The sequence below is a fragment of the Paludisphaera borealis genome (genome assembly GCF_001956985.1).
Lineage (GTDB): Bacteria > Planctomycetota > Planctomycetia > Isosphaerales > Isosphaeraceae > Paludisphaera > Paludisphaera borealis.
In genome coordinates this window covers 6,449,888-6,680,573 of record NZ_CP019082.1, presented here as the reverse complement: position 1 = coordinate 6,680,573, position 230,686 = coordinate 6,449,888, and the positions used below count along the sequence as shown (strand labels likewise).

The window sequence follows — 230,686 nt, the reverse complement described above, 5'->3', positions numbered from 1 at the left end:
CGGCACGTCCTTGTCCCAGCCGTCGGGAAGCTCGCGATGCTGAATCTTGTAGAGCTGGTCGGCGAGTTCCGGATACTCGGCCTTGTAGGCGTCGAGCCGCTTGAACCAGGCCTCGCGAAGCTCTTTGCCCCGTCGGCCGACGCCCTGGCGGAAGTGCTCGTAGACGCCGTCGGGGACCAGGAACTTGGCGTCCTCGGGCCAGCCGTAGAACTTCTTGGTGAGGCGGATTTCCTCTTCGCCCAGGGGTTCGCCGTGCGCCCCGCTGGTGTCTTGCTTGTTCGGGGCGCCCCAGGCGATGTGGCTGTCGACGATGATGAGCGTCGGCCGGTCCTTGCAGTTCAGGAACGCCTGATAGGCGCGTTCGAGCAGCTCCAGGTCGTTGGCGTCGCCGACCCGCGTGACGTTCCAGCCGTAGGCCATGAACCGTTCGGCGGCGTCGTCGCCGTAGGTCAGCTCGGTGCTGCCTTCGATCGTGATCCGGTTGTCGTCGTAGATCCAGCAGAGGTTCGAGAGCTTGAGGTGCCCGGCGAGCGAAGCGGCTTCGTGCGAGATCCCCTCCATCATGTCGCCGTCGCTGCAAATCGCGTAGACGTTGAAGTCGATCAAGTCCTCGAAGCCGGGCTTGTTGAAATGGGCGGCGAGCCAGCGCTCGGCGATCGCCATGCCGACGCTGTTGGCGACCCCCTGCCCCAGCGGCCCGGTCGTCGTCTCGACGCCCGACGTCAGGTGGTATTCGGGGTGGCCCGGCGTGTGGCTGTGCAACTGCCGGAATTTCTTGATCTCGTCGAGCGAGACCGACGGCTTGCCGAGCGTCTCGTAATTCTCATCGACCGCCTGGACCTCGGTGAGGTGCAACAGCGAGTAGAGCAGCATCGAGGCGTGGCCGGCCGAGAGGACGAAGCGGTCGCGATTGGGCCAGACCGGCTCGGAAGGGTCGAACCGGAGGTGATCCTGCCAGAGGACGTAGGCCACCGGCGCCAGAGCCATCGGAGTTCCCGGATGGCCCGAGTTGGCCTTCTGAACGGCATCCATGGCCAACGTCCGAATCGTGTCGATGCAGGTCGTGTCCATCGGGGTCTTGGCCGCGCTCACATGTTGCTTCAGATTCACGGTGGACGACATACCTCGGAAAACTCCTTCGAGTCGCGCGCCCGGCTCGCTTTGAGGACGCTTGGCTGATCAAATTGAACAAGCATCTTAGCCTAAAACCCGGCGCGACGCATGACAATCTCATTCACGCGGATCGCTGGCGGTGAACTGATGTTCCTCGGCCTGGCGGACCCGCGACCATGCTGGAACGCCGGAGGGTGGTGGAAGGGGATCGATTCATGAACCGCTTTTTACGAACCGGGAAAGCCGCGGCGATCGTGTTCGTCGTGCTGGCGTGCGCGGCGTCCTATGCCCGGGGCGAATCGAAGGTCGATCTCAGCGGCTATCGACCCGACTGCGGCGTCGACGTCGAGCATCACGACGGCCGGCTCAGCTTGCAATGGCCGATCGCGGGGGGCGAGGTTGGCCGAGTGACCCTCGACCTCCGCTCGGGCAGGCCGTTGATCGCGGAGATGGCGATCGCTGGCAAGGACGTTGGGGAACGCGGGCCGATCCTGACGGAAGTCGACCCGGTGGCGTTTCTCGTGGTCGGCGAGCGTCGATTGCCCCCTGGCCAGCCCCCCGGAATGAGCGTGTTCAACGTGTTCTTCGACACGCCGGCCAAGCGGCCGTTCCAGCGGCATGGGTCGAAGTTCGCACTCGGCGACGTCGCCGTGACATCGCAGGGCCGTCGGCTCGCGGTGACGCTCAGCGGGCTCACGATCGGCCCGTTTCGCGGGGCCTGGCGGATCAATCTCTATCCAGGGTCGCGACTCGTCCATGTCGAAGCGGTCGTGAGCACGAGCGAAGACGGTCGGGCGATCCTCTACGACGTCGGGCTCGCGAGCTCGACCCCGCCGGTCGGCAACGCGGCGTGGTTCGACACGGAAGGCGTGGTCCAACGCGAGCCGATCGCCTCGACGCCCGATCGGGCCGTCGCCGTTCGCCACAGGACGATCGTGATCGAGGGCGAGCACGGCTCGGCTGCGTGCTTCCCACCGCCGCACCAGTATTTCTACCCGCGCGACGTCACCGACAATCAGAGCACGGTCTGGTTCGGCGATGGCCACCGTGGGCTCGACCCGCGGTTCGGGTTCGGCGTCCGCCAGACCGAGCAAGGGGGCGGGCCGTGGGTCCCCTGGTTCAACGCGCCGCCGGGGACCGAGCAGAGGCTGGGGACGTTCTATCTGCTGTCCGGCGGCAAGGCCGAGGACGCCCTTGCCGAGACCCTCCGGTACACGCACGGCGATCGATTCTCCGAGCTTCCGGGGTACAAGACGTTCACCAGCCACTGGCACATGGCGATCACCATGGCGGCGATGGCGGAGAAGGCCGGCGACGGGACTCGATCCACGCCGGAATTCGTGAAGATGTTCAAGGATATGGGGGTCGACGCCGTCCACCTCGCCGAGTTCCACGGAGACGGCCATCCGCGCGATCCGGGCGAGCTTCGCTTGAAAGAGCTGGCCGCGATGTTCGACGAGTGCCGACGACTCTCGGACGACGACCTCCTGTTCCTCCCCGGCGAGGAGGCTAACGTCCATCTCGGGGTCGAACGACCCGGCGCCGAGGCGGGTCACTGGCTTTACCTGTTCCCGCGCCCCGTCTTCTGGACGATGAACCGAGACGCCGGCCGGCCGTTCGAAGAGGAAGTCGTCGGATACGGGAAGGTCTACCACGTCGGCGACCGCCGCGAGATGCTTCGGCTGCTCAAGGAAGAAAACGGCCTGGCCTGGACCGCCCATGCCCGGATCAAGTCGTCGAGCTGGGCCCCGGACGGCTATCGGGGCGAAGACTTCTTCCGGTCCGACCGCTGGCTGGGCGCCGCGTGGAAGGCCATGCCGGCCGACCTGTCGCACGACCGCCTCGGCCGGCGCGCGCTCGACCTGCTCGACGATATGGCCAACTGGGGCGATCCCAAGTACGTGCTGGGCGAAGTCGACGTCTTCAAGATCGACCACGCGCACGAGCTGTACGGCCACATGAACGTCAACTATCTGCGGCTTGACCGGATGCCGAAGTACGGCGAAAGCTGGCAGCCGGTGCTCGACGCCTTGCGCGGCGGGCGGTTCTTCGTTACGACGGGAGAGGTGCTGATCCCCGAGTTCACCATCGACGGCCAGCCGGGGGGCGGCCGGCTCACACCCAAGGCCGACGGACCGAGCGCCGTCGAGGCGAAGATCCAGTGGACGTTCCCGCCCGCGTTCGCCGAGCTGGTCTCGGGAGACGGACAGCGCGTCCACCGGCAGCGGATCGATCTGGCCGACGCCGAGGCGTTCGGCGAGCGGACGCTCAAGTTCACGGCCGATCTCAAGGGCCGAACCTGGGCTCGTCTGGAAGTCTGGGACGTCGCCCACGACGGCGGGTTCACGCAGCCGGTCTGGCTCAGCCCCATCGATCTTCGGAAATAAGAACGCCGGTTTTACGAATGTCTTCGCGAGCGAGGTTCGGCCGAGCCCGACGGAGGGCGATGGCGGACCTTCGCCGGTCTCATCGAACGGACTGCTCATGAACGATGCGATTGCGATCCGCGGGGTGACCAAGCGGTTCGGCGGGACGGTCGCGGTCGACGCGCTCGACCTCGCCGTGCCGCGCGGCTCGCTTTACGGCTTCATCGGGCCCAACGGCTCGGGGAAGTCGACGACTTTGCGCATGATTATGCACATTCTCTTGCCCGACAGCGGCGAGATCGAGGTGCTGGGGGTTCGCGACACCCGCGCGGCGCACGACCGGGTGAGCTATCTCCCCGAGGAGCGCGGCCTCTACAAGCGGATGAGCGTGCGACGGCTGCTCCGCTATTTCGGCGCGCTCAAGGGGGCGCGGCAGCCGGATCTGGATCGATCGATCGCCGAGTGGCTCGAACGCATGGGGCTCTCCGACTGGATCGACAAGCGGGTCGACGCCCTCTCGAAGGGCATGGCGCAGAAGGTCCAGTTCATCGCGGCGGTCCTTAACCGCCCGGATCTTTTGATCCTCGACGAGCCGTTCTCGGGGCTCGATCCGGTGAACGCCGAGGTTCTCAAGGACGCCGTTCTCGACCTCAAGAAGGCGGGGGCCACGGTCGTTTTCTCGACGCACGACATGAGCGTCGCCGAGCGGCTTTGCGATCGGATCTTCATGATCTATAAAGGTCGGAAGGTCCTCGACGGCACGCTCGACGAGATCCAGTCGGTCTACGGTTTCGACACGATCCGGGTCGAGTGCGACGCCGGCGTCGGCGCGTTCACGGGCCTGAGCGGCATCGACGAGATCAACGATCAGGGGAACATTCAGGAAGTGCGCTATCAGGGCGATTCGCAAGACCTGCTGCACGCTCTGGTCGATCGCACCCGGATCACTCGGTTCGAAGTCGCGCGGCCGTCGTTGCACGATATCTTCGTCCGCATCGCCGCGCCGGAGCTGTCGCAACAGGAAGTGATGGTGAGCCATGGGTCCTGATCTACGCAAGATCTGGGTGGTTGCGACCACCGAGTTCGGATCTTCGGTTCGCACCAAGTCGTTCCTCATCAGCCTTCTGGCGTTGCCGATCATCATGGGGGCGTCAATCCTGCTCCAGACGATCGTCGCCGACCGAGCGGACGTGAAGACCCGGCGATTCGTCGTCGTCGACGAATCGAAGACCTTGGAGCCTACGATCGCCAAGGCGGTCAAGGACTACAACGCAGGCGTCGAATCGAGCGATGCGAAGCGGACTCGCCCGCGTTTCGAACTGGAACCGACGCCCCCCGCCGAGGGGCCCGGGGGCGACTCGGCTCAGCAGCTCGCATTATCCGAGCGGATTCGCCGCGGCGAACTCGACGCTTACGTCGAGATCACGGCCGAGGGTTCCGAGCCGGCCGCGGTGCGCTACCACTCCGACAACCCGAACGACAGCATCCTCCGCGATTGGCTCGGACAAACCGTGAACACCGAGGTCCGCGCCCGACGCTTCCGGGCGGCGGGCGTCGACGAGGCGCTCGCCATGCGGCTGAGCCGGCCGGTGGAGGTCGAGAACCTTCAGCTCGTCGAGCGGTCGGCGGCGACGGGCGACGAGCCGGGGGCGATCAAGTCGGCGGCGAAGGTCGATCCGGTCCGGACGGCTCTCGTTCCTGCCGCGCTGATGTTCGTCGTGTTCATGATCCTCATGACCAGCGCCCCGCAACTTCTGAACAGCGTGATCGAGGAGAAGATGAACCGCGTGAGCGAGGTCTTGCTGGGCTCGGTCTCGCCTTTCGAGCTGATGATGGGCAAGCTGCTCGGCAACGCGGGGATCGCCATGCTGCTGGCGGTTCTGTACATCGGCGGAGCGTACGGCGTCGCGGCGTACCACGGCTACGCCGACGTGATGACCCCCGGCCTGCTCGTGGCGCTGGGCGGGTTCCTGCTGCTGGCGATCTTGCTTTACGGGTCGCTCTACATGGCCGTGGGATCGGCCTGCAACGATCTCAAGGACGCGCAGTCGCTGATGATGCCGGTGATGCTGATGTCGATGCTGCCGGTCTTCGTCTGGACGGCGGTTCTCAAGAACCCGTCGAGCCCGCTGTCGGTCGGCATGTCGCTGTTTCCGCCCGCGAGCCCGTTCCTGATGCTGATGCGGATGGCCATGAACCCCGCGCCGCCGATCTGGCAGGTCATCCTGGCGGTGGTCCTGACGAGCCTCACGGCACTGTTCTGCGTGTGGGCCGGGGGCAAGATCTTCCGAACGGGCCTCTTGATGCAAGGCAAGACGCCGACGTTCGCCGAGCTGGCGAAGTGGGTTCTGACCAAGTAGCGCGAAACCGCCCGCCGCCGCGGATCGACCGTGTCGATCGCGGCGGTCGGGCGAATCTTCTCGGCTTGCCTTAGCTGTTCTGCGAGCCTTCGAGCAGGCGCGCCAGGCGCAGGAAGTCGGAGCCGGCGTCGATGAACCGGACGACGGTCACAAGGGTCTCGGGGTCGATCAGGTCGCTGAACGGGACGTAGGTGAGGCTGAGTTGACCGGTCGTCGAGATCATGACGCCGTCGTACTGCTGTTCGGCGAGGGCGCGGTAGGCTCCGACGCCGAGCTGGCTGCCGAGCATGACGTCGAACGCGTGCGGCAGGGCGCACCGCGACTCGTAGCCGAGCTGGACGGGGGTCATCCGCCGCTTCTTGCCGGTCCGCTTCTCGTACTCCTTCTCGACGAGCTTGACGATCTGCTGGGAGAGATTCGTCGCCGCCAGCGAGATGTGCCCGTGTTCGTCGAATTTCACGCCTTCGAGGTAACTGCTCGGCAGGAATCCGGCGAGTCCTTCGGCGACGACCACGACGCCGTGCTCCTTGCCCACCTTTTCGCGGGCGAGCATCAGCTTGACGATCGAATCGACGAACTTGTCGACGTTCATGATCTTGCGCGTGGTCGCGACGCCGGTCTTGGGATCGGTCAGCGTCTCTTCGGTGGCCAGATCGCCGGTCATGTCCTCGACGCTCAGCACGAGGCTGGCTTCGCTGGCGATGGCGGCCCCGTAGGCGAGCCAGCCGGCGCTTCGGCCCATGCACTCGGCGATGAAGTAGCCGCGCGTGGCCTCGGCGTCGGCCAGCAGGTTTCGGATCTCCTCGGCGAGCGTTTCGACGGCCGTGAAGTAGCCGAACGTGAAGTCGATGCCGCGGTAGTCGTTGTCGATCGTCTTGGGGACGTGGACGACGGAGATGCGCTTCTCACCGGCCGGCAGGGCGTCCTGGAAAAGCTTGAACTTGTTGGCCGTCTTCAGCGTGTCGTCGCCGCCGATCGAGACCAGGGCGTCGACCCCCAGCGACTTGAGGGCCTCGTGGACGGTCCGCAGGTGGACGGTCCGCTTGGGGTCGGCGATGTGGCTGGGGTGCGAGACGTCCTTGCCGGGGTTCGTGCGCGCGGTGCCGATCATGATGCCGCGGGTGTTGCGCGTCCGCCGCAGTTTCTTGGAGTCGAGGATGACGTAATCGCGGCCCTCCTGCATCGGATGGTCGGGCGCGAACTCGACCAGGTGGGAGTACCCGTTCATGACGCCGACGACTTCCACGTCGTGGTTCACGAACGAGGCGGCGCAGGTGGAGATCACCGCGTTGGCGGCGGGGGCGGGGCCGCCGGCGAACAAGATGGCGACGCGGCGGATCGGGCGGCCGGTCGGCTTGAGGGCGGCGTGCGCGGCAGCGCTCGGCGAGGCGGACATTCGAAGCTCCATCCAGATTGACTGGGGTCTTAATAAAGCATTTCGGCGTGTGAAAGCACAGACGGCGACAGACGGTCGCGGCGGGCGGAGTCGCTCGCAAAAGACCTCGTCGGGGTCGTCGCCGCTCTCTTGGCGCGTTCACCAAGTCAAGTCGTGAGCAAGAGGCGATTCTTAACGAACCAACATTAACGCCGGGCGGCGCTCGCCACAACGTCATTCCGTCGGTCCGCACCTCGCCCCGGCTGGAATTCGTCGGCGACGCCAGGGGCCGCGCCGACCCGCGCGAAGTGCGCCTCTTCGAGCGGCTCCAACGATTCGAGCCAGCGCCCCGCCTGCTTGGCGAGTCGGTCGATCGTCTCTTTTCCCGAGCCTCGGGCGATCGTGGCGATGCGACCCTCGGGGTCGACCAGGAAGTGCCACGGTGGGTCGGCACCGTCGACTCCGAACACGCGCCGGGCCTCATGACCGGCCAGGTAGAGTGGCAGCCGCCCCTCGCCCTGGTATGCGGCCAGGGCCGTTCGGAGCTGTTCGGGAACGCCCTGGTCGACGGCCGCGGCGACGACCGCAAACCGCTTCGACGGCCTGAGCTTCTTCCAGACCGCTTCGAGCTGGGGCAGGACGGCGCGGCCTTCGACCGATTCCGCCGACAAGAAGACCAGCCAGGTTACGCGGCCTTCGACCCCGAGCAGGAGCAGTGGTTCGTCGTCCTGAAGCCGTTCCAGCCGGGTCGGCGGCAGGAGTGAGCCGACCGTTGGTGGTGTGGGCCAAAGCCCCGGACCGAGCCTCAGCCACGCCGTCGCGATCACCAGCGCGAGTGTGATGAGGCCGAGCACCGCGCTCGGCCGATCGTATCGCTTGCCGGGGGCGTCGCCGCTGGGGATCGCCGGGTCGGTCGACATGGGAGAGGTCCCGAAATCAAGGGGGAAAAAGAGGCCGACGAATCGACGAATCCGATCAACGGCCCAGCGCGGGGGGCGACAAGACGATGATCGCGTCGTAAGGCGCCCGGCCATCGACGGGTATTTCCAGCTTCGTCCGGCCGTGTTCGGGGTCCCGCTCCAAAGGAGTCGCTTTGCCCAGCGGAATCGCGTCGTACTCGACCAATTCCTCGGGCAGCATGATCGAGTGAGCGTCGGGCTTGAGGAGGTGGAGGTAGATCGCCGGCGCTTTGCCGTCGCGGCCGGTGCGAAGGGTCGTCACCCCCCACCACTGGGGCGGAATCGGACCTCGGCGCGTGCCATAGACGGCCTCGCCGTTGCTCTCCAGCCATCGGCCCACGGTCAGCAGCCGTTCGGTGAATTCCGGGCCGATCGCGCCGTCGGGCTTTGGACCGACGTTGAGCAGCAGGTTCGCGCCTCGTCCCGCCGCGCCGACGAGCGCCTGAATGATCTGCTCGGGCGACTTGTAGTGATCGTCAGTTGCGTTGTAGCCCCACGACTGGTTCATCGTCAGGCAGGTTTCGAGCGGCAGTGCGGTGGTCACGCCCGCCTTGTTGAACCCGGCCGAATTCTCGCCCGGCAGGTCTTGCTCGAACATCTGGAAGTCCTCGCCGGGAAACGGCGCGACGTGGTGGTTGTTGCCGACCAGGGCGCCAGGCTGAAGCTCGTGGATCAGCTTGTACGTTCCTTCCAGATCCCAGGCCGCCTCGGGGCGATCCCACCAGCCGTCGAACCAGATTCCGCCGATCTCGCCGTAGTTGGTGCAAAGCTCGCGAACCTGACCCTGGTAGTAGGCGACGTACTTCTCCCATTCGCCTTTCTTCTCACGTCCCGCCTGATGACCCGACTTGCCAAGCGGGTAGAAGTCGGGATGATGCCAGTCGAGCAGCGAATAGTAGAAGAAGAGCTTGATGTGTTGTTTGCGGAGGGCTTCGGCCAGGGCTTTCAACGGGTCCTTGCCATAGGGCGAGGCGTCGACGACGTCGTAATCGGTGAGCTTGCTGTCGAACATGCAGAAGCCGTCGTGGTGCTTGCTCGTGATTGTGACGTAGCGGACGCCGGCCGCCTTGGCGAGCCGCGCCCAGTCCTCGGCGTCGAACTTGACCGGATTGAACTGCGGCGGCAGCTTCCGGTACTCGGCGATCGGAATCTTGTCGGTCTCCATCACCCACTCGCCCTTACCCAGCAGCGAGTACACTCCCCAGTGGATGAAGAGTCCGAACTTGGCGTTCTCGAACCATGTCCGGGCGTCGGCCGTCTGGGGCGCGGCGTCGTCTGCGCGGGCCGGGACGAAGCCGGCCAGCAGCAGGCAGAGCCACGCGGCCGGTCGGCCGATTCGCATCCGAAGTTTTCCCCGATGTCGCGTCGTCATGGGTCGTCCTCCGTCCAATCCAGCTAGATCGTGGCGATCGAGCCCGACTCGCGCATCATAACCAACCTCGGGTGGTAAGTCCCGCGCCGAAGGGCGGGTTCGAAACGCGAAAGGCGAGGCCCCTCGCCGCAATGGACGCACTGTTGCTTCTGAGCTTGCATCCCTGTAGACTCCGGCTTAATGCCGTCGGGCCTATTCATCTTGAGCCGTCCATGTGAGCCCGACGGGGACGTAATCTATCGAGCTACTCGACGATGGGCTTCCTTTTCCTCGCGATCGCGTGCCTCGCCACCGTAGGCGGTGGAGGATATCTCGTTCATCAGTCCCGTGAGGACGCCAAGGCTCGAGAGAAGGAGCGGCACAAGCTTAGAGCGTGTTATGCACTTGTTGCCAGGAGCGGAGCGGCTTTGCGGAGCATGAGGAAGCTGAAGGCGATGAAGTTCATGCCGGCGAGGACTTCGGGCAGGCGTTCGTAGTCCTTGGCGAGGCGTCGGAATCGCGTCAGCCATGCGAACGAACGCTCCACCACCCATCGCCTCGGCAACAGGACGAAGCCTCGCTTGGCCTCGGGCAGCTTCACGACTTCCAGGCGAATCCCGTGGTCGGCCGCGGCACTCTCCGCCGCCTCGCCCGTGTAGCCCTGGTCGACGAACGCGACTTCCACCGAATCGCCGGTGGCCGCCTGGACGGCCTCGCACAGCTCGGCGACTTGCGTCCGGTCGTCGTCGTTGGCGGGCGTCACGCCCAGCGCCAGCAAATGCCCGAGCGTGTCCACGGCGATATGAACTTTCGACCCCTTGATCTTCTTGTGACCGTTGTAGCCGGCGCGGTTGCCGCTCTCGGGCGTGGAGCGGAGCGTTCGGCTGTCGAGAACAGCCGCCGAGGGCTGGGCCTTGCGATCCTTGGCGAGACGGATCGTGACCCGCAGATCCGAGACGACGGCCTCGAAGCAGCCGGCGTCGATCCAACGACGAGCCTGCTGGTAGACCGCGTGCCAGGGAGGAAAATCGGCGGGCAGATAACGCCAGGGGGCGCCGCTGCGGGAGAGCCAACGAAGGCCGTCGAACAGATCGCGAAGGTTGTAGACGCGCTGCGCGGCGTCCTCGCGCACCAGGCAGAGATAGGGAAGCACGAACTGCCACTCCGCATCGGTCGCGTCGCTCGGATAGGGCTTGTGGGTGATCATGCCTATCCTACGCCCTGCACTGGACTAAAGTTCATAACACGCTCTAGGTCCGGCTTCCGGCATTTGCTAACACGCGAACTTCGTAAAGCCAAAGCATCGCGGTTCAGCTTCTCGGACCTCGTGGCCGGTTGTGGCATCGAGCGGGCCGAGGCCGACATCGTCGCGGAGGAGTTCTACGGGGGATACTGTCAGAAGGTGTTCAGCGACGGCGTGGTCTCCGAGGATGAACGTCGGACGATGGACCGGTTGACCACCGCCTTAGAGATTCCGTCAGAGGTCGCGTCCTCGGTCGAGGGCAAGGCGCGCAACGCCCAGTATCACCGTGCGGTCTCATCGGCGCTGGGAGACGGCCGCATCTCCCAGGACGAACTCGAAGAACTCGAGAGTCTTCGTCGATCTCTCGGCATAAGTCGTAAGGAGAGCCTCGCGCTGACGGAGGACATGTCTCGAGACGCGTACGTCGCCGAGATGCGGCGTCTGGTCCGCAACGGTCGATTCACACCCGAGCTACGGGACGATCTCGCCAGGCTCAAGCTTGCACTGGCTATATCCGACGCCGACACCCCGCTGTTCCTCGCCGGACATGCAACGGACCTCTATCGCGAATGCATCACGATGGCTATCCAGGATGGCGTGGTCACTCCAGAAGAACACCAGATGCTGAAGTGGCTCCAGGCCGAAACCGGCTTATCCGAGCCGGACGTGGCCCCCTTCTGGAAAGAGATCCGCGACGCCGAGCGGCGTGAGGGCTATCGCAACGGCGACCTCCCTAATGTGCGGACGTCAAAACTCCTGGAAGGCGGGGAGACGTGCCACTGGGACGGCCCGTGTGTGTATCGATACGAGACGCCCAAGAGCGAATTTCGGGTCGACGGCGAGTTGCTCATCACGGGCAAGCGGGTCGTCTTTCTCTCTCCAACCAAATCCGTCTCGTTCCCTCCTTCGAAGATCCTCGACCTCAACCTTTATTCCGATTGCCTCGAAGTCAAAGCAAGTTCCCGGCAGGGGACCGGCCACTACTTCGTAACTGACCCGCGTGAGCTCGACGCCGTACTGACCGGCGTCGTTCGTAAGCACAAATACCTACTCTCTGAAGATTATTCCTCCTCCCGAACTCGACACATCCCTGACGAAGTCAAACGCGAAGTCTGGGATCGTGACGGCGGCCGATGTGTCCGTTGCAGCGCAACCGACTATCTCGAATTCGACCACATCATCCCTCACGCCCGCGGCGGCGCTAACACCGTCGGCAACGTTCAACTTCTCTGCCGAAGGTGCAACAATTTGAAGAGAGATCGGATCTGAGTGAGGCGGTTTAACAGCTTGCGGTCGGCTGACTCCTTCACTCCAAATACCGGCTGATCGGCGAGGATCATCTGGACATCCCTATGAAAGGCGAGATCCGCGGATCACGGATCTCGCCTGGAGTCGGTCGTCCGGCTGTTGGAAGTCTTCAGACCGCGCTGGCGGCGATGTCGTCGGCGAGGCGCTCGACGACTTCGCGGGTCAGGTGACAGGGGGTCCGCCGGCGCTTTCGGTCGGACTCGTCGTAGACGTAGCGTTCCAGCCGGCAGGTTCCTCCGCGGTTGAGCCGGACTTCGTAGAAGCCGTGGGCGTCAGCCCGAGGGGTGGGCGCAGCGCTGCGGATCTGGACCTCACCGCCTCCGGCGTCGATCTCGAGGACCCGGAGCGGCTCCATGAGATAGGTGACCCGCTTCGCCAATTGATCGCCCCAGGCGTTGAGGGCCGAGGACGACCAATCGGCGCGGTTGGTCGCGGCGAATTCGAGCGTGTCGAACGCCACGCCGACTGCGTCGAGGGCGGTGATGTCGAGGGTCATCCGGTTCGGTCCTTCATCGACCGTGATCGTGCAGGGAAGGTTGTAGGCCCGCGTATTTTCATCAAGCGCGGCGGCGATCTTTCGGCTCAGCGTCATGGGAAGCACCCCCCAACGGGCGGATCGAGTGATCGGTTCCGTCAAAAGACAACAGAGTGGGCCGCCCGTCGACGGTCGTCTCGAGATGAACGGGACGTGTCCAGAGGCGGTGAAGATGACGAATCGTGTCCTGGGCGTAGTCCAGGCGGAGATCGACGCCGAAGTGTTCCTGGTTCAGGTACAGCTCGCCGCGATTGCGGTAATTGCCGTCTTTCACCCGGATGATCGGCTGGCCGAAATTGGTCAGGTTGAAGAGGAGCCGTTCCTTGATCTTCTTGAACTCGCGGCTCTCGATCTCGTAGACGTCGTTCTGGTCGTTATGTTTGAAGCTGAACAACTGGTGTCGCTTGCAGAAGTCTTGAGTCAAGAAGGTGTCGATGAACGTCACGTCGTTGTGGATCCGCCGCACCTCGAAGATCTTCTCCCGACCCAGGCCGACCTGCTTGTCCCATCGGCGTTTGACTTCGTAGTTGTCGCACTCGTCCCATTCCGGGCCGAACTGCCCCTTGTTCCATCGTTCCTCAATGTCGCGCAGCAGCTCGATGCCCACCTTGTACGGGTTGAGACGTCCCGGCTGCGTGGCCATCGTCCCCGAGTGATGATCGGCGTAGTCGACCACCTCCGAAGGGTGGAGGATCTTCTGGGTCATGATCGTCGAGTGCCAGAACGAGGCCCACCCTTCGTTCATGATCTTGGTCTGCCCCTGGGGCGCGAAGTAGTACGCCTCCTGGCGGATGATGTCCAGGACGTCGCGCTGCCAGGGCTGGAGCGGGGCATGCTCGATCAGGAACAGGAGCACGTCCCGCTCGGGCTGCTCGGGGAACGACATCGGCTTGGCGTTCTGGCGGTCGCTCTCCTTCTTGCGAAGCTCCGCCTTGAGGATTTCGGGGGGGTTGATGAAGCCGTCCATGTAGCCCTTGCTCTGGAACTTCGACGGCAGCGCGTCGTCTTCATCCTCGGCGGCGAAATCGTACCGATTCACCGCGGCCCGGCGCTTGATGTGGGGCGAGTAGACGTCGATCAGGTTCTCGAGCGACAGGCAGGAATCGATGAAGCTCTCGACCGCGTCCTCGCCGAACCGTTCCATGATGGAGCGGATGCGGCTGCCGTGGTTGGCCGTCTCGTCCATCATCTTGCGGTTCGTCTGGCTGAACCAGATATTGTTCTTGAAGAAGTCGTTGTGGCCGTAGACGTGGGCCATGACGAGCTTCTGGTCGACGAGTTGGTTGCAGCGCAGCAGGTAGGCGTAGCACGGGTCGTTGTTGATGACCATCTCGTAGATCTTCTGGAGCCCGTAGCGGTAGCCCTTGGAGAGCTGCTGGTACTCCATGCCGAACCGCCAGTGCGGGTAGCGAGTCGGGAATCCGCCGAACGCGGCGATCTCCGAGATCTCGTCGTAGTCGAGAACTTCGAAGATCGTCTCGTAGAAGTCGAGCCCGTAAGTCCGCGCATGATCCTCGGTGTCCATCTGGATCGCGCGGAGGTCGGCGGGCAGGTTGTGGGTGTTGACGGTCGACATGAGACGGGTCTCGCTTGCGAGCAACGGAATCAACTAGACGCGACGACGTTCTCAATCACGGTTCGGTTCGATCTTGATCTCAGGCCGGCGGCGCGGGACGACGGCCTCGCGGACCCAGCGGCGGACGGCCTTCGCCCAGGCGGTGTCGTCGTCCTCGGGTCGCTCCGCCGCCCATTCCTGGATCTCGGCCGCCGAGACCGGGACCGCGAGGCTCGATTCGGCCGGGGCGTACTGCCCCGAGGCCTGGAGCGTAAGGATCGTCAGCGCGCGGCCGTCGCAGACCCAGACTTCTGGGACCTGAAGCCTTCGGTAGACTTCGACGGCCGCGTCGGCCTTGTGGGTCCAGACGACCTCGACGGCCAAGTCGGGGGGCGGGTCGATTTCGAGATCGATCTCGGTCTTTCCTCGAACCCTGACCACCGAGGCTAGATAATAGGTTTGGTCCCCCTCAACGCCCCCCTTTTCCGAACCGCGCCGAAACGTCGTGCTTCCCGACGCGATGCAGGGAACGTCCAGCTCCTCGACGATCACCTTGATGAACCAACCGAGGCGTTCCGCGAGGCGTTCATGGGGGTACGAGGGAGACATGAGCAGGAGGCTCCCGTCCAGATAGACCATTCGGGGCACGGGATGTTCGCCCCGAATCTTCAGGATCGACTCGTACCCCGACCAATCGACGTCGTGGAGGACGACGCACGGCTCGATCGTCGAGTCGGTCGCCGGGCGGGTCTCGGCAAGAGTGGTCGGCATCACGTCGGCTCCATCGAAAATCAGTCGGGTCGTGAAGGGAAGGCGCCCCGCCGGTTGTAACCGGGGTCTGCGACCCCGGGACGCGCGCCGTGGGACCGAACCGGCCTCATCGAGTCCGCTCACAAAACCGGTAGGGGGCGTTTAGCGTCCTCGTCCCAGGAACTCCTTGATCGAGTCGTAGATCCCTTCCTTATTACGTATCTCGGAGAGGGCCATGTTCGGAACATCGTCGAACGCTTCTTCGAGTTCGCGGTAGAACTCGCCCGATCCGTAGGGGCTTTCGACCTGTCCGTAGCAGAACAGGTTGCATTTGGGGAGGAGCTGGTCGCGGAGCAGGCTGATGCACTGGCGGTTGTCTTCGCCCCAGTTGTCGCCGTCCGAGAAATGGAGGACGTAGATGTTCCAGTCGATCGGCGAATGGAACTCGTCGATCAGCTTGTTGGCGAGGTTGTAGGCCGAGCTGATCCGCGTGCCGCCGCTCTCGCGGGTGTGGTAGAAGGTGTGCTCGTCGACCTCGCGGGCGACGGCGTCGTGGATGATGTAGCGGGTGGTCACGCCGTCGTACTGGCTCTTGAGCCAGGTGTCGATCCAGAACGCCTCGGTCCGGACGATCTCCTTCTGGTCGTCGGTCATCGAGCCCGACACGTCCATCAGGTAGAGGACCACGGCGTTGAACTGGGGCGAGGTGATCGGGTTCCACGACCGGTAGAGCTTGTCCTCGCGGATCGGGATGACCAGGGGGTCGCGGGGGTCGTACTGGCTGGAGGCGATCTGCCGCTTGAGGGCCTTCTTGTAGGTCCGCTTGAAGTGGCGGAGGCTCTCGGGGCCGGCCTGGCGGATGCCGGTGTATTTGTCTTTTTCCTCGATGATGTTGGCGCGCCCCTTGGGCTCGATCCGGGGCAGCGCGAGCTCCTCGCCGAGGATCTGCGCCAGGTCGTCGAGGGTCAACTCGACTTCGAGGATGTGGTGGCCGGGGGCCTCGCCGGCGCCCTGCCCTGGTTCGCCGTCGCCGGAGCGGCCGATCGGCGTGCCGACGTCGCCCGGCCCCTGCCCCACGCCCCCGCGGTTCTTGTCGCCGTAGCGGAACTCGGGGATCTCGATCTGGGGGAGTGGGATCGACACGAACTCGCCGCCCGACTTGCCGATCAGTTCGCCGTGCGTGATGTACTTGCGCAGGTCGGACTTGATCTTCCCGCGGACGATTTGCTTGAACCGACTGGAATCTCGATCGATTTTTCGGACCACGGCTGATTTGCCCCCGCCGCTCAGTGGGTTGGGTTGACGAGAATGGCCGACGCATCGACCGCGCCCGGACCGACCCGGCTTCGCTCCTCCATCCCTTGGCGAGGCCGGGCGTGCTCGTTGTTGAGCCGGACCGAACCGCTTCCGACCCGGGCGCGGACGTCTCATCCCCGCGACGGGCTCCCCCTCGGCGCAGGCCAGATGGCCCGCATCCCGGAGAGATCCACGATCCGACCGGCATTCAGATGGCAAAGATCAGGTTGTGCGTACGCGGGTGCGGATCAGAAAGAAAAACGTCGCAGACCGGCGTCGGGTGGAGGTGGGGTGACGAGGTTGCTGCTCGCGACGGTCGCGATCCCGGTTTCCGATCCAAAAGAGGTATTCGATCTCAACAGCAAATTGTAGACCGCGACGCCCTTTCGATTCAAGGACAGTATCGCACTTCCGCCGGGGTCGCAGGCGTTGTCGCCTCGCGGCATCATGTCGCCCAGGTTTTCAGCAGCGGGCGCCCGTCGCTCGCGCTTCAAGCCGTTCGGCCGCCGCCGTCCTGATCCGGACGGCGGCGGCCGGTGGGGCTCGCGGCGGCGGTCGTCAATGACCGCCGCGCTTGACGTCGCCTCGGGCGAAGATGCTGGCGACGTAATTGAGCACGTCGGTCGCCGAATCTTCGTCGTAACCGTAGTTGCGGATCAGCCGAGCCTTGACGATGTCGATCTTTTCCTGTGTGTCCTTGTCGACCACGCTCGACACCAGGGTCGTCAATTTGATCGTATCCTTCTGATCCTGGAACAGTTTCAGCTCGAGCGCCTTCTGGAGCCGTTCGTTGGTCCGGTAGTCGAACTTCTTGCCGTCGAGGGCCAAGGCGCCGATGTAGTTCATGATCTCGCGACGGAAGTCGTCCTTGCGGCTCTCGGGGATGTCGATCTTCTCTTCGATCGACCGCATCAGCCGCTCGTCGGGCTCCTCGGTCTGCCCGGTGTACTTGTTCTTGACCTTCTCGCGCTGGGTGTACGCCTTGACGTTGTCGATGTAGTTGCCGCAGAGCCGGGTCAGGGCGTCTTCATCGGCGGCGATCGCCCGCTGGACTTCGTTCTTCACGATGTCCTCGTACTCCTCCTTCACCAGCGACAGCAGGTGGCGGTAGTGTTTGCGGGTCTCGTCGCTGTTGATCAGCGAGTGGTGCTTGAGCCCCGTCTCCAACTCGTTGAGAACCATGAACGGGTTGATCGAGCGCTCGGTGGGATGCGCCACCAATGCGTTGGAGATCTTGTCCTGCACGTACCGCGGGCTGATGCCCAGCATCCCCTCGCGCTCCGACTCCTCGCGCAGCTCCTTGATGTTGTCTTCGGTGAACCCCGGCAGGGTCTTGCCGTTGTAGAGCTTGAGCTTCTGCATGAGCGTCAGGCCGGCATTCTTGGGCTCTTCGAGCCGGGTCAGAACCGCCCACATGGCCGCCACTTCCAGCGTGTGCGGGGCCAGCCGCTTGCCGCGCACCTTCCGCTCGTTGTAGTCCTTCTGGTAGATCTGGATCTCGTCCTGCAAGCGAGTCACGTACGGGACGTCGATCTTTACCGTCCGGTCGCGCAGGGCTTCCATGAACTCGTTCGACTGGAGCCGCTTGTACTCGGGCTCGTTGGTGTGCCCGATGATGACCTCGTCGATGTCGGTCTGCGCGAACTTCTTGGGCTTGATCTTGTGTTCCTGGCTGGCGCCCAGAAGGTCGTACAAGAACGCGACGTCGAGCTTGAGGACCTCGATGAACTCGATCACCCCACGGTTGGCGATGTTGAATTCACCGTCGAAGTTGAACGCCCGGGGGTCGCTCTCGGTGCCGTACTCGGCGATCTTGCGGTAGTTGATGTCGCCGGTCAGCTCGGTCGCGTCCTGGTTCTTCTCGTCCTTCGGCTGGAACGTGCCGATTCCGATCCGGTCCTGCTCGGAGAGGATCAGCCGGCGCACCCGGACGTCCTGGACGACGCGCGACCAGTCGCCGTTGTACCGCTCCATCCGCTCGTTGAACATCTGCCGGCAGAATGGGCAGAGGTCCCCTTCGATCTTCAGGTCGTAGACGCGCGGGATCTCCTCGTCGGTCAGCAACGAGACGATTTCCGCGCGGTGCTCGGGCGGGATCAGGTGCAGCGGCTCCTCGTGCATCGGGCATTCGAGGTATTCTTCCGCGCCGTCGCCGTCATCCTTCCACCCGTAGGTGAACAGCCGGCCTTCCTCGATCTTCGAGTACCGTTCAATCCCCTTCTTGATCAACCGGGCGAGCGTGCTCTTGGAGCTGCCGACCGGGCCGTGCAGCAGCAGCACGCGGCGCTCGGTGCCGTAGCCGTGCGCGGCGCTCTTGAGGATGTTGACCAGGCTGATCAGGGTTCGCTCGAGCCCGAAGATGGCGTCCTCGCCGTTGGCGTCCGGGTCTTCGAAGAACTTGTACTGGAGCAGCTTCTCCTTGTTGACGACGATTTCCTCAGTGCCCTTGGACAAGATCATGTCGTACAGCCGCTGATACGCGGTGCGCGTGACCTTGGGGTCGCGTTTGACGAGGTCCAGGTACTCGGCGAAGCTGCCCGTCCAGTGCTTCTGCTTGTAGTCGTCGAGATTCTGGCGACGAGCGATGAGCGAGATCAGATCCGATCCTGCGGACATGGCTGGAATCCTCCTGAATGCCGATCGTTCGGGTTGTTGGCCGACCGAGAGGAAGCCGACGCTGCGAATCGGTCGATTCCGTCCGCAAGTCGTCCCATCGAACACTCGCGGCACGGAGGGGCGTTAGCCTCGTTCCGGTTGAGGTCTCGGCCGAATTGTCAACGTGTTCGACGCGACGGGAAAGGCCCAGCCGATCCGATCGCCGTGAGCGATCGCCGACCAAGCGAAAAAGTCCGGGAGCCGGACGATAAGGTCTCCGTTGGATGACCATTCGAGTCGACTGGGCGTCCGCCGTCGGCGAGCCCAGGCCGCTGTACGTCATTACAACTGCGGCGTTGTTCTTCTGTCAAGCGAGCCAGGCGCCTCGCGACGCCGCGGTCGCACCGATCGCGGCCCGGTTCGCAACGCTCTCTCTATGTAGTGTACGACCCGGAACGCGGGATTGTGAAAACTCAGCCTCGGATTTTCGCGGACGGCGGTCTTTGTGGTTCCAACTTACCCTCCTCGTTCCATCATCAGCAAACGCCGCGCCTTTCGATGATCGCCTTGCTGTGGAACGCCGTTTTGACGACCTTCACGGTCCGGCGATCGGCTCCGCGTCCGGCTCCTCGGAACCCTCGGGAGCGGGAGCGACGACGTCGAGCGCCGGGAGCGGATCGGAAGCGGCGGCCGCGATCGGCAACGATCGCTCGGCGAGCGTGACGAGGGCTGAGAGCGTCCAGAGGCCGATGGGCATCGTCGCGTAGTGGGCGTAGCTGTCGGCCGCCGCCAGCACCCATCCAGCCGGCGGCAGCAGGAAGACCAGCAAGTACGTCGTACCGGCCGCCGCCGCGCAGCCGAGGCCGGCGACCGCCAGCCCGACCACCAGCCTACCGGTCTCGCGGGCCAGCAGCCGGCGGTATCCGTGGAACGTCTCGGCGAGGGAGCCGCGACTCCAGGCGATGACCCCGACGGCCCCGACGAGCACCAGCGAGGCCCCTTGGAGGTCGACGAGCCCCCAGCCAAGTTGCCAGCGGATGTAGCGGCCGACCGTCGTCGCCAGCACCTTCGAGGGGACGTGCTGAGACGCGAGGAAGACCGCCGTCGCCATGTAGCGCGCCGGCAAGGCCAGCAGGCACCCCAACGCCGCGGCCGGCATCAGTTTCAACGCCTGAGTGGGATCAAGGCGCGTCTCTCCGCGAACGTCGGAACCGGCGTCGCGCAGCTCGACCAGCACCCACGCCAGGAGGAAGCCGTCGCAGAAGAGCATCAAGGCCGGGACGATCAGCGTTTCCAGGACCAGGCAGTTTCCGACCGGAAGCTCGGCGCTGCCGGCGGCCTTGGCGACGATCCGGTAGACTGCATAGAGCCCGGCGCAGGTCCACACGACGGTCGCCCAGCCGTCGATCGTTCTTCGGTCCCGGATCGAGAATCTCGGCGCGGCGGCTTGGGCCGAAGCATTGGTCGCGACCACGAACATCGGTCGCACGCCCGACGCGAATCGGAAGACCAGCCAGATCGCGGCGAGCAGCGCGGGAAGGTTGTCGGCCAGGCCGGCGAGGTCGCGCAACGGCGTCAAGGCGGCCGTCAGCCCTTGCTCAAGGGCCAGCTCGCTCCGGCTCCTGGTCCGGAAGAGGAGCAGCAAGTCGCTTCGGCCCCGGTCCTGGTTCTCGAAGAAGAACGCCAGAGTCAGAGCGCCGGTCCACGACATCACCGTGAAGCCGATGGCCGCGACCACCAGCCGACCCGCCCGCCAGACCCGCGCGGCGGCGGCCTGAGCCAGCCGGACGTGCCCTGGAACGTCGCAAAGCTGCTTGAGAAGCGGGCCCGCCCCTTGCAGCGCCAGCCCGATCAACACGAGAGCCCCGAGCGCCCCCAGGAAGATCCAGAGCCCCTCGAAGCCGGGAACCGGCTGAGGCGACGACAACGTCAGCCCGCCGCACCAGCGACGAAGCGCCAGATAAGCCGTCGCCGCCGGATTCGTCGAAGCCCCCGAACCTCCCGACTGCGCCCACACCAACGGCGTCGTCATCAAGCTCATCAAGCCTCCCGATCCTCGCTCGCTGCCGACGATCCGACGCCGAAACTCGGCGGTTTCCGTCGCTCTCTCGATCAATGCCTCCGACGAGTGTACTCGGCCGTTCCGGACGACGCCAGACGTCGGATGCGGTTGTTTCGACTCGGGGGCTTGCCGTACGAAACGGATCGCCTTCGAATTCCCATTTCGACGACGGACTTGCATGTCGGGGGAAGATTGGGTTAAACCTGAGTCAGCATGTTCGAGAAGTATGAAACTGTCTTAACGCGTTGCTGTCGATCAAGCGTCCGTGCTGGATTTCGTCGCCGTTCCGTCCGTGGATGTCACCCGTCTTGGTAGGGAGGATTCGCCGTGCCGATTCGCGAAACCTCCGACGCCGGTCTGCTCCCCGAGATTCCGGGCTATCAGGTGCTCCGCGCACTGGGCCGAGGGGGGATGGGGAGGGTTTACCTGGCTCGTCAGCACGCCCTCGGCCGGGACGTCTGCGTCAAGGTGCTGGCGATTCCCGACGGCGTGGACGCCGAGTCGTGTCGCGAGCGGTTCCGCCGCGAAGCCGAGCTGCTGGCGATGGTCTCCCATCCGCACATCCTGACGGTTCTCGATTTCGGGACGACGGCGGACTCCGGCGTTCCGTATCTGGTCACGGAATACATTGAAGGAGGGGACCTCCGCAGGCTGATGCGGGGCGGTCCGCCGCTGGCGGTGGCCAAGGTCCGCGCGGTCGTCTCGCAGATCGGCGAGGCCCTGGTCTGCCTCCAGCTCAAGGGTATCTTGCATCGTGATCTGAAGCCCGAAAACATCCTCATGCCGACCGAGTCGCTGGTCAAGGTCGCGGATTTCGGACTCGCGGTCGTCCAGAGCCAGAAGGGCCTGTTGACCGCGACCAATTGCGGGCTCGGCACCGTCGGCTACGCGTCTCCGGAACAACAGAACGCACTCGAAGTCGACGAGCGCTCCGACCAGTACTCGCTCGCGGCCCTGGCCTACGAGCTGCTCACGAGGAAGCGCGTGCTGGGGCTGTTCATCCCCCCCTCGGAGATCAATCCGAAGCTCGCCAGGCAGGTCGATTCGGTCTTGGCCAAGGCGCTGGCGCAGGACCCTGGGAATCGCTATTCCAAGCTCTCGGATTTCTTGCGCGACCTCGACGCGGCTCTGGCGTCGTCGGCCGGCCGCTCCCGGTGGTTGCTTCCACTGGCGATCGGACTGCCGACCGTCGCGGTCGGAGTGGCCCTGGCCTCCTGGAGCTGGCGACACGGCGAAAGTCGAACCGCTCCGGAGCGCAACCGGCCGGCGAGCAAGCCTTGGGTCGGCGCGCCGCGGAGCGACGCGACTTCCGCGCCCGGAGTCGTGGAAAAGCAGACCGCCGCGCCGCCGCCCGCGCCCGAACCGTCGCCGGAATTTCGACGCTTGACCGAGCTTCGGGCGTTCGCGATCTGGAAATCGCAAGGCAGCCCCGAGGGCGAGGCGGGCGAGGCCGTCCGCGAGCCCAACTGGTTCCAGGCGGAGGCCGAGATCACGGCCGAAGTCAACTTGCGGGCGTTTCGCATCTGGGAATCCCAGGGCCGACCCACCGGGGCCGCGGGGGAAGCCGCCAGCGAACCCAACAGGCGACGGGCGGAAACCGAGCTGCTCAAGGAAGCCGAGGGCGCCGTTTCGCCAAAGGTTTCGCCTGAGTAGATCCTCCGTCCGAGCGTAGTCGAGCGGCCCGAGGGCGGTCGGGCCTCGGCCCCCGTCCGCTCGCGATCCCCGCGCCGGCTCAGACCTGTTCCAGTTCGAGCTGCTCGCGAAGCCGTTCGATGGCTCGCAGCCAGGCCTTCCGCGCGGCGACCGTCGAGATCGCCAGCCGCTGGCCGACTTCCTCGAAGGTCAACTCGTCATGGTGCTTCAACAGGAGCACCTGGCGATCACGGGCCGGCAGTCGTTCCGTCGCGGCCCGCAACATCGTCGCCGTCTCCTCACGCTGAATCAGGGCGCTCGGAGTGGAATCGGAAGCGCTCAGGTCGGCCGTCAACGACGAGGCGGCGTCCATCGGCACCTCGCGGAAGGCGGCGCGGCGGGCCGTGCGATAACTCCGTCGCAGATGGGCCGATGTGTTCCGCAGGATCGCCTTCAGCCAGAGCAACAACTCGGCCGAAGTTCGCCCCTCGAACCGGTGGAACAGGCGATGCGCTACAAGGAACGTCTCCTGCACGAGATCCGATGCGCCTTGTTTGGCTCTCAGGTCCATGGGCAGTTCGTGGCTGGCGGCATGTAAGAGGTGCTCCCGGGTCATCTCGAAGAGATCTCCGAGGGCCTCGATCGATCCATTGCGCGCCAGTCCAAGCAGCGATTCAATCGCTTCGTCGTTCGTCCTGTCGGCGATGAGCTGTTGGTTCATTTCCGGACTCCGGCTCATGGGAGACGGCACTTCGGTCATCGACGCACCCGAAATCGGCCAGGATTCGTCCTAAACGGAATTGAACGAAAGCCTTAAGGGTGGGCTTGCGCGCAACACGCAGACGGGTTCGAGACTGGCGGCACGCTTGTCGGTTCCAGAACAGTTCCGAAATCCCAAAAATTATTCTTCGATCGAGGTTTAATTTGCAAGATGAAAGGGAATTAGGGATTATGAGGGTTATCCGGAGGGTGCGCCGGAGTTTGTCGGAAGTGAGGTCGTTCTCGGCCGTGCATCCATGATTTGCGGCTGGAGTCCAAGAGATCAGCCGTATGCAAGCTTACCTCCGTGTGGCGAGAATGGCACCTGAAATCCTGATACGCCAATGATTACGCAGGAATTCTAGTACACCAATACTCACGCAGGTTGGCGACCATGCGGCCTACTGGGGGCGAAGTCTTCGACTCGTTGGAGGATGCGACAAGAGGGACTCGCTCTTAAGTAGACGTCATGGCCGCGATGCGAAATCCATTGAGGCAGCCAAGCAATTGGGGCGTCGTCCCGACGGCAAGTCGCTCCGCTCGATGAGCGAACGACTTCCTGGCTGGTGTTCGCCGGTGTTTCCGCAAGCGGTTGGGTCGTGATCCACCGCGAGTTTTCGACTGAGTTTCGGGTCCGCTTTGATGCGGATACTTGCTCTGATCGGCCGACTTAGAGAGGAACCCATGAAGAAGCACCACTTTGTTCCCGGTCACGTCGCGATCCTTGAAGAACGAGCCTTGCTCAGCGGCGGGTTCAGGTTCCCCGCTGCTTTGGGCGGGAGCAACACGCTCGGCTTCAAGGGCGCGCTTGTCCTGACGAGTCGGACGTACAGCAACGTCCAGAGCCAGATCAACACAGCGATCCTGAATTTCAACAAGAGCGTGCTGAACCTTTACAACCAGCAGAAGGGCTTCACGGACACCTTCGACGCCAAGATCGGAGTCGGTACCTACGGCACGGGGGGCAACGACTGGTCGTACGGCAACGGAACCGCGCTGGCGAAGCTCGACGCCAAGATCGCCTCGCTAGAGTTCAAGCTTCCCTACGGCGGCGGCCTCAGCACCAATAACCCGACCGGCGGCGCCGGTCTCTCCAACCGCACCGCGCTGACGACGCTCAACCCGGCTTCCAGCTCTGAGTCCGTCGGCAACCTGTCGGTCGCGGAACTCCTCGAGAACGCGGTCGCCAACTCGACCACGCAGCAAGAGCTGCAGAGCAATCTCGAGCAAGTTCGCATCCAGACCCTGGCCCGCACCAGCACCACGACGACCGGCATCTTGCCGTCGTACGTCGCCGCGTTCGGACCCGCCGGCAGTCACGCCTTCGGCACCAAAAACACCTGATTCGACCCCGAAGATCGGTCAAACGCCCGGCGACCTCGTCGCCGGGTTTTTCATTTCGAAAAGAGGGTCTGAGAAAATCGAAAGGTGTCGCAGTGCGACGTCTTTGCTATCATGGCAGCCGCCGCCGGGGGCCATTGAAAGCACCCTCGCGCCGGCGGTGCGGAAGTCGCGCGTTCGGGCCGGACGGCGGCGGAGTTGGTCGTCTGGGGATTCGAGAGAACGGGGAGGTCTTGTTCGGAATGTCGACACAGTTTTCGGTGGCTCGACCTGCCGTTTTTTCCGCTCAATGGGACGCCAAGGCAGAGACTCCGTTGCGGGCCGTGGTGGTCGGCGGGTCGGGACAGATCGGGGGATGGCTGTTCCGGTATCTCGCCGAGCGCGGGCACCAGGCGGTCGGCACCTATTCCAGCCAGGCGTTCTCGGACCTGATCGCGCTCGACGCGGCGGACCTTGACGCCGTCACGGCTCTCTTGCGCGCGGAGCGGCCCGACGTGGTCTTCTACCCCGCGGGTTTCACCTGGGTTGACGGCTGCGAGCGCGACAAGGCGCGGGCCTACGCGGCGAACCTCGAACAGCCGCTGCACGTCGCCCGGACCGCGGCCGATCTGGGCGCGCGATTCGTCTACTTCTCGACCGACTACGTCTTCGACGGTGTGAAAGGGCGGTACTCCGAAGACGCGCCCACGAACCCGCTCTCCGTCTACGGGCAAGCTAAGTACGACGCTGAGGTCGCGCTCGCGGAGGTCCTGGGCGACCGGCTGCTCACGGTCCGGACCTGCTGGGTCTACGGCCCCGAGCGACAGGGCAAGAACTTCTCCTACCAGCTCATCCGCGCTCTTGAGCAAGGCAAGCCGATGATTTGCCCGAGCGATCAGGTCTCGAGCCCGAGCTACGGGCCCGACGTGGCGCGCGCGGTGCTGCTGCTGGTCGAGGCGGGCGCCTCGGGCCTGATCCACGTCGTCGGTCCGGAGATCATGGATCGGGTTCGGTTTGCCCGCGCCATCGCTCGCGCCTTCGATCTCGATGAGAGCCTGATCACGGCGACGCCGACGGCCGAACTGGGCCAGGGCGCGCCCCGCCCTCTGAACGCGGGCCTCCTGATCGACCGTCTCGAATCGTGCAAGCCGGGCCTGATGCGTTCGCTCGACGCCGCCCTTGAAGACTTCCGCGCCAAGCTCGGCGCGCCCGAGCTTCGGTCCTGGCTGGCCCCCGCGCTCACGACGAGAAGCTGACTCAAGGAGCGTTCCCGCCTTGGAGAACCACGCGACCGCCGCCGCCGACCCTGGAGCCGCCGACGACGACCTGGGATCGATCCTGGACGCAGCCGCGCCGAAGCCGGGCGAGACCGCCGGCGCGGCTCTGTTGCAACGCGCTCCGAGCCTCAGCGGCGTGCGGATGCTCGCCTTCGTGCTGGTCATTATCGCGACGAGTCTCTATCTGCTCGAACGACTTGAGCCGGTCCTCCGTCCGCTCTTGATCGCCGTCCTGCTCTGCTACCTGTTCCTGCCGCTGTATAATCGCCTGCGCCGGAAGATGTGGCCGGTGCTGTCGTTCCTCTCGATCGCGATCGGCTTCACGCTGGGAATTCTACTCCTGACGCGGATGGTCTACCGCGACGTCGTCGAGATCGACGCCAAACTGCCGATCTACCAGCAGCGCGAGGCCGAGCTGGAGAGCCGGTTCCGCGAGCTGTCCAACTCGTTTACGTCCCGGTTCCAGAGGTCGAACCCCGACGCCAAGGCGGTCGAACCCGAGGACTCGCTCACCAGCGAGCTTTCCCAGCGGCTGGTGCGCGGAGCGGCGTCGGCGTTCGTGTCGATCTCGCTCGAATCGGTCGTGATCGCCTTCTACATGATCTTCCTGCTCCAGTCGGCGTCGCGGCTGCCCCAGCGGATCACCGCCAGCTTCTCGACGGGGCGGGCGCAAGGGATCATGGAAGTCGTCGAGTCGATCAACCACGCGATCTCCGAGTATCTGGCGGTGAAGGTGAAGGCCAGCCTGCTGGTCGCCGTCCCGATCGGCCTGCTGTGCTGGGGGTTCGGGATCACCGGCGCGGCTACCTGGGCCGTGATCACGTTCTTCGGCAACTTCCTGCCGTACATCGGCCCCTTGATCGCCGTGGTTCCGCCGGTCACGCTCGCGTTTCTGGAGTTCGACTCGATGTGGCCGCCGATCGTTTTCACGCTGATCTTGATCACGATTAACGGAGTCACCTCGAACGTGATCGAGCCGGCGATGACCGGCAAGGCGCTCGGCCTTAGTCCGTTGATCGTGCTGATCGGCCTGGCGTTCTGGAGCCTGCTCTGGGGACTGGTCGGCATGGTGCTCGCGGTGCCGCTGACGGTGATCTTCAAGATCATTCTCGAGCACACGCCGGCGACCCGGCCGATCGCCCGTCTGATCTCCGACGAGGAGTGACGAGGGCGTGACGTTCGCCCGCCGAGGCCCGAAGGGATTTTTCCGGGCTTCCTTGACGGTTGACGGGCCCTCGCCTTACAACCCTCCTGCACGGATGACGATTCGATGAATCGAAACGAGAGGGGCGAGAGGACGATGCCAGCGCCAGCAGACAGCAAGCGAGTCGTCATCGTCGGGGCGGGGCCGGGGGGGCTGGCCGCGGCCATGCTGCTCGCGGCGGCCGGTTGCAAGGTGACGGTCTTGGAGCGGCAGCCTTACGTCGGCGGTCGCACGTCGACCTTCGAGGCTGACGGCTTCCGGTTCGACCTCGGGCCGACGTTCTTCCTTTACCCCCGCGTCCTGGAATCGATCTTCGCGGCGGTCGGTCGCGACCTCCACCAGGAAACGACGATGATCCGCCTCGACCCCCAGTACCACCTCGTCTTCGGCGCGGGGGGGGAGATCAAGGCGACTCCCGACGTCGAGCGGATGGAGCGGGAGATCGCAGCCTTCTCGCCACGCGACGCCCTCCAGCTTCGCCGGTTCCTCGACGACAACCGGGTGAAGATGAACGCGTTCCGCACCGTCCTCGAATCGCCCTTCCTGCGATGGCGCGACATGCTCTCGCCCCGGCTCGCGAAGATGTTGCCGATCCTCCGCCCATGGCTCTCGCTCGACGGCGAGCTGAAGCGCTATTTCGACGACCCCCGCGTCCGCCTCGCGATGACGTTCCAATCCAAGTATCTCGGCATGTCGCCGTTCAACTGCCCGAGCCTGTTCTCGATCCTCTCGTTCCTCGAATACGAGTACGGCGTCCACCATCCGGTGGGCGGCTGCGGCGCGGTCTCGCAGGCGATGGCCCGCGTCGCCGAGAGCCTGGGCGCGACGATCTCGCTGGACGACGAGGTCGAGGAAATCCTCTTCGAAGGCCGCAAGGCCGTCGGCGTTCGATCGCGGTCGGGCGTCCACCACGCCGACGCCCTCGTCATCAACGCCGACTTCGCCCGAGCCATGAAGCGGCTGGTGCCGAACCATCTTCGTCCGCGATGGTCCGACCGAAAGATCGCGCGCAAGCGGTTCTCGTGCTCCACCTACATGCTCTATCTCGGTATCGAGGGCCGGTACGACGACCTGGCGCATCACACGATCCACCTGGCCGACGACTACCTTGCCAACCTCGACGACATCGAGACGCGCCACGTCCTGTCGGACGATCCGTCGTTCTACGTTCAGAACGCCTGCGTCACCGACCCGTCGCTCGCGCCCCCGGGCAAGAGCACGCTCTACGTCCTCTTGCCGGTCACGCATCAGCATTCGAACGTCGATTGGGCCCGCGAGGCGCCTCGGTTCCGCAAGCTCGCGCTGCGGCAACTCGCCAAGATCGGCCTCGACGACGTGGCGGAGCGGATCGTCTTCGAGCGCCAGGTGACGCCCGCCGACTGGGACCAGCAGCATGAAATCCACCTGGGCGCCACGTTCAACCTGGCGCACAACCTGTCGCAGATGCTTTACCTGCGCCCTCGCAACCGCTTCGAGGGCCTCGAATCGGTCTACCTCGTCGGCGGCGGGACGCATCCGGGGAGCGGGTTGCCTGTCATCTACGAGTCGGCCCGGATCACCTCGCGGCTGATCGGCGAAGACCTCGGCGTGCCGGTCGTCGTCGACGGCGAGGTGTCGGATCGCCGCGCGACGGCCGCCGCACTGATCGGCGTCGCCTGATCTTTGTAAGGAGCCTGATATGAGCAAGTCGGAACGCATCGGGGTCGTCGGCGGCGGGCTGGGCGGGCTGGCCTCGGCCTGCACGCTGGCCGCGCGCGGGTACGACGTCGTCCTGTTCGAGAAGAACCCCTGGCTCGGCGGCAAGGCGGCCGTCCTGACCGAGGGCGGCTACCGGTTCGACATGGGGCCGACGATCCTGCTGATGCCCTCCGTCCTGGCGAAGATCTTCGCCGAGGCCGGGCGCGACCTCAAGGACGAGCTGGACCTGATCCCGCTCGACCCCCAGTGGCGGTCGTTCTTCGACGACGGCGCGACCCTCGACCTGCACGCCGACGTCGCCGCCATGGCCTCGACCCTCGACGCGTTCGCCCCCGGCGGCGCGGCGTCGGCGGGCTATCGCGGTTTCCTCGACCTCTCGGAGCGGCTCGACGACATCTCGCGACGCTATTACTTCTGGCGGTCGATCGGGTCGGTCCGCGATATGTTCGATCCCTCGGCCACCTTCAACCTCTCGACCCTCGGCGACCTCATTGCCATGCGGCCGTGGAGCACGATGGGCGCGACGATCCGGAGCTATGCGCGCGACCCGCGCGTCGCCCAGATGCTCGACCACTTCACGCAGTACGTCGGCTCGGCGCCGGACCTCTCGCCGACGGTCCTTTGCGGCATCGCGCGGATGCAGACCGGCGAGGGCGTCTGGTATCCGCGTGGCGGAACCCGCGCCGTTGCCGACGCTCTGGTTCGCCTGGCCGGCGACCTGGGCGTCGAGTTCGTCGTCGGCGCGTCGGTCGATTCGATTGCGACCGACGCGGAAGGCCGCGTCGAGGGCGTCGACCTCGACGACGGCCGGCGCATTCCGCTCGGGGCGGTGGTCTCGAACAGCGACTCGGTCCGGACCCATCGCGAACTGCTCGCCGGCCGCCCCGCCGCTTCGCGGTTCGAGCGCCGGCGACGCTACGAGCCGGCCTGCTCGGGCGTCGTGATGTACCTCGGCCTCGACCGCCGCTACGAGCAATTGCTCCACCATAACTTCGTCTTCTCACGCGATCCGCACGAGGAGTTCGACTTCATCTACCGCAAGGGCGAGCCGGCCCCCGACCCGACCTGCTACCTCTGCGCGCCGGCGGCCACCGACCCCGACGTCGCGCCCGAAGGGGGCGAGGCGCTTTACGTCCTGGTTCACACGCCCTATCTGCGGTCGCATCACGACTGGGATGCGCTCTATCCCGCGTACCGCCGGACCATCCTCGACAAACTCGCGAAGACCGCCGGGATGACGGACCTCGAAAGCCGGATCAAGGTCGAACGCCGGCTGACGCCTCAAGACATCCACGACCGTTACCGCGTGCTCGACGGCGCGATCTACGGCCTGGCCAGCCACGGTCGGCTCAACGGGGCGTTCAAACCGGCGAATCGCAGCCCGGACGTCCCGGGGCTTTATCTCGCCGGTGGCGCCGCGCACCCCGGACCCGGAATGCCGATGGTCCTGATGTCGGGCTGGATTGCGGCCGACGCCCTCGATCAAGACGGGGTCGTCGAACGCCGGGGCGGGGCGGTTTCCCTAGACGCCAACTCCTCCGCGCACACGGCCGTCTCATGACGTCGCGATCGCTCGACGCTCTGCCACGCCGATCGGCGCGACTCTTTCGCGGCTTCCGCAAGTACGCTCGACGCTACATCAGCAAGAACTTCCACGCGATGCGGATCGACGCGGGCGGAACCTTGCCGGACCTGCCCGACGGCCCTTTGATCGTCGCGATGAATCACCCCTCGTGGTGGGACCCGTTGACGGCGGTCGTGCTCTCCGGACTGATGCCGGATGCGCGGGCGCACTACGCCCCGATGGACGCGGGCGGGCTGGCGCAATATCGGTTCATGGAGTGGCTGGGGATCTTCGGGATCGAGCTGGGAACCACGCGCGGGAGCCTCGTCTTTCTCCGGAAGTGCAACGCCGTCCTCGCCAGGCCCGAGTCGGTGTTGTGGATCACCGCCCAGGGGCGGTTCGCCGACGTTCGCGACCGACCGACCCGCCTCAAGGTAGGGATTGGCCACCTGCTCCATCGCGCGTCGCGCGTCTCGGTCGTTCCGCTGGCGATTGAGTACCCGTTCTGGAACGATCGGCTCCCCGAGCTGCTCGTGCGGTTCGGTCCGCTCATAGACGTCGGCGATGGGGCGGCGGAATCGTCGGAAGGCTGGACCCGACGCATCGAATCGGCCCTCGAAGCCGTGCAGAATCACCTCGCCGAATCGGCTTGCCGTCGCGATCCCGAGGCCTTCAACGTCTTGATCGGCGGAACGGCGGGCGTCGGCGGCTTCTATGACGTCGGCCGCAGATTCCTGGCGGCGATTCGCGGCAAGCCGTTCATCGCCGACCACCAAGCCCACCAACCGACCGGCGAATCCCAACCATGACGCTCTTTCTCGCCATCTGCCTGGCTCTCGCCCTCTTGCCGGCGCTGATTTTCCTGGTCAATCTCGGCGCGTACCGGCCGCCTCCGCTCGGGGAGCCACCGGGGGCCGCCCTGCCCCTCTCGGTCTTGATCCCTGCGCGCGATGAGGAGCTTCTGATCGGCGATGCGGTCCGCGCCGTGCTGGCGAACCAGGGGATTGAATTCGAAGTGCTGGTCCTCGACGACCATTCGGGAGACGCGACGGCCGAGATCGTCGAAGCCATCGCGAGCCGGGACGACCGGGTTCGCCTGATCGCGGGGGCCGCGCTTCCGCCGGGCTGGTGCGGCAAGCAGTACGCCTGCTGGGCGCTGGCTCACGAGGCGCGTCATCCCGTATTGGTCTTCCTCGACGCCGACGTTCGGCTCGCGCCCGACGCGCTGGGGCGGATGTCGGCGTTTCTGGCGGCGAGCGGGGCCGATCTCGCCAGCGGGATTCCCCACCAGGAGACGTTGGGATTTCTGGAGAAGCTGCTGATTCCGCTGATCCACTTCGTCATGCTAGGCTTCATGCCGATCCCGAGCATGAGACGCACGCGGATGCCGTCGCTGTCGGCCGGCTGCGGCCAGCTTATCGTCGCCCGCCGCGATTCGTACTTCCGCGCCGGGGGACACGCGGCGATCCGCGCGTCGTGGCACGACGGCCTCCAGATGCCTCGACTGTTCCGCGCGGCCGGTCTGAGGAACGATCTCTTCGACGCCACCGACCTGGCCGAATGCCGGCTCTACCAGACCGCCCGCGACGTCTGGAACGGCCTCGCCAAGAACGCCGGCGAAGCCCTCGCGGCACCGCGCCTGATCGTGCCGATGACGACCATCTTGCTGGGCGGTCAGATTCTCCCGTTTCTGCTGATCGTTCCGGCCGTCGCCGGCTGGCCCCGACCATGGAGCGCGGTCGAGTGGAGCCTCCTGGCATGCGCCGTCTGCGCCGCCTGGCTGCCTCGATTCGCCGCCGTCGCTCGCTTCCGCCTACCGCTCGCCGGCGCGATCCTCCACCCCCTTGGCGTCTTCGTCCTCGTGGCCATCCAGTGGTACGCCCTGCTCCGCAACCTCCTCGGCCGCCCGACCGTCTGGAAAGGCCGGCCGCAGCCGATCGTCCATGATCGCGAGACGGTTTGACTCCGACTTCAATCCATCATGACGCTGTGAAGACAACCGGTCTCATGAAAATTGGGCTCGGAGTGGTCCGGGTCCGGATACGAGCCCGAAGCGGCAGCGAGTGAATTTCCGGTCGGCCATTCGAATCGATTCACTCGCTGCCGCTTCGGGCTGCTCTGGAAATTCCGGTCCGTGGTTTGCCGTAGGGACGCGCCTACCGGACCCGGTCGTGACGCCATGCGAAAAGCCCCCCATTTTCATGAGGCCGGGTGTCCCGAAGGCGTCATTGTGGTTCGTATTCGGGATTCGGGCCGATTCGGATGATCCCGCCGCTTTTGTCGATCGCTCGGATTGGAGCGAGGGAGAATTGTGATGAGGTTCACAAGGCTTCGAAGCGATCGGGAGTATGTTCCCAGATGGAGGACTCTCCGAACGGCAGGCGGTCTTTGATAATTCGACGTTGGAACAACCGTGCTGAGCAGCTGGTGGCACCAAGAATCGGCGCGAACGAACCCAACGCTCCAGCAGCCTGGAGCGACTCGCGACGCCAAGAATCGGCGCGAACGAACCCAACGCTCCAGCAGCCGACGATTCGCCGGCTTGGCCCGTCTCCTTCTATCCTATCGCGGCAACGATAGGAACAATCTCGCGAGCGACGACCGAACGAATCGCCATGCCGCCAGTTTGGGGCGCCCGACCTCATGAAAATGGAGTCGAGGATCACGGAACCTCTTGGGGTGCCACGGGTTCCGTACTCGGACCCCGTGTAGGCGAGGCTTGGTCCAGCACGGGGTCCGAGTACGGAACCCGTGGCACCCATGGAGCTTACGGCAGTCGCATTCCTGGGACGTCTGTTTCAGAGCAAGCCGAGTGGCCGCTTTTTCGCGTGATCGAAGCCAATTTGATTCTCAGTTCCAAATTGATTTGTGTAAAAGTGTTACGCTGAAATTCGAGGCGGCGGGTCGAGGTCGAACGAACCCAATCGCACGGGGCGGGCTCGTGGGAGCGCTCAGGCGGCGGGGGCCGTTGAGGAAGAGGCGGGCGAGGCTGTTTTTCGGCGCGAGCGAAGCCAATTCGGCCCGGCTGACGGCTTTATTCGGAGCGATTGAGTCGGCCGGGATCGGAGGGCTGCGGGTCGTTGGAAGTTCCCTTCACGGGATCGGATCGCTCCGTTACGATGCCGCGGCCTGTCCGGATGGAAGGAGATGGGACGCGTGCGCGAGTCGTGCGTCGAAGACCGAATGTACGCTCGGTATGGAGGATCAGGGATGACGATTTACGATGCGGCCATGGCGGTCGTCTTGATCGGCGGGATGATCCGAGGCGCGTGGCGCGGGATTACCTGGCAGCTTGCGAGCATCGGCTCACTCGTCCTGGGCTACCTGTTCGCCTACCCGATCTCGGCGCAGATCGCCCCCCTGCTGCCTGGCCCCGCCGAGACGACCCGGGCGCTCTCGATGGCCGTCGCTTACGCGGTCGTCTCCGGCGGTGTATTCTTCGCTGCATGGATGGTTCGAGGCACTATTCACAAGCTCAAATTCGACGCCTTCGACCGCCATCTCGGCATGATGCTTGGCGGCGTCGAGGGGGCGGGAGTCGGGATCTTGCTGACTCTGCTGATCGTCAGCGTCTCTCCCAACACCCGCGAGCCGATCTTCGCGAGCCCCAGCGGCCGGGTCGTCGGCAGCGTCATGAATACACTCGGGCCGGTCCTGCCCGGCGAGGTGCGGCGTATCCTGCAACCCTTTTGGAACGCGGCCGACGGTTCCAACGGCCAGTCCGTCGCGGACTCGGACGAGCCCGCCCCGGCCCCCGCTCCTGAGAGCCCAGCCTCAGCACCGGTCGTCGCCGCGTCCGTGGTTCAGCCGGTGAAGCCCGCATCGACGCGCGACGCCGCCGTCCGGCCCGTCGCCGGCCGTGGCGACGAGACGCCGGCGCTCGAAGCTCCCGCGCAACCTGCCCAGGCCGGTCCTCGGTCGGTGCTCGACTCCATCGTGGATCAAGGCAAGCAGGCGGTCGAGCAGGTCGTCGTCGAGTCGCTCGACACCGATCCCGATCAGAAGGCCTCCACCATTCGTCAGCTCGTCGACAAGGACAAGAAGCGAATCCAGAACGCCGTCTCCGATGTCGTGGGGGGCGTCAAGCAGAACCTGACCAAGCAGGCTCAGGGGCGAGCCGGACAGGTTCAAGGTCGCGTCAACCAGATCCAGGGGCAGGCCGTCAAGGCCCGGCAGAAGATCGAACAGAGGATCGGCGATACGATCGACAAGACAATCGATCAGCAGCTCGACAGGCTGGGCGGCCTGCAACCCGCCCCGGAGAAAAACCCTCGATGAGCGACACCGAAGAGTTCCGTGTGGAAGTCGGCGACCGACCCATCAACCTGTCCCAGGTGCTGAAGCTGGCGGGATGCGTCCTCAGCGGCGGCGAGGCCAAGAACCTCATCGCCGACGGGGCGATCCGGGTCAACGGCGAGGTCGAGCTGCGCAAGCGTCGGCAGATGGCCAAGGGCGACGTCGTCGTGATCGAGAACGGGCCGAAGATCCTGCTCGTCTGAATTCAACCCGACCGTCCGTTGGCCTGGGCGATCGCCCGGCGGATCGCCTCGGATACACCGACAGGCCGGATCGAGAAATCGTTCAGCGAGCTTCGGTCGCGAACGACCGTGGGGTTCTTGAGCCCCTCGACCAGATGCCTGCCGACTTCGAATCGCGAAGGAGTGACGAGGGCGAGCCAGAGCCCTGAGAACCAGGGCGAGAGGACGGGTACCGGGATCAAGACCCGATGCAGCCCCTTTTGTCGCGCATACTCACGGATCAGGTCGCTGTACTTCACCACGTCGGTCCCGCCGATCTCGTAAGTCCGGCTGCCCGTCTTCGGAAGATCTTTTGCTTTGAGGAGATACGACACGACGTCGGCTACGGCGATCGGCTGGGTCGGGGTAGAGAGCCAGCGTGGGCAGATCATCACCGGCAGTCGCTCGGTCAGGGTCTTGACCATGTCGTACGATAGGCTTCCTTCCCCCAGGATCGCCGACGCCCGAAACTCGATTGTCTCGACACCCGAATCTCGGAGGATCTCGCCGACCTCGTGACGGCTCCGAAGATGCGGGGAGAGGTGCGGATCGGAGTCGTCGCCCAGGCCGCCGAGATAGACGATCCGCGCGACCCCGGCCGCCTTTGCTGCGGCGGCGAAGTTGGTCGCGGCCCTACGGTCTTCGTTCTCAAAATCCTTCGAGCTCGACATCAGATGAACCAGGTAGTAGGCCGTTTCCACTCGCCGCAGGGCTTGATCCAGCGACCCGCGATCCAGGACGTCACCGGCGACCACCTCGGTCTCGGGCCCTACGATGGATCGCAGCTTGTCCGGATCGCGGGCGAGGCATCGAAGCGGCACTCGGGCATGCTCCAGCGCGGGGACGAGCCGTCCGCCTATGTAGCCGCTGGCTCCGGCCACGAAGATGAGGGGTCGCGTTTCGGAGATCATTGGGCACATAGTTGCGGGTCTCCCGGATAGCAAGGCGGGCCTCTCGAACTCCCTTCGATCCACACCGGCGAGCAGCACTCCCTCTTGAAAGCGGTCGCGATGAAAACCTTTCGCAAACCGTCTGCCGAACTGATCAAGAAGTTCCTGAAGCAGCAATCGAAGGGCGAATTCACCTATGCGCCGGTCGGCGCGACAGCCGGCGCGCTCCCATTGGGTTATCGGCTGAATCATACCCGAGTGAGGATCGGCCAGGGCGTAGAAGTGTTCGAGCGAGCGAAGGCCGCGCTGCGGCGCTGGGAACAGTTTCGCATCGGATGGGCTGAGGTGCAGCCCGCCGACGCGCCAATCGTCCCCGGAACGGTGGTCGCAATCGTCGCCCAACGGCTCGGCGTCTGGTGGCTGAACGCCTGCCGGGTGGTCTACGTCGTCGATGAAGCGGATCCCATCGGACGCTTCGGTTTTGCCTATGGGACGCTCCCTGATCATGTGGGGGCGGGCGAAGAGCGCTTCTTGATCGAGTGGGACCGCAACCGCGACGAGGTCTGGTACGACATTCTGGCTTACTCTCGCCCCCACGCGTTGCTCACCCTGGTTGGATACCCTTACATGCGATGGTCCCAACGACTTTTTGGCCGAAGGTCGGCGGCGGCCATGATCCGGGCCGTGAGCGAGCCAGTGGCGACGCCTTCGTCGCCCTGAGCAAGGCAAGTCCAAAATCCGTCCGCTCGTTCCGTATCCGTGTTTACAGACTGTTACGGGAGGACGAGGGCCGATGAGATTAGAATCGACGCCATCAAGACAAGGGGTTGGGTGAAACCGTAGATTCGTCTCATTCCGATGACCATCAGGAGACTCTTCCCATGCTTTCTCACGATCGTCATGCAAGCCGTCGGGCGTTTCTCGGAGCGTGCTCCGCGAGCGCGGCGTTCTTCACCACGCGGGGGTTGTTCGCCGAGGAACTGGCCCGCACGCCGTCGCGGACCGAGGGCCCGTTCTACCCGGACAAGCTGCCGCTCGACACCGACAACGACCTGATCATCATCAAGGACGGCATCACGCCGGCGGTCGGCGAAATCACCCACCTGACCGGCCGCGTCCTCGACGTGACCGGCAGCCCGGTCCGCGATGCGACGATCGAGATCTGGCAGTGCGACGCCAACGCGGTCTACCTCCACACCACCGACAGCGGTCAGAAGGTCGATCAGCAAGACAAGAACTTCCAGGGTTTCGGCCGGTTCACGACCGGATCGACGGGCGAGTACCGATTCCGCACCATCAAACCGGTCCCCTATCCGGGACGTCCCGCGCCTCATATCCACTTCAAGGTCAAGAAGGGGGATCGCACGCTCCTCACCTCCCAGATCAACATCGCCGGCCACCCGGGCAACGAGGTCGACGGCGTGGTGCGAGGCGGGATCGGCGTGTTCGACCGCGAGCTGCTGATGACCGACTTCAAGCCGATCCCGGGCTCGAAGATCGGCGAGCTGGTCGCCGAGTTCACGATCGTCCTGGGCCGCACGCCCGACGAACACGCTCTGCAATCGAGCCGAAAGCCCAACCTCGGATCGTGACGCCTCCACCCTGCCGAAACACCCCTTGAATCCAGGTGAACGATGAAGATGATAATTAGGTGTTTTTTGATGGGTATGGCGGCGTTCGCGGTCTCCGCCGCATCGGCCCAGGGGCCGGGCGCGACCCTCACGAAGGCGGCCGACGCCGAGAACCTCGTCAGGCGGATGATGGCCTTCGATAAGGACGGCGACGGCAAGCTGACCAGGGCCGAGATCGCCGACAAGCGGCTCGAACGCCTCTTCGATCGGGCCGACGCCGACAAGAACGGCCAGGTCACCAAGGACGAACTGACCGCCCTCGCGTCGAAGGAGCACTCGGACGAGCCCGATTTCGGCGGCCCCGGGGGACCTCCGGGAGGCCCCGGCGGTCCTCCTCCCGGCTTCATGATGGGCGGGTTTCCGCGACCCGGCGAGATCTTGCCGCAGATGCTCCGGCGCGACCTGAAGCTGTCTTCCGAGCAGACCCGCGAGCTGGAGAACCTTCAGAAGGAAGTCGACCAGTCGCTTGCCAAGATCCTGACCGACGCCCAGAAGCAGCAGCTCAAAGAGCTGAGTTCGCGAGGCCCTCGCGGGTTCGGCCCTCCGGGAGGCGGTCGGCGGGGACCCGGCGGCCCGGGGCGGCCTCCAGGCGGTCCCCGCTGAGAAGACCGGAAAGGCGTTTCGCGCGGGCCGGGGTCGAGGGGCTACACCCGCCTGGATCGTATCTTGTATCGTAGGGGGCGGGCCGACCGGGGACGCACGTTTCCGGCAGCCGGTCATCCGATCGTGCGCATCAACTCTCCTTGCGCGGGAGCCCTCTCCGATGCCGTCGACCGAACGCGAACGCGGCGCCGAATCACCCTCGTCAACCCTCGCTGTCGAGGAGGGCGTCGCGACGATCCGTCCCATCCGGATCTGGATACATGTGATGGCGTTGGGAGTCGTCGCGGGGGTCGTCGCCTGGCTCGCGGGCGAGGCTTGCCTCAACGTCGTCCAGCCCAGACGTCATGCGATCGTCGATCGGGGGATCACTCTGAACGTCTCCGATCGCCGAGGCGAGGCCAACGCGACCGCCGTCAATGCGGGGCTGGCGTTCATACTTCTTGGTGGGTCGCTGGGGGCGGCCCTGGGAGCGGCGGGGGGGCGGATTCGAGGCTCCAACCGGGGGGCCGGCTCGGCCGCGGCGGTCGGCCTGGGGGCGGGGGCGTTGGGCGCCGCCCTCGTTTCCCTGGCGATCCTTCCGGCGTATGACACTTATAGGCTCAGCCATCCGGACGAGGCTTCGCGCGACCTGATCCTTCCCCTGCTCGTCCATGTCGGGGTCTGGGCGACGGCCGGGGCCGCCGGCGGCCTGGCGCTGGGCGTCGGCCTGGGACTGGGCGATCGACGGGCGATCCTCAATGTCGTGCTGGGGGGGCTCATCGGCGCGGCGGTGGGCGCCACGGTTTTCGAGCTGGTCGGCGCGTTCGCGTTCCCCACGGCCGAGACCGCGCGGTACGTCTCCAGGACCGGGCCGACCCGCCTACTCGCCCGGCTTCTGGTCTGCGTCTGCGCCGCCGGAGGTGTCGCGGCGGCGGCCGTCGACGCGCTCGGGCGCCGGAGCGACGTCGCCGCCTGACTCCACCACCATGTAGCTCGCCCTGGGAGCGACGTTCCGGAGGATATCCACGATACCCGAAGGCCAATATATTGTGATGCGTTTGATGGTTTCCGCCGGTCCAAGCCCGACGAGCAGGCGCGGGTCGTTCGTCGACTGCATGCTGCATCCCCCCTTGCGGAGGCGGGTGACGACCTGGCCGCCGGCCTCGACCTCGACGCGGGCTCCGATCGCGTCGCGGTTGCTCCGGGTTCCGACCAGGGTCAGGCGGACCCACGCACCGTCGCTGGGGGTGTCGTTGCGGAGGATCGCCGGACGGCCGTCCATGTGGTTGACGACGATGTCGACGTCGCCGTCGTCGTCGATATCGCCGAAAGCAGCGCCCCTAGCGACGTGCCGGGCGACGAGGTACGGCCCGACGTCGCGGGTCGACAGCTCGAACCGCCGACCGCCGGCTTTCGAACCCGTCTCGGTCGGGACGTTGCGGAACAAGAGAGGAGGTTCGTCATAGGTCATCATCGGCGCGAGGTCTTTGCGGTTCGGGTCGATGTGGCCGTTGGCGACGAAGGCGTCGGGCCAGCCGTCGTTGTCGAAGTCGGCCAGGGCGCATCCCCAGCCGACCCACGGCTTGCTGGCGGCGGCCAGGCCCGCCACGGCCGACGCCTCGCGGAAGCTCACTGGCGCGCCGCCGAGGTTGCGGTAGAAGGCGATGTGCTCGTTCTGGAAGTTGGAGACGAACAGCTCGGGGAGGCCGTCGCCGTCGCAGTCCTCGGCGTCAACTCCCATGCTCGATTGAGCAAGGCCCGATTCGTTGAAGGCGGCGCCCGATACCTCGGTGGCGTCCTCGAACGTGCCGTCGCCCTGGTTGAGGTAGAGGAAGTTGGGGTTCAGGTCGTTGGCCACGTAGAGGTCGGTCCGGCCGTCGCCGTTGAGGTCGGCGGCCACGACTCCGAAGCCGTGGCCGTCGACCCTGCCCAAACCCGCCTGGTCGGTCACGTCGGTGAACTTCAGCCCGCCGTCGTTGCGGTAGAGGATGTGTTTGACCGTGCGGATCTCCGAGGGGGAGCAGAACAGCGGGACTCGGTCGTTGCCACAGCGGTGGGCGTCTTGCGGATAGACCCAGTCGCCGTAGTTCGCCACGTAGACGTCGAGGTCGCCGTCGCCGTCGTAGTCGATCATCGCCCCGCCCGACGACCAGTTCGGCGCATCGATCCCCGAAGCTCGGCCGACGTCCCGGAACGTGCCGTCGCCGTTGTTGACGAACAGGGCGTTCGACCCATAATTACACAGGAATACGTCGGGGTCGCCGTCGTTGTCGAGGTCGCCGGCGATGATCCCGTGGCAGAAGCCGGAGAAGCCCAGGCCCGACGCCTCAGTGACGTCCTCGAACCGACCACCGCCGAGGTTCCTGTACAGCCGGTTCGAGGACTTCGGCCCGGAACCCAAGGGCAGCGGCTGGCAGGTCGCGAAATAGAGATCCAGCCGACCGTCGCCGTCGTAGTCGAACATTCCCACGCCCGAGCCGAATGCGGTGGGATAGAGCTTGCGGTCGTCGACTCCCGAGACGTGGACGAAATCGACATGCGACGATTCGGTGATGTCCACGAACCGGAACGGGCTCGGTTGGTCGGACAGGTTGGACGAGGTGTCGGCCAGGGCGTAGAACGTCGACTGCCGGCCGATCGAGTAGTCGACGCGGTCGCGAATGTTGGGCGCGAACGGAGCCTGGGGCAGGCGCGTCGACGGCTGCTCGACGGCCGGCGCGTGGTCGCAACCGGCGGCCGGGAGCACGAGGCAGGCGGCCGCCAGAATCCACGTCGTCAAGGCGGTCGGACCGATCGGCCATGCCATGGAATGCGCTCTCGACGCGTCGTGGTGCCGTCCCGTCCGCTTCGCGGCCCGGCGTTTCAGCCCTTGGGGATGTTGGCCGGGCGCTTCTTGAGAAGCTCGCCGTGCTTGCCGATCATCTGTTTGTATTCCGGCTTGAAGCGGAGCCGCTGGTTCGGGCCCGCCTCTCCCAGTTCGGCCGGGGCCGACGACGAGGCCGGCGTCTGCGAGCCGCAGCCGGCCCCGAAGCCGAGGCACACCAGGACGATCAGCGCCGACCGCGCGCGATGACGATAGCTCAAGCTCAAGACCTGCTCCTTATCGATAGAGTCGGGCCGGGAGGTCCGGTCAATAGGCGTCAGCGCTCACGACCTCGCCGCCGTTGCGGCTGCCCAGCGCCCACCATGTCTGGAGGTTGATGCTGTCCTTGATGAACTTGACCGAGCCGTCGGCGAAGCCGATGTTCACTCCGCCCGGGTGGTTGCTGGTCGCCGTGACGGCCGCAGTGGTTCCGCCGTTCGCCCCGTCGGAGCTGAAGTTCCCCTGGGCGCCGAAGAAGCCGCTTTCAGCGCCCACGCAGGAATACTTGTTCGGGGTCATGAAGTGTGTATACGACGTGTTCGCCGTGACGTACCCCTGGCTGAAGAGCCAGGATGAGCCGAAGGCAGCGTCCGACGAAGGGGGCGTGCCGTTCGGAAGGCTCTGACACCCGGACATCAGGCTTTGGGCCAGAGTGAGGCCCAGCAGCCCCTGGTCCTGTGGGGGGGCGACGGAGCTGATCTGGAACAGCGACCGCTTCGCGAACGCCGACCCCGCGGTGGCCGCCGACTTCGTCGGATCGTCCAACCCGGTCCCGTAGCCCAGAAGGTGCTCGGAGAACAAGGCCGTATTGCTGGTGCCGTCGGTGACGGACGCCAGAGTGACCGGCCCCAGCTTCGGACTGCTCACAAAGATGTCGCCGCGCGCGGGCACGATCGTGCCGTTGCACGTCGCGATCATACCCGGTCCGCCGTAATTGCCCGCGTAGTTGGTCTGTCCCCACGTCCCCGTGAACGAGATCTCGTGGGTCAAACTTTCGGACGGGCACAGCAACGTCGCCAGGGCCAGCAACCCCGACGTCGAATTCGCCCGGCCGCCGAACGTGTTCGATGTCACGAAGCCGATCTCGAGCATCGGAAGGTTGAAGTTGATCGAGTTGTAGATCGGCGACTGCTCCAGGTTCGGCAGGATCGATGCGGCCCACGACGGCTCCCAGGCCCACTGGCTCGTATTCTGAACGGTCTGGCATGGATAGACGTTGTTCGACGACACATAGTTATGCGCGGCCAGGCCCAATTGCTTGATGTTGTTGATGCACTGCGCCCGCCTCGCCGCCTCGCGCGCCGCTTGAACCGCGGGCAGTAGAAGCGCGATCAGGACCGCGATGATCGCGATCACCACGAGCAATTCGATCAGTGTGAAGCCGCCACGTCTGCGCGCAGGGAGATTGTGGCACATGAGAGGCTTCCTTTTGCAAGCACGACCGGATGGAAGAATTGAATCAGTCCAGCGTGCTGATGCTAACCATGCTCAACATTCATTTCAAGAGATCACCTACGAAGAAACCTATCGATCGGGCGTTCTGAGAAAGAATTCAGATACGCATCGGGGAATTCCGCTGTGAGAATCGCTTCATATTTCCGGAGCGCGTTGAAGTCCACATCAACGAGAGCCGATCGGACCGGCGTCGAGGATGTGGAAGCCCTCGCGGCCCTCGGTGATCTCGACGGCGCAGTCGATCGGCGTGTTGTGGAAGGCCTGACGCGTCGAGCTGGTCAGCCAGGTCACCTCCAGCATCTTGATCGTTTCGGCGGCGCCGAGGCCGATGGTGCAGGTGAGCGGGTTGCCGCCGAAGCTCGATCCGGCCGTTATGCGGCGGTGGCGCGAGACGATCGCGCCGTCGGCGGACGGCAGGTCGACGCGGATCTTCGCCCCGAGCGCGGCGCGGTTGGTTTTGGTGCCGATCAGCTTGACGGTCAGCCAGTGGCGGCCGTGGCCGGGGTTTTGGAAGAGGACGTTGTGGGCTCGATCGCCGGGCGCGGCGCCGCCCGCCTCGACGAAGAGATCGAGGTCGCCGTCGCGGTCCCAGTCGGCGAAGGCCACGCCGTGGCCCTTCTGGAGGTGCCCCGTCCCTGTCGCCGCGGTGACGTCTTCAAACCGCCGTCCGCCGATGTTGCGAAACATCAGGTTGGGCATGAGATAGGAATACGATGGCCTGCCGGTTCCCAGGTAGACGTCGAGGAAGCCGTCGTTGTCGAGGTCGCCGAAATTCGAGCCCATCGGCAGGACGACGCGGTCGAGGCCGACCTCGGCCGTGACGTCGCGGAATCCCTCGGCCCCGCCGACGTTCCGATACAAGCGCGGGCGTTCGCCGGTCGTCGGCATGCCCAGTTGGTCCTTGATCACTTCGGTAAGGGTCGCGCGGTTGGGATTGACCCAGAGGTCGAGGCGGCCGTCATTGTCGAAGTCCCAGAACCAGCAGGCGAAGCTGTCGATCGGCTCGGCGACCCGCAGAGCCGAGGCCACGTCGAGGAACGTGCCGTCGCCGTTGTTGCGATACAGCCGGTTCGGCTGGCCCAGGTTCGAGACGTAGAGGTCGGGGAAACCGTCGTCGTCGTAGTCGCCCCATGCGACCCCTTTGCCGAACCGGTCGTTGGTCACGCCGGCCGCGACGGCCACGTTCTCGAACCCGCCGTCGCCCTTGTTGTGATAGAGCCGGCCTCGATTCCGAGGGTCGGGTCGGCCAGGGTCGAACTCGCCCGCGACGTACAGGTCGACCAGGCCGTCATTGTCGTAATCGGCCCAGCCGGCCGCCTGCGACGCGATAGGTTCGCCAAGCCCCGCCGCCAGCGTGACGTCTTCGAACACGCCCCGCTTGTTCCGCAGGAGCGACATCCGCCGGGGCGTCTCCCACCCGCCCCGAAGCATCAAGACATCGAGATCGGCGTTGTTGTCGTAATCGGCGTGGCAGGCGTTCAAGGACAGGACCTGATGGGCCAGGCCGGCGGAGTCGGAGACGTCTTCGAACGTGCCGTCCCCCTTGTTGCGAAGCAGCGAAGCCCCGCGCTCGGGGTCGGTCGTGGGCATGAAGACGTCGAGCCGGCCGTCGCCGTCGAAGTCGTCGACGAGACATGCACCGGCCATCGACGATCCCTGTGCGTTGAGGCCCACCCGTGACGCGATGTTGGGCATCCGCGCCAGGCCGTCGGTCGTCTCCACGAACCGTCCCAGGGGCAAGAGCAGGTCGCGGGGGACGGCGTCGGGGTATTCGCCCAGCGTCATGTAGGCGACGTTCAAGAGCCACTGGACTCCGAGGTCGTCGGGGCGCAGCTTCAGGTAACGTGTGAAATGCTCGATCGCCTCGCGCGAGCCTTCGACGCGGCGGTGGATCGCGGCGGCGGCGAGCGGGAAGATGCAGCTCGCCTCGTTGCAGCAGGAGACGCAGTTCTCGACCTCGCCGCGGCGAAGAGCCGCGACCCCGCGGAGCGCGTCGAGGTTCGCTCGTGCCAGGGGCGACGCCTTGGGGTCGTCGGTCTGCGCCCGGGCGAATTGCCGGCCCGCCTCGTCCCATTCGCCCTCGTACATCCAGATCGAGCCGAGCAGCATGCGGACCCTGGCCGCCGACGGATCGCCGGGCTTCAATTCGGCCAGCTTCGCCTCCAGGTACGCGACCCCGCGCCGGCCTCGGCCCATCACCGACTCGCGGACCTGCTGGAGCGATGACGGATCGGCGATCGGGCCGGAGAACCGGATCGCCGACGCGTAGCCACTGTCGTCGAAGGCGACGTCCGAGAACACCGGAGGGGCCGTGTCGACGGCCCTGGCTGCGCGAGCCTGGGGCGGTGCCGATGCTCGGGCCGGGCGAGCGGACATCCAGGCCCAGACGCGCCCGGGCAGCGTCGCCGGCGCCGGGTCGGTGAGGGCGACGGCCGCGCCCAGGCAGGTCGCGACCAGGACGATCCCGGCCAGGAGGAGCCTCAATGCGATTGATCCGAATGCGGCTTTCATCGTGCGGCCTCCGGCGTCACTTGCAGACGGTGGAAGTTGGCAAGGCCCGTCTCGCCCCGTCGCTCGTGATAATCGGCGAGCAGGCGGCTGGCCTCGGAATCGCCCGGCCGCTCATCGAGGATGCGGCCGGCCCACCGGGCGCCCTCGTCCTCGTGCGCATGGTCGAACATCCAGCGCGCGATCGCAAGTTGGCTGTCGCGGTCGTGAGGGTCGGCGACGAGCCGAGACCGCGCCGCGTTGAGGCTTTTGAGATCGTCACGCAAGCGGCCCGCCGCGGCCTGTTCCGCCCGGGCTTCCTCGGTCCTTCCCAGGCGAGCCAGGACGACGCCTCGGCTGTACCGCACGGGGACGTCGTTGGGGTCCAGGGCGGTCGCCCGGTCGAGGAGGGCCAGGGCGCCGGGCCAGTCGCCGCGACGCTGGGCGGCCTCGGCGAGTTCCTTGAGCGGTTCGGCGTTGCCGGGATTGAGTTCCGACGCCCGGGTCAGATGGCGGATCGCGGCCTCCTCGTCGCCCTGGTCCAACAGGCTACGGCCCGCGCCGAAGTGGGCCGAGGCGTCGTTGGGCTCGGCCGCGAGATAGGCGTCGTAAGCGGCGGCGGCTTCGATCGAACGGTGCGCCTGGCGGAGCGCGTCGGCCAGGCCGAGCCGGGCGCGCGCAAGCTTCGGGTCGCGGTCGAGCGCCTCCTGATAGTCGTGCAATACAGCGCCAGGGTCGCCGCCGTCGCGGGCGTGGGCCTCTGCTCGCCAGAGGTACGGCTTGGGATCGTCGGGGAAATCCCGCGCCCATCGATCGAGTACCGCCGTCGCCCGTCCCAGGTCGAAAGCCTCCAGGTAGACTTTCGCCAGCGCCTCGTCGACCTGCCGGTCGGGTCCGCGACCTTCGGCGAACTCCCGGTGCAGTGCGGGGACGGCCTCGGCGCCGCGGCCGGTCTTCGCGGCGATCAGCGCGCGGAGCAACGCCGGTCCCGGACCCGGAACGCCCCGCGCGATCGCCTTCTTGAGCGCTTCTCTCGCCTCGACGACCGCTCCTCGCGCGATCAAGATCCGGCCCTCAGTCACGAGGGCCTCGGGCTCGTCCGGCGCGGCGGCGGCCCATCGCGCGAGCGCGGCCGAAGCGTCCTCGTAACGACCCGCCGCGACCGCCGCCCGAGCCTCGCGCGCGGTCGCAGGCTCCCCTCGCCGCGCATGCCACGACCAACCCGCGACGGCCATGGCCGCCACGATCAGAATCGCCGCCCCGAAGTATGACCGGGTCGCGACCACCGCAGCCTCCCTCGCCTCGCACGCGAATCCCGCTGATTCTCAGGCGGCGTCGAGCACCGAGTCAATGGGCAGGTTTCCAAGGCCCCATTCCGGTGCCCGTCGAGTGAACAGAAATTTTCCTGGTCGGGCTTCAAGAAGAAATCTTGACAATGTCGATAGACATAGAGGATATTCGTTTTCGGCGACCGTCCCCGCGACCCGGTCAAGGCTTGGTTCGCGTGATGAATGCCACGCTTGCCAGCGGATGCAAGGATCTGGAAGACCCCCGAGGCGATCATGGTGAACAAACCTCTGAGCACGAGAAACATCGACCGCGAAGGGTTTCCCATCCCGGCGGGCGATCTCGATCTCGATCAAGTGCGGGCCGCCGTACGGGGCATCCGCTACGGCGAGGTTCGCGTGATCATTCAGGATGGTCAGATCGTTCAGATCGATCGCCTGGAGAAGCAGCGGCTGCGCTGAGAGCGCGTGACGATCCGCTGATGTCTACTCCGCCGACTCGTCCTCGAGAGGCGTGTTGATCTCCCCGCCGCCCGTCGACTGGACCAGCCAGAGACGGCCCGCATTCGATGGAGTATCGCATGCCTGTTTCTTCCCGCCTTGATCGGACGATGTCGGCTTGGCCGTCCTTGCGATCTGTTCGCAAGGGGTTCACGCTCATTGAACTGTTGGTGGTCATCGCGATTATCGCCGTCTTGATCGCCCTGCTGCTCCCGGCCGTGCAGTCGGCCAGGGAGGCCGCCCGGCGGATTCAGTGCACCAACAACCTCAAGCAGATCGGCCTGGGGCTGCTGAACTATGAGAGCTCGAATGGTTCGTTCCCTCCGGGGGCATTGGCTTACTTTCTCAACGGCAATATCTACTCTCCGACGTTTGCGAACAACCAAGGCCCGAGCGTCCACGCCCGGATGCTCAACTACGTCGAACAGGCTTCGCTGTTCAACGCCCTGAACTTCAGCGTGGCGATATTCAACGAGCCGGTCGGCGACATGATGAACTCGACCGTCACGCTCACGAGGCTTCAGACGTTCCTCTGCCCGTCGAGTCCCGCGCCGAGCTGGACCATCCAGGGCGGCGACAGCGTGTTCAACGGGTTGCAAGCCGTGGGGAACAACTACTTCGCCTCGGTCGGATCGAGCCTGGAGTTCGCGGCCCAGCAGGCCCAGGGGCCGCCCAACGGTCCGTTCCCTTACGTCGGCACGAAGGGGCACGTCACCAAGCTCGCCGAGATCTCGGATGGAACGAGCAACACGCTCGCGTTCGGCGAGTGGAAGACCGGCAGCGGAGTGCTCGCCACCTACTCGATCCAGGACGTCGTCTTCAACGGCACCTTTCCCGCGGGGACCAAGCGGAACGACGGGACGCTGAACATGCCCAGCCCGGCCCTCGTCGCGAGCTTCAAGCCCTGGCTGGAGCAGTGCGGTCAGTTGTGGGCGTCGGGCGGCGGACGCAAGCCCAAGTCGCCGACGCTTGGTGAGTCGTGGGCCTTCGGGTTGACGGGCTACACGATGGGCAACGTGCTGCTCCCCCCGAATTCGAAGTACCCCAACTGCAACGCGGCCGCCAGCGGCATCGAGAACCCCGGCGTGTTCGGCCTGAGCAGCTTCCATCCCGGCGGTGCCAACGTCCTGCTGTTCGACGGCTCGGTCCGGTTCCTCAAGGACACCACCAGCGATCCCACGGTCTGGGCGCTCGGCTCCATCAAGCAGGGCGAGATCGTCTCCTCCGACAGCTATTGATTACCAAGTGCGACGGGGAATTCCTCCCCGCGCAAGAATGCTTCAAACCTTACATCCCAAAGACTGTCGGGCTGGGCGGTGTTGGCTCAGCTCAAGCCCGCCGTCCGGTCCGTATCACATGCATCGGCGAATTGCGAGGGCTTATTTTCAATGGTAAACCGTCCGTTCCGAGTTCTGGCCGTAGCGCTGCTGGGCGTAGTCCCGGCGACGGCTGATGAGCAACGCTCCACTTCCGAAGCCGGCAAGGTGGAGTTTTTTGAGAAGAAGATCCGTCCCCTGCTTGTCGACAATTGCTACAACTGCCACTCGGCGAATTCCGGCGGCAAGAGCGGGCTCCGGGTCGACGATCGCAACGGCCTGGTGCAAGGCGGCGACCGGGGGCCGGCCGTTGTGCCGGGCAAGCCGGAAGAGAGCCTACTCATCCAGACTGTGGCGCACGCGGACGACGCGCCCAAGATGCCGCCCAAGAAGACGCTCACCGCCGAGCAGATCGCCGATCTCACGCAGTGGATCAAGGACGGGGCGGCCTGGCCGTCGGCGGCCGTCGGGATCGATCTCACCAAGCACGACGCGAAGTACGACAAGCTTCGCGCCGAGCACTGGGCCTGGCAGCCGCTGCGTGAGGCGACGCCTCCCGCCGTTCGCGACGCCGCCTGGCCGCGCGACGACGTCGACCGCTTCATCCTCGCCAAGCTCGAAGAGAAGGGGCTCAAGCCGGTGGGCGACGCCGACAAGACGGTGTTGATCCGCCGCGCCACGTTCGACCTGACCGGCCTCCCGCCGACGCCCGAAGCGGTTTCGGACTTCGTCGCGGACAGCTCGCCCGAGGCGTTCGCGAAGGTCGTCGACCAACTCATCGCCTCGCCGGCGTTCGGCGAGCGGTGGGCGAGGCACTGGCTGGACGTCGCCCGCTACAGCGAGTCGACGGGCGGCTCACGCAACGTCCCGTATCCCCACTCGTGGCGGTATCGCGACTACGTGATCGACGCCTTCACGCACGACAAGCCGTACGACCAGTTCATCCGCGAGCAAGTGGCCGGCGACTTGCTTCCCGCCTCGTCGCAGGAAGAGAAGGACGAGCACGCGGTCGCCACGGGCTTCCTGGCTGTTGGTCAGAAGGACGTGAACCAGCGGTTCAAGGTCCGGTTCATCATGGACAACGTCGACGAGCAGATCGACGCCGTGAGCCGGTCGTTCCTTGCCGTCACGGCGAGCTGCGCCCGCTGCCACGACCACAAGTTCGACCCGATTCCCACGAGCGACTACTACGCCCTGGCCGGCATCTTCCAGAGCACCGACCTGTGCGCCGGCGTCCGCAACAAGATGGGGGGCGGCGGGCTCGACTACTACGATACGGCGATGCTCGTCCCGCTCGGCAAGGTGGTCAAGGCCGAAGACGATCCGGCGTTCGCCGAGAAGGTCGCGAAGGCGACCAAGGCCTTCGAGGACGCTCGCAAGGAATTCCGGAAGATTCAAGGCACGCCCGAAGGGCTGGCGATCCAGCCGAACGGCCGCCCGAAGCAGTTCCAGTTCCGCCAGAAGATGAACAAAGCGCAGGCGGAACTCGGGGCTCTGACTGACCCTGCGACCAAGGGCAAGGTCGCGCTCGGCGTCCGCGACGCCAAGCAGATCGCCGACACCGAGGTTCGCATCCGGGGCGAGGCCGAGAAGCTCGGACCGGTCGTGCCGCGCGGGTTCCTCAGCGTTCCGGCCGTTCCCGACGCTCCTAAGCTCAACCCGAAGCAGAGCGGTCGGCTCGAACTGGCGCAGTGGATCACCAGCCCGAACAACCCGCTCACGTCTCGCGTGATGGTCAATCGCGTCTGGCAGCACCTGTTCGATCAGGGGCTGGTCAAGACCGTCGACAACTTCGGCGTCAACGGCGACGTGCCGTCGCATCCCGAACTGCTCGACTACCTGGCCAGGGGCTTCGTCGCCGACGGCTGGTCGGTCAAGAAGCTGGTCAGGAAGATCGTCCTCAGCCGGGCCTACAGCCTCTCGTCCGAAGCCGTGCCGGGGAATATGAACGTCGACCCGGCCGATCGCTTCGTCTGGCGGCACGCCCCTCGGCGGCTGGCCGGCGAGGAGATCCGCGACGCGACGCTCGCCGCCGACGGCTCGCTCCGGCGCACACGTCCCGAGGGCTCGGCGGCGAAGGATTTGAAGGTGATGGAACTGCCGAACAATGGCCCGCTCGCCCGGACGCTGGCTGATCAGGCTCTCGCCAGCGCCGACCGCAGCATCTACCTCCCCCTGCTCCGCGGCCTGACGCCGACCTCGCTGGAGGTCTTCGACTTCGCCGAGCAGAGCATGGTGACGGGCAGCCGCGACACGACGACCGTCGCCACCCAGGCCCTCTACTTCCTGAACGATCCGTTCGTGCGGCGCCATTCGCTGACCCTGGCGGACCGGCTCCTCGCACGCACCGAGCTGGACGACGCGGCCCGCCTCGAACTGGCGTATCGCCTGACCCTCGGACGCGGACCGACGCCTGCCGAAGTCGAACGCGGACGCCGCTTCCTCGCCGAGTATGAGACGAGCGAGGCCGACGTGATCGCTTCCAACGGTGAAGCTTCGCACGGGCCGTCCGACACCGTCGTCATCGACGACAACGCCGTCACTGCCGGAGCGACCGGTGGAGCGGGAGCGGGCGACGACGCCAAGGGGGCGAAAGGCCTCGCCGCGGCCAAGCCGCCGATCGACCCGGATCAGGTCATCCCCGTGGACGAGCCGGTCAAGGAAGAGGTGATTCGCGCCTCCACCCCCCGCGCCGCCGCCTGGGCGAGCTTCTGCCAGGCGCTCTTCGGAAGTGCTGAGTTCCGCTATATCAAGTGACGGCCTGACGTCTTTCACCGGTCGTCGATCACGAGTTTTCATGAAAGCATCTCAAGATGAGGATCGATAAAATGCCTGATTTCCCCTCGCTTCCCATCATCGGAGGCCTCTCTCGCCGGCAGGTGCTCAAGAACGCCGGGACCGGGTTCGGCTATCTCGCCCTGGCTGGGCTTCTCGGCGAGAATGCGCCCCGGGCGAACGCCGCAAGTCCGGCGAAGCCCGGGCCGCTGTCGTCCAAGCAGCCGCACTTCCCGGTGAAGGCCAAGCGGATCATCTTCTTGTTCATGAGCGGCGCGATGTCGCAGATGGACACGTTCGACTACAAGCCGACGCTTCAAAAGAGCGACGGCAAGGTCGGGCCCGGCGGCGGCACGCTCACGGCGTCGAAGTTCAAGTTCGCCCAGTACGGCCAGACCGGGACCTGGGTCTCCGAGCTGTATCCGCACGTGGCGCAGCACGTCGACAAGCTCTGCTTCATCAAGGGCCTGCATACCGACACGCCGGCGCACCCCGAAGCGGTGATCCAGCTTCACACCGGCGCGGCGCTCGCGTCGCTGACGCGGCCGTCGCTCGGCGCCTGGCTGATGTACGGCCTGGGGACCGAGAACCAGGACGTCCCCGGCTACGTCACCATCAACCCCCCCGCCAACTTCGGCGGGGCGGTCAACTACGGCAGCGCGTTCCTCCCCGCCCACTTCCAGGGGACGAAGGTCAGCGACGTCGGCTACCTGCCCAACCTCAAGGCGCAGGCTCGCGACACGCTCCAGCGCAAGCAGATCGACCTGGTCCAGGCCATGAACCGCGACCTAGGCGCGACACCCGGCGCGCCCGACCAGCTTGACGGCGTGATCGAGTCGTACGAGATGGCGTTCAAGATGCAGGGGAAGGTTCCCGAGCTGCTCGACATCTCGAAGGAGCCGCAGTCGGTGCTCGACGCCTACGGCGTGAAGCCCGGTCCGGCCGGCAGCTTCGCCCGCCAGTGCCTCATGGCCCGGCGTCTCAGCGAGGCCGGCGTCCGGTTCGTCGAGGTCGCGCAGCCGGGGTGGGACCACCACACCAACTTGCACAACGGTCTCATCAACAACGCCAAGGCGACCGACCAGGCCACCGCCGCCCTCCTGGCCGACCTGTCCCAGCGCGGGCTGCTCGACGAGACGCTGATCCTCTTCGGCAGCGAGTTCGGCCGCCTGCCGACGTCGCAGGGCGTGGACGGTCGCGACCACAACATCACCGGCTATCCGATGTGGCTGGCCGGCGCCGGCGTCAAGCCGGGCTTCTCGTTCGGCTCTTCGGACGAGTTCGGCCTCAACGCCGTCGAAGGCCGGATGCACACCAACGACCTTCACGCCACGATCCTCGCCCTGATGGGCCTGGACCACGAGCGTTTGACCTACCGCTACGCCGGCCGCGACTTCCGCCTCACCGACGTCGCGGGCGTCGTCGCCAAGGAGATCCTCGCCTGAGTCTCGGCTCTCGGCGACGTTCGATCAACTCCGGAGCGAGGGGCCGTCCCCCTCGCTCTTTTCATTTGGGTCACGACGGTTTGACGTCGCCCGCCTTGGAGCATTCAAGGTCGGCGATCGATTTGACGCCCTCGGGAAGCTCGGCTTCCTCGTAGAGCATGTTGGGGATGCCGTCGTTGATGGCGTAGCGCAGGCCGCAACGGGTGCAGACGAGCGTTTCGCCTTCGAGCCGCAGGGGGGCGCGGCCGAGCGGGCAAACCAGGAGAGCCAGCAGTTCTTCTTTGATCATCGTCGAGCATCCTTATTCGAGCCGAATCGTCCGCGCGTATTATGTCGATTCGGGCCCGGCGATAGAAGACGGATCTCCGCGACCCTCAGCCTTCGTCATTGGTTCGCCTTGCGGTCGCGTGTTTGAGCCTCGTTCTGAATCGCCGACCGAGCTTTGTCCAGTCGAGGAGGCCAGACGAACGTCGGCGCCTTGCTCGGGTCGTAGCCGGCCAGATGGCCCGAGAGTCGAGTGGCGGGCTTTGTGTAGACCAGGACGGTGTCGCCGAAGACTTCCCGGCACAGCGCGGCGAGTCCGGGGTCGTATTCCAGCAGCTCGGCCCGCGTGTTGACGTGGTTGTGGTCGTGGTCGTTCTCGCGGTTATCGTCGAACCAGGACTGGACTCCTTCGGCGAAGTACTCGTGCGGATCGACCGACGCGTATTTTCCCTTCCACAAACCCTGCGCCATCGCCTTGGCGTACGTCTCCCTCAGGCGCGTGTCGAAAGTCGGATCGACGTTCACCATGCCGCGCAGGTGGATGTTGTGCGCGAACTCATGGATCAGGATGTTCTCGATCGCGTACGGATCGCCGGCGTAGCCCAGCAAGTTCTCTTCACCGCATGAGCAATAGGGATCTGTTCGACTGCCGCCGAGGCCCCGTGCGCGGGCGTCCCAGAAGCTCTTGCCGTCCAGGCCGCCGGACTGCTTCGTATCGCCGAGGTTCTGGAACTCCGGCAGGTCGGTCGTGAACTCATCGTACGCCATGATGCACAGCCGAGAGCCGCTCCGGATCATCGCGGCGCGGACGTCGGGCCGTTTGTCGAGCATCGCATTCACGAGGAACGCCGCCTCTTTCAAGGCGTAATCGTTCACCCGCGCCGACGCCACGATCGGAAAACCCCGTGCGCTGATGAATTTGGCGTAGAAGGGCGGGACGGCGGCGCTTCCCGGCGGCGGGATCACCTGACCTTCCGCGTTCTCGATCGCCTTGCCTCGCAACGAGGGCTGAAAGCGGAACGCTTGCACCGGCAACGTCGCCGTGACCACCGCTTCCGCGCCGTCGTCGCGTCCGACGATCCTGAAGCGATGCCCGATCGTGGTCTGGATGACCCTCGCTTCTCCCGGTGCCGCCGTCCCGTTCGGCACGCGCTCGGCGTCGGATTTCAGCCAGAAGATCTCGATCGGCTGTGAGCTTCCGTTGATGATCTGAAGCTCGGGCCGCTCGCACGCCTTGATTTGCACGACGCCTCCAAGCATGACGACGAGGAGCCAGTTCAGAGGGACGAAGCACGCGGGCGTTCTCATGTTGGGAATCTCATGGGACAAGCGATCGGAAGTCGGGCGGTCGTTCGGTCCAGGCGAAGTAAGGCGGCCATTGATTCCAGGTAACCGTTCACGGGTCGGCGCTGTTGAATCAGCGCGAGCCGACTGAGGGCGGGGTCAGCGATGGGACGGCGAGGGCCGCGCGATGGGCCTGGAAGGCGGAGGTCAGATAGTCGAGCACGTTGCGGCCTTGTCGTCGGCAGGTGGCGACGACCGTCAGCATCCGCTCGACGAACCGACTCCCCGAAGCGCTGGCGGTCCCGCCGCTGATCCGTCGCCAGATCACGGCGTGACGCACCGCGCGTTCCGAGACGTTGTTGGTCGGCTCGACGCCCGGCCGCCGCGCGAAGTTCCACAGCCCGGCTTCCAGCCGCAACAGCTCCGAGCACGTACCGGCCGCCCGCTCGCTCGCGCACCGCGCGCCGGCCTCCAGCGTCGCGTGGACCAGCCGTTCCAGACCGCCGATCGCTTTTTGATATGTCGCTCCGCCGAGCAGTCCGTCGCGCGCCTTGCGATGGATCCGGAACAGCCGGTTCGACAACCCCAGCAGCCGGCCGCCGAACTTCGCGCCGACCCCGCCGCGGTCGATCATCGCCTGGAAATCGCGGCGGAGATGGCTCCAGCACAGTTGCCGGTCCGCCGCGGCGATCCAGTTGTACGCGCTGAAGCGGTCGCTGCCGACGGTCCGGTCCGGCCTGTCGCCGAGCAGGCTTCGGGCGACCTCGCCGGAGCGGTTCGCGGCGATCGCGAAGACCGTGGCGGTCGGGGTCGTCGCCGCCCACAGCCAGGCCCGACGGCCTTGCTCGCGCCAGCCGGTCTCGTCGACGTTGACCACGGCCGCCTCGTGGACCGCCGCGGCCAGTTCGCGGTGGGGTTCGGCCAGGGCGAGGGCCGACCGCCGCTCCAACTTGGCGATCATGCCGGTGGAGATCGACAGCCCCAGCAAGTCGCCGGCCAACTGGCGGATCTGCCGCTTGCTCAGCCGATAGGCCCCGGCCAGGGTCGCCAGCACCGCCTGGAGCCGCGGGCCGAAACAACTCGCGGAGCCCCCCTCGGGGAGCGTGCCGCAAGTCGACGCGCCGCAGCCGGGGCAGGTCAGACGATGCAACCGATACTGATCCACCCACGGATCGAACCGGGGGATTTCGGCGACCTGATGGACCAACGGCGCCGGATCGACGCCGTCGAGCGGCCCCTTGCACCGCCGGCACGACGTCGGCTTGCAGTCGGTCGACGAGTCGAGCTGCTCCGGCGGAACCAGCGGCCGGACCGCCCTGCGATGCCCGGGCTGTCCGCCCCGCTTGCGTCGCGACGGCGGCGCCGGCGGCTTCCGCTTCACCCCGATCGGGTCCGACGACGGCGGCTTCGACGAGTTGGTCGAGTTCTGGTTCAGCCGCGCCTCGAGATCGGCGATCCGCCGCTCCAGAACGTCGATCCGCCGCTGTGTCGCCAGAAACACGGCGGCGACGGCCGCCTGCGCGTCAGGCGGCACTTTACTCCAAAGCTCCTCGGGGATCGGCGGCGCGTTCGTCATTACGACGGTATAGCGCCCTCAACGGCAAAGTTCAATACCAGGCCGTGACCGCTTACGATTCCAGATTACCGCGCTGGGATTCCGGTCGGGAATCGACCGTCGGGGGGCCTGGCGCGTTCTCCCCTTTCGTCAAACCCTGTGGGCGGTCATAATTCGGGTGGCGGATCGACGAACGTCCTGGACCTGCCCGGCCCTTTTCCTTATTTGAACGAGCGCGATGGCTTACGTCGTACGCTACGGTCGCATGCGGCTTCTCGGCGAGTGCACCGGCTCGCCCGGCGAGGAGTTCGCGCGCGGGCAGCGCGTGGTGATCCGCAGCGATCGCGGGCTGGAACTCGGCGAGGTCCTCTGTCCCGCGACCGACCGCACGACGCAGTTCCTGGAGCGCCAGGCCGCCCAGGAGATCCTCCGGGTGGCCGCCGAAGCCGATTTCGAGCAGGAAAAGGACCTCCCCGCGCTCGAGAAGTCGGCGTTCTCCACCTGCCGCGATCTGATCGCCAAACGACGGATGCAGATGGAGCTGGTGGACGTCGAGATCCTCCACGGCCGCGAGCGGGTGATCTTCTACTACCTGGCGGAGAAGCGGGTCGATTTCCGCGAGCTGGTCAAGGACCTCGCCCGCGTCTTGCGGACCCGGATCGAGATGCGTCAGATCGGCGTCCGCGACGAGGCCAAGCTGCTGGCCGACTACGGCGATTGCGGCAAGCCGGTCTGCTGCAACACGCACCTGACCGCAATGCCGCCAGTCTCTATGAAGATGGCCAAGCTCCAGAAGACGACCCTCGACCCGGCCAAGATTTCGGGCCGTTGCGGCCGGCTCAAGTGCTGCCTTCGCTACGAGTACGACAGCTATCGAGAACTCGAAAAAGAACTGCCGCCGGTAGGCGCCCGGGTCGGCACCGCCAAGGGCCGAGGGCGGATCATGGCCCAGGACATCCTGGCCCAGAAACTCATCGTCGAATACGACGACGGCCGCCGGATCATCATCGGCCGTGACGACGTCCTCGACGTCGAACCTCCCCGAGGCCGTCCGCCTCGCTCGTCGTCGAGTTCGAGAGGCGAGGGGAACGGGCGGAGCGACCCCGAGTCGATCTTCGATGACGGGTCGAGCGACATCGGCGATGATTGAGCCAAGGTGACTGAAATGAGTTTTCGCGACGAGATCGGACGGGTCATCGCCAAGGACCCGCGCTATTCACTCGAAGCCTATGCGTTCGTGCTCGAATCGCTCCACCTGGCGCGGAGCCGCAAGCTCCGCGACGCACGTCGGGCCGAGCGCGCCCGAGGCCCGCGACCGCGCCGGGGGCGTCCGACGGTCAAGGGCAAGTCCGAGCCGTCGGGGCATGTCACCGGCAAGCAGGTCTGCCACGCGGCGCGGCGACTGGCTATCCGCCAGTTCGGTTTGTTGGCGGTCCCCGTGCTCGAACAATGGGGCCTTTGCTCGACGTCCGACATCGGCGAGATCGTCTTCAACCTGATCGCCTCTGGCGACCTCGACAAGACGCCCGACGATCGGCGCTCCGACTTCGACGACGTCTACGACTTCGCGACCGCCCTGGGCCCCAAGCCGGCCGTGGGCGAAAAGAGCCCGTCGGAAACGGAAACGGAAGACGTATGAGGAACAAGGAGGTTCGTGTGAAGGACGAGAATGTGAGTCGGGATCGCAAGAGATTCGCCGCGGCGCTGGGGCTGTTCTTCGTCTGGGTCGCACTCCTGATCGGCCTCGCCGTCAAGTCGGGCTATCGACCGATGGATCGCGCGGGCATGGCCCCCATGGCGGTGGACGAGCCTCAAGCCGCCCCCGAGTGATCCGCCCGCCCCGATCAGGCTTCAAGCGTGACGTCGAACCGCGTGACCGAGGCCGGTGCAAGCGTCGGGCGGATCACGCCGCCGGTCAGCTTTGTCTCGGTCGTTCTGGGGACGAGGGTGAGCGGTTCGGCGAACGTGTTGTGCGCGTTCAGCTGCTCGTGCGACAGGACCGTTTGACGCACCGACGCCGCCTTGCCCCCCTTGAGGTTGACGGCGATCTCGACCGGCTCGGTCGGATGAGTGTGAACGAGGGTCAGCGTCAGCCCGCGGTCGCCCGAGCGCGAGGCCGAGCCCGCGACCCGGAACAGGTGTTGTTCCTTCCCCTCGGCGCGGAAGGTCGCTTCGGGAGTCTGGACGTCGATCCGCACGGCCTTGCCGTTGTGGTGGGCTTTGTACATCTCGAAGACGTAGAAGTTGGGCGTGGCGACGAACTGATCGCCGTCGGCCAGGAACAGCGAGTGGATGTTGTTGATGAGCTGCGCGACGTTCGCCATGTCGACCTTGTCGGCGTGGCGATTGAACGTGTCGAGGGTCAAGGCCGCGACCAGGGCGTCGCGGAGGCAGCCCATCTGCTCGAACAGGTGCCGGGCGTTGATCTCGGTCCCCTTGGGATGCCAGGCCCCCCACTCGTCGATGATCAGCTTGATCTTGTGCTCGGGGTCGAACTGGCCGAGGACGCCCCACTGCTCGCGGATCAGCGTCTCCATCTGGTTCGCCTTGTGGAACATCTCGTACCACTGGTCGTGGTTGAACTCCAGGGCGTGGCCGGTGGTGCCGCAATAATAATGAGGGGCCCAGCCCTGGATCGGAGCCCGGGCACCATCGGCCCATTTGGCGAAAAACCGGCGCGTCCAGTCGAGGTCGTTGCTGTTCGGTCCCGCGGCGATCAGGTAAGGCTTCACGCCGTATTCGGGAACCCACTCGGTGAATCGGCGATACTCGCGGCAGTAATCCTCGGGCGTGAACTTGCCGCCGCATCCCCAGCTCTCGTTGCCCACCCCCCAGTAGCGGACGCCGAAGGGGTCTTTATCACCGTTGGCGACGCGTTCGTCGGCCAGGCTCGTCGCGCCTGCCGGGGCGTTGCAGTATTCGACCCAATGCTGGAACTCTTCCGGCGAGCCCGCCCCGACGTTGGCCGCCAAGTACGGCTCGGTCTTGGTGAGCCGGCAGAAGCGGATGAACTCGTGCGTGCCGAACGTGTTGGGCTCGGTCGCCTCGCTCCAGCGGCCGAAACGTCGGGGACGTTTCGCGACCGGGCCGATGCCGTCGCGCCAGTGGTAGCTGTCGGCGAAGCAGCCGCCCGGCCAGCGGATCACGACGTTGCCGATCCGCTGGATGTGGTCGATCAGCTTCTTGCGGATTCCGCCGATGTTCTCGACCTTCGAATCCGGCCCGACCCAGATGCCGTCGTAGATCACGCCGCCGATGTGCTCGGTGAACTGGCTGTAGATCTCCGGCCGGATCACGCCGATCGGCTCGTCGAGCAGCACGTTGATCGACGGGCCGTCGGCCGCCCTGCCCCGCGCCGAGCGCCCGACGCCGATCAGCCCCGCGCCGGCGGCCGCCGCGCCCGTCGCCCGTTCCAGAAAGGTTCGACGATTCATCTCTGGCCTCGCATCGTCTCGATCGCTGTCGTTGTCCGGTTATCGATGGAACCAGTCTAAGTCCGAAACGGGCGGGAACCAAGAGTCAGGCGTCGGCGGGCGTCGAGAGCGTCTTGGAGCCGTCGACGCCCAGCCAGCAGATGGCGCCGATCAGGTACGCGGCCGAGAAGATGATGAAGGGGAGTGTCAGGCTGCCGATTCCGAACAACCGACCGGCGACGACCGCGCCAACGGCGGCGGTCAGGCTGGAGAACATGTTCATCATTCCCGAGAGCGCTCCGGCATGGCGTTCGCCGATATCGGCGGCCGCCGCCCAGGCCGGCGCCATGGCCAGATCGTTGCCCGCGAACGTCAGGCAGAGGAGCACACCCAGGAGCCGGACGTCGGCGGCCCAGGGGATCGCCAGGAACGCTGATGCGGCGACGGCCATGCCGATCGAACCGATCATCGGCCGTCCCCAGCGCGGGCCGAAACGGCGAATGCAAAGGTCCGAGACGACGCCGCCGATGAGGCACGAGGCGATCCCGAACGCGAACGGCAGCGACGTCAGCGTCGCCGTCGTGTTCGAGTCGATGCCGCGATGCGTCGCCAGGTACGTCGGCAGCAGCGTGAGGAAGAAATTGCCGGTGTATCCCAGGCAGCCGTACATCAGGCAGAGCGACCAGACGCTCGTCGATCTCAAGGCTCGAGACCACGGCAGTGGCTCATGATGCGACGTGCTCCGAGCCAGTCGACCGCTGAGGATGAGCTGGCGCTCCGCCTGGTTCAGGGCGGGCATGTCTTCGGGTCGATTGCGGAACCAGGGCCGGAACGCGGCGCACCAGGCGACGCCGAGGAGGGCGATCAGCACCAGCGGCCATTGCGGGGCGCCCATCACCTTGAACAGCCAGACCATCAACATGGGGGCGATGACGCCGCCGAGCCGGCTCGACATCCAGACCAATCCCTGAACCCGGCCGCGCTCGTCCATCGGAATCCAGTCGGCGATCATCCGCGAGATTGCGGGAAACGTCCCGGCCTGGAAGGCTCCGAACAGGAACCGCAGGGCGAAGAGCGCGCCGAAGCTCCACGCGGTTTTCGGAGGGAGCCAGAAGACAAGGGCCAGCGCCGCGGTGAGCGCCGAGCCCCCCAGGATCACGATCGAGAGGACCGACCGCACGCCGACGCGATCGCCGAGAACGCCCCAGGGGATCTCGAACAGGCCGTAGGCGACCATGAACGCCGCCATCAGCGCGCCGAGCTGTCCGTCGCTGAGGCCGAGCGGTTCGCGGATCTCGGCCGACGCCGTCGCGAAGCCGACGCGGTGGATGTACGTGACGATCGCCAACGAACAGGCCGCCGCGAGCACGAGGAGTCGAACCTTCGTCGGCCGGGCGGCGGCAGTCGCGATCGTCGTCATGCGGGCCCATCTCCTTCTGGATCTCTTCGAGAGGAAGACGACCGGAATCGGAGGAGACGTCCGCGGCGTGACGGTCCGAGCGATTTCGGACCAGAGCCACCTCAGGGACTCGAACCCTGGACTTCAGCTTTACGAAAGCTGCGCTCTACCAACTGAGCTAAGGTGGCTTGCAGCGGGATATCGCTGGCAGGTTTCAAGATTATCTGCGAATCGGCGATCCTGTCAAGGTTGACCAGTCGAGGATGCGGTCATCGGGGGCCGAGTTCCATGGCGCGGCGGTAGACTTCGAGGTAGCGGTCGACGTTGCGGTCCATCGCGAAGTGCTCGCGGGCCACGGGGCCGGTCGCGGCGGCCAGGCTGGCGGCGAGGTCGGGATCGTTCAAAACCCGGAGAATTCCATCGGCCAGCGGCTCGGGCGCAACCTCGGTGAGGATGCCGGCGCCCGATTCGCCGAGCAGCTTCCGGTAGTCACCGAAATCGGTCGCCACGATCGGCCGGCCGGCGGCGAGGTAGACGGCGATCTTGCTCTGCACCGAAAAATTCTCGCGGCAGGCGAGGCGAGGATGAACGAGCACGTCGGCCCGCCGGCTGAGCGCGACGACCTGCTCCGGGGTCTGGCCGGTCAATACGATCAGGCGGTCGCCGTGCACGCCGAGCTGTCGACGATATTCTTCGCCGGCTTCGGCGGGGCCGCCGACGAGCACGCAACGGGCGTCGGGACGGGCGTTGAAGATCTTGGGCAAGGCGTCGACCAGGATCGGCACGCCCTGGTTGGGGTGCACGATGCTGCCGATGTACATGACCACCTTGTGCTCGGGACCGATCCCCGGAATCGCCGCCGGTTCGCCCGGCCGTTCATATTCACCCAGATCGATGCCGGGATAAATGACGCTGACGCGGTCGGCGGGGACCCCCTTCTCGTCGACCACGACTTGCTTGACCGGTTCCCCCAGGGCGATGATCCAGGCGGCGCGGTTGACGGCCCGGCGTTCGAGGGCCTTGTACGAGCGGAACAAGATCCCCCGGCCCAGCCGGTCGCGCTCGACCTCGTCGCCCAGCAGCGAGTGGATCTCGTAGACCATCGGCCATTTGTTCCGGCTGCAAGCGAAGTAGGCTCGGGTCGCGCCGCCGTAAGACTGCGCGTGCACCACGTCGAAGGGGAAATCCTTGGCGATTTTCTCCAGCCCCTGACCCGAGAGCCAGGCGGACATCGGCAGGCTGAACACCGGCGTCCCTTCGAAATCCTCTTGCTTGGTGGAGAAATCGCCCGGCGGCCGGAGTCGGAGATGCGCCACGACCACATCCACCCCGCGCGGTTTCAGTGCGCGGAGGATCTTGATCGGCAGCATCGCCGTGCCGTCGTATTCACCGGGGATCGGAAACGAGGTCACCATCAATACGCGCATCGCGGGAAGCTCCTGGCCCTGGGCTCCATCCAGGGGGTCTCAAGGATAGTGGCTCGGCGCGCGGGCGCGAACCCGGATCTGTCGATTGGAGGGATTGCGGGGCTCAGACGCTGTTGCCGTTGGCCGGGGGATTGACGACCTGGGTGGGCTCGCGGCGGTGCCGCTGGCCCTGACAGAGGACTCCCCCCATGCGACGGTCGAGGGCCTCGATGGCGGCGTCGAGGACGCCGCGCGCGGTGTCGAGGTGGCGGGGCCGCAGGGCGTAGGGATCGCGCGGCAGGCCGGTGCGGGGATAATGCAGGGACTCGGTGCGTAGCGTCCTCCGCAGTGGGGGCGGAATCTGGTGAGGTTCAAGCGGTTCGTAATCGCCATCGCGCCGGGACGACCGGTAGTAGGCCCGCCGGGTCGAGGGATGGCCGGGATAAACCCATGAGGTTTCGAGCATCAGAAGCTCGGTGAACTGCGGCCAGGGGGGCGCTTCGGGGCTGAACGGGCGGGTCGGGGTGCCGGGCTCGGAGATGATCGACGGCAGCAGCCGCCAGGCTTCGGCGAGCGGGAGGGGCCGGCTGGGATCGGCGAGCAAGCCGCGCAGCTCGGGCCGGCCGAGCTCGACGGCCGCTTGCCGGACGAGCGCCTCGGCCGCCGCGATGTACAACATGAGCGCCGCGCGGGCCAGCCGCGACGCTTCGGCCTCGGAGAACGCCAGCCGGCTCTGAGTGTGGAAATGCAACGCGTCTTGATAAAGGCAGTGGAATGGACTGACCACGGTCTCGACGACCCAACCGGGATCGCCGCCGGTTTCGATTGGGTCGGTCTCGCTCAATGCGCCGCCGCGCTGGCGACCAGGCGCGGGCGGACCAGACTCGGCGCGATCTTCCTGCATGGTTGGGTCTCGATGCAGCGGGCGTGGCGGGCGCGGAGGGAGACGGGACGCGGCCTCTTCGGTTCCGCCAGTCTACCACACGCGCCGCCAAAGTTCGTGGTGCATCATGTTTTTCGGATCAGATCACGTGTCGATCACTTCTTCGGCTCGGCTTCCAACTTGGCTGGGGTCGGCGCGGGAGCTTCCGGCTTGATCGGGGGCTCCGTCTTGGCCGCCTCCGCCTTGGCCGGGACCGCGACCCTCGCGAACACCTTGGGAGCCGGAGGAAGCGGGTCGGGGACGTCCGCCATTGGGTCGTTCCAGACGAGGGCGCGGGCTTTCAGCAAGTTGCCGTGATGCTGCATCGTCGGCACAGGAACCGAGTAATGCGCGATCGCTCGGCGGGCGTCTCCCTGGGCTTCGTAGATCCGGGCGAGATTCGTATGCGCCCCCCATCGGAACATGCAGTAGAACGGGACGGTCGAGCCCGGTTCGGGGAGCATTTCGAGCAGTTTGCGGAACATCAACTCGGCCTGATCGAGGTTGTTGCGCTCCAGATGGGCGAGGGCCAGGTAGTAGCTGGCGTAGACGTCGAGACCTTCCTGGACCGGCAACGGGACGAGCTGTTTCTTGTCGTTCACCAGGGTCGTGCTGTCGGAGAACCGGAACGAGACGTACTCGGAGATGGCTTCCGGCAGCTCGCCGCGTAGGTGCTTGATCCGGGCGTACAGCAGCGGCAGTTCGCTGCGGAGGAAGAACAGCGTCTGCACCGTCGACTGGACGAATTTGGGGTCCGTGAACAGCCGGTTCTCAACTTCGGCCGGCAGGGTCCAGAGGTCGACCCTCCCGAGCCGGTCGCCCATGACCTCCATGAAGTGCTTGCGCGCCTCGGCGGCGTCGCGGTAGAGGATCGTCCGATTCTTACCGGCCAGCTCTCCCTGGAGGAGCTTCATCTTGGGCGTGAAGTAGCCCTGGCTGGAATCGAGCAAGACGCCGAGCTTCGTCGGGCTGGCGAGCAGCGAGGCCCGGCTGGTCGCGTAGGGCGATTCGCCGGGCAGGTCCATCTGTTCGAGGATCGACGAGTCGGCCAGCGCCTGTTCGAGCGTGGCGACGCCTTCGCCCCCCGGACCAGGGATCGGCAGGCCCACGCGAGCATCGAACAGATACGCCTGGCCGTCGATCAACGCGGCGCACACCCAGACCACCGGCGGTTTCTCGGTCTTGGGATTTCCGAGCAAATCGAGGCCCTCGCCCGATCCGCTGGCCGACTTGGGAATCAACGGCTCGACGACGTTGCCTTTGGTGTACGTCAGGAGCCCGACGTCGATGCCGAGCTGGCGACAGAGCACCATGAACGTCCAGGCGCGCTCGGCCCAGAATCCATCCGACTCGGTCCCCATCCCCCGCAAGAGAAGGTCGTAGGGCCGGGCGTAGACTTGGGGAGCCTGCTGCGAACCCAGGCTCCCGGCGGGCACGAGCTGCACCTGCTCGACAATCCACTCGAAGACGCGGCGGACCCGCGACAGATCGTCGCCCGTCGCGCCGATCCGGTTGGCGATGTTGTGGTACATCATGCAGTCTTCGAGGTGGCGGGCGTCGCGCCGCTCCGACCAGTTCGGAAGCTGCAACTCCTGGATCATGTCCGGCGGCAGGATCTCAGTCAGAAAAGCCAGCACCTCGGGGTCGAGCTGGTATTGCGATCCCGGCGTCCCCTCGAAGTATTGATTCAGCTTTTGCGTGGCCAGCCGGAAGTTGTCGCCGCCCGGCTTGAGCGCGGCACCCTGGATCAGCTTGATCGAGCTTTCGAGGATCGCCGCGCGCTCAACCTCGTCGCGCTTCCCGACGACCGCCGAGCCCCCCTTGCCCTTCGACGTGGGGATCACGCCGGGGCGGAATATCCCCTTCGTCGCGACGGTGCGGCCGGGAGGTGTGTAGTTGCAACCAGAAAACGCGACCACGAGCAGGCCGGCCAGGGCGGCGCCTGCGCAACGAATGCACCCCATCAAAGTCGAACGCTCCTGGTGAGTATCATGGGTCGCGTCAAGAAGATTCGTCGAATCGGGCGAGACGGCTGGGAGAATCGGGCGGGCCGACGAACTTGGAGAACGACGACCGGCGCACGTCCTATTGTGCGGCGAATCGCTCGTCTCCGCGAGCCCTTTCCGGGAATCCCTTGTCGGCCAATACGACCGATCCGGGCGTCGGGTTCGGACTTTCTCGTGCCCGATGTCCAGGAACGAGCGCGATGCGGCCGCCTCGCGCAGGAAGGCGCGTGCTCGGTCCTACGCGGAAATCGCTTCGCGAATTCGCAGGCAGACCCGCAGCAGCGAGGGTAAGTCCTCAATTTGCAATGAGTTCGGGCCGTCGGAACAGGCGCGGTCGGGGTCCGGGTGAACTTCCAGGAAGAGGGCGTCGCAGCCGGCTGCGACCGCCGCCTTGGCCAGCGTGGGAATCATTTCGCGCTGGCCCGCTGTGGTCTTGCCCCCTTCGCCGGCGCTGGGGAGCTGGACCGAGTGCGTGGCGTCGAACACCACCGGAGCCCCGGAGGCCTGCATCTGGGGGATCGCCCGGAAGTCGTTGACGAGCCGCCCGTAGCCGAAGGTCGTCCCGCGCTCGGTCAGGACGGTTCCCGACGCGCCGAACGACTGGAGCTTGGCGACGACGTTCGCCATGTCCCAGGGGGCCATGAACTGGCCCTTCTTGACGTTCACGGGCCGTCGAGTCGCGGCCACGGCTTCCAGCAGGTCGGTCTGGCGGGAGAGGAAGGAGGGGACCTGGAGCAAGTCGACCACCTGGGCGATCGGCGCGGCCTGATGCGTTTCGTGGACGTCGGTGGTGACGGGCAGGCCGGTCTCGGCTTTCACCCGCCGGAAGACGTTCATGCCTTCCTCAAGTCCGGGGCCCCGAAAACTCGACCCCGATGTCCGGTTCGCCTTGTCGAACGACGCCTTGTAGATCAGCGGGACGTTCAACTCGCCGCAGATCGCGACCAGGCGGACGGCGATCCGCATCGTCATGTCGTTCGGCTCCATCACGCAGGGGCCGGCGATCAGGACTAAGGGCTTGCCGCGACCGATTTGCACGGGACCGACCGAAACCGGATTGGGGACGACTTCCATCGCGCTGGACTCCTTGACCGCACCCGGTTTTTTGCTCCGAGGCGACGGGAATCTTAGCGGAAGCCCCTCTCGCTGGCGAGCGCAACTCCGTTGACGCCCGAAGCCGGTGTCTCGGCGACCAGAACCTGCACGGCGCCGGGGACGGCCTCGATCGTCCAGTGGTCTCGGGTCGTGGCCGCCGTTAAGCCGCTCGTCGAGTGGGAGGGGACGGCGCTGTTCGCGACCGCGACCGGCAGTAGGTAGCCCGCCGGATCGCCGTCGAGCTGGACGGGGACGGTACCGCTCGCCGTGAGGTTGACCCGGCGGACGCGACGGTGATATACGCCCGGGTGATCGAGATGGGTGCCGATGACGACCTTCCATAGATAGTAAAGCGCCTGGAGCGGGCCGGGGTCGCGGAAGACGACGAGGTCGAGGAAGCCGTCGTCCTGGCTGGCGTCGGGGGCGAAAGGGAGCCCGAGAGCGTAGCGCGGTAGGTTGAAGACGAAGACCGTCGTTCCGACGAGCGTCTCTTCGGCCCCCGGGTCCTCGATCCGGGCGGTGATCTCGGGAAACCGATACGAGAGACTCGACCGCAGGATCGGCTCGACGTAGGCCGCGCGGTGGGTCGTCCGGATCGCGCCGGTGCGTGAGGTCCGCATATCATGATGGCGGGTGACGACGTCGCCATCGAACCCGAAGCCGGTCATCAGGATGAACCGGCGGCCGTTGGCGCGGCCGAGATCGACCGGGACCGCCTTGCCCGTCGCGATGGTGTGCGCCAGCCATCTCGGGTTTCCCCGCAGCTCGAAATGCTGGGCGGCGAGGTTCTCGGTGCCGGCGCGGAGGACGGTGAGGGGGACGGAAAGCTTCTCATTGACGAGCGCCGAGACGGTGCCGTCGCCGCCGACGACCACGAGGCAGCGGCAAGAAGGGTCGCCGTCCGCCCTGGCGACCATCGCCTTGCGTTCCGCGGGCGTCCAGGCGATCTTGGCGCCGAGCTGGTAGTCGCCCAGCGCGTCGGCCAATCGCTCAACCAACCGCGGGCCCGAGCCCTTGCCGGAGCTTCGATTGACGACCACGCCGACCCAGCCGGCCTTCGTGACGGCTGCCGAAGCGTCGCGCGGGGCCGGCGGTCCTTCTTCCTGGTTCGCGCCGACGGAATGCGTCATGAGATGCTCGGCTCCTGACCGAGCCCGTTGCCCAGGTAGAGGATTCAAGATGCGTCCGCCGCGTCCTCGGCGATCAGCGGCGGGAGCTGGCGACCATGTCGACGTTCGAATCGAACGTCTTCTTGAACTCCGTGCGAAGCGACTGGAGTCGGGCCGTCAGCTCGGTGTTCTTGGCCATGAGGCTCTCGACCTCGGCGCGGGTGTCAGCCAAGGCCTTGATTTCTTCCTCTTTCTCGGTCGACCGCTGTTGGCGCGACTGCTCGGCCTCTTTGATCGTGGCTTGCGCGGTCTCAAGCTGGTACTGAAGCGCGTTGACGACGTCTTTGAGCGATGAGGAAGCGCGCTCGGCGTCATTCTGACGGCTCAGGAGTACGGCGATCTGCTGATCGCCGGCTTCCTGGCGCACGGTCGTCTGATCCTTAAGGTGGATCATGTCGGTTTTGGCCTGCGCGAGGGCTTCTTGCGCCTTGGCGAGGTCGTCGGCGGCCTTAGCCAGCGCCGCGTTGCCGTTCCGGCTCAACTGGTCGACCCCGGCCGCCAGAGCGATCCAGGCGAACGACGCCAAGAGAATCAATACGACGAGCACCTTGCCCGCGGTGGACATCGGAAGTCTCCTGCCAGGAGGCCATGGGTAGAAGCGCTGACGGTCGCGGCGACGCTGTCGGTTGCGTAATCGTCGCAATCGTGATCGACGGCACCGCCGCACTCATCCAGCCGCTCCGGGCGCATCGAGCGAACGGAGTCGTCATTTCCCAATAATATACATCTCGTTCCGGCTTGCCGCCAATCCGCCGAACGGTTTCCTCGAAACTGGGCCGAACATTCCGAAAAAAACCAAGGGCTTGGCCCGCGCGGCGGATTACTTTCGGCGTCGGCTCCGGCCGCCCGAGCCGGCGGGCCGTCGTCGTCAGCCGCCGTCGTTAGCCACGGAGGCGGGGGCCGGAGCGGGGGCGGGGATGGTCTTGGGGGCGAAGCCGAGAATGACGCGGCATGGTGCGTTTTCGAGGACGAAACGCGTGTTCGACGCGAACGCCGTCGTGTCGCCCCGGCGGTAGACGCCGCGAAGGCTCATGAAGATCGCGTCGAACTTGCCCTCGACCGCCTCGCGGACGATTTCCTGGCCGGGCTCGCCGCGGGCGACCTTGTAGGCGATCCGCCGGCCGAGCTCACTGGCGCGCTGGGCCCCACGTTCGACGGTCTGGAATGCCTCCTCCTCGGTCACCGCCCCTTCTTCATTGGAGCCCGCCTCCTCGGAGACGTTCAGCAGCGTGACCTCGATCGCCGGATCGAGGAAGCTCATGACCGTGTCCAGGAAGTCGGCGCTCAGCGGGCTGCCGTCATAGGCCAGGAGCAGCCGCTCGACGCCGTGCCAGCCTCGCCGCAAGTCGGCGATCAACTGGGCCGACTCGCCGCTCCCGGCCGCGCCCGCCCTGGGGATCTGGCTGCCGCCGGCGATGTCCAGGCGGACGTCGCGCGACGGCCCGAGGACGCGGATCGACAGCGGTTCGGGCTTGGCACCGCAGACGTTCAGCCAGTACAGGGCGATCTGGTCGAGCTGGTCTTCCGGGTTGTACTTGTTGGACATGCCCATGATCAATTCCTGCGCGCCGATCGTCTTGGCGGTCTGGGCCAGGGCGTAGAACGGCTCGTTGGTGGGGATGATCAGGGGCTTGACCGGTTTGCCGGCGCTTTCGGCCAGGGTGACGACGGCCGTCAAGAGCTGGCGGTCGTAGTCGGTGATCGTCGGTTCATAGTCGCCGCTTCCCTTGGGCACCACGGAGGCCGTCATCACCACGACCTCGGTCGTCTCGGGATCGGTCTCGTCGAGGCACTTCTTGAGCATCCCCAGGTTGTGCGGCGACCGGATCGCCACCAGCTTGCGATACGGCTTGGTCAGCCGCAGCGCGGGGGCTGACACCTGATCGGCCTCCTGCTGATTGAACTGCTCCAGGTGCTCGTGAAGCCCCGCGCCCCGGCGGTGGCGGCGGAGCCGTTCAGTGATCCAGAAGACTGCGTAGAAGGCCGCGGTGAACAAGATCCCGGAGACCGTCGCGACTTCCTTGGTCAGCAGGTTCGCAACGGCCGAGGCGGCGAGGACTAGGAAGATCAACGCCAGGCCCACCGGGACGTCGTAGCGCCCGACCCGGAAGTTCATGGGGACTTCGTACTCGCGGGCGCCCGGACGCTTGAACCGGAGGATGAGCATCGACATCGACATGAACACGAAGCTCCAGACGACGCCGAAGGCGTACGCCTCGCCGAGCGTGAGCACGTTGCCTTGGCTCAAGACGATGGTGACGATCTGGAGCACGACCACCAGGTTGATCAGCCGCGAACTGGTGCCGTACTTCGGGTGCGGTTTGAGGAACCAGTCGGGCAGCACGCCGTCTTCGGAGACGCGATTGAGCACGCCGTTGGACCCCACGATCGCCGTATTCACCGCGCCCGAGAGGATCAACGAGCCGACGATCACGACCAGCGCGTTGAGCCCCAGCCGCGCCCACTGCGGCCCTACCACGTTCATCGCCAGGCCGCCGATCAGGTTGCCGCTGTACTGCGACATCCGAACCCCGTCGGGGATGATCATCACCGCCAGGAAACTGATCAGCGACGTGAGCAATAAACTGTAGAGGAAGACGACGAATGCCGCGCGTTTGAAATTCGTGAGCTTGGGACTCTCGACCTCGCGATAGACCTGCGCCAGGGTCTCTTCGCCGCTCATGGCCAACATCGAGTGGCCGAAGGCGACCACCAGCCCGAAGGCTCCCAGCAAGCTCCACCAATTGCCGGTCATCTCACCCGGATGCAGCGATTCGCCGATCGACGTGTGGCCCAGGTATCCCAGGGGATCGACCTGCTTGCCGAACGGGTCGAGAATCGGCTTGCCCTCGACGTCGATCTTGCGCGACAGGTCCGGCATGATCGGCGGGAGCGTGCGCGTCTCCGGTTTGACCGCCAACGTCACGAAGCACCAACCGATCAGGATTACGGCCATGACGGTCGTCGCACCCATGATCCGCAACGCCTGGTCGCTCGATTCGTGGATGCCCTTGGTGTTCACCCGCCAGAAATAGAGCGTGATGACAATGGCGATCAACGACGACACGAGGTTCTGGTACTGGATGAGGACGCTCGCCGGTCCCAGGTCCAACAGGTCGTTGATCAGACCGATGGCGTATTGGCCGGCGGTCACGCCGTTGATCGGACCGGTCAGGATATAATCAAAAAGGAGGGCCGAGACCGCCAGACGGGCCATGCCTCCCCCTAGCGCCTCCTTGACGATCTTGTACACGCCGCCGCGGACGAACATCGCGCAGCTCTCGATGTAGACGCTGCGCACGGCGTAGCTGAACACCATCACCCCCAGGATGAACCAGGGGGCGGACCTGCCGATCTGCGACTCGACGATGCCGCCGATGTAGAAGGCCGTTCCGGCGAGATCGCAGAGGACGATCGCGGCCGTCCGCCAGAACGAGATGAACGTGAACATGACGCTGGTGACGACCAACACCTGGCTTGTCGTGGGGCCTCGGCGCTGGGTCGGCTTGCTGGCGTTCTCTCCGGCGGACATGGCGGGCCGTTCTCGGGAAGTGCAATCCACGGGCGGCTCAGGATGCGTTCACCCTGGGCCGTCGTGAGAATTCGGGTCTGCGACTCGATGCGTCTCGGGCGTCCGAGGCACGAAGCTAATGATTACATGGTCTGCGCCGAAGGCCGTCAAGTGGCCGGCGGTCGAGATTGATCGGCCGACGTCTTCGCCGTCACAGGCCGGGGTCGGAAGGGGCGTCGGATTTGGCGGCCGGGGGACGCGTCTTGGTCGCCACCCGCTGGACGACCTCGTTCGCCACGGCTTCGGTGAACGACTCGGTCGATTCCGCGCCGCCCAAATCGGGGGTGCGCACTCCCTCGCGAAGCAGGTCGAGGGTCGCGTTTTTCACGGCCTGGCCCAGGCTGATTTCGCCGATCTGGTAGAGCAGCATGGCAAAGGCCAGAAAAATCGCGGTGGGGTTCGCCAGGTTCTTGCCGGCGATGTCCGGCGCGGTGCCGTGAGCGGCGTCGAACAGCGCGACGCGAACCACGGCGCCGGCGTCGAATCCCAGATTGGCGCTCGCGCCGATGCCCAGCGACCCCGCCAGGCCGCAGGCCATGTCCGAGAGGAAGTCGCCGTACTCGTTGAGCACCAGGACGATCTGGAACTTCTGCGGACTCATGATCACCTTGCCGAGCAGGGCGTCGAACAGCTCGATCGTGTGCGGCACCTCGGGGAACTGGTCGGCCACCTCGTTGGCGACCTTCTCGAACAGGCCGTCGGTGGCCTTTTGGATCGTGTATTTCGACGCGGTCGTGACGATCTTGTTCGTCTTGCGGGCGAGGTTGAACGCGTAGCGGGCCGCCTCGCGGACCGGCCGGCGCTCGACGATTCGCAGGCTCACCGCGCCGTCGTCGCCGATCATCCGACCGGGGTCGTCGTACGTCCCTCCGGTCGCGATCCGGACGATGTCCAGGTCGAGTTCGCGGCGGAAGTTGGTGGGGACCCCGGGGATCGTGTAGACCGGCCGGTGGATCACCGAGAGGTCGAGCTTGCGCCGGAGGACCGCGTTGGGACTCTCCTCGGTCGTGGCCGTCGGGTGCTTGAGGGCCACCTTGGTTGTATTGATCAGCTCCACGGCCTCGTCGTAGAGGATCTTGCCGCGCGCCCGGCGATTCTCGACCCGTAGATCGACCGGAATGAACTCTACGCGGACGGGCAGCGCCTCGGCCAGGCGATGGATCGCCTGCGACAGCTCGCCGCCGATGCCGTCGCCAAGCAGTTCCGTGACGCGATATGTCGGGCGGTTCATCGACTTCCTCTCTCGAAGCGACGTTTCTGGCCGGTTCTCAGCTCGGATCTTGAGCCTTGCAACCGCCGTCCGCGACTGTGCGGCCGATGTTCCCTCACGATCGCTCGCGCCGAGCCTCGCTCCGCGTCGTCGTCGATCGGGCTCACGGAAATTCTAGACCGACGACCGCGAAAGCGTCAAATGACCCGACCAACCTCCGCCTGGCGGTTCTCGTTCCGATCAACTCGGAGAACCGCTTTCGCGAACGAAATTCGATCGTGCAATTCGCGTGTCTTACATTTGTGAGACGAATGCGTTAGACTGTCGTTCGCCACGTGTGTGGGGCGTCTGCAACTCGGGAGGGGAGGCGACGGATGGCGAGCGCGGACCGGTTGAAGAGGCGGTCGAGGCTCAGGGTCGGCGTGCGGATCGCGGCGGCCTCGGCCGTGTTCGCCATGTGCTGGGCGTACGCGAGCGGGCTGCCGGGAGGGGCGCAGTCGCAGCCGCTCGAATCCGTCGAATGGGCCTTCGTGACTCGGGCCGACCTGGACACGACGGTCGTCGCCGGCGGCGACCTCCAGGCGGTCAAGGAGACGGTCGTTTCCTGCCAGGTGGAAGACCTCGCCGATTCCGACGGCTTCCTGATCGTAAGCTTGATTCCCAACGGCACTCCGGTGAAGAAGGGGGACGAACTCTGCCGGCTTGATTCCTCGCAGCTCGAAGAAACGGCTCGTTTGGAGGAAATTGAGGTCAACCAGACCCGGTCCACGCACACCCAGGCTCGCCTGGCGGTCGAGATCGCCAAGACCGCGTTGCAAGAATATCAGGAGGGGCAGATCCGCATTCTGACCCAGGAATACGAAGGCAAGATCGCCCTGGCGAGGTCTGACCTCAAGCGGCAAGAGGATCGCCTGGCCTGGACCGAGACGATGTTCGGCAAAGGATACGTCTCGAAGGGCCAGATGTTGTCCGACAGGCAGACCCTGGCGAGGACGAGGCACGAACTCCGCACGACGGAGGGGGAACTGGAGGTCTTCCGCCACTTCCAGGCTCCCAAGGAAATCGTGGCGTTTAAGAACGAGATCACGATCGCCGAGAAGAACCTCGCGTTCGCGAGTGATCGGCTGAACGTGGCGGAAGAGCGGCTCGCGTACTGTCGCAAGCAGATCACGAACTGCACGATTCGCGCCCCGCACGACGGCGTCGTCGTCCATGCGAACCGAGGATACTGGTGGTCCAGGAAGCTCGAGCCGGGGATGCGCGTCTACCAGGAACAGAAGATGTTCAAGCTGCCCGACCTCAGCAACATGGAGGTCCTCGTCTCGGTCCACGAGACGATGGGGCCGCGCGTCAAGGTCGGCATGAAGGCCGGCGTCCGCGTCGCTTCGCTGAACAATCGGGTTCTGCCCGCCACGGTCGTCGCCATCAGCCAGTTCCCGGTCGAGAACGACAGGGAATGGGATGAACGGCTGCGACACTACGTGACGCGGGTGCGGCTCGACAAGACGCCGCCAAGGATCTTGCCGTTCATGTCGGCCATCGTCGAGATCGACACCGGACGAGTCGCCGACGCGCTCGTCATTCCGGTCGAAGCCATGTCGGTCGTCGACGGCCGCCCCTCATGCAACGTCGTCGGCCGCAACGGCCGCGAGCGCCGGGTCATCGCCACCCGCCATGCAACGAAGGATCTCGTGGAAGTCGTCGAAGGCCTGAGTGAAGGCGAGCGCGTCGAGATCGGCCCCGGCGAGACCCGCGCATGAGCCTCATTTCTTCGCCCACTCCCAAACGTGCTCGACCAGGCGGTCGGTCAGGTCGGCGCCCGGTTCGAGGAGCGCGGTCGGTCGGCCGGGACGGACCAGATACAGGGTGTGCCGACCCGCCTTAACGTCGGTCAGGTCGTTGGCGACGGTCAAATCGGCGCGGTTGATCAGGCAGGCGTCGTGGGCCTGGCGGATCAGCTCGTCCCGGTCGACGTTCGATTGCAGCTTGAAGCCGACGAGGTAGACCGTCGGCGACCAGTCGCGGACCGCGCGGATCACCTTGGGCGTCCGCTTGCAGGGGATCGACAACTCGTCGCGCTTCGAGCTGATCTTTCCCTCGTGGGGTTCCGGCTCGTAGTCGGAGACGGCCATTGGCAGAAACGCCAGGTCGACGTCCTGGGTCGTCAGCACGATTCGGAGGGCGTCCGCGTACTCGGCGACGGTCCCGACCTCCAGAGGCCGCAGGTGCAGTCGGTCGCCCACCGACCGCCATTTCACTTGCAATCGATCCAACCGTTCGTGCTCGCGGCGGGGGTCGGCTGCGTCGAGGTTGAAGCCGGCGGAGCGGAGGAACGGAAGCTGGGCCGATGGGGTGTGGATGTGCCAGACTTCGGCCCCGCGTTCGAGGCAGCACTCGGTGATCGCCGCCGCCGTTCGTCCGGTCGAGACGTTCGTGATCACGCGCACATCGTCGATGGGGGCGGAGGTTCCGCCGCCGGTCACGACCACCTTCATGAAGTCCGGGCTCCTCTCGGGGCTCTTGCGTGGTTTGCGGAGCCTGAGCTACGCTCGCCATTGATCCAGGCCGGTCCGGCCGTGGAGACGGCCGCCCCGGTCGTTCGACGTCTTATCTTCGAGTGGCACACGATGACAGCAGAAAACCCCACCGTCCGACCTCTCGAATCCGCGGCCCGAGAACTGATGGAGGAGATGAGCCGCTGGCCGATCTTCGACCCTCATTCCCATATCGACCCTCGTCGACCCGCGGCTCGCAACTTCGATGAGGTGCTAGGATACCATTATTATACCGAGCTGGCCCACGCCTCCGGGATGCCGACCGAACGAGTCGACTCCGCGCTCGATCCTCGGACCCGCGCCCAGAACCTGGCCGAGCACCTCTCGGCCGTCGACAACACGGTCCAGTATTCGTGGCTCGTCGAGATCGCGCGGACGTTTCATCAATTCCCGCACGATCGGATCACCCCGGCGAACGTGGGCGGACTGTTCGACAAAGCTCTTCACGAGAACGACGGCCCGTCGTGGGACCTGCACGTCTGGAAGCAGAGCCGGCTCGAAGCGGTTTTCCTGACCAACGAGTTCGACGACGATCTGGAAGGTTGGGACGCCTCGGCCTACATTCCCTGCCTGCGCACCGACGACCTCGTCCTCAAGCTCCACGAGCCCCGGACCGTCGAGCGGCTCCGCCGGACCACGAACGTCGACGTGATCGATCTGGCCAGTCTCCGCCAGGCGATCACCGTGCTGTTCGATCGCTTCACGAAGAAGGGAGCGCGAGCCTGCGCGATCAGCCTGCCTCCCGATTTCGTTCCTCACCGCGCGGCCCCCCGGCGGGCCGTCACTCCGGTGCGGCGGGCGATCCAGGGGCTCGACCTCCGTCCCGACGAGCACTCCGAGATCCGCGCCACGGTGTTCTGGATGCTGGCCGAGCACTGCGCCGAGTTCAAACTACCGTTCGACCTGATGATCGGCCCGATCCGCAACGTCTACCCGGCGGGCGTCGCCGGCGGCCGCGACCTGTTTGACCGCCGGGTGAGCCTCTACGACTACCGCGACCTGTTCAACCACTTCGCCTCGGTCGTGTTTCCGGTCTCGACGCTCTCTCCCGACGCGGGGGCCGAGCTCGTGGCCTACTCGTGGATCTTCCCCAACGTGCTGCCCATGGGCCACTGGTGGTATTCGAACGTGCCCGCGTTCATCGCGGCCGACCTCAAGGCGCGGATTCAGGCGCTCCCCAAGGTCAAGCTGCTGGGCTATTACTCGGATGCGTACAAGCTCGAATTCATTCTTCCCAAGTTCAATATGTACCGTCGCATTCTGGCCGAGACGCTGGCCGGGGAGGCGATCGGCAAGCAAGGTTGGACCATCGATCGGGCGTTGGAACTGGCGCGACTCGTCCTGCTCGACAATCCTCGACGGGTTTTCGGCATGAAGCCTCAAGGATCGCGGTCTTGAAATTTGACCGCGGGCGGAACGGAGGGCATTGTTACAGAGATGGAGCGCAGTCGTCCCGCGTCTGGAGTACGCCGATCCGCCTTTCGTAATCGACTACCCCTTCGTCGGTGCTCCTACCGATCGAGTTTGAGGACGTACTTCCATGAGGCCCGCACACCTGGCAGCCGGATTCCCGGCATTCGTCATCGCCTCGCTGGCGCTCGGCCTGGTGCCGCCGCTGGCGGCCCAGAACGACAGCGGCCTCTCCTCGGGCAGTGGATCGGGGACGGGCACCGGAAGGTCGGCGGGAGTCTATCCGCCCCCCGGCACGCGCGGCCCCCTTCGCGGGCCCGGCCGAGGAGGGGCGGTGGCACCGTTTCGTGAGGATTCCGGCCGGCGCGGCGGCGCGCCGTACGGGCCGGGCATCAACGTGCAATTTCCGGACGATCCGATCCTCGCGCCGTTCCTCTCGCTCGAGGAGCGCGACGCGTCAGGCCGCAAGACGGCGATGCGGATCACCCCGGAGATGATCGAAACGGCCCAGCAGATGACCGAGGCCGGCGAGCGGGGCCGAATTTTGCTCCAGATCACCCGAGGAGCGATCCTCGGCAACCAGCTCACGACGGCGAACAAGGCCATTGTGGCTGCGGCCGCCGCGGCCGACGAGGAACGGAACCCGCTGATCCACGACCAGCTCATCATCTCGATCGTCACGACTGCGGGACTTTTGTCCGACGCGCTGCTCCGCGAGGCCAAGCCGCAGGGTGCCTTCTTCGCGGACGACGCTCGAAACGAGGCGATCGCCGCCGCGAGGATCGCCCCCGACGTCGCGATCCGCCTTGCCCGACTTGAGTGGCGACGGTCGATCTACATGGCGGCCCGGATCAAGAGCGCCACGTATCGCAGCGAGTACCTCGAGCGCGCGATCGAAAACATGGCCAACGGCAGCGCGACCATCGCGCTCGAATACGCCAGGCTGACCGAGGGCGCCGACCCAGGAAAGAAGCAACCGAACGAGAAGCAGGACGAGTACAAGAAACAGGCCGACGAGATTCTGCTCGAAGCCGTCGAGGCGGCCCAGCAGATCGAACGGCCGATTTGGAAGAACCAGGCTCTGGAGCGGATCGCCGTCGCCGCCGGCCAGTCGGATCAGTACGACCGGGCGACCGAGATCGCCGCTGGCATCGAAAACGCCGAGGCTCGCGCCCGGGCCCTGGTGCTGGTCGCCGAGTCCCAGGCCCGGCAGAACCAGAACGACGCCGCGACCCAATCGTACAACCTCGTGGGTCAGGCCGTCTCCTCGATCCAGCAGAACGGCCTCCGCGGAGTTCTCGCGGGCATCCTCATCGACAGCCTGATCTCCACCGGACGGTTTGAGGACGCCAGGGCCAGCCTGGTGCTCTACCCCTCCGACTCCGAGCGGTTCGTCGCCATGGGGGCGATCGCGGAATCCCAGGGGGTCAGGAGGATGGCGACCGAGGCCCGCGCATGGATCGATCACGATGTTCCCGCCGAATACCGATCGACCCTCTATCGACGCCTCAGCAACGGGATGCTCCGCGCCATCTCCGAGGACCGGGCCAGGGAATTCCAGGGCCGCGACCTCGACGATACTCGCTGAGCCGTCCCATCCAGCCAGGGCGTCGCAACCCATGATGACTCGGTTCCGATCGGTACGTCGCGTTCCGTCGGAGCCGAGTCGTTTTCATCGCCTGCCCCGATCCGAGGAACATGAGCATGCCCAGCCCCGGCCGATTCAACGTACTCGTCGCCGATTTCCTCGATGAGACCCTGGTCGAAGTGCCGATCCTCGACGACGTGGCGACGCTCAGTCTTGGTCGGGCGATGAACGAAACGGAGCTGGTGCCTCTGCTGCCTCAGGCCGATGCGATCATCCTCTTCCACGACATCCCGCGGTTCAGCGAGACGAGTTTCGAAGTCGCCGAACGGTGCCGCTGCATCGTGCGAGCGGGCGTCGGATTCAACAACGTTGATCTCGACGCGGCGACGAGGCACGGCGTGCAGATCTGCAACGTGCCCGACTACGGCACCGAAGAGGTCGCCGACCACGCCATCATGTTCCTTCTCGCGCTGGCGCGGCGGATGTTGCCCTGCCACGACGCCATTCGAGGCGGATTGTGGAACTACACGACCGCCCTCGGCACGCCCCGACTACGAGGCAAAACGCTGGGGTTGATCGGCTGCGGCCGGATCGGCGCCGCCACGGCGCTTCGCGCCAAGGCCTTCGGGCTCAACGTGGTCTTCTACGACCCTCATCTTCCCGAGGGTGTCGACAAGGCGCTGGGAATCCACCGCGCCCACCGGCTTGAGGAATTGCTCGAGCAAAGCGATTTCGTCAGTCTGCATTGCTACCTGGACGAGTCGACGCACCACATCATCAATCCGGCGACGATCGCGCGGATGCGGGCCGGCTCGATCCTGGTCAATACGGCCCGTGGCGGCTGCGTGGACGTCGCCGCGTTGCTCGACGGCCTGGAATCCGGCCGGATCGGCTTCGCTGGACTCGACGTCGTCGAGGTCGAGCCTCTCGACGACGCCCGGCTCCGCAACCATCCGCGCGTCTTGCTCTCACCCCACTCGGCCTTTTACAGCGTCGAGGGGTTTGTCGAACTCCGTTCGAAAGCGGCCAAGGAAGTCCGTCGCGTCTTGCTCGGCGAGAGCCCCCGGAACCCCGTCAATCGCCCCGGACCGCGCCAGGACTGAGCCGAGCGGCCTGTGGAAAATCGAGAGAACGGGTAGAACCGCCCGAAGTGGCGCGACCGGTTCAGCCGATAACCCTCCTGTCGGATTGAACACGGTGGGAACGCCGCGCCCGGCTTGAACGCGGGGGCGTCGGTCCAGGGGCGTCGGTTTTGATTGAATCCCGGGGACGACTTCTGGCGATTGCGATTATGCTGATCGTCGGCGGCTGCGCGACGCTCGAACCGCCTCCGCTTCGGGAATTCGACCGTGACGCGACGCTCGATCCGCGCGTCACGCTCGCCTCGCTCGACGAGCCGGCGCGGCCTTCGATCGAGGCGGCTCGGACGCAGGCACCCACCGCCGAGACGCGCTCTGGCCTGTCCGGTCCGAGGTCGCCGGACGAGTTGATCCGGTGGGCGCTCGCCGAGAACCCGATGGTCCGCGCGGCTCGCTTCAACGTCGTGGCGTTGCAGCATCGCGTTCCGCAGGTCACGGCCCTCGACGACCCGGTCGTGTCGAATTCGATCTTCCCGATCCCGTCGGTCGCCCCGCAGTATTCGCTGATGGGCTATATGCCCTATTCGGCGCTCCTGGCCCAGCAGTTTCCTTGGTTCGGGACGCTCCGGCTCCGCGGCGAGGCCGCCGACCACGACGTCAAGATCGCGCTTTTCGAGCTGGCGGCGGCGCAGCTCGACGTGGTCGCCAGCGTCAAACGGGCGTATCACGACCTCCACTTCAGCGAGCACGCCCTGGCCTTGCTGGGCGAGAATCGCAAGCTGGCCGAGGACTTTCTCCAGATCGCCCGCGTCCGCTACCGGCTGGCGACGGCCTCGCAGTCGGACGTCCTTCGAGCCGAGGTTGCGGTCAGCGACATCGACCGCGAGATGGAGACGACACGCCAGGCCGTGAGTGAGGCCCGCGCCGAGCTGGCGCGCGTGCTTCACGTCGATCCCGAGACTCCGATCGAAACGACGGCCGAATCGCCGCTCGTGGCTGTGCCGGAAAAGCTCGATCACCTGACCGAACTGGCGATGGCCGGCCGCCCCGAACTCCAAGGCCGGCTCGCGGCGATCGCTCGCGACGAGAAGGCCATTGAACTCGCCCGCAAGCGGTTCTATCCCAATTTCACGCTCGGCGCGATCTATCAGGATATGGAGCGCACCAACGCGATCGCCCGCGACACCGCGATGGGCATGCCCAACGTCGGCCTGTTCGTCGGCTTCAACCTGCCGATCTACCACAAGAAGCTCACCGCCGGCGTTCACGAAGCCCAGGCCCGCGCCGCGGCCGACGCCCAGCTCTACGAGGCCGAACGCGACCAGACCTATCGCGACGTCAAGGACGCCCTCGTCGCGGCGCGCGTCCAGCAGAACGTCGTCGGACTTCTGCGGCGGAACAATCTACCGTCGGCCAGGCGGATCTTCGAATTGACGAGATCGGAATACCGGAGCAACAAGGAGGGCGTCGATTACCTCTCCCTCCTCGGCGCGTGGCGCGACGTACTCCAGGTCGAGCTTCAGATCGCGCAGGTCGAAGCCGAGTTAGGCAAGACTCTCGCCCAACTCGAACGCGCCGTCGGCGCCCAGCTCAACGAACATCCGCCGGCCCCGGCGCTCCTCAACGCCCCGTCACCCGTTGCCGTCGAGCCGGAGGCCGACCCGCCCGCAAGACCGTCGACCCCGCCCTCCCCCTCGGCGAGCCCCTTCCAGGGCGAAGAGAAGGAGAAGCCGCCGGTCAAGACCATCGATCTCGATGCGCCGGCGATCGAGCGGAATGAGGCCCTCCGATGACCGTCGCGATCCGCATCCAGCTTCTGACCGCGGGCCTCATGCTGTTCATCTCCAGCGGGGCTTTGGCTCAAAGTCCGGGGGGCGGCGGACAGGGCTTCACGGGAAGCTATGGGCCGGGGATGGAGAGCCTGCTCCGAAGTGGGGGGGCGGGCTACCTCCCCTCGGGAAGCGGTTTTCTGCCGTACACGCCGGGGCCCGGTGGCGGGCTCGGGGTGCAATCGCGGATGAGCGCCGGATCTCCCGCGACGTCGTCCGGCGCGATGAGCATGCCAGCTGCCGCAGCCGGGCTGGGGACGGCGTCGCGCGGCCTGTCGCCGTTGACTCCGATCGGCGGGATGGGCGGCGGGCGCGGTGGAATGGGATCGGGCCGGCTCCTAAACCGTATGCCCGCCGGGCGAGGCATGGTGCGGCCACCGGTGGGAGCGTACCCGTTCCGGGTCCCTCCCAGCCTGTTGGGACCGGCGACACAGGCACCCGCGATGGCCATGTAGCGCCGGCCCCCCCCTGCCCGTCCGGGTTACTTCTTGGGCTTGAGGTGCTCGTCAAACCAATCGGCGATGATCGAAAGGTCTTTCAAGAGATCAGGCCACCCGTGGCTCGCTCCCTTCTTGACCACGAGCTTGCTCTCGACGCCGGCCGCCTTGAGCTTGTCGATGATCAGCTCGGCTTGCTGAATCGGCACGAGTTGGTCGGCGTCGCCGTGGAAGATCAAGGTCGGCGGATCGTCGGCGGAGACGTGGTTGACCGGGCTGATCTTGCGGCCGATTTCGAGGATCTTTGACTCGTCGTTGATGGCGCGGAAGATTTTCTTGTCGGGATCCTGCTCGTTGAAGTCGAACGGCGCCTTGAATCCTTGAAGGATGCCCCGGCCCAGGGCGTTCTCACCAGGCTTGCCGTAGTTGAGGAAGTCGGTGGGTGGAAAGAAGCAGGCGACGGCCTGGACCCGGCTCGATACCCGGTCGATCGGGTCTTTCGCCTTGGGGTCGCCCGCGTCGCCGGCCGTGCCGAGCATCAACGAGAGGTGGCCGCCGGCCGACGCGCCCGTCACGCCGATGCGGTCGGGGTCGATCTTGTAGTCGTTGGCGTGGAACCGGATGAACCGCACCGCGCGGTTCACGTCGGCGACGACCTCGGGAATCGTGAACTTGGGCTGGCTGCCATGGACGACCGCGAAGACCGTATAGCCACTATTGAGGAACTCCTGGACCATCGCCGAGTTGATCGCATCATGCGACGAGAACCAGCCGCCGCTCACCATCCAGACGACGGCGGCGCCGTTGGCGTGCTCTTTGGGCGTGAACACATCCATCGTCAGCGCCATGCCGTGCTTGCGCCCGTAAACGACGTCTTCGGTCCGGGTGAAGGCTGCCTCTTCGGCGGCTTGGATCGTGCCGGGACCGAACAGGGGCGTCGCCGAGAGGAACAACGAAACTATGAAAATCTGCGCGCGCTTCATGTGCTTGGACCTCGTTGGGAACGTTGTGGCGTGATGTAGGAGAGGAACTCGGCGGCCTCGCGCCGTCTCGATCGCGGAGACATGCCGAGCAGTCTATCAGGCGGAAGCGGCCTGAGCCACCAGGCAGAGCATCGCGTCGTCCCCGCCCCGGCGTCAGGCGTGGAGATCGACCGGTTGGACCAGAACCCGGTCGACGCGGTTGCCGACCCTGTCGACGACCTCGAAGCGAAGGCCGAATTTCGCAAAGCTCTCGCCGACGTCCGGAATGTGGCCCAGTCGAGTGACGATCAGGCCGCCGAGCGTGTTGTAGTCGTCGTCGGTCGTCTCGTGGATCTGGAAGAAGTCGAAAAACTCGTCGATCGCGAACCGGCCGTCGAACAGCCACGAGCCGTCGCCGCGAGGCACGGCGCGGGGCTCGTCCGCGTGCGACTCGTCGGCCATCGGCCCGACGATGGCGTCGACGACGTCGCTGAGTGTCAGCACGCCGACGACCGAGCCGTACTCGTCGAGGACCACCGCCGTGTGAGCCGACGACTTCTTGAGGCTGTCGAGGATCTGGGGCCCGCGCGCGCCTTCATAGATGAACGCCGGCAACGTGAGGATTCCCTTGATCCGGAACCCCTGGTCGTCGGCGTTCCGGGCCAGGAGGTCTTTGACCTGGACGATCCCCAGGAGGTTGTCGAGCGTCCCATCGCAGACGGGGAAGTGGGAAGGGGTGCATGAGGCGACCTTGCGGCGGATCTCGTCGTGTGGATCGTGGACGTCGATCCACACGACCTCGTCGCGAGGCGTCATCAGGGCGCGGGCGCGGCGGTCGCAAAACCGGACCGCCCGCTTGTAGATGGTGTGCCTGGCGTCTTCCAACCTTCCCGCTTCGGAGGCTTCGCGCATCAGGTCGAGGAGTCGCTGCTCGGTCGCCGGCGGCGCGGGGGAGGCGCTCGCACCCAGCCATCGAGCCAGGACGTCCGTCGCGCGTCTCAGGAGGACCGAAGCGGGGGAAACGACCACCGACGCGAGCCGCATCACGCGCCCGAGCTTCGAAGCGAACGCCTCGGGGCGGCTCCTGGCCAGCGCCCTGGGCAGCAAGTCGCCGAAGACGAAGACGGCCATGGCCACGCCGCCAGCCGCCATCGTCGTGACCACGATCCCCGGATACGAGGTGAACCGGGTCGCGATCGTCGAGTCCGTCGTTTGTTCGCACAGGAGCACGCCGCTGACGACCCCGATCAGGACGGTCGCGAAGGTGATGATCAGCCGCGCCGACGTCCCGAATCGATCTAGGTCGCAGGCAACCTCCAGCGCCGCCTGGGCGCCGTGGTCGCCGCGCCCGGCGCGGTCCCGCAGCCGCCATTTCTGGACCTGGCCCAGGGCGGATTCGGCGAGCGAGCAGAGACCGACGAGGAAACTGAACCCCAGGACGAGGATGACGCTCGTGACGATCGATGACATTAAGGCAACCTGGATCAGGTCCGTTCCTCGGTGCGGGAGGGATCGGCTCGACTGCGTCACGGCGACGCGTTCGGAAGGCTGCGAGGATGCGACGCACCGTCCATCTTAACCGATTTCGCCGAATCCGCTCCACTTTCCCGCCGAGGCCGTTCCCGCGTCAGTCGAGCGATTCGGCGAGGAGCGTCGATTCCGCGAGCGGCGGAGCATAGAGATATTGATGCTTCAACGCGTTGCTGGCCTCCCAGACGCGCAGGGCCAAGGCCACGTGGTAGCCGTCGCGCATCGAGTCGCGCGCCGCCGTCAGCATGGAGGCCAGGGCCGAGCACGACACGTCGGTCTCGTTCAGCAAATCGTCGATCAAGGTATCAAGCTGGTGGATAGGATTCATGGGGGTCATTCGAGATCGAGGGCCGCGATGAACGCGGTTGTTCCTACAGAAGTCCTGGAGATTTCGTCCGCGGGTTCCATTCTTGGTCGGTCCCTACGTGGATCGGTTCTACGTTATCCGGCGCCGCCGGCCCGTCAAGCGCGCAACCGCCGTTTCGACGTCACGTTGGCTTTCGTCGACGTGCGGCCGTCGCGGCGTGTTTTTCCAGACCGATTGGTGGTTGGCGACTAGCTCATGGAACCGCGTCCCGCCGCGCGTTACCCTGATCGACGGGCCGACTTTGATCCATTGATCGAGACGTGCGTGCAAGGCTGGAAGGAGAGCCAGGCGATGCTCAACGTGGCATGTCCATCGTGCGGAGAACGCGGCAAGATCCCCGCCAATCTGGTGGGCGCCCGCATCAAATGCAAGAAATGCGGCCAGGCGTTCCATGTGGCCGCGGCCGCTGGTAAGCCTTCCGCCCCCGCTCCCGCCGCGGCCCCAGCCGGCCCCGGCGACGTCGCCGCGCCGGGACCCGCCGCGTCGGCTCACGACGGAATCGCCGTCGAGGGGCTCGACGCCGCCTCTTGGAGTCTCGCCCCGGACCAGTCGTCGTTGCTCCAGGCCGTCGCCAATCCGGAACGCGCCGCCGACGCCCATGCCGCGCCGGCCGAGTCGTTCACGGTCCATCACGAGGGAGCGATCAAGGAGTACAAGCTCCTCACCTCGCGCGACAAGCTCTTCGAGGGCAAGTTCGACCTGGCCCGGCTCGAAGAGGCGCTCAACCACCTGGCGCGTCAGGGTTGGACGGCTAAATCGATGTGCCTGCCGCACCTCAAGAACTTCCAGGGGGCCATGCAGGAGGAAGTCGTGGTGCTGTTGGAACGCTGACGTGGGGCTGTCTTCCGCCATGAGGCCATGATAGCGTATCGTGTGCTATGGTCTTCTTGGATGGAAATCAATTCCTTGCTACGGTCCGGCGTCGAGACGATCGGGAACCATGCTCGCCAAGCTCTCGTCCTATACGTTGATCGGGATCGACGCGGCGCCGGTGGAGGTCGAGGTCGACGTCTCGTCGGCGTCGATGCCCCGAACGGTTCTGGTCGGGCTGGCCGAGGCGGCCGTGAAGGAGAGCACGCACCGGGTCGAGCGGGCGATCGTCAACTCGGGCTACCGCCGTCCGGGCGATCGGATCGTGATCAATCTCGCTCCAGTCAGGTTTCCGGGAGAACGTAAGCCTAGCTAGCATCGCTGCACGCTTGCTCGCCCGGTCCTACGAGGCTACGTCTGCTTGAGATCTGCCACCGAGGAACTCCTCCCCGGTCGAACGGCACGAACGCTCGACAGCCAGGCAAGCTACGGCACCCGGCCCGTCGGGTGTCGCCTTATAAACCCCTTAGACCAAATCCGAGAATGACAAACGCCGAGGCTCGCCCAGCTCGCTTTCGATCAGATACGTTGGGACCCTCGCCTCGATCGCCCGCAACGCACAATCGCGGGTCCCCTTGCTCAGCCGGATGCGACGGTGGAGGGCGATGCACATGTCCGCGCCCAAGGCGACCATCTCGGCGTTCCGCATTGGCCCCGCGTTAGCGTTGTATGGCCGCTTGCGATCGTGCCTAACCACCGCGCCCTCGACGTAGACGTCCTCCCAGCGAGCGGGGTGCCGCTCCTGTTCTATCCCGGAGTCGGCGCACGCCTCGGAGAACGACTGGTCGACCCCCGTCGCCGCCCCGTGGACGATGACCAGCGAGCCGCCGTAGCGTAATATCAGCCGAGCCAGAATCGCTTCGGCAAGCTCGGGCACATACCATTTGCGATCGCCGGTTACTATGATTCGCATCGGTCTATTATAAAAACCTGGTGAACGCAAGACCAGGAAGATGGTACGATTGCAGGCAGATCAAGAGGGCCTTTCACGCCGCTTGACGACCGCCCGATTGATCACTGTCGGCTGCCTGACGACCGCCCGCTTGATCGCCGCCGGCTGCACGACGCCCACCGGGGCCGTAGCGGCCCTTGGCTGGCGGCCCGCCATCATTGTATCACTTTCGCAAGCCGGCCCTAAGCGCCACGAGGGGGCAGTGTTGCTTGACGCCATCGATCGACTATAATAGACAGCAGTCCAGTTCCGTTCGGCGTCTGGCGTCCCGAGGAGAGCACTGAATGGTTGACTACGGGGTCGTGCAAGGCTGGCAAAATACTGTGAACTGCTCCGGCCAAAAGCAGTACATCTGCGGATACTGCAATGCATTGGTGCGCGCAAACAGGTGCTTCATGCAAAGGCGGCAGCAGAGGTATAGCAGCGAAACCGAATTCGCGTACCTGTTCATCTGCCCGGGCTGCGACTGCCCGACCTTTTGGAATGATTGCCCCGAATGGCAGTACCCTGTCCGACGGCCGGGCCAGGATGTCCCGAATCTTCCCGAGGACATTATGGCTCTTTACAACGAGGCTCGCTCCTGTCTGACCGTCAACGCGCACACGGCGTCAGTCATGGTCTCAAGGAAACTTCTTATGAACGTGGCGGTCGCCCACGGTGCCAAGGAAGGGAAAAGCTTCGCCGAGTATGTGCAGTTCTTCGTGGACGAGAACCTGATCACGTCCAACAACCGGGGATGGGTGGACCAGTTAAGGGAGAAGGGGAACGGTGCCAACCACAGGACCGCTCCGTCCAGCGCAGAGGACGCCAGGTCGCTGATCGACTTTTGCAATATGTTGTTGCGGACCATCTACGAATTCGCCAAACAGCACCCACCGGCGACGACTTAGACCTCACGCCGCTTGACGACCACCCGCTTGATCACCGTCGGCTGTCTGACGACCACCGGAACGACTGCCGTCTTGGCCCCTGGCTTGCTCTTCCCGCCACCGCAAGCCCCGCACCCGCCGGAAGCCGCGCCAGCCCCGTCAGAGGGCACCGAGGACGTCACAGAGGGCACGCCCGGCGCCGCCCCGAAAAACGACTCCGACTTAACCACCTCCACGACATCCGGCCCCCCGCCCCCGCGCGTCAAGTCCGTCCAATAGCGCGACTCAAGCGGCAAGGTAAGCTCACGCTCGACCAGTCTGCACAGCCTCGGATGATCAACCGCCGGAGCGCAAACCCCATCACCAGCACCCAATGGACAGAAATTGCACCTGGACATCATCTCACCAATCCTATCAGCAGGTTTCTCGAATCGAGTAACCCCACTTGCCTGTGAAGTAATCGGTGAGTATGACGCCCACGGTCACGTTGGTTGGACAACAACCGAACGGGCTGACGCTCGCCGTGTTCGTATAATCAGAGCAGAGGAGCCCAGTCTGGTCCGACCAATAACAACCCCGAACGCCACTGCCAGCTCCAGTGCTGCACGGCGGAGTCGTATTAGTGCAACCAAACTGATTGGTCTGATCCGTGCCACTCACCCGCCTGTAAGTGATCGACGACCCGGTAAGCGTGATCTCCGTCCCGCTGTAATAAATCCGCTTGGCCTCGGGCGCGGCGGGCGTGTTCAGCCAGCACGAGCCCGCATAACCACATTTCCAGTCCATGGACATGTAGTTGTTCTGGTGACCGCGCGGCCCCGAACTCCAGGTGTAGATGCCACCCCCCGACACCGATCCCGTCAGCGTTATCCACTGGCCCTCGTCGTCGGCGAACCGACCATCATTGCTGGTGAACTTCACCTCCATCTTCTTGCTCACCAGGCCCCTCCTGTTCGGGCCGGCCCCGTAGGAGCACCCGCCGTCGCATGACTGGACTCCGAAGTAGCAATCACCCCAGTAGGACTGAGTCAGGTCTATCTCTATGTCGCTGTAGCACTGCAAGGTGAGCGTGACGCACAGCGAGGGATACAGCGGGTTCACCACCCCGGGCGAGCTGTAGCTGGTGGCCGTGAACGTCACCGTCTTCGGGTAGAAATCCGGCAATCGGGTCCTGGGATCGCACAGCGTCCAGATGATGTCGGAACCGTCGGTCGTCTCGGTCGGGAACAGCTTGGGCAGCGACGTGATTACTGGTGCAGCCGCCGTGTTCACCTTGAACCGGATCTTGGGAGCGCAGCGTGATTTTAACTGGTAGGTTTTGCCGCACTCGGCCAGGATTAGGTCACTGACCCAACTGTCGGTACCCGTGATGGTGGTGAAGGTGTAGCCGGCCGACGGCAGGCCGGTGACTACATAGTCACCGTTGCTGTCGCTTGTCCCGGTCTGGAGGAGGTCCCCCGAACCGTTGCGCACCTCGACGGTGGCCCCGACGACGGGTTCGTTGGGCGGTACCCCGCAAGGGTCTATGACGTGGTAGGTGAACTTGCAAGTCGTATCGCACCCGCAGTGCGGGGCGGGTGCGAACGGCGACCAATTAGGCACAGTCGGCATCGGTCACTCCCCTTCGTCGGGTGGCGGCGGGCACTCGGCGTTGACCAGGAAGTGCCTACCCCCAACCACCTCGGTCCGCATGAACGCGTTACCAGATATCCCGTTCACCGACCAGTTGTAGACGTCGTACCGAACCAACTGAATGCCACCCTCATCATCCACTACCACCTTTGGCTGGAAGACCCCGTCATCATCCAGTTCGTACGCCAAGCAGGAGGTGCCGCTGGGCGTCCTGGACTTGACTGGCTCATCACCATCCATCACCGGGATCGGTCCCGCCCCGAAGTCTACGACGGCATCGGCCTCGGACGCTCCACCTATTCCATCTTTGGGCGTGAGCACGTACCACCGGACGGTCTGATCGACTGCGTAGGCGCCGTCAAACGCTTGGTGCCGAAGCTCCCACTCACGGGCTTTGGTAGTCAGCCAGGCTTCCTTACGGTTCTGCATGGCCACGACCCTTAAAGAACGAAATTGAAGATCGAGAAGTCGATCGCCTCGTACGGCTCGAACTCACGGTAGACAGGATCCGCGCCGTCAGCCAGAAGACCGCCCGACCCGTCCAGCAACGACGGATCGGACTTGATGGTGACGCCACCGCTAGAGTAGTTCGGCTTCTGCTTCCCCGACTCCAGGTGCACGGTCCCCTGATCGAGCAGCTTGACGACCCAAGTGCTCCACTTCAGAGCGAACTGATATTGAACGGTGACGTACGGCGTCCCGTCCGGACCAAAGCCGTTCGACACCTCCGCGCTTACGAACCGACAAGTCTTCGCTGGGAAGACACCCAAGAATAGATCGTCGTTGACCTTCTGTTCGACGGCGGCCAGCAGGGCCGGGTCGATGGACGCCTCGTTCCGCACCACGTTAATGATGCCGTCGTTGTAGTCGCGGGTAAGGGGCTGGGTGAACCGCTGGCCTGCGCTGTTCCGGACGGGCACCCCGTTCGAGTCAACGTCAACAGGGATCTGCCTAATGTTGGGACGCATGGTCCACTGGGTCTTGGCGTTCAGAGGGTTCTCACCGCCGGTCTGCGTCGGATCGTACTGAGCGAACGTGCCGACCACATCCCACTGGATGCCGTCGTCGGTCGACTCCGTAGGCACGAGCGACTGCAAGTAGTGCCCGAGGATAGTCTCGCCGTCGAGGTTGTAGGCCATGTTGAGGACGATGCCGGCGGACTTCAGCATCTCGTACACGTTGGCAACGCCCGTAGCCGGGGTCTCGGTGATCACCTGCCAGGTGCGCGATATCGTGTGGCGACCGTTCGCGCTGAGGGTGCCAGTCCTGGTCTTCGGCTTCTCATAAACTCCGGGTTCTAACATCTGCCTTGCCTCACCAGGTGTTGGGATAGAGTTGGCCGTCCGACGCCTGAGCATCAGCGCCGCTCGATATCAGGTTGTCATTAATTTGCTTGGCCTGCGCCAGAGCGCCATTGGCTGCGATCTGTGCGAGGATCTTATTGCTCTCTTTGGTCAACGACTCGATGTTCGACCAAACCTGGCTCGACTCGTTTCCCTGCTTGGCGAAGATGCTGTAAGCCTCGGTCGAGGTCGCATCAACCGCCCCTATATCGCCGGTGGCCACGTTGTCGCGGGCGGTCTTCCGGATGGAGCGATCGAATGTGTTTTGATCCAGGAAGCCCAGCTGCTTGGCCATCGCCAGCTTGGTCAGATTCTGGGTCTGGTTCTCGGCCATCGTGCGGGTGTCGTCGTACGCCGACTTTGCGGCGGATCTGATGTCATTGACCCTGCCAACCTGCCGATCGTTCTTCTGCCCCTGCTGGGCCTGGTCGTACAGCGCGCCGGCCTGGTCGCCGGTGATCTCGCCCATCTTGCGACGCTTGAGTATGTCGGCGACCGAGCCCGAGAGGCCGGGATTGGCAAGGTCGACCGCCCCACGCTTCAGCTCGTCGTTGATCTTCCTGCGGTGCTCGACCTCATCCTTGGCGATGGCGACGAGACGCAGTTCGCCCGCAAGCTGCTGGCTCATCCCATCAGCGAGATTCTTCCTGTACGTCTCGTCGATCTGGGCGCGGCGTTCGGCGATCGAATTCAGGTTGATGCCCGAGACGGCGAGCTTGGCCTGGTAGTCGGCCTCCTCCCGCAGCGATTCGAGCTTGCCGCGTCCCTGGAGTTCGGCACCCTGCGCCCTGCCCCGGCGGCTCTCGACCTCGTACTGCTCGATTACCGCCTTGGTGACGCTGTTGTAGGCCATCTTGGACTTCTCGACTCCGAGGGCTCGCTCGAATTCGATGTCCTTGAGCTTGATGTTGGCGCTGAGCAGGCCGTCGACGATCCCGACCTCGGCTTGCATCTCGCGAGTGCGGTTCTCAGCCCCGAAGGTCTGCGCGGGGGCGTTCTGCTCGCGGGTGGTTTTATCGTTTTCGCGCAGGAGGGCCACCGGGTCTGCGGCGGTCTTCAGTGCCTGTTCCCACCGGGTCTTGTCGGCCTTGGACATGGTGGTGTTGGCGACGATCTTCTCGCGCAGTTTGCCTATGGCTTCGAGGTCGCCCTTCAGGGCGTCGGAGACTAGCGCCTCGTCGTCGGTGATCTGCTTACGGAGCTTGGTGGCCTCTGCCGACGCGCCGTCCGCCGCAGCCCTCAGGGCGGCGGTCTCCGTCTGCCTGTTGGCCATAGCATTGGTGCCATGGAGGGCGGCGGTCGTATCGTCCTGTCGGAACTTGTCGCTGTTAAGCAAGGCGGTGGCCCTCGCGGCCTTAGCCTCGGCCTCCATCACCGCCCTGCGATCGACGCCGACTTCTCCCAGCTTCTGGGCATCCTCGCCGTTGATGCGAGCATTCAGGTAGCTGCTGCGATCCGAGAATCCGCTCGAATTCAGCAATTCAGCCCTGGACCGAGGATCTGAGACCTTGTCCTGGTACGACTGCTCGGCGGATTCCCGCTTGTTGAGATTACGGGAAGAGTTGTAGAAATCATTGCGGGACTTTGTGTAAGCACTAAAGTCCCGGATGCTACTCTTCTCGTTCAGCCGATCGAACTCGGTAGACAGTTCCTTCACCTGCCCCTTGAGGTAGGTCGTCGACCCCTTGTTGCTGGTGTATAAGAACTCCTTGACCGACTTGTTGACATCGTAGAAGCCCGCAGCCAGGTTGGGCATATAGCGATCGGCCAACTCAGCCGACTGGCTCTTAATGATGGGCATCGCAACCTGTAGACCGACGATCCCCAGGGTGAGGGCACCGGCCGCACCGGCGCTCATCCCCATCGCCACGCCCATACCCTCAACGTTGTTCGTGATGCCCATCAGTCCGGCCGCACTGAAGTCCTGCACGCCGCGACCCAACGTGAGCATCGCGAAGCCCATATTCTTCTTACGCTTGTCCAGCGCGGCAGCCGTCTTATCAGCACCATCCAGGCCGCTACTCACCTCGTCGGGGAGGTTGTCGCCGTACATGTCTCTGGCACGGGCTCGCAACGCATCGACCCGGGACGCAGCGGGACCACGTCGCTTGGTACCGGCCTCGGCTGCCTCTCGCGTGAACCGCGCGATATCCTCGGTGAGAGACTTCTGCTTAGCCAACTCGTCGGTGGCCAGGCGCAGCTTGACGGCCTGGTCGATCTGCGCCTGGGTCGCGCCCCTGGAAGCGAGGTCGGACGCCAGGATTTGATCCTTGGTCATCCTGAGTTGGTCGTACTCGCGCTTCAGGGACTGGACCGTGTTGAGCACCGACTTCTCGTCGTCCAGCTGCTTCTTGGTGGCAGCCTCAAGAGCGCGACGGGCCTCCAGCTGATCATCCAGCCCTTGCGCGGCTGCGCTGGCCTCCCCCACCCTGTTGTTGAACGCGACCTGATTCGCGCCACGCTGCCAAGGGTCCTGCACCCTCGCGTTGCGACGACCAAAGTCGATCTTGGCCTGCTCGATGCCGGACCAATTGGAGCTTTTGCCAACCATCGCCTGCTGGAGCGCGATGTTGTCCTTGATCTTATTGAACTGCTGATCGAGCTTGGTCAGACCGAGGGCATCCACCTTGATGACTACCGGCTTTGCGCCAATGGTCCCGATGGCGTTCGAGGCTGCGATGGCCTTGGTTATGATGTTGTTGAGCGGCGCACCACCCAACTGGCCGAGAGCGGCGTTGGCCTTTGCCACGCCGCTGACAATGCCGGAGGGATCGAGCCCGGCAGCGATGTCTACCGATTTGATCGTGCTCATCGCCGCGTCCCCCGTTGGCTGCTCTGACTAGACTTGACCGGCGTCACGACGACTATTTCAGGCTTTGGGACGATCGGCTTTGCCTCGGATTGCTTGGCCGATGCCTTGCGGACGGCGGCCTGGATCTCCGCGTTCAGCTTGACCACGATCATCTGCTCTTTGGTCCGATGATCGGCCAACGCCTGTTTCCTGACCCGCAACGCCTCGCGGCGCGCCCCCGACATCGCGATGAAGTCTTCGGGCTCGACATAGTCTTTTGCGATCTTGCCGGCGAAATTGGCGGTGGCGGCAGCCACGGTCCCCGCCACCTCGCTCGGGAGCATGAGGCAGTAGGAACCGTGCATCTGGCGCCACACGTCCATCTCGCTCACGGTAAGCGTGTCGACCTCGTGGAGGAATTTTCCCAGCGCGATGGCGACCCGGCATCTTAGTTCCAGGTCGGGGTCCATCACGCCTGCGGTTTTGGGTCCACGGGGTCCTTGATGAAGCCGTTCAGCTTCATGGCGGCGAGGTAGATCGGCTGGGCGGTGCTGTCGGGGATGGAGTTGAGGGCGTCCACGTTGGACTGGTCGGCCAACGGGTTGCCCCCCTCGTCGCTGAGCGACAGCGCCAGCATCTTAGCCTTTTCCAGCGTCTCGTCCTTGTCCGCCACCCAGGCGCGGATCTCGCCGACGGTGAGTTCGCGCACGAACACCTCGCCAGCCGGGGTCTCGACCTTGACGACCTTACGCTTCACAGCCAGCAAATCGCTCAGCGACATACCCATCGAATCATCTCCCTCAAGCACTTCCCGAATGTACCGCCACGGACCCTAGCGACCGACCGCCGGATCAACCAGGATCGACGAACGGCGTGATCGTCAGCTCGCCGGTGAGGGTGATGGTGACGTCGGCCTCGACGTTGCCGGTTCCGGTGACGTCCATCTTCGAGGCGGTGTAGCCGGTGACGTAGCCGTCCGAGGACCACGCCGACCCGTCCGAGAACAGCACCTGCCAGTTCTTGGAGGCGGTCGCGGCGGGAGCCACCAGCTGCGTGAGCAGGAATTGGTGGGTCGTGTCCAGGGGATTGTAATAGACCTTGAGCTTCAGCTCGCCGGGCGTCAGCATGTTGCTGGGCCGGGAGGTGCGGTAGAAGGTCCCAGCCTCGTTTGCCTGGATGGTGGTGTCGACCTTGTCGCGCGTCAGGTTCGGCCCGTCGATCGACACCCGGTTACCGACCGGTGTGTAGGTGGTGCCGCCAACAATGGCGCGGTACCCGAGGACGGTCGACTCACCGAAAAGAACTACAGGGTCCGGCATGGCGAAGACTCCAGAATCGAGGACGTAGGGCGTGGAACCCAACAGATGCTATAACTTTGCAACCGGACCTACTCGCACCAGCCAACGTGGAACGTCAACCGGACCTCGTAGATGGTCCGACCGCTACCATCGTCAATTTGAAGCTCGTCGTCCGTCTCGTCCTTGAGCTTGAACGACGACCCGACGTAGACGGTTCCCATCGGACCCCTCAGGCCGTTGAAGGCTTGCTTGATGAGGATGGCGCGCTGGACGGCGTCCGGCTTGCTGTAGTCGAACGAGTGGAAGACGACGTAGCCGCTTGAGCTGACTATCTTGGCACCATGGCTCGGCGAATTGCCCATAACCGGATTGTCTTGGCGATTCTCGAAGCGATACAGGATGGCGGGCATCCCGGTGCCTTGGTCGATGGCGTCCGGGTAGCACTTGACGCCAGGGAAGAGGGGCTGGAGGACGCCCTTGACGCTGGCGCGGATGTCCCCGGGCGCGGGGGGAGCGTCCATCGTGCCGAGCGGACCAGAGCCCATTATGTTGATTCCACTCATCGCAGTGTCTCCAATTGAATTACTCGGGCACCAGATCAGGAGGTACCGGCGCGGCGAACGAAGTACCATCCCAGGACCATCCGATATCGACGACCTCGTAGCCCGACTCATCCAGGCGGATTAGTGCATCCGCACCGTGGTCCCACTCGGCTACGCCGTCCCAGATGGCTATGTTGTCCACCCGCCCGTTAACGATCATAGCCCAACGCATAACTAATCTCCCTTACCAGGAGGTGATGATGACCACTCCGTCGCCGCCGTCGCCGCCACTGCCGTTCAGAACCGCAGTGGCCGCTCCACTGGACCCGCCACCCCCAGAGAAGCTGACGTCCGGCACCCCCGTGAAGCCCGAACCTTGGGCAGTGACCGTGATCGATTGGATGACGCCACCACTCACCGTGGCCGTGGCCGTGGCCCCGGACCCGCCGCCGTTGGCGATGGTGACCGTCGGCGCGGAGGTGTAGCCGGTGCCGCCGTTGGTCACCCTGACTCTGGTCACCTGGTAGGTGCCACCTAATTGAGCGGCCCCACCGCCGCCACCGGCTCCGTAGAGGCCGCCGTTGCCGCCCGATCCGGGACCAGACGCCGATGAGCCGCCGCCCGATCCGCCGTTGCCGTACAGCAAGCCAGTCCCGCCCGGCCGGGAGTATACTAAGCCGTTGAGGCCGTCGCCCCCCGCCCCGGGCCCACCCGTGTTGTTGCCGCCGGACTGGGTTCCCCAGCCCATCACAGCGTTCCCCGTCCCGCCCGAGAAATAGGCCCCGGCCGCATTCATGCCACCGCCACCACCGGCACCGCCCGGCGTGGTGTAAGGCACGCTATTCTGAGAACCAGCCGTACCCGCACCACCAGAACCGCCAGTGCCGGCCCCAGCGAGCCCGTTTGGGTTGCCGCCGTTGCCTGGACCAGTCCCAGCGGCACCCCCGCCGGGACTGCCGCCCGCAGCCCTCAGGTATGTGGTATTGAACATGCTAGTACCGCCGGTCAAACCAGCGCTGCCGTTGGCGGTGGTATTCAGGATTACGGCACCGCCATTACCCCCGGCCCCGATAGTCACGGCGCAAGTGCTACCCAGATCGGAGTCCAGGAACGTGGCCTCGGTGTAGTACCCACCCGCACCACCGCCGCCACCGCCCTTGATGTTGGCCCCAGCATCACAACGGCCGGAGCCCCCGCCCCCGCCGCCGCTTACCATCTGCACGCGGTGGAATGTGGCCCCCGTGGGCTTGGTCCAGGTCCCACTGGCCTTGAATATCTGGATAACCGGAGCAGCCGCAGGCGTGCCGGCCGGACCAGTCGGGCCGGTAATAGAGAGCCCTTGAGCACCTGTCGGGCCAACCGGACCCACGACTCCGGTTGCACCAGTAATGCTAAGCCCTTGAGCGCCTGTGGGACCAACTGCGCCGGCCGGGCCAGTAACTGAGAGTCCTGCGATCCCCGTCTGCCCGGCGACTCCGGTTGCCCCACGGACGCCGGTTGCTCCGACCGCTCCGGTAGTCCCGACCGGACCCTGAGCACCCGTAATCGATAATCCGGAAACTCCCGTCACTCCGGCCGGACCCTGAGGCCCGGTAATCGATAGACCAGGGGCACCCTGAGCACCCGTAATCGATAATCCGGAAACTCCCGTCACTCCGGCCGGACCCTGAGGACCCGTGATCGACAATCCGGCAACACCGGTCGGACCCATCTGACCTTGAGGGCCTGTGATCGAAAGCCCATCATTACCGGTCGGTCCAATCGATCCCTGAGGGCCGGTTATAGATAGTCCAGGGATACCTTGAGGACCCGTGATCGATAGCCCTGGTATTCCCTGAGGGCCGGTTATAGATAGTCCAGATGGCCCGGTCACTCCGGGTACCCCCTGAGGACCCGTCACTGACAACCCGGGAGAGCCTTGAGGCCCGGTAATCGACAATCCAGGTACCCCGGCTGGACCCGTTGGCCCCATCGGCCCGGTCGGCCCCTGGCTTTCGCTGCCACCACCGCCGGACCCGATCGCCGCCCAAATCTCATCGTGTGCACCCTTCGTATCAGCACACCACAGCCAAGACGCAACAGCATACTTCCTGTCGACCGTATCCTCCACCGGAGCAGACACCAACAACCGATTCCCGTCAGTACCAATCACCAAGAAAATAGACGAATTCGCAGGTGACTGCGCAATAGTGAAAGCGACCCCCAGAGGAGCCACCACCACCGGAATCGGAGAATCCTCAGTGGCGTCCACAAACTGGCTCGCGTTATCCACGTCAAACCAGCCGGAACCAGACACGTGCGTCTGCACCAAACGAGCATACGCCCAATTCTTGAGATTACGGTGAGGAAGCTCATTGTCGGGCATCAGAATCACCCCCGGCCAGCCACAAAGAACGCAACGCCTACCTTGAATCTTTGACTCAGACGAAATATTGGCGCAAAGCCTCCGACAAGAACGCCTCCACATTGGCAGTGAATATGCTCTCGGTCTGCTCGAAAGCACGCTCCATATAGTGCTTGCCAGGGACGTCCTTCTTGGAGAGGTAGTGCTTGAACCCCTTCTCCGCGAAGTAGCCGTAATAGGTCGACTCGCTCGCCCCGAGCTTTGCCTTGCGCCGCTTGTCCATCGAACTGACAAGGACCGTAATCTTGGTGCCATGGGTCTTACCGGGCCGGATGCGGATGTTCTCTGCCAGACGCCCCGTATCCCTCGGAGCGATCGCCCGCGCGACGTTCATGGTGGGGATGAGGGAATCGCGCAGAGCACCCCGCACGAACTTGTTCCGCACCACGTTCGGCAGCTCGTCCAGCTTGGCCATCAGAGGGCCGAGATCCAGGTCGAACCTCAGGAGGCCGGACTTCAACGCCGCATAATTCACGATGTCAGCCATCGGCTTCGCCCCCGTTACCAGGAACCGGAGAGAGAACGATCAGACCAGGAACCGACACCTGAGTTGGCCGGCCGACTGACCGAAGGCGAACAGCGCGACAACGTTCTCAGTGAACGGGCAAGGGAAATAGCCGTCCCCCGCGTTCCAGATGAGGGGCCGTCCAGCCACCAGCTCGAAGGTGTCCCCGCCCGCTGTCTGGTCTACGAAGTTGGTGCGCAGCGTCATGTTGACGTTGGATAGCATACAGATGTGTTGAATGTCCGCGACCGCGAAGCCGATGATCATTGCCGTGATGGTGGAGCCCGAGGAGATCCCCGTGTTCACGTCCAGCACAGCCTCGCCGATCTCGTCGAAGTTGGCGTTAATAGCCGGATAGCCAGCCACCGAACTGGAACCGCCGCTCACCTTGATCGCAGCACCGATAGCCATTGGACAAATCCCCCGAACAAAACAACCAACTTGAATCTAAACAGGCAACTCGGTCGCCAGGACCTGGATGAACCGATTGGCCTCTTCGACGTTGTCAACGCGAGTGATGTTGAAGCTCCGGCCCTCGTACCCGATCCGGTCCTTGGGCTTGACCCTGAAGCCCGGCCAGCGGAACGTAATGCGGTGGGTGGCGAGCGGCACGTTCTGATTGAGACCAGGAACGACGTACTCGCGCCCGTCCACGGTCGCAATGCTCGCGTAGACCTTGGCCAGCTCGTCCCAACCGACCACCTGAGGGGAGCCGTACGACTCCTCCTGGACGGCGTTGCGACGCTCGATGCTCACCAAACGATTGAACTTATTCGGGTTCGGGAATCTCATCACGCCCTCCAGCGATGGCACTTCTCGGTGAAGAGCAGATCCCTGACGCCCAGTTCAATTGCCTTGACCGTCGACTCGCCGGTAGCCTGACGCTGCTCGTACCAATGACCGATCAGCAACCGCATCGCATGCTTGATAGAGTCCGGCACAAGCTCAGCACTCGCGTACCCGGCCGTGTAATTGATGATCACCCTGTCGGTACGCGCGGAAGCGTAAAGACATAGATCCGAGCGGTAATGGATCTTGCTGGACCCTGGGTAGAACGAGTAGTCGCCCGCTTCCAAGGTGATGAGGGTCTCGGTCGAGTCGTAGTATTGGATGCTCTGGATCGACTGCACGGGCGGGTGTGGGAGATCCTTGACGAATCGCCCAGTCACCAGCCGGTATTGGGTCGTCATGGGGGTGAGGTTGAACCCCTTGGCGATGTAGCGGTGAGCGGTTGCAATCAGGGACTCGACGTAGACATCGTCGGGGAGACCCTGAGGGCTGTTCAGTTGCGCCCTGGCCTCCTCCAACGTGAGTGGGTGGGCCGTGGGTCCGGTGGTAATGGTCAGTTCGTAGCTCGGCCTCATCGAATTACCCCCATCAGGGCTCGTTAGGCGCCCAGACCCATGGACAACTCGGCCAACTGCGCCCTGACCTCTTCATCGCTGATCGGGGGAGGCGCAGGTGCCTCGACCACCGGTTCGGACTTGGACGATTCGGCCTCGATTTTGGCCAGCTTGGCAGCTGCCTTCTTCTCGGCCTTGGCCTGGCGTTGAGACTCCAAGGCGAGTGCCTCGGCGGCTTGAAGCTCCAGCCTGGCGAGAAGTTCGGCCTCGGCCTTGGCCTGCCGCTCCAGGTAGTCGTCGTCGGCCACGATCCCGCCCTTGATGTAGTACAGGTACTGGGTGCGAGAGAGCGCCAGGCAATCGTCGGGCCTCACTATTTGTCTGCCCAATAGGAAGCTCTGCACGGCTCTGACCGCGTACCACTCGTTTCCGTCCTCGTCGATGTATGGCTTACCCATTCTCGCCCCCATATACGTGTTGAGGGACGGCCGCATTGGCGACCGTCCCCCATAGCTTTGCCGCTGGCCGTATCGGTTGGGCCGGGATCAGACGACCTTGAGGTCGTTGCTGATGCTGAAGGCTTCCGGGTAGCGGAGGGCGACGTCGACCATCTGGTGGACGCCGAAGTTGACGGCGCCGGAGCCGAAGCTGCTCTTGTCGTCGCGGATCAGGTAGACGCCACCCCAGATGCCGATCATCAGGTGCTGCCAGCAGCCCAGGATGATCGAGGACAGGTTGGAGTCGGTCGTGTCCTGGTTGTTAGCGGGGACCATGTTGGACATCAGGGCCGGGTAGCCGCAGATGGTGTTATCGCCGGCCCAGAAGAAGTCGGCGTACTGGCTGCCAGAGAGCTTCGGCAGCTGCTTGAGGTAAGACCGAGCGTGCGGGGTCGTGATCCAGGAGAGCGGGCCGCGCACGTTCTTGATGGCGATCTGCTTCTCGAACTCCAGGATCTTAGCAAGGGTCGCGTTGCCGCCGCCCGAGCCGGTCTTGAACTCGACGATGTTGGTGCCGGTCGACGCCAACAGCCCACGAGGAATGCCGTCCGCACCGGTGCCGTTGAACGTCGCGTTCTCCATCTCCAGGAACATCTCGCCGAAGAGGTCCTTGACCAGGTCCGCTTCCTGACCGGCCTCGGCCTTCTTCATCGACTCGTACGAGACGGTCGCGTTCGCGGCGAGGTGCTTACCGTCCAGGATGACCGAGGTGTACCCGGTGCCGCTCTTGTTCGGGGCCGAACCCTCGGGCACCCAGTACGCGGCGGTCTTCACGTTCTTCTTGGGGGTGTGGTACTTGCCGTTGGGCAGATTCGTCTTGAACGTCGCGCCGGCCTGACCCAGCACCGTCAGCGGACGCAGCATGTCGATGATGTCCGTGTCGTAGTTCGTGAAGATCGCACCATCGCTGGTGCCCGTGGTCATCGAGGGGGTGACGACGGCGGGCGCGGCGTGGCGCTCCACGACGGCGTCCCACGGCATGTAGATCCCACCCTCAGGGAACGGCAGATTCCGATTGAGCTGGGAGTAGGTCTGATGGATCTCGCCCTCCAGGCCGTCCACCGCTTTGCCAGCGGCCATAGCCTGGACGACGCGCGAACGCTTGTAGGTGTGCTTGCCGACGTTCTTGGCGTCGTGGTGGGGCATCGCAGCGAAGCCACCAGCGGCCACCGAGCTGAAACGCTCGCGGACATCGGCCTCGGACTGGAGGGCCTTGACCTCGTCGAGGAGACCCCGAGCGCTGCTCAGCTCCTCGGTCGACATCGAACGCTTCTCGGCGTCGGCCTTCTGGATGATGGCCTGGGCTTCGTCGTGCTTGAGCTTGGCCGTCTGGCGGAAATCAAGTCCGGTCATCGCGTTGGTCCTCTCGAATGAGCACTATTTCACGTCAAAGACCGCACGAAGCTCAGAGCAGCGAAGCGGCCAGGTCCAATTCAAGCCTGACGCGATCATCCGCGCCGCGGTCGTCATTACCAGATATTTGCATCGAAACCAGCTGCTGAGCTTGCAGCCGCGAGGACTGCATCTGCGCCTCACCGATCGTCGTACTGATGCACGCCGGGTCGGTGACCGGACCAGCTTCATACAGCTGAGCCCTACTGATGTACCGGATCGGCGGATCCACCTTGTGATCCCACGTGCATTCCAAGACCTGGAATGTAATCGACTGTCCCTGGAGATCTCCCCGCTGCACCGCCTCCGCCACCCACGGACCCTCACCACCCTTGGGCAGACGAACCGACGACCACAAACCCTCAGGCTTCTCCACGAACGATGCAGTGCCAGCCGAGCGACGGCCCAGCAGCTTGCTGTAATCGTGATTGAAGCAGCACAACACGTCCTGCGCCGGATCGGCCAACGACAGCGCGAACGCACCAGGCAGGAAGTAATTCACGTACAGATCCAGAATCGGGATCGGCGTGTTATACAGGTTGGCGAACCCCTCGATGACCACGTCCCCGGGGACCACATCCCCATCAACGGAGGCGTCAAGCGACTCGACCGCCTGAGAGGCCCTGACGGTCAGGACGTTCGAGCCCCAGAGTCTCTCAACGTTATTGGGCAGTGCGGGATTAGACATTGATAGGAACCTCCGAAGTTGAAGCAGGAAGGTTGCTACGCAGCGTCTTCCCGCTCACGATCTGCTCAAGGGTCGCCTGATTGGACTGGATGATGTGGGCGTCGCCGCCATCAACAGGAGGAAGACCAAGGCGAGCACGAGGCTCGTTGACGCTCTTGATACCGCTGGTGACGTACTCGCGGTCGGCTTGCGCCTGGGCCAGAGCGTTTCCCCGAAGCAGAACCTCCAGGTCATGCATCACGCAATAGCCCGCGTCCCGCTCCAGCTGAGAGAACAACTTCAAGTTGCACTCGGCCTCGATCATCGTGATCCACGACATCAGCGTCATATCGACGTACTGCCGGTTCTGCTCCTCGATGTTCCCAAACGTGGAACTACTCATCTCAGCGAGCTTGTGCGGCGGCAACGAAAACAGACGGCACACATCCTGAATGGCGAACGTCCGGGACGCGACGAGCTGAGCCGCTTCGGGACTGAACGAGGTGGCCATCCACTTCATCCCACCCTGGAGCAGACCAATCTTATTCGCGTTGGTGACGCCACCATGCTCGTCCACCATCGCGCTAAGGTATGCCTCGACCTCCTCAACAGTCATATCCTGATCGGTCATCAGGTAGCCGCGCATATTCCCGCCGTTCGAGTACGTCGTCTGCGCGTAAGCCTCAGCCGACGTGTACAACGCCAAGGCTGGCCGACCGATCAACAGCGGCGAATCGCCATTGTCCCCGCAGCAGGCGTAATTCTTGAAGTGCAGCACCTTTTCAGGTGGCAACTCCTTAACCTGATTGTTCAGCCCCATGACGATATAATAGAGCTGCCCATTACTGTCCCGGTACGCACGCCCGTACTGAGGGTGATGATGCTGAAGCCCGGTGACCTCGCCCCACCGGGTCGACTCGATTATGGAAATCGACTGACCCCACCCCAAGCAGTAGCCCATTACCTGACGCTTCGAGAAGAACGCGTTCGTCTGGCCGTGATCCCAGGAGCTGCTCAGCACCTTGGCCACCGGGTGATCGTCTACCACCCGCTTGGAACCGTCCTTCTCGCGCCGCTTCACCTGGATCGGAATCATCGCCATATCGCTGGAAATGCGATTAATGGCCGAGTACACGGCGGTTAGACTCATCGCCGAGTCTTCGTTGATGCGCGATTGGGCCTCGCTCCAGTAGGGGGAATGCCTACCCCTCGCCCCGTTCAAAAGGGTCTGGAAGAACTCCCTATCCATGTTGCGTTCGGGTGCGTTCAGACGTTCGCGGCGGATCCCACTCTGGTACTTCTTCAACCTAGCCTTGGCCATAGCTGGTGCCCCCACGAACCAGGAGATCGCTTACCGGCCGAGGAGCCCGGCGGAACCGAGGACGGACCCAGGTGATGACGCGCATAATCGTAAGTCCTCCGTACCATAGTTTTGGCTCGGAGCACTCACTCGCCCTCGTCCTTGGGCTTAGACTTGCCACCCACCCACATAAACTTCGGCTTGGGCTTCGCCTTCACGCACGTATCGTCAATCATCGCGGCCACCGCATCGATCAGAGCAGCCACCGGGTCGATCTTCCCCCGGACCGTCTTACGCCGAATCCGCACGTTCTCGCTCGCGTCTTCGATCAGCCCCACGCAGCCCATAGACCAAGACAACAGCGGATTCGCGTGGGCCTTCACCTTCTTGCTCAGCACCAACCGCTGAAACTCCTTCGTGGGATTGCTCAAACCACGGAACGTCTGAGCCAACGCCGTCGTCTTCACCCCACGATCAGCCAGCTCAATGTGCACCTGAGTAGCCTGGTAGCTGTCTACATATATCAGCTTGGGCTTGAACCTCGCATTCATCTCAATGATGTGATCCTGGATGAAGCGAAAATCCACAGCAGAGCCCGGGGTGAGCGTGATCAACTTCTTCTCAGCCCACTCCAGATACTTCCACCTGTTAAGCTTCTCCCGCTCCTGGGCTATCTCCTCCGGACACCAGGTATGAACGAAGCATTTCAGCCCAGTCTCCGAGGTGCCGAACACCATAGCCACGCAAGCCAAGTCATTGACCCTTGCAAGGTCGATCCCCATATAGCAGGGAGTGCCAGGCTCGACCGAATCCAACGTCAACGTCTCATCTATGCAAGTATCCCAAATAGCAGACGGGATGTACTCGCTCGAACCCTCCGACCAGATGCCAAGATGCAGGCGGAAAAAGCGAGCCCGAGCGCGGGGCCCCTCACTAACCGCCTTCTTCAGCAGGCCCTCAAAATCAGTCTCATTGATGGAATGACCAAGAGACGGGTTGGCCCGGTACCAGGTCTCCCGAGCCATTGGGTCCGCGCCCCGGGGAGCCGCATAGATGACCCCATCGAAAGTGGTGTCGATCGTCTCCCCAGAATTCACGGCGAGCGTGTACTCATGCTGCTTACGGCACAGCGACTCATAGCTATCGCCAGCCGTGGTGATGCTGACGATCATCGGTTGATCGCGAGCGATCATAGACCCCTGCATCACGTCCCATAGATCGCTCGACTTGAACCGGTGCAACTCATCGAAAATGACCGCGTGAGCGTTAACGCCGTCCTTATTCGGAGCGGCGGCACTCATCGACTTCAGGAAACCGCCAGGACCGAATTCAATCCTGTTGTACGACCACTTAATCTTCGTCCAGGCGGACAGAGCCGGGTCCATCTCGATCGTGTCCGTCATCATCTTGAACAAGACTTCGGACTGCCCCGCGTCCACCGCACCCGTATAGATCTGCGGCGACGGCTCACCATCAGCGATACCCAGGAACAGAGCCAGGGCCATAATCAGAATTGTTTTCCCACCCTTCTTGGGCTGCTCGATGTAAATCGTCCGGAACCGCCGGAACCCATCGGCCCGCACCCAGCCGATCAGCCGCCAGATGATATCCTTCTGCCAATCCAGCAGCTTGAACAACTGACCCTTCAACCGCCCTTCGACGTGCCGCACGAACTTTTCAATGAAATTGGTCGCGTACTCAGCGCGGTCAGCATCCCAGTAGCAACCCTGCTCGATAGCCAGCTCGTCGGACTTCGTACGCACGACGACGAAGTTGTCCCGCGTCAGGTTATGAGGGACCGGGTGCCCCGAATATGGTATGGCCGCCCATTCTGCGAAGGCATCGCCGATCACCCCCGCCAGCAACTGGAACTTGACAGCCTCAACTATCACGTCAGCCCGCCTTGTTCCGAGGGTTGCTCGCCAAGAACTCAGCGAGCCCGCCAGGCTGAGAGGCACCGCCACCACCGAGAACGCTGATGCGAGACCGAGCCACGGCCGTAAGACCGTACTCGTTGGCGATCCTCAAGATGGTGTCCCGAGCGTCCTTTTCCACAGCGATATACGGCGAGGCCACAGCGGCGCGAGAACCCTTAACCGTGTAGCCCTCGCCTTCGCCGTCGCCGTCGAGCTTCTCCATCGCCATCAGCATCTTGGAATATGCGCGGCATAGAACGCCGAGGATGAGACCGTCGGCCTTGGACAGCACGCCCATCTCATGCAGCATCGGCACCAGCTCGTTCCACTGCGCGAGGGCAACCTCGTCTCGCGCGATGTAAGCCGGAGGCAGAGGCGCGCCCTCAGGCGGAACAGGCTCGCTCTGGTTCATACGTGCCGGCCGAACCCCCAGAGCCTTCTTAACTGAGGTGGGAGCGGGTCTCTTACCACCCATGGGAATCTCCTCTAAACAAGACGGAGGCACGGAAGCGCCCCAATCTGATGTTTGAAGAGAGAGCCCTCCACGGAACGGGAGGGCCGGGACGGCTTGGAAGACGGGCTCACGACGACGAGAGCGACGGGAGCCAAAGGAAGGCCATCGGCAGGGGAGGCGGCTCTATAGGGGAGGATCGACCCTGGTGCAATGCCGGCGGAATCGTACGCTTCAGAGCGCAGCTGGCAGCGTTCCAGCCATATATATAATATCTCAGATGCCCGACCTACCCCCACCTACCTAGATTGCCACGATTACCAGAATGCCAGGTAGAGTATACCAGTCCCCTCCCCATCACCTGCTAGCGTGATCCAACTTGGCGTGGCAGCCCCAGCAGAGACTGACCAGGTTCGACTCAGTGTAAGCCAGATGCGGATACTCGATCCGCTTGAGCTTGTGGTGAACCATATTGGCGAGCGTGGTTCGGCCCCTGGTCAGGCAGACCTGGCAGAGCTTCTTGTCCCGTGCGAGGACGCGAGCCCTGACACGTTTCCAATCGGCCGAGTTGTACCAATCATGGGCCTCTTTTTGGGAGACCTGGACCGGGTTAGGGCCTTCGAGTTGGGTGGTGAGGTCGGGTGCGAATCTAAGGCGGTCTGCCATCGTTCTATCCTCCAGGGGTGTGGGATGCTTATCGACGAACTTCGGTGGTCGGGAGCAGGGAGGCGGTTGGTGATCCTGGCTAACGGCCCATCTCTCGGAGATGTGGATACTCCAGGTTTGGTGAACCCAGAGACTGACTTACTAGCCGTGAACCGGCCGGACCCTCGCGTGTTGGGATCGCTGCGGTACCACTTGTTTGTGGACGAGTCGCAGTGGGTTCACGCTGGGGCTTGCCCTGGTGCGACGATTTTGACGTGTTGTGAGGGTGGGTCTGGTGCGCAGGATCAGGTGAGGTTCGGGCGTGTGCTAGGGCTTGGGTTCAGCTTCGATCTAGGGGTGGGAGTGTATCTTGGGTCTTCGTCTTTTGTGGCTTTGCAGTTTGGCGTGTGGTGTGGGTATGAGCAGATTGATGTATATGGTCTTGATGGCGGGTTCGTGGATGGCAGGGGCTGGTTCTATGGAAATGTGAATCCTGATGTGCGAAACGAGGACAGGCAGCGATGCTTCGAGCGTGAGGCTAGGTTCTTTGACTACGCGGCTAGGGTGTTGCCGGAATCGCTACGGGAAAGGGTGCGGTTTTTGTCTCCGTTCAACGCGAGACCGTTTACTCGCCTGTTTGGGCATCTGGCTTAATGCCATGTGCGAGGCGTGAGCATATATGGCTTCTGCGCAAACCTCGGCTCCAAGTGTGCGTCAACGGATGTCAGATGACTTGACTGACGTCGGTCTGTCCGCTATCATCCGCGAGGAGAAAATTGTCAATGTTGGCGGGGAGTCTCGACTTATGGCAGTATCGCCGAGAGGAATCAGCATCCAGTCCCTCTACAAGAACTACAGAGAGGGAGTCCTTCTTGTTAATCGCCAATACCAAAGAAAGCTGGTCTGGACTGTAGCCGAAAAGCAACATCTTATTGACAGCATTCTAAAAGACTACCCAATGCCCTTGTTTCTGCTGGCAGAGAAGCCGTCGGGCAGCAATTTGGTTTCACTAGAGATCATAGACGGCATGCAGCGTCTCAACGCGATTTTCAGTTTTATTGAGCACTCGTTTACATACAACGGGCGATGCTTCGATATAAGAGAATTCCCCAGGGCTCGGCAAGCTGCGGAGGCCGGCTGTTTTGTCCCGTGTGCTGACAATATCGAACGGATCTCCGCTCTCGACTGCGCCAACATACTGGATTACCAACTCGCCGTCACTGTGGTGCCGAGTGAATTGGACAGTCGAATCACTGACGTATTTGGACGCATCAATTCTGGAGGGCGACAATTAAGCGACCAAGAACGACGCCAAGCTGGTGTTCTCTCTGGATTTGCAGAAGTCGTTAGACATCTTGCGGCCGAAATTCGAGGTGATGTATCCCGCGACTCCTTGCTGTTGAGTCAGATGCCAGAAATCAGCATCGAAACAAGCCGCAACCTTCACGGTTACGCCTTGAAGGCGGAAGACATCTTCTGGTGCTACCAGGGCGTCTTAAGGACAAGCGATCTACGCGACAGCGAGGACGAGCAGGTTCTCGCCGACATCTGCTCCTCTATCCTCCTAGGCAGACCTGCTGAAGCGTCGGGAGACTTTCTGAATCGAGTCTACAAGGAAGGCGAGAAAGAATACGTGGAGGTTAACCGCAACCTTGCCCAGTATGGAAAGGAGAGATTGATCGAAGAAGTCAAAAACGTATTCTCTACCATTAGGTCGACTGTAGAAAGTCATAACAAGGGCCGCTTCGCATTCCGTGATTGCGTGTATCGCAAACCGACTTCCAACGCTCTTAAGGCCCCGTTCTTTGCGGTATTTATGGCATTCTATGAGCTGATCTTCAAGGAGGGTATGACACCCGTGGCGGAAAGTGAAGACACAATAATGCAATGTCTCACAGACCTTTCCGACAAAATCGCTGTCGGGAAAAAGAACCTGAAAACCGCCGCAAGGCAAACCAACGTTAATATTACTAAAGGCTTGATCAGGGACCAGTTCGTAAGATCCGACAGTTCCGTCCTGACGCATGGCCCCGCGATGTCATTCGACTTCGAAAACTCCATCCGTCGATCGCGAACCGAAACCGGCAGGTATGAGTTCAAGCAGGGACTTCTCAGGCTTGATAAAACCAAAACGCGAGACCCGAACATCCTGCAAGTGATCGTTGAGACAATCTGCGGGATAGCCAACTGTGGGCCGCATGCAGACGGATATCTCTACATTGGAATTGCAGACACGCAAAAGGACGCCGCCCGCGTCCAGGAAATCTACAACTCTAACCCGGTAGAGTTCGACCGCGTGTTCCTTGTCGGCGTCGACAGAGAGGCTACCCAACTTGGGCTAAGCCTTGACACCTACGTGAGTCAGATCTGCAACCACATTGCGAACTCAGGTCTTTCGGACCCTTTGAAGACTCAAGTCGGCACGAATATTGATGTCATCAAATACAAGGAAGTGTCGATCGTACGGGTGCGCATCCCACGCCAATCGCAGGTCTCCTTCGTCGATGATATCTGCCACATCCGCAATGGTTCGTCTACGGTAGTGGCCACGGCACCTCAAACATCGGCGGTCACAACGTCTTTCGCGGCGGGCGCTCCCAGGTAGGCGAGCATCCACGACCGTTTCGACGACCAGGCCAAATCGGGTTTTGACGTGGAGCGGACTACTTTAGCCAGTCAGTTTGTCCTTATCTGACTCGGACCCAAGGGCCCAGCTTTGTCTGTCTCATCGTGTTTAATATGAGGTCTTGGCGCATAACTACCATGTAGCTTGGCAGCGGACTCTGGAATCGGTTCACCAAAATGATTCCTAATGCGTATGTCGATCTCAAGGATGTAAAATTTAACGGCATGCATGCTCGACAGGATGAACTCGCGTTGGACGGCGATAGTGCCACCGATTTTTGTAGTCAATCTTGGGATGCGTTCGGCCATCTTCTGATCGATGACCCCCATGCGGTGAACCATGTTGTGCCGTACTTCGGACATCTCCAAGAATAAGGCGCGGACTTCTTTCGGTACGCCTCCCTTAAGCCCGAGGGCATCGAACATCGACTCGAAGCGGCCGATGCCCACCTTGGACTCGGGAGCGGCCTCTCGCTTGTACTCTGCGAAGATCATGCGATAGGCGTCCGACTTCCTCCTGCCTCCCACGAAGTGATCGACTCCGAGCTTGATGTTTTTGAACTTAGGGCCCGTCAGCACTGAGGGGTCAGCTAGTACGAAGTTCTCGGCGACGTCGTTCAGTTTGGCCTCGGTTATGCTCCAAATCCAGACCAGCAAGAGGTTGTACATGAAGTAGCTCTTGTTCTCCACTTCTTGCTCGACGTATGGGGTCATGAGGTCGAGGCCGAATTGTTCGGACCAGTGCTCGTAGACCGGTTGCTCGCCGTTTGTCTTCTCCTCTATGAACTCAATCTCTTCTTGGGTGCGGGGTCTTTCGCGCTCTCTTTCAGCGTACTCCCACAGACTAACTTGATAGTTCAAGGCTTTGATGTAGGCGACGGAGAGGTTCTTGTAAACGGACGCGAGGTCTTCGTCGATCCTGGCGCGGTATCTCTGGCGCGACGTCATTTGTCTTTTCCTTGGCTGGCTGAGTTGCGACTGCAAGCGACCAAGGGACCATTATATCAAGCGCCGTGCGACTCTGCGAGGACGTTCTCGAGGAATTGGGTGATGGTGTCAATACTGCTCGGATCCGACAAGGGCAGCTGACCGGTATATGGCGGGGACGTGTAGCCTAAGTTCCCCAATTCGTCGGCATGCTTCTCCATCCAACGGCGAAGCCTAGGGTTGGTACATGCAGCGAACGCTGACATTTCTTGGCCGCTGGTCACCGCCCTAGTGTCCGAGGCGGCGATGTGGTCTGAGGTGATCGCGAGGCAAGCGATGACTTTGCTGGTCGGGGCCATTAAGTAGAGCATGGCGTGTTCCCGGTCTACATTGATGTTGACAAAGAAACTTGGGTAGTCCTGGCTGAACCAGTCCATTAGGTCGTGAGTGATTACCGCGTGGACGATCATATTGCTGGTTCCCCGATTGCTGGTGTCGGGATCGGCTATTTCACATCCAGGGGCTGAGCCAGACCTCGCCGTGCTTGGTCGCGGCACCAGCCCATTCGTCGAAGTGGTTGTTAATGATGGTGGCGATTGTGGGGATGCTTTGCTCGATCTCAACGAGTGGGAATCCGCGCGACTCGCAGGGCATCCATTCCTTTTCCGAGCAGAGTTCTACTTCGATGAGGTCTCGGCCATCGCCTTGGTATTCGATTATGGCGATTTGGCTGTACTTGCCGTTGGTGGGGACTGACAAGTACAGGGCTTGGTGGATGGAGTTGGGTTTGTGTTTTATGCGGAGGAGCGTGGTTGGTTCGCATCGGAGTTTGGTGTGGAGGTCGGGGTGGAGGAGCGGGTTAAGTGCTTCTCTGATCATGTCGATGGTGGCGATGCTGAGTTCTATACTGGTCATCGGTCAGGCTCCGAGCTTGGCTTTCAGATAGGTTTCGAGCTGTTCGAGGAAGCCGATGTCTGCATACTGGACTTGGAATTCGATCTCATGTGTCGTGCCTTGCGAGGCGGACTTAGAGAGCATCTTGGAGTAGTTGCTGACTAGCATGGCGAGCCGTTTGTTTTTGATGGTTTCGGCCAGGAACGTGATGCCCTCCTGCTCGAAGTAGAGGGTGACGGCGTCGTTCCATCGGGCTCGGTTTTGCAGGGTGAGCCGAGGTTGTTGGCCGTGCCCGTTGAGGATGGCTTTGTAGGCTGGGAAGGTCTCAGCTGCCCAGTCCTTTACCCCATGCATGATGCCCCGCTCGATCATGACCCTGCCCCCTGCGTTGATCACTTAGGCGCGAAGAAGAATCTGCTGGCCCCACCGAACCACTTGCCCAGTCGAGCGAATAACCCGCCGCTCCGGTCGCGTGGTTCCAGCAACCGTTCGATTTTCGCGAACGTTGCACCCGACAACTTCGTGTTCATCGCGTTCATCTTGGTAGCGATATTTGCTTGCAGTTCATGCATCGCGGTGAGGTGGACCCGCAGTCCTTCGTCTACTATCGCGAGCGTCTTTTCCTCAAACTCGGGGTCGGCATACTCGACGAATGGCGCGTCAGTTTGCTGGAGCAACCGACCATGGCACTGGCACAAGACCCCCGCATCACCGAAGGATAGTGTGATATCGTCGATCGGCATCAGCGCAATAGTTATCGCAGCAGCCGGCCCGGCTTTAACGAGCAGATGGAGGCTTATACTTTGGTCGGGGTGGGCGTCGGCTATCAGGTCGGTGATGGCGTGGGCGATGTCCCTGATGGGCGTGCCGGGCATCTTTCAGGCTCCCCTGGCGATGGCGTTGAAGACAGGCATTGTCAGGCGGCCGTGAACTTGGCGATGATCTCATCGACGATGGCCGGGTTCTCGTAAGTCGAGTTGCAGACGACGCGGGACAGTTCGAGGTGGTCGTTCTTCTGGATCCAGAAGTGGACCTCGTCGACTCTGAACAAGATGCCACAGAGCCTCCCGCTGGGCTTGTGATAGATCCAGACGACGGTGTTCGGCAATTCCGGGTAGACAAGCGGATCGACAGCGATGTTGAGGGGGGCGAACTCCCCCGACTCAGCCAGCCGGGCCTTCAGGGGCTCGACCACACTGCGGACCTTGGCCCAGTAATCCTGACTGGCGCTTTTAGGGTCCGCTTTCAAGTCCTGTTGGACGAGGTGGCGGATGTAGTTGGAGAGGGTACGGCCAAGCTCACGCGCCCGCCCCTTGGCCCGCTCGTTCAGCTCGTCGTCAATCTTGATCTGCCAAGGCTGCGCCATCTGACTAGTGCTCCGCTGGAAGTACCAAGTGCCCACTTCGATAATTCAGATTTGCCCCGAAGTGGGACCAACGTATCTACCAATCGAGCGGGCCTTGTGAGCAGGTCTCGCGCATAGAAACGGCCAGTACGCGGTCTCAGCACCGCCCACTGGCCGTCTCCCGAGGAGCAGTGAGGTTGAGCCCAATCAACCCCACCACAAGTATCTACTCAATCCTCATCCGGACAGAGGATCGTAAGGACCGGCGCGGCGTCATCCCCCGGGCCACACGTCGCCTTCAGATTGACCAGCCTCGGCTTTTGGTTGTCATTTCGCACGTATAACTGATAGCTGAGCGTATCCTGACCCAAGCCGGTCTGACCGATCGCCACGTGCAGCATCCACAGCACATCCCAGAGGCGACCGGCCTCGTCCTGGCAATCGACACCCGCCGGAATCTCGACGTACCTGGACCAGACGGCGCGGGTGAGGGCGACCGGGATCTTGAACCCGGCCTCCTTGGCACGCACGCTGACGTCGACCAGGGTTCCATCCTCGATAGCTTGGGCTCGGGTATAAGAATGGATGAGGTCCCAGGCGGGCTCGGTCCTGGCCTCGATCCACTGCCTGAGGTGGCCGGGGGCGTAGGTGCCGCCGTCGTCCTCGTAATCGTCGAGGGTGTTGTCCGGGACGCCGGCCTCGACGGCTGTGATTCGGTCCAACGGTAGTTCGTCAAGCTCAGCCCAGCTGATGTCGAGCCCGAGATTTACGCCGCTATTCATGTCGTCGGCCTGGCGGCTGCCCCATCGGCGGAACTTGGTGGCGGTCATTGTCTTGCTCCTAACGGGTGAGTGTGTGATCACAACTCCATTCCATCAGGCCGAGAAACGAGGCCACAAGTCTTTTGCGCAAGGACGTTGTCTCTCGACATCACGCCAGCTTCGACCAGGTGTGGCCGGCCCTGATCTTCCAGATGGTGGTGCGGCAGACGCCGTACTGCCGGGCCAACTCGACGTTGCTGAGCGGGCTCTCCCTGATGGCGCGGACGTCGTCCCTGGCGAGCGGGCTGAGGCGATTATCGCCCCGATCGTGAGCGTTCTGGTGGCTGTCGCCGTAGTAGAGATTGGTGACGACGTTGTTGCGCTTGTCGTCGTCCTTGTGCAGGACGCTCGCCCCCGGGGGCTTGTCGCCCAGATGCAGGAAGGCGACGAGTTGGTGAATCTTGCGCTGGCGATTGTGGCCGTCGTCGCAGACCAGGTTGACGGCGGGACGGCGGCGATTCGGATCGCCGCCCTTGATGCCGCCGGTCAGGACGGGTTTGAGCTTGCGCCAGTGGCCGGACTTGATGGACCAGACGGTCCCGTCGTCGCCGACCTTGTACTGCACTGCGCCGGGGATTTTAGCGTACCGCATGGGACCGACTCCGCTAGATTGAGCTGTTGCATAAGCACTACGGAATATTTGCTTGCAACAGCTCGATCCTGCGGGTGGTGTTATCGACCGGCGGGAATTATCCGAATGGTCGGGATGGGGGGCAGTCCCTGCTCTTTTCGTGCGAGGTCGCGGTACTGGCCGACGCTCATGCCGGCGGTTCGGCTGGCGTCGGCCCTGATTCTGGCGGCGTGGGCCACGGCCTGGTCGAATGCGATGGCGTCTGCTTTCCAGGCGCGGCCGGCGTTGGCGGCTTTGCGTTCGCGTTCGGCCCGGTTCTTGTTGGCCAGGTCGACCTTGACGGGATCGACCTTGAGCGTCCGTGGGTCGACGGGGTTGGCCTTGCGGTTGGCCTTGATGGCTTCGGCGATGGCTTTCTGTCGGTCGCGGGGGGCGACGATGCCGGAGTGGGAGGGGGCTTGGGCGATCAGGACGGTGGCGATGAGAAGTGAGGTGATCATATCTTGGGTCCTGGTGTGGGAGATTGCTTTCTCGGACACAACAGGTTTCACCAATACGTGAACCGTTAACGAGAACGGGCCGGGGAATTGCTCCCCCGGCCCCCCGCCCCGCATCAGACTCGCGGCGCGCGGATTAGGGTGTTGCGCCTCGCGCGTCGGGCTTCTGCTTCCCGGGGCTCGGTTTCTTGGTCTTGGACCGGCTTGGTTGTGCTACCTCTGCCCGTTCTGCTAGCTCTGCCTCCCGGAGCGCCGTATACTCGGCCCGGTCCACCGCCCCGGTGTAGAGGACACGCTCGGCGATGATCGCCGGGGTGTCCAACCCGTGGCCGATGATTTCCGAGGGCAGCGGCACGGAGATGAACCGCCGCAGCACCACCCCCTCGGCGCTCACCTCCACCTCCCGCAGCTCGCCGGTCTTCAGCTCCACCACCAGATTGCAATGGCTCGCCCCCCCGCCTCCGAGCCGCGTGTGGCGGTTGCCGGCCAGATCGAGGTAATACTGCCTGATGTTAAGCCTGCCGGCCCGGGAGAGCTTCAACAACTCCTTGCGAATCCGCGTATAGGACGCGCACGCGTCGACCGGCAGTTCCCGGTTCACGAACCGCTGGATCTCGTCGAACAGGCACGGGTGGGAGAACGGCACGGTCGGGCACCCGTCCTCATCAGCATTCGCACGCTCGACCAAGGCGGCGTAGTCATCGCCGACGTCGACGCCCCACCAGGCGTAGGGCCCGGCGGGCACTACTCGGAACAGAGTGACGCTGCCGCCGTCCTCGTACGTGCGGAACCTGTGCCGCCCCGCTCTGGAACCGACCAGCAACCGCCCCCGCACGAATTTCTCAACCGCCTGCCTCACGCCTATCGCAGCCATCGCCCGCCTCCTGAGAACCCCGGTGAACGGCCGGACGACCCGACCAATTTAGAACCTAGGTCTCAGAACCGGGACGGTCAACAAACGGAGAAAGCCCCGCCGGCGTCGCGATTAGGCAACGGGCGGGGCGTTTGGGAACCATCCGTGGCTTCTGGTCAGTCGATATCCATCAGGTCGATGGGAACCCCATACGGCCGCTCACGCTTGGTGCCACACTTCACCACCGCCGCCTCCAGCCAATCGGCCAGGACCGCGAACAGGTCCGGCGAGCCGTAGAGCACCGTCTTAGTGAACACGCCCTGCTCGTGGAAATAGTCGTACCCGGCCCCACCCTCCCCCGGCCACATCGCACACTGATAGCGGCCGTCGCCGGTGATGACGAAATGGACCTCGATCCCCTTACGCACGATCTTCATGCTGCGCACGTGCGGGCCGGCGGCACGCAACCTAGCCTCGTTGTCGGCGAACCACCCCTCCAGCCAGGTCTGCAGGGCGTCGGCAAGCCGCGTATCACTCAATTCGGTCGCGTTGATCATGCCACTCTCCTAAGTAGTGAGCCGTCGCGCAGCTCGTCGGCGGCGCGGGCGATAGTGTGCAGCAGAGCCGGCACCTTGGGCAGCGTGTCGCCGTCGAACGCGGGCTTAAACTCGGCCAACAACTCGTCGGTCAACGGCGGCAAGTAAACCCCCAGGCACAGGCCGCCGTGCCGCACCTTGCAGCCGGCCAGCCCGTGAGCCCTGATGTAGCGGAACAGGGTGCGGTACTTGGCGCGATCACCCCAATCCGCCTTGTCCAGCTCCTCCAGGTCGGTGAGCCGGACCGAGTGCGGCGCCCGCCAGTTGTTCAGAAAGCCGTTGGCCCGCGACTCCTCCATCGCCTTACGCTCGCTCACCCGCGACACCACCGACTCCACCAGCAGGCCGACCGTCTCCTCGCAACCCAGCATCACCCGCAGCGACCGCGCGACGAACCGGTTGAGCCAGTAATCGGCCGTGAGCGCCTTGCGCAGGTCCTCGACCGTGGCGTCGGTGTGTCGCGGCAGGCGATCGTTGAGCAGGTCGGCCACGTGCGAGCGGTCACGCCGGTGGGACTTATCGAGCTTGAGTTCCAGGTCGTTCTCAAGCTCGCGGACGTCGTCCTCGTCCCAGGGGGTCCACTTGGGGCGGACCGGCTGCCGGTATCGCGAGTCGTCGTAGTCGGGGTAGGCCCCGTACGACCCGCCGTAAGGCTGAGACAGCAGGACGGCCCGGGCGTCGTCCAGGCCGCTCTGAGGCCCGAGCGTGTCAAAGGAAACGGCTCCCCGGGCGCCAGGGCCGGCCGGGCCCGGCGCGGCACACGATGCGACGTTCCCGAGGAAGGCGGCGTACCGCGACCGCCAGGAGGTCAACGTCTCACCAGGAGTGGGCGGCACCTGTTGCTTAGCAAGGTCGAATCTGCGTAGCGCGCAGTAGTCGACGGGAGCGACGTTGACTGGGTTGACGGCTTCGCCGTCAATGTCGCCGACCGTGGTGCTACCGGCGACCGGTGCTGACACAGAGTTCACACTCTGTGCTTGTACACTCGGTCTGGTAGCAGGGCCCTGCGACCCAGCAGGGTGTTGTTGGTCGTAGGCGTCGATTGCGTCGCAATCCCAGTTGACCACGGTAGGCTGCTCCTCGGCAGATCGCTGTGCTTCAGTGCTACCGTGGCCTGAATACGGGCTGAAAGCCCGCGATTCGCTGCCGGAGTCCTGCTCCTCCCGCTGGAGGTGTCTTGCTTGAAGGTGTTTTTCTAAGGCGTCTGCCGGTGTCTGCGGTGTCTGCGTGTTGCTGGGGGGGACGGAGCAACACTCTGGGGGGACGGGGCAACACTCTGGGGGGACGGAGCAACGTGTCTGGGGGGGACGGAGCAACGCCCTGGGGGGGACGGAGCAACGGGCGGGTGTCGTCGACTGGCCCTGCGACTGTACTTTCGTTTACTGCACTAACATCCGTCTGTACATTGGGTTGAGCGGGTTGCTTGGTTGCCCCGTCTCCCCCTGGCAGCTCCCGCCTGTGGACGCTGCCGGCCGGTAGTGATTGCGTCAACTCGACCAGCTTGGTCACGGCCTGGTGGTCGTCGTCTCGCAGCGCGCAGGTGCCGGGGCGGCCGTCCTTGACGTCGTAGATGACGCCGGCCTGTTCGGCCAGTTTGATGAACTCCGCCGCGTACAGCCGCTGCTGCTTCTTGCGCTTGCCCGGCGCGCAATTCGGCAGCGCGTTCTGCCACTCGCGACCGCCCCGGTTCAGGATGAATCGGCCGCAGCCGACGTATCTCGTCCTGATGGTCAGGATCGCGTGCTTGTGCCAGAACGGCAGCTGGGCGGTCGCTATCGCGCGGTGGTACGTGGCCCATGCGCCGTCGCCCGGCACCGGCCTCAGTTGGGCCGTCCTCAGGCCGGATGCGGTCGTGTTGATTTGTGTGATCAGCGGCGCACCGACCGGGTTGGCCTGCAGGAATTCCAACGCCCGCTTGGCCTTGTACTTGGTGGTGCCTGCGGCTGCGAAGAACTTGTCGTCGAGGTGGGCCACTCGCGACGAGCCGGCCCGTTCCACCGCCGCGACGGCCATCCGGCGGGCCTGGCTGGTCCACTTGGCCTTGGCGTCTTTAGCCCGCTTGGCCCAGTGCTTCTCGTCGGCCGGCGCCGCCTCGCGGGCCGCTTGGCCCCGGGTCAGTATGAGGTCGTGCCCGATCTGCTCGAATTTCGTCTTGGTCATCGTCGATTCCTATCACTGCGGAGATATGGAGAAAGCCCGGAGGGTTGGAATCGACAAGATCCCTCCGGGCTCGCAACTGGGGCTCACTAGTATTTTGGTGGGCTGCAACAGCCATTGTCGATTCCAGTCGGCGTTGGTTCTCTGTTCCGGCGGCGTGATTCCGCGACTCCCCAGAAGCGATCACGCCACCGCAATCAGATTTGCCGGGGGGCCGGGGGTGCTGATACCCCGGCCCTCGTCGGCTATTTACGCCAGCCCGCTCAGCCTCAGGGTGCGCGGGTTCAGCTGCACCAGGTGGCCGCCCCCCGTGCTGCCGTTGCGGTTCTTCTCGACGTTCAGCGAGAAGACGGGCTCGTAGTTGCTGCCCGCGTCGCCCATCTTCTGCTCGACGGTCTGGTTGATGCACACCACGTAGTCGGTGGCGTGCAGCTTGCTGTACGACTCGCCCGCGTGCTCCAGGCCCAGGTTGGCCTCCCGCTTGGCCCCCTCGCGGTTGGACTGCGTGCCGGTGATCACCAGCGTGTTGGTCTTCTGCGCCAGCGCCTTGAGGCTGTTGGCGACCTCCTTCTGCCGCGCGTGCTCCGCCTCGTCGCGTTGCGCCTTGCGCGGCGCCAGCAGCAGCTCCAGGTAGTCGACGATGACCACGTCGGCGACCCAGCCCTGCTTCTCCCGCAGCTCGTCCATCCACCGCTCGATGTGGTTGACGCTGACGCTGCTGGCGGGGAACTCCTTGAACTTCAGGGTGCGGACCTCGTTCAGCTTGGTCAGCTGCTTGGTCAGCTGGCCCTTCAGGCCCTCCAGGCTGTCCCGCAGGCTGGTGATGGTGATGCCGCTGAACATCGCGTAGCAGCGTTCGGCCAGCGTCTCCCTGGGCATCTCCAGGCTGACGAACAGCACGTTGTAGCCGCTGCAGGCGAGCGTCACGGCGTCGTTGCACATGAACAGCGACTTGCCGCCGTTGGTGCGGGCCATGTAGAACAGCGTCTGCTTGCGGCCGGGCCCGCCGTTGTGCAGCCGCCGGGTCAGCGCGTCCACGGTGAGCGGGAAGTGCGACACCGCCTGCTCGCGCAGCAGCTCGTCCACGTCGTCGAAGAAGTCGGCGTCGGTCCGCTGCTTGACGGCCGGCTTCAGCTCCACCTGGATGGACTCCAGCGTGGCCTTGGCGAGGTCCATCTGGCCCTTGGCGATTTGGTCGGCCGCCTGGTTCGTCTTGTGCAGGTAGACGGTGCGCTCCAGCCACTTCTCGTAGTGCTCCAGCACCTGGGGCACGAACTTGTAGTCGTCGTGGCGGAACTGGTCCGCCCGCGCCAGGGTGTCCATCACGTCCTGGCACCAGTCGTCGTCCAGCGTGATGGTGTTGTTGATGGCCTCGGCCAGGAAGTCGTTGCGGCGGTCGTCGGGGCACTCGGGCAGCTCGCCGTCGTCCTCGATCATCCCCTTGGCGATGGTGACTATGACCTTGCCGGCCATGCTGGCGAAGTGCGCCGTTTCCAGGTACTGCAGGCCGGTGGCGATCCGCGAGCGGGTGGGGCCGTTGAGCAGCAGCAGCGGTACCCACTCCTGCATCAGGTTGTCGATCTTGTCGTGCGGCGATTCTTCTGCGGCGTCGAGGGCGCGCAGCCGTTCTTGCATCGTGATGGACATCGGTGTGGACTCACAGACGGACTGGCTCCCCCGGCCCCCACCGATGAGCGATGTGGAGGGCCGGGGGTTACAGCGTTGCGCTCACTTGATTCTTGGTCACAGCCGACAGGGCTGAACGCTCATCGGTTAGTTAAAGGAAGCGAAGCTGGGTGCAACGCCGTAATCGATTCATCAACATATTTGCAACCGATGTCTCAAGCTCTAATACTCGCGACACCGGGCACATTACTTACCAACCCGAAAAGCCGGCGGCCCCGGGGCGCCCAAGGTAAGAAGCGCGCCGGGGCTCGTCGCCCAACCGGCATTCATCTACGAGCCCATTGAGTCGAGCAGCTCGTCAACGTCGTCCACCGAGAACGTCCCCATGCGCTCCATCTCCAGGTCGTCCCACACCCATCGCGGCCCGTAGTCGTTGTAGGTCTCGTTCACCCAGTCGTGGTGCTCCTGGATCTCATCCTCGAAATCTTCCAGGCCCAGCTCCCTCCCGTCCCACCCGGGCGCCCCGCCTTCGCCCCGCTCGTACTCGTCTCGATCGATTACCCAGTCGCCGCGTTCGGGCTGCTCGGCCTCGCAATCGTCGTCCACGGCCTCGACGTCGAGGTCGCTGCCGCCGAAACCGTCGTTCGAGAAACAGTGGGCCGCCCACCGACACTTGCGGCACTGGATCGCCGCGTCTCTGGGGGTAGGGCCGTCGTAAAACCCGGGACTGGGATCGCGATCCGGGCAGGGCGGATCGCCTTTGGTGCAGTAGTGGTCCATCAAATCCGGGTACGCGAACACAAGCTCGTTCTGTTTTCCAGACATAAGAAATCTCCTTGTCTCTGCGCGTGGGGGGGGGCCGGGGCCGGCGGTCGCGCTCCCCGCCGGCCCGGTTCTCGCCTAGTTCAGCGGGGTTGTCAGCGTTTGGGGAGTTTCAGAATGGTGCTGATCAGCTTCTGGGAGCGGTCGTAGATCGCGGTCATGGTGCTGAACTTGTGCTCGTCGACGTTGCGGGCGTGATCGTAGAACCCGAGCGGGCCGAAAGCCTCGAACGCCGCTTTCACTTCCGGCGCCCGCTTGTGGTCGCAATGGACGTCGATCCGCACTATGTCGGAATTCCCCCTGTACGGCTCGGCGCACAGCAGAAGCGAGATGCGGATGTCCCTGGCGCTCGCGGACTCGATCAGCAGGTCGGGCGGGTCGTCGAAGCACATCTTGATAGCGCCGGCGCCGCGTACGAAATCGTCCACGCACTGGCGCTGCGTCTCGCCGAGGGCGTGGTAGGTGCTCGTCTTTTTGAACCAGTCGGCTGCGTTGCGATTCACGGTGCTCATCTTGTGGGGTCTCTGGGTTGGGATTGTCCGGGTTCACTTGCCCTTGCGGACCCCGGCTGCTCGCGCCAGCGCGTCGGCCGCCCGCGCCACCTTCTCCAAGCGGTCCAGGCTGGCCGGCTCGTTCAGGTCGAGCGGGACGTCGTCGAGGTCCAGATCGAAATTCAGCACATAACCCTTGGCGGTGGTGCTGATCTCAGTGCTGATCGAGGGTGGATTAGTCCAAGGCGGGACGGGCAGCTTGATCAGCGGCACCCCGACCCTTACGGCCTGGTTGTGGTCAGCGGTGCGCGTGGTGACCCGCAAACCGCTCCCCTTCAACCGCTCCCTGAGGTGTTCAGCAATCGCACCAAGTACCGGGTCCAACATGTGCTTAGGCATCGGTCTGCTCTCTTGTTGAGATATCAAAGTCGTCGGCCACATCAGCAGTGTTCGACAATGACAATCATAATCTGGGAGCAACTGATTTCAATGTTGAATGATAAAAAACATCATTACTCGTTGATGGGGCCCCGGGGGGTCATACGTCGGCGGTAAACCTGGCGCTCTGGGGGGCCACACGGGCTACCCGGCCGGAGGGGGTGGGGGGCGCCCCCCCCGGGCGATAGTCACCGGGGAGGCGAGGGGCGTGGACAAGCGACCAGGGACGCCCGACCAAATTTTAGGACAGTTGTATAGCCCCCGCCCGCCGGCAACGTAGTCGGCGGGCGGGTCATTCCACTAGCAGCGAGTCGGAGCACACCACATGTCAGTAAAGCCCAAGCTCCGGGTCGCCGGGACCGACCGCCTTGAAGCCCTCGCCGACCGGTACGCCACCCTCCTGATGAGCGACCACCAGCCAGACCCCACGATCACTCGTGAGCAGTTCGCCGACCTCGTCGCCCTTGTGGCCGACAACCGCAGGATGATCCGGTCCACCCAGACCGGAATCAGAGAATGCAGGGCCGACATCAAGGCAATCTTGACCATCCTCCAGGCCGACACCCCAGCCAAATAAGCACCCGTTGCTCGTCGGCCACGCCAACGGTCCCAGCGTTGCTCGTCGACAACACTGTCAGCGACCCATCAAGGCACAATCTTGTGCTGATGCCTTACTGTGTGTTCTACTGGGGTCTCGGGGCAAGGAAGCCGAGACAGCCATTAATCCCACACGAGGTTGGAGACAGACAGATGAGCAAGATCGAGAATCGCGTGGCCCACATCCAGGTCGACTCGCGCCAGAACAGCCGGCTTCTCGTAACCATCCCGATCAGCCAGAGAGCCGATATGGCCGAGCTGTCGGAGCGACTGGGGATGAGCCAGCAGGCGATAGTTAGAGCCGCCCTGGCCGATTTCGCGATCAAGTACGCCCCCGAGCCAGCCCTCGACAAGCCCGCCAAGAAGGCCCGCGTCAAGAAGTCCTGACCACCCCATCAGCGCCACGGATGGCGTCTATTTCATTGAGGAGATTATATATGTTGGAAAAGCACCGCATCTCGCAGGAAATACCCGGAGAACTCCATGCTCGTCTCTGCGCCGCTGCCCTCCGTGAAGACCGTACCCGCATCAGCATCATCTGTCGGGCGCTTGACGCTTACTGTCTCCGCTCTGAGCAGGACGAGGCCGCAGCACGTGCCGACAGCCGGCATCCTGACCGCCTTGGCGAACGCCCAGCTAGTTTGTGAGCTAGGATTGACGGATCGCACGCCCAAGGAGTAAGCAAATGACCGACCAGGACCAGTCCGTGGCGTACGTCCGAGTGTCGACTGACGCCCAAGACACCGCGCGGCAATACACCTCGGTCCGCAAATGGGCCGAGGACAACCGCATCACGCTCGCCAAGATCTACGAAGACACCGGGCGCAGGCACCAAGCCGATGATCGCCCCCAGTTCCAAGCGATGATCGCCGAGGTCCAGGCCGGCAGAATCCAGCGCATCGTCATCGACGCCCAGGACCGGCTCGGCTTCCAGCGCGTCTTCGAGTGGTATCACTACCTCTTCATCATCACCGGCAAGGGCTGCGTCCTCGTCCAGGCGGTCGACGGCAAGGTCCTCTCCGACGAGGACCCCGCCGGCTTCATCACGTCCGGGATCGGCGCGCACACCTCCAAGGAGGAGATGGTCAAGAAGTCCACCCGCGACCTCGGCAAGAAGGCCGAGATGGCCAAGAATGGGATCTGGGCCGGCGGCTGGGTCCCCTACGGTTGCGACGTCGTCTGCCGCACCGACGGCGGAGAGGAACGCTGGAGGGTCGTCATCGACGGCAAATGGAAGCGCTACCGCCAGTGGCCCACCGGCGAAATCGAACGCTGGGACGGCAAGGGCGAGAACGCATTCCCCCGGGACCGCCAACCCGGGGACACCCTCGTCCTGGACCGGAGCGTCGACGAGCGACGGCACGAGATCCTGCGCACCATGTTCAAGTATGCCGCCGACGGGTGGCCGTACTACCGAATCTCTCAACGGCTCAACGAGATGGGGCAGAGCCACTACCACCCGCACGGCCCCTGGTACGCGGTCCTCGTCAAGAAGATCCTCACCAACCCGGCGTCGATCGGCCTCCCCGCCTGGAACAAGAACGCCCACGGCCTCTACAGCGAGCTTGTCGACGGCGCCGTGAAGATCAACCCGCCACGCAACAAGAAAGACTCCAGCAAGGCCAAGACCGGCAGGAAGCGGGAACGCTCCGAGTGGGTGATGCCCGCCAAGCCCCTGTTCGAGCCCATCGTCGACCCCGCCGTCTTCTGGGAAGTCCAAAAGCTGCTGGACGCCCCCAAGCCCATCAGGACGTCCCGGTCCGAGAAGCTCTGGTTGTCCGGCCTCGTCGTATGCGGCAAATGCCAGAAGACGATGAGCGGATGGACCCAGGTGGACGGCGGCAAAGAGACCCTGTCCTACGTCTGCCAATCGTTCCGCAAGCACGGCCACGCCAATAAGTTCGGCTGCAAATTGCACCGCGTCCGGATGGACGTCCTGGAAGGACACCTGAACCAATACCTCAAAGACCTCGGACTGTCGCTGACCCGGTTGATCAACGCGGGCCAGAACGACCTCCTGTCGACCCTCTACGTCGAAGTCGTCAAGGACAAGGCGCGCCTGGGCGACCTGAAGGAGCAGATGGAATATTTCTTGGCCGAGGCCCTGCTGGAGATCGCCGAGCCAGAGGAGTTGCCGGACGACCGCTACCGATTCACCGTCGACACGTCCGACGGCCCCGTCAGCATCGTGATCCCCAGTGAGGAGAGCGAGGACCACGAGACGCTGATACACCTGTACGACTGGGTCACCACGGCCAAGCGCACCCGGCGGAACGAGAGGATCGGCGAGCTTGAGGCCGAACTCTCGCGGCTGGCCGAGAAATGGGACGACTTCGCCGGCCTCCCGACCGCGAGGCGCAAGGTCAAGGACGAGATGACCGCCGTCGAAGCGGAGTTGGCGCGGGTGAGCGCCGACGACACGGATTTGGGCGAGCAGGTGAAGGATCTGCTGAAGAACCTGGCGGCGCGGATGAAGCGGTTGGATAATCTTAGGTGGGAGCGGGACGAGGGGACGCCCTACGCCAGGGCGCAGGCGTTGCGAGGCATCCTGGAGCGGATGGTATGCTGGTTCGAGTACAGGCAGCACGGTGCTCAGACCCGGTCGCACCTGTCTCGGGTCGACTTCGAGCCGCTGGAGGGCGACCGGGCGACGATCCTGACGCCGCCGGGCTAGTCGGGTGGCCCCTGCCCCGCCGACGCGAACGGGAAGCCGTCGGGCGGGCTTCCCCCGGAGGATCGGCCCCGGCGGATCTCAAGAAGGACGCCAGCGGCTTCGACCTGCCGATCGCGCTGGGGATGCTCGCGGCCAGCGGCCAGATCGCGCTCGATCGGCCAGGTAACTTCGCCGTCATAGGCGAGCTGGCCCTGACCGGCGAGACCCGGCCGGTGAAGGGCATCCTCTCGATGGCGCTCCAGGCCTCCACCGAGAACCGGGACGGGGTGCTGGTCCCCCGGGAAAATGCGGCTGAGGCGGCGGTGGTCGAGGGGGTCAACGTCTACCCGGTGGGGAGCCTCGCCGAGGCCGTCGGCTTCCTCTCCGGTCAGCTCGACATGGACCCCGAGGCCGTCGACCTTGACGAGATCTTCGCCCGCGACTCGCACACCGACGAGGATTTCGTCGACGTCAAGGGCCAGGACTACGCCAAACGTGCGCTCCTGATCGCGGCATCAGGGAATCACAATCTACTGATGATCGGGCCCCCAGGAACCGGCAAAACGTTGCTGGCCAAGCGGCTGCCGACGATTCTCCCGCCGCTCACGCCGAGCGAGAGCCTGGAGACGACCCGCATCTACAGCGCCATGGGACGGCTGAGCGCCGGCCAGGCGCTCATGGCGGTTCGTCCGTTCTGCACGCCGCACCACTCGGTCAGCGACGCCGGCCTGGTCGGCGGCGGCAACCCGCCCCAGCCGGGCCAGATCTCGATGGCCCATAAAGGGGTCTTGTTCCTCGACGAAATGCCCGAATTTAACCGCAAGACGCTCGAAGTTCTGCGGCAGCCGCTTGAGGAGGGCAAGGTCACGATCAGCCGGGCGATGAACACGGCGACCTTCCCCGCTGAGTTCATCTTGGTTGCAGCGATGAATCCATGTCCGTGCGGTTATAGGTCGGACCCGCGCCGGTCGTGCTCTTGCAGCCCGCCGCAGATTGAGAAGTACCTAAGCCGGATCTCGGGGCCGCTGCTGGACCGGATCGACCTCCACGTCGAGGTTCCTTCCGTGCCGTTCGCGCAGCTCGCCGAGATGCCGCCGGGCGTCACCTCGGCCGAGATCCGGGCCCAGGTGCTCGAAGCTCGCAGCCGCCAGGCGCACCGGTTCGGCAAGGATGGCCCGCAGGTCAACGGCCGTATGACCCCCCGGCAGATCCGCAAGCACTGCAAGCTCAAGCCCGAGGCGATGAGCATCCTCAAGGCCGCGATGGAAGAACTCGGCCTCTCCGCCCGCGCCTATGACAAGGTCCTTCGCGTCGCCCGCACCATCGCCGACCTTGAAGCCGCCGACGAGATCAAACCCCAGCACATCGCCGAAGCCGTCGGCTACCGCTCGCTCGACCGCAGCGTCTGGGTGTAGTTCAAGCGCTTGCGAGGGGCTCGCGCTTTCGCGATGCTCGGATCAGTCCCGCGACGATCAGGGTGGTGAAGCAGACGACGGAGGCGGGTTCGGGGACAGGGACTTCCGCGGTGTCGAGCGGCGGGACGACGCTGGAGGGGGAGAGCAGGAAGGCGTTGACTTTACCGTCGTGCTTGCCCACTCCGATGATCTGTCCGAGATTGTTGACGCCGAGCGCGGCGGTGAGGATCCAGCCGGAGCCCGTCGGCAACAGGCTGCAGGGGTCGGTCAGCACCCCGTCTTTCATCATGAAAGCGCGGAGACGGTTGTCATCGGCCGCCGCGTCCTGGAACCTGGATCCGACGACGAGCCCGGCGTTGTTGATCGCGTAAGCGAGATTCGCGCCGTCGCCCAATTGGTGGGTCGTCCCATCGCGCGCATCGAACTGCCCTGCCCCGCATCGGCCGCCGAAACATTAGACCAGCCGACGACAACGCCAGAGCCGTTGATTCCTCGGGCGATACTGCTCCCGCCGCCGAGGTCGCCGATCTGCTTGAGCACTCCACCCGAATAAAGGAACGATTGCGAGTTGATGCCGCCTGAAGTCACGATGTTTCTGCATCCGAACGCCGCCGATATTCACGTAGGTATGACGCTGGCTGTCCCAGCCGGTCGTGTCGCCGGCCTGGTTGTAGGCGTATATCCACGAGCCGTCGGCGGTGCGAGAAGGCTGCGGGAGGTTCGGGGTGGAGAGCGAGCCGGCCTGAGTGCCGAGACTGCTGTAGGTGTACTGCGCGCTCTGGTTTCGCTGCCCCTCGGGGACCGCCGAATAGAACTCGCTGTAGCCCATGAAGCCGCCGGCGCCTTCGGGAACGAGGTTCACCTGTCCCTGATCGTTGAGCCCGACGGGGATGTACTGGCCGAGATCCGTGATCGAATAGCTCGATCCGAGCGTCGGCCCGGCTGCGGGGAGACGCCGCCATGAAGGAGAGGGAGAAGCCCAAGCAAGCGGCCGAGATCGTCGTCTTCCGGTTCAAACATGTTGCCTCCTGCAACGTCGCGCGCATCCATCGCCCGATGACGGACGCGTAGTATAGAGTAGCTAGTCAGGTTAAGCGTCAAGATCATGAGAGCGCGGCGAGCCGGCGGTCGGCCGTCGCGAAGCCAAGGGAGCCGCGCGATGTCGCATTTCTCGAAGCGGAGAGCGTCGCGCCCGTTTCCTCGTCTGAGGCGAATCCTCTACTGGCTGCCGCGCATCGTGCTGCTGATCGCCATCGCGTCGCTCGTTTATTACGACCGGACCCACCCGGGGAACGGACGCCGGGGCGGGTCGGAACGACGGGGTCGAGGGGGCGAGGTCGGGCGGCTGGCGCGGGTTCGGGTGGTCGTCGATCCCGGCACGGTCTGGGTCGACGACGGCGACACGATTCGGATCTCCTGGCCCGACGCGCCCGCCGAGCGGGTCCGAGTGCTCGGGATCGACGCGCCCGAGGTCGCCAACGCTCGCTATCCTGACCACAAGGAACAGCCCTACGGTCCCGAGGCGAAGGAGTTCGCGCGGCGCGTCATTCTGGGGGCGAAACGGCTGGAGCTGCTCCGGGCGCCTAAACCCGATCGTTTTGACCGGACGCTCGGCTACCTGTTCGTGGACGGGGTCAATTACTCAGTCCTCGCCGTCGAGAATCACTTGGCCGAATCGACGGTCGACCGCTTCGGCGACAACGGCTTCCCCGAGGAGGCGGCGAAGGTTCGGGAGGCCGCTCGCCGCGCCGGGCCACCGCCGTTCGAATCTCCGGTCCAATTTCGCGACCGCACAACGGGGCGGAAGCGAGCCGCCTGAATGCATCGGGAGAGAAACGGATGGCGAAACGAGCCTCGCTCGACGACAAACTTGCGGCGGTCCGCCTGTTGCGCAATCAACCGACTTCGCCGGCGCTCGTCGCCGAGCTGCGCAAGGCGATCGCGGACAGGTCGAACTTCCTCGCCTCCGCCGCGGCCGTGATCGCCGGCGACAAGAGGCTCGTCGAGCTGACGCCAGACCTCGAAGCAGCCTACAACCGGTTTCTGATCGACCCGATCAAGAACGATAAGCTCTGCCGGGCCAAGGTCGCGATCGTGGAGGCGCTCGACAAGATGGAGCACGACCGCCCGCAGACGTTCCAGAACGCCGCCAGGCATATTCAGCTCGAACCGATCTGGGGAGGGGTCGAAGACGCCGCCGTTTCGCTCCGCGCATCGGCATTGCTTGCGCTGGCCCGAATCGACGCGTCCGGCCTCCTCACGCTGCTGGTCGACGCCCTGCATGATCCCTTGCTTCAGGTTTCCAAGGGCGATCCCGAGCGGGTGGTGCGCATCGCCGCCGCCCAGGCGCTCGGCTACCAGGGGTCGGAAGCGGCCGGCCTGCTGTTGCGTCTCAAAGTCCGCGCCGGAGATCGCGACCCGGACGTGATTTCCGAATGTCTCCACGGACTGCTGACGATCTCGCATCAGGAGCATCTCGATTTCGTCGCGTCGTTTCTTGATCCTGACAACGAGGCGGGTTGCGAGGCCGCCGTAATGGCGCTCGGCAAGTCGCGGTTGCCCGAGGCGCTCGGGCCGCTCGAAGCCTGCTGGCGGCGGGCTTCGTCTCCTCCGCTGCAAGAGGCGATCCTCCTGGCCGTCGCGATGCTCCGCACCCCCGAGGCCGTTGATCGCCTTCTGGACTTTGTGGCCGGCGAGATCGAACCGCACTCACGAATGGCGCTGTCGGCGCTCAAGATCCACTGTCACGACGCACGACTGACCGAACGGATCGAGCGCGTCGTCGCCGCCAAGGGAAACCGCGAGTTGAAGGAACAGTTCGAGCGCGACTTTCGGACCGACGATTGAGGTGCAGAGACGCCGCGATCGCCTCGCCGCCCGGGTCGCCGTCGATCCTACGATCGGTTGGGTTCTTTCTCGCGGCCCGACTCGGAGGGCCGCCCGAGGATGGCGCGGCGGATCAACTCGTAGGGACACGCCCCGACGAACGAGTACCGCGCCAGGAACGTGCCGAGACTCGGCTCCGACAGGCTGCGGAGCACGACCTTCGACCAGACGAAGGAGGAACCTTCCTCGATTCCGATCCAGTGGTCTCGATCGCGCTCGGGCTTGGCGCCGACGATGAGGTGGATTCCGTTTCGAGCCAGATCAAGCACCGTGACGGGATGTGTGACCAGGCGTCGGGGATCGAACTCGTCGTCGAGGAGCGCGGCGGGTCGCCGGCTCGTCGAGGGGGCCAAGGCCGTCGATCCGACCTGGCGACGGCTTCCAAAACCGGGGGGCTTCATCGCCGCCCGCAGATATCGAGGGTCGTTGCTCTGAAACGGCGCATCCCAGGCCTCCGCCTGGTCTCGCACCGAATCATGCGGGACGTCCCAACCGAGGACGACCCGCACGCCCCGACCTGGTCCGTTGCCGAGCGTTGAACGATTCCGCCGCCACAAGTCTTCGAACCTCTCCACGGGGCCGCCAGTCCTTTCCGAGGCATCGGCGACGCGCGACGCGCCTTCTCGACGTATTCCGCTCGCTCGTCGTCGCTTTCCAGGAGAACCCTAGTTCGCGGAGCGGGCGGCGTCAAAACGAAGGCGCGGGGCGAGCCCTCAAACCCGGCACATCACCAGACTGGCGTTCTGACCTCCGAATCCGAAGCTGTTGGAGATCGCGGCGCGGACGGGCATTTCGCGGGCGGTGTTGGGGACGTAATCGAGGTCGCAGTTCGGGTCCGGCGTGGCCAGGTTGATGGTCGGGGGGATGACGCCCCGTTCCAGCGACATGGCCGTCGCCGCGGCTTCGACGGCTCCCGACGCACCGATGAGATGCCCGATCATCGACTTCTGCGAACTCATGGGGATCGACTGGGCGCGGTGTCCGAACACCCGCTTGACCGCGACGGTCTCCATCAGATCGTTGAGTCGCGTGCTCGTTCCGTGGGCATTGATGTAATCGATCCGATCAGGGTCGAGTCGAGCTTCACGCAAGGCCGACGTCATCGACAGCGCCGCGCCTTTGCCTTCCGGCTCGGGTCGGGTGATGCCGTAGGCGTCGAACGACGAGCCGTAACCGGTGATTTCGGCGTAGATCCGGGCGCCCCGCCTCTTGGCCCTACGGTAGCTTTCGAGCAAGAGGACCGCGGCCCCCTCGCCCAGAACGAAGCCGTCGCGGTCGGCGTCGAACGGTCGCGAGACCTCCGACGGAGGCCGAACCGACGAACTGACGGCCTTCATGGCGGAGTAAGCCACCAACAGTTGCGGATCGAGCCGGCTGTCGCAGCCGCCCGCAAGCATCACGTCGGCGTCGCCCCGGGCGATAAGGCGGAAGGCGTCGCCCACCGCTTGCGTCCCCGCCGCGCACGCCGTCACGACCGTGCTGTTGGGCCCCATCGCCTGATGCAAGATCGAGATGTGCGCGGCCGCCATGTTCGGTAGGTGCTGCAACAGCCAGAGCGGAAAGATCGACTCCGATCGGGCTTTGGCGAACCGCGCCATGTCAAACTTGCCGTCGTCGTTGATGCTGTCGAGGATCGGCGGCACCAGCTCGCCGATGTCGACGGGCGTGATCCCGGTCCCCATGCAGACGCCGAACCGCGTCGGGTCGAGCGGCTTCTCATCGACGCCCGAGTCCTCGACGGCCATCGCCGCCGCCCCCACCGCGAACCGCATGGCGCGGCTCATCAGCTTGGCGTTCTTCTTGTGCTCGCCCAGATAAGGGAGGACGTCGAAGTCCTTGACCTCACCGGCGATCTTGATCGGGATGCCGGTCGTGTCGAAACTCTCGATGTAACTGACACCCGAACGCCCCTCGCAAATCGCCTGACCAAAATCGCGCGCCCCTCTTGCATTGGGCGCGACGACGCCGATTCCTGTGATCACCACGCGGTGCATAGTCCCCACCCTCAAGCGGTGCCCAACCTGACGTGCAGTGTGGGATTCCTGCCCCTCGATCCTGTCCTTCCTGGCGACTCAGCGATAAACTGTCCACCATCCCGAGATACGTCGTTCCAAGCGATCGTCTCGGGCCGGCGACTCAGACCAACGCGTCTCGGCATGACCCGAAAACCCTCTGGAGCCGTCGTCCCCGCCCACTCCCCGGGCGTGCGACTCAACTCCAGACAGGCCTCTCGGTCTCGTTGCCGATACGGCTTGCCCTGCTGTGTCATCTTATCACGCCTCGGGGGCTCATGCAAACTTGGACCGCAATCTGGGGAGAATAAAGACGACTAGGAAGAATGCGCGGAGGCTTTCTGTCGAGTCTTTTGAGCGTTTTGCCGGGAGTGGGCAAGGGGTTTTGCGCAACGATTGGGTTCCGTGAGTCGGTGGAACTTGTCGGCGAACCGAGTTGGCGGCATAGTCGTCTGAACCTATCGGACGTTGAGCGGTGACGGCCGTGGGGGGAAACCCGAAGTTCGGGACCCTCGACTCCGTTTTCGTCGCTTCGACCGATTGAGCAAGTCATGATCATTCCTCATGCGAAAGGGCGGAGAATGCCTCTCTCACTGGCGGAACGGGCAAGTTTGATCGAACCCTCCGCGACCCTGGCCATGGGCGCCGAGGCCAAGAGGTTGAAGGTCCAGGGACGGCAGATCCTCGATTTCGCGCTCGGCGAGCCCGATTTCAATACGCCGGCCAACATCCAGGAGGCCGCCATACGCGCGATGCGGGACGGCCAAACTCACTATACGCCGCCGGCGGGAATTCCCGAACTCCGGCAAGCGGTGGCCAAGCTGTACACCGATCATCACGGCGTGGCGACTGATCCGGCCCAAGTGGTCGTTTCCAATGGCGCGAAGCACGCGATTCACAATGCACTCATGGCGGTTTGCGGGCCTGGCGACGAGGTCATCATCCCGTCGCCGTACTGGGTCAGCTACGCCGACCTGGTCAAGCTGACCGGCGCGAAGCCGGTGGTCGTCCAGGCACCAGAGTCGGCCGGATTCAAGATGACTCCGGACCAATTTCTGGGCGTGGTCACGCCTCGCACCCGGCTCTTGATGATCAACAGTCCGTCCAATCCCACGGGAGTGGTTTACGAGCGTTCGGAACTCGCTGCGCTGGCCGAAGCTGTCCTCAAGACCGACGTCGGAGTTCTGTCGGATGAGATCTACGAGCAACTGACGTACCGTGACGCGAAGCCGACCTGTTTTGCCAGCCTCGACCCCGCGCTGCCGGCCCGGACGATCACGATCTCGGGCGTCAGCAAGACGTACGCGATGACGGGATGGCGGATCGGCTGGAGCGTGGCGCCGACGGCCGTTTCCAAATTCATCGGCGACCTCCAGAGCCAGGAGACCAGCAATCCCTGCTCGATCAGCCAGTGGGCGGCGCTTGAAGCGATCACCGGCCCGCAGGAGACGGTCGTGGAGATGAAGGCCCAGTTCGCGCGGCGTCGCGAGTACGTGCTGGAGCGGATTGAGCGGCTGCCGGGCGTGACTTGCACGCCTCCAGGGGGTGCATTCTACGCGTTCATGAACGTCTCGTCGCACTTCGGCAAGACGCTGGGGGGCAAGAAGATCATCGATTCTACGTCGTTCTGCATGGCGGCGCTCAGCGAGGCGAACGTGGCGCTGGTGATGGGCTCGGCCTTCGGGGCCGAGGGGTACGCCCGGATGTCGTTCGCGACGAACCTGGAGACCCTCGAAAAGGGATTCGACGCTCTCGAGCGATTCGTCGCAAGTTGACGGGCCGATCGGCCGATGAAATGAGAGACGGCGGATCGTCGGTCCGTCGCCGAAGGGAGGCGCGGCGCGAATGGGCCGACCATTCGCGCTTGTGCTCTTGTCGGCCTTGGGTTAAGGTGCGGCCCCCTTCGCGACCTCATCTCTCTTCGAGTGCCGATTTCTATTTGATCGTGGTTGATCCCGCAGTCTTGCGAGTGACAGCCACGATGGTTTCGGGGAAAAGGCCCATGAAGGCTGCGTTCCGCCTGACGCTTGCGCTGATCGCAACCTTCGGGGCGTCGGGTTGTCGAACCGCCGGTCTCTCGCCGTCGGCGCGACCGACTCCCACGGTCGTCCCCGAGCCCAAGGTCACGTTCCACCTCGACGAATTCGTCGACGAGCACAACCGGAACGCCGAGCGGGTTGAGAGCCTGCGAGCCAAGGCGACGATTACGGCGTCAATGGACACTCCCGGATCAGCCGACCCCACCAAGGGGGTCGTCAGCGGCCGCCTGTCGCTTCTCCGTCCCAAGAATTTCCAGCTTGATCTTTCTCATTACCAGAATTCGGTCGCGGACATCGGCTCGAATGAGGAGCGCTTCTGGTTCTGGGTCCAGAGCAAGGGCGAAGAGAACAAGCACGTTTATTACTGCGACTACGCGGATCTGCCGACCGCCAACCTGGCCGGGACCTATCAGCCCGACTGGATCGTCGACGCCCTAGGCTTGAAGGCGATCACGCCGGACGAGGCCGCTACGATTCGTGTCGCTCCCGGAGCGAAGCCCGAGACGACCATGCTCACGTTTCCCGCGACGGCCGAGCGCTCCTCCTATGAGCGGGTCATGATCGTCTCGGACAAATCCAGACGGCTGGTAGAGTATCGCGTTCTCGACCGTGCCGGAAAGAAGTTGATCGGAAGGGCGACGGTCAAGCAGTACAGCGACGTCACACTCAAGAACAACGACGACGACGACGCGCCGGCCGCCCCGCGAACCTGTCACATCGCCAGTGGAATCGCGCTGGAATGGATGGACGAGAAGCTTTCGCTCGACATCTTGTTGAAGGATCTCGTGGTTAACGAGCCGTTCTCGGACAAGATGAAAGCCAACTTCGTCGAGCCCAAGCCCAGGGGCTACACACCTTTGGACCTCGCCCAGGCGACTCGCAATCATCCCCGAGCGAGAGGCGAGGAAACCGCCGTGCGCGAGACTTTGCCGGCCCCCGAGCCGCGCAGCCGCGGCCGGCTTGGTCCGTCCGTGGAAATCCACGGCGCCGAGCCTAATTCGGGAACGCGGGCGATCGCCACGCCCGCACGCGCGAAGCCGCCGGCCAGGCACCCCGCGCCGAAGCCCGCCGCGGTGATCGAGCCGACATTGTTGCCCATCAATGACGACGTCGTCGGTGCGGTGACTCCCCGGCCGCCCGGCTCGCCTTACCAGACCGCCGCCGCGGGCGACCTCTCGGGCGGCCTGGCGCTCGAACGCTGAGCGCCGGCCGACCTCGGGGGTGAATCTCAGCCCACCTTGTTCTGCTCGGCGGCGGCTCGCATGCGTTTGCGGGCCCTCGCCAGGATCGGGCCGACGGAGTTCTCGGACATGCCGAGCTTCTTGGCGATCTGGCGGTAATTCATGTACTTGAGGTGATAGAGCCGGACGACCTCGGCTTCCTTCTCGGGAAGTTCGTCCAGCATCCGTTCGACCTCTTCGGCTGAGGCGATGGCTTCGGCTTCGCCCGAGAGGTCGCTGACGGTCTCGCGGTGGGCCTTGGCGTGGCCGAGTTCGGCCTCGCGGTGCCGCCGGATGATCTCCTTGACGCAGATCCGGCGGGCGATCAACGTCAGGTAGGTCGGCAGCGAACTGATGCCTTTATAGCGTCGCAAAACGTCGTAGTCGTCGTCGACGATCGCCAGCAAGACCTCGGAGGCGATGTCCTCCATATCGGCGGAGCTGAGTAATCGACTGCGTGAATGCGCCACGTGATGGATCACGTGGTAGATCAGGCCGAGGTATCGGTCGACGAAGTCATTCCATGCGCCGGGCTCCTTCCCCAGGCACCGTTCGATGAGTTTCCGATCAACGTCGCTCAGGGGCACGGGGCTGCCTCCTCAGAATGAAGAAGGCTCACGAGGGGAAGAGGATCACGCCGAACTTCAAACCGTACGCGGAATTGGTACAATTGTAGCACGTCGGGCGACAACGGCAATCCGCCCCTCGGCGGCTTTTCCGGGTCTCCCACGGCCAACCCGCAACATCGGCAGTCTCGGAGCGACTCGACTTTGGGCTTGTGGGTCGCGGAGATGATTCCGATTCCGGCGACGCGGCCGACCTGTTAGAATTCATGCTTCAACCTGAATGATCACGTGATTTCTCCGCTCGGGGCGACATCGACGGTCGTTCCACAGGGATTCGCGTGCCGATAGATAGGATGACTCGGGCGCCTCGCCGTGGAATTCCGCTCCGCTCGTTTTTGGCGCCTCGTCCCTCTTGGGGGCGTTTTCGGCGACGGCATCGTCCCTCTGCGAGGTTTGCCTTGGAAGAAAAGAAAAATCACCCCAAGATCGTGATCGCCGACGACAACGCCCAGAACGTCGAGCTCTTGGAAGCCTACCTGAGCGACGTCGAATGCGAACTTCGCACCGCGCGCGACGGTGAGGAAACGCTCCAGGTGGTCGAGGAGTTCAAGCCCGACCTCCTGCTGCTTGATATCATGATGCCCCGGCTCTCGGGCTTCGAGGTCTGTCGCAAGATCCGGTCCAACCCCGCGACCAAGGATCTGCTCATCTTGATGGTCACCGCGCTTAACGAGGCGTCCGACTTCGAGCGCGGCGTTCAGGCCGGGACCGACGACTTCCTGACCAAGCCGGTCAACAAGGTCGAACTGCTCTGCCGCATCCGCAGCCTGCTGCGCGTCCGTCATCTCAAGAACCAGCTCGACCGCACCCTCGCTTACCTCGCTGAGTTCGAGTCCGCCAGCCGCGCCACCGGCGATTCGTGACCGCTGCTTTCGAAAGCAAACCGCCTCAAGCACCCGAGGATTCCCCGGGCGCTTGAGGCGTTGATGCGTCTCACTCACTCGCGATCGAGCCGGGACGGGTCATCTCCTCTCGCCGTGCTCTTCCCGCTCGGCCTTCTGCTTCTTGAGGCTCTGAAGTTCGTCGAGCACCTTCGTCAGCTTCTGTTCGAGCGAATCGAGGCGAGCGTCGTCCTTCTGCTCCGGCCTGTCAGGACGGCTCAGATTGATCCGTCCCAGCGGCTTGCCCTGGAGGCGGGGGTCAGCCCTGAAAGTGATTGCGCTAGGTCGGCCGAAGCCCTGAAGTTCGGCAAGCTTGCGATGAGCCTCGCCCAGTTGTTTCTGCTTCGCCGCAACTTCCTTGCTCAGCTCGGCGACGTGCTTGCGGGCTTCCTCGATCTGCTTGCGGGCTTCCTCGGTCTGTTTGGGGTCGCCTTTCGCCTTGAACTCGATGTCGAAGCTGTCGGCTTTGACTGTCCCATCGTCCGATACGATCGTCACTTCCGACGGCTTGCCATCGCCTCCGTCTTCCCGGATCGTTACCGTTCCGCCTTTGACGTTGTCGGTGATGATTTCCCGTCGTCCGGTCACGATGTCGGGCCGTCGGGCGACGATGACCCGCTCGATGGGCTTGACGTCCACCGAAACGGCGTGGGCCTTCGCCTGCACCGGGACCTTCGCGACCTTCTGGAGCCGCTCGACGGCGGACTTCAAGGCCTTGATCTGGCGCTCGGTCGCTTCGTTGTCAGGTTGCTTGCTCTCGATCTCCTTGATCCGGACCGTCAGCCTCTCGATCGTCTTTTGGATCGCCTCGGCTCGCTGCTTCGGTGAATCCGAGCCTCGGACGATGACGCGAATCTCTTCGGTCTTCTTCGCTTCGCCCGGTTTCGCGTCGTCCGACTTCTTGTCGTCGTCCGATTCCGCCAGGAACAGATCGCCCAGGTACTCGGACAGCACGAGGGCGTCCTTGCGATCGTCCTGCCCGTTGCGATTCGCGTCGAGCTTGCCGATCAGCGCGCCCTCGGCAGCCTCGTCGGCGGATACCGTGATGAAGAAGTCGTCGCTCGTCGTCGGCTTGGCGTCATTTGCTTCTGGCGGCGCGTCGGCCTTCTGGGCCCAGGTCGGGCTCATCGGCAGGAGGACGCCGGCGAGGGCGAGGGCGCCCAGCGTTCCCGACCATCCCAGCGTGCGCGGCGTCGTTCCCAGCATGACCATCGTCAGCCTCCTTCGGAGATGATGCACCTTGCCGAATCCGCTCGCCAGGAGCGGCTCGGATTGGGCGACAGGGTTCAGAAAATCCACTGTGTCGAGCAGCGTTTCGGCGTACGTCCGCGCCTCGTCCGGGAACATCCAGACGACCCACGCGTCGCAGCACTGTTCTTCCACGTCGCGAAGCGCCCGACGCACCCACCAGACGACCGGCAGCCACCAGTAGGCGATCGTCACGGCCAGCTCGAAGAGCCGCAGCCAGTGATCGCCCCGTTTCAGGTGCGCCAGCTCGTGCGTCAGCAGCAGCGTGCGGCGGCGGGCGTCGAGCCCCTTCCAGAGTTCGCGAGGGATCACAAGCCGGGGGCGGCCGACCGCCCAGAGCAACGGCGTGAGCCTGCCGTCGATGAAGACAACCGCCGGCGGCCTGTGAATCCCCATGCGGTAAGCCAGCGCGGCGACTTCGTCTTCAACTTCCGGCTCGGCCGGCTCGGCGCTGCGAAGCAGCCGCTGGAACCGCCGGACGCGCACCACGGCCAGGGTCGACGTCGTCAGCGAACCGACCAGCCAGGCGACCCCCAGCAAACCCCAGAGCGTCGCCGGCTCGACCCACGGGGCCGAGGCCGCCGGTTCGTCCGGAACGATCTCGATCGGCTCATCCGTCTCAAACGGCTCGGCCGCGAAGATCAGCGGCGGGTAAGCCTCCGACGCCTGATCGGCCGGGTCGAAGGCGATCATGAGCGAAGCGGCCTCCGCTTCGAGCAAGGGCTCGGCCGTATCGGGATTCATGAGCGGCACCTCCAGCATGGGAGGCGCCAGCAGTTTCACCAGCACGATCAGCCAAAGGCAATGGAGGATCGCCGGCCGTCGCGATAAGATCAGCCCGACCGCCGCGACAGCCATCGCCAGCATCGAGGCGGACAAGGCGTTCGTCAGAGCCGTGCGCATCAAGACTTCCACGGTTGGATCTCCCGGAGACTGGAAAGCGCGCCTGGACGGTCACCGTTTCTTGCGGTCGAGCCGGTCGATCAGCGAGCGAAGCTCCTTGCGCTCCGCCTGCGACATCCCCTCGCCCTCGACCAGATGGGTCAACAGCGGCGTCAGCGACCCGCCGCACAGCGCGTCGGCCACCGCGCGGAGGCGGCGGCCGATCAGCTCCGAGCGATCGACCGAAGCCGTGAACACATGAACGCTTTCGCTCCGATCGCGGTCCACGCAGCCCTTCTGCTCAAGCCGTTCGAGCAGCTTCTGTACCGTCGCGTACACCGAAGCCCCTCCCTGGCCGTACACTCGATCCACAAGCTGTCGGATCGTCGCCGGCCCGTGATCCCAGAGCGCCGAGAGCAACGCCAGCTCGGCTTCCGTCACATCCATCGGATTCAGTTTCATCTCGCTCCTCGCTCTCAGACAAACTGTCTGGGCGGATTGTAAGACAACCTGTCTGAGAGGTCAAGGGACTCTCTATTTTTTTCGATTGGGCGAGGGGGTCGGCTTACGGCTGCTTGCCGAGCGAGGCGACGAACGCGACGAGGTCGGCCAGGTCGCGCGGGGAGAGGTCTTTTTCGAGGCCCTCGGTCATCATCGACTTGCCCGACGAGGTCAGCTCGTCGATGTCGGCGCGGAGGAGGACGTCTTCCTTGCCTTCCGCACGCCGCAGCACGACTGAACTGGCGGTCTCGCTGGCGATCAGGCCGGAGAAGACGCGGCCGTCATTCGTGGCGGCGTTGAAATTCGTGTACTTGGCTTCGAATGCGCTGTTGGGATCGAAGATCGCGGTCAAGAGGGCCTCGGGCGATCGGTCCTTGAGCGCTGCGAGGTCCGGGCCAACGTTCGCGCCCAGGTCGCCGACCTTGTGGCAGGTCGCGCAGACGCGCTGAAAGACCGCTCGGCCCGCCGTCGCGTCGCCCTTTTGCGCGAGCGCCGGCCGGTAACCGTCGAGGACCGCTTTCCGCGATGCTTCGGCTTTGGCGAACAGAGCCTCGGCGCGCGTGCGGGTCGTGGCTTCGCGGGTGGCGAGGAGCGCCGCGCGGTGGGCCGAGTCGATCTCGCCCTTGGGAATCGCGTCGGCTTCAATCAGATCCAGCAGGGCGTTCACCCAGGCGTCGCGGCTGACGACGAGGTCGAGCGCCGATGAGCGGACCTGGGGCGAGAAGCTTTTCCAGCCCTTCAAGAGCGCCTTCGGCAAGCTCGGTTCGGACGATCGGCCGAGGGCTGCGATCGCCGATTCCTGAACGCCGATCGCCTCGCGCGGCGCGAGCAGGCCGACGAGGAGGTCGCGGTCGGTCTTCGATTTGACGGCCGAACACCCGAGCAGAGCGACCGCCCGGCGCCGATCGGCTTCATCGCCCGCGCCGTCGAGGGCCGACTTTCGCGCGGCTTCGAGGACGTCCAGCAGCCCGTTCGCCCGCGTCGCCTCGATCGGCTTGCCGACGCGCGCGGAAGCATGGAGCAATCCGGCGAGGGCCGAGAACCGCCAGGAGGCGAACGCCTCCCCTGCCCCGTCCGGCTTGGCGACGGATTGGATGACCGAGTCGAGGACCGCGCGATCCGGGATCGCGCCGGCCATCGCCACCAGGGGTTCGACGACCTCATCGGGGATCGGCCCCTCCCCCTTGCTCAGAAGATCGACCAGCAGCGGTCCGACATGCGGCGCGGCCGAACTGAGGACCGCGGCGCGGAGCCACGGATCTTGAGGATCGCTCCGGACGATATCCGCCAGGGCGTGGGCGGATCGGGCGTCGGGGCAGTCGCCGAGGGCCAGGGCTCGCTGAAACCGCAGCCGAGGTGAGGCCGAGTCGTCGAGCGTCAGCAGGGCTTCCGTCGTGAGCGGCCGGTCTTTCAAGGTTCCCCGCGTCGCCTGGACGACGGCCGCCCGGACGTAGGCGCTCGGGTCTTTGAGGAGCGCTGATGCGGTCGCGTCGTCGAGTCCTTCCAGCAGCGAGAGCGTCCAGACGGCCTGAACTCGCGTCTTCTCGGATCGACTCGCGGCGATCAGTTTGCGCAGGGGATCGACGGCGGACGGGTCTTGCCTGTGCAGGAGCAGGCGCTGGGCGGTGTCGCGACGCCAGCCGTTGGGGCTTTCGAGGGCGGCGACGAGACCGGCGACGTCGAGCCGGTCGAGCCGTTCGATCGCCCGGGGCTTGCGATCGACGGGGACGACGCGGTAGATCCGCCCTTCCTTACTGCCGGCTCGCAGGTCGATGGTTCTTTGGATTTCGGGGGGAATCCACTGAGGATGTTCGATGACCGCGCGGTACATGTCGGCGATCCAGAGCGCGCCGTCGGGGCCGGTCTTCATCTGCGTCGGCCGGAACCAGTTGTCGCTCGACGCCAGAAATTCACGATCGGCCTCGCCCGGCGCTCGAACGCCCTTCGACGCCGAGCCGTCGGGCTCGACCACCATGCGGTGAACGAGGTTGTGAACCGGCTCGCTGACGAACAGGCTGGTGCGGAAGTGGTCGCCGAACAGGTCGTCGCGATAGGGCGTCGGGCTGTTCGCCGAGGTCACGTGATTGACCGACCCCGGCTCGTTGAATCGGGCCAGCGTGCGGCTGAGGGGATGGAGCAACGTATCGGCTTCGAGCATCTCGCGCGGGTCGGGCGCGGCGAAGTGCGGATTGCGCCTGAGGTCCGACTCGGCGAGCAGGAATCGCCAGGCCCAGTTGGGATTGTTGTTGCCGAACCAATCGCCCCAGTCGTCGCGGCGGCGGCCGTATTGAGTCTGGCCGCTCTCGGTCTCGAACGCGCCCGTGTCGGGTTGGAACCGGAAATCGCGACCCTGGATGTTCACGGTTTGACCCGTCTTGAGCGACCGGACGACCCCGTTGCTGTCGCCGTTCGCGCCGTAGACCCAGCCGTCGAGCCCTAGCTCGAAGCCGTTGAACCGGTGCTGCTGGTTGCCTTCGCCGAAGCCCGTGAACAAGACCTCGCGGTGGTCGGCCTTACCGTCGCCGTCGCGGTCCTCGGCGTAGAACAGGTCGGGCGCGCAGCCGATCAGCACGCCGTTCCGCCACGGCATGATCGCCGAGGGATACGCCAGGCCGTCGAGGAACGTCGTCGACCGCTCGTATCGGCCGTCGCCGTCCGCGTCGTCGAGAATCCGGACGACGCCCCCGGCCCTGCCGCCAACGCCGAGCGGGTAATCGCCCATTTCGAGCACCCAGAGCCGACCGTCCGCGCCCCACTCGATTGCGATCGGGTCTTCGACCTGCGGTTCACTCGCCGCCAGCTCGATCCGGAACCCCGGCGCGACGCGGAACGAACGTAGGGCCGCGGCGGGCGTTTTGCCTTGCGGCGAAACGTCCTTGAGCAAGTCGTTGAACGACCGGCGGTCGACGATGTCGGGCAGCTTGTCGGTATCTTCGTTCTGCCACCAGAGCGACCGCGAGTGGACGAAGAACCCGTTGTTCGCGCCGTTCTTGACGATCTTCGGCAGCGCCCCGGGCTCGCCCGCATTGCCGGCGATCACCTCGCGCGTCCAGCCCTTGGTCGTGGGATCGAAGAGGTAAAGTCCATAGTGCGCGTCGTTCGAGAAAACGACGTCGAGGTGGCCGTCCTCGTCGACGTCGACGAACCGCAGGCCGGCGTCGCGGCCCTGGTGGTCCAGGCGGCTCGCGTGCGGTGGGAGCGCCGGGCCGTTTTCGACCGCCGGGCGGGCGGCGCGGAGCGCCTCAGCCGCGTCGGCGAGTGTCTCCCACGTCCGGCTCTCGGGCTTCCAGACGCGTCCTTCAACCTTGCCATCATGCGACCGGACGACGTCGAGGAAGCCGTCGTTGTTCAGATCCACCAGTTCGACGCCGTTGTCGTTCCCCTTGGGGCCGCGGATCGGGTTTCCGGCGAGCAAATTCTTGTCGAGCCGCTCCTGCGCTTCGCGGAAGTTGAGGAACTTCACCTTCTTGCCGTGCGTCTTGACCGCATGGTCGATCAGCTCGACGACCTGGCTGTTCTGAATCCAGTTGTGCGGGTGGAAGACGAGGTTGTAGACACCCTTCTTGAGCACGGCGATATCGAGCGCCGCCTTCATGTCTTCAAGCGTTTTCGGGTTATTCGGCTTGTGAATGTTCTGCCCTTCCCAGTCGCTGGGCACGGCGCAGGGGAACTCCCAGCATCGGCCGCCGATCACGTAGGGATAGGGGTAGTTCTCGATCGTGTTGACGAACGACTTGAACGGCAGGTACTTGCGGAACTTCTCGCGGCCGTCGGGATCGACGACCAGCGAGCGCGGCAGGCTCGGGTCGTCGGGCGTCGAGATGTTGAAGACCGAGGTGTCGATCGTCAGGAAGTTCCCGCTCGGGCTGGTCTTGTTGAACAGCTCGGCGAAGAACCGAGGGCCGGGCGAGTTGATCGAATCGCAGCACGGCATCCGGAAGGCGACGGGCCGGTTGTTGGGGATCTTACCGATGAGATCGACGCAGTCGTGATAGGCCCGGCTCGACGCGTCGAAGTCGCCGCCGTGGAAGAACGGGCAGGGATGGCCGATCGTGTGGATTTCGATCGACAGACCCTCTTTCAGCCAGCCCTGAAGCCGGGGATCGGTGGGGTCGACCTGGTTGGTCATGATGCTCACCGGCGCACGGCCGTCGATCGTCTTCAGCCGGTCGAGGATCGGCCGGAGGAACGTTTCATAGATCGCCGGCTTGCTCATGTCGTCGACCGCCAGGACCACGACCCCTTCGACCCCCTCCTCGCCGACCCACTGCGGGGTGGTCAGCTTGGGGAAGTCCTTGTGGGGATAATACGGGTCGGCCTCGAATGCGTACGACGGCCGATTCTCGATCGGCGGCCCGGCGGTCGACGCGGCCGGGAGGGCCAGAAGAAGTGCGAATACGAATCCGAGGCGGCGGCGGGTCGACATGACGAGGCTCCAGGGCGGTCGGGCGGTGGGATCGGCCGGCCCCCTCAAGGTGGTCGGTTTCCAGCTTGCTGGCAAGAGGCTGGTCCCTTACGATCGATGCGACGTGGGGCGTCGGAACGTGACGCCGGAGATTCGCGAGACGCCAGGGCGGCCCACCTCATGACGCACACTTTCATCCTGGCGAGCGCTTCGCCTCGCCGCCGCCAGCTTCTCGCCGAGGCCGGCTACAGCTTCGAGGTCGATCCGTCCGACCTGATCGAGTCGGAACCTCTTGCCGGTGTTGCACCAGCCGAGTACGCCGCCGACCTCGCCTGGCGCAAGGCTCGGGCGGTCGCCGACCGGCGCAAGACCGGCCTCATCCTCGCCGCCGACACCGTCTGCGCCGTGGGGGCCGAGATCCTCAACAAGCCAATCGACCGCGACGACGCTGAACGGATGATCCGGTTGCAGGAAGGCCACGACACCGAGGTCATCACCGGTCTTTGCCTCTATCGCGCCGACCGCCCGGAATGGCTGGGCGCGGTCGAGATCAGCGTCGTCCGGTTCCGACCTCTTTCCGACTCCGAGCGCCGCTCCTACCTCGACTCGGGCCGGTGGGAGGGCAAGTCGGGAGGCTACGGCGTGCAGGACCACGACCCGTTCGTGACCGTCGCCGGGGGCAGTTTCTCGAACGTCGTCGGCCTGCCGATGGAACGTCTGGCCGAATTGCTCGCCGCACACCCCAACTTCATGAAGTAGGTCGCACTCTTCGCTGTGCATCGAAGGGGGGCCGACGGATGAACTTGCTCGACTTTTTCAGGAAAGGGCGGTCATGGCGCTACATTCCCCTGGGGGGGGACGTCGACCGCGCCGTCATGTCGGTGGCTCTCCTGGTTGACGACGAGGCCGCGTTCCGAGCCAAAGCACGGGAGGTCGCGGAGCGGCTCGGATCGTCGGCCATACCCAAGCTGAGGTGGCGATTCCATCGATCAACCGCCGCTCCGCCCGGCTTCACGATCCGAGAGCGCGGGCTGACCGCCTGGATGTCCTACTGGCAGTTCGCGATCTTCGAGATCGTCTACAACTTTCGGGAACAGGCTCTTCCGATGCTCCGGAAGGTCGCGTTCGGGGAATATGATTGGACGCAGGGCAACGCGATCGAAGTGATGTGTCGCCTGGCCGCGGAAGGCATCGACCGAGACCGGACGCTCGCCGACCTGAAAAAGAAGATGCCGGGGATGAGGGATGAGGCCCTGGGCTATGCGGCTGCCCCGCTGTTGCAGCTTGCCAAGTATGATCTGCGCCTTGCGGCGGTCGTCGACGAGCTACGGCAGGTCGATGAGTTTGAGAACGCCGTGCGCGATATCATCGCGACGGACCAGCCCTAATCTCCAGGACGGCGTGAGATCAAGGCCCGATACGGGAACGCGACGTTCCCCAGTGCATCCGGTGCATCACACCTCCGCATGTCGCCTCTCCCGATCCGAGGACGATTGTGGCGAACCCGCGCCTCAGTCAATCCTGCCCGTTGTCGCTCGTTGAGTAAAACAGCAGGTTGACGATCCGCCACTTGCCGCGCTCTTGCTTGAGCGTGAAGTGGTCGTAGCCCTTCTGGACGCGAGCGCCGGCGTTCAGCCGCCAGTAGGCCACGACGCGGGCGATCTTCTGTTCGAACCGGATCTCGATGCTTTCAGGGACCTCGATCGACCGGACCGACGAGCGGCGATGAACCTCGCGCTGGCCGGCGACGAACCGCTGGCGCGGCGTCGTGAAAAGCTGGCCCTGGGTGTCGATGTACTGGATGCAGGCGTCTGCCATGAAACAGTCGTCGTAGGCGTCCATGTCCTGATCGGACCAGCTCTTGAAGTAGTGCTCGATGAACGACTTCACGTCCTGCTCGCGGGCCGAGGCGGCCGGCGACGGCTGGGCGGCGACTGCCGCGACCGCCGCCACGGCCACCGGAGCGGCAGCCTGGGGATTCTGGTCGGCGTCGCGCCAGGTTTCGAGCAGGTCCTTGGCGAAGTTCTCCACGTAGTCCTCGGTGACGAACTTGGTCTTGGTGAGTTTCGAGCCCAGGGGAGGAACGTGGCAGAACAGGACCGAGCCGTCGATCTTGCGGGCCGATTTGAGGTATTCGAGGCTGTAGAGGGTCTCTTCGCAAAGGTAGCGGCCGGCGTCGGTCGAGACGTTGACATGGTAGCCCTTCTCGGCGAGCGCCTTGGCGAGCTTGAGCGAGTCGATCGTGGCGTCGAACCGCTTGGGGCCGTCGGCGACGATGTCCGCGGCCGACGGCTTGTTCTTGAGGTTGTCCTCGGCTTCGGCGGCCCGACGGTTGTAGGCCCAGCTCTCGATCGAGAACCCCCCCTCGCCCCCCTGGCCGAGCGAGAAGACCGCGACCGGCTTGTACTCGGCGATCCAGCCTTCCAGTTGGGTCAAGGGCGAGCCCCAAACGACGGGAAGTTGCTTGGCGACCAGCCGGAAGCCCTTCCACTCCTGGCCGTCGAGCTTTTTGATCCCTTCCCATGACGGATTGGGGGGCTTCTTCTTGCCGAACGGCTCGAAGCCGGTGAGCAGGATGACCGGAAGCGCGCTCTTCGCTCGCACGGCCGCCGGTTGCTCGGCCTTGACCGTGGTCGCAGCGTCTTGCGAGGCGGCCCGGCCAGTGGCGGCGGCCAGGGCCAGGCCCACCAGGGCGGCCGTCAGCCCGGCGACGCCGTTTCGACCGAATCGTGAAGTGCGCATCGATGAATTGCTCCCGCGGCTCGAACCTGGAGACGACCCGCCAGCCGGGTCGAGCCCGGGAGTCATTGAAGCAAAGCCCGCGATCGGACGCAAGCCGCGCGACGGCCTCAGTTGCAGCAGTTCTTGCGCTTCATCGTGAACGAACCCTGGATGCCCGAGATGTCCCAGGTTCCGGAGACGTTCTCGGTCGCGCCCGAGGTCAGAGTTCCCTTGTAGACGACGTCGTGGCTGACGCCGGCGGTGCCGTCGTACGACTTGGTGAAGCTCAGCGTCTTGGCCTCCTTGTCGTATCGGCCGTCGGCCGTCGCATGGAGCCAGGGGGAAGTCTGATCGCCGAATGTGTTGGGTTCTTTGATTTCCGCGGTGACGCGGTCGCCGTCCTGGAACAGGAAGACGGTGAACGTGACCGGCCGCTGGCTCATGCTTTCGGGATACCGGTACTCGCCGGTCCAGATCCCCGACAACGCCCCGGCGCTGCAACAACTGGCGGCCGAAGCCCCCTTCTTGGCGTCTTTCGGCGTTTCGCTGCCCAGGGCGAACGCGACGAGACCCAGAGCCAGTGTAGCCACGAGCGCCGATCGACCAACCAGACGCGACGATAGAGCATACTTGAACATGAAACAGCCCTCGACTTTTCGTGTTGACCGTGGGTCGAACGACCCTTCAAATCCCAACGGAATCGCGGGGTTGAACAGCCGGATTATGGACGCGGCCTATGACGTTTGTCCAGTGAAATCATTCCGTGATCTCACCCCGCCGTTTGCTCCCGCGCGACGGTTGGTTTTCAAGCAGGGACGGCGGGCGCGGGGCGTGTCGGCTTGACCGCGACGCGGGGCGTTTCTACGATCGAGGATCGTTGACGCTCGCACGGCCGGCCGGACGCGGCGAGGGCCCGCGACTTCGGATTGGGCAGGTCGTCGCAACCGATGGAGAGTCGCATGCCGCAAGTCCGCGCGTTCCGCAACGGCCTACCCTGGGTCCTGGCCGTCTCGGCCCTTATTGCGGCCTCGGTTTGCACGTTCCGTGGGCCTTTCCCGGCCGTCTGGGCGGCCGTCCAACAGCCCGGCGAGGTCATGCTCGAAGTGAAGTCGGAATACTCTCGCATCAAGGTGACCCGCGAGAACACGACGCGCACCCTCTGGTTCATTCGCGACAACGGCGAGGAAGTCGTCGAGAGCCGAGTCGACCTGGCGCGTCTCAACGACCTGCTGGTCGAATACACCCGGTACATGTTCCTCAGCTACGTCTTTCGGCCGAATCCCGAGAAGGTGCTGATCGTGGGGCTCGGCGGCGGGTCGATGGTCCACTTCCTCCAGCAACACGACCCGAAGGTGAAGGTCGACGTCGTCGAGATCGATCCGACGATCGTGAGCATCGCCGACCGCTATTTCGGCGTCCGGACCGGCCGCAACGTGAACATCAACGTCACCGACGGTCTCGACTACCTGACCCATGCGGACGCCAAGTACGACGTCATCTATATGGACGCCTTCCTCAGACCGTCCGGGGGAACCGACAAGGTCGGGGTTCCGCTTCATTTGAAGACGCTCAAGTTCTACAGCGAGGTCCAGAAGCGGCTCAATCCCGACGGCGTTGTGGTTTTCAACCTCAACCCCCACCTGTCCGTGCAGGAAGACATCCGCACGATCAAGGAGGCCTTCGCGAACACCTACGTGTTCCGCCTCACCGGCTACGACGGCTTCGTGGTCGTCGCCTCCACGGCCGAGAACGCGCTCACGCCGAAGACCATCAGCGCCGAGGCCGCCCGGATCGACGGGCGGTTTCACGCCCCGTTCTCATTCCGGAAGATGGCGGGCCGGCTCGCGAGGTGAGAACGCCGAGCGCGGGTGCCGGTCGTTTTCTTCGGAAACCAGGCCGGAGAGAAGCCGACTGCTTCAACCCGCGCAGCGAGGTTCACGACGCTGGATACAACGGACCTGCGATCGAGAGCTTGGAGGCGAGATTCGCGACACGTTGAATCGCCCTCGATCAGTCGTTGGGAAGAATCCGTCGATTGGGTCGCGAAGGGATGGATTTTCGGCATGACGATTGCTAGGTTTGCTTGGATTCGCATTCTGTTTTGACTGATGGTTCTTGCATCGAGGGCGCCATGCCGGCACGCTGGGGTCTCGATTCTCCGATCTCCGGGGGGCCGCTCCCATGCCGCCCTCTGTGGCTGGCTTGATCGGCGCAACCCGCTGGGGTCGGTGAAACGGATCTCCTCCCTATGGGCAGCGAGCGTTCATCAACAACAGAACAACAGGATCACCGATGGACGACGAGATGAACGCGTGAGCGTGTTTTCGGGACGTGCTCCCCTGGCCGGATTCACTGAGCAGCCTTCCTTGGTTACTAGCGGACAATCATCGGCGCGGCGTGTAAGCGGGTTCGCGTCCTCGCATGTTCAACGCTATGGAATAGCGGTGGCGTTCAGCGTCGTCGCCGCTGTTGGACGGTTCGTGCTGTCACGCTGGCTCGACGACCATTTCATACTGGCCACCGGGTTTCTGGCCGCGGTCGCCGCCTCCTGGATCGGCGGCTTCGGACCGGGGCTGGCGACCCTGATTCTCTCGTTCTTGCTCATCACGCGCGCCGGCGTGGCGGGAGTCCTGCAGATCGGCGGCCAGCCGACGCGAACGGAGGTCGTCCTCTATTCGGTCGCTGGTTTCGGGGTCGCCTGGTTGGGCGGCCGGATGCGGTCGGCGCTCGCCGCCGCCGAAGTCGGGCGGCTCGCCGCTCGGGAGCGTCAGGAACGACTCGATGAAGCGCTCGGCGAGCGCCGCGGCATTCAGGACGAGAAGGAACGGCTGCTGGTCGAGCAGAGTCTGATGCGGGCCCAGGCCGAGCGGCAGTCGGCGACGCTCGCGAAGCTGGTCCACGAGCTTCAGGAGAAAAGCGCCTTTACGGAGGCGATCCTCCGCCAGGTTCCCTCGGGGATCATCGCCGCCGAGGCCGCGAGCGGCGGGTTGGTGTTCCGCAACGACGTCGCCCAGCGGATCGCTCGTGACCCGCTCGAACCGGGTCGTTCGGTGACGGATTCGGTCGAACGGATCGAGGCGGTCGGCTTCCGCCCAGACGGCGTTCCCTATCACCCCGACGATTGGCCCCTCATGCGTTGCTTGAGGACCGGAGAAGTCGTCGAAAATGAGGAAATCGAGTTGCGCTTTCCCGAGGGAGTAAGCAAGACGATCAGCGTGAACGCGGGGCCGGTCCTCGACGCCTCCGGCCGGATCGTCGCCGCCGTCACCGCATTCGACGACGTCACCGAAGCGCGGCGCGGTCAAGACGCGCTTGTGGAGAGCGAGAACCGGTTTCGACGGCTCGCCGGCGCGATCCCCCACATCGTCTGGATATCCAACTTCGACGACTCGCTGGAATTCCTCAACAACGGCTGGTTCGATTATACGGGAATGTCGGCGGGAGCAACGAATTCGCAGGACGAGTGGAGTTCCGCCATTCACCCCGACGACCTGGACTCCGTCCATGAAGCGAGGCGCCGGGCGCTGGCCGCGTGCGCTTCGTACGAGGTCGAGTATCGGATTCGCGGACGAGACGGCGTCTATCGCTGGTTTCTCGGCCGCGGGGTGCCGGTCTGCGACGAACAGGGCTCGCCGGTCTCGTTCTTCGGCACGGCCACGGACATCGATGATCGCAAGCGCGACGAGCGGTCCGCGCGGTTCCTCGCCGACGTCGGGGCCAAACTCGCGGCGGTCGTCGACGAGGAGACCACGCTCCGAGAGATCGCCGGCCTGGCCGTCCCATTCTTCGCAGACTGGTGTGGGGTCGACCTCATTGAGGAGAACCACGACCTGCGGAGGGTCGCCGTCACATACGACGGCTCGACTCCCGAGGACGTCGTCGACGTCATTTCGCACCGATATCGCTTTCGAACTGGCGCGCCGCACGGCCTTCTGGGCGTCGTCCAGTCGAGGCAGCCGGACTTGGTCGCCGACGTCACCGACGACATCCTGGTTGCGGTGGCCCAGAACGAGGAGCACCTTCAGGCGCTCCGCGCGTTCAATCCGCGCTCGTACCTGTGCGTGCCGCTGATCGGCCGCGACGGCGTGCTGGGCGCGATGTCGTTTGCGACGACCAGCTCGGGTCGGCGCTACGATCCGAAAGACCTCAAGCTGGCAATGGAGCTCGCCGGCCGCGCGGCGGTGGCCATAGAAAACGTCCGGCTCTACGACCGCCTCCGCGAGACCGACCGCCGCAAGGACGAGTTCCTCGCGACCCTCGCCCACGAGCTGCGCAACCCGCTGGCGCCGATCCGCAACGCGGTCCTCATCCTCCGCCTTAAAGGCTCGACCGACACCGACTCGCAGTGGGCGCGCGAGGTGATCGAACGCCAGGTCGGGCACATGTCGAGGTTGATCGACGACCTGCTCGACGTCTCGCGGATCACCCGCAACAAGCTGGAGCTGCGGCTCGACCGGGTCGACCTCGCCGCGGCCGTCGGCGACGCCGTCGAGACCAGCCGGCCACTCCTTGACAGCTTCGGGCATGAGCTGAAGCTCGACCTTCCCACGGAACCCGTCGTTCTCCTGGCCGATCGCACGCGGCTCGTCCAGGTTTTCGCCAGCCTACTCAATAATGCGGCCAAGTACACCGACCGCGGCGGCGTCATCGCCCTCTCCGTCCGCCTGCGGGAGCACGTCGTCGAGATTTCCGTCAAGGACTCGGGCATCGGAATCGATCCCGAGCAACTGCCCCACGTCTTCGAGATGTTCGCCCAGTTCACGCCGTCGATCGATCGCACGCAAGGCGGTCTGGGCATCGGCCTGGCGCTCGTCAAGGGCCTCGTGGAGCTTCACAAGGGGATCGTCGAGGCTCGAAGCGCGGGCCTGGGCGCGGGCAGCGAATTCCTCGTCCGTCTGCCTCTCGCGGCCTCGACCGCGGCACGCGGCGCCCGGACCGGCCCAGGCGACGGGTCGCACGCCGATCGGCCTCACTCGCGCGTGCTGGTCGTCGACGACAGCGAGGACATCGCCGAGTCGCTAGGCCGCGTCCTCTCGCTCAAGGGGCACGAGGTCCACCTGGCTCACGACGGTGAGAAGGCGTTCGCCCTGGCCGGCTCGCTCCGGCCCGACTTCGCCGTGCTCGACATCGGCCTGCCCGGCATGAACGGCTACGAGCTCGCCCGGGCGATCCGCAAACAGCCCTGGGGGCGGGCGATCACTCTGATCGCCGTCACCGGGTGGGGGCAGATCAACGACCGTCGCCGCTCCAGCGAGGCTGGCTTCAACCATCACCTGGTCAAGCCGGTCGAGCCGACGACCCTCCTTCAGCTCATCGGCAGCCCGTCGTCGAATTCCTGAGAGCCCCGCCCTACTCGCCCAGCCGGGCTCGCAACGACTCACGCTCGCGGCGCGTCGCTTCCAGATCGAACCGCGTCGCCGCGAGGTCGAGCCGGAAACGTTCCAGCGCGTCGCGGGCGATCGTCATCACCCGGCCCCGGAACTCCGCCTGTTCGAGGACGTCGTCGATCAAGGGCTCCAGCTCGGCGCGAGCCGTCGCCGGCAACGCCAGAATCCGTTCCCGTAACGCGAACAACTCGGCCGGAACGCCCGCGCCGGGCTTCGCTCTCTCTGTACTCGTCGCGATCATTGGTGCAACTCCCAAGTGGTGCTGAACCAACTCTAACATGCGAAACCAGAGAAGGTCGGCGGATCGCGACGAATTGCCGTTCTGGTGAAAGATTGCGGGCTGCGAAGACTTTCGGTTCGCCGCTCGGGCTGATTCTCGGCTCGACTCCTCCGAAAGGTCGACCCGATCGGAACAGCTCCACCCTGGCGTCGCGGAATCGCGAAAACGGCTCAAGTCGCTGGCGGCCGTCCACCGATGAGTAATCCCAGCGCGAGCGCGGATCGGTTCGACGCGGCGTCGGCTCGATGGATTGAGCCGGCGTGTGAGAATCAAGTTCGACGCCCGATCCTCTCCACTTCACACCGTCAGATCATCGTTCGAGGCAGGATGCCACAAAGCTATTTCAGCAAATCGAAGCTTCGGTTCCTCTGGATCGCGGCGCTGCTCGTGATCTTCGCGAGCCCGGCGCACGGCGACGATCCGCCCGCGCCCGACAAGCTCGACGCCCTGCTCGACCGCTTCCAGAAGATGGAAGAGACCAACCGAATGCTCAATGAGAAGCTCGACCAGCTCTCCAAGGAGAACACCGAGCTTTCGAAAGAAGTGCGCGACCTCTCCAAGCAGGTGAAGCAACCCGCCGCGCCCGCCGCCAAGGCCAAGAGCAGCGGACTCGCCGGCCAGGGCGCCTGGGAAAAGGCCATCGAGCAGGAACGCGCGAATCGCGAGGCCGGCAAGTCGCCCAGGGAGGAGTTGCTCAGCAGCGCGGCGACTTCAGGCGGGGCTCGAGCCAGCGAGCCCCAGGGCGTCGGCAACCGCTACCTCGGCAAGATCCCGCTCCGGGCCTATTTCGATTACGCCAAGGACGGCCTCGGCTTCGCCACCGACGACGACGAGTTCGAACTCAAGTTCCGGTCCGAGATTCAGATTGACAACCTCGTCTTCCCTGGCCCCGCCCAGCAATACATCCACGGCGGAGTCTACCTCTCACGAGCCCGTTACTATTTTCAGGGGCACTTCACCAAGCCCATCGACTACCAGCTCTCGTTCCAGCGCAGCTTCACCTCATTCGGCTTCCTCAACGCCTTCTTGAACTTCAATTACGACAAGCGTCTCCAGCTTCGCATCGGCCGGTTCAAGCCGCCGTTCACCTACGAATGGTACAAGCTCAACAATTACCGGTTCATCACCCCCGAGCGCCCGCTGTACGCCGAGAACTTCGGACTTAACCGGATGGAAGGGATCATGGGCTGGGGAATGTTGTTCGACGACCGGATGGAGTACGCCGCGGGCGTATTCGCCGGCCCTCGCAACTCCGACCAGGACTACAACGCCCAGAAGGACGTCGCCGCACTGTTCAATTTCCGACCCTTCATGCTGAAGGACGGAGTGCTCAAGAACCTGAACTTCGGCGGCTCGGTCGATTATGGAATGCAAGACAACCCGGCCAATCCGGCGGTGCTGCGGTCGAACATCAACGCGTCGGCCAACGCCGTCAACGCGACCGACGCCGCGGCCAGTGTCGGCATCCCGTTCCTGGCGTTTAACAACGACGTCGTCGAGCGCGGCAAGCGCGAGCTGTGGGACCTCCACCTGGCGTACTTCTACGAAGGGTTCTCTCTGATCGGCGCTTGGGGCTCGGGCATCAACAGCATGTCAAAGAAGTCGGGTGCCGCGCCGGTGCCGCTCTCGGTCGACGGCTGGCACGTCGCCATGGCCTACCTGTTGACCGGCGAGACCATGAACGAGCGGACGGTGATCGACCCGATCCACCGCTTCGACCTCCGCAAGGGCATGTTCGGCCTTGGCGCCTTCGAGCCCTTCGCCCGCTACAGCTTCCTCGAAGTCGGCAAGGAGGTCTTCACCCAGGGCCTCGCCGACCCCAACCTCTGGACCAACCGCATCCAGATGACCGACGTCGGCGTCAACTGGTACCTCAACCGCCTGACCAAGATCTACATCGACTGGCAACATTCGATGTATGCCGAGCCCGTCTTCTATAAAACCGGCGGCCTCCGCTCCACCAGCGACATCTTCTGGGTCCGGTTCCAGTTCTACTATTGAGATGAAATCCGGCTCCTGACGCGGTTTGCGATCGGGCTGCTGACATGAAAATAGCTCCGCGAGGGCAGGCCCGAATACAAGCTCGAAGCGCCAGCGAGTGAATGGATTCGACCCGCCGATCGGAGATTCACTCGCTGGCGCTTCGGGCTCGTATTCGGACATGGAACTCCCTCGCGTTTTCATGAGGCCGGGTGTTCCGACGGCGTCAGGACGGTTTGTATCCGGACCCAGCCGATCGCGAGGGCCCCAAAGTCCCTTGCTCAGTTCAGAACCAGCTTCCGAAGCCGTAGGGCGTTGGTGATGACGGAGACCGAGCTGAAGGTCATCGCGGCGCTCGCGATCATCGGGCTGAGCAGGAGCCCGAAGAACGGATAAAGCACTCCGGCGGCGATGGGGACGCCGAGGACGTTGTAGAGGAAGGCGAAGACGAGGTTCTGGCGGATGTTGCGCATCGTCGCCTCGCTGAGCTTTCGGGCTCGCTCGATCCCCCGGAGGTCGCCCTTGATGAGCGTGATCCCCGCGCTCTCCATCGCGACGTCCGTGCCGGTTCCCATCGCGATCCCGACATGTGCCTGGGCGATCGCCGGGGCGTCGTTGATGCCGTCGCCCGCCATCGCGACCGTCCGACCCTCATCCTGGAGCGCCTTGATCGCTTCCGCTTTCCCTTCCGGAAGCACGTCCGCCCGGAAGTCGTCGAGGCCGAGCTTCTTCGCCACGGCCGCGGCGGTCGTCCGGTTGTCGCCCGTCAACATGACGATGCGCAGGCCGCTGGCGTGAAGCTCCTTGATTGCGTACGCCGCCGATTCCTTGATCGGGTCGGCGATGCCGAGGAATCCCGCCGGACGCCCGTCGATCGCGACGAACACCACCGTCTGACCTTCGCCGCGAAGGGCTTCGGCCCGCGCGATCAACTCGCCGGGGTTCACGCCCGACTCTACCAGGAACCTGCTGTTGCCGATCGCCACGTTCCGGCCTTCGACCGTCCCCTTCACACCCTTTCCGGTGATCGATTGGAAGCCTTCGACCTGTGTGAGCTTGAGGCCCCGATCTTCGGCGCCGGCCGCGATCGCCTCGGCTAGCGGGTGTTCGCTCGCCCGCTCCAGGCTTGCGGCGAGCCGCAGCATTTCGGATTCGTCTTCCGCCGACGCGGCGACGACGGAGACCAGGCGCGGCTTTCCCTCGGTGAGAGTGCCCGTCTTGTCGACGACCAACGTATCGACTCGCTCCAGTGTTTCGAGCGCCTCCGCGTTCCTGACGAGCACTCCCGACGTCGCCCCTCGGCCGGTCCCGACCATGATCGACATCGGCGTCGCAAGACCGAGGGCGCATGGGCAAGCGATGATGAGGACCGCGACCGCATTCACCAGGGCGTACGCGAACCGAGGCTCGGGACCGAAGCTCGCCCAGGCGATGAACGTCAGCAGGGCGACGAGGAGCACGATCGGCACGAAGTACGACGCAACGACGTCGGCCAGCCGTTGGATCGGCGCCCGGGTGCGCTGGGCTTCGCCGACCATTCGAACGATCTGAGCAAGCATGGTCTCCGCGCCCACACGCTCGGCTCGCATGACGAGACTTCCCACGCCGTTCACCGTACCACCGATGAGCGGCTGTCCCGCCGTTTTCTCGACGGGGACCGGCTCGCCGCTGACCATCGATTCATCAACGAAGCTGGAGCCTTCGAGAACGACGCCGTCGACCGGCACCTTCTCGCCGGGCCGGACGCGCAGCCGATCGCCCACCTGGACCTGATCGAGGGCCACGTCTTCTTCCCGTCCGTCGTCGAGAAGCACCCGGGCGTGCTTCGGAGCGAGCCCCAGCAGCGCTTTGATGGCGCTCGACGTCTGGCTGCGGGCGCGAAGCTCCAGAACCTGCCCGAGGAGGACGAGCGTCGTGATGACCGCCGCGGCCTCGAAGTAAACCGGCGCCAAGCCGCCATGCCCGAGAAACGAGGCCGGGACGAGGCTTGGAAACAGCGTCGCGACCAGGCTGTAAAGGTAAGCCACGCCGGTCCCCAGGGCGATGAGCGAGAACATGTTGAGGCTTCGATTCACGACCGAGGCCCAGCCGCGCTCGAAGAACGGCCACCCGCCCCAGAGGACGACCGGCGTCGAGAGGGCGAGCTGGATCCAGATCGAGACGTGCGGGGACACGAGCCGACGCACGACCGGGATCATCTCGCCCATCGCGAGGGCGAAGACTGGCAGCGTCATCACGAGGCACCCCCAGAAGCGGCGTGTCATGTCGATGAGTTCGTGGTTCGGCTCGTCGTCGGCCGTGGGGACGAGCGGTTCAAGCGCCATGCCGCACTTCGGGCAACTCCCCGGTCCCTCTTGCACGATCTCTGGGTGCATCGGGCAGGTGTAGAGCGTCCCGCTCGGGGCCGGCTCGGCCGCTTTCCCGTGAGACATGCCCACGGGCCCTCCGCTCAGAAATCGGTCCGGCTTGGCGCGGAATCTCGCGAGGCATCCCTTGCTGCAAAAATGGTAAGTCTTACCCGCGTGCTCGAAGGACCCCGCCGCGTGTTCCGGGTCGACGTCCATGCCGCAGACCGGGTCTTTTACCGTGTGCGTTGAAAGGATTTCGAGGCCGCGCGGCGTGGGTTTGGGGGCGTGGCTAGGGTTATGGTCGAGCCCTCCTGACTGCGTCTGGTCGCCGAGATACTTCGCCGGCTCGGCCCGGAATTTCGCGAGGCATCCCTTGCTGCAAAAAGAGTAGGTCTCCCCCGCGTGTTCGAAGGAGCCCGCCGCTTTATCGGGGTCGACGTCCATGCCGCATACCGGGTCCTTGACGAGCATCTCGACCTCCGATTTGAGAGAGCGGCCGCCGTGGCGTTGGCCTTCGTTTCGGGAGTTCATCATAGGTCCCCTTCCAGGTGGTGCAAGATGGGGCACTCGGCCATCGGCCCGTGTCCCGAGCAGGTTGCGTTGAGCTTTTTCAGGGCCTTCTCCATGGCCTTCAGGCTGGCGATTTTCCGGCGGATGTCGGCGAGCTTCTCCTCGGAGCGGGTCTTGACGTCGGCCGGTGTCGCGCCGGGCCGGACGCGCAGGGCGAGGAGTTCCTTGATCTCTACGAGCGAAAACCCAAGCTCCTGGGCCCGCTTGATGAACCGGATGCGCTGGACGTCTTCAGTTGGATATTCGCGGTAGCCCGAGGCCCGTCGGGGCGGCGTCGGGAGCAGCCCCTTCCGCTCGTAGAACCGGAGCGTTTCGACATTCACCCCGGCGGATTCGGCCAGCGCTCCGCTGGTGAGGCCCGGTGCGACACTCGGCTTTTGCATGGTTGATCCTCCCGTTCCATCTATCCTACAGCCTGTATCTAGGTACGGAGTCAAGGGACAACATTAAATGAACATCAACATAACGCCCGACTTGATCGACGCCGATCGATGAGGGGTGGGTTACGATGTGTCCGCCTTGACTCGTTCTGATTCGGAGCGTAGACTTCGACAACCGGCGTACACCCTTTTCACTTGCGTTTCGCTGGTCCAGTAGGCGACCCATAATGCCCACGACTCTCCGCCAACTCTGTCGCCCGCTGATCGCCCTCGCGGCGATTCTCGCGACCTCGTTGGCGAGCGAAGCCTCTGCCTGCTCGACGATGACGTCGGGCCCGATGGCATGCACCGTGGTCTGCGGTTGTTGCTCGCCAGGGACGAGTGTGGCCTCGACGAGTCGCCTCGATACGGCTCGAATCGCGACCCTGCCGCAAACGCCGATGACCTGCCAGTCGACCCCCGGCGCGGCTTGCTCATGTCGGTCGCAGGTGCCGGCCACTCCCACGCCCAAGCCGGCCCAGAGCACGGCCGAGGGCCGTTCCGAGCTGAGCCCAGCCTCGGTGCTCGTCTGCCTCGGTGATGAAGCCGCCGCACGCAACCTGCTTGCTCCGCGGGGCACGCCCGCTCTGAGCCCGCCGAAGACCCCTCTCTATCTTCGGAACGCTCGTCTCCTATTCTAACGCCGCCCCCTAGGCGTGGCACTTTCGCGTCGACGACTCCGTGCGTCTTGCGTTCTCCGTCCGTGATCGGCCGGTGCCGCGACGTCGCGCAGTCATCGAGCTTGGAGCCTCGACGCCGGGGATGAGGACGACGGCCCGCGCCTTTGGCGGGGCGTCCTCCCCCTCCCTGGAAACGGGGGACGGGAGCGGTCCGCACCGGGCGGCCCGCTGGCATGAAAACGTGTTAGAACAGGAGATGCATGATGAATCGCCGTGGAATGATGGGAATGTTCGCCGCGTTGGCTCTTGTCGGGTTCACGAGTGTTTTGGTCAACGCTTCGGATACGTTGTCGAAGGCCAAAGTGGCCTGCGCTTGCTGCGGCGACGCCTGTGCGTGCTCGGCCTGCAAGTGCGATGCGAACAAGACTGAGACGTGCGAAGGCTGCTGCGCCGCCGCTTGCTGCACCGCGTCGACCGCGAAGTCGGGCGCGTGCTGCGAAGACGCCGCCTGCACCGCGTCGGGCGTGAAGCCAGGCGCGTGCTGCGAAGATTCCGCCTGCTGCGTCGATTCCGCTTGCTGCTCGACCGCGGCTGTCGTCAGCTAAGCATCGGCACGGCCGCCCCCCGGTGTCAGCGAGGGGCGGTCGCAGTGTTGCCCGATAGACAACCTCAACGAAGGAGCGGTCCGCACCGGGTGGGGCCGCTCCTCTTTAGTATTGTACCGTTTCGAAGGCCCGCCGTCATGGGCCGTCGCGCCCCGACTCCTCCTCGGAGGCCTGAAACTGGCTACGCAAGGTTCTGTGCATAACCTTGTTCGACGCGGTGCGCGGCAGGGCTTCGACGCGAACGACGGCGTGGAGGTGGAACAGCGGGTTGAGCCGCTCCTTGATCGCCTTCTGGAACGCGGCCTTCAGCCGATCCGCGTCGTCCACGGCGACGGCGTAGATCACCAGTCGATCCGGGCCGCCGGTGGCGGGCGGTACGCCGATCGCGGCGGCTTCCGAGACGCCAGGCAGGTCGCTCACGACGCGCTCGATCTCGGCCGAGCTCGCCTTGATTCCGCCGAGATTCATGGTGTTGTCGGCCCGCCCCTCGGACTGGTAGCGATGCTCGCCCAGGACGCGGATCTGGTCGCCGTGCCGGCGCAGCGTTTTGCCGGCCCATCGCGGGCAGTCGTTGAAGTAGATCGCCTCGTTGTCGCCGTTGAGCAGACGCGTCGACAGGCCGAGCGCGGGGGCGACGAGGAAGACCTCGCCCGATTCGGCCGGCGGGCACGGCCGCCCCTGGTCGTCCAACACGACGAAGTCGCAGCCCATGGTTTTTCCGTTGAATTCGGAGGGCTGCTGGGGCGTCACCAGGTTGTTGGACAGGTAGCCGCCGCCGACCTCGGTTCCGCCGCAGTACTCGACGATCGGTTTCGTGACCCCTTCCCGCTGGTTCAAGTGCATCAACCAGTGGTAGTCGTGTGCATTCGAAGCTTCACCGCTGCTGCTGAACGCCCGAACCCGGCTCCAGTCCAGACCCTCCGCGCACGACGCGTTCCGCCAGCCTTTCACGATGCTCGGGACGAGACCCAGCATGGTCACGCCGGCGTCCTGAACGAATTCGCAGAAGCCGCGTTCAATGGGCGAGCCCTCGTACAGGGCGATCGTCGCGCGGTTCATCAGGCTGGCGAAGATCAGCCACGGCCCCATCATCCAGCCGAGATTCGTGGGCCAGCACACCACGTCGCCGGGTCGAACGTCATGGTGATAGAGCGCGTCCGCCGCACTCTTGATCGGCGTCGTGTGGTCCCAGGGGACCGCCTTGGGATCGCGGGTCGTGCCGGACGAGAACAAAATGTTGATGGCGTCGTGGGGCGAGCAGCTCAAGCTCTCGAACCGTTCGCTCGCGCTCAAGAACCGCTCCCAGGCCAGGTCGCCGTTGCGGAGCCGGAGTTCCGACTCACGATCGCCGAGCACGATCGTCGTGGGTGGTTCCGCCTGGAGGACCTTCTCATACATCGGCAGTCGCTTGCCGCCGCGCGCCAGCTCGAATTGCGTGAACACCGCCTTGGCTTCGCCGATCCGCAGCCGCTTAGCGATCTCGGCGGGGGGGCAACTGTCGGGGATCGAAACGACCACGCCGCCCATCTTCAGGGCGCCGAGATAGAGCGCGACCGCTTCCGCCGTCATCGACGAATCGACGGCCACCGCATCGCCTTTGCCCAGACCCAAGGCCGACAGTCCGTTGGCGACGCGGTTGCTCAGGCCGTCGAGCGCGTCGACCGTGATGGTTTCGATTCGCCCGTCCAGCCGCTTCGTGACGATCGCCGCGCGGTCGCCGGCGCCTTGAAAGCAGCTCTCCGCGATGTTCAGCTCGGCCCCCTCCAGCCACCGCGCGCGACTGGCTCCCCCGGCCGAGTCGAGTATCCGGCTGTAGGGTTTGCGAAACACCACGCCCAGGGTTCGAATCGTTCGATCCCAGAAGGCAATGGGATCTTGCACGGACCAGCCGTGGATTTCAGGGAACGTCTTCATCCCCTGCTCGCGCATCAGGGCGTATAAATTCGTCGCCTCGATCGATTCCTCGGTCGGGGTCCAGGCGGCGGCCGCGTCGTCGATCGATTTCATGGTGTGCGCTTGCAATATCGGGGTTCATGACCAGTTTATCGACAAGTGTTGAATCATAGGCTGCCGAAGGGCGCGCGCGATAGCCAGAGAGAATCAAACGTCCGCTTGCTCCGCATCGGGGCCTTCTCAACGGGACGCCCGACTCCGCGGTTCTATGACCGGCCAGGGGGAGGCCGCCCCGAGATAGCGGGCCAGGGCGCGGGGCCAGGCCCAGGGCTCGGGCGCGGAGTTCTCGATCACGACGGACCTTGGATAGAGCAAGGCGACGGCCTGCGGCATGGTCAGGACGCGATCGAGGTTGAGGAACGCGGGGCCGTCGCGGACCGTGGCGGGAGGGTTGGAGAGGACGACCTTGCCGACCTCCGGCTCGAAGACCGCCGCCCAGAGGGCCAGAGGCGCGGCGTCGCCGTCGCCGACGAGCGTCAGCGGCGGGCCTTCGCCGGAGGGCTGCACGCATTTCGAGGCGCGGCGGACGTCGAGGACGCGCATGCCGTCGAGGGTCTGGCCGAGCAGGGCGAACCGACGGCGGATCTGCACATCCTTCTCTTTGGGCCAGGCGGTCGGGCCGACGCCTCGTGGAGCCAGGAGCGAGATCAACGCCCCGCCCTCGACCTTCCGCTTGATCGCCTCGAACTCAGGGTGAGCCGTCGGATCGCCAGTCTCGGATTCGAACGCGGCGATCAGGCCGGCGTATCGATTCCAGCCATCGGCGTTGAGCACGACCAACTCGCGATCGACGACCTTCGCGTTCCGGCCGGGCGTCGCGAACATCCAGATCCGAAGTTTCAATTCGGGGTGGTCGTCGGACCAGAAGTCGTAGGCCGTGACGCCGAGCCCCCCCTTGGCGATCTCGGTCGAGCCGTCCTGGGAACGCGCCACGTACGGGCGATGGACGATGACGCGGCCCCCGTCTTGCTCCGACGGCCAACCGGCGAATACCCTCTCTTCCAGCATCGCCCGCCACTTCGCCTTGAGCGCCTCCCAGTCCGACATGGATTTCGGCGGCGCGACCTGCGGAGGCGGGGGCGCGAACGACTCATGAACGGTGTCGTTGACGTTGCTGGGGAGTGGGCGGCCGGGATCGAGCACCTTGAGGGCTTCGACCGGGATGGCGCGGTCGGGCTCTTTGACGTCGGCGAGCGCGAGTCCCTTTCCGTTCTTCAGCCAGCGCTCGAACCAGGCGAACGACGGGTGGCGGATCTCCACGGTGTCTTCATGCCCTCCCTTGCCGACGAGCAGATCGAGCCGGTTCCGATCGCCGTACCAGTCGTAGACGGTTTCGAGGTTCTTGAAGATCCGTCGCACGCCGGATATGGGGAAGATGGGATCGACGTCGGTGTTGACCACCAGCAGCGCCTTGGGGGCGACCAGTGCGGCGACCATCGCGTGATCCCAGCGGTATGTATTGTTGAAATACATGCAGTCGCAGTGGCCTTCGACGACGCCGTGGGGGTGGTCGACCTTGGGGTTGCCGGCGACGACATGGTCGTGGAGGTCGGTGATTCCGGCGACGGGGACGACGACCTTGAGTCGGTCGTCGACAGCTCCGAGGTACCACGACATCGCGCCCCCGCCGGACCGGCCGGTCACGCCGAGTCGCGAGGGATCGACCTCGGGGCGTGAGACGAGGTAATCGATCGCCCGGATTCCGTTCCAGACTTCGACTCCGGCCGGCGTATAGCCCTTCGAGTACCACCACCACATCCCTTCGCGGTACGTGCCGTGGTGGAGGCCGGGGGCCTCGCCGAGCTGAAGGGTGTCGACGACCAGGCAGACGTAGCCGTTGGCCGCGAACCAGGCCCCGTGATGCTGGTAATGGGCCTTGTTGCCGTAGATCACGCCGTTCTTCTCAACCTTGGCGTGCCCGCAGACGTAAAGAACAGCCGGCAACGGCTTCGTTACGGTCTTCGGCCGGTACAGATCGCCGGTGACGTACAGGCCGGGCGACGACTGAAAGACGATCTTCTCGACGACGAGGTCGGGACGTTCGACGACGCCCCGGACCTCGGCGTGGAGGTCGGTCCGTTCGGGGGCCGGGTCGAGGCAGAGCATCTCCAGAAGCCGGCGCTGTAGTTCGGGGCGACGCGCTTTCCATTCCTCGGCCGTCTTGACGTCGAGCAGCGGATGCGCGGCGAGCCGAGCCGTCTCGGTCCGGAAGTACGCGGCGAGGGGCGGCTCGGCGTCGTCGCCGGCTCGACTCGCGGAACTCATCCCGACCGCCAGCGCGGTCGTCGCGAGTCGCATCCCGACCTGCACGAAGGATCGTCTATTGAAGGGAGACAGCATGGCGTGGCTCCTCGTCGGTGTCGCAACCAGACTGCAACGGGCAGGCCAGTGGGATTCACTCAGGATACGGGTGCGGACCGCGCGTTTCCTCACTTTCCGCGGTGACGGAGCGGTTTTTCCCCGATTTTCGCCGCCGACCGCCGCGCTGCCCTCGTGGCGATTGACTACAATTAATGAAATTTCGTGAATCGAGTGGTGTATTTTGGCCCTGCAGGTGACAGAAATGGAATAATCGGCTCTAATTGCCGATAGCTAACAACGGGAAGCTTGACGTGTGCAAGCCTTCTCGCAACACCGACGCCTCCCGGCAATCAGCGAAGCTCCCCGGTAAAGACGACGTTAGTTCGTGACGAAGCCGTCGCAACCACCGTGTCCACCCTATGCGAAATGGCGCATGTGGTTACCAGAGCTTCAGCAGCCGGGGTGTCAGCTCGCCTACAGCCAATCCTGGCAATAATTAGCCAATCCTGGCGATATTTAGCATCGGTCCGACGCCGCAAATCGACGCCGAAGACTATCGGTTGTAACAGGGCGACCCAGCAGCCCGGATGCGATTGCGCGCCGTCGTCGTCCTTGGACGGCCTCGTCCTCCGCGGTGAAGACCGGCGCCCTCGTGATCATCTGCGCCATTCGGGATTATTGACGAAGTTGCGCATGGACCCCTTGACGGGAAAGGGGAATACGCAATTTCATTGACATGCGATTGGATAAGGATTCATGCCACGTCTATGGACCCCGGGCCGACGCCGTCTGCTCCTGCTTTTGGCGGGATTGGCGTTTGGCGGGGAATCGGCCTACTGGTGGTGGAGCACGCGGACCGACGCGTACACGGACAACGCGTACGTCGTCGGCAACATCACGCCCATCTCGTCCGACGTCACCGGCCAGGTGGTGGCCCTGTTCGTCGACGACAACATGATCGTCAAGCCGGGCGACCCCATCGCCCAGATCAATCCGGTGGAATTCCAGATCGCCGTCGATCAGGCGCTGGCCGACTACCAGCAGGCCGGCCACGCCGCCGACGCCGCCGACGTGACGACGCGGTACACGACGGACGACCGTAAATCGATGTTGATCGCCGCGCAGGCCAAGCGCGCCGAGGCCGAGCAGGCGGTTCAGGCCGCCAACGTGGCCGTGCAAACCCACACCCGGCTGCACGAGAAGGAGAAAGAGGTGCTCGGCGCGCTCCAGGCGCAGATGCCGGGGCTCGTGGCGCTGCAACGCAACGCCCAGTACTATTACCAGCGCTTCGAGAGCCTGGCCAAGAGCGGCGACGTTCCCGGCCAAGAGTTCGACAACCGCGAGGCCGCCTACCGCTCGGCGATCGCCAAGGTCGAATCGCTACGCAGCGACATCAAGGGGGCCGAGCGCCAGGTGCTGGCCAGCGAACTGCAACTCCAGGAGGCGAGCGTCCGCCTCGAACAGAGCCGCAAGGCGCTGGCCAACACCGACGCCACCGTCGGCCGGGCGGAGGCCGAGCAGATGCAACTCACCGTGGCCGCCGACACCGCGATGGGCCTGCGGAACCAGCAGACGCTCGCCGAAGCCAAGCTGCGCCAGGCCAAGCTCGACCTGAGCAACACCCTGATCCGCGCCCCCAGGGCCGGCGTCGTCAGCCGTCGCACCATCCAGGTCGGCAAGACGGTCGAGGCCCACGAGCCGTTCCTCAGCATCGTGCCGCTCGACTTCGAGAACATCTGGATCGTCGCCAACATGCGCGAGAATCAGATGCCGAACATCCGGGTCGGCCAGGCCGTGAAGGTCACGGTCGACGCCATCGCCGAGCAGGCGTTCGACGGCTGGGTCGAGAGCGTGGCGGGCGGATCGGGCGCGGTGTTCTCGCTGTTCCCGCCGGACAACGCCACGGGCAATTTCGTCCGGGTCGTCCAGCGCCTGCCGGTGCGCATCCGGTTCGCGCATAAAGAAAACTTTCAGAACCGCATTCGTCCCGGCATGTCGACTCGGATCACGATCGATACCACGCGCTACGTGCGCAAGAGCACGCACGAATGGTGAACGGTATGACAAGAAGCGAGCCCATGAAATCGACTGTCTCCAAATCGAGCGCGGCGGCGCCTCGTCCTCGGCCGGCGCTGCTGGCGACCCTGGCGATCCTGGTGCTGGTCGGCGTCCCGGCGAGCCTGCAAGCGCAGCCCGCCGCGTCGCCGCCTCCTCCGTCGCCGCCGGTCGGCGAGGAGGCCGATCCCTCGTCGACAGCCCCTGCCCCGCCCGCGCCGCCGTCGGTCCCGTTGAGCCTCGACGACGCCATTCGCCAGAGCCTGGCCAACGTGGATACGGTGCAGGCCAACGTCGCGACGCAGCGGGCCACGGTCGCTCGATTCGAGGCGTTGAAGGCGTTCATCCCCCTGGTCAACCTGCCGCAGTTGCAGGTCGCCTTCAACCAGTTGGGCGGCCCCGGTAAGGTCATGATCTTGCCCGACGTCACGGGAGGCGCCTTGCTGGAAGGAAGCCCCGGGTTGCAGCAAGCCGCCCTCAACCGGGCCAACCTCTACTTCCCCATGGCCCCCTCCGGCCACATCACCGCGCTGCCGATCGCCGAGGAAGGCATCCACGCCAAGGTGCTGATGGAGCAACTGGTGCGGCGGTCGCAGATGATCCTGGCGATCCAGGGTTACTATACGGCCAAGCAGATCGACTATGGCATCCGCACCGCCCGGCTGGGAGTGGCGCTGACGGGAGAGACCGTGGCGCTGACGAAGCGCAAGCTCAATCAGCAGCAAGTCCACGACGTCGAGCTTACCGAGGTCGAGGTCAACGACCGCAAGGCGCGGGTCCTGCTCTCCGAACTGGAAAAGGAGTCGCGGATCACCCAGCGCGATCTGGCCCTCGTCCTGCACCAGAGCCGGCTGCTCGTCCCTCAGCAGAAAGAGAACATACCCGTCAAGCTGGACTACGCCTACGGCTTCGACCTGGCCGAGCCCGACGAGGTGGACCTGCGGTGGATGCCCGATTTCCCCGGCTCGCGCGACGAGGCCGTCCAGCTCGCCAAGCAGCAGCGCGTGGACGTGCGGATCCGCGTCGTGGGGCTGCGGATCGCTCGGCTGCAACAGAAGAAGAGCGTTTTGGGACTGTTCGGCGAGGGCCAACTGCCCGCCGAACTGGGCTTCAAGAACACCTCCCCCACCAAGAACGGCGGCATCACGCTCGGAGCGATCTTCGGCTCGTCCTACGGCCTGCCGGTCGTCGACGTCGGGCTCTGGTCCGGGATTCGAGAGGCGCGGCTCGACGTGGTCCTGTCGCAACTGGAGTTGGAGAAATCCCTCATCGAAGTGGCCGCCGACGCCGGCAATTCCTGGGATCGCTGGCAGCAGGCGATTCGCGAATGGGAACTGAGCGAGGCCGAACTGGCGCTTCGGCACGAGTTGCTGGAACGGATGGAACGGATGTACGAGCAGAAGCAGGCGATCTGGCTCGAGGTGCTGGGGACGCGGGTCAACCTGCTCCAGGCCGACGCCAACCGCTGGACGCAGTGGTACAACTTGCAACTCGCCCGCTTCAACGTCCTCCGCTCCACCGAACAACTTCTCGACTACGTCGAGCGGAAGCGGATCGCTCGGTTGACGGCCTGGCAGAAGCCGCCGCCGGAAGGGAACCACCGCCGCTGGCTGCCCTGGCTGGCGTCGAAGGAGAGTCAACGGACGCCGGGCGTCCCGAAGGAGGGCCATGATGGAAGGCCGTGAAGGACCACGTGGGAGTCGTCTGAACCGAGCCGTGGCGGCCGGGGCCTGCGCCCTGGCGACGGCCTTGAGCCTGACCGCGACTTCGACTGCCCAGCAATCTCCGTTCACGCAGCCGTTGCCGCGCACCAGCGGATCGTTCTCGCTGCCGCCGCCGTCGGGGCCGAGACGAGAAGCGACGCCGCCGCGTCCCGGCGAGTCGCCGACGAGGTCGACGTCGCCGATCGCGCCCCTGCGTCCAATCCCAGGGACGGGCCCATTGATCGTTCCGGATATGACGCTCCCATTGCCGCTGCCGCCGGCGTCGTCGAGCGACGCGAAGTCGTCCCACTTCGACAAGCTGCCGCCGAAGCCGGCGGTGGCGCCGCCGATGGCCGCGGAGCCGACCGGGCCGATCTCCAAGGTCGAACCCGTCGTGCTCAAGGCGGGCCTGACCGTGACCCTGCGCATCTGCCAGGTATTGCCGGCCGACGGCTTCAGCGCGGGCGAGCGACTGCTCAACAGCCGCCCGGCGATTCAGGAGGGGGATCGCTTCCTGGCCGAGGTGATCGATCCCTGCCCGCCTCACCCCGCTCTGGTGGGAGGCGTCGTGACGAGGATCACGGGCCCCGGCCGGTTCGGCCGTCCCGGATACGTCAGCATGAAGATGACCCAGCTCGTCCATACCAACCAAGGGAAGACCGAGTGGATTCCCTGGCGCATGGACATGGCCGACCGGCGGTTTGCCACCCGGATGCGCCGGGTGATGCTGTCGACCTTGCTCGGGCTTGAAGGGGCCGGCACGGGGGCCAGCGTGGGGGTGCAGTACGCGGGTGGAAACATGGCCTTCATCGGCGGAGCGATGGGGATCGGCGCCATCGTCGGCATGGGCTACGCCAGCTTCCAGCGCGGCACCGAGGCCAACCTCGAACCGGGCGACACGTTTGAGATCGTCGTGGGAACCACGGACTATCGCCCGGTCTCCCGCGAGTGGCAAACCATCCTCTATCCGGCCGCCGATCCGACCGGCGGAAAGGTGAAGCACAAATGAACGCGATGACGCATTCGATGCGATCCTTGCTCGCGGCGCTGCCGTTGTTGAGCTTCGTCTCCCCGGGTTGCGACCCTCCGAAGCCCCCCGTGGGGCCGCTTCCGCCGGCGTACACCTCGAACCAGATCACCGATCCCGCGCTCCTGGACGTCACCGAGGAGGTCCAGACCTGGACCTCCCAGCAGGCCGACGACGGCCAGAAGCCGCTGTACAGCCACGCCGAGGTCTTGTCTCCCGTGCCGATCGTGCAGCCGTACGGGGTCGGCGTCTTCCAGCAAGAGGTGCGGTTGCCGGTGATCTTCACGACGGGCCCGGGCTGGAACAGCTTGAAGCTCGCGGAGAAAGAGGCGGCGGTCGCGCTCGCCTACCGCGAGATCGCGGTGCGTTTGCAGGCTCTGAACCACGAGCCGGCGCTTCAGCCGACGCTCACGGTTCAGACCCCGCAGGGGATGGAACTCGCCTGGATCAATCGCCTCGACCCGGGCGGGAAGAACGTGCATGGCGACGACTGAGCCGATCGCGACGCCCGCCCAGCCGACGCGGGCCGTGGACTACCTGCTCGCGGGCCGGCCGATGGTCGCTCTGGTGGCGGTCTTGCTCACCACCGGCGGCCACACGATGAACCTGCGCGAGATGGGCGTGAGCCAGGGGTGGGTGCCCGCCGAGGTCTACGCGCTCCAGTCGTGTTATCTGATCAGCCTCGCCCTGGCGATGCTGGCGTGCCCGGCGTTGGGCCAGCGATGGTCGTGCCGTCGCCTGACGGAAGTGGGACTGGTGCTGGCGGTGGTCGGCTCGGTCCTGAACGTGACCGAGATCTGGGAGCCGCTGTCGGACTTCCTCATCGGCCGCGCCATGGCCGGTGTCGGCGCCGGGATGGTGATCTACTTCGCGCCGCTCTTGCTCGATCACAGTTGGCGGATCGCGGTCGCCTGGGCCGCGATCCTCTGCCCGGTCGCCGGGCCGGGCGTCGTGTCGATCGCCACGATGACGTACGAGTCGTCAGACTGGCGGCACGGCTTCTTGTTCGAGGGGGGCGCGGCCGCGGTCGGACTGGTCGCGCTGCTGTCGATGGCGAAGACCCACGAGTCGCCTCTGCGCGCGCCGCGCGGGTCGCTGGCGTATCTGCCCGGCCTGGTCGTGGCTTCGGCCGCCTTCATGTACGCGTTGCACTGGGGGCAATTGCACGGCTGGCTGGAGAGCAACGACATCGTGGCGGCCCTGGGCATTGGCGCCTGCGCCCTGCTCGTCTCCCTCTGGACGGCCTGGCCGCACCTGGACTGGATCCTTCTGCGCGAGAACTGGGTGCGGCTGGCCTTGTTCTCGTTCGGCGGCTTCTGCCAGTTCTTTCACGGCTACATCATGAACATCTATGGGGGGATGATCGTCAATCTCAGCTCCTGGCAGCGCGCCTGGCTGATCTGGCCGATGCCGATCGGCATCGCCGCGTCGCTCGCCCTCTCGCGGCTGCGATGGCGGCACGTCCGCGTGATCTTCGGCCTGCCGGGCGCCGTCGGCGGTCTGGCGCTGCTGGCCGGCGGATTGTACTTGTGTTACCAGCAGATGCTGGAATGGCCGTACTGGGACATCCGCGACGTCGTCGACCTCAACTGGTTCCCCGCGCCGGGGCAGTGGGAGCTGGCCCCGGGGCGGTTCATGATGGGGCTGGGCATCGGCCTGTTCATGGTCGTCATGGACCTCCAATTCAGCCCCGACCAGGATCGCGAGGAGACGGTTCGACCCTTCTTGAACGTCGTCCAGTTCTTCGGCGGCGGCGTGGCGGCGGCGGTGCTGATCAACTGCTTGATCATCGGCCACAAGGTCCACTACTCGTACTCGGCCGACCGCGACACGATCCAGGCCGAGGAACTCTCGCAGCGCGTTACGCTGCTCAGCGACACCCTCCGCCAGGCGGGGCAAGCCGCGCCCGGGCGTTCCGCCGAAGTGCTGTTGTACCGGTTCGTCAACTACGAGGCCGACAATCTGGTGTTCGCCACCATCTACGCCCTCTTCTTCCTCGCCACGGTCGTCCTGGCCGCGTCCGTCTCCGTACTCTGGATCTGGCGCCGACTCCGCGCTTCCCCGCGCCCCGGCGCTCCCTGACCGCCGGTCGTCGTGCTATTCGGGTCGGGAACGGTTTGCTCTCTCAAGGCGGGGCTTGATCCCCCGCCCGCCTCGCCATAAGGTTCCCTGGGCCTGAATCATCCGCAAGTCGCCGTGAGGCGGGTAGGCCCCGCCCGATCCGCGAGACACCCATGAAGCAACATGTCGGCACGCCGTTCTCGGTACTCGACCTCGCGCCGATCGTGGAGGGAGGCACCGCCGCCCAGGCGTTTCGCAATACGCTCGATCTTGCTCGGCATGCCGAGCGGTGGGGCTATAAACGGTACTGGGTGGCTGAACATCACAACATTCCTGGCATCGCCAGCGCCGCGACCTCCGTCTTGATCGGCTACATCGCCGGCGGGACCGAGAGCATCCGAGTGGGCGCCGGCGGCATCATGCTGCCGAACCACGCGCCGCTGGTCATCGCCGAACAGTTCGGCACGCTCGAATCGCTCTACCCCGGCCGGATCGACCTAGGCCTGGGCCGCGCCCCCGGCGGCGACCAGGTCACGGCCTACGCCTTGCGGCGCAAGCTGGGGAGCAGCGGCGACACCTTCCCGGACGACCTGTCGGAGCTTCGATCCTACTTCCGCCGGGCGGTGCCCGGCCAGGCGGTCCGTGCCATCCCCGGGGAAGGGCTCGACGTCCCGATCTGGATCCTGGGATCGAGCGACTTCGGCGCCCGGCTCGCCGCCGAGCTTGGCCTGCCGTTCGCCTTCGCCTCCCACTTCGCGCCCGACCTCCTGCTCGCGGCCCTCAAGCTGTACCGCAAGAACTTCAGACCGTCCAGTTCGCTCGACAAGCCGCTCGCCATGGTCGGCGTCAACGTCGTCGCGGCCGAGACGGACGACGAGGCCCGGCGGCTGTTCACCTCGCTCCAGCAGGCGTTCGTCAACCTGGTCCGAGGCCGCCCCGGCCCGCTCCCCCCGCCGGTCGACGACATGAACGACCATTGGAACGACGTCGAGCGGGCCCACGTCGACCGCATGACCCGCGTCTCCGTCGTCGGCTCGCCCGAGACCGTGCGGCGCGGGCTCGAAACGGTGATTGCCGCGACCGACGCCGACGAGTTGATCCTCACCGGCCAGATCTTCGATCACGCCGCAAGGCTTCGCTCGTTCGAGATCACCTCCGACATCCATAAAGCAATCGAGGCCAACCGGCCCCAGTCGGGCGACGTCCTCACTGAGTACCGTGCCTGACCCCTTCCCTTCCGGCCTGCTGTCTCCTTTCTAGTCGACCCCATTCTGCCGACCGATTGCTCCCTCGAGCGCACCCAACAACGTGTCGAAATCGTAGGAACCGTCATGGCGCACGCCGTTGATGAAGAACGTCGGCGTGCCATTCACGCCGCCGCGCGCGCCGCTCAGGAAGTCCTCGCGCACGCGGGCGGCATGGGTGTGTCTGTCGAGATCGTCGATGAATCGTGACGTGTCGAGGTCGAGAGCGGTGGCATACCGCACAAGGTACACGACGTCGAGCGCCTCTTGATTCTCGTACAATACGTCGTGCATCTCCCAGAATTTGCCTTGGGCACCGGCGGCCTCGGCAGCCTCCGCCGCGTATTCGGCATGGGGGTGGATCGTCGCGAGCGGGAAGTGGCGGAAGACGAATCGCAACCGACTGCCGAGCCGCCGTTGGATGTCCTTGACGATGGAGTAGGCTTCGCCGCAGTAGGGACACTCGAAGTCTCCGTACTCCATCAACGTCGCGGGCGCCGTCGCCGGCCCTTGCGTGTGGTCGCGATCCCCGACCGGGACGTCAGAGCGTGTCGCCCTCGATCGCCGAGTCATTTTGACGCCTCCTGTGTTGAGAGGGATTCGAGCGCCGCTAGGATGCCGTCGGCGCCGGGGTTGACGCCGATAGGAGACACGTAGCTCCAGCGGATGGTTCCCGCCGAGTCGATCACGAAGAGTGCGCGTTCACAGATGCCCTCGTGCGGACGATACGCGCCGTAGGTGTGGGCGACGGCCCCTTTCGGCTCGAAGTCCGCGAGCAGCGGAAACCGCAGCTTGCGGTCTTTGGCGAACGCGAGGTGGCACCAGACGCCGTCGACCGAAATGCCGAGCAGCTCCGCGCGAAAACGGTGAAACTCCGGCAGCAACTCGTTGAATAGTGCCATCTCATCGCCGCACACGGGACTCCAGTCGGCCGGGTAAAAGGCGAGGATGACCGGACGGCCTCGGAACTCGCTCAACGCGACGAACTGGTCGGGCGTGCTTGGCAATCGGAAATCGGGCGCGGGCGTGTCGGGCGCGAGCGCTTCGGTCGGATGCGCGAAGCCGAAACTTGTGTTCTGGGTACTCATGGCTGAATCCTTCGGTCTCCAAATGAGGCGGGACCCGGCGGGTCGCGTGGCGTCCCGGCCAGTAATGCGCTTCGTAACCCCGAGGCGGCTCGCCACCGCCCCCGGGACGAGAACCCGCTCGCGTTCGTTCTCCCATCGCTAGACGAGTCGAGGTCTCGCACCCGCTACTCGCGGACAGAGCCGTGCGGGTCGATGACGAACTTCTTGGGCGAGCCTTCGTCGAAGACGTGGTACGCCTCGATTGCTTTTTCGAGCGGAATGACCTCGACGTTCATGACCTCGCCCAGGTAGTCCATCCGGCCCCAGAGGATCGCCATCATCAGCCCCCGGTTGTACTTCATGACCGGGCACTGGCCCGTCGTCAGCGACGGCGACTTGACCCACTGCTTGCCCCATTCAATGTCGTAGAACCCTTGCTTGGCCTCCTTGGTCTTGGCCTGGGAGTCTCCCGCGATGTAGACGCCCACGGCGCCGATCCCGGCGGGCGCGCGGACCACCTCGAGCAGGGCGTTGAGCACCGCCGCAGGGTCGTCCTCGGCGGACGGGCCATGGCCGTGCGCCTCGAATCCCACACAGTCGACCCCGCAGTCCACTTCGCGCTTGCCGAGAATGGCCTCGATCTGGTCGGGCAGCGGTGTCTTCTTGGAGACGTCCACGACCTCGTACCCGGCCTTCTTCACCAGCGCCAGCCGCTCTTTGTTGGTGTCGCCGACGATGATGCAGGACGCACCCAGCAGGCGGGCGCTCGCCGCGGCGCACCGGCCCACCGGACCGGCCCCGGCGATATATACCGTGGAGCCGGTCCCGACCCGCGCCTCGACGCACGCGTGGTAGCCGGTCGGCAGGATGTCCGAGAGCAAGGTGAGATCCTTGATCTTCGCCATCGCCTGGGCCTTGTCGGGGAACTTCAGCAGTTGGAAGTCGGCGTAGGGGACCATCATGTAGTCGGCCTGCCCGCCCTGCCAGCCGCCGAGGTTGAATCCGTAGGCCCCGCAGGAGACTTCGGGGTTGGTGGTCTCGCACACCTCGGTGTGCTGCTCCCGGCAGTTGCGGCATCGCCCGCAGGCGACGTTGAATGGGACTGAGACCAGGTCGCCCTTCTTGATGAACAGCACGTCGCGGCCGACCTCGACGACTTCGCCTGTGTTCTCGTGTCCCAGGATCATCCCCGAAGGTGCCGGGAAGCGTCCTCGGTAGATGTGCTGGTCACTGCCGCAAATGTTCGTGGTCACCAGCTTGATGATGACGCCGTGATCGCACTTGTTGCCACGAGGGTCGACGAGTTTTGGGAAATCGAGGTTTTGAATCTCGAGCTTCTTCGGCCCCATGTAGGCGATGGCGCGATTGCCTGTCATGCTTGATCCTCCCCTCGGATGTTGAAGCCACGAATTGGAAAAGCCTTGAAAGCCTTGGAGGATGTGCGATGCAATCGCCAAGCCATCCCGCTAGTTCTGACGGAGCGCGGACAGAAATCGTTCAAAGAAAATAGCTTGATAAATGAGTGAAGTCATAAGACATTCGTAATTCAGTAGAAACAAATCTTGCATAAATAGATTGTTATGAACTTGAAAAGGGCAAGGTGTTTAGAAAGGAGGTGGAAACCGCTATGGCTGAGCATTGTATGATGGATTTCCTCAAGACACGTCCCCGATCGCGTTGGAGGCGTCCCCCATGGAGTAAACTCAGAATGGATGATCAGTGTTCTCCGGCTCTTTGACATCTTGGCGGGCGGACAGAGTACGCGGGGCGTTGAAACGGCGACGAAGGAACGGTCATGAGCCTTTGGCTCAACCCGTCCCATGAAAATGGGGTCGGGTTGGGTTATGCTGCGGATGTCCGGCCCTGGGCGAGAGGCCGTCATTGGCTTTGGTGTCGCGAACCCGCGAAGGAACTTGGTCCCGGCCTCGGCTCGACTTCATGTCGAACCCCGTCCTGTCGCCCCCCGGAAGCGGGGGAGCACGTAGAAGAAACTGCTTTACGCCCCGAGGTCGTCCCACCGGCTCGGACTGCTTCGTTTCCGACCACTCGAGTTGGAGGGGACGTCATGGACATCGTTCACGATCGCTGCGCCGGGCTCGACGTCCACAAGAAGACCGTCGTCGCCTGCGTCCGCCACATCAACCCCGACGGCTCGGTCGCCTCGGTGGTCCACACCTTCGGCACGATGACCGCGGACTTGCTGGCCCTGGCCGACTGGCTCGACGCCCACGGCGTCCGCGAGGTCGCCATGGAGAGCACGGGCGTCTACTGGAAGCCGATCTTCCACATCCTGGAAGGGCGATTCGACGTGATGCTGGTCAACGCCGGGCGGCTCAAGCAGGTCCCCGGCCGCAAGACCGACGTCAAGGACGCCGAGTGGATCGCCCAGTTGCTCCAGCACGGCCTGCTGTCGCCCAGCTTCATCCCCAAGCCGGAGATCCGCGAGCTTCGCGACCTGACCCGGCAGCGCACCGAGTTGGTCCGCGACCGCGCCGCGGTGGCCAATCGCCTCCAGAAGACGCTGGAGGACGCCAACGTCAAGCTGGGGTCGGTGGCCAGCGACGTCCTGGGGGCCTCGGGGCGCGCCATGATCCGGGCGATCATCGACGGCCAGGACGACCCGGAGAAGCTGGCCGATCTGGCCAAGCAGCGGCTCCGGGGCAAGATCCCCGAGCTGAGGCGGGCGCTGTTGGGCCGGGTCACCGACCACCACCGCTTCGTGCTCCGGCTGCTGACGGATCAGATCGACGCGTTGGAACGCCTGATCGAGCGGCTGGACGAGCGGATCGACGAGGCCATGAGGCCGTTCGACGAGGCGGCGGGCCGGCTCCAGGGGATCCCCGGAGTGGGGGATCGGGCGGCGGAGGTGATCGTGGGGGAGATCGGGCCGGACGTGGAGTCGTTCCCGACCGCGGGCCACCTCTGCTCCTGGGCGGGGCTGTGCCCGGGCAACGACCAAAGCGCCGGCAAACGCCGCAGCGGCAAGACGACCAAGGGGAGTCCGTGGCTGCGTTCGCTCCTGGTGCAGTCGGCGTGGTCGGCCAGCCACGCCAAGAACACCGCCTTCAGCATCTGCTACCGTCGATGGGTCCCACGACTCGGGAAAAAGAAGGCTCTGATCGCCGTGGCGCACAAGATCCTGGTGGTGATCTGGCACCTGCTCAAGAACGGGGCCGACTACCGCGAACGCCAACTACCAGCCCCTGCAGCCTGACACATGGCCCGGAAGATTTTCAGAAGAAGCCAATTCGAGCGGCGGGCCGGAACGTCGGTTCCGGGCGGCGGGTTGGGGTGGATCGCGACAAACGAAGCCATTGGCGGATGATCGATGGAAACGGGTCGGGCTGAGCCGAAGCGCGAGAGACGCCGTCAAGGACGAGCGTTTTTTTTCGTCGAGCGAAGCCAAATTGGCTGAGTTGTAAGTGTCGTTATATCAATTAGTTGCAGCTGGCCGACCGAGGCGAATGAAGCCATTGACGAGGGGCCGGGGAAGTCGGAGTCGGACCGAGGTGGGCAAAGTGAAGGCGGGGTTTGGAAGGGTGGTTTTTCGCCAATCAAAGCCAATCGGGGGCGTCCGGACGCGGACGGGTCGATCGGCGAGTATCGGGGCGAATCCGCGACGAACAAAGCCAATCGGCGTTCGGGGAAGTCCCGCATCGTCGTGAGCCTGAAACGAACGGCGGGGGCGGAATCTCGTCGAGCGAAGCCAGGTGGGTTTGCGGCAAACCTTTTGAGGATAATAGGTTCGGGCGAATTCGGCGAGACGAAGGAAGCCAATTTCGTTTGACCTTCTCGGTTTGGGGAGGTGGGGATAAGATCCGAGGTTCAATCAATCCGCGAAGGGGTGGCCCGAGTACAGGGAGGTCTCGAGCCGATGGAAAGCTGGCTTCGATCGCGCATCGGGTGGGTTTTGGGGATCGTCACGGCCTCGGGCGCCATGCTCGGGTATGCGGCCGACGAGCCGAACGAACCCAATGTTCCCAAGCAAGAAGTCGCCGTGCTGCACGACGGGTTCGAGACGCCCGGGGTCGTCTGGCAGCGCGAGCACACCGATACGACGATCAACCTGCTGGCCCAAGAGCGGTCGGAGCGCGCGGCGCACGACGGCCGGCTGTCGGAGCGGTTCCAGTTCGAGGCCGACCAGGGGAGTCAGTTCTTCGTCAGCTATCCCCTTCCCAAGGTTCGGGTTACGGAGAAGCTTGAGGTCGTCCTGAACACCCGGGCCAACCGGGCCGGGGTCCAGCTTTTCGTCCGGGTGGTTCTGCCTTCGGACGTCGATCCCGAGACCCGGGCTGCGTCGTTCGTGCTGGTGCCAGGGACGATCTTCGACCGGGTCGACCGCTGGCAGAGGCTGGAAGTCGCCCACATGGTGCCGGCGATCGAGAAGCAAGTGCGGGTGCTCCGCGCGTCGTCGCGGCGGCCCGTGAGCCTGGAAGGGGCGTACATCGATAAGGTGGTCGTCAACCTGATGGGAGGCGTGGGGTCTTCGGAAGTCTTCCTCGACGATCTCTCGGTCAGCCCGGTCAGCCCGGAAATCCTAGCGGCCTGGAGCCCTCCCGGAGCGGCCGGCGATCCGCCGGCGGCAGCCGCCCCAGCGATCGGGGCCGCCGAGGGGAAAACCGCGAAGTATGATCGTATCCGCCTTGATTCCAATCGGTTGCGGAAACGGAGCGATGATCAGCAGCTCCACGATTGGTTCCCCACGGCGATCGATGCCGACGGCGCCGACGTGGCTGAGTTGAGGAGATACGGGTTCGATATACTGGCCGACGACCTGAAATCCGATCCCGAGCGCATCCAGACGGCCGTGAACGGCGGGTTCACCCTCATGCCGAAGCTGACGGAAGCCAAGACAGACGAAGATGTTGCGGCGCAGATCAAGGAAATCGAGTCGTACAAGTTCAAGGACGCGGTGTCGTTCTGGATGGCCGGCGAGGGTCTGGGGCGGAACCGCGAGTTGAAGGTTCGCGAGGGCGAGTTGGCCCGGACGCGGAAGCTGATCACGGCGTTGCGCGGCATGCCGCAGAAGTTCTCGAGGCTGACGACGGGGATCGTCGAGGGCGACCTCCCGTTGTACGCTCGGGCGCCCGGCAATCTCGATACAATTGGTATAAAGCTTAACCACTGGGCGGCGGCTCAGGACCAGGCGGAGTTCTACGAGTACCTGCTCCAGCGACGTCGGCTGACCACCCGCTCCAACGCCAACCAGCTCTTCTGGGCCTGGATTCCGACCGCGGCCTCGGAGTCGTTGCGGCGGAACATCTGGGGCGACGAGCCGCCGCCGGCTTGGGGCGTCCCTCGAGTGCTCCCCGAACAGCTCCGGCTGATGACCTACCTGGCGCTCTCGGCCGGCTACCGGGGCCTGGGCTTCCAGGGCGACGCCGACCTGACGCGGCCGGCCGGTCGGCCCCTGCTGATCGAGATGGCCGTCCTGAACATGGAGATCGACCTGGTCGAGTCGATCCTGGCCAACGCCGGGGTGTCGATTCCGCTCTACCCGGTCTTCGACCCCGATCCCCCGAACGTCCCCCCCCGGGCTCGACCGCCGGCACCCGGGTGAAGCCGATCCCGGAGTTCAAGCCCAAGCCCAACCACAAGGCGGCGGCGATCGCCGTCGACCGCCGAGGGGCCCTGCTCCTGCTGGCCGACTACACCGCCTACGCCCAGTACCAGCCCCACCAGATGGCCACCCGGAATCTCATCGTCCGGGCCGTCCTTCCCGAGAGCGCCCAGGCGTTCGAGATCAGTCCGGGAGGGGTGCAGCCGCTGAACCGGGAACGCGGCCCCGGCGGGACGCGAATCACCCTCCCGGAGTTCGGGGTGACCTCGATGATCCTCTGCACGACCGACATGGCCCTGGTGAACCGCCTCGAACAGGCCATCCAGCGGGCGCGTCCGATGGCCGTCCAGCTCGCGATCGAGCAGGCGGAACTGATGCTCCAGGCGACGTCCGAGGCCAACGGCCGGCTGGCCGCCGACGGCCAGACGATGGTGAACGAGGAGGACGAGCTGCGGAACAAGACCCTCGGCCTGACCAAGCCCATCAACGAGGCTGAGCAACTGCTGGCGACGGCCGAGGCGAGCATCAAGTCGGCCCGCGACGCCCGCGACCGCGAGGATTTCGCCCTGGCCTGGGCCGAGGCTCGCCGCGCGTTGCGCCCCCTGCGGATTCTGGCGTTCACCCACTGGGTCAAGACCTACGTCATCTTCGCCCAGAAGTCCACGAGGGTCCGGTTCGACGGGGCGCCCCCCGACGACCCGTCCTGGGGGAACAAGCCCCCCGACAACGACGAAAGGCCGCTCCAGCCGCCGGTGCTGATCAAGCCGGTCTGCTGCCCGCCGCTGGTCTCGTTCAGCACGCTCCCCGAGGCGCACATCTGGCTCGACTGGATCATCGGCAAGCCGGGTTATCGGTTCGGCGACAACCGGGTCTCATCCGGCGGGTTCGACGACCCCCGGGAGATGACCGACGCCGGCTGGATGGACCTGAGCTACCAGATGGAAGGGATCGACTCGAAAATGGCCGTCGTGCCGCGCGGCAAGTCGAAGACAAACCGGATGATCCGGCTGAGCGTGAATCCCAAGAACCCCGCGGATCTCGAAACGACCCTTCCGGCGTTCCTCGACTTCCCCGTGGCGGCCGTCCGGTCGCCGGCCGTCGCGGTCAAGGCCAGCAACCTGATCCGGATCTCCGTGCTCGTGAAGCGGCCGATGGAGGGGACGCCCGGCGGCGGAGGGATCATCGTCCGCGACTCGATCGGCGGCGAGCAGCTCCAGTTCCGAACCACCGACGTCATCCCCCAGTTCAGCCGGGTGGTCCTCTACCGCAAGGCCCCGACCGACTGCGAGTTCACCGTGACCTTCGGCCTGGCCGGCTACGGTGAGGCCCAGTTCGACGACTTCCGGGTCGAGCTCGTGGAAGAAGACCGGCCGTCGAGCCGCGCCGGCGGCAACCTCGCCAACGACTCCGAAACCCGACCGGAGCGCCAACCCCCGAAGCCCGACCCCGGCCTCCCCGTTTCCGCCGAGACCCCTGAACAAAAACGCCCTCGCCGACGTTGAAAAGGAGAGTCGCCCGGCGCACTGCCGCCCGGGCGGCCGCACGTCTCCCAGGTTTTGATGTTGCCCGAGGTCGTCGTTCTTGACCCTTCGCGGGGCCAGGTCGTTGACAGAATCCGTTCAAGATGATGGACTTTGGAACCTTGATTCCGAAGTCGATCCGCCGTGACCTGGGTGTGGTAGACTGACCAGTAGGCGAGGGTGGTTCCGATCGGGAGGTCTGGGTCGGTCAAGCCGGCTCGACATTCCCGATCGAGGCCGAATCGGCGGAACCCGCCGGAACTTTTCGCACTTGCGCCGCATCCAAGTTAGTGGAATCGCGATCGAGGCCCCCTGAGCGCCCGAGGTTCAGGCCGGGTTTCGGCCTTTCAAGTTCCAATCGTTCGCTCGAATCGACTTCGGTATCAACGTCGCCCCGCTGGTTTTCGCCGTTCGCGGCGTCGGGCCGTGGCGCGTCGATGGTCCGCTTTTCGATCCGAAATCTCGACTCACATTATTGATACGGCGAACGCCCCCGGCTCGTGGGCCGCCGGCCCCTTTTGACTCAAGAGGAGTTTCACCGCATGGCGAAGATCCAGGCCGTCTGGGCGATCGACATCGGTCAGGCCGCGCTCAAGGCGCTCAAATTGGTTCCGGGGCCGACTCCCGAACAGGTCGTGGCCGAGGCGTTCGACTATATCGAGTATCCCAAAATCCTCAGCCAGCCCGACGCCGACTCCGAGGAGTTGGTTCGCGAGGCGCTGGCGACGTTCACCGACCGCAACGACCTCAAGGGGTGCAAGGTGGCCATCGCGGTCCCCGGCCAGGCGGGGTTGGTCAAGTTCATCAAGCTGCCGCCGGTTGAGAAGAAGCGGATTCCCGACATCGTCAAGTTCGAGGCCAAGCAGCAGATCCCGTTCGCGCTTGACGAGGTCGTCTGGGCCTATCAGCAGATCGGCGACGACGACGACGAGACGGGCGACGACGAGTTCATGATGGCCGAGGTCGGCCTGTTCGCCATGAAGCGCGACCAGATCAACCGGGCCATTCTGCCCCTCGCGGTCGCCGGCATCGAGGTCGACATCGTCCAGATGGCCCCGATCGCGCTCTACAACTTCATCGCCTACGACCAGATCAAGGGGAGTGGGTCGAAGGACTCGGTGGTCCTCATCGACATCGGGGCCGACAACACCGACCTGATCATCACCGACGGCACCCGGATCTGGCAGCGCAACGTGCCGATCGGCGGCAACCACTTCACCCGCGCCCTGACCAAGGAGCTGAAGCTCACCTTCGCCAAGGCCGAGCACCTGAAGCGGAACGCCACCAAGGCGCCCGACCCCCGGGCCATCTTCACGGCCATGCGGGGCGTGTTCAACGACTTCACGAGCGAGGTCAACCGCTCGATCGGGTTCTATTCGAGCATCAACCGGTCGTCGAAGATCCGCAAGGTCGTCGGCCTGGGAAACGGCTTCAAGCTCCCCGGCCTCCAGAAGTTCCTCCAGCAGAACCTCAGCCAGGAGGTCGAGAAGCTCGACGATTTCGTCCGGCTCGAAGGCGAGGAGGTCAAGGGGGCCCCGCAGTTCCAGGACAATCTGGCGTCGTTCGCCGTCGCCTACGGCCTGGGTGTTCAGGGGGTGGCTCGCGGCGGCCTCAGCACCAACCTGCTCCCTCCGGAGATCGAGCGCATCCGGATGATCCGTGCCAAGAAGCCCTGGGCGCTGGCCGCGTCGGCCCTGATCATGCTCGGGCTCAGCTCGCTATTCGTCCTGGGGGACTACCGGGCCTTTGCCAAGGTGTCGACCCACCAGTTCAAGGAGGCCGTCGACCAGGCGACCAGCGTCTCCAAGCGCGGGGCCGAGATCAAGTCCGGCCTTACCACCGCCCAGGGTGCCTTCAAGGCCAAGTACGAGGAGGGCAAGTCGCTCATCATCGACCCCACCAACCGGGGGATGTGGCCCCAGTTCCTCCGGATGATCAGCTCGTACTTCCCCGATCCGACCCGGGAATACGGCTTGAAGGCCAACGATCCGGCCGACGAGTACGCGATCGAGAAGCTCACGGTCCACATCGACGTCATCAAGCCGGTCTGGCGGACCGACGTGGCCACCGAGTGGTTCGATACGCTTGATCCCCCGTTCAAGCGGCTGATGCACCCCTACGACGTGGCCAATCCCCCCACCGGCGAGGGCTGGATCATCCAGATCGTCGGTCACCACTACAACCCTTACCCGTCGGCCGAACAGCAGAAACTGAAGCCCGACGACCCCAAGCGGATGGAATTCGGCCCCTTCGAGTTCCTCACGCGCAAGGTCATGAGCAAGCTCAACTATCCGTCGCTGCGACTCTACGGGGTCAGCCACGTCGCGCTCGCCTGGCAGACCAGCGACCGCAACTGGACCAGCGAGAAGGGGAGCGCCACCAACAACCTGGCCAGCAAGACCGTCCCGCTGCTCGACCGCGCCGCGCCTCCCGAATCCAGTGAGGGGGGCGGCGGCGGCATGGGCGGCATGATGGAGAGCATGATGGCCAACATGAAGGGTGGCGGCAAGGGGGGCATGGGCGGCCCGATGGGCGGCATGATGGGGGGCATGGGCGGTGGCCGCGGCCAGAGCGAAATGATGGCCGGGATGATGGCCGGGATGATGGGCGGCCGGATGGGCATGGGCGGTGGCGCCATGGACGCCGAAGCCCAGAAGAAGCTTCGCAAGCTCACCCGGACCGACTTCCTGATCCAGTTCCTCTGGAAGCCCGAGGAGCCCGGCGCGGCTCCCACGACGCCCGAGGAGGAGAAGGCCCAGATCGAAGAGCGTACGGCCAAAGTCAAGAAGATCCGCGAGGATATGTCCGAGGCCGAGAAGAACAGCCCAGCCGTCACCGTTCCCAAGGACGACGAGATCGAGAAGCTGTCGAGCAAGAAGACGGCCGACATCGAGAACGCGATCAACAATGCCCTGAGCGGTCCGGCCGCCCCGGCGCAGGCGGCTCCTCCGGGAGCGCCCGTCGGCACGCCCGGCGGTCCGGCGGCCAAGGTTCCGGCGCCCAAGGCCTCGGCCGTTCCCAAGGGCCCGGCCGTCCCCGCGGCGCCCAAGTCCTGATCGAGGCCTCCAGGACGACGTCGGCCGTGAGGGGGATTAACCGTTCCTCCTCGGCCGCCGTCGGACCCGCCGTCGCACTCACGGTCCGCTTGGGCCCGAAACGGATACGCAACCTTCACACGGCTTCTCTGCACGAGGTTCCGACTACCATGGATCAACTCAAGGAATTCCTCCGCCAGGTCGTCAAATATCGGTTCTGGATCTCGGTCGTCACCGCGACCCTGTTCGCGGGGGGGGCGTACGTCCTGGGGTCGGGGCCGATCCAGAAGAAGACGACCGACGAGACCACCAAGATCACCAGCGCGGCCAAGGAGGTGCAGCAGTATGCCTCGCCGACCGTCCCCACGCCCGCCTACAAGCCGATCGTCGAGGAGAAGACCGTCGTCCTCACCAAGGACGTCGATACCGCGTGGAAGGAACTCTATGACCGCCAGGCCCCGCTCTTGACCTGGCCCGAGCCGGTCGCAGAGCGGTTCAAGAAGTGGGGCCGCCAGTGGCCCACCGAGGCCGCTGATGGAGCGGTGCAGATCGCGATCATCGACTACACCGAGGCCTACCAGAAATACGTCGACGAGGTCTTCAAGACCTTCCATCCGTTCGACTACGACACGGGCGAGGGAATCGTCGCCTCCCCTCCTTCCGCTGTCCTGCTTCGTTCCTCGGTCTTCGATCTTAACAAGCAGGCGCCGAAGCTGGGCGAGGTCTGGGCGTCCCAGGAGCGGCTCTGGGCTCAGCGGACCGTCCTCGAAGTCGTCGCCAACGTCAATCGCAACGCCACCGACTGGGACTCGGCCCGTTTGAAGGAGATCAAGGTTCTGGAGGTCGGCAACGCCTCCGCCCAGGACCAGCGGTCGATCGCCAAGGGGGACGAACTCACGGCGCCCGAGGCCATCAAGGCACCCAACGAGCCCGAGGAGGAAGAGGTGCCAGCCGGCGGGATGGGCGGCGGCAGCATGATGGCCATGGCCAGCATGATGGGGGGCGGGATGGGTGGCCGTGGAGCCGGTGCCTCACAGGGGCCCGAGGACGTCATGTTCCTGACCCCGGAAGGGGGAGCCACCCAGTACAAGATCCTGCCGATCATGATGACCGTCCTCATCGACCAGGACCACGTCCAGGATTTGCTGGTCGAACTTGAGAATTCGCCGATGGCGATCGAGGTCATGGACTTCGAGCTGCGACGCCCGGAGAGCCGGGTCGTCAAGCCCGAGAAGGGGGTCGCTCCCATGGGATACAGCGGCGGCATGATGGGCGGCATGATGGGTAGCATGATGGGTCGCGGCGGCATGCGGTCCGGCCCGATGGGCTACGGCGGCATGAGCAGCATGATGAGCAGCATGATGGCTCGCGGCGGCGGCATGCGGGGCGGCCCGGGCGGCGACTCGATGGGCGGCATGAGCAGCATGATGAGCAGCATGATGGGGGGGGCCGGAGGCGCGGCCGTGGCCGAGAAGAAGGGCACCGACCAGCGGAGCGTCGACCGAGCCAAGGAACGCCAGGAGGCCGAGAAGGCGATCGAATCAATCAAGGGAACGTCGCTGTTCGACCCCTATTTCAATATCCTCGAGCTGACCGTCTACGGGCGGGCCCGCTTCTACAACCAGCCGCCCGCCGATATCGAGGCCCCCGCGTCGCCGGGAGACGCCGACGCCCCGACCACGGCGACGGGAGACGAACCGGCCAAGGGCGAAGCCGCCAAGGCTGAAGCCCCCAAGGCTGACTCCGCCGATGCGGAAGCTCCCAAGACGGAGACGCCCAAGGCCGAGAGCCCGGTCATGACGCCGAAGGCGGAAGCTCCCAAGGCGGAAACGCCGAAGGCCGAGAGTCCGGACGTGGCACCAAAGGCGGAGACGCCGAAGACGGAAACGCCCAAGGCCGCGCCGGCCGATGCCAAAGCCGCGCCGCCTGATGCCAAGGCCGAGGCGCCCAAGTCGTAGCCCGGCCGCCCGATTCGTCGTCGATCCCGCTTCGCGCGCAGTCGGCCGCGCGGCTGTTCCCAGACTCCTCGATATTCCGTCTCTCCTCGCCCGGAGAGGTCATCTCTAGAACCAGGAGGCCCTCGCATGGCCAACCCCAAAGTGGAAAAGCTCAAAGACTTCGGTCTGCGATACGGCGACAAGATTGCCGTGGCCTTGGCATCGGTCGTGTTCGTCCTCTGTCTGGGGATGGCCTTCAAACGCCCGACCATCGACATCAAGCCGGAACAGATCAAGAAGTACGCGGAGCAGTCGGAATCCAACATCTCCCGTCGCCAAGATCCTGAGGAGATCCTCAAGATCCTGGTCGACCAGGGGCTCAAGAATTCCAATTTCGCCAAGGAGGCGGAAGAGTCGGCTAAGATCCTCCTGGTCGCCGACGATTTCCGGGCGGCGCGCGAGTGGGTCACGCCCGAACCCGGCGCGGGCCTGATCCGCGACAACCCGAAGCTGATCGCGCCGGCTAACGTCTATGCGTATCCCGGCCGCGGCGGCGCCCTGGTCTTCGCGCTGGACTCCGAGGGGAATCGCATCCTCGAAGCGGAGAAGAAGGAAGCGCCCAAGTCCGAGCCCGCGCGTCGTCGTCGGCGTCGTGGAGCGGCGGGCGGCGGCGGCTCGATGATGGGCGGCATGATGGGGGGCATGATGGGCGGCGCGGCTCGCAAGGGGTCGGGCGGCAAGAGCCAGGCTGAACTGGAGAAGGAAGCCAAGGAAGACGAAGCCCGCCGTCGTAAGCTGATGCAGGCGCGGCTCTCCGGCAAGGACGAGCCCGCCGCCAAGGACGAGGAAGCGGCCGGGCTGCTCGCGGACAAGGGGCCGCCCCCCAAGGAGATCACCAAGGGGCTGCGGTGGGTCGCCGTGACCGCCACGCTCGACCACGCCCAGATGCTCGCCAACTACCGCGACGCTCTCAAGAATCCGTCGACCGCGCAGCCGTACTATTCGCGGCTCGACGTCCAGCGCCAGGAGCAACAGTCGGACGGTGCCTGGGGCGAGTGGGAAGACGTCGCCTCGAAGCGCAACCTAGACATCCTCGACAACCTGCCCGAGGTAGACGAGGAGCTCACGCCCGACGACGTACGCCCCAAGAACCTGAACGACCCGCTGCCGTTCCTCAAGGCCGGCCTCTGGGAGAAGGTTCATATCGCCAGCCTTGTCCCCAAGGAGAAGAAGGAAGTCGCCCCGGCCACAATCCCCGGCGGCGGCGAGGGAATGATGGGGATGATGGGGAGCATGGGGAGTATGATGCAGGGGCCTGGCTCGGCCGGTGGCGGCCCAGGAGGCAGTGCCGAAATGATGAGCCGGATGATGGGAGGGCGGGGTGGCCGCGGCATGATGGGCGGCAGCTCGATGATGGGCGGAATGGGCGGCATGATGGATGGTGAAGCCGGTTTCATGGGCGGGATGGGAATGGGAGGAGGAGGAGTCGCGGGCGTGGATTCCCTCACCGATTTCTGGAAATCGGAAGAGAAGAAGGTCATGGTCCGGGCCCTCGACTTCACGGCCGAGCCCGACGCCACCTATCACTACCGCCTCCGCATCGTCGTCGTGAACCCCAATTACAAGCGTGACGACGTCACCCCGGGCCACGACAACAAGTCCAAGGAACTGACCGGCCCGTGGAGCGAGCCGTCCAACGAGGTGCACATGCCCTCGGACGTCTCGGCCTACGCCATGGGCGTCCTGCCCGCCGGTGCCAAGTCGGACATGAAGGTCGTCTTCCAGGTCATCAGGTTCAACCCCGAGGACGGCGTCACCGTCCCCCAGAACTTTGAAGCCTCGCCGGGCGAGATCATCGGCGAACCGTTGCGCCGGGACGTCCCCGTCTCCGACGGCACCGGCAAGAAACTCAAGCTCATCGATTTCAACACCCGCCAGATCGTCCTCGACGTCGACGGCGGCTGGCAGCCCATGCCGACGGGGTTCGCCGGCGGCGGCCTCCCCCGACCCGCCACGGCCCTGCTGTTGCGAGCCGACGGCGCCGTCATCGTCCGCGACGAGGCCGACGACCGCCTCGACGCGGTGCGCAAAGACATCGACACGAATTACAAACGAGAACTCAAAGAGTCGAACAAGGAACGCGAGAACGGCATGGGCAGCGGCTACGGCGGAATGATGGGCAGCATGATGGGCGGAATGATGGGCGGCGGCGGCGCGCGAGGCCGCGGTCGTTAACCCGCATCGCCCTCGCCGACTTTCGGCCGATCTCGACGACACGCGACACCCCCTCGTTCATATGAGGGGGTGTTTTTGTTGAGGGACGGAGCGGGCCGAGACACGATAGGCTTTGTGTGGCTTGAGGCGGCTTAAAAAACGTATTTGGGCGGGTTGGGAGGGTTGATTCGGTTGTTTGGAGTCGAGATTTCGACAAAGCGGAGTACTTCCCCTTGACCTGACGTGCGACAAGGGGTACACAGCCTCGCAACTTCTCCCGTTCTCGGCGCTCATCATCACTTACACCTCGAACAACACGCCGCAGGACCTTTCACCTGGGTGAAGGCGCTGTTCCGCTCGGTCGGAATGGTTCGGGCGCAGGTATCGCACAATCGTGTATCGCCGTGAGGACTCGAACGAGGCCGCTCTCAGGGAAGTCGGCGGTCGTCCACTGGCGGCGAAAGGAGGTCGCGTTGGGAAGGCTCAGAACGCTCACTGTCATCATGATCCTCGGCGCAGGGACGGGGGCGTCCACGGAAGGTGCGTCCCCCGACGACGCGGCGGCTTCGCCGTCGCAGGCGCCGGCGACCCGCAAGCCGTCGCCCGTTCCGCCGATCAAGTATTTGGAGGCGGGGTCGCGGCTGTTCAACAGCGGCCAATTCGATCTCGCCGCGAAGTATCTCGACGCGGCCGCAATGTATCGCGATCAACTTCAAGAGGACGAGCGGACGTCGCTCGACGCCTACGTCAAGGAGTTGGGCAAGGTCCGAGGGATCGGTTCGGCCGCCGAGCCGACGACGGCGGTGGTTGATCCGACGTCCTCCGCGCCGGCTCGGCCGGCGGCGGCCGTCGAGGCCACGCCGGTTGCGAAGCCGGCGATCGACGCGGCGTCGACCTCCGACGGCAAGCAGCGGGCCCGTTGGCTGCTGCATGAGGCTCGCGAGCAGATGTTGCTCGGCGAGTACGACCACGCTGAGAAGAAGATCAGCGACGCCGAGGCGATCGACGTCAAGTGGGGCCTCTTCGACGACACCCCCGCCAAGGCCCGCGCGGCGCTAGTCAAGGCCAAGCCCAAGGCCGGGGCGGACGTCAAGACGAGCAAGGTCGGCGATCACAAGACCGCCAAGGCCAAGCTCAAGGACGCCCGCGCCGCGCTGGCGGATCGCCAGTTCGAGCAGGCCGAGGCCATCGCCCTGGAAGTCAAGAACTGGAACCTGTCCTACGGCATGTTCGAGGACAACCCCGACAAGGTGGCCGCCGCGGCCCGGGCGCTCCGCAAGCGCGACGGCATCCGCAACACGCCTGCGAAGGAGCAGGCCAGCCAGGGCGTCTACGACGTGCTGGTTCAAGAATCGCGGCAGTTGATGAAGATCGGCCGGATCGACGACGCCGAGGCCAAGGCGCGGCAGGCTCAGCGGATGAACGTCGTGCCCTCGCTCACGGACGATCGGGCTGAAGCGGTGCTCCACGACATCGCCATGAACCGGGCCAAGGCGAAGGGCGCTGCGCCCGGCTCTCCGGCCGAGATCGCCGAGCCCGCCAGCAACGTGGTCGAACGCGAGGCCAACGCCTTGCTTGAGAAGGGCGACCAGGCCAAGGCCGTCGCCAAGTTCGCCGAGGTCGACCGCCTCCGGTCGCAAGAGTCCGGCCTGCCGACGCTGGCGGTCGCGACCTCGAAACCGATCCTCGACCCTCACGTCGAGAAGAGCTCGGCCGACGAACCGGCGCTCGCCGCTCCGGGCGACGCCGACAAGAACGATTCGCAGGCCGCCGCGCCGACGCTCGAACTGGCTCCCGCAGACGCCGCCCCGGCTCCGGCCGCGGCGCTCGCGCCGGTCGACGCGCCGAAGCTCGACTCCGCGCCGGTCGCGGACGCGCCGGCCAATCGCGGCGAGCAGATGCTTGAGCAAGCCCGAGCCCTTTATACGAGCGGCAACTACCCCGCAGCCAAGCAATTGGCCGGCGAGGCGAAGGCCGGCAAGTTCGGCATCGAAGGCAAGGCCGACGAGCTGCTCGCGCAGATCGGTCTGGCCGAGCAAGGGGGGGCGCTGAGCCTCTACGAGTCGGCCCTCGCGGCCATGCGAAAGGGTGAAGTCTCCCGCGCCCGCAGCCTGTTGACCGACGTCGCGTCGGCGGGCTCGGTGCTCGACGAAAGCCTTCAGGCCAAGGTCCAGGAGCTGCTCAAGAACCTGCCGATCGACGGCGAGCCGGGCGGTCCCAAGGGGCGCGCGGTGGTCAACGATCGGCTCCAGCACGCGAACGACGCCGAGGCCCTCGCCGCTCAGAAGCTCAACGCCGAGGTCGGCACCAAGATCGCCGAGGCGCGTCGCCTCCAGGAGACCGACCCCGACAAGGCCCTGGCCATCTACGACCAGACCTTGAAGGCCGTCAAGGCTTCGGAACTCTCGGCCAACCTGGCCCGGCCGATGGTCCGTCGCCTGGAAGTGGCCATCGAGCTGACGAAGAAGGACAAGCTCATCTTCGAAGAGAAGATGAAAGACAAGACCGCCCGGGCCGAGATCGAGATCAAGCGGCTGCGGATTCTCGAGGCTGACAACGCCAAGAAGGCCCGTCTCAAGGAGTTCATGGACAAAGCCCAGGCGGCCTACGCCGAGAGCAATTTCGAGCAGGCCGAAGCCTACGCCAAGCGGGCCATGGAGGTCGATCCGACCGAGGTGGCCGCGTCGTTGCTCGTCTTCAAGTCCAAGTACGAACGCCGTTACAAGCAGGACGTGGAGACGAAAGCGGCCAAGGAAGACGGTGCCGTCCACGCCTTCCAGGAAGTGGACATCGCTTCGATCGCCGATCCCGAGGTCCAGATCAACGGCTTGAAGTTCCCCAAGAACTTCAAGGACCTGACCAAGAACCGGCTGGAGATGAACGCCAGGCTGGCGCCCAAGAAGGATCCTCACGTCCTGGTGACCGAGGCCAAGCTTCGCGAGCCGATCTCCGTCAATTTCGACAAGCAGCCGCTGAGCGAGGCGATCACGTTCATCGCCAACTACTCGGGGCTGAACATCACCATCGACCCCAAGGCCCTCAGCGACGAAGGCCTGACGTCGTCGAGCCCGGTCAGCCTGAACCTGACGAACGTTCAGCTCAAGACCGTGCTCAAGCTGATGCTCCGGCCCCTGGGCCTGACGTGCGTGCCCGAGGACGAAGTGCTCTTGATCACAAGCCCGCAGGCGAAGGATCAGAACACCTATCCCCAGACGTACTATGTGGGCGACTTGATTATGCCCACGAACAAGAACGCCGCTAGCACGCCGGGCAGCACTCCGACGCCCGACGCCGCCAGCGCTGCGGTCGCGGCCGGGACGCCCGCCGCGTTGCTGGGATCGACGGCTGGTCCGAACGGAATCTCCGTCACCAAGGAGGGCCGTCCCGAGATGGATCTGACGCCGCTGATCCAGCTCATCTCCAACTCGGTCGCTCCAGGCACCTGGCGGATCACCGACAGCACCGGCCAGGACATCTCCGCGGGTTATGGATTGGCCGGCGGCTTCGGCGGCGGCGGTGCGGGTGGCGCTGGAGGGATCGACGACAATCGGCCCCCGGGCTCGATCACGCCGTTCTTCCTGAGCATCAGCCTGATCATCCGCCACACGGCGGAAGTCCACGAGCAGATCGCCGACCTGCTCCGCCAGCTCCGGCGGCTCCAGGACCTCCAGGTGTCGATCGAGGTTCGGTTCATCACGGTGAACGACCAGTTCTTCGAGCAGATCGGCGTCGACTTCGACTTCGCCATCAACTCCAAGAGCGTGGGCAAGAAGAGCACCTGGGCGTTCCCCAATAACCTGATCACCGGCCAGACCGGCGGCACCACCGGCGGCACGACGGCCGGCGGCACCGGCGGCACGACGGCCGGCGGCACCGGCGGCAGCACCGGCGGCCTCGGCGGCGGCAGCAGCGGCGGCAGCACCGGCGGCCTCGGCGGCGGCAGCAGCGGCGGCAGCAGCGGCGGCCTCGGCGGCGGCAGCAGCGGCGGCCTCCGGCGGCGGCAGCAGCGGCGGCCTCGGCGGCGGCAGCACCGGCGGCGGCAGCACCGGCGGCGGCACCGGGACCTCCTCGCCCGCCTACCTCATCAACCCGATCCGCGACTACTCCAACTACTACCCCGGCGGACAGTCGCCGATGGTCGTGGGCACCCAGGGAGGCGGACTCTACAACTTCTCGCCGACCTTGCAGGTTCCGTTCACGAACACGACGGGCAGCCTGATCGCCCCGTTCAACACGGTGGCCGGCGCCGGCGCCTCGCTGGGCCTGGCGTTCCTGAGCGACCTTGAAGTGTACTTCTTCATGACGGCCGCTCAGGGCGACACTCGCAACAACATCCTCCAGGCGCCCAAGGTGACCACGTTCAACGGCGCCGCGGCGACCCTGGTCAACGGCCAGCAGCAGTTCTACGTTCAGAGCTTGTTCCCGGTCGTCGGTCCCGGCTCGGTGGCGTTCGTGCCGTCGATCGGGCAGTTGAACAACGGCGTCAACCTCCTGGTCACGCCGGTGGTCACCGCCGACCGCCGCTACGTCCGCTTGAGCCTCACGCCAAGCTTCACGACCATCAACAACTTCACGACGATCTCGGTCCCCGCGGCCGTCGGTGGAGCCGGTCTCGGCGGTGCCTCGGCCGCGATCAACGGCACGATCCAGTTGCCGAACATCACCAACACCACGGTGAACACCACCGTCACGGTCCCCGACGGCGGCACCGTCCTCCTCGGCGGCGTCAAGCTGCTCCAGGAAGAACGGAAAGAGTACGGCGTGCCCGTGCTCTCGAAGACCCCCTGGATCGACCGCCTGTTCCGCAACGTCGGAATCGGTCGGAACACCTCGAGCCTCATGCTCATGGTGACCCCGCGGATCATCATCCTCGAAGAAGAGGAAGAGAAGCTGGGCATCCCGTCGGTCGCCATGTGATCTCGGTCGATCCGACCGATCGTCGTAACCAATCAGGAACCGCCGGGACGACCTCCCCGGCGGTTCTTTTTTTTCGTCCCTGGGATTCCGCGAGGCGGCTTGAACCGGACGGAGAATCGGATCATGCTGAATCCCGGGCCGTCCGTCGCACGTCCGCGCGGGGCTCGTCGCTCCGGAAAGGGAGAAACCACATGAACGTCTTGATCCTGCCCGTGACGCTGCTGGCCCTCTTGCCCCAGCAACCCGCCGACGACGGCCGTTCCCCCACACCCGCCGCCGCCGCCGCCGTCGAGCCGTCGCCGGACTGGAAACCGGCGGGCCGCAGCCTCTGGTTCGACGCCCAGTCCAAGCCCAAACGGCTGATCGTCCGCGCCCGGGTCGTGCTCCGTGAAGGCGCGCTCGAGCACTTCCTCTGTCTCAAGGGGACGAAGGAACACGAGGCAATCGTGGCGACCGACGCCGATCCCAGACAGATCCACGCCGGCCTGCTGCTGACCGGGGCCGAGCCGGGCCACCCCGTCCGATTCAAACCCAAGTTCGAGCCCCCGGCGGGATCGACGATCGACATCACGGTCCGCTGGAAGAACGGCGGCAAGATCCAGGAGGTCGACGCCCGCCACTGGGTGAAGGACGAGAAGACCAAGAAGGAGCTGGACGTCGATTGGGTGTTCGCCGGCAGCTTGCTCTACGAAGACCCGGTCTCGAAAAAGATGATCTACGCCGCCGAGGAAGGCGATCTGATCACCGTGGCCAATTTCGGCAGCTCGATCCTCGACCTGCCGATCGCCAGTTCGGCCGACGACTCCAGCCGCGTCTTCATCGCCAATACCGCACAGCTTCCTCCGCTCGGGACCGAGGTCCAGTTGATCCTCAGCCCACGACCGCCGAAACCGAAAGTCGAGAAGACGCCCTGAACGTCGACCGGGCCGCCCACGCCTCGCCGCCGCCGCGAATTCATTCGAGCCGCAGCGCGCACCACACTCCGAAAGGATGATACTGGGCGTCCAGCGGCCGGACTTCCAACTTCTCCCACTCTTCCGGCGACCAGATCACAAGCCGCGCGGCGTAGCCGTTGATCCGCCAACCGGCGGCCGGCGGAGTCCGTTTCATGGGCCGATACTTGACGTGGAGAAACGCGCGGGGGGCGGACGAGTCGTTGACGCTGTGAATTTTGTGCACGAGGGTTTCCTCCTGCATCGGCGGCTTTGCGTTGACCGCGAAGACCAGTGCGGGGTAATTTCGGCTGTTTGGAATGGATGGCTGCGCGTTCGAACTCTTCATTCTCGGAACGATGTGAGTGATCGGAGACTGCTTGGGCGAATTGCTGGTCTAGATCAGGCGGAACAGCTCAACGACGAACCGCCCTGCCAATGAGGAATCGGCACTTGGCTTTTTTAGGTGCCACTTTAAGTATGCGCCTAATAAGACTATCGGCAAGGGAAGAAGAGCACGTGTCCTTGCTGTCATGAAGGCATGCCTGCGTTGATCGGGACGACGGGAACGAGCCGCAAGGTTTTTTCGGGATCGATTCAAGATCGTCGGTCGCGCGACCGAGGATGGGCCTGGTTTTCGATTCGACGACGAGCCTGTCGGATCGTCCGCCGATCCATCGGGGCGGGGCGAGGTCCGGCCGTATTTCTTCCACACTCAGGAACCGAGCACGCCTCATGGATGCACCCGCTTTGATCGCCACGGAGAATCTCAGCAAGGCTTACGGCGGATTCTTCGCGCTTCGTGATCTGAGTTTGAACGTTCGCCAGGGCGAAGTGTTCGGCTTGCTCGGCCCGAACGGGTCGGGCAAGACGACGACGATCCGGCTCTTGCTCGGCCTGTTAAGGCCGTCGGAAGGCCGGGCGACAGTTGTGGGTTTCGACTGCTGGCGGCAGAGTCTCCAGGTCCGCCGGCTGGTTTCGTATCTCCCGGGCGAACTTCGGATGACGGGGTCGATGTCCGGGCTCGGGGTTCTCAAGTACCTCAGCGGGCTTCGCGAGGACGAGTCGCTCGATCGGGCCGTGGCGATCGCCGAGCAGGTGATGAAGCTGAATCTCAGGCGGAGCGTCCGCAAGTATTCGACCGGCATGAAGCAGAAGCTGGCGCTCGCCCAGGCGTTCGCCGACCCGGTCGACATCCTGATCCTCGACGAGCCGACCTCGGCGCTCGACCCGTCGGCCCGCGCCGACGTCCTGACACTGATCCGCGAGGCTCGCGGCCAGGGGCAGACGGTCATCTTCTCGGGGCACGTCCTGTCGGAGATCGAAGCGGTCTGCGATCGGGTGGCGATCCTCCGGCTAGGGCGGCTCGTGCACGTCGAGGACATGCACGCCCGCCGCCGACTGCGGATGCTCCTGATCCGGTTCGCCGGCGATCCGCCCGCGACGTTCCCCGAGGAACTGGAGCTGACGGTTCGCGAGCCGCAAGGCGCGGCCGTGCTCCTGGAGCATCGAGGCCCGCTCGGGCCCCTGCTCCGCTGGCTGGCGACCGTCGACGTCGAGGACGTGGCGATCGGGACCGAGGATCTTCACAGCTTGTACAATCAGTATCACGGACCCGACGTGGTTGTGAACGAGGACGCCCTCTCATGAATCCGTTCCTGACCCTGGTCGCCAAGTTGTTTCGGGACGTTCGCTGGAGCCTGCTGTTCTCCGTGGCTTCGCTGTTCGCGCTGGGATGGCTGTTCGTGTACGTCACGTCGCTCAACGAGAGCAAGATTCGCAAGGATCTGGCGGCGCCGCCGGGTCAGAACCGCCGCGCCGACATGATGCGCGAAATGGGGATGACGGAGGAGTCGGCGTCGGTCGCCATCATGATGGGGTCCTGGAACCATCCGTTCATCGTCCTGGTCATCGCGATCTGGGCCATTGGCCGGGGGTCCAGCGCCGTGGGCGCGGAGATCGAGCGCGGCACGCTCGACCTGGTGCTTTCCCGGCCGATCTCGCGGACGAGCTACCTGACGTCCCAGATCGTCACGTCGCTCGTGGGGCTGCTGCTGATCGCCTTGTCCTTGGCCGCGGGCGCCGTCGTCGCCACCCATTACAATGTGCTGAGTTCGCCGCCAGGGATCGGCGTCTTGTCGAGGCCGGCGTTGAATCTCGCGGCGCTTGGGCTGCCGATCTACGGCTACACGCTGTTCTTCTCGGCGATTGATCACGTCCGCTGGCGCGCCACGATGATCGGCTCGATGCTGACGCTCGCCGGGTTCATCGCTCGGGTGGTCGCGGTCATCCCCGTGTTCAAGGAGGCGAGCTGGCGGCCTTGGGTCGATCAAGCGTCGATCTTCAAGCTTTACAACCCCGTCGACGCCGTGACGACGCGCGAGTTCTTCTCCTTCGACGTCGCCGTGCTGTGCGGCGTCGGCGCGGCGTGCATCGGTCTGGCCTACCTCGTCTTCGCAACCCGCGACCTCCCGGCCAACGGCTGAGTCGTCGCGGCGAATCCGTCCGCATGGGAGGACACGCGTCGTGAGCACCACGATCATTCAGGTCGACTCTTTCACGAATCGCCCGTTCGCGGGCAATCCGGCGGCGGTCTGCGTCCTGGACGCGCCGGCGTCCGACGGCTGGATGCAGCGCGTCGCCTCCGAGATGAACCTGTCGGAAACGGCCTTTCTCCACCGGGTCGACGGCGGTCCACGGTATCGGCTTCGCTGGTTCACGCCGGCGGTCGAGGTCGATCTCTGCGGCCACGCGACGCTTGCCGCGGCCCACGTCCTCTGGCGGGAAGGTCATCTCGACGCCGACTCGATCGCCGAGTTCGAGACCCGGAGCGGCCTCCTGACCGCCCGCCGGCGCGACGACTGGATCGAGCTCGATTTCCCGGCCGAGCCGATCGAGACCGTGATCGTCGATCCCCAGGATCTCGACCGGATCGCCTCGGCGATCGGCGGGCCTGTACTCTTCGCCGGTCGCAACCGGTTCGATCTGCTGGTCGAGTTGCCCGACGAGGCCGCCGTGGTCGGTTTACGTCCCGACTTTGGCAAGGTGAAAGCAATCCTCGCGCGCGGGGTGATCGCCACCAGCCGCTCGGCCGATCCGGCGTTCGATTTCGTCTCGCGGTTCTTCGCCCCTCGGGTGGGTGTCGACGAGGACCCGGTGTGCGGCTCAGCCCACTGCTGTTCCGGGCCGTTCTGGGCGTCGCGGCTCGGCCGGAGCGAGCTGACAGCTCATCAGGTCTCGGCCCGGGGGGGCGTGATCAAGGTGCGCATGAGCGGATCGCGCGTCGCGCTGATCGGCCAGGCGACGACCGTGCTCCGCTGCGAACTGCTGAGCGATCCCGAGTAGAGTTGTAGGGCGCCCCTTGTGGGCGCCCGAGTCGCCAAGGCCGCCGCGGTTGCCGACGCCGATCGGGCGCCCACAAGGGACGCCCCTACGTGTGCAACACATACGCAAACCGCTCTAGATTCGATCAGAGGGCGTGAAGGGCTTGACCGAGGTCGTCCCAGAGGTCGTTGACGTCTTCGAGGCCGACGGAGAGGCGGACGAGTCCCGGCGTGATCCCCAGCCGTGCGAGGACCGCCGGATCTTGCCCTCGGTGGCTCGTGCTGCACGGGTGGCTGAGGGTCGTCTGGACGTCGCCGAGGCTGGGGGCGAAGGGGATCTCGCGGAGCGACCGGATCAGGCGGTCGGCCTGGTCGCGGCCGCCGACGTCGAACGTGATCATGGCTCCGAAGCCGCGCACGAAGATCCGCCGTGCGAGGTCGGCGTCGGGGTGGGACGCGAGCCCGAGATAGAAGACGCGCCGGACCTTGGCGTGGGATTCGAGCCGGTGGGCCAGCTCGAGCGCGGTCTGGGAGGTCCGCTCAACTCGCAGGCTCAGGGTCGCCATGCCCCGGAGCGACAGCCAACTGTCGAACGGGCCGCCCGTCTGGCCGAAGGTCGAGGCGACGCTCTTGATCCGGTCGATCAGCGACTTCGGTCCCAGGGCCGCGCCGAGGGTCACGTCGCTGTGGCCGCCGATCAGCTTGGTCAGCGAGTGGACGACGATCGTCGCGCCGAGTTCGAGCGGGCGGCACAACAGCGGAGCGAACGTATGATCGATCAGGAACGGGACGCCCGCCTTGCGCGCCGCCTCGCCGACCCGCTCGACGTCGCAGACGCGGAGCAACGGGTTGGAGACCGTTTCGGCGACGATCAGGCGAGTGCGGGGCGTGATCGCCGATTCGAGCGATTCGAGTCGCGAGGGGTCGAAGGCGTCATGAAGGACGCCGAACCGCGACAGCTCGCGGGTCGCCAGGGTCGTGGTCTTGCCGTACAGGCCGTCGGAGATCGCGACGTGGTCGGCCTGATCCAGAAGAGCCAGCAACGAGGCGGCGACGGCGGCCATGCCCGAGGCGCAGACCACGCCGGCCTCGGCGCGTTCGAGCCGCGCCAGCTTGTCGCCGAGCTGAACGGCGTTGGGGTGGCCGTCGCGGGCGTAGAAGAACCCGCTCAGCCGGCCTTCGTTGAGGGCGTCGATATCGTCGAGGTTCTTGACGCGGTAGACCGAGCTGAGCGCGATGTTGGGGGCGACGGGCTCGCTCGCGGAGGGAGGAATTTCGGGCGCCCGGGCGCAGAGCGTCGAATCGGCGACCGGTTCTTGGCTGCTCATCGTCGCGATCGTCCTTTTCCAGTACGAGAACGGCGGGCGTGACAGGGCATGACTGTCGGGCGCGGCGACGGCGGTTGAGCCGCGATTCTCACGACCCGCCGCTCCGGCGATGGAACCGGCCGGCCTGGCCGAGCAACGAGATCAGCTCGCCAAGCTCGCGGAGGGTCACCCAGAGGTTGCGGGCGGCGCGGGCTTCCGTCATTTTCTTGCGGTGGACCGAGAGCTCCGTCCAGTCGACCGACCACGCCTGGGCGATCGCCGTCTCGCGGGCGTTGTCGACGAGCTGGGCGAGATCGTCGAGCAAGGCCTCGTCGATGCCGCTCTCGCACGAACGGTAGCGATGTTCCTCGTCGGGAGCCAACGCCTGGGGGGGCTTGGGCGCCGTGAGACGATCGAGAATCCGATTCTTCCACGAGACCTTGGGGCGGCCATTGCGGTTGTGCTGATGTTCGGCGTGGTTGGCGGCCAGGTCTTGATGGGAGGTCTCGCCGCTCTCCGGATCGACCCAGGGGCCGATCCGCACGACCAGGACGGTGATGTTGTCGTAGCCGCCGCGGAGGTTGGCGAGGCTGATGAGATAGCGGCAGGCGTCGCGCGGGTGGAAGTGCCCCGCGAACGCGCCCAGCTCGGGGTCGGTCACCGGTCCGGAAAGGCCGTCGGAGCAAAGCAGGAACACGTCGCCGATCTTGACGGCCAGCGGTCCCTCGACGTCGACCTCAATGTCGACCTCGGGGCCCAGGCTGCGGGTGATGACGTTCTTGGGGATCGAGTGGTTCGCCTGCTCGGGCGTCAGGTGGTTCCGCCGGACCAACTCCCAGACCAGGCTGTGATCGAACGAGAGTTGATCGATGCGGCGGTCGCGAACCCGGTAGACGCGGGAATCGCCGACGTGGGCCACGAGCGCCCCTTCGGGCAGCAGCAGGAGCGACGAGCAGGTGGTGCCCATCCCCTGGAAGTCGCGGTTGGCGGCGGCCCGCCCGTGGATCTGAGCGCTGACGTCGCGGAACGCCTTGGCGATGGCCTCGACGGCGGTCCCGTTCTTGGCCTTCATATAGCTGTGCGGGATGAGGTCGCAGGCCATCTTGCTGGCCAGCTCGCCGACGGCGTGCGCTCCCATGCCGTCGGCCACCATGAACAGGTGGCCGCGGTTCCGCCAGGCCTCGCGATTCGGGGCGCGGACGGTCGTATGACTATCCTGATTGTTCTGGCGACGCATTCCGGTGTCGGACGCCGACGCGTCGATGATGATGTCGTCCCAGTTCACAACCAGACCTTACCTAGTAGGGAACTTGTGAATCCGTCGTCGATCGGATGAGCGTTTCACAACCGACTCGCTTCCCCGCGTCGAGGCTGGCACGCCGTGTCGAAAATCTCGGTCCGGGACTTCGCGTCTTGCACTTCGGCGATCGTCGAATACTCTTGGATGAACGGCCGATCTCACGCGTCGTACAACTGCCAAGCTACGACGTTCGGGACTTCGGGGCGACTCCGTCGTGCGAATCGTCGGTCTTCGATCCGTTCCACGGCTCAAGCGGCATTGTACACCCGGAGCCGCGCGTCTTACAGCACGACGCCGCTAAATCCCGTCGAAGCCTCGCCACGCCTCGCGCATCGACCTCCAGGCTCCTCGCACAGAGCGGCCGCCGAGGCTCTCGCAAAGCGCAACCCGCCCACTGGCCTGACGCGGCATCGTTGAAGAGTATAAGCTGGTACGCGACGCGCTCAATACTACTTTTGTCGCGCAAGGCTTGTGACCCGTCCGGTTCGCCGTTCTCGAAAGCGAGTTGCTCCGCGATGATCGATTCCCTCAAGACGCAGCCCTTCGAGTTCCACAAGCACACGCTGGGCAACGGCCTCGACGTCATCGTCAAGCATCAGCCCAGGCTCCCGATCGTCGCCATAAATCTCTGGTATCACGTTGGTTCTAAAAACGAAGAACGCAACCAGCGAGGTTATGCGCACCTGTTCGAACACCTGATGTTCGAGGGGTCCGAGCACTACCCCGGCGACTTCTTCAAGCACCTGCAACCGCTCGGCGCGAGTATCAACGGATCGACGTCGAGCGACCGGACGAATTACTTCGTCGACGTTCCGTCGGCCCATGCCGAGCTGGTCCTCGCGATGGAATCGGACCGCATGGCGCATCTCGTCCCGGCGCTCGACGACAACAAGTTGAAGATTCAAAAAGGGGTCGTCAAGAACGAGTTCCGCCAGAACTACGCCAACCGTCCCTACGGCATGGTCTGGCAGCTCCTGGCCGAGGCCCTCTACCCGCCCCAGCACCCTTATAGCTGGCTGACGATCGGCGTAATGGAAGACCTCGACTCGGCCTCGCGCGAGGACGTCGCGGCGTTCTTCCAGCGCTACTACACGCCGGCCAACGCCAGCCTGGCGATCGTCGGCGATCTTCCGATCGACGAGATGACGGCGATGGCCGAGCGCTACTTCGGCTCGATCCCCGGCGGTTCGAAGGCGATTCGGCCCTGGACGCCCCCGGTCGGACTTGGCGAGAGTCGCGAGCTGACGCTTCAGGACCGCGTCGAACTCGACCGTCATTACATCGTCTGGCATACGGTCCCCCAGTTCCATGAGCACGACGCCCCGTTGCACCTGCTGGGCGACGTCCTGGCGCGGGGGCGGTCGAGCCGGCTCTACAAGAAGTTGGTGATCGAGCGCCAGTGGGCCCAGGACGTTTCGGCCTACCAGTCGGGGCGCGAACTCGCCGGGACGTTCGGGCTCACTGCGACCCTCCGCCCCGGGTGGTCGATCGCCGACGTCCGCGGCGTGCTCCTGGACGAGGTCGCCGAGATCGCCGCCAACGGGGTGACGGTCGAGGAGCTGGAGCGGGTCGTGACGATGAAGTCGGCCGGCTTTCTGTTCGCCCTTGAGCACATCGGCGGTTTCGGCGGCGTGGCCGACCGGCTCAACGCCTACAACGTCTATCGCGGCGACCCCTCGCTGATCACGACCGACCTGGACCGATACACGGCCGTCACGCCCGAGGCGATCCGCGCCGCGGCGGCGGAATACCTGGTCGGCAAGCCGAGCGTCAGCCTGTCGGTGGTCGGCCGCAAGACCACGGTCGAGGTCAAGGCGCTCGATCGCAAGACGCCGCCGACGAGCAAGGCCCCGGCCGCCTTCCGCGCGCCGAAGCCCGAGGTGCACACCCTTAAAAACGGCCTCCCGGTCTGGGTGCTCCCGCAGCACGATCTACCGACGGTCTCGCTGAGCGTGGCGATGACCGGCGGCGGCGGCCTTCAGCCGTCGCGGCGTCCGGGTCTCGCGCAGCTCGCCGTCGCGATGATGGACGAGGGGACGCGGTCGCGGCAGGCGGCCGAGATCGCGCTGGCCGCCGAGGAGATGGGCGCGTCGCTGTCAACGAGCTGTGGATGGGACGGCGCGTTCGTGTCGCTCCGTTGCTTGAAAGCCGTCTTGAACCAGGGGCTCGACCTGGCCGTCGACGTCCTCCGCGAGCCGACCTTCCCGGCGGCGGAATGGGAACGGCTGCAAGGGCAGACGCTGGCGGCCCTGAAGGCCGAGCACGACGGCGCCGACTCACGGTGCTATCGGGCGATTCTCAAGGCCCTTTACGGCGAGGGCCACCCCTACCGCCATCCACTCGACGGCGTCGAGTCGATCGTGGCGGAGCTGTCGCGCGAGGAGGCCGTCGATTTCCACCGCCGCGTTCTGGGGCCCGGCCGCGCCGCGGTGATCGTCGCGGGGGACGTCACGGCCGATTCCATCCTGCCGTTGCTCGAAGCGAGGCTCGGCGACTGGACCGGCGCCGCCGTCGATCGTCCCGAGATCGCCGATCCCGAGCGCGTCGACCATCCTCGAATCATCCTCCTCAACCGCCCCGGCGCCCCGCAGGCGGTGGTTCGCGTCGGCCACGTCGGGATCGCCCGCTCCGACCCCGATTTCGATCGGCTCATGCTCTTGAATCAGGTGCTGGGCGGCCAGTTCACGTCGCGGCTCAACGAGAAGCTGCGCGAGGAGCGCGGGTTCACTTACGGCGTGCGGAGCAGCTTCGACTGCCGCCTTGGGAAAGGTCCGTTCTCGATCGCCGCCTCGCTCCAGTCCGACCGGCTGGCCGAGGCCCTGGAGGACGTCCATCACGAGGTCCAGGCTCTGGTCGCCGGCCGACCGCCGACGCAGGCCGAGATCGACGACGCCCGCCGCGCGCTCGTCGAAGGTCAGACCCGGCAGTTCGAGACCCCCTCGGCCCTCGTCAGCCGGTACGCCGGCGTGTTCATCCACGGCCTTCCCACTGATCATCTCGCGACCTTCCCCGAGCGGATCGCCGCGGTCTCGCTCGACGACGTGATCGCCGCGATGCACCGTCAGATCCACCCCAGCGCTCTCGTGGCCGTCGTGGTCGCCGACCTGGCCCAGGTTCACGAGCCTCTCAAGCGGCTCGATTGGGCCGAGATCGAGGTCGTCGAGGATTGAGCGCGCGGCGGCTCCGCTCTCAATGAAGTCGTCATCGAGCCGGCCGAAGTCGACCGGCTTGGTGAGATGCTCGGCGAAGCCGGCACATCCGCTTCAGGTGGTGACGTCACCGGCGTGGTTGCCCGCTGTTTCGAGACTCTCGTTCCAGCTATTGAGCGAGTTCTTCAGATCGAGAATCGAGTCGAGATCCCAGAGCCATTTTGATCGGAAGGACAGCGTGTCGAGGCGTGGAGTCCAGTCGTCGTCGAATCGGACGAACATCGCCGAGCCGGTGGAACGCGGGAGCGGATGGCCGAGGACAGGTTCCATCCGGATTCGAAGCTCCTCGTAGCGCTGTTGCGAAGCCTCGACGTAGGTCAGAAGCAACAGGAGGCGCTTCGGATCGAGTCGCGCCCGGCATTGTTGGAACTCCCACCAGGCGCCGGCGGTGGGCGATAGTCGCAGGATCACGGCCTGGGAGCTGTCAATCAGGCGAAGCACCGTGGCCTGCCAGTCGTCGTCGTCGACGTACATCCGCATGGCGCCGGGGACGGTGATCTTCTCACCAGGCTTGCCGATCGCCACTACTGGGCCCTTCGTACGAAAAAAGAGGGCGAATTCCTGTTCCCAGGTCATCGAGTCGCGGCCTCTGAGGAACCGGAGGAAGCTCAGGAGCGCCTGCACGGACGTCACCGGAACCCCTGGCCGTTTCTGCTGGTCCGGCCCTGGCAGGCCGTCGTCCGCGAACGAACGGAGATACAGAATCGGCGCGCGAGGATCGCGTAGGAGGGCTTCCCTGGCATCGGGAAGCCGTAGCCGCTGACCGAAGAGATAGAAGAAGGCGCCAGGCAGCATCAAGAAGGAGAAACTCACCACCGCGGCTTGGGACGGGATGCCGTCGACGCCTGTCACCTGGCGGAGCCAATACGTGAGCGGGTCGGAGAAGCGGATCAGCGCCCAGAGTCCCAGGGCAATCCAGGCGAACCCGGCGACCATGCAGAGCGCTCCGAGTCGCTGAGATCGGTAGGGCTGGCGCGCGACAAGGACCTTTCGAGGCTCGTCGCGGCCCGCCGTCCGTGCCGCGGCCTCGTCGGCATCACCATCGGCCGGGAAGTTCTCGCCTTCCTCGCCAGTCGTGGGGAGCGGAGAGAATCGATCGCCGAGGAGCGTCTTCAGGCCAAGAATCAGGTGGGGTGACTCCTGGGCGGGTAACTCGAATCGTTCCGTCTCATCCGTCGAGACGACTTCGAAGCAGATTGTCGGAGGATGGGTGAATCGGCCGGATCGAGTAGCCGTAACAAGCGAGATCGACTCCAGCGCGACATCGAGCCGCCGCCCCCTGGGCTTGAGCGAGCGAAGAGCTTCGGCTCCACCGTGCTCGTAGGCCGCTTGTGGGACGGCCTGATTCCCTTTGATGTCGAAGATGAGGATGCGGTCGTGGTAGAGAGCGAAGACCCGGCTCTGCTCGCCAATCGAGAATGAGGCGAGCGTCGAGGCCATCCGGATGATCGGGACCAAGAGGTCAGCGTCGACGTCGACTTGCATCTTCGGCCTCAACCGGTGGGACAGGTGCATCCTGGGGGCGTGGGGCGACCTCGACCTTGATCGAGGCAGGCCATGTAAGCCCCTGAGCATAACACTTCGGCAATGCGTTTCCAGCGGACTCGCGAGGCCGTCGTCGACCCATCGTGTCGGAAACAATTCGGTGTCGTCGGCGATGCCGCTGGCCTTTGCGACGTCCGAGCGTCTACAATGAGCGATGTACCGTCGGTCGGGATTCGTTCTTCTTTCACTTCTCGATCCCAACGAGTCGGCCCATGACCCTGCGCAACGTGTTGGTCAAGGCGCTCGAACGCATCGGTCGGACGCCGCTCCCGTTCGTCGGCAGGGATGTCCACGTCGACACCCTGCGATCGGTGCCGTCGTGGGGGCTGAGCGTGCTCCTGCACGCGCTCGCGCTGCTCCTCCTCGCCATTCTGATCCGATCGAGCGGCGGCCTGACGGCGGACCGCTCGTTTGTGGGCGAGTTTGCGATGCCGGAGATCGCTGACCTGACGTCGCTCGTCGAGGCCGACCGCGCCGGCGACCCGTTCACGAACGCGGACAGTTCCGACCCGCCATCGCTGGGGCTTCAACCCGCCGACCCGCTGATGCAGCTCTCGGCGCAGCCGCGGATCACGAATCTGGTCGACTTCGCGCCGGACCTGGCCGGGCCCGAGCCGATGAAGAACCTGGGGCTCTCGCTCCGGGGGACCGAGGCGCTTCCAGGCCTTGGCGAGCACATCACCGCGCCGTTCTCAGGCCGACAGGGACTCGATCGCGCCAAGCTCGTCCGCCGGGAAGGCGGCACGGTGCATTCGGAGAAGTGCGTGGAAGACGGGCTGGCATGGATCGTCCGCCATCAAAAGTCCGACGGCTCGTGGGTCTTGAACGTCAACGAGGTCTGCCAGTCGTGCCCGGCGCAATTCGGTATCGAGTCTCAGACCGGGGCGACCGGGCTGGCCCTCCTGCCGCTGCTCGGCGCCGGCTACATCCACACGGTGAAAAGCCGCCATCAAGAGGCGATTCGGCGCGGCCTGGAATGGCTCTGCGAGCACCAGCAGGAGAACGGCGACCTTCACGTCGGAGGCACCGGGATCAGCTACCTGTACAGCCACGCGATCGCATCGATGGCCCTCTGCGAGGCTTATGGATTGTCGCGAGACCCCAAGCTGGCGGAGCCGGCCCGCCGCGCCATCGCCTTCATCGTGGCTTCGCAGGACCCCCAGACCGGGGGCTGGCGGTACGTCCCCGGCCAGGCTGGCGATACGTCGGTCTTCGGCTGGCACATCTTCGCCTTGCGGAGTGGCCACATGGCCGGCTTGACGATCCCTCGGTCGACGCTCCGAGGTTGCAACGACTACCTCAACCTGGCGGCGGCCGACGGCAAGAAAACGATCTACGCGTACCTGGTGGGCCGGCCCGCTTCGCCGATCATGACCGCCGAGGCCCTCGTGGGGCGGCAGCTCCTGGGGTGGCCCCGCGATCATCCCTCCTTGCTGAAGGGCGTCGGCCGCGTCTCGGCGGATCTCGAAAAATCGTCCGAGCGCAACATCTACTACTGGTACTACGCCACCCAGCTCCTCCACAACATGAAGGACAAAGACTGGGATCGCTGGAATCCGCGCGTGCGAGAAGAACTCGTCAAGTCGCAGGTGGTGAACGAGTCGTGCACCGGCGGTAGCTGGGACCCCGCGCAGCCGGTCCCGGACCGCTGGGGAATGACGGCCGGCCGGCTGTTCCAGACTTCGCTCTCGGTGCTGACCCTTGAGGTCTATTACCGCTACCTGCCGCTCTACCGGACCGCCGACTCCGATCCCCTGCCGGACGCGCCCAAGGTCGGCGATCCGCAGAAGAAGAAATAACCGAGGCGGGTTTCGGCTCGACTCAGCGGGCCGCGGCGTTGTTGAACTGCCGCAGCGGAATCGTCTTGTAGAGAACCAGTTGCGAGACCCACAAGCCGCGCGGCTTCGCCTCCCGGGGCATCAGAAACGCGTAATCCCCTTTGCGGGTGTAGCGCGTCGAGCCCTGGGTGACCTGGGTCACGGTCATCTGGTTGGCCTGGTCGGGCACGATCGTGGCGATGTTGTTGCCGAGTACGCCGATCTGGAACGGCTGGCGGCTGAGCAGGTTGCCGACGATGTGCAAGCGCGTCGGGTTTCCGCCCCCCGCTCCCGGCATGACCGGGTATGCCCAACCGTAAAGCATGTTCTGGCCGCCGTAATCCCAGGCGTTCATGAACCGGTTGAAGCCGGGATCGATCGTGGTGACCGCCATGTTGTTCGGCAGGATCTCGTTGTAAGTCGGCGTGACGAGCATTCGGTCCGGGCCTTCAAAGTGATCGACGTGTCCGGCGCGGACGATGTTCGACCCCGGCGTGGGGCCGACGGCCTCCACCAGCGCCTGCGCGGAGATCTGGTCGATGCTGGAAGGCCAGCGGATCAAGAACTCCTCGATGTCCTCGACGGCGATGGGAAACTGCTGGCCGACATGGTTCTGAAGGACGAGCCACCGGTCGGTGACGTTGATGATCTCGCCCCAGGCCCCTTGCGGCGGCAGTTGGGGCATCCCCGTCGCATGGTCGATCTCGACGTCGAACCCCGGGACGGCCTCCGGGCGCTGGGCGGAGGCCCGGGAACCTGTCGCGAGCAAGCCGATCAAAACGATGACGAGAAGGCGTCCGGTCGCGAACCACCCTGAATCGCTCATACTCGTTACTCCATCACGGCCCAAGCGGGATCATCGGCTCCGGCGCTTCGCCCGGCTCTCTTTGAGTCTACAATATCCCGTCTCCATCGATGCGATCAATGCGCCGACCGCTGGAATTTCCAACTCCGCGTGGATCCTTCCGGACGTTCGACCTATTCCTGAAGATCGACCGCGTCCTCGCGGCTCGTCGACCCGAACCGAGTCGACGCGAATCAGAAAGGTCGCTTGGGCCGCCGTGAGCACCGGCTTCCCGTTTCCATGCCTGACCGCTATCGTGTGTTATGGTCCAAGGTGAGGAGTCGTCGCCGCGTCGGGACCGGGTTTTCCCTTCCCGGTGGCACCGGTACATCCTAGACTAGAGGTTGTTCGACCGCGTTGAAGAAGTCGACGTGAGCCCTGCGTCCTCTTTCGCCGAGGAGTGTGGTCGACGCCATGAAAGCCGAACCCGAACGGGCCAAGACAGAGGAAACCATGCCCTGGTCCGACGCGTCTGGAGTAGAAGAGCGCGACCTGACCGGTCGGGTCCTGGGCGATTTCCAGGTTGAGCGGTTCATCGGCCGGGGGGGAATGGGCGAGGTCTACCTGGCCAAGCAGGTCAGCCTCAACCGGCACGTCGCGGTCAAGGTCTTGCTTCCCGAATGGGTTTCGCGTCCCGCCTATTTAAGTCGATTCGGGATCGAAGCCACGGCGGTGGCCAAGCTGAACCACGCTAATATCGTGCAGGTCTACACGCTCGGCTGCGTCGACGACATCCATTTCATCGCGATGGAGTACGTGCAGGGGACGAATCTGCGCGAGTACTTGCTCAAGAAAGGTTCGCTCGACCTGCCGCTGGCGTTGTCGATCATGCGGCAGGCGGGCCATGCGATCGGCGCGGCCGGCGAGGTCGGCCTGATTCACCGCGACATCAAGCCCGAGAATTTGCTGCTGACTCGCAAGGGGCGGATCAAGGTGGCCGATTTCGGCCTCTGTCGCGACATGGACTCGGACCGCCATCACGTGACCCAGCACGGTACGACCATGGGGACGCCGTTGTACATGAGCCCCGAGCAGGCCCAGGGGCATGCGATGGACCATCGCAGCGACCTCTATTCGCTGGGGGTCACCTTCTACCACATGATCGTCGGCGAGCCCCCGTTTCGAGCCGAATCGACCGTGGCGCTGGCGCTCAAGCATGTTCGCGAGCAGGCGCCGAGCATGCGCGTCCGTCGCCCCGAGGTTCCGATCGAGCTCGATCGCCTGGTGCTCAAGTTGATGGCGAAGAAGCCCGACGACCGATACCAGTCGGCCGCGGAGATGCTCGTCGACCTCGCCAAGATCCGGGCGTTGTTGCAACCCGTCGCCAGTGGGCTGATGGGCGACATCACCGGGATCGCCGCGACCCAGGAACAGTACGAGTTTGAAAGCCGGCCGTCGACGGAGCCCCGGGGGTCGAAACTCCTGAGCGCTTCATCGAAGCTGCTGAGTGGTCCCTTGCGCCTGGCCCTCAACGATCATACCTGGTTCCGTCCGGGGGTTCTGGGGCTCATCGCCGCGTGCGGCCTGGCGATCGGCGGCCTGCTAGGATGGCAGTCTCGTTCGCGGGAAGACGCCGAGGCTCAGCGGCAGGCGGCCTCGCTTCCGCCCGCGCTGGGAATCGGACCGCGGTGGGCGTCGATCCCCAAGATGGATAACCCCGAGGCGCAGTATCGCTACGCCCAGTTGACGGCCCCCCCGCGAGAACTCGCGGCGGCCTGGCTGGCGGTCCCCGGCTACTTCCCGAGATCGGAATGGACCTCGCCCGCCTATCTTCAACTCGGTCGAGTATTGTATCGTGAACGAGACGGCGATCGGGTTGCGGCCCTGGCTCGCGAGATCAACGGCTGGAAGTCCAGGCAGACGCGCGACGAGGAGCTGGTCGAGACCTTGGAAACCGGCGAGGTCTTGTTGAAGCGCGATCTCGACGGCGTGATCGAGCGGGTCAGCCGGATCGCCAACCGGACCGATCGGCCGGTGTCCGATCCGGGACTTATCGATTTTTGCGTCGAGATCGTCACGGACGCGCTGAAGCTCGTCTCGCAGCCGGGCACGACGGGCCAGGCGGTGCTTCGTCCCAAGTTGACGGGGCTTCAGGTTCGTCTGCTGATTTTGCTCGATCGCGTGCGTTCACTCGATCTTGCCGTCCGATAGCGTGCAGCATGGGCCGTCCGGCGACCGACGGCGGGCGGGATCGAGACGAGAGAGTAGAGCTTCGGGCCTCGGAGAACGGGTATGGCTTTCCTGAAACGCGCCAACGGCGCCACCGCGGGACAGATCATCGAGCTGAAAAGCGAACGGACCGTGATCGGTCGATCGCCTGAGCACTGCCATATCGTTCTGGACCCGAACGGAGTCAGCCGCAAGCACGCCGAGATCTATCGCAAGGGAGAGGATTTCTTCGTCTGCGACCTGAAGTCGCGGAACATGACCAAGGTCAATAACGCGAAGCTCATCCCAGGCAGCGACCACCAACTCGTCCCCGGCGATCGAATCAACATCTGCGACGTCGAGTTCGTCTTCTACGTCAAGCCTCCCAGCGACTCGGCGGCCGACGAGAGCGAGGTCGTGATCGTGGCCGACGGCGATCAGTACGACGTCCCCCCGTTGCACACGCTCGACGCTTCGCGCTCGAGCGCCGTCGCCAGCATGGTCAAGCCCGAGGTCAAGCTGAAGGCGATCCTCGAAATCACCCGCAACCTCTCGACCGAGCTGACGATCGACCACGTCGCGCCGCGGGTCCTCGATTCGTTGATGGAGTTGTTCCCGCAGGCGGAGCGGCTGTTCCTGGTCCTCGTCGATCCCGAGACCAAGCGGCTGGTGCGCAAGGCTTCCAAGCACCGGCCCGGCCGGGGCCGCACCAACTTCCATCCGACGGCACCCGCCGACGAAGCGCCCATGATGATGAGCCGGTCGCTGCTCAACCACGTGCTCGGCCAGAAGAAGGCCGTGCTCAGCCAGGACGCGAGCACCGACAAAAATCTGCCCACCAGCGCGTCGATCGCCGATCTCAAGATCCGATCGGTGATGTGCGTGCCGATGCTCACGCCCGACGGCCAGGCGGTGGGGATCATCCAGCTCGACACCAGCGACCGCAAGCAGTTCCACCAGGAAGACCTCGACGTCCTCGCCGCCGTCGCCGGCCAGGCGGCGATCTCGATCCAGAACGCCAAGCTCCACGAGTCGTTGCTCGAACGCGAGCGGATCGACCGCGACCTGAAGCTGGCGGAACAGGTGCAGAAGCGGTTTCTGCCGCAATCGGTGCCGCAGATTCCGGGCTACGAGTTCTTCGCCCACTATGAGCCGGCCTACGAGGTCGGCGGCGACTACTACGACTTCGTCCAGCTTTCCGGCGACCGCTGCGCGATCGCGCTGGGCGACGTTTCGGGCAAGGGGGTTTCGGCCGCGCTCATGATGGCCAAGTTCTCGGGCGACACGCGGTACTGCATTCTCACCGAGAACACCCCCTCGGCGGCGGCCGACGAGCTCAACCACCTGCTCTTCTCCGCGGGCATCGAGGAGAAGTTCATCACCCTGAGCCTGAGCGTCCTCGACGTCAACCGGAAGACGTTGTCGCTAGCCTCGGCCGGGCACCTGCCGATCCTGATCCGCCGCGCCAGCGGCAAGATCGAGGAAGTCGGCGAGGAGGTGGCCGGCTTCCCGCTGGGGATCATGCCGGGGGCCGACTACAAGGAGCTTGAAGTCGAGCTTGCGCCGGGCGACGTGGTCACGGTCTACTCCGACGGCGTCACCGACGCCCGCAACCTGAGTGAAGAGCTGTACGACAGCCGCGACAACCGGCGCCTGTTGCGGCGGATCGCCGAGACGTCGGGCGGCCCGGTGGCCGTCGGCAAGGCGATCCTCCAGGAAGTTCGCGAATACTCGTCGGGCCACGTCCAGGTCGACGACATCACCCTGATCTGCTTCGGTCCCTCGGCTCACTAATCGAGCCGGTCCGGTCGAACCGAGGCCGCCCTCCTCCAATGCAGGCTTGGTCCTGCCCTCTGATTTACTTATGAAAATGTCGGTCAAGATCAACAACGTTCGCCTCGAACTCGACGACGCCGAGGAGCTTCTGCCGTCGCGGATCGCCGCCCGGCTGAAGCTCAACCCCGACGCGGTTCTGGGCTGGCGGATTCTCCGCAAGAGCCTCGACGCGCGGCGTCGCGACGATCTCCATTTCAACTACGCGATGGAGGTCGAGCTGCCCGCCGAAGCCGCCGACCGCGCGATCGCCGCGCTGGGCTTCGACGTCCAGCCCTACCAGGCCGATCAATTCGACTGGCCCGAGCCGGGTCCTCGGGCGCTTGAGCATCGCCCGGTGATCGTCGGCGCGGGGCCCGCGGGCCTGATCGCCGGCTATATGCTCGCGCTGCAAGGCTACCGGCCGCTGATCCTCGAACGCGGTCGCGCCGTCAAGGACCGCGTCGCCGACGTTCGCGGCTTCGACGCCGGCGGAGCGGTCGACCCCGAGAGCAACTACCTGTTCGGCGAGGGGGGCGCCGGCACGTTCAGCGACGGCAAGCTGACCTCGCGGAGCGGCGGCCCCGACGTGCTTCGCGTCCTCGAAATCCTCGCCGAGTGCCACGCCAAGCCGTCGATCATCTACGAGCATCGCCCGCACCTGGGCTCGAACCGCCTCCCCCTCATCGTGCGGACGCTGCGGCGGAAGCTCGAAGACCTCGGCGGCGAGGTCCGGTTCTCGTGCCGGGTCGAAGACCTCGACCTCGTCGACGGCCGGCTGCGCGGCGTCTCGACCAGCTCGGGCTACATCGCGGCCGACGCCGCCGTCCTGGCCGTCGGCCACAGCGCCCGCGACACCTATCATATGCTGCTTCGCCGGGGCGTCCCGATCGAGTCCAAGCCGTTCCAGTTCGGCGTTCGCATCGAGCAGCCTCAAGAGCAGATCGACAAGGCGCGCCACGGCGGCCGCCAGGGTCATCCGGCCCTGGGCGCGGCCGACTACATCATGTCGGTCCGCGCCGGGAAGTGCGACCTGTTCACCTTCTGCATGTGCGCCGGCGGCTTCGTGATGCCGAGCGTCAGCGAGCCGGGCTATTTCGCCACCAATGGCATGAGCGAGAGCCGCCACGACTCGCCGTTTTCCAACAGCGGGCTGGTCGTCACGATCGACCCGGCCGAATCGGGCTCGCACCCACTCGCGGGGGTCCACTTTCAGCAGCATTACGAGCGCGCCGCGTACCTGGCCGCCGGCCGATCGTACGGGGCGCCGATCCAGTGGGTGAGCGACTTCCTCGCCGGCCGCCCGAGCCGGGGCAAGCTCCCTTCCAGCTACACGCGAGGCATGACGACGACCACCGACCTCGGCCCGTTGCTGCCCGAGAAGGTGGCCCTGGCCCTCGTCCGCGGCCTGCCGACCATGGACCGGCGGCTCGACCGCCAGTTCCTCAAGAACGCGACCCTGACCGGCCCGGAATCCCGGGGCAGCTCCCCGGTCCGCATCCCCCGCGACCCGGTCTCGCGCCAGAGCCCGACCGTCGCGGGCCTCTTCCCCTGTGGCGAGGGAGCGGGCTACGCGGGCGGCATCATCAGCGCCGCCGTCGACGGACTCCGCACCGCGCGGGCCTTCGTCGCGACCTACTCGGCCTCCCGATAAGCTGAGTACGCGCCGCATTCAGAGTACAGTGTTTGTTCAAATCAACGAGTCGACGCGGCTCCTGAAATGTTTCGATTTTCCAGTTGGAAGTCGTTGCTCAGAGCTTTAACATAACGTCTCCGCTCATAGATTGAACCGATCCGAGCGCGAGATCGTTATGGTCATCCAGTGTCCGAGTTGTGGATTTTCGGGCCGCGTGCCTAACTATGTGGCAGCGGTTCCGCACCATGCGCGCTGCCCCAAGTGCCAGTTTCGATTCGATATCGGTGAGCTGGCGGCACGGCTCCCCGACTCGATCGACGGCCCAGCGCGTCACGATCTTCGACACGATCTGACTCGTCCTCGACTGGATCCCAGTTCGTCGTCTTACGAGATCGAGGCGTTGACCGAGGATTTCTCTTCGGACGAAGACGACGACCGCGCCGGCGACGACTGGGACGACGACTGGGACGGAGCGGTCGAGCCCGACGACGAGGCGTCCCAGGCGGCGGCCCGGCCTGGCGATCTTCCGCGCTTCTTGCTCAAGGGGGACGGGGCGGCTCTCGATCCAGCGACCGGCCGCGATCGCGGGGGCTCGCCGATCGCGACTCCCTGGCATTTCCGGCTTTTTCAAGCATGGGCCGTCCTGTTCATCGCCTGGGCGGCGATGATCGGCTCCCGAGCCGTGCTGGCCACGATCAGCCGCGACGAAGATTTCCTCTTCTCGAAAGCGACGATCTGGCCCGTCGCCTCCGTCGTCCTGCTGGTGACCGCCTCTGCTGGGCTCTTCCTCCTGATGGACGTCAGCCGCCGGCTCACCGCATCGGGCGCTCCGGCACCAGGGGCGGTTCCCCCGCCTTCCGTCAACGGCTCGACCCACCATCACGGATCGATCGACAAGATCGTGGTGAAGCCCGGAAAGCTGCCGACCGGCTGAGGGCCGGAAAATCTCCTCGAACTCATGGATAGCTTGCGCGCGTTTCTGGCACTATCGGGAAACGCGAGCAGGTTGGTTCACGAGCGGGGAGGCAAGGCATGGCCGGTGGTTCGCCCGAGCGGCTTCAGCGCGACCTGACGACCCTGTTCCAGGTGGGGACGGCCGCTGGTCTCACCGATCGGGAACTGATAGCCCGGATCTCCAGGGCGTCGGCCGACGACGCGGAAGCGTTGTTGGAAGTGCTGGTGACGCGGCACGGCCCGATGGTCCTGCGCGTCTGCCGCAACGTCCTGAACGACCCGCACGACGCCGAGGACGCCTTCCAGGCGACGTTCCTGGTGCTCGTCAAGCAGTTCCGGACGATCCGCAAGCTCGACTCGATCGGGAGCTGGCTCTACGGCGTCGCCGCTCGGGTTTCGGCCCGGGCGCGAGTCGAGGCCGCGAAGCGGCGGAAGCGCGAGCGCGAACACGTGCAACTGGCCGTGGTCCCCGCCCTGGACGACGAGGCGTCTCGCGGCCTCGCGATCCAGGAGGAAGTCCTCCGCCTGCCCGATCGCTACCGATCCGTCGTCGTCCTCTGCTACTGGGAGAGCCTGACCCACGAGCAAGCCGCCGCTCGGCTCGCCTGCCCGATCGGGACGGTCCGCAGCCGCGTGGCGCGAGCGCGCGAACTGCTCCGCCGTCGGCTCGTCCACCGAGGCGTCGCCGACGTCGATCCGGCGCCGGCGGTCCTTCCCCTCTCGTCGGCGCTCGTTCGAAGTACCGTCCAGGCCGCGGCGAAGGTTGCCTCCGGCCAGTCCGTCTCCAAGGTCGTCGCGGCGCGCGTCGCGAGCCTTTCCCTTCACGTCATAAGGAGGATGGTAATGACGAAGCTCGGAATGATTGCGGTTCCCACCTGCCTGGCGCTGGTGGCGTCGATCGGTCTGGGACTCGCGGCGCAGACGGCGAAGCGGGCCGACCGCGACGACAAGCCTCGGGCTGATCGCGGTGCATCGGAGACAAAGAAGCTTCAGCCCGCCCCGGAAGTGAAGGAATACGTCGTCGAGCCGCCCGATGTGATCCTCGTCGAAGTCCTTGAGGCACTGCCGGGTCGACCCATTTCAGGCGAGCGGCTGGTGCGTCCTGACGGCAAGATCACGCTTGGTTTTTACGGCGAAGTTTACGTTGCCGGCTTGACGATCAAGGAGATCAAGGAAAAAGTCGTCCTCCACTTGCGGCGCTTTCTGGGGGACGAGGTTCTCGGGCTTGATGTTGAAGGTAAGAAGACTCCCCCGGGCGATACCGACCGCGTCTTCGTCGACGTCACAACATGGAATAGCAAGGTCTACTACGTTCAAGGTGAGGTTCACGACCCCGGCCGACTGCCGGTGACGGGGAAGGAAACGATTCTCGACGCGGTGGATTTTGCTGGGGGGCTGACGCCTCAAGCGGATCATGAAAGCGTCGTCCTCGTGCGTAACGACCCTAAGGGCGGGCCGCCGGAGAAGCTTCACGTCGACATCGACGAGGTCCTGCTCGGCGACGACGCCTCGACCAACTATTATCTCCAGGCCGGCGACCGACTGGTCGTTCGTCGCGACCCTGGAATTCAAGGCGACCATGGCGATCGCCCCTCCGCGGGGCGATCCAAGGCCTCATCTGAGACGAAGGAAGCCGATCACCCCGATGTTGATACGTCGAACGGCCCTCAGCGGACGCCGGGGCTCGAACTGAAGATTCAAGCTCTCGAACGCCGGCTGATCGCGATCGAGTCGCAATTGCGCAAAGTCCTTGAGAAGCTCGATCAGCCGCGCTGAATTCAACGAGCCAGGGTCGCCCGGCCGGCGAACGGAGCGTTCGGGCCGAGCGATTCCTCGATGCGGAGGAGGCGGTTGTACTTGGCGAGGCGTTCGGAGCGGGCGACGGAGCCGATCTTGATCTGGCCGGCGGCCGTTCCGACGGCGAGGTCGGCGATCGTGGCGTCCTCGGTCTCGCCCGACCGGGCCGAGACGACCGGCCGATAACCGTGGCGGCGGGCGATCAAGAGCGCGTCGAGCGTCTCGCTGAGCGTGCCGACCTGGTTGACCTTGATCAGGATCGAGTTGGCGGTCTTCGATGCGATCCCGCGTTCGAGCCGGGCCGTCTGGGTCACGAACAGGTCGTCGCCGATGAGCTGGACCGCACCGCCCAACCGCTCGGTCAGAGTCTTCCAGCCTTCCCAATCGTCCTCAGCCAGGCCGTCCTCGATCGAGACGATCGGATAGCGCCCGACCCATCGGGCGAGCATGTCGACCATGTCGCCGCTGTCGAACGCCCGCAGGCTGGCCTCGGAGAGCCGATAGGTCTTGGTCGCCGGGTCGAAGAAATGGGTCGACGCGACGTCCACCGCGATGGCCACATCGCGCCCGGGCTCGAAGCCGCAGGCGACCATCGCGTCGACGACGACCTCGAAGGCCTGCTCGTTGTTCCGCAGCTTCGGGCCGTATCCCCCCTCGTCCCCCACCAGGACCGACTCAGCGCCGATCTCGGACAGCACGCCGCCGACGGCGCGGTACATGGCGACGATCATCTCCAGGGCGTGGCTGTAGTTCTCGGCGCCGACCGGAATGATGAGGATGTCCTGGATGTCGAGGTTCCGCCCCGCGTGCAGGCCGCCCGAGATCATGTTGACCATCGGTAACGGGAGCGTCGGTTCGACCGCGATCGATCCCCCCTGCTCCGCCTTGGCTCGTTTCTTCCAGAGACGGTTGAGGTGGACGAACAATTCCTCGCCCCGGACCGCCGCCGCCGCGTGGGCCACCGCCAGCGAGACTCCCAGTAGGGCGTTCGCCCCCAGCCGACCCTTGTTCGCCGTGCCGTCGACCGCGACCAGGGCCGCGTCGATCGCCGCTTGATCGTCGAGTTCGATTCCGACCACGGCGGGAGCGATCACGGTCCGGACGTTCTCCACCGCCTGGCCGACTCCGAGGCCGCCGTAGCGGGACGATCCGGAGTCGCGCAGCTCGATCGCCTCGTGCCGGCCGGTGCTCGCGCCCGAGGGGACGATGGCCCTCCCCACCGCGCCGTTGGAGGCGATCGCGTCGACCTCGACCGTCGGCCGACCGCGCGAATCGAGGACTTGCCGAGCCTTGAGCGCCTGGAGAACAGCCATCCGAGGAAACCCCTGTCCTAGTGTTGTGGTCAGTATGGCGATGGAAGGGCCGCGTCAAGGGTTGCGAGCATCCTCTCCCAAGTCTCGGGCCGGGCGTCGAAGAGGGTGATCGCCGACTCGCGCGCCACCTCGCGTCCCCGGGCGTCGAGATACTCGACGGGGCTCTTGCCGTCGACCCGCGCCAGCAGGCAGGCCGCCGTGTGCTCGACCGCCCGCCTCGTCAGCTCGTCGCGCGGTCCGAGTCGGTCGTCGACACGATCAAGATACGCCGTCCAGAAGGCGTCGAGAAGCGCCCGGTACTTCGGTTCGTCGCCTGGGTCTTGCAAACTCTTGTGGATGCGTTTGAGAGCCAGGTGACTGAGGAAGAAGCCAAGGTCGAAAGCCGGGTCGCCGGCGTGGGCGCATTCAAAGTCGAGGAGGATGAGGCCGCCGCCATGGACCAGGATGTTCTTGGGGCTGAAGTCGCCCAGGACCAGGGTTCGCCGGCCTTCGGGCAGGTTCATGGCGGCGATGAGGGCGTCGATCCGTGGGGCGAGCGCCGGGTGCGCCCTGGCCGTCGTTCGATAATAGGGATCGACGCGCAGCTCGTCGAACAGGCTGGTGTCGGCGAGGGTCGTCGCGAGCGCCGGATGTCGGGGCGCCTCGGCGTGGATCGTGCCGAGCAGCGTCCCTAAATTCGAGGCGATGCCGGCGTCGGCCTGGCCGTCCATCAGGAGCGACTTCCAGGTCGTCGAATCCTCGGGGGCGCAGGTCATCGCGAACAGGTATTCGGGGCGGTCGTCGAAGAGGACCTTGGGGACGGTCCCGTCCGGCAGGATGTCGGCCAGGACGCCGAGCGTGGCGTGCTCGACCCAGATCCGATCGAGCCGCGCGAGCCATTCGACGGCGACGCGGAGCCGCTCGCGGCACTGCTTGACGACCATCGGCTCACGGCCGTCGACGTCGACCCGCAGAACCACGTTCGAAACGCCGCCGCTCAGTTCTCGCACCGAGACCCTGTCGCCTGGCGCGACCCTTCCCACTTTGCGGAGATATTCCGTCGTGTTGTCGGGCGTCAGCTCGTGCATGGGATCAGAGGAGGGTTTCCAGCAGCAGTTTGAGCTTGCGAACCTCGACCTCGCGGTCGAATGGGTTCTCGAGCCGGTCCAGGATCGCGACGGTCAGGGCGCGATTGTACCCGTACCGCTGAAGCTGGTTGACGACCCGGGCGTACTCGATCTGGCCCTGTCCGATCCGCACCTGGAACTCGCCGGGGTGTTTGCCCGTGTCGCGGAGGTGGACGTTCTGAGCGTACGGATAGAGCAGATCGACGTCCGCCTCTTTGTGCGAGCCGTGCAGGTAGTGGCTGGGATCGAGGGTCAGGCCGAGGCCCGGCACCGTCTTGCAGAGATGGAGCGCGACGCCGGGATCGCCGAGGATCGAATCGCGATGGGTGAGCATCGCGAGTACCAGACCCTCGCGCATGGCGGTCGCCGAGAGGACCCTGAGCCGCTCGATCTCCTGGTCGACGGACGAGCCGGCCGGCGCGGCGGTCATCGTGATGACGGCCACGTTCAGGATCTTGGCGAACCGGCAGTGGCCGTCGAACCGCTTGCGATGGATCGGATCGGACCAATCCACGGGTCCGAAATCGAGGTACAGCGACGACGGAATCAGCGCCGGCCCGCGTCGCAGACGAAGCAGGGCCGCTTCGGGGTCGTCGCCGACCTCCGAGGGGCGAAGATGCTGGCCGTCCTCCACGACGGCGAGCTCGAACTTGTCGAACTCCAGCTCGGCGATCTGGCGAAGGGCGACGTCAAGCGGCTCCCTCGCGAAGCAGAGTGTACTACAGGCTACGAACACCGGCTCTTCCTCCTCGTACCGTCCGCTGCGCCGCCGGGCGTCATCCCTTCCGCGCGTGTCGACACCACGAAGGCATCCTCGCCTTCGCATCGAAACGCGTTCCCGGCCTTCCATCGATCGGGCCCGATCTTACCGCAGGGTGCGGTTCGATGGTAGGGCAGAAGCCGCGGGCGCGGCCGCCGCGGGCTTCTCGCGGGAGTCGGAAAGCTCTTGCTCGCGGCCCGACCGGCTCAGGGCGACGACGCTGGGATGCTTGGCCCAGTGGGAATCGGCGAGCCGGGCGAAATCGGCGAACCGCTGTTCGCGGTACGCCTGCAACGCCGCCAGCAGCGCCCGCTGGGCGTTGACCCGCACGGCCTTGGGGGTGGCCTCGCCGACGATCTTCACGTCGTCGAGCCAGAGCGACCCCGCGGCCGCGACCTCGAACTTCAGCCGGGCGGAATCGAGCCCTCCTGGGGGGAGGTCGGAGGCCCGCACGGCCAGCGACTTCCACTCGCGGGGCACGACGATCTCGGAACGTCGGACGTACGGTCGCCCCCCGCTCTCGCCCTCGATCCAGACCCGGACGATCGCATTGTCCTTGTCGCCTCGAAGGTGCGCCTGGATCAACATGGTCGAGCCGGAGTTGGGGACGAACTCGCCGCTGACGACCGCGGCGGCGCCCCGGCTCGCTTCGAGCTTCAGGCTTCGCGTCCCCGAATGGGGACGGTCCTTGTCGAGCGTCAGTTTCGCGCCGGCCTCGCCCGCCTTGTCGAGCCGCCATCCTCCCGGGATCGGACTTTCCGGCGTCGCCGGCGTCGCCGAAGCCGGGGCGGCCGGTTCCTGTTCGAAGCCTGGGTTGGCGGGCTCGGCGAGCGTGCTGGACCCGCCGCGATTGAGCCTTGCGAGCTGGTTCGACAGCTCTTGATACTTCGCTTCCATGCTGGTGAGCACCGCTTCCGACGGATAAGGCGTCGTCTCGGCGAGCTCGACATGGGGAGCGTCGACGCGGATGATCGAGACGCCGAACGGGAGCAGGTCGATCACCAACTGGCGGCCGCCGGCGACCGATTGCGGGGCCAGGCGGAGATTGCGGCCCAGGTCTTCAACGTTCGCGGCGTCCGCCGACTTGAGCAGGCCCGCCATCCGGATCGGATAGGGCGTGTCGTTGGCGAACTGGAGGATCGTGTGCTTGCCGTCGACAAGCGATCGGACGACGACGCCCGAGTCTTTCCGGTCCTGCGAGGCGGCCGGCGTGGGCTGCGTCCGAGCGGGAAGATGGGCGAGGACGTCGCCATAACGACGGAGTCGATCCTCGTGACCGGCGACGGCGGCGGCCGAGAGGACGACCCAATGCGCGTCGAACGCGGCGATCGCGTGGGCGAGCGGTTCGTCGGCCTGGGCCCCGTCGCCCAGCGGCAGCGACGTCAAGGCCAGGCGCGGGGCCGACGCCTGAGAGTCCGCCGGCGAACCCGCTTCGTTGGTTCCCGCCTCGCCCTCGACGCCGAGCAAGAAGCCGCAATTCGGGAATGCGGCGACCTTGGCATCGAGATCGGGATGAGCCGCCAGATCGTGGGCCAGCGCGTCGGACGCCAGTTCGGCGCCGCGGAGCACGAGCGGTGCTTCTGGACCGGACGGCCAGAGTTCCAGGTCGAGGCCGACGCTGCGCCACGCCTGACTGGGCGCGAGGCCGGCGAGGTCGACCCGTTTCGCCTCGTTGGCGGCCGGTCCGCTGTCGAGCGTCGGCGTCGCGAGCGCGAGCACCGCGCCCGGCGAGGCCGCGCGGGCGGCCTCGGCCAGCTCGGTGTAGAGTTTGGCGATCGCCCGAGCCCGCCAGGTCAGCCAGGGCATCCGGCCGACGCCGGCCAGGTATTTCGAACGCGCGGTGAACCGATCGGGATCGGTCGTGCTCAGACCGGGGATCTCCTTGGCGACCTCCGGTCCGAACGTCTCGTTCACGAATCGGGCGTAGGTGTCGTCGTCCATCCCCGTATCGGGCGTTCCCAGCAAGGTCGGCCCGCGACCGAGCCGGATCAGCACGCCCGAAAAGCCGAGGCCGTCGCCGCGTTTCGCCAGGCTCTCGACGACGCGGGCCTTCATGGCGTCGCGAACTCTGGGGTTCAACGGGTGGTACGAAGCGCCGTCGGCCACGCCGAGGCGGCCGATCCGCACCAACCCTTGCTGGAGCGCCTCGGCCGAGTCAGGAGGAGGCAGCCCCGGAAGGGCGTGCTTGCCTTCCAGGTCGAGTTCGAGCCAGGCCGTCTTCTCGTGTCGTTGGAGAATGCGGAGGGCCAGGTCCAGCCGATCGGGGCCGGTCGCATCCTCGCAGAGTTGGCCCGACAGCCCGCGGCGCCCGGGCCGATCGCCGAGGTGCTCCGGCAGAACGACGAGCGTCCCGCCGCACGCCGCCAGATAGCTCTCCAGGTTGACCACCGTCTCAAGGGAGTTGGTCAGGCCCGACTCGCCCGAGCCCCCGAATCGGTCGATGGCGTTCGGACCCGTGAGAAGTAGGCCGACGCCTCGCTTCGGAGGATCGGCTTGGGGGTGGCTCGGCCTCGGGGCGGTCGTTGGATCGAGTTCGACCAGCTTGACCCCGCCGATGCGGACGTCCGAGGCCGCGTCGCGATTGAGCAGGATCAGCACGGGCTCGGTCGTGCCCGGCCAGAAGATCCAGTTGAAGGTCGTCGTCGGGCCGGGCTTGAGGACGGGAGGCCCGCTGCCGCAGGCGTCGAGCAAGAGCCGGGGGGCGCGGTCGCGCGACCCCGGGTCGACCAGGGCCACGCCAAGGGCCGACGGCTCGCCGCCGGCGATCGTCACCGAGATCCGATGGGCTTTCTCGGGGTGAGCGACGTGAAGCGCCACGGCCGACCACGACAGGCTCGTCGCGTCGGCCGCGCCCAGGCTCGCCGGCTCGGCCCCGGCCCTTGTGATGAAGCTCCTCAGCCGCTCGCGTTCCTTCTCACGACGGCCCGCCTCGACGAAGACCTCTTCCGGGATCTCCCATGGCGACCCCGGCGAGACCGGCGACCGTCCCCAGGCCGAGAACCGCGTGTTGCGGATGCGCGACAGATCGAGCGAGTCGACCTCGGTCTCGCGAGGACGCGGATCGCCCACCAGCAGAGGCGCGCTCTTCGCCTTCGGATCAACGACGGCGAGCACGACGCGCCGCGAGGCCGTCCCCGTGACGGCCGTCCCCTTGCGACGCCGGATCAGCCGGCCGATCCGCGAGCCGTCGCGCGCCCCGACGGCCTCCCAGACCGCTTGAAGTTCGAGGACGTACGTTCCTTCTTGCTCGGGAGCGGGAACCGACCAGAGGCGCGAGGGAGGTTCGTGGCGGTTGGCCGGGACGATCTCGCGCTGTTCAAAGCGCCAGACCGGCTCTTGCTTGCCGATCGGCCTGAGCACGGCCGTCGTCCGGACTGTGACCTCGGCCGCGTCCGGATGGAGGATGTTGTAGCCGACCGTGACCGGAACTTCGACGCCGGGGGCCGACACGCCCGACTCGGCTCCCGCGCCGAAATCGACGGCGAGGGCGTCCCAGGGGAGCCGCTCCACCTTCAAGCTCAGCGGAGCCGGCGCGGCGATGTGCTGAGGACGTTCCAGAATCGCGGCGAGCGGCAAGCGGACGACCTGTCCGCCGCGCTTCACCACGAGTTCGGCGGCCAGACCCGACTCGATCCGGGCCCTGATCCGGCCCGTCGGCTCGCTCCCCAGCCGCCGCGGTCCGTCGCCGGCGTCCGCTGGCTCGATCACGCGCCGGTCCGACGGATCGGTCGGCGGCCATGCGACCGCCTCGATCACGTCTCCATCCGTGAGCTCGATCGTCAGTTCCCGAGACGTGGCGGACGCGGGCGCCGCTTCCTCGGCGGCGACGCTCCAGCTCAGCTCCACGGCGAGAGCCACGCGTTCCGAAGCGGGTGTGCCCGTCCTGCCGCTCTCACCGCGCGCAGCGAGGCTCGACGCCCCCATGAAGGACATCACCAATATCGCCAGGCCGTCGCGCCATCCTTTGCGCATGAGCCCTTCGCCGCCCCTCCGCTCGAATCTTGATCGATCGTCCGGCGACCGTCGCGCGGCGTCCTGCCTCGGAAACGGTCGCGAGTCTGACCGGCCTATCCAACCCAACCGAGCGCGGAATGCGTCTCGACGGGGCCTCTTGAAGATGTGCAATGGATCGTGGATCGGCCGGAAATCGGCGTCACTACAACCGAAAGTCGAAAATCGGGCAAGAGCGGGATCGCCGATTCGGTCGCGACGTCGGAACGCGCGACCAGCCCTTGGCTTTCCCGATACGGGTGACATGGGCTTCCTCATGTGTCAAAATCCGAGGAGCAGACCGGCACAGGGCGGTTTGCGTTTGGGATGTACACGCTTGGTGGACGCTGGAAGTCCGTATCGCTGTAGGGGCGTCCCTTGTGGGCGCCCGAATCGCCAATGCCGTCGCGGTCGCCGACGCCGATCGGGCGCCCACAAGGGACGCCCCTACGTGGGCAACCCGAACGTCCGGCGCGGAAAGGTTCATGGTCATGGCTCATCGTCTCAAGGGGATGGTTTCCCCTCTTTCCATATTGCTGCTCTCGCTCGTGGCGACGGCTTTCGCGTGGGGGGAAGAGCGTCCGAACATCGTTTTCCTGTACGCCGACGACATGACGTATGCGGCGGTTCATGCGCTCGGGAACTCGGAGATTCAGACGCCGAACCTCGATCGTATGGTCCGGCGAGGCACGACCTTCACTCACGCCTACAACCAAGGCGGCTTCCACGGAGCGATCTGCGTGGCCAGCCGGACCATGCTGCTGACGGGTCGCTATGTGTGGCACGCCCGCGACTTCGACCAGCAGTTCCAGAAGGACGCGAAGAATGTTCTCCTCTGGCCTGAGCGGATGAAGGCGTCGGGCTACGACACGTACATGACCGGGAAATGGCACGTTCCGCTGCCTGTGAAGTCGATCTTCGACACGGTCGCCCACTATCGGCCGGGGGGGATGCCCAGGACGGTCGCTCAGTCGTACGATCGGCCGCGCGAGGATCAGCCCGACACCTGGAAAGCGTGGGACGAATCGCTGGGCGGCTACTGGGAAGGGGGCCGACACTGGAGCGCCGTCGCGGCCGACGACGCGTTGGCTTTCCTCAAGACGGCGGAGAAGCGACCGAACCCGTTCTTCCTGTACATCGCGTTCAATGCGCCTCACGATCCCAGGCAGTCGCCCAAGTCGTTCATCGACCGCTATCCGTTGGAGAACATCAAGCTGCCGGCGAGCTTCCTGCCCGAGTATCCGTGGAAGAAGGAGATCGGCTGCATGCCCGAGACGCGCGACGAGGCCCTCGCGCCGTTTCCTCGAACCGAGCACGCCGTGAAGGTGCACCGCCAGGAGTATTACGCGATCATCACCCATCTCGACGAGCAGATCGGCCGCGTGCTCGACGCGATCGAGAAGAGTCCCGAGGCCGCGAACACGTATCTCTTCTTCACTGCCGACCACGGGCTGGCCGTCGGCCATCACGGCCTGGTCGGCAAGCAGAACCTCTTCGACCATAGCGTCCGCGTGCCATTCATCGCGGTCGGGCCGAAGTTCGCCGCCGACAAGCGGATCGACGCCGCGATCTACCTCCAAGACGTCGCGCCGACCACGCTGGAGCTGGCCGGCGTCCCCGTCCCGCCCGAGATCCAGTTCAAGAGCCTGCTGCCGCTGGTCCGTGGCAAAGAGTCCGTCCACTACGACGCGATCTACGGCGCTTATATGAACCTTCAGCGGAGCGTCACCCAGGACGGCTACAAGCTCTTGCTCTACCCCGAAGTGCCGAAAGTCCTGCTGTTCAACCTCACTGACGATCCCGACGAGCTGCACGACCTCTCGGACGACCCGGCTCAGAAAGATCGGATCGCCCGCTTGTTCCGCCGATTGACCGCCCTCCAGCCCGAGACCGGCGACACGCTCGATCTGACCGCGAAATTCCCGCAACTCACGCTAAGCAGCGATTAGGCGATCAGGGTCGAGGTCCAGTCGAGTCCACGGATTTGACTGGATCCGACGTCGGCTTGTCAGCTGCGGCTCTCCAGTCCTTCGGCACTCCGGGCTTGGTGGCGACGAGGATTTCGAGGATGGCCCGCCGGTCGTCCGGCGAGAGATGGGCGAACGCCGACCCCTGATCGGCGTTGGTCAGCACCTCGAAGAGCCTTCGATAGACGTAGTCTTTCGCCGGCCTGGGCAACGCATCGAACGCGGCGGTGTAGATCAGGTAGCTGCATGGATATTTGAAGATCCTTCGGGTGAGATCGAAGTCGCGGAGCGAGCGTCCCTTGCCGTCGCGTGGACCGCGCGCCGAGAACTCCCGCGTGAAACCCGAGTCGCCGACGACCGGCTCGGTCAACGGCGCTTCGCCCGCGAACAGGAGGTAGCGAACCAACTCCTCCGACGGTACTTCGATCTTCTTTCGCGACTCGGCCGAGATCGCGTCGACGCCGCGTCCCGCCGCCTTTTCGGCGTGCAACGCCAGACGGGTTTGGTAGTTGGCGACGGTGATCAGATTGTGCAACTGCACCTGATGATCCAGAACCAGATGTGCGACGATGTCGCTGTGTTGGGTCGGATACGAGGCGATGGGGAACCGGGACGCGAGGTCGACGACGTTGCCGTCGGTCGCGTCGACCTTCCCCCCGTCGGCCGAGTCGACGACGAGGTTGCCCAGGTGCGTCTGCCGACCGTGCGTCCCCGTCACGTACCAGCCTCCCCAGCGCTCGGCGAACGGGCTGCGATGGTCGGTGAGGTAGGGCCGCGTCTCGGCCGTCTGGTTTCCCTTACTATTCGTGACGATCGACCGGAGCAGGACGCCCGGAACTCCCTGGGTCCTCGCCCCGACGTGGCACTGGATGCAGTCGAGCTCGGCCTTCGTGAAGCCCCGTGAAGCCGTGGGCGTCTGATCGAGCGTGTAGAAGATCGCGCCCTGGTTGGCGTCGAACGACACAATCTCCAGGAATTCGCCTCCGTTGATCCAGCCGACGTACACGTCGTCGTTGAAGTAGAGGGCGCGAGGCGTTTTCGGCGACACCTTGCGGAACTGGAGGCTGCTCTTGGAATACACCAGAGCCTGCGACGACAACGGCACGTCCAACTCGCGAAGAACCGACTTGAGATAGCCGTTGACTCCCTCGAACTCCAACCGCTTCTCGCCGCGCTCGATCCGCGCCTGAACCTTCGCCACGGGGTCCTCGGCGCGATCGACGTAGTAGCGAATCGGATCGTCCTGAAACGGGATGAACTGGGCCTCGGCCGAGACCAGAAACAGTCCCTGGGCGAGAACCAACGTCACGCCTCCCCGCGCCATCGCCGAGGCCCGTCGCGTCCACTTGACCTCGATATCGATCATCGCTGTGCATCTCCTCAAACCAGGGCGTTCGACCTTGGACGCCCCCGGGGCCAGGCTCGGACGCGTCTCGAAAATCTCAGTGCCGGTTCCAGACGACATCGCGGAACAAGAAGCCAATCATTGATCATTGGTAATGTCTATCGACAAAATAGGAATTGTGTCAAGAGCGGCCGTCCCGCTGATTCAAGATTTCTCGATCGCTCGTTCGGATAGGCCCGCATGGGGTATCCAGGATCATCGTCGACTCATGCCGACTCAAGAAAACGAGCGATTCGAGAATTTGTTGCTTGACATTCTCTATTGCGCCTATAGGTTTGATATGAATTCGGCCGAAGCAGTAATGACCTGACACAGGACGCCGTGTTTCATTTCGAGACGAGGGCGGGTTTCACTGGCTTCGTCGTACGCGCCGGGAGCGGGAATCGAAGTGGAGCGGATGCGAAAGAGGTGATCGATCATGAGGTTCTTGCGTCATGAAGACATTCCGCGTGGGCTGGGTCTGGGGTTGGTGTTGTTGTTGTTGATGGGCTGCGGCTCATCGACAAGCGTCGCGCCCGCTGATTCGCCGACCTTGATCGCGGAAGCCGGTCCGACGGCTTCCAAGTTGGTTTCGGCGACGAAGACGAACGGCAAGGCTCGCGGTCCTCGGACCCGGCCGGCGCAATTCCTGGATCCTAAATTCGGCAAATAACGATCCGATTCGCGCCAGGGCGCGGCGGACGATGGTTTTCGCGAACGACGCACGACGGTCCCGATCGGGATCGAGGTTCGCTCTGCGCGCCCTCATCGGTGAAGGCCCACGCTTTATCAGGAGATGTCAGGAATGAAGATGTACAACTCAGGCAAGACCCTCGATCGAGGTTTCACTCTGATCGAGTTGCTGGTGGTGATCGCGATCATCGCCGTCTTGATCGCGCTCTTGCTGCCCGCGGTCCAGTCGGCCCGCGAGGCGGCCCGTCGAGCCCAGTGCACGAACAACCTCAAGCAGCTCGGGCTCGCGTCCCACAACTATCTGAGCGTTCACAACACGCTGCCCATCGGCGGTTATTTCAACTGGGCCGGCCAGCAGACGACGTGGGAGAAAGGGGTGCTCGTCGGTCTCTCGCAGTTCATCGAGCAAGGCAACGTATTCAACGCGTACAACAGCCTCGTCCGATACACCGAGCCCGCCAATACGACGGTTCTGGCCGCGAAGATCTCCGCTCTCTATTGCCCCAGCGATCCCAAGATCAGCGACCCGCCGGCTATCAACTATCCGCCGACCTTCGTGAACTTCCTCGTCGGCCGGACCAGTTATCGAGGCGTAAGCGGACCCTGGACCAACCCGCCGATCGGTCCGGACCCCGCCGCCGAGCCGAACTACCCGGCCTTCAAGTCGAACGCCCTGGGGGTGATCCACCTCTACAGCAATACGTCGATCGCTTCCATCAGCGACGGGACGAGCAACACGTTCCTGTTCGGCGAGGGCGCGTACGGCAAGCTCAACGAGTCCGACCAGTCGGGATTCCACTGGTGGATGGCCGGCAACTACGGCGACACGATCCAGAACACGATGTATCCGCCCAACCCCAAGCGCACCGACGTCGACGACCTCTACAAGAACTACAACTATCCTGAGTCGACCTTCCTGATCTCGGCGTCGAGCAACCACCCCGGCGGGGTGAACTACGCCTTCTGCGACGGCTCGGTGCGGTTCGTCAAGGACTCGATCAATTCGTGGCCCCTCGACGGCACCCACCAGGACGCTCCGAGCAACGTGGTTCAGACCATCCTGAGCCCCCCCTACGCGACGTTCGCGCTCAAGCCCGGCACGTCATTCGGCGTGTACCAGGCGCTCTCCACGAAGGCCGGCGGCGAAGTCGTCAGCTCTGACGCTTACTGATCCCGTTTTGACCAAGGAGCGTTCCGCCAATGTCTTCCATCCAACGTTTGCCGAGCCGCGTCCGCCGCCTGATATGGGCTGGCGCGACGGCCACGATGCTGATCGCCGGGACGTCGTACGAACGGGCGCACGCCGCCGAAGTCCCCGCCGGGGTCGAGGGAACCTGGACGCTGGTCCGGTCCGAAGTCGACGGGGAGACGACCCTCTACCGAGGAGGCGAGCTGTCCCATGAGAGCGAGGGCTACACCAGTTCGCTGCGAGGGGCGATTCGTCACAAGCTGAAGCTGAATTCCGCCAGTAAGCCCAGGACCATCGACTGGGTCCGGATCGAGGCGCCCGACGAGGGGAAGGCCTCGCCCGGAATCTACAAGATCGAAGGCGACGTGATCACGGAGAACTTCGCGCGTCCCGGAACGCCTCGGCCCTCCGACTTCGCCACCCGGCCGAATTCGGGATATCGCCGCTCGGTGTGGAAGCGGACGGGCGAGTCGCCCAAACCCGCTCCGGCCGACGACGCCAAGGCGATCGAAGGAACCTGGGAACTCACCGAGGTCGAATTTAACGGCGAATCCACACCCGTTCACGCTTCGAGGACGGTCCAAGGCGAGGACGCGACCACGACCTTCGAGGTCGCCGTCAAGGGGCGCAAGTCGTGGGACGCTGCCGCGAAGCCCGCGACCGTGGATCTGACGCCCGAGTCGGCCCGCGACGCATCGGCGTCGATCCTGGGCGTCTACAAGATCGAGGGTGACGTCTATACCGAGGTTCTCGCCCAGCCCGGCAAGCCGCGGCCGACCTCGTTCTCCGCGCCGGCGGGCAGCGGACGGACGCTTCTGGTCTACCACCGCGTGAAGTCTTGAATCGTGCTCGAAGCCATCCCCAAACCAGGTCGACGATGCAGATGGAGGCGTCCGGCGGGCCTGGCCGCCGGCGCGATAGATGTGTCCGGCTTCCGCCTCACGGCGATCGATTTTCCAGCAATCTGGACTTCGCCGCTTGGACCGCCCTTCGGATCCGAGGCAGTCCGGATGGTCGAAGCGACGAGTCCCTAATGTAAGGAATTCACCTGATGAAGCGTCTGTTGTCCGTGTTGGCCGTGGTCGCGACCTCGGCCGTTGCTCAAGCAGGCACCATCGACGGCGTCTGGGAGGCGAAGTCCTCCATCGGCGAAGTCGACGTGCCGTTCAAGGTCGAGTTCTCGGGAGAAGGCGAGAACTTCAAGGGGACGTTGTTCGACGGCGACGTACCCGTGCACTCCACGAGCGGGAAACTCGAGGGCGACACGTTCGTCCTCAAGTTCGACCACTTCCTCGGCAAGCTCAAAGGGACGATCAAGGACGGCCGGATCGAGGGCGCGTACTCGAACGCCGGCCGCGAAGGAGGCTACGTTCACGAGTTCTCGGCGGTGCGGCCCTCGAACAAGCCCGTCGTGGCCGCGAAGGACGTTCCCTCGATCGACGGCCAGTGGGAGATTCCCCACGAGAGCGCGAAAGGCGAAAAGGCCTGGCGATTGATCATTCATCAGAAGGGCGACGAGGCCGCGGCCACGATCCTCCGGATCGACGGCGACACCGGCGGCCTCAAGGGGCGTTATCAGGACGGCAAGTTCATCCTGAGTCTGTTCGCGGGCTCGAAGGTCCTTCGCCTCGACTTGGTCCCCACCAAGGACGGCACCCTGGACCTGACCCTGCACAGCACCTACGCCAAGTTTTTGACCAAGAGTGGCGAGACCGACAAGACGTACCTCAAGTACGTTGCGTACCGTCCCGCCGACGCGCGGGCGAAGGGGCTTCCCGAGCCGACCGACCCGCTCAAGCACACGACCGTCCGCAACGCCAGCGAGCGGTTCAAGTTCCAGTTTCCGGACGTCGACGGCAAGGTCTATTCGAGCGAGGACGCGAAGTTCAAGGGCAAGGTCGTGGTCGCCGTCGTCACCGGCACCTGGTGCCCGAACTGCCACGACGAGGCCCAGTACCTCGTCGAGCTGCACAAGAAGTATCGCGACCAGGGCCTTGAGGTCGTCGCCCTCGATTTCGAGGAGAACGAGCAACAGGAGCAGAATTACAAGCGCGTTCGCGCGTTCGTGAAGCACTACGGCGTCGAGTACCCCTACCTGATCGCCGGGGCGCCGCTGGAGATGTGGACCAAGGTGCCGCAGGCGGTCAACCTCAACACCTGGCCGGCCACGTTCTTCATCGGCCGCGACGGCCTGGTGAAGCAGATCCACGCCGGCTTCGCCAGCCCGGCGAGCGCCGAGCTGAATACGGAACTCAAGAAGGAGTTCACCGAGACGATCGAGAAACTGCTGTCGGAGAACAGCACCGCGTCGCGCTGATGGATTCAAGGGCGGAAGACCGACTCTCGACCTTCCGCCCGTGATCCCGTTCCCGATCGGTTTGGAAAGCCAGACGCGCGGCGGATGTCGCGCGTCTGGCTTTTCGCTTTACTCACTCAGCGTCTTTGCCGCCGGTGAGGAGCTGACGGAGGACGTACGGCAGGATGCCGCCGTTCTCGTAGTAGCGGACTTCCTGGGGGGTGTCGATGCGGACCCGGACGGGGAACCGCAGGATCGTGCCGTCGGCTCGGGTGGCGGCGAGGATCAGCCGGCGGGCGGTCGCCACGCGATGGGCGATGCCCTCGTCGGGGTTTTCGACGCCGAAGAACTCTTCACCCGTGAGCCCGAGGCTCTCGGCGTTCTGCCCGTCCTCGAACTGAAGCGGCAGGATGCCCATGCCGACCAGGTTCGACCGGTGGATGCGCTCGTAGCTCTCGGCGACGACGGCCTTGACGCCGAGCAAGAGCGGGCCCTTGGCGGCCCAGTCGCGCGACGAGCCTGAGCCGTACTCCTTGCCCGCGAGGATGATCAGCGGCGTCCCCTCGGCCTGGTATTTCACCGAGGCGTCGTAGATGCTCATCACCTCGCCGGTGGGCAAGTAACGCGTCCATCCGCCTTCGGTGCCGGGGGCGAGCTTGTTCCGCAGGCGGACGTTGGCGAACGTGCCGCGCACCATGACCTCGTGGTTGCCGCGACGCGAGCCGTACGAGTTGAAATCGGACGGCTTGACGCCGTGCTCGATCAGATAGCGGCCGGCGGGGCCATCGGCCTTGATCGAGCCGGCCGGCGAGATGTGGTCGGTCGTGATGCTGTCGCCCAGCACGGCCAGCACGCGGGCCCCGGCAAGCGGCTTGAGCGGCGAGGGCGCGACCTGCATCCCCTCGAAATACGGCGGATTCTTGACGTACGTCGAGTCGTCCTCCCAGACGTACAGGTCGCCCTGCGGGATCGGCAGGCTGTTCCACTGGGCGTCGCCCTGATAGACCTCGCTGTACTGCTTGTGGAACATATCGGACTTGACCGATTCGAGAACCGCCGTCTGGATCTCGTGCTGGGTCGGCCAGATATCCTTGAGATAAACCGGCTGGCCCTGGGGGTCGACGCCGAGCGGGTCGGAGGCGAGGTCGACGTCCATCGTGCCCGCCAGCGCGTAGGCGACCACCAGCGGAGGCGAGGCCAGGTAGTTGGCCCGGACGTCGGCGTTGATGCGGCCCTCGAAGTTGCGGTTGCCGCTGAGAACAGCGACGGCCACGAGGTCTTCTTTCTGGATCGTATCCGAGATCTCGACCGGGAGCGGTCCCGAGTTGCCGATGCAGGTGGTGCAGCCGTAACCGACCGTGTTGAACCGAAGCTGGTCGAGGTACTTGTCGAGCCCCGCGTGTTCGAGGTAATCGGTGACGACCTTCGAGCCGGGCGCGAGGCTGGCTTTCACCCAAGGCTTCGTCGACAGCCCGCGCTCGACGGCCTTCTTGGCGAGCAGCCCCGCCGCGAGCATCACCGACGGGTTCGAGGTGTTGGTGCAGCTTGTGATCGCGGCGATCACCACCGAGCCGTTCTTGACGTCGGCCGCGTGGCCGTCAGCCGGTACGTCCTTCGCCGGCTTGGCCTTGGCGGGATGAGCCGCGATCAGCTCCTTGAGGGCGGTCTGGAACGACGACTTGGCGTCCTTCAGGCGAACGCGGTCCTGCGGCCTGCGCGGGCCGGCGATGCTCGGCTCGACCGTCGAGAGGTCGAGCGAGAGCGTGTCGGAATAGACCGGATCGGGCGTCGACGCGTCGCGGAACATCCCCTGCGCTTTGTAGTATTCCTCGACGAGGCGGATGACGCTTTCGGGACGCCCCGAGAGGCGAAGGTAGCGAAGCGTCTCGACGTCGACCGGGAAGATGCCGCAGGTGGCGCCGTACTCGGGCGCCATGTTGGCGATGGTGGCGCGGTCGGCCAGCGGCAGGCTGGCGAGCCCCTGCCCGTAGAACTCGACGAACTTGCCGACGACCCCCTTCTTGCGGAGCATCTGGGTGACGGTCAGCACCAGGTCGGTGGCCGTCGCCCCTTCCGGCAGAGCCCCGCTCAGCTTGAAGCCGACGACCTGCGGGACGAGCATCGACACCGGCTGGCCGAGCATCGCCGCCTCGGCCTCGATGCCGCCGACGCCCCAGCCGAGCACGCCCAGGCCGTTGATCATCGTCGTGTGCGAGTCGGTCCCCACCAGGGTGTCTGGATAGGCGAGTGCGCCTTCCTCGGGAGTCCCCTCGGCGACGAACACGACGCGGGCCAGGTACTCGAGATTGACCTGGTGGACGATCCCAGTGTCGGGCGGAACGACCTTGAAGTTGCGGAAGCCGTTCTGACCCCACCGGAGAAACGCATAACGCTCGCGGTTGCGCGTGAACTCCAGTTCGGCGTTGGCGAACAGGGCGTGCGCCGTGCCGGCCTCGTCGACCTGGACCGAATGGTCGATGACCAGCTCGACGGGCTGGAGCGGGTTGATCCGCTTGGGGTCGCCGCCGAGCGCCTTCATGGCGTCGCGCATGGCCGCCAGGTCGACGACGGCCGGGACGCCGGTGAAGTCCTGGAGCAAGACCCGGCTGGGCCGGAAGGCGATCTCGCGATCGGGATCGGCTTTCGGCTTCCACTGCGCCAGGCCACGGACGTCGTCGGCCGTGACCGTCAGCCCATCCTCGTTGCGGAGCAGGTTCTCCAGGAGGACTTTCAACGAGAACGGCAGGAGCGTCACATCGAGCCCCTGCTCGGCGAGCGCGCCCAGGCGGTAATAATGATACGTCTGGCCGTCAACGGACAGCGCACTCAATGCGCCGAACGACTTGGGCATCGCCCCGTCCCTTCAAGCAAACTGGGTCTCACGCCGATCCGGGCTGAGACTCCATCGCGTCATTGCGAGGACGAGGCGAATGGGACCAGCCGAGCCCCAGGGGCTCGGTCCGGCCTCGTTCTCGGGATCATCCCACAAATTGTATGTCAAGCGGCCCCGGGACTAAACCCAAGTTCGCGCCGCGGTCCAGGAAGAGGCGGACCGCCTCGCGTCCTTCCGGCCCGTAATCGACCGTCCGGTGGTTGACGTACATGCCGACGAAGCGGTCGGCGAGGGCGGGGTCGAGGTCGCGGGCGTACGTGAGCGCGTACTCGAGCGCCTCCTGGCGATGGTCGAGCGCGTACTGGATGCTCTGCTTCAACAGCGAGGCGATCTTCAGCACGAGGGCGTCGCCCAGGTCGCGGCGGACGACGTTGCCCCCCAGCGGCAAGGGAAGCTTCGTCTGGTCGTACCACCACTGGCCGAAGTCGAGCACGCAATGGAGCCCGCGCTCGCCGTAGAAAAGCTGGCCTTCGTGGATCAGGAGCCCGGCGTCGACCTCACCCTTCGCCACGGCCGGCAGGATCTCGTCGAACGGCATCACGACCACCGGCACGTCCTTGCCCAGGCAAAGCTGGAGCGCCAGGTAGGCCGACGTCAACTTGCCCGGGATCGCGATCGTCCGGCCCTTAAGCTGATCGAGGGTCGCCGGCTCGCGGGTGACCAGGGTCGGCCCGTACCGCTCTCCCATGCTGGCACCCGACGCCAGCAGCGCATAACGGTCGGTCAGGTAGGCGAACGCATGGATGCTGACCGCCGAAACTTCCAGCTCACCCGCGAGGGCGCGCTTGTTGAGCGTTTCGATGTCTTCGAGCTGGTGCACGAAACGGAGCCCGCCGGTGTCGAGCCGGTCGTGCGTCAAGGCGTAGAACATGAACGCGTCGTCGGAGTCGGGGCTGTGTCCGACCCGGATGATCTTCTCGTCGCCAGTACTCATCGTCGGCCTCTTTCGGACAAAACTTCGGACGCTTCACCATGCAGGCGCGGGGCGGCGTCCGGGTCGAGAAATGCACCGGCTCCGAGACCCCGAGGACGGAGTCTGGAGCCGGGATGGATAATCTGGGAAAGCGTAGGAAAGCGCGGGGCGGACCTTAGTCGGCCGCTTTCGCCGCGGGAGCCGCGGCGGGCTTGGGCGCCGCCGGACGCGTCGGAGCCGTAGGCGGCTTGCCGCCGGCTTCCCCCCCCACGCCGAGCATCTCGACGGCGTCGAACGGGTCGAGCGTCGTGTCGGCCTCGGCGTCGGCGAGCAGTTCCTTGAACGGGAAGTCCTCGGGAACCGGTTCTCCGAGCTGGCGGAGTACCCGGACGTATCGCTTGACGACCAGACCGGTGTCCTTCTTGTTGAGGTCGTCGTCACGATAGACCGGATAGTTCTTGAGGTTGTCCTTCCAGATCGCCAGGCCTTCCTTGAACTTGGTCGAGGCCTGGCCGAAGTCGCCGGTCTTGTAGGCTTTCGTGCCCTCGTAGAAGAGTTGCCGCGCCGTGACGCCGAGCTGGGTCATCTCGGCCTGGCAACGCTCTTTCCAGTACCGGTAATTCATCTGGCTCGCCCAGCGGTCGGTCCAGTACTGGGCGTTCTCGTTGAGCGTCTTGTACTTCTCGGGGTTGGTCGCGTCGTCGAGCTGGACGTTGTCGCGCTCGAGCTTGCCGTTGCGGGGGATCTCGTTGTGCGACAGGAAGGTGTGCCGGCCGAAAGTCTCCCATTGCCTAAGCGCCCGGGCCCATTCAGCCTTGGCGACCTCGCCGAAGGTGGCCTCGACGCCGGCGATGCTCATCTTTTCCAACGCGACGGCGTAGTGCGTCTGGGCGTGCGACGGCATCGACCGGAAGGCGATGTCGTCGGCCCTTCCCTTCCGCTGCGGGGACGGGTCGATGTACTGGATGGTGTCGGCGGTCCCGCTGTTGAGGCGGGTGCCGCCTTCATCGACCAGGGCGATCGCCCGGCTGAACCAGCCGTAGCCGAGCTGGAAGTTGTCGCCCTTGACGACCTTCACGTTGGTTTCCGGATCGATGTACGTCTTGAACGCCTCGTCCTCGTCGTCACGGAAGAGGCGGCGGAGGATGATCGCCTCGTCGGCGAAGCCGAGCTTGTGATAGTAGAACCAGGCGGTGTCCCAGATCAGGTCGGGCGACCGCTTGTTGTGCTCGACCCCCTGCTGGACGAACTTGATCCCCTGCTTGATCCACTCGTACTTGTCTTCCGGCGCGTCCCATTCGACGGAGACGTTGTAGGCGAGGTTCCACCCCTGGAACGTCCAGATCGACAGGAAGTGGGGCTGGAGCTTGGTGATCAGGTCGACCGTGGCCTTGAGGCGGTCCCAGTCGTGGTTCTTCTTGTGGTCTTCGGCCTGGATCCAGAGATAGTTGGCGACGATGCCGCGGAA

General features: G+C 65.0%; 183 protein-coding genes, 1 tRNA gene and 2 pseudogenes (2 of these 186 cut by a window edge). 78 read left to right on the top strand and 108 right to left on the bottom strand.

Annotated elements, in window-relative coordinates; translation table 11 throughout:
• Positions 1 to 1,122, bottom strand: partial view of a transketolase gene (gene tkt, locus BSF38_RS25875; RefSeq protein WP_076349944.1) — the 5' portion only. The gene continues 981 nt to the left of window position 1, outside the view; the window shows 1,122 of its 2,103 coding nt (coding positions 1-1,122); its start codon is at positions 1,120 to 1,122; its stop codon lies off the left edge, out of view.
• A gap of 206 nt (positions 1,123 to 1,328) precedes the next feature.
• Between tkt and BSF38_RS25870 the strand changes: the two genes are divergently transcribed.
• The 3 genes from BSF38_RS25870 to BSF38_RS25860 all read left to right on the top strand — a co-directional run bounded on the left by BSF38_RS25870 (position 1,329) and on the right by BSF38_RS25860 (position 5,839).
• Positions 1,329 to 3,500, top strand: a complete 2,172-nt coding sequence (locus BSF38_RS25870; RefSeq protein WP_076349943.1) for a CehA/McbA family metallohydrolase domain-containing protein — start codon at positions 1,329 to 1,331, stop codon at positions 3,498 to 3,500.
• A gap of 97 nt (positions 3,501 to 3,597) precedes the next feature.
• The gene (locus BSF38_RS25865) at positions 3,598 to 4,527 is read left to right on the top strand and encodes an ABC transporter ATP-binding protein (RefSeq protein ID WP_076349942.1); all 930 of its coding nucleotides are present in this window, start codon (positions 3,598 to 3,600) and stop codon (positions 4,525 to 4,527) included.
• Complete coding sequence (locus tag BSF38_RS25860) at positions 4,517 to 5,839, top strand: ABC transporter permease (protein WP_076349941.1); 1,323 nt, start codon at positions 4,517 to 4,519, stop codon at positions 5,837 to 5,839. The genes BSF38_RS25865 and BSF38_RS25860 overlap by 11 nt, the downstream gene beginning before the upstream one ends.
• 70 nt (positions 5,840 to 5,909) lie before the next feature.
• Here the strand turns inward: BSF38_RS25860 and BSF38_RS25855 are convergent, their stop codons facing one another.
• The 4 genes from BSF38_RS25855 to BSF38_RS25840 all read right to left on the bottom strand — a co-directional run bounded on the left by BSF38_RS25855 (position 5,910) and on the right by BSF38_RS25840 (position 10,731).
• Positions 5,910 to 7,235 (bottom strand): 6-phosphofructokinase, encoded by a 1,326-nt coding sequence (locus BSF38_RS25855; protein ID WP_076349940.1) that lies wholly within the window; start codon positions 7,233 to 7,235, stop codon positions 5,910 to 5,912.
• A gap of 185 nt (positions 7,236 to 7,420) precedes the next feature.
• Positions 7,421 to 8,134: a thioredoxin domain-containing protein gene (locus tag BSF38_RS25850; protein ID WP_076349939.1), complete on the bottom strand. Its 714-nt coding sequence runs from the start codon at positions 8,132 to 8,134 to the stop codon at positions 7,421 to 7,423.
• 55 nt (positions 8,135 to 8,189) lie between these two features.
• Positions 8,190 to 9,515 carry an alpha-L-fucosidase gene (locus tag BSF38_RS25845; protein ID WP_076351470.1) on the bottom strand — a complete coding sequence of 442 codons (1,326 nt, stop codon included), beginning with the start codon at positions 9,513 to 9,515 and terminating at the stop codon, positions 8,190 to 8,192.
• 406 nt (positions 9,516 to 9,921) lie between these two features.
• Complete coding sequence (locus tag BSF38_RS25840) at positions 9,922 to 10,731, bottom strand: IS5 family transposase (RefSeq protein ID WP_076343325.1); 810 nt, start codon at positions 10,729 to 10,731, stop codon at positions 9,922 to 9,924.
• Between BSF38_RS25840 and BSF38_RS25835 the strand changes: the two genes are divergently transcribed.
• The gene (locus tag BSF38_RS25835; protein ID WP_145952329.1) at positions 10,720 to 12,036 is read left to right on the top strand and encodes an HNH endonuclease; all 1,317 of its coding nucleotides are present in this window, start codon (positions 10,720 to 10,722) and stop codon (positions 12,034 to 12,036) included. The two genes, BSF38_RS25840 and BSF38_RS25835, sit on opposite strands and share 12 nt — an antisense overlap.
• Before the next feature lie 148 nt (positions 12,037 to 12,184).
• On the opposite strand, the gene BSF38_RS25830 is transcribed toward BSF38_RS25835, so the two are convergent.
• From BSF38_RS25830 to BSF38_RS25805, 6 genes are all read right to left on the bottom strand, one after another.
• Positions 12,185 to 12,667, bottom strand: coding sequence for a hypothetical protein (locus tag BSF38_RS25830; protein ID WP_076349937.1), 483 nt, complete (start codon positions 12,665 to 12,667; stop codon positions 12,185 to 12,187).
• Entirely contained in the window at positions 12,633 to 14,186 is a 1,554-nt protein-coding gene (locus BSF38_RS25825; protein WP_076349936.1) for a SpoVR family protein, read from the bottom strand. Before BSF38_RS25825 ends, BSF38_RS25830 begins: the two co-directional genes overlap by 35 nt.
• A gap of 51 nt (positions 14,187 to 14,237) precedes the next feature.
• A complete protein-coding gene (locus tag BSF38_RS25820) occupies positions 14,238 to 14,936 on the bottom strand; it encodes a Uma2 family endonuclease (RefSeq protein ID WP_076349935.1) in 699 nt (232 codons plus the stop codon).
• Between the two features lie 141 nt (positions 14,937 to 15,077).
• Complete coding sequence (locus BSF38_RS25815) at positions 15,078 to 16,181, bottom strand: DUF444 family protein (RefSeq protein WP_076349934.1); 1,104 nt, start codon at positions 16,179 to 16,181, stop codon at positions 15,078 to 15,080.
• Between the two features lie 588 nt (positions 16,182 to 16,769).
• Positions 16,770 to 18,827, bottom strand: coding sequence for a PrkA family serine protein kinase (locus BSF38_RS25810; RefSeq protein WP_076349933.1), 2,058 nt, complete (start codon positions 18,825 to 18,827; stop codon positions 16,770 to 16,772).
• Positions 18,828 to 19,401: 574 nt separating this feature from the next.
• Positions 19,402 to 20,847 carry a hypothetical protein gene (locus tag BSF38_RS25805; RefSeq protein WP_145952328.1) on the bottom strand — a complete coding sequence of 482 codons (1,446 nt, stop codon included), beginning with the start codon at positions 20,845 to 20,847 and terminating at the stop codon, positions 19,402 to 19,404.
• Positions 20,848 to 21,195: 348 nt separating this feature from the next.
• Between BSF38_RS25805 and BSF38_RS25800 the strand changes: the two genes are divergently transcribed.
• Entirely contained in the window at positions 21,196 to 22,521 is a 1,326-nt protein-coding gene (locus tag BSF38_RS25800; protein ID WP_076349931.1) for a serine/threonine-protein kinase, read from the top strand.
• 79 nt (positions 22,522 to 22,600) lie between these two features.
• On the opposite strand, the gene BSF38_RS25795 is transcribed toward BSF38_RS25800, so the two are convergent.
• Positions 22,601 to 23,221 carry a sigma-70 family RNA polymerase sigma factor gene (locus BSF38_RS25795; protein ID WP_168189460.1) on the bottom strand — a complete coding sequence of 207 codons (621 nt, stop codon included), beginning with the start codon at positions 23,219 to 23,221 and terminating at the stop codon, positions 22,601 to 22,603.
• Positions 23,222 to 23,943: 722 nt separating this feature from the next.
• On the opposite strand from BSF38_RS25795, the gene BSF38_RS25790 reads away from it, so the two are divergent.
• From BSF38_RS25790 to BSF38_RS25750, 9 genes are all read left to right on the top strand, one after another.
• Complete coding sequence (locus BSF38_RS25790) at positions 23,944 to 24,603, top strand: hypothetical protein (RefSeq protein WP_076349929.1); 660 nt, start codon at positions 23,944 to 23,946, stop codon at positions 24,601 to 24,603.
• Positions 24,604 to 24,842: 239 nt separating this feature from the next.
• Positions 24,843 to 25,835 (top strand): SDR family oxidoreductase, encoded by a 993-nt coding sequence (locus BSF38_RS25785; protein WP_083713480.1) that lies wholly within the window; start codon positions 24,843 to 24,845, stop codon positions 25,833 to 25,835.
• Positions 25,836 to 25,854: 19 nt separating this feature from the next.
• The gene (locus BSF38_RS25780) at positions 25,855 to 27,021 is read left to right on the top strand and encodes an AI-2E family transporter (RefSeq protein WP_076349928.1); all 1,167 of its coding nucleotides are present in this window, start codon (positions 25,855 to 25,857) and stop codon (positions 27,019 to 27,021) included.
• Positions 27,022 to 27,156: 135 nt separating this feature from the next.
• Positions 27,157 to 28,719 carry a phytoene desaturase family protein gene (gene crtI, locus BSF38_RS25775; protein ID WP_076349927.1) on the top strand — a complete coding sequence of 521 codons (1,563 nt, stop codon included), beginning with the start codon at positions 27,157 to 27,159 and terminating at the stop codon, positions 28,717 to 28,719.
• A gap of 19 nt (positions 28,720 to 28,738) precedes the next feature.
• Positions 28,739 to 30,319, top strand: coding sequence for a phytoene desaturase family protein (locus BSF38_RS25770; RefSeq protein ID WP_076349926.1), 1,581 nt, complete (start codon positions 28,739 to 28,741; stop codon positions 30,317 to 30,319).
• Positions 30,316 to 31,131: a lysophospholipid acyltransferase family protein gene (locus BSF38_RS25765; protein WP_076349925.1), complete on the top strand. Its 816-nt coding sequence runs from the start codon at positions 30,316 to 30,318 to the stop codon at positions 31,129 to 31,131. The genes BSF38_RS25770 and BSF38_RS25765 overlap by 4 nt, the downstream gene beginning before the upstream one ends.
• Positions 31,128 to 32,285: a glycosyltransferase family 2 protein gene (locus tag BSF38_RS25760; protein ID WP_076349924.1), complete on the top strand. Its 1,158-nt coding sequence runs from the start codon at positions 31,128 to 31,130 to the stop codon at positions 32,283 to 32,285. Before BSF38_RS25765 ends, BSF38_RS25760 begins: the two co-directional genes overlap by 4 nt.
• A gap of 1,247 nt (positions 32,286 to 33,532) precedes the next feature.
• Positions 33,533 to 34,600 (top strand): CvpA family protein, encoded by a 1,068-nt coding sequence (locus BSF38_RS25755; protein WP_076349923.1) that lies wholly within the window; start codon positions 33,533 to 33,535, stop codon positions 34,598 to 34,600.
• Positions 34,597 to 34,821, top strand: a complete 225-nt coding sequence (locus BSF38_RS25750; RefSeq protein ID WP_076349922.1) for an RNA-binding S4 domain-containing protein — start codon at positions 34,597 to 34,599, stop codon at positions 34,819 to 34,821. Before BSF38_RS25755 ends, BSF38_RS25750 begins: the two co-directional genes overlap by 4 nt.
• A gap of 2 nt (positions 34,822 to 34,823) precedes the next feature.
• Here the strand turns inward: BSF38_RS25750 and BSF38_RS25745 are convergent, their stop codons facing one another.
• The gene (locus tag BSF38_RS25745) at positions 34,824 to 35,750 is read right to left on the bottom strand and encodes an NAD(P)H-binding protein (protein WP_237170945.1); all 927 of its coding nucleotides are present in this window, start codon (positions 35,748 to 35,750) and stop codon (positions 34,824 to 34,826) included.
• Positions 35,751 to 35,834: 84 nt separating this feature from the next.
• On the opposite strand from BSF38_RS25745, the gene BSF38_RS25740 reads away from it, so the two are divergent.
• From BSF38_RS25740 to BSF38_RS25725, 4 genes are all read left to right on the top strand, one after another.
• The gene (locus tag BSF38_RS25740; RefSeq protein ID WP_210405648.1) at positions 35,835 to 36,449 is read left to right on the top strand and encodes a DUF1990 family protein; all 615 of its coding nucleotides are present in this window, start codon (positions 35,835 to 35,837) and stop codon (positions 36,447 to 36,449) included.
• A gap of 161 nt (positions 36,450 to 36,610) precedes the next feature.
• The gene (locus BSF38_RS25735) at positions 36,611 to 37,321 is read left to right on the top strand and encodes a dioxygenase family protein (protein ID WP_076349919.1); all 711 of its coding nucleotides are present in this window, start codon (positions 36,611 to 36,613) and stop codon (positions 37,319 to 37,321) included.
• Between the two features lie 69 nt (positions 37,322 to 37,390).
• Positions 37,391 to 37,963, top strand: coding sequence for an EF-hand domain-containing protein (locus BSF38_RS25730; RefSeq protein ID WP_237170610.1), 573 nt, complete (start codon positions 37,391 to 37,393; stop codon positions 37,961 to 37,963).
• A gap of 160 nt (positions 37,964 to 38,123) precedes the next feature.
• Entirely contained in the window at positions 38,124 to 38,918 is a 795-nt protein-coding gene (locus BSF38_RS25725) for a hypothetical protein (RefSeq protein WP_076349918.1), read from the top strand.
• On the opposite strand, the gene BSF38_RS25720 is transcribed toward BSF38_RS25725, so the two are convergent.
• The 5 genes from BSF38_RS25720 to BSF38_RS25700 all read right to left on the bottom strand — a co-directional run bounded on the left by BSF38_RS25720 (position 38,823) and on the right by BSF38_RS25700 (position 46,033).
• Positions 38,823 to 40,748, bottom strand: coding sequence for a CRTAC1 family protein (locus BSF38_RS25720; RefSeq protein WP_076349917.1), 1,926 nt, complete (start codon positions 40,746 to 40,748; stop codon positions 38,823 to 38,825). The two genes, BSF38_RS25725 and BSF38_RS25720, sit on opposite strands and share 96 nt — an antisense overlap.
• Positions 40,749 to 40,804: 56 nt before the next feature.
• The gene (locus tag BSF38_RS25715; protein ID WP_145952327.1) at positions 40,805 to 41,026 is read right to left on the bottom strand and encodes a hypothetical protein; all 222 of its coding nucleotides are present in this window, start codon (positions 41,024 to 41,026) and stop codon (positions 40,805 to 40,807) included.
• A gap of 46 nt (positions 41,027 to 41,072) precedes the next feature.
• Positions 41,073 to 42,221, bottom strand: a complete 1,149-nt coding sequence (locus tag BSF38_RS25710; protein WP_076349915.1) for a DUF1559 family PulG-like putative transporter — start codon at positions 42,219 to 42,221, stop codon at positions 41,073 to 41,075.
• A 204-nt stretch (positions 42,222 to 42,425) separates the two neighbouring features.
• Positions 42,426 to 44,771, bottom strand: coding sequence for a CRTAC1 family protein (locus BSF38_RS25705; RefSeq protein WP_099092035.1), 2,346 nt, complete (start codon positions 44,769 to 44,771; stop codon positions 42,426 to 42,428).
• Positions 44,768 to 46,033, bottom strand: coding sequence for a tetratricopeptide repeat protein (locus BSF38_RS25700; protein WP_076349913.1), 1,266 nt, complete (start codon positions 46,031 to 46,033; stop codon positions 44,768 to 44,770). Before BSF38_RS25700 ends, BSF38_RS25705 begins: the two co-directional genes overlap by 4 nt.
• A 276-nt stretch (positions 46,034 to 46,309) precedes the next feature.
• Between BSF38_RS25700 and BSF38_RS25695 the strand changes: the two genes are divergently transcribed.
• The 4 genes from BSF38_RS25695 to BSF38_RS25680 all read left to right on the top strand — a co-directional run bounded on the left by BSF38_RS25695 (position 46,310) and on the right by BSF38_RS25680 (position 52,070).
• A complete protein-coding gene (locus BSF38_RS25695; RefSeq protein WP_076349912.1) occupies positions 46,310 to 46,495 on the top strand; it encodes a YezD family protein in 186 nt (61 codons plus the stop codon).
• A 119-nt stretch (positions 46,496 to 46,614) separates the two neighbouring features.
• Positions 46,615 to 47,772 carry a DUF1559 domain-containing protein gene (locus BSF38_RS25690; protein ID WP_076349911.1) on the top strand — a complete coding sequence of 386 codons (1,158 nt, stop codon included), beginning with the start codon at positions 46,615 to 46,617 and terminating at the stop codon, positions 47,770 to 47,772.
• 150 nt (positions 47,773 to 47,922) lie between these two features.
• Positions 47,923 to 50,607: a PSD1 and planctomycete cytochrome C domain-containing protein gene (locus BSF38_RS25685; RefSeq protein WP_076349910.1), complete on the top strand. Its 2,685-nt coding sequence runs from the start codon at positions 47,923 to 47,925 to the stop codon at positions 50,605 to 50,607.
• 71 nt (positions 50,608 to 50,678) lie between these two features.
• The gene (locus BSF38_RS25680; RefSeq protein WP_076349909.1) at positions 50,679 to 52,070 is read left to right on the top strand and encodes a DUF1501 domain-containing protein; all 1,392 of its coding nucleotides are present in this window, start codon (positions 50,679 to 50,681) and stop codon (positions 52,068 to 52,070) included.
• 70 nt (positions 52,071 to 52,140) lie between these two features.
• On the opposite strand, the gene BSF38_RS25675 is transcribed toward BSF38_RS25680, so the two are convergent.
• The 3 genes from BSF38_RS25675 to tnpC form a co-directional block, all read right to left on the bottom strand.
• On the bottom strand, positions 52,141 to 52,359 hold the full coding sequence (locus BSF38_RS25675; RefSeq protein WP_076349908.1) for a Trm112 family protein: 219 nt from the start codon (positions 52,357 to 52,359) through the stop codon (positions 52,141 to 52,143).
• Positions 52,360 to 52,454: 95 nt separating this feature from the next.
• The gene (locus tag BSF38_RS25670; protein WP_076349907.1) at positions 52,455 to 53,642 is read right to left on the bottom strand and encodes a hypothetical protein; all 1,188 of its coding nucleotides are present in this window, start codon (positions 53,640 to 53,642) and stop codon (positions 52,455 to 52,457) included.
• Positions 53,643 to 53,751: 109 nt separating this feature from the next.
• Entirely contained in the window at positions 53,752 to 55,194 is a 1,443-nt protein-coding gene (tnpC, locus tag BSF38_RS25665) for an IS66 family transposase (protein WP_076344478.1), read from the bottom strand.
• A 217-nt stretch (positions 55,195 to 55,411) separates the two neighbouring features.
• Here tnpC and BSF38_RS25660 point away from each other — a divergent pair, with 217 nt between their 5' ends.
• From BSF38_RS25660 to BSF38_RS31545, 3 genes are read left to right on the top strand one after another with little or no spacing between them, the layout of a single operon-like run.
• Positions 55,412 to 56,323, top strand: a complete 912-nt coding sequence (locus tag BSF38_RS25660) for a PSP1 domain-containing protein (RefSeq protein ID WP_076349906.1) — start codon at positions 55,412 to 55,414, stop codon at positions 56,321 to 56,323.
• A 15-nt stretch (positions 56,324 to 56,338) separates the two neighbouring features.
• Positions 56,339 to 56,812 carry a Minf_1886 family protein gene (locus tag BSF38_RS25655; protein ID WP_076349905.1) on the top strand — a complete coding sequence of 158 codons (474 nt, stop codon included), beginning with the start codon at positions 56,339 to 56,341 and terminating at the stop codon, positions 56,810 to 56,812.
• Positions 56,813 to 56,829: 17 nt separating this feature from the next.
• A complete protein-coding gene (locus tag BSF38_RS31545) occupies positions 56,830 to 57,003 on the top strand; it encodes a hypothetical protein (RefSeq protein WP_168189280.1) in 174 nt (57 codons plus the stop codon).
• Between the two features lie 14 nt (positions 57,004 to 57,017).
• Here the strand turns inward: BSF38_RS31545 and BSF38_RS25645 are convergent, their stop codons facing one another.
• From BSF38_RS25645 to BSF38_RS25595, 11 genes are all read right to left on the bottom strand, one after another.
• A complete protein-coding gene (locus tag BSF38_RS25645; protein WP_076349903.1) occupies positions 57,018 to 58,607 on the bottom strand; it encodes an alpha-N-arabinofuranosidase in 1,590 nt (529 codons plus the stop codon).
• An 85-nt stretch (positions 58,608 to 58,692) separates the two neighbouring features.
• Complete coding sequence (locus BSF38_RS25640) at positions 58,693 to 60,006, bottom strand: MFS transporter (protein WP_076349902.1); 1,314 nt, start codon at positions 60,004 to 60,006, stop codon at positions 58,693 to 58,695.
• Between the two features lie 94 nt (positions 60,007 to 60,100).
• A tRNA-Thr gene (locus BSF38_RS25635) sits at positions 60,101 to 60,173 on the bottom strand.
• An 81-nt stretch (positions 60,174 to 60,254) separates the two neighbouring features.
• Complete coding sequence (locus tag BSF38_RS25630) at positions 60,255 to 61,412, bottom strand: glycosyltransferase family 4 protein (protein WP_076349901.1); 1,158 nt, start codon at positions 61,410 to 61,412, stop codon at positions 60,255 to 60,257.
• Positions 61,413 to 61,515: 103 nt separating this feature from the next.
• Positions 61,516 to 62,295, bottom strand: a complete 780-nt coding sequence (locus BSF38_RS25625; RefSeq protein WP_210405647.1) for a hypothetical protein — start codon at positions 62,293 to 62,295, stop codon at positions 61,516 to 61,518.
• Positions 62,296 to 62,429: 134 nt separating this feature from the next.
• Positions 62,430 to 64,277: a tetratricopeptide repeat protein gene (locus BSF38_RS25620; protein ID WP_145952326.1), complete on the bottom strand. Its 1,848-nt coding sequence runs from the start codon at positions 64,275 to 64,277 to the stop codon at positions 62,430 to 62,432.
• A 279-nt stretch (positions 64,278 to 64,556) separates the two neighbouring features.
• Positions 64,557 to 65,393, bottom strand: a complete 837-nt coding sequence (gene kdsA / locus BSF38_RS25615; RefSeq protein WP_076349899.1) for a 3-deoxy-8-phosphooctulonate synthase — start codon at positions 65,391 to 65,393, stop codon at positions 64,557 to 64,559.
• Between the two features lie 53 nt (positions 65,394 to 65,446).
• A complete protein-coding gene (locus BSF38_RS25610) occupies positions 65,447 to 66,544 on the bottom strand; it encodes a diacylglycerol/lipid kinase family protein (protein ID WP_076349898.1) in 1,098 nt (365 codons plus the stop codon).
• 73 nt (positions 66,545 to 66,617) lie between these two features.
• Positions 66,618 to 67,148, bottom strand: a complete 531-nt coding sequence (locus BSF38_RS25605; RefSeq protein WP_076349897.1) for a hypothetical protein — start codon at positions 67,146 to 67,148, stop codon at positions 66,618 to 66,620.
• A 303-nt stretch (positions 67,149 to 67,451) separates the two neighbouring features.
• Positions 67,452 to 70,115 (bottom strand): amino acid permease, encoded by a 2,664-nt coding sequence (locus BSF38_RS25600; RefSeq protein ID WP_076349896.1) that lies wholly within the window; start codon positions 70,113 to 70,115, stop codon positions 67,452 to 67,454.
• Between the two features lie 190 nt (positions 70,116 to 70,305).
• A complete protein-coding gene (locus tag BSF38_RS25595) occupies positions 70,306 to 71,385 on the bottom strand; it encodes an isocitrate/isopropylmalate family dehydrogenase (protein ID WP_076349895.1) in 1,080 nt (359 codons plus the stop codon).
• A gap of 353 nt (positions 71,386 to 71,738) precedes the next feature.
• Here BSF38_RS25595 and BSF38_RS25590 point away from each other — a divergent pair, with 353 nt between their 5' ends.
• The gene (locus BSF38_RS25590; RefSeq protein WP_076349894.1) at positions 71,739 to 73,124 is read left to right on the top strand and encodes an efflux RND transporter periplasmic adaptor subunit; all 1,386 of its coding nucleotides are present in this window, start codon (positions 71,739 to 71,741) and stop codon (positions 73,122 to 73,124) included.
• 3 nt (positions 73,125 to 73,127) lie between these two features.
• On the opposite strand, the gene BSF38_RS25585 is transcribed toward BSF38_RS25590, so the two are convergent.
• Complete coding sequence (locus BSF38_RS25585; protein ID WP_076349893.1) at positions 73,128 to 73,859, bottom strand: phosphopantothenoylcysteine decarboxylase domain-containing protein; 732 nt, start codon at positions 73,857 to 73,859, stop codon at positions 73,128 to 73,130.
• Positions 73,860 to 73,991: 132 nt separating this feature from the next.
• Here BSF38_RS25585 and BSF38_RS25580 point away from each other — a divergent pair, with 132 nt between their 5' ends.
• The 5 genes from BSF38_RS25580 to BSF38_RS25560 all read left to right on the top strand — a co-directional run bounded on the left by BSF38_RS25580 (position 73,992) and on the right by BSF38_RS25560 (position 80,280).
• Positions 73,992 to 75,317 (top strand): glucuronate isomerase, encoded by a 1,326-nt coding sequence (locus BSF38_RS25580; RefSeq protein WP_076351464.1) that lies wholly within the window; start codon positions 73,992 to 73,994, stop codon positions 75,315 to 75,317.
• A 142-nt stretch (positions 75,318 to 75,459) separates the two neighbouring features.
• Complete coding sequence (locus BSF38_RS25575) at positions 75,460 to 76,917, top strand: hypothetical protein (protein ID WP_076349892.1); 1,458 nt, start codon at positions 75,460 to 75,462, stop codon at positions 76,915 to 76,917.
• Between the two features lie 116 nt (positions 76,918 to 77,033).
• A complete protein-coding gene (locus BSF38_RS25570) occupies positions 77,034 to 78,020 on the top strand; it encodes a C-terminal binding protein (protein ID WP_076349891.1) in 987 nt (328 codons plus the stop codon).
• A 188-nt stretch (positions 78,021 to 78,208) separates the two neighbouring features.
• On the top strand, positions 78,209 to 79,789 hold the full coding sequence (locus tag BSF38_RS25565) for a TolC family protein (RefSeq protein ID WP_076349890.1): 1,581 nt from the start codon (positions 78,209 to 78,211) through the stop codon (positions 79,787 to 79,789).
• Entirely contained in the window at positions 79,786 to 80,280 is a 495-nt protein-coding gene (locus BSF38_RS25560) for a hypothetical protein (RefSeq protein WP_076349889.1), read from the top strand. The genes BSF38_RS25565 and BSF38_RS25560 overlap by 4 nt, the downstream gene beginning before the upstream one ends.
• Positions 80,281 to 80,306: 26 nt before the next feature.
• Here BSF38_RS25560 and BSF38_RS25555 read toward each other — a convergent pair whose 3' ends face one another.
• The 3 genes from BSF38_RS25555 to BSF38_RS25545 form a co-directional block, all read right to left on the bottom strand.
• Entirely contained in the window at positions 80,307 to 81,245 is a 939-nt protein-coding gene (locus tag BSF38_RS25555; RefSeq protein ID WP_076349888.1) for an alpha/beta hydrolase, read from the bottom strand.
• Between the two features lie 153 nt (positions 81,246 to 81,398).
• On the bottom strand, positions 81,399 to 82,694 hold the full coding sequence (locus BSF38_RS25550) for a hemolysin family protein (protein ID WP_076349887.1): 1,296 nt from the start codon (positions 82,692 to 82,694) through the stop codon (positions 81,399 to 81,401).
• Positions 82,695 to 82,851: 157 nt separating this feature from the next.
• Positions 82,852 to 83,082, bottom strand: coding sequence for a hypothetical protein (locus BSF38_RS25545; protein WP_076349886.1), 231 nt, complete (start codon positions 83,080 to 83,082; stop codon positions 82,852 to 82,854).
• Positions 83,083 to 83,412: 330 nt separating this feature from the next.
• Between BSF38_RS25545 and BSF38_RS31800 the strand changes: the two genes are divergently transcribed.
• Positions 83,413 to 83,952, top strand: a complete 540-nt coding sequence (locus BSF38_RS31800) for a DUF4177 domain-containing protein (protein ID WP_210405646.1) — start codon at positions 83,413 to 83,415, stop codon at positions 83,950 to 83,952.
• Positions 83,953 to 84,061: 109 nt separating this feature from the next.
• Positions 84,062 to 84,286: pseudogene (locus BSF38_RS25535) on the top strand (magnesium chelatase domain-containing protein); the annotation flags it as partial.
• 171 nt (positions 84,287 to 84,457) lie between these two features.
• Here the strand turns inward: BSF38_RS25535 and BSF38_RS25530 are convergent.
• Complete coding sequence (locus BSF38_RS25530) at positions 84,458 to 84,904, bottom strand: SLOG family protein (RefSeq protein WP_076349885.1); 447 nt, start codon at positions 84,902 to 84,904, stop codon at positions 84,458 to 84,460.
• A gap of 323 nt (positions 84,905 to 85,227) precedes the next feature.
• Here BSF38_RS25530 and BSF38_RS25520 point away from each other — a divergent pair, with 323 nt between their 5' ends.
• Positions 85,228 to 85,833 (top strand): DUF4145 domain-containing protein, encoded by a 606-nt coding sequence (locus BSF38_RS25520; protein WP_076349883.1) that lies wholly within the window; start codon positions 85,228 to 85,230, stop codon positions 85,831 to 85,833.
• A gap of 393 nt (positions 85,834 to 86,226) precedes the next feature.
• Here BSF38_RS25520 and BSF38_RS25510 read toward each other — a convergent pair whose 3' ends face one another.
• The 21 genes and pseudogenes from BSF38_RS25510 to BSF38_RS25410 all read right to left on the bottom strand — a co-directional run bounded on the left by BSF38_RS25510 (position 86,227) and on the right by BSF38_RS25410 (position 104,559).
• Positions 86,227 to 87,423: a carboxypeptidase-like regulatory domain-containing protein gene (locus BSF38_RS25510; RefSeq protein WP_076349881.1), complete on the bottom strand. Its 1,197-nt coding sequence runs from the start codon at positions 87,421 to 87,423 to the stop codon at positions 86,227 to 86,229.
• A gap of 3 nt (positions 87,424 to 87,426) precedes the next feature.
• Entirely contained in the window at positions 87,427 to 87,873 is a 447-nt protein-coding gene (locus BSF38_RS25505) for a hypothetical protein (protein WP_076349880.1), read from the bottom strand.
• Between the two features lie 11 nt (positions 87,874 to 87,884).
• The gene (locus tag BSF38_RS25500) at positions 87,885 to 88,658 is read right to left on the bottom strand and encodes a hypothetical protein (RefSeq protein ID WP_145952325.1); all 774 of its coding nucleotides are present in this window, start codon (positions 88,656 to 88,658) and stop codon (positions 87,885 to 87,887) included.
• Between the two features lie 100 nt (positions 88,659 to 88,758).
• Positions 88,759 to 91,599 carry a hypothetical protein gene (locus BSF38_RS25495; protein ID WP_076349878.1) on the bottom strand — a complete coding sequence of 947 codons (2,841 nt, stop codon included), beginning with the start codon at positions 91,597 to 91,599 and terminating at the stop codon, positions 88,759 to 88,761.
• Positions 91,596 to 92,048: a hypothetical protein gene (locus BSF38_RS25490; protein WP_076349877.1), complete on the bottom strand. Its 453-nt coding sequence runs from the start codon at positions 92,046 to 92,048 to the stop codon at positions 91,596 to 91,598. The genes BSF38_RS25495 and BSF38_RS25490 overlap by 4 nt, the downstream gene beginning before the upstream one ends.
• Positions 92,048 to 92,365: a hypothetical protein gene (locus tag BSF38_RS25485; protein WP_145952324.1), complete on the bottom strand. Its 318-nt coding sequence runs from the start codon at positions 92,363 to 92,365 to the stop codon at positions 92,048 to 92,050. The genes BSF38_RS25490 and BSF38_RS25485 overlap by 1 nt, the downstream gene beginning before the upstream one ends.
• Before the next feature lie 64 nt (positions 92,366 to 92,429).
• Positions 92,430 to 92,897: a phage tail tube protein gene (locus tag BSF38_RS25480; protein ID WP_076349875.1), complete on the bottom strand. Its 468-nt coding sequence runs from the start codon at positions 92,895 to 92,897 to the stop codon at positions 92,430 to 92,432.
• Between the two features lie 68 nt (positions 92,898 to 92,965).
• Positions 92,966 to 93,439: a hypothetical protein gene (locus BSF38_RS25475; protein WP_145952323.1), complete on the bottom strand. Its 474-nt coding sequence runs from the start codon at positions 93,437 to 93,439 to the stop codon at positions 92,966 to 92,968.
• Positions 93,440 to 93,662: 223 nt separating this feature from the next.
• Positions 93,663 to 93,938 carry a hypothetical protein gene (locus BSF38_RS30465; protein ID WP_145952322.1) on the bottom strand — a complete coding sequence of 92 codons (276 nt, stop codon included), beginning with the start codon at positions 93,936 to 93,938 and terminating at the stop codon, positions 93,663 to 93,665.
• A 135-nt stretch (positions 93,939 to 94,073) separates the two neighbouring features.
• Positions 94,074 to 95,129 (bottom strand): annotated as a pseudogene (locus tag BSF38_RS32775) (glycine-rich domain-containing protein); the annotation flags it as partial.
• Between the two features lie 709 nt (positions 95,130 to 95,838).
• Positions 95,839 to 96,309, bottom strand: coding sequence for an HK97 gp10 family phage protein (locus BSF38_RS25460; RefSeq protein WP_076349871.1), 471 nt, complete (start codon positions 96,307 to 96,309; stop codon positions 95,839 to 95,841).
• 39 nt (positions 96,310 to 96,348) lie between these two features.
• A complete protein-coding gene (locus tag BSF38_RS25455; RefSeq protein ID WP_076349870.1) occupies positions 96,349 to 96,738 on the bottom strand; it encodes a hypothetical protein in 390 nt (129 codons plus the stop codon).
• A gap of 36 nt (positions 96,739 to 96,774) precedes the next feature.
• Positions 96,775 to 97,119 (bottom strand): phage head closure protein, encoded by a 345-nt coding sequence (locus BSF38_RS25450; protein ID WP_076349869.1) that lies wholly within the window; start codon positions 97,117 to 97,119, stop codon positions 96,775 to 96,777.
• Positions 97,119 to 97,691: a head-tail connector protein gene (locus tag BSF38_RS25445; RefSeq protein WP_076349868.1), complete on the bottom strand. Its 573-nt coding sequence runs from the start codon at positions 97,689 to 97,691 to the stop codon at positions 97,119 to 97,121. The genes BSF38_RS25450 and BSF38_RS25445 overlap by 1 nt, the downstream gene beginning before the upstream one ends.
• A gap of 23 nt (positions 97,692 to 97,714) precedes the next feature.
• Positions 97,715 to 98,128, bottom strand: coding sequence for a hypothetical protein (locus BSF38_RS25440; RefSeq protein WP_145952321.1), 414 nt, complete (start codon positions 98,126 to 98,128; stop codon positions 97,715 to 97,717).
• An 87-nt stretch (positions 98,129 to 98,215) separates the two neighbouring features.
• Positions 98,216 to 99,520, bottom strand: coding sequence for a phage major capsid protein (locus BSF38_RS25435; protein ID WP_076349866.1), 1,305 nt, complete (start codon positions 99,518 to 99,520; stop codon positions 98,216 to 98,218).
• 52 nt (positions 99,521 to 99,572) lie between these two features.
• A complete protein-coding gene (locus BSF38_RS25430) occupies positions 99,573 to 100,247 on the bottom strand; it encodes an HK97 family phage prohead protease (protein WP_076349865.1) in 675 nt (224 codons plus the stop codon).
• Positions 100,240 to 101,532, bottom strand: coding sequence for a phage portal protein (locus BSF38_RS25425; protein WP_168189459.1), 1,293 nt, complete (start codon positions 101,530 to 101,532; stop codon positions 100,240 to 100,242). Before BSF38_RS25425 ends, BSF38_RS25430 begins: the two co-directional genes overlap by 8 nt.
• Positions 101,533 to 101,672: 140 nt before the next feature.
• Positions 101,673 to 103,418, bottom strand: coding sequence for a terminase large subunit (locus BSF38_RS25420; RefSeq protein WP_076349863.1), 1,746 nt, complete (start codon positions 103,416 to 103,418; stop codon positions 101,673 to 101,675).
• 1 nt (position 103,419) lies between these two features.
• Positions 103,420 to 103,917, bottom strand: a complete 498-nt coding sequence (locus BSF38_RS25415; RefSeq protein WP_083713462.1) for a phage terminase small subunit P27 family — start codon at positions 103,915 to 103,917, stop codon at positions 103,420 to 103,422.
• A gap of 333 nt (positions 103,918 to 104,250) precedes the next feature.
• On the bottom strand, positions 104,251 to 104,559 hold the full coding sequence (locus tag BSF38_RS25410; RefSeq protein ID WP_076349861.1) for an HNH endonuclease: 309 nt from the start codon (positions 104,557 to 104,559) through the stop codon (positions 104,251 to 104,253).
• Between the two features lie 658 nt (positions 104,560 to 105,217).
• Between BSF38_RS25410 and BSF38_RS25400 the strand changes: the two genes are divergently transcribed.
• Positions 105,218 to 107,143: a GmrSD restriction endonuclease domain-containing protein gene (locus BSF38_RS25400; RefSeq protein WP_083713459.1), complete on the top strand. Its 1,926-nt coding sequence runs from the start codon at positions 105,218 to 105,220 to the stop codon at positions 107,141 to 107,143.
• 71 nt (positions 107,144 to 107,214) lie between these two features.
• On the opposite strand, the gene BSF38_RS25395 is transcribed toward BSF38_RS25400, so the two are convergent.
• From BSF38_RS25395 to BSF38_RS25315, 17 genes are all read right to left on the bottom strand, one after another.
• Complete coding sequence (locus tag BSF38_RS25395; RefSeq protein ID WP_076349859.1) at positions 107,215 to 108,111, bottom strand: hypothetical protein; 897 nt, start codon at positions 108,109 to 108,111, stop codon at positions 107,215 to 107,217.
• Positions 108,112 to 108,167: 56 nt separating this feature from the next.
• Entirely contained in the window at positions 108,168 to 108,560 is a 393-nt protein-coding gene (locus BSF38_RS25390; protein WP_076349858.1) for a hypothetical protein, read from the bottom strand.
• Positions 108,561 to 108,600: 40 nt separating this feature from the next.
• The gene (locus BSF38_RS25385) at positions 108,601 to 109,005 is read right to left on the bottom strand and encodes a hypothetical protein (protein ID WP_076349857.1); all 405 of its coding nucleotides are present in this window, start codon (positions 109,003 to 109,005) and stop codon (positions 108,601 to 108,603) included.
• Positions 109,006 to 109,008: 3 nt separating this feature from the next.
• Complete coding sequence (locus tag BSF38_RS25380) at positions 109,009 to 109,356, bottom strand: hypothetical protein (RefSeq protein ID WP_076349856.1); 348 nt, start codon at positions 109,354 to 109,356, stop codon at positions 109,009 to 109,011.
• Positions 109,357 to 109,376: 20 nt separating this feature from the next.
• Positions 109,377 to 109,859, bottom strand: a complete 483-nt coding sequence (locus BSF38_RS25375; RefSeq protein WP_076349855.1) for a hypothetical protein — start codon at positions 109,857 to 109,859, stop codon at positions 109,377 to 109,379.
• 41 nt (positions 109,860 to 109,900) lie between these two features.
• Complete coding sequence (locus tag BSF38_RS25370) at positions 109,901 to 110,350, bottom strand: hypothetical protein (protein ID WP_076349854.1); 450 nt, start codon at positions 110,348 to 110,350, stop codon at positions 109,901 to 109,903.
• A gap of 209 nt (positions 110,351 to 110,559) precedes the next feature.
• Positions 110,560 to 111,159, bottom strand: coding sequence for a DUF6573 family protein (locus BSF38_RS25365; protein WP_210405645.1), 600 nt, complete (start codon positions 111,157 to 111,159; stop codon positions 110,560 to 110,562).
• 100 nt (positions 111,160 to 111,259) lie between these two features.
• Positions 111,260 to 111,742, bottom strand: a complete 483-nt coding sequence (locus tag BSF38_RS25360) for an HNH endonuclease (protein ID WP_076349853.1) — start codon at positions 111,740 to 111,742, stop codon at positions 111,260 to 111,262.
• A gap of 80 nt (positions 111,743 to 111,822) precedes the next feature.
• A complete protein-coding gene (locus BSF38_RS25355; protein WP_076349852.1) occupies positions 111,823 to 112,221 on the bottom strand; it encodes a hypothetical protein in 399 nt (132 codons plus the stop codon).
• A 133-nt stretch (positions 112,222 to 112,354) separates the two neighbouring features.
• Positions 112,355 to 113,092 carry a hypothetical protein gene (locus BSF38_RS25350; RefSeq protein ID WP_076349851.1) on the bottom strand — a complete coding sequence of 246 codons (738 nt, stop codon included), beginning with the start codon at positions 113,090 to 113,092 and terminating at the stop codon, positions 112,355 to 112,357.
• 155 nt (positions 113,093 to 113,247) lie between these two features.
• Positions 113,248 to 113,628, bottom strand: a complete 381-nt coding sequence (locus tag BSF38_RS25345) for a hypothetical protein (protein WP_076349850.1) — start codon at positions 113,626 to 113,628, stop codon at positions 113,248 to 113,250.
• Entirely contained in the window at positions 113,625 to 114,626 is a 1,002-nt protein-coding gene (locus BSF38_RS25340; protein ID WP_145952320.1) for a hypothetical protein, read from the bottom strand. Before BSF38_RS25340 ends, BSF38_RS25345 begins: the two co-directional genes overlap by 4 nt.
• Before the next feature lie 145 nt (positions 114,627 to 114,771).
• Positions 114,772 to 115,827 (bottom strand): hypothetical protein, encoded by a 1,056-nt coding sequence (locus tag BSF38_RS25335; RefSeq protein WP_076349848.1) that lies wholly within the window; start codon positions 115,825 to 115,827, stop codon positions 114,772 to 114,774.
• Between the two features lie 246 nt (positions 115,828 to 116,073).
• Positions 116,074 to 117,393, bottom strand: a complete 1,320-nt coding sequence (locus BSF38_RS25330; protein WP_168189458.1) for a DnaB-like helicase C-terminal domain-containing protein — start codon at positions 117,391 to 117,393, stop codon at positions 116,074 to 116,076.
• Positions 117,394 to 117,780: 387 nt separating this feature from the next.
• Positions 117,781 to 118,275, bottom strand: a complete 495-nt coding sequence (locus BSF38_RS25325) for a hypothetical protein (RefSeq protein WP_076349846.1) — start codon at positions 118,273 to 118,275, stop codon at positions 117,781 to 117,783.
• A gap of 92 nt (positions 118,276 to 118,367) precedes the next feature.
• The gene (locus tag BSF38_RS25320) at positions 118,368 to 118,784 is read right to left on the bottom strand and encodes a hypothetical protein (RefSeq protein ID WP_076349845.1); all 417 of its coding nucleotides are present in this window, start codon (positions 118,782 to 118,784) and stop codon (positions 118,368 to 118,370) included.
• Positions 118,785 to 118,817: 33 nt separating this feature from the next.
• The gene (locus tag BSF38_RS25315; protein WP_145952319.1) at positions 118,818 to 119,162 is read right to left on the bottom strand and encodes a hypothetical protein; all 345 of its coding nucleotides are present in this window, start codon (positions 119,160 to 119,162) and stop codon (positions 118,818 to 118,820) included.
• Between the two features lie 364 nt (positions 119,163 to 119,526).
• Between BSF38_RS25315 and BSF38_RS25310 the strand changes: the two genes are divergently transcribed.
• The 4 genes from BSF38_RS25310 (at position 119,527) to BSF38_RS25295 (ending at position 123,866) form a co-directional block, all read left to right on the top strand.
• Positions 119,527 to 119,778, top strand: a complete 252-nt coding sequence (locus BSF38_RS25310) for a hypothetical protein (RefSeq protein WP_076349843.1) — start codon at positions 119,527 to 119,529, stop codon at positions 119,776 to 119,778.
• A 173-nt stretch (positions 119,779 to 119,951) separates the two neighbouring features.
• Positions 119,952 to 120,185 carry a hypothetical protein gene (locus BSF38_RS25305; protein ID WP_076349842.1) on the top strand — a complete coding sequence of 78 codons (234 nt, stop codon included), beginning with the start codon at positions 119,952 to 119,954 and terminating at the stop codon, positions 120,183 to 120,185.
• Positions 120,186 to 120,483: 298 nt separating this feature from the next.
• Positions 120,484 to 122,472 carry a recombinase family protein gene (locus tag BSF38_RS25300; RefSeq protein WP_076349841.1) on the top strand — a complete coding sequence of 663 codons (1,989 nt, stop codon included), beginning with the start codon at positions 120,484 to 120,486 and terminating at the stop codon, positions 122,470 to 122,472.
• Entirely contained in the window at positions 122,361 to 123,866 is a 1,506-nt protein-coding gene (locus tag BSF38_RS25295) for a YifB family Mg chelatase-like AAA ATPase (protein WP_083713456.1), read from the top strand. The genes BSF38_RS25300 and BSF38_RS25295 overlap by 112 nt, the downstream gene beginning before the upstream one ends.
• A gap of 1 nt (position 123,867) precedes the next feature.
• On the opposite strand, the gene BSF38_RS25290 is transcribed toward BSF38_RS25295, so the two are convergent.
• Both BSF38_RS25290 and BSF38_RS25285 read right to left on the bottom strand, forming a co-directional pair.
• Positions 123,868 to 124,260: a hypothetical protein gene (locus BSF38_RS25290; protein ID WP_076349840.1), complete on the bottom strand. Its 393-nt coding sequence runs from the start codon at positions 124,258 to 124,260 to the stop codon at positions 123,868 to 123,870.
• Positions 124,261 to 124,320: 60 nt separating this feature from the next.
• On the bottom strand, positions 124,321 to 124,728 hold the full coding sequence (locus BSF38_RS25285; RefSeq protein ID WP_076349839.1) for a hypothetical protein: 408 nt from the start codon (positions 124,726 to 124,728) through the stop codon (positions 124,321 to 124,323).
• 297 nt (positions 124,729 to 125,025) lie between these two features.
• Between BSF38_RS25285 and BSF38_RS25280 the strand changes: the two genes are divergently transcribed.
• Both BSF38_RS25280 and BSF38_RS25275 read left to right on the top strand, forming a co-directional pair.
• A complete protein-coding gene (locus tag BSF38_RS25280; RefSeq protein ID WP_076349838.1) occupies positions 125,026 to 125,685 on the top strand; it encodes a thermonuclease family protein in 660 nt (219 codons plus the stop codon).
• A 20-nt stretch (positions 125,686 to 125,705) separates the two neighbouring features.
• Positions 125,706 to 126,713, top strand: a complete 1,008-nt coding sequence (locus BSF38_RS25275) for a HEAT repeat domain-containing protein (RefSeq protein ID WP_076349837.1) — start codon at positions 125,706 to 125,708, stop codon at positions 126,711 to 126,713.
• A 47-nt stretch (positions 126,714 to 126,760) separates the two neighbouring features.
• On the opposite strand, the gene BSF38_RS25270 is transcribed toward BSF38_RS25275, so the two are convergent.
• A complete protein-coding gene (locus tag BSF38_RS25270) occupies positions 126,761 to 127,327 on the bottom strand; it encodes a hypothetical protein (protein ID WP_145952318.1) in 567 nt (188 codons plus the stop codon).
• A 138-nt stretch (positions 127,328 to 127,465) separates the two neighbouring features.
• Positions 127,466 to 128,746: a beta-ketoacyl-ACP synthase II gene (gene fabF, locus BSF38_RS25265; RefSeq protein WP_076349835.1), complete on the bottom strand. Its 1,281-nt coding sequence runs from the start codon at positions 128,744 to 128,746 to the stop codon at positions 127,466 to 127,468.
• A 599-nt stretch (positions 128,747 to 129,345) separates the two neighbouring features.
• Between fabF and BSF38_RS25260 the strand changes: the two genes are divergently transcribed.
• Positions 129,346 to 130,539 (top strand): pyridoxal phosphate-dependent aminotransferase, encoded by a 1,194-nt coding sequence (locus BSF38_RS25260; protein WP_076349834.1) that lies wholly within the window; start codon positions 129,346 to 129,348, stop codon positions 130,537 to 130,539.
• Between the two features lie 227 nt (positions 130,540 to 130,766).
• Entirely contained in the window at positions 130,767 to 132,005 is a 1,239-nt protein-coding gene (locus BSF38_RS25255) for a hypothetical protein (protein WP_076349833.1), read from the top strand.
• Positions 132,006 to 132,031: 26 nt separating this feature from the next.
• Here the strand turns inward: BSF38_RS25255 and BSF38_RS25250 are convergent, their stop codons facing one another.
• A complete protein-coding gene (locus tag BSF38_RS25250) occupies positions 132,032 to 132,610 on the bottom strand; it encodes an RNA polymerase sigma factor (protein WP_076349832.1) in 579 nt (192 codons plus the stop codon).
• 437 nt (positions 132,611 to 133,047) lie between these two features.
• Here BSF38_RS25250 and BSF38_RS25245 point away from each other — a divergent pair, with 437 nt between their 5' ends.
• Positions 133,048 to 133,512, top strand: a complete 465-nt coding sequence (locus BSF38_RS25245) for a response regulator (RefSeq protein ID WP_076349831.1) — start codon at positions 133,048 to 133,050, stop codon at positions 133,510 to 133,512.
• Between the two features lie 99 nt (positions 133,513 to 133,611).
• Here BSF38_RS25245 and BSF38_RS25240 read toward each other — a convergent pair whose 3' ends face one another.
• From BSF38_RS25240 to BSF38_RS25230, 3 genes are all read right to left on the bottom strand, one after another.
• Positions 133,612 to 135,693: a M56 family metallopeptidase gene (locus BSF38_RS25240; protein WP_145952317.1), complete on the bottom strand. Its 2,082-nt coding sequence runs from the start codon at positions 135,691 to 135,693 to the stop codon at positions 133,612 to 133,614.
• Positions 135,694 to 135,732: 39 nt separating this feature from the next.
• Positions 135,733 to 136,122: a BlaI/MecI/CopY family transcriptional regulator gene (locus BSF38_RS25235; protein WP_076349829.1), complete on the bottom strand. Its 390-nt coding sequence runs from the start codon at positions 136,120 to 136,122 to the stop codon at positions 135,733 to 135,735.
• A gap of 103 nt (positions 136,123 to 136,225) precedes the next feature.
• The gene (locus tag BSF38_RS25230; protein ID WP_076349828.1) at positions 136,226 to 140,587 is read right to left on the bottom strand and encodes a PVC-type heme-binding CxxCH protein; all 4,362 of its coding nucleotides are present in this window, start codon (positions 140,585 to 140,587) and stop codon (positions 136,226 to 136,228) included.
• Between the two features lie 159 nt (positions 140,588 to 140,746).
• Here BSF38_RS25230 and BSF38_RS25225 point away from each other — a divergent pair, with 159 nt between their 5' ends.
• Positions 140,747 to 141,325, top strand: coding sequence for a Maf family protein (locus tag BSF38_RS25225; protein ID WP_076349827.1), 579 nt, complete (start codon positions 140,747 to 140,749; stop codon positions 141,323 to 141,325).
• 284 nt (positions 141,326 to 141,609) lie between these two features.
• Positions 141,610 to 141,954, top strand: a complete 345-nt coding sequence (locus tag BSF38_RS30960) for a hypothetical protein (RefSeq protein ID WP_145952316.1) — start codon at positions 141,610 to 141,612, stop codon at positions 141,952 to 141,954.
• Between the two features lie 127 nt (positions 141,955 to 142,081).
• On the opposite strand, the gene BSF38_RS25215 is transcribed toward BSF38_RS30960, so the two are convergent.
• Both BSF38_RS25215 and BSF38_RS25210 read right to left on the bottom strand, forming a co-directional pair.
• On the bottom strand, positions 142,082 to 143,308 hold the full coding sequence (locus tag BSF38_RS25215) for a pyroglutamyl-peptidase I family protein (RefSeq protein WP_076349825.1): 1,227 nt from the start codon (positions 143,306 to 143,308) through the stop codon (positions 142,082 to 142,084).
• Between the two features lie 107 nt (positions 143,309 to 143,415).
• Entirely contained in the window at positions 143,416 to 143,877 is a 462-nt protein-coding gene (locus BSF38_RS25210; protein WP_145952315.1) for a hypothetical protein, read from the bottom strand.
• Positions 143,878 to 144,246: 369 nt separating this feature from the next.
• On the opposite strand from BSF38_RS25210, the gene BSF38_RS25205 reads away from it, so the two are divergent.
• Both BSF38_RS25205 and BSF38_RS25200 read left to right on the top strand, forming a co-directional pair.
• Positions 144,247 to 145,140, top strand: a complete 894-nt coding sequence (locus BSF38_RS25205) for a spermidine synthase (protein WP_076349823.1) — start codon at positions 144,247 to 144,249, stop codon at positions 145,138 to 145,140.
• A gap of 591 nt (positions 145,141 to 145,731) precedes the next feature.
• Positions 145,732 to 148,626: an ATP-binding protein gene (locus BSF38_RS25200; RefSeq protein ID WP_076349822.1), complete on the top strand. Its 2,895-nt coding sequence runs from the start codon at positions 145,732 to 145,734 to the stop codon at positions 148,624 to 148,626.
• Positions 148,627 to 148,636: 10 nt separating this feature from the next.
• Here BSF38_RS25200 and BSF38_RS25195 read toward each other — a convergent pair whose 3' ends face one another.
• Positions 148,637 to 148,915: a hypothetical protein gene (locus BSF38_RS25195; protein ID WP_076349821.1), complete on the bottom strand. Its 279-nt coding sequence runs from the start codon at positions 148,913 to 148,915 to the stop codon at positions 148,637 to 148,639.
• Positions 148,916 to 149,281: 366 nt separating this feature from the next.
• On the opposite strand from BSF38_RS25195, the gene BSF38_RS25190 reads away from it, so the two are divergent.
• Complete coding sequence (locus BSF38_RS25190) at positions 149,282 to 150,955, top strand: porin (RefSeq protein WP_076349820.1); 1,674 nt, start codon at positions 149,282 to 149,284, stop codon at positions 150,953 to 150,955.
• 260 nt (positions 150,956 to 151,215) lie between these two features.
• Here BSF38_RS25190 and BSF38_RS25185 read toward each other — a convergent pair whose 3' ends face one another.
• From BSF38_RS25185 to BSF38_RS25160, 5 genes are all read right to left on the bottom strand, one after another.
• Positions 151,216 to 153,813, bottom strand: coding sequence for a heavy metal translocating P-type ATPase (locus BSF38_RS25185; protein ID WP_099092122.1), 2,598 nt, complete (start codon positions 153,811 to 153,813; stop codon positions 151,216 to 151,218).
• On the bottom strand, positions 153,813 to 154,235 hold the full coding sequence (locus tag BSF38_RS32415) for a heavy metal-responsive transcriptional regulator (protein WP_076349819.1): 423 nt from the start codon (positions 154,233 to 154,235) through the stop codon (positions 153,813 to 153,815). Before BSF38_RS32415 ends, BSF38_RS25185 begins: the two co-directional genes overlap by 1 nt.
• A gap of 900 nt (positions 154,236 to 155,135) precedes the next feature.
• Positions 155,136 to 155,405 (bottom strand): hypothetical protein, encoded by a 270-nt coding sequence (locus BSF38_RS25170; protein WP_076349817.1) that lies wholly within the window; start codon positions 155,403 to 155,405, stop codon positions 155,136 to 155,138.
• Between the two features lie 226 nt (positions 155,406 to 155,631).
• Entirely contained in the window at positions 155,632 to 157,503 is a 1,872-nt protein-coding gene (locus BSF38_RS25165) for an AMP-binding protein (protein ID WP_076349816.1), read from the bottom strand.
• A gap of 126 nt (positions 157,504 to 157,629) precedes the next feature.
• Positions 157,630 to 159,789 carry an alpha/beta hydrolase family protein gene (locus BSF38_RS25160; protein WP_083713438.1) on the bottom strand — a complete coding sequence of 720 codons (2,160 nt, stop codon included), beginning with the start codon at positions 159,787 to 159,789 and terminating at the stop codon, positions 157,630 to 157,632.
• Positions 159,790 to 160,506: 717 nt separating this feature from the next.
• Here BSF38_RS25160 and BSF38_RS25155 point away from each other — a divergent pair.
• From BSF38_RS25155 to BSF38_RS25130, 6 genes are all read left to right on the top strand, one after another.
• The gene (locus BSF38_RS25155) at positions 160,507 to 161,805 is read left to right on the top strand and encodes an HlyD family secretion protein (RefSeq protein WP_083713435.1); all 1,299 of its coding nucleotides are present in this window, start codon (positions 160,507 to 160,509) and stop codon (positions 161,803 to 161,805) included.
• A gap of 23 nt (positions 161,806 to 161,828) precedes the next feature.
• Positions 161,829 to 163,490: a TolC family protein gene (locus BSF38_RS25150; protein WP_076349813.1), complete on the top strand. Its 1,662-nt coding sequence runs from the start codon at positions 161,829 to 161,831 to the stop codon at positions 163,488 to 163,490.
• A gap of 271 nt (positions 163,491 to 163,761) precedes the next feature.
• Positions 163,762 to 164,517, top strand: coding sequence for a hypothetical protein (locus BSF38_RS25145; RefSeq protein ID WP_076349812.1), 756 nt, complete (start codon positions 163,762 to 163,764; stop codon positions 164,515 to 164,517).
• Entirely contained in the window at positions 164,514 to 165,029 is a 516-nt protein-coding gene (locus BSF38_RS25140) for a hypothetical protein (RefSeq protein ID WP_076349811.1), read from the top strand. The genes BSF38_RS25145 and BSF38_RS25140 overlap by 4 nt, the downstream gene beginning before the upstream one ends.
• Positions 165,016 to 166,617, top strand: coding sequence for an MFS transporter (locus BSF38_RS25135; RefSeq protein ID WP_076349810.1), 1,602 nt, complete (start codon positions 165,016 to 165,018; stop codon positions 166,615 to 166,617). Before BSF38_RS25140 ends, BSF38_RS25135 begins: the two co-directional genes overlap by 14 nt.
• Before the next feature lie 152 nt (positions 166,618 to 166,769).
• Positions 166,770 to 167,822: an LLM class flavin-dependent oxidoreductase gene (locus BSF38_RS25130; RefSeq protein WP_076349809.1), complete on the top strand. Its 1,053-nt coding sequence runs from the start codon at positions 166,770 to 166,772 to the stop codon at positions 167,820 to 167,822.
• 30 nt (positions 167,823 to 167,852) lie between these two features.
• Here BSF38_RS25130 and BSF38_RS25125 read toward each other — a convergent pair whose 3' ends face one another.
• The 3 genes from BSF38_RS25125 to BSF38_RS25115 all read right to left on the bottom strand — a co-directional run bounded on the left by BSF38_RS25125 (position 167,853) and on the right by BSF38_RS25115 (position 170,283).
• Complete coding sequence (locus tag BSF38_RS25125) at positions 167,853 to 168,413, bottom strand: DsbA family protein (RefSeq protein WP_076349808.1); 561 nt, start codon at positions 168,411 to 168,413, stop codon at positions 167,853 to 167,855.
• Positions 168,410 to 168,928 (bottom strand): redoxin domain-containing protein, encoded by a 519-nt coding sequence (locus BSF38_RS25120; protein WP_076349807.1) that lies wholly within the window; start codon positions 168,926 to 168,928, stop codon positions 168,410 to 168,412. The genes BSF38_RS25125 and BSF38_RS25120 overlap by 4 nt, the downstream gene beginning before the upstream one ends.
• A gap of 164 nt (positions 168,929 to 169,092) precedes the next feature.
• Complete coding sequence (locus tag BSF38_RS25115; protein WP_076349806.1) at positions 169,093 to 170,283, bottom strand: alcohol dehydrogenase catalytic domain-containing protein; 1,191 nt, start codon at positions 170,281 to 170,283, stop codon at positions 169,093 to 169,095.
• A 689-nt stretch (positions 170,284 to 170,972) separates the two neighbouring features.
• Here BSF38_RS25115 and BSF38_RS25110 point away from each other — a divergent pair.
• The 9 genes from BSF38_RS25110 to BSF38_RS25075 all read left to right on the top strand — a co-directional run bounded on the left by BSF38_RS25110 (position 170,973) and on the right by BSF38_RS25075 (position 189,004).
• The gene (locus BSF38_RS25110) at positions 170,973 to 172,121 is read left to right on the top strand and encodes an IS110 family RNA-guided transposase (protein ID WP_076343043.1); all 1,149 of its coding nucleotides are present in this window, start codon (positions 170,973 to 170,975) and stop codon (positions 172,119 to 172,121) included.
• Positions 172,122 to 172,781: 660 nt separating this feature from the next.
• Entirely contained in the window at positions 172,782 to 174,467 is a 1,686-nt protein-coding gene (locus BSF38_RS25105; protein WP_076349805.1) for a hypothetical protein, read from the top strand.
• Positions 174,464 to 175,969, top strand: a complete 1,506-nt coding sequence (locus tag BSF38_RS25100) for a hypothetical protein (RefSeq protein WP_076349804.1) — start codon at positions 174,464 to 174,466, stop codon at positions 175,967 to 175,969. Before BSF38_RS25105 ends, BSF38_RS25100 begins: the two co-directional genes overlap by 4 nt.
• Positions 175,970 to 176,529: 560 nt before the next feature.
• Positions 176,530 to 179,043 carry a type IV pilus assembly protein PilM gene (gene pilM / locus BSF38_RS25095; RefSeq protein WP_076349803.1) on the top strand — a complete coding sequence of 838 codons (2,514 nt, stop codon included), beginning with the start codon at positions 176,530 to 176,532 and terminating at the stop codon, positions 179,041 to 179,043.
• A 149-nt stretch (positions 179,044 to 179,192) separates the two neighbouring features.
• The gene (locus BSF38_RS25090; RefSeq protein ID WP_076349802.1) at positions 179,193 to 180,980 is read left to right on the top strand and encodes a dihydrolipoyllysine-residue succinyltransferase component of 2-oxoglutarate dehydrogenase complex; all 1,788 of its coding nucleotides are present in this window, start codon (positions 179,193 to 179,195) and stop codon (positions 180,978 to 180,980) included.
• A gap of 126 nt (positions 180,981 to 181,106) precedes the next feature.
• Positions 181,107 to 183,194 (top strand): hypothetical protein, encoded by a 2,088-nt coding sequence (locus BSF38_RS25085; RefSeq protein ID WP_076349801.1) that lies wholly within the window; start codon positions 181,107 to 181,109, stop codon positions 183,192 to 183,194.
• 452 nt (positions 183,195 to 183,646) lie between these two features.
• The gene (locus tag BSF38_RS25080) at positions 183,647 to 187,459 is read left to right on the top strand and encodes a type II secretory pathway, component PulD (protein ID WP_237170607.1); all 3,813 of its coding nucleotides are present in this window, start codon (positions 183,647 to 183,649) and stop codon (positions 187,457 to 187,459) included.
• A 13-nt stretch (positions 187,460 to 187,472) separates the two neighbouring features.
• Positions 187,473 to 188,090: a type II secretion system protein GspD gene (locus tag BSF38_RS32260; RefSeq protein ID WP_237170943.1), complete on the top strand. Its 618-nt coding sequence runs from the start codon at positions 187,473 to 187,475 to the stop codon at positions 188,088 to 188,090.
• Positions 188,091 to 188,281: 191 nt separating this feature from the next.
• Positions 188,282 to 189,004 (top strand): YdjY domain-containing protein, encoded by a 723-nt coding sequence (locus BSF38_RS25075; RefSeq protein WP_076349800.1) that lies wholly within the window; start codon positions 188,282 to 188,284, stop codon positions 189,002 to 189,004.
• A 40-nt stretch (positions 189,005 to 189,044) separates the two neighbouring features.
• Here BSF38_RS25075 and BSF38_RS25070 read toward each other — a convergent pair whose 3' ends face one another.
• Complete coding sequence (locus tag BSF38_RS25070) at positions 189,045 to 189,269, bottom strand: hypothetical protein (protein WP_145952314.1); 225 nt, start codon at positions 189,267 to 189,269, stop codon at positions 189,045 to 189,047.
• A gap of 488 nt (positions 189,270 to 189,757) precedes the next feature.
• Between BSF38_RS25070 and BSF38_RS25065 the strand changes: the two genes are divergently transcribed.
• Genes BSF38_RS25065 through BSF38_RS25055 form a run of 3 tightly spaced genes read left to right on the top strand, consistent with a single transcriptional unit; the run spans position 189,758 to position 192,367 of the window.
• Positions 189,758 to 190,672, top strand: a complete 915-nt coding sequence (locus BSF38_RS25065; RefSeq protein WP_076349798.1) for an ABC transporter ATP-binding protein — start codon at positions 189,758 to 189,760, stop codon at positions 190,670 to 190,672.
• Entirely contained in the window at positions 190,669 to 191,508 is an 840-nt protein-coding gene (locus BSF38_RS25060; RefSeq protein WP_076349797.1) for an ABC transporter permease subunit, read from the top strand. The genes BSF38_RS25065 and BSF38_RS25060 overlap by 4 nt, the downstream gene beginning before the upstream one ends.
• A 40-nt stretch (positions 191,509 to 191,548) precedes the next feature.
• Positions 191,549 to 192,367 carry a PhzF family phenazine biosynthesis protein gene (locus BSF38_RS25055; protein ID WP_076349796.1) on the top strand — a complete coding sequence of 273 codons (819 nt, stop codon included), beginning with the start codon at positions 191,549 to 191,551 and terminating at the stop codon, positions 192,365 to 192,367.
• Positions 192,368 to 192,491: 124 nt separating this feature from the next.
• Here BSF38_RS25055 and BSF38_RS25050 read toward each other — a convergent pair whose 3' ends face one another.
• The gene (locus BSF38_RS25050; RefSeq protein ID WP_076349795.1) at positions 192,492 to 193,673 is read right to left on the bottom strand and encodes a trans-sulfuration enzyme family protein; all 1,182 of its coding nucleotides are present in this window, start codon (positions 193,671 to 193,673) and stop codon (positions 192,492 to 192,494) included.
• A gap of 88 nt (positions 193,674 to 193,761) precedes the next feature.
• A complete protein-coding gene (locus BSF38_RS25045) occupies positions 193,762 to 194,937 on the bottom strand; it encodes a PP2C family protein-serine/threonine phosphatase (protein ID WP_076349794.1) in 1,176 nt (391 codons plus the stop codon).
• 530 nt (positions 194,938 to 195,467) lie between these two features.
• Between BSF38_RS25045 and BSF38_RS25040 the strand changes: the two genes are divergently transcribed.
• Positions 195,468 to 198,122: a M16 family metallopeptidase gene (locus BSF38_RS25040; protein WP_076349793.1), complete on the top strand. Its 2,655-nt coding sequence runs from the start codon at positions 195,468 to 195,470 to the stop codon at positions 198,120 to 198,122.
• Positions 198,123 to 198,215: 93 nt separating this feature from the next.
• Here BSF38_RS25040 and BSF38_RS25035 read toward each other — a convergent pair whose 3' ends face one another.
• Positions 198,216 to 199,907 carry a hypothetical protein gene (locus BSF38_RS25035; RefSeq protein WP_145952313.1) on the bottom strand — a complete coding sequence of 564 codons (1,692 nt, stop codon included), beginning with the start codon at positions 199,905 to 199,907 and terminating at the stop codon, positions 198,216 to 198,218.
• Positions 199,908 to 199,918: 11 nt separating this feature from the next.
• Between BSF38_RS25035 and BSF38_RS25030 the strand changes: the two genes are divergently transcribed.
• A complete protein-coding gene (locus BSF38_RS25030) occupies positions 199,919 to 201,505 on the top strand; it encodes a prenyltransferase/squalene oxidase repeat-containing protein (RefSeq protein WP_076349791.1) in 1,587 nt (528 codons plus the stop codon).
• Positions 201,506 to 201,527: 22 nt separating this feature from the next.
• Here BSF38_RS25030 and BSF38_RS25025 read toward each other — a convergent pair whose 3' ends face one another.
• On the bottom strand, positions 201,528 to 202,349 hold the full coding sequence (locus tag BSF38_RS25025) for a hypothetical protein (RefSeq protein ID WP_076349790.1): 822 nt from the start codon (positions 202,347 to 202,349) through the stop codon (positions 201,528 to 201,530).
• 432 nt (positions 202,350 to 202,781) lie between these two features.
• Here BSF38_RS25025 and BSF38_RS25020 point away from each other — a divergent pair, with 432 nt between their 5' ends.
• The 5 genes from BSF38_RS25020 (at position 202,782) to BSF38_RS25000 (ending at position 210,693) form a co-directional block, all read left to right on the top strand.
• On the top strand, positions 202,782 to 204,518 hold the full coding sequence (locus tag BSF38_RS25020) for a protein kinase domain-containing protein (RefSeq protein WP_076351454.1): 1,737 nt from the start codon (positions 202,782 to 202,784) through the stop codon (positions 204,516 to 204,518).
• 81 nt (positions 204,519 to 204,599) lie between these two features.
• Entirely contained in the window at positions 204,600 to 206,309 is a 1,710-nt protein-coding gene (locus BSF38_RS25015; RefSeq protein WP_076349789.1) for a SpoIIE family protein phosphatase, read from the top strand.
• 70 nt (positions 206,310 to 206,379) lie between these two features.
• Positions 206,380 to 207,981 carry an NAD(P)/FAD-dependent oxidoreductase gene (locus tag BSF38_RS25010; RefSeq protein ID WP_237170606.1) on the top strand — a complete coding sequence of 534 codons (1,602 nt, stop codon included), beginning with the start codon at positions 206,380 to 206,382 and terminating at the stop codon, positions 207,979 to 207,981.
• Between the two features lie 382 nt (positions 207,982 to 208,363).
• Positions 208,364 to 208,897, top strand: a complete 534-nt coding sequence (locus tag BSF38_RS25005; RefSeq protein WP_145952312.1) for a hypothetical protein — start codon at positions 208,364 to 208,366, stop codon at positions 208,895 to 208,897.
• 98 nt (positions 208,898 to 208,995) lie between these two features.
• On the top strand, positions 208,996 to 210,693 hold the full coding sequence (locus tag BSF38_RS25000) for a sigma-70 family RNA polymerase sigma factor (RefSeq protein ID WP_076349786.1): 1,698 nt from the start codon (positions 208,996 to 208,998) through the stop codon (positions 210,691 to 210,693).
• Between the two features lie 2 nt (positions 210,694 to 210,695).
• Here BSF38_RS25000 and eno read toward each other — a convergent pair whose 3' ends face one another.
• From eno to BSF38_RS24980, 4 genes are all read right to left on the bottom strand, one after another.
• Positions 210,696 to 212,027, bottom strand: coding sequence for a phosphopyruvate hydratase (gene eno / locus BSF38_RS24995; protein WP_076349785.1), 1,332 nt, complete (start codon positions 212,025 to 212,027; stop codon positions 210,696 to 210,698).
• Positions 212,028 to 212,056: 29 nt separating this feature from the next.
• Positions 212,057 to 213,016 carry a phosphotransferase family protein gene (locus BSF38_RS24990; protein WP_210405644.1) on the bottom strand — a complete coding sequence of 320 codons (960 nt, stop codon included), beginning with the start codon at positions 213,014 to 213,016 and terminating at the stop codon, positions 212,057 to 212,059.
• Positions 213,017 to 213,098: 82 nt separating this feature from the next.
• On the bottom strand, positions 213,099 to 213,869 hold the full coding sequence (locus tag BSF38_RS24985; protein ID WP_076349783.1) for a sugar phosphate isomerase/epimerase family protein: 771 nt from the start codon (positions 213,867 to 213,869) through the stop codon (positions 213,099 to 213,101).
• Between the two features lie 129 nt (positions 213,870 to 213,998).
• Positions 213,999 to 217,865: a hypothetical protein gene (locus BSF38_RS24980; RefSeq protein WP_076349782.1), complete on the bottom strand. Its 3,867-nt coding sequence runs from the start codon at positions 217,863 to 217,865 to the stop codon at positions 213,999 to 214,001.
• A 509-nt stretch (positions 217,866 to 218,374) separates the two neighbouring features.
• Between BSF38_RS24980 and BSF38_RS24975 the strand changes: the two genes are divergently transcribed.
• Positions 218,375 to 219,832 (top strand): sulfatase family protein, encoded by a 1,458-nt coding sequence (locus tag BSF38_RS24975; protein ID WP_210405643.1) that lies wholly within the window; start codon positions 218,375 to 218,377, stop codon positions 219,830 to 219,832.
• A gap of 4 nt (positions 219,833 to 219,836) precedes the next feature.
• On the opposite strand, the gene BSF38_RS24970 is transcribed toward BSF38_RS24975, so the two are convergent.
• Together BSF38_RS24970 and BSF38_RS31540 are read right to left on the bottom strand one after the other, a co-directional pair.
• Entirely contained in the window at positions 219,837 to 221,216 is a 1,380-nt protein-coding gene (locus BSF38_RS24970; RefSeq protein ID WP_076349781.1) for a hypothetical protein, read from the bottom strand.
• Between the two features lie 471 nt (positions 221,217 to 221,687).
• Complete coding sequence (locus BSF38_RS31540; RefSeq protein WP_168189456.1) at positions 221,688 to 221,849, bottom strand: hypothetical protein; 162 nt, start codon at positions 221,847 to 221,849, stop codon at positions 221,688 to 221,690.
• A 190-nt stretch (positions 221,850 to 222,039) separates the two neighbouring features.
• Here BSF38_RS31540 and BSF38_RS24960 point away from each other — a divergent pair, with 190 nt between their 5' ends.
• The 3 genes from BSF38_RS24960 to BSF38_RS24950 all read left to right on the top strand — a co-directional run bounded on the left by BSF38_RS24960 (position 222,040) and on the right by BSF38_RS24950 (position 225,433).
• Positions 222,040 to 223,098: a DUF1559 domain-containing protein gene (locus BSF38_RS24960; RefSeq protein WP_076349779.1), complete on the top strand. Its 1,059-nt coding sequence runs from the start codon at positions 222,040 to 222,042 to the stop codon at positions 223,096 to 223,098.
• Between the two features lie 29 nt (positions 223,099 to 223,127).
• Entirely contained in the window at positions 223,128 to 223,958 is an 831-nt protein-coding gene (locus BSF38_RS24955; RefSeq protein WP_083713423.1) for a TIGR03067 domain-containing protein, read from the top strand.
• Between the two features lie 209 nt (positions 223,959 to 224,167).
• Complete coding sequence (locus BSF38_RS24950) at positions 224,168 to 225,433, top strand: TlpA family protein disulfide reductase (protein ID WP_076349777.1); 1,266 nt, start codon at positions 224,168 to 224,170, stop codon at positions 225,431 to 225,433.
• A 112-nt stretch (positions 225,434 to 225,545) separates the two neighbouring features.
• Here the strand turns inward: BSF38_RS24950 and acnA are convergent, their stop codons facing one another.
• From acnA to BSF38_RS24935, 3 genes are all read right to left on the bottom strand, one after another.
• Positions 225,546 to 228,263 carry an aconitate hydratase AcnA gene (gene acnA / locus BSF38_RS24945; RefSeq protein ID WP_076349776.1) on the bottom strand — a complete coding sequence of 906 codons (2,718 nt, stop codon included), beginning with the start codon at positions 228,261 to 228,263 and terminating at the stop codon, positions 225,546 to 225,548.
• Positions 228,264 to 228,390: 127 nt separating this feature from the next.
• Entirely contained in the window at positions 228,391 to 229,239 is an 849-nt protein-coding gene (locus BSF38_RS24940) for a menaquinone biosynthesis family protein (RefSeq protein WP_076349775.1), read from the bottom strand.
• Positions 229,240 to 229,393: 154 nt separating this feature from the next.
• On the bottom strand, positions 229,394 to 230,686 hold the 3' portion of the coding sequence (locus tag BSF38_RS24935) for a hypothetical protein (protein WP_076349774.1). Its footprint extends 183 nt past the window's final position; 1,293 of the gene's 1,476 nt are visible here — the last part of the coding sequence; its start codon lies beyond the right edge, outside the window; the stop codon is at positions 229,394 to 229,396.

Coding starts and splice junctions, on each gene's coding strand:
- BSF38_RS25630 (WP_076349901.1), bottom strand. CDS start 61,412: ATGCGCGTATTGATGGTGACCTCGTTTCCGATCCCCGGTGAATACGAC.
- BSF38_RS25575 (WP_076349892.1), top strand. CDS start 75,460: ATGAGGCCCGCACACCTGGCAGCCGGATTCCCGGCATTCGTCATCGCC.
- BSF38_RS25480 (WP_076349875.1), bottom strand. CDS start 92,897: ATGCCGGACCCTGTAGTTCTTTTCGGTGAGTCGACCGTCCTCGGGTAC.
- BSF38_RS25445 (WP_076349868.1), bottom strand. CDS start 97,691: ATGAGGCCGAGCTACGAACTGACCATTACCACCGGACCCACGGCCCAC.
- BSF38_RS25105 (WP_076349805.1), top strand. CDS start 172,782: ATGGAAAGCTGGCTTCGATCGCGCATCGGGTGGGTTTTGGGGATCGTC.
- BSF38_RS25110 (WP_076343043.1), top strand. CDS start 170,973: ATGGACATCGTTCACGATCGCTGCGCCGGGCTCGACGTCCACAAGAAG.
- BSF38_RS25610 (WP_076349898.1), bottom strand. CDS start 66,544: ATGACGCATTCCGTCGGCGCGAACCAGGAAGAAGGACCGCCGGCCCCG.
- BSF38_RS25790 (WP_076349929.1), top strand. CDS start 23,944: ATGAAGAAGCACCACTTTGTTCCCGGTCACGTCGCGATCCTTGAAGAA.
- BSF38_RS25510 (WP_076349881.1), bottom strand. CDS start 87,423: ATGCCGACTGTGCCTAATTGGTCGCCGTTCGCACCCGCCCCGCACTGC.
- BSF38_RS25235 (WP_076349829.1), bottom strand. CDS start 136,122: ATGAAACTGAATCCGATGGATGTGACGGAAGCCGAGCTGGCGTTGCTC.
- BSF38_RS25845 (WP_076351470.1), bottom strand. CDS start 9,515: ATGCGAATCGGCCGACCGGCCGCGTGGCTCTGCCTGCTGCTGGCCGGC.
- BSF38_RS32260 (WP_237170943.1), top strand. CDS start 187,473: ATGACGGCCGCTCAGGGCGACACTCGCAACAACATCCTCCAGGCGCCC.
- BSF38_RS25560 (WP_076349889.1), top strand. CDS start 79,786: ATGACCGTCGCGATCCGCATCCAGCTTCTGACCGCGGGCCTCATGCTG.
- BSF38_RS25190 (WP_076349820.1), top strand. CDS start 149,282: ATGCCACAAAGCTATTTCAGCAAATCGAAGCTTCGGTTCCTCTGGATC.
- BSF38_RS25825 (WP_076349936.1), bottom strand. CDS start 14,186: ATGTCGACCGTCAACACCCACAACCTGCCCGCCGACCTCCGCGCGATC.
- BSF38_RS25795 (WP_168189460.1), bottom strand. CDS start 23,221: ATGAACCAACAGCTCATCGCCGACAGGACGAACGACGAAGCGATTGAA.
- BSF38_RS25015 (WP_076349789.1), top strand. CDS start 204,600: ATGGCTTTCCTGAAACGCGCCAACGGCGCCACCGCGGGACAGATCATC.
- BSF38_RS25130 (WP_076349809.1), top strand. CDS start 166,770: ATGAAGCAACATGTCGGCACGCCGTTCTCGGTACTCGACCTCGCGCCG.
- BSF38_RS25370 (WP_076349854.1), bottom strand. CDS start 110,350: ATGGCGCAGCCTTGGCAGATCAAGATTGACGACGAGCTGAACGAGCGG.
- BSF38_RS25205 (WP_076349823.1), top strand. CDS start 144,247: ATGCCGCAAGTCCGCGCGTTCCGCAACGGCCTACCCTGGGTCCTGGCC.
- BSF38_RS25090 (WP_076349802.1), top strand. CDS start 179,193: ATGGATCAACTCAAGGAATTCCTCCGCCAGGTCGTCAAATATCGGTTC.
- BSF38_RS25025 (WP_076349790.1), bottom strand. CDS start 202,349: ATGAGCGATTCAGGGTGGTTCGCGACCGGACGCCTTCTCGTCATCGTT.
- BSF38_RS24950 (WP_076349777.1), top strand. CDS start 224,168: ATGAAGCGTCTGTTGTCCGTGTTGGCCGTGGTCGCGACCTCGGCCGTT.
- BSF38_RS25785 (WP_083713480.1), top strand. CDS start 24,843: ATGTCGACACAGTTTTCGGTGGCTCGACCTGCCGTTTTTTCCGCTCAA.
- BSF38_RS25705 (WP_099092035.1), bottom strand. CDS start 44,771: ATGAAAGCCGCATTCGGATCAATCGCATTGAGGCTCCTCCTGGCCGGG.
- BSF38_RS25400 (WP_083713459.1), top strand. CDS start 105,218: ATGGCTTCTGCGCAAACCTCGGCTCCAAGTGTGCGTCAACGGATGTCA.
- BSF38_RS25345 (WP_076349850.1), bottom strand. CDS start 113,628: ATGATCAACGCGACCGAATTGAGTGATACGCGGCTTGCCGACGCCCTG.
- BSF38_RS25620 (WP_145952326.1), bottom strand. CDS start 64,277: ATGGGGTGCATTCGTTGCGCAGGCGCCGCCCTGGCCGGCCTGCTCGTG.
- BSF38_RS25230 (WP_076349828.1), bottom strand. CDS start 140,587: ATGTCGACCCGCCGCCGCCTCGGATTCGTATTCGCACTTCTTCTGGCC.
- BSF38_RS25440 (WP_145952321.1), bottom strand. CDS start 98,128: ATGGGTAAGCCATACATCGACGAGGACGGAAACGAGTGGTACGCGGTC.
- crtI (WP_076349927.1), top strand. CDS start 27,157: ATGCCAGCGCCAGCAGACAGCAAGCGAGTCGTCATCGTCGGGGCGGGG.
- BSF38_RS31800 (WP_210405646.1), top strand. CDS start 83,413: ATGCTCAACGTGGCATGTCCATCGTGCGGAGAACGCGGCAAGATCCCC.
- BSF38_RS25625 (WP_210405647.1), bottom strand. CDS start 62,295: ATGCAGGAAGATCGCGCCGAGTCTGGTCCGCCCGCGCCTGGTCGCCAG.
- BSF38_RS25590 (WP_076349894.1), top strand. CDS start 71,739: ATGGCGAGCGCGGACCGGTTGAAGAGGCGGTCGAGGCTCAGGGTCGGC.
- BSF38_RS25255 (WP_076349833.1), top strand. CDS start 130,767: ATGAAGGCTGCGTTCCGCCTGACGCTTGCGCTGATCGCAACCTTCGGG.
- BSF38_RS25490 (WP_076349877.1), bottom strand. CDS start 92,048: ATGGACCCCGACCTGGAACTAAGATGCCGGGTCGCCATCGCGCTGGGA.
- BSF38_RS25675 (WP_076349908.1), bottom strand. CDS start 52,359: ATGATCAAAGAAGAACTGCTGGCTCTCCTGGTTTGCCCGCTCGGCCGC.
- BSF38_RS25305 (WP_076349842.1), top strand. CDS start 119,952: ATGAGCAAGATCGAGAATCGCGTGGCCCACATCCAGGTCGACTCGCGC.
- BSF38_RS25830 (WP_076349937.1), bottom strand. CDS start 12,667: ATGACGCTGAGCCGAAAGATCGCCGCCGCGCTTGATGAAAATACGCGG.
- BSF38_RS32415 (WP_076349819.1), bottom strand. CDS start 154,235: ATGCAAAAGCCGAGTGTCGCACCGGGCCTCACCAGCGGAGCGCTGGCC.
- BSF38_RS25075 (WP_076349800.1), top strand. CDS start 188,282: ATGAACGTCTTGATCCTGCCCGTGACGCTGCTGGCCCTCTTGCCCCAG.
- BSF38_RS25860 (WP_076349941.1), top strand. CDS start 4,517: ATGGGTCCTGATCTACGCAAGATCTGGGTGGTTGCGACCACCGAGTTC.
- BSF38_RS25150 (WP_076349813.1), top strand. CDS start 161,829: ATGAAATCGACTGTCTCCAAATCGAGCGCGGCGGCGCCTCGTCCTCGG.
- BSF38_RS25120 (WP_076349807.1), bottom strand. CDS start 168,928: ATGAGTACCCAGAACACAAGTTTCGGCTTCGCGCATCCGACCGAAGCG.
- BSF38_RS25530 (WP_076349885.1), bottom strand. CDS start 84,904: ATGCGAATCATAGTAACCGGCGATCGCAAATGGTATGTGCCCGAGCTT.
- BSF38_RS25330 (WP_168189458.1), bottom strand. CDS start 117,393: ATGCAGGAGTGGGTACCGCTGCTGCTGCTCAACGGCCCCACCCGCTCG.
- BSF38_RS25645 (WP_076349903.1), bottom strand. CDS start 58,607: ATGAATCGTCGAACCTTTCTGGAACGGGCGACGGGCGCGGCGGCCGCC.
- BSF38_RS25475 (WP_145952323.1), bottom strand. CDS start 93,439: ATGAGTGGAATCAACATAATGGGCTCTGGTCCGCTCGGCACGATGGAC.
- BSF38_RS25585 (WP_076349893.1), bottom strand. CDS start 73,859: ATGAAGGTGGTCGTGACCGGCGGCGGAACCTCCGCCCCCATCGACGAT.
- BSF38_RS25275 (WP_076349837.1), top strand. CDS start 125,706: ATGGCGAAACGAGCCTCGCTCGACGACAAACTTGCGGCGGTCCGCCTG.
- BSF38_RS24970 (WP_076349781.1), bottom strand. CDS start 221,216: ATGATCGATATCGAGGTCAAGTGGACGCGACGGGCCTCGGCGATGGCG.
- BSF38_RS25550 (WP_076349887.1), bottom strand. CDS start 82,694: ATGTCATCGATCGTCACGAGCGTCATCCTCGTCCTGGGGTTCAGTTTC.
- BSF38_RS25040 (WP_076349793.1), top strand. CDS start 195,468: ATGATCGATTCCCTCAAGACGCAGCCCTTCGAGTTCCACAAGCACACG.
- fabF (WP_076349835.1), bottom strand. CDS start 128,746: ATGCACCGCGTGGTGATCACAGGAATCGGCGTCGTCGCGCCCAATGCA.
- BSF38_RS25820 (WP_076349935.1), bottom strand. CDS start 14,936: ATGCCGACCACTCTTGCCGAGACCCGCCCGGCGACCGACTCGACGATC.
- BSF38_RS25640 (WP_076349902.1), bottom strand. CDS start 60,006: ATGACGACGATCGCGACTGCCGCCGCCCGGCCGACGAAGGTTCGACTC.
- BSF38_RS25450 (WP_076349869.1), bottom strand. CDS start 97,119: ATGAGATTCCCGAACCCGAATAAGTTCAATCGTTTGGTGAGCATCGAG.
- BSF38_RS25310 (WP_076349843.1), top strand. CDS start 119,527: ATGTCAGTAAAGCCCAAGCTCCGGGTCGCCGGGACCGACCGCCTTGAA.
- BSF38_RS25365 (WP_210405645.1), bottom strand. CDS start 111,159: ATGACCGCCACCAAGTTCCGCCGATGGGGCAGCCGCCAGGCCGACGAC.
- BSF38_RS25385 (WP_076349857.1), bottom strand. CDS start 109,005: ATGACCAGTATAGAACTCAGCATCGCCACCATCGACATGATCAGAGAA.
- BSF38_RS25260 (WP_076349834.1), top strand. CDS start 129,346: ATGCCTCTCTCACTGGCGGAACGGGCAAGTTTGATCGAACCCTCCGCG.
- BSF38_RS24980 (WP_076349782.1), bottom strand. CDS start 217,865: ATGCGCAAAGGATGGCGCGACGGCCTGGCGATATTGGTGATGTCCTTC.
- BSF38_RS25730 (WP_237170610.1), top strand. CDS start 37,391: ATGGGTATGGCGGCGTTCGCGGTCTCCGCCGCATCGGCCCAGGGGCCG.
- BSF38_RS25415 (WP_083713462.1), bottom strand. CDS start 103,917: ATGGGTGGTAAGAGACCCGCTCCCACCTCAGTTAAGAAGGCTCTGGGG.
- BSF38_RS25315 (WP_145952319.1), bottom strand. CDS start 119,162: ATGCCTAAGCACATGTTGGACCCGGTACTTGGTGCGATTGCTGAACAC.
- BSF38_RS24975 (WP_210405643.1), top strand. CDS start 218,375: ATGGCTCATCGTCTCAAGGGGATGGTTTCCCCTCTTTCCATATTGCTG.
- BSF38_RS25750 (WP_076349922.1), top strand. CDS start 34,597: ATGAGCGACACCGAAGAGTTCCGTGTGGAAGTCGGCGACCGACCCATC.
- BSF38_RS25215 (WP_076349825.1), bottom strand. CDS start 143,308: ATGCGCACTTCACGATTCGGTCGAAACGGCGTCGCCGGGCTGACGGCC.
- BSF38_RS25320 (WP_076349845.1), bottom strand. CDS start 118,784: ATGAGCACCGTGAATCGCAACGCAGCCGACTGGTTCAAAAAGACGAGC.
- BSF38_RS25685 (WP_076349910.1), top strand. CDS start 47,923: ATGGTAAACCGTCCGTTCCGAGTTCTGGCCGTAGCGCTGCTGGGCGTA.
- BSF38_RS25495 (WP_076349878.1), bottom strand. CDS start 91,599: ATGAGCACGATCAAATCGGTAGACATCGCTGCCGGGCTCGATCCCTCC.
- BSF38_RS25580 (WP_076351464.1), top strand. CDS start 73,992: ATGACAGCAGAAAACCCCACCGTCCGACCTCTCGAATCCGCGGCCCGA.
- kdsA (WP_076349899.1), bottom strand. CDS start 65,393: ATGGAAGTCGTCCCCAATCCGGTTTCGGTCGGTCCCGTGCAAATCGGT.
- BSF38_RS25155 (WP_083713435.1), top strand. CDS start 160,507: ATGCCACGTCTATGGACCCCGGGCCGACGCCGTCTGCTCCTGCTTTTG.
- BSF38_RS25085 (WP_076349801.1), top strand. CDS start 181,107: ATGGCCAACCCCAAAGTGGAAAAGCTCAAAGACTTCGGTCTGCGATAC.
- BSF38_RS25165 (WP_076349816.1), bottom strand. CDS start 157,503: ATGAAATCGATCGACGACGCGGCCGCCGCCTGGACCCCGACCGAGGAA.
- BSF38_RS30960 (WP_145952316.1), top strand. CDS start 141,610: ATGTCCTACTGGCAGTTCGCGATCTTCGAGATCGTCTACAACTTTCGG.
- BSF38_RS25325 (WP_076349846.1), bottom strand. CDS start 118,275: ATGTCTGGAAAACAGAACGAGCTTGTGTTCGCGTACCCGGATTTGATG.
- BSF38_RS25870 (WP_076349943.1), top strand. CDS start 1,329: ATGAACCGCTTTTTACGAACCGGGAAAGCCGCGGCGATCGTGTTCGTC.
- BSF38_RS25060 (WP_076349797.1), top strand. CDS start 190,669: ATGAATCCGTTCCTGACCCTGGTCGCCAAGTTGTTTCGGGACGTTCGC.
- BSF38_RS25605 (WP_076349897.1), bottom strand. CDS start 67,148: ATGTCCACCGCGGGCAAGGTGCTCGTCGTATTGATTCTCTTGGCGTCG.
- BSF38_RS25735 (WP_076349919.1), top strand. CDS start 36,611: ATGCTTTCTCACGATCGTCATGCAAGCCGTCGGGCGTTTCTCGGAGCG.
- BSF38_RS25600 (WP_076349896.1), bottom strand. CDS start 70,115: ATGTCCGCCGGAGAGAACGCCAGCAAGCCGACCCAGCGCCGAGGCCCC.
- BSF38_RS25555 (WP_076349888.1), bottom strand. CDS start 81,245: ATGAAGCGCGCGCAGATTTTCATAGTTTCGTTGTTCCTCTCGGCGACG.
- BSF38_RS25140 (WP_076349811.1), top strand. CDS start 164,514: ATGAACGCGATGACGCATTCGATGCGATCCTTGCTCGCGGCGCTGCCG.
- BSF38_RS25745 (WP_237170945.1), bottom strand. CDS start 35,750: ATGATCTCCGAAACGCGACCCCTCATCTTCGTGGCCGGAGCCAGCGGC.
- BSF38_RS25135 (WP_076349810.1), top strand. CDS start 165,016: ATGGCGACGACTGAGCCGATCGCGACGCCCGCCCAGCCGACGCGGGCC.
- BSF38_RS25030 (WP_076349791.1), top strand. CDS start 199,919: ATGACCCTGCGCAACGTGTTGGTCAAGGCGCTCGAACGCATCGGTCGG.
- BSF38_RS25160 (WP_083713438.1), bottom strand. CDS start 159,789: ATGCTGTCTCCCTTCAATAGACGATCCTTCGTGCAGGTCGGGATGCGA.
- BSF38_RS25545 (WP_076349886.1), bottom strand. CDS start 83,082: ATGAATCCTATCCACCAGCTTGATACCTTGATCGACGATTTGCTGAAC.
- BSF38_RS25125 (WP_076349808.1), bottom strand. CDS start 168,413: ATGACTCGGCGATCGAGGGCGACACGCTCTGACGTCCCGGTCGGGGAT.
- BSF38_RS25455 (WP_076349870.1), bottom strand. CDS start 96,738: ATGGCTATCGGTGCTGCGATCAAGGTGAGCGGCGGTTCCAGTTCGGTG.
- BSF38_RS25850 (WP_076349939.1), bottom strand. CDS start 8,134: ATGTCGACCGACCCGGCGATCCCCAGCGGCGACGCCCCCGGCAAGCGA.
- eno (WP_076349785.1), bottom strand. CDS start 212,027: ATGGCTGTTCTCCAGGCGCTCAAGGCTCGGCAAGTCCTCGATTCGCGC.
- BSF38_RS25805 (WP_145952328.1), bottom strand. CDS start 20,847: ATGAGCTTGATGACGACGCCGTTGGTGTGGGCGCAGTCGGGAGGTTCG.
- BSF38_RS25755 (WP_076349923.1), top strand. CDS start 33,533: ATGACGATTTACGATGCGGCCATGGCGGTCGTCTTGATCGGCGGGATG.
- BSF38_RS25485 (WP_145952324.1), bottom strand. CDS start 92,365: ATGGGTATGTCGCTGAGCGATTTGCTGGCTGTGAAGCGTAAGGTCGTC.
- BSF38_RS25010 (WP_237170606.1), top strand. CDS start 206,380: ATGAAAATGTCGGTCAAGATCAACAACGTTCGCCTCGAACTCGACGAC.
- BSF38_RS25855 (WP_076349940.1), bottom strand. CDS start 7,235: ATGTCCGCCTCGCCGAGCGCTGCCGCGCACGCCGCCCTCAAGCCGACC.
- BSF38_RS25695 (WP_076349912.1), top strand. CDS start 46,310: ATGGTGAACAAACCTCTGAGCACGAGAAACATCGACCGCGAAGGGTTT.
- BSF38_RS25505 (WP_076349880.1), bottom strand. CDS start 87,873: ATGCAGAACCGTAAGGAAGCCTGGCTGACTACCAAAGCCCGTGAGTGG.
- pilM (WP_076349803.1), top strand. CDS start 176,530: ATGGCGAAGATCCAGGCCGTCTGGGCGATCGACATCGGTCAGGCCGCG.
- BSF38_RS25115 (WP_076349806.1), bottom strand. CDS start 170,283: ATGACAGGCAATCGCGCCATCGCCTACATGGGGCCGAAGAAGCTCGAG.
- BSF38_RS25375 (WP_076349855.1), bottom strand. CDS start 109,859: ATGCCCGGCACGCCCATCAGGGACATCGCCCACGCCATCACCGACCTG.
- BSF38_RS25360 (WP_076349853.1), bottom strand. CDS start 111,742: ATGCGGTACGCTAAAATCCCCGGCGCAGTGCAGTACAAGGTCGGCGAC.
- BSF38_RS25460 (WP_076349871.1), bottom strand. CDS start 96,309: ATGGCTGACATCGTGAATTATGCGGCGTTGAAGTCCGGCCTCCTGAGG.
- BSF38_RS25350 (WP_076349851.1), bottom strand. CDS start 113,092: ATGGCTGCGATAGGCGTGAGGCAGGCGGTTGAGAAATTCGTGCGGGGG.
- BSF38_RS25655 (WP_076349905.1), top strand. CDS start 56,339: ATGAGTTTTCGCGACGAGATCGGACGGGTCATCGCCAAGGACCCGCGC.
- BSF38_RS25410 (WP_076349861.1), bottom strand. CDS start 104,559: ATGGCAGACCGCCTTAGATTCGCACCCGACCTCACCACCCAACTCGAA.
- BSF38_RS25765 (WP_076349925.1), top strand. CDS start 30,316: ATGACGTCGCGATCGCTCGACGCTCTGCCACGCCGATCGGCGCGACTC.
- BSF38_RS25760 (WP_076349924.1), top strand. CDS start 31,128: ATGACGCTCTTTCTCGCCATCTGCCTGGCTCTCGCCCTCTTGCCGGCG.
- BSF38_RS25295 (WP_083713456.1), top strand. CDS start 122,361: ATGCTGGTTCGAGTACAGGCAGCACGGTGCTCAGACCCGGTCGCACCT.
- BSF38_RS25390 (WP_076349858.1), bottom strand. CDS start 108,560: ATGATCGTCCACGCGGTAATCACTCACGACCTAATGGACTGGTTCAGC.
- BSF38_RS25355 (WP_076349852.1), bottom strand. CDS start 112,221: ATGATCACCTCACTTCTCATCGCCACCGTCCTGATCGCCCAAGCCCCC.
- BSF38_RS25660 (WP_076349906.1), top strand. CDS start 55,412: ATGGCTTACGTCGTACGCTACGGTCGCATGCGGCTTCTCGGCGAGTGC.
- acnA (WP_076349776.1), bottom strand. CDS start 228,263: ATGCCCAAGTCGTTCGGCGCATTGAGTGCGCTGTCCGTTGACGGCCAG.
- BSF38_RS25280 (WP_076349838.1), top strand. CDS start 125,026: ATGTCGCATTTCTCGAAGCGGAGAGCGTCGCGCCCGTTTCCTCGTCTG.
- BSF38_RS25185 (WP_099092122.1), bottom strand. CDS start 153,813: ATGAACTCCCGAAACGAAGGCCAACGCCACGGCGGCCGCTCTCTCAAA.
- BSF38_RS25300 (WP_076349841.1), top strand. CDS start 120,484: ATGACCGACCAGGACCAGTCCGTGGCGTACGTCCGAGTGTCGACTGAC.
- BSF38_RS25570 (WP_076349891.1), top strand. CDS start 77,034: ATGCCCAGCCCCGGCCGATTCAACGTACTCGTCGCCGATTTCCTCGAT.
- BSF38_RS25050 (WP_076349795.1), bottom strand. CDS start 193,673: ATGAGCAGCCAAGAACCGGTCGCCGATTCGACGCTCTGCGCCCGGGCG.
- BSF38_RS25670 (WP_076349907.1), bottom strand. CDS start 53,642: ATGAGAACGCCCGCGTGCTTCGTCCCTCTGAACTGGCTCCTCGTCGTC.
- BSF38_RS25065 (WP_076349798.1), top strand. CDS start 189,758: ATGGATGCACCCGCTTTGATCGCCACGGAGAATCTCAGCAAGGCTTAC.
- BSF38_RS25565 (WP_076349890.1), top strand. CDS start 78,209: ATGCTGATCGTCGGCGGCTGCGCGACGCTCGAACCGCCTCCGCTTCGG.
- BSF38_RS25430 (WP_076349865.1), bottom strand. CDS start 100,247: ATGTCTAATCCCGCACTGCCCAATAACGTTGAGAGACTCTGGGGCTCG.
- BSF38_RS25720 (WP_076349917.1), bottom strand. CDS start 40,748: ATGGCATGGCCGATCGGTCCGACCGCCTTGACGACGTGGATTCTGGCG.
- BSF38_RS25770 (WP_076349926.1), top strand. CDS start 28,739: ATGAGCAAGTCGGAACGCATCGGGGTCGTCGGCGGCGGGCTGGGCGGG.
- BSF38_RS25710 (WP_076349915.1), bottom strand. CDS start 42,221: ATGTGCCACAATCTCCCTGCGCGCAGACGTGGCGGCTTCACACTGATC.
- BSF38_RS25435 (WP_076349866.1), bottom strand. CDS start 99,520: ATGACCGGACTTGATTTCCGCCAGACGGCCAAGCTCAAGCACGACGAA.
- BSF38_RS24940 (WP_076349775.1), bottom strand. CDS start 229,239: ATGAGTACTGGCGACGAGAAGATCATCCGGGTCGGACACAGCCCCGAC.
- BSF38_RS24960 (WP_076349779.1), top strand. CDS start 222,040: ATGAAGATGTACAACTCAGGCAAGACCCTCGATCGAGGTTTCACTCTG.
- BSF38_RS24955 (WP_083713423.1), top strand. CDS start 223,128: ATGTCTTCCATCCAACGTTTGCCGAGCCGCGTCCGCCGCCTGATATGG.
- BSF38_RS25195 (WP_076349821.1), bottom strand. CDS start 148,915: ATGATCGCGACGAGTACAGAGAGAGCGAAGCCCGGCGCGGGCGTTCCG.
- BSF38_RS25865 (WP_076349942.1), top strand. CDS start 3,598: ATGAACGATGCGATTGCGATCCGCGGGGTGACCAAGCGGTTCGGCGGG.
- BSF38_RS25840 (WP_076343325.1), bottom strand. CDS start 10,731: ATGATCACCCACAAGCCCTATCCGAGCGACGCGACCGATGCGGAGTGG.
- BSF38_RS25000 (WP_076349786.1), top strand. CDS start 208,996: ATGGCCGGTGGTTCGCCCGAGCGGCTTCAGCGCGACCTGACGACCCTG.
- BSF38_RS25810 (WP_076349933.1), bottom strand. CDS start 18,827: ATGTCCGCAGGATCGGATCTGATCTCGCTCATCGCTCGTCGCCAGAAT.
- BSF38_RS25690 (WP_076349911.1), top strand. CDS start 46,615: ATGCCTGTTTCTTCCCGCCTTGATCGGACGATGTCGGCTTGGCCGTCC.
- BSF38_RS25380 (WP_076349856.1), bottom strand. CDS start 109,356: ATGATCGAGCGGGGCATCATGCATGGGGTAAAGGACTGGGCAGCTGAG.
- BSF38_RS25020 (WP_076351454.1), top strand. CDS start 202,782: ATGAAAGCCGAACCCGAACGGGCCAAGACAGAGGAAACCATGCCCTGG.
- BSF38_RS25335 (WP_076349848.1), bottom strand. CDS start 115,827: ATGACCAAGACGAAATTCGAGCAGATCGGGCACGACCTCATACTGACC.
- tnpC (WP_076344478.1), bottom strand. CDS start 55,194: ATGACGAACGCGCCGCCGATCCCCGAGGAGCTTTGGAGTAAAGTGCCG.
- BSF38_RS25225 (WP_076349827.1), top strand. CDS start 140,747: ATGACGCACACTTTCATCCTGGCGAGCGCTTCGCCTCGCCGCCGCCAG.
- BSF38_RS25725 (WP_076349918.1), top strand. CDS start 38,124: ATGCCGTCGACCGAACGCGAACGCGGCGCCGAATCACCCTCGTCAACC.
- BSF38_RS25680 (WP_076349909.1), top strand. CDS start 50,679: ATGCCTGATTTCCCCTCGCTTCCCATCATCGGAGGCCTCTCTCGCCGG.
- BSF38_RS25595 (WP_076349895.1), bottom strand. CDS start 71,385: ATGAACCGCCCGACATATCGCGTCACGGAACTGCTTGGCGACGGCATC.
- BSF38_RS25395 (WP_076349859.1), bottom strand. CDS start 108,111: ATGACGTCGCGCCAGAGATACCGCGCCAGGATCGACGAAGACCTCGCG.
- BSF38_RS25520 (WP_076349883.1), top strand. CDS start 85,228: ATGGTTGACTACGGGGTCGTGCAAGGCTGGCAAAATACTGTGAACTGC.
- BSF38_RS25145 (WP_076349812.1), top strand. CDS start 163,762: ATGACGCTCCCATTGCCGCTGCCGCCGGCGTCGTCGAGCGACGCGAAG.